This is a genomic window from Mannheimia granulomatis, assembly GCF_011455695.1.
GTDB classification, from domain to species: domain Bacteria; phylum Pseudomonadota; class Gammaproteobacteria; order Enterobacterales; family Pasteurellaceae; genus Mannheimia; species Mannheimia granulomatis_A.
Window position 1 is genome coordinate 2074837 of the sequence record NZ_CP015030.1, and the last position, 203644, is coordinate 2278480.

Here is a 203644-nt window from a genome sequence, read left to right on the forward strand (position 1 = left end):
CACAACCGGGTAAAATTGTTTACACCCCGTTAGTCAAAGAGCTGGCAAAATACAAAATGGATCTGCACCCATACACCGTGCGTAAAGATGCACTCCCACCATTCTTTGCTAATGTGGATGAAATGTACGATGCCTTACTCAACAAAGCCGGTGCAAACGGCGTGTTCACCGACTTCCCTGACACAGGCGTGGAGTTCTTGAAAAAGCAAAAATAGTCCATTTTTAGCCTAACAAGCGGTCGATTTCTCCGGAAATTTTGCAAAATTTTCGTAAAAATCGACCGCTTGCGTTTTCGCTCAATATTTTTTTGATCTCGCTCACAATTCTTGAATAATTTGCTTTTCTAATAAGTTTAAATCCGTATAGTGTAGCAACAGTTTATTTCTAGAGGAGTGTAGTATGTTTTCCTTTCTAAAAGCCTCTCCACCGGCTGAGAAAAAGGTGGAAGCCTCTCGGGTGGATGCTGAGTATCGTAAATTGCGTTGGCAGGTGTTTGCCGGGGTGTTTATCGGTTATGCAGCGTATTACTTAATTCGTAAAAACTTTTCGTTGGCGATGCCGTATTTGATTGATGAATATGGCTTTACCAAAGCCGATTTAGGGACGGTCGGCGTGGCGTTATCGCTCGCTTACGGGTTCAGTAAATTTATTATGGGTAACGTGTCTGACCGTTCTAACCCGAAATACTTTATTACTATCGGTTTGTTAGGTTCGGCGATTGTCAGCCTTGTGTTCGGTTTAGTGCCGGGCGTGTTGTCTTCTATTCCGATTATGATTGTGTTAGCTGCCTTAAACGGTTGGTTCCAAGGAATGGGCTATCCGCCGGGTGCGAAAACGATGACAAACTGGTTCTCAACCTCCGAACGTGGAGTGTGGTGGAGCTGGTGGAACGTGTCGCATAACCTCGGTGGCGGTTTGATTGGGCCGTTGGCAATTTTAGGTTTATCGATTTTCGGCGTATGGCAGTCGCTGTTCTATCTGCCTGCGTTGATTGCGATTGTGCTGGCGTTCGTGATGTTCTACTTAATGCGTGATACACCGGAATCACAAGGTTTACCGCCGGTTGATGAGTATAAAGGTGAGAAAATTGTTGAGAAAGTAGAATCTGCTCACACACTTTCATCGAAAGATATTTTCTACAAATATATCTTAAACAACAAATTCCTTTGGGCGATTGCGATTGCGAACGTGTTTGTGTACTTCATTCGCTACGGTATTATCGACTGGGCACCGACTTACTTAAAAGAAGTGAAACACTTCTCAGTCGATAAACAGAGCTGGGCATACTTCTTATATGAATACGCAGGGATCTTCGGTATGCTTGCAAGCGGTTATTTAAGCGATAAAGTCTTCAAAGGTCACCGTGCGCCGCCGATGTTACTGTTTATGGTGGGTGTGCTGATTGCGATTGTGGTTTACTGGAAAAACCCGGCAGGCAATCCGTTAGTCGATAACATCTGCTTAGTGGCGATTGGTTTCTTGATTTACGGCCCGGTGATGATGATCGGCTTACAAGCGGCAGACTTAGTACCACGCGTGGCAACAGGGACGGCAACAGGTTTAACCGGCTTATTCGGCTACTTACTTGGTTCTGCAAGTGCAGGCTATGTGATGGGTAAATTAGTGGATATGTTCGGCTGGGATGGCGGTTTCTATGCCTTGATCATCTCTTGTTTCTTAGCCTTTGCCTTTATTGCATTGACACTGTTTAAGAAAACGTCTAAACAATTAGACAGTTAAATATCAAGCCTCAATATAAAAAATGGAACTCTGGTTAAGAGTTCCATTTTTTCATGTTCAAAAGTCTTATTCTATATTCAGCAAGAAAATTCCGGTTTGACTCAGATGAATATAATAAGCCTGCTGGGTCTCATTGTATTGATCCGGGTTGAGATTTACCATTATCTCTTTACCTTGCCATTCAACCGTAATTTCCCAATGGGCGCCCATATATACCGCGTGTTTTATCTCACAGCGTTGGTTTTCTTCCCCGGTTGCTTTAAGCTGAATTGCTTCCGGGCGTATCCCAACTAAGCAATCTCCGTTAGCGACATTGAAACGTTCTGCATTTTCTAAAGTGAAATTGAAATCGCCAATCTGAATAATGTTACCTGATTTTTTTCCTGCTAAGATGGTAGATTCGCCCATAAAGTTAGCTAAGAATAGGGAATTTGGTTGTAAGTAGAGATTCTTAGCAGTATCTTTTTGTTTTATCACACCTTTATCCATCACAATTACTTGGTCTGAAACTGCAAAAGCTTCCGATTGGTCATGAGTAACATAAAGAGAGGTTATTCCTAAACGTTGTTGTAGTTCGCGAATTTTTTCACGCATAGAGCGACGCAGATTAGCATCTAAATTACTTAACGGTTCATCAAATAATAGTACTTTAGGTTTTAAGACTAATGCTCGTGCAAGTGCTACACGTTGCTGCTGACCACCTGAAATTTGATCAACAAAGCGGTCTTCAAAACCGGCTAAATCTACCAACTCTAAGGCTTCTTTGACACGCTGTTTACGTTCTTCAGTGCTCACGCCTTGCATACGTAAACCATAACCTACGTTATCACCGATAGACATATGCGGGAATAAGGCATACGACTGGAATACGATACAGATATCACGATTTTGAATGGAGGATTTCGTCACATCTTCGCCATCAATAAAAATCTGACCTGAAGTTGGGTTTTCCAGGCCTGCCACTAAGCGAAGAACCGTTGTTTTGCCACAGCCGGAAGGCCCAAGAAGTGTGACCATTGTGCCGCGTTTGATAGTTAAATTTAGATTATTAATTACGACAGATTTACCAAAAGACTTTGTAATATTTTTTAATACTAAGAAATCATTATTCATATTTATTGCCTTATTGAGTTAAATTTTTTTAATACACAGGATGTTTCGTGTAACAAGGTTTAGTTATGTTAATGCGTTGTTTTTGCTTTAGAGCGAGAAATCCGCGTATCACCCACAATCCAATCAAAGAAGAGAATAATCGCCATCATAACCAAAATGAGTATTGATCCATAAGCAATCGCAACGCCATATTCACCATCTTCTACTCGGTTAAGTATGTAGGATGTTGCTACACGCGTATCTGCGGTTACTAAAAATACGATGGCGCTCACTGTTGTCATTGCTCGGACGAAACTTGTAACCAGGGCAGATAATAATGCTGGTTTTAATAGTGGGAAGACGATATAAACGATGGTTTTAAATGAGCTTCCTTTTAGGGATAGAGAGGCTTCATCAAGGGATTTATCTAATTGTCCTAACCCGGCAACAGCCGCCCGCATTCCTACAGGCATATTACGCATGACCATTGAAAGGATAATAATTAGTCCTGTGCCGGTAATGTAAATTGGTGCATCATTAAACGCGATGATATAAGAAACCCCAGCCACAGTACCCGGTACGGCAAAGCAAAGTAGCGTGAGGAATTCTAATGTTTTTTTGCCCTTAAAATCGCGTCTAACTGTAATGTATGCGATGAGTAAGCCAAAGATTGCAGTAATAGGGGCAGCACTTGCAGCAAAAATAACCGTTTGAATTAAAGATGGCCAAGCACCATCACTAAAACCTTGACCAAATAAAGTAATGTAATGCTGCAATGTTAATGTGTAATCTACCCCCCAGTTTTTGGTGAAGCTACCATAAAATATACTTCCGTATAACACGGCATTGAAAATAACCCAAAAACCTAATGTAAAGATAATGATGTATTTTAGGGTTGTTGGTAGTTCTTGTACGTCCCCACGGTATGATTTTCCTGAAACAGTTACATAGGAGCGATTACCTATCCACCAATACTGAATAACAAAGATAGCAAGAGAGAAGATAAGTAGTATGGTTCCTAATGTGCTAGCGGAAGCATAATCTAATTGTGAGCCGGCGATATAGAAGTAAATTTGTGATGAAATTACATCGAAACTACCGCCAAGCACTAATGGAGTACTAAAATCAGCCAATGATTGAATCGCCACTACTAAGAATGAGTTGGCTAATGCCGGTTTCAACAACGGAAAAATAATATTGAAGAATGTTTGATAGCGATTAGCTCTTAGTGTGTAAGAGGCTTCTTCAATAGATGGATGAATAGATTTTAATGCGCCTTCTAAAATCATAAATGACATCGGCGTTAATGCTAATGTGTGTGCAATCACAATGCCGGTAAAACCGTATAGCCAGTTGCTACTAAAGCCAAAATGTTCGACTAAAAAAGAGGTCACATAGCCTGAACGCCCAAGCATTAAGGTTACACCTAGTCCTACAACAAAAGGTGGCGTTACAATAGGTAAAATAGAGAATATTTTACCGATAACAGCAGTACGTTTTGCTATTCTGGTGGTGTAAAGTGCAAAAATTAATCCAAATAAGGTCGATAGAATACCGATAGTAAATGCAACACTTAATGAATTGGTGATGATACGTAGCACATAAGGTTTACTCACAATATCTAACACTTGGCTTGGAACAAATTCCGAGCCGTCATAGAACATGGAGAGGAAGATCGCAAAAGTCGGATAAACAATGAAGAAAAAAATGAGTAATATGATACTTAGCAAGGAAAATATGATGAATTTGTCCCCTTGCATAAACTTCATTTTAGCTAATGCATTCGTTGCAAGTGCAACCAGCGCAACAACTAAGACAAAAATTGAATATCCTAAACTAAATTTTTGAAGAATAGCAGAGACAAATATGAATAGGAAAATAGTAGCTAGGGTAATAAATTCAATCTTACCTTGTTTTTGTTCACCTTTATTTTCAAACCAATAGGAGACTATGGGCAAAAACAGAAGAGAGCCGAACCAAATCCAGCTTAAATTGGGTTTGGTCCAACCCATTGCAGCGTAAATTTCATCAGCTGTCGCTTCTGTAATACCATAGTGTAGTGTCATTGTAGGTAATACCATAAATCCTATAAATGACAATAAGATCCAAACTAGGTTACCTTTTAATATTTGTTTCTGTTTCCTCATAAAACCTCCGTGAAACAAGAATTACTGTGCTAATTTTACGTCTGTAACCCATTTATCAATTAGCTTACTACGCATTTCATTTGAACCAAATTTATCAAAATCATAATTGATAAGTTTTAGATTCTCTGGTTTAAGCGAATAAGGAGATGGTTCAGCGTTAATATTGGTTGGAATATGATGGGATTGTGCTTTTTGCCAAGATAATTCTTGAGCCTCTTTAGACATTACCCAATCAGCAAATAATTTTGCGTTTTCTAAATTACGTGCATTTTTAATAACGCTGATACCGCCTAGTTCATACCCGGTTCCTTCACATGGCACCACTAATTCAATAGGTGCACCATTTTCTTTTTCAAAGGAATAATTTTGTAAAAAACCTACTCCAATTGCAGTTTCACCTCTGGCAGTATTTCTTGATGGTGCTGTCCCTGCTTTCGGATACTGAGAAATATTTTGATGCAATTTTTTCAGATAATCAAAAGCATCCTTTTCTCCCCACAATTGGATGAAGGTAGATATTGCTGTATAGGCAGTGCCTGAACTTTGCGGGTCGGCTAACTGAATTTCGTTTTTAAATTTAGGGTCTAGAAGATCTTTCCAACATTGTGGTGTTTCATTAATACCTAATTTTTTCAATCTTTCGGTATTTACACCAAAACCTAAAACGCCCATATAAACAACAGAACTGCTTCCGTTACCTAATTTTTGAAATTGTGGAAGCACCTCAGCTAATTTAGGTGAAGAATAAGGTTCTACCAAACCGAGTTCTACCGCTTGTAAGTGAGTATCAAAAGGTCCACCATACCATACATCCGCTTGTGGGTTGTTTTTTTCTGCTTCCATTTTAGCTAAAGTGCTACCGGAGCTGTTTCGAATAAATGAAGCTTTAATATTATATTTTTCGGAAAAACCTTGAACGGCCTTTTCGCATACAACATTTTGAGCACTACAATAAACAACCACTCTTCCAGATGGGTTTGCAAAGGTTTCAGGACTAACGAATAGACTTGTAAATAGCAGGCTGGAAAGAGATAAAGCGATTTTTGATAATTTCATAATTATTCTCCCGATAGCAATTTTGACTGAATTTATTTAGCGAGTTTGACTTCATTAACCCATTTATCAATCAAACGCTTACGCTCTTCGCTTGAGCCATACTTCTCAAAATCATAATTGATTAAGTTTAAGTCTTTTGGATTCAGAGCGTAAGGCGAAGCCTCTGCAGTAGTATTTGTTAACACTTGGAAGGCATTACCTTTTTGCCAAGAAAGCTCTTGAGCTTCTTTTGAAAGTGACCAATCGATAAATAATTTTGCGTTTTCTAGGTTTCTTGCCCCTTTTAAGATACTGACACCACCTAATTCATAACCAGTACCATCAGTTGGTGCCGTCATTTCAATATTTGCACCGTTTTTCTTTTCTACCGCATAGTCGTGTAGGAAGCCGATACCGATAGTCGTTTCACCACGAGCGGTATTACGTGCAGGGGTAATACCTGATTTAGTATATTGCGAGATATTTTTATGTAACTTATTAAAATATTCAAAGGCTTTTTCTTCACCCCAAAGCTGAACGAAAGTGGCAATCGCAGTATAGGCAGTGCCTGAACTTTGTGGGTCAGCAATTTGGATCTCACCGGCTAAACGTGGGTCAAGCAAGTCTTCCCATGTGCTTGGTACTTTTTCGATGCCGAGCTTTTTCAAGCGATCAAGGTTTACGCCATAACCCAAAATTCCCATATAAACTGCAGATGAATAGTTACCTTTAAGCTTTGCCGGATCACGGAATTGCTCGATAATTTGTGCTAGATTTGGAGATTGATATTGTTGTAATAATCCCATTTCCGCAGCTTGAGAGTGAGGGTCTAGTGTACCGCCATACCAAACATCGGCCTGTGGATTATTTTTTTCGGCTTCAATTTTAGCTAAGGTACTGCCTGAACCGTTACGCACGAAAGCAACTTTTACATCATATTTTTTCCCGAATGCCTGAATTTCTTGTTCGCAAAGTTCATTGGTTGCACTACAGTAAACAGTTAGTCTTCCCTCTGCTAATGCAGCTTGAGAGAACATTGAGCCAAGTAATAATGTTGAAAGTGCTAAAGAGAGTTTTTTTAATTTCATCATAATTTCCCCAGAATAGTGATTGAGTGACGAACTCGCAATATAACAAGAAATTTAATGAAATTCTGTGAACAAACTCACAGTTCAAATAAATAACACTCATTTTGAAGCTATTCTGGGGATAGAAGGCTTTGTTTTATTAATTATTTAATAAGGCTTGCATGGACTGTTTTAGATTGGCTAGCATTTCATAGCGTTTACGATACATTGAACGTTTTTTGCTTGGAATTTCGTCCATTTTTTTGCTTTCTAATTCTAACGGTAACTGCCAATATTTTCCGGCTTTTCCGTTTGATTCAGCAAAAATAGCATCGTAATCAACTACGTATCGTTTGCTTTGCACGAAACGGGATTTATTCTGATATTTTTGCGGAATGCCTAACAAGCTTTCGTAGCCTAAAACTGAAGTAAGCGCTTTCATCGCCTCCACCATTAAATAAGCAGGACGTAAACCATGGCAGTTTTTGGTTAACTGTTTAACTAATTCTTTTGAACCTTCAAAGTTCGGACCTTGAATGACAGCGATTAGAAGAGCTTCCTCAAGTTTGCCGAAAGTTAATAAATAGACGAGCTCCTGAGTAGGCTTGTGGCGAAGCTCTAACGCCCAAAAGCCTTCCATTGGTTGATATTCATTGATATTTAATAACAGCTCAAAATCTGGAATTACTTCACCAAAATTCACTTTTTGTTCCCATAAAGGGGGAAGATGACTCAGTTTTTGTGGTAGAAACAGCAAATTATCGCACATTTTCTGTAAGCGTTCTGTTGAGGAAAAACGCTTATCCAAGAAGCGGTGGGCTAATGGATAGTTATAATTCGGTCTGGCATTTAGCAGAGGGATTAACTGAGGATTTTGCTCAATAAAAAGTTTGAATTTTTTGATTTTATCTCGGTGCAGCCAAGAACGTAGATTAAAGCGTAAACGCTTACCGGCATACGATTTTTTCCCTCTATTCGGGTAAATAGCATTGGCACTCGGCCATTGGTACTGATTTTTCATTTTTAAAACATTATTCAAGCGGTCTGATTTTACTCAAAAATTGCAAGCAATTTTTTCGCTCCTTTGGAGCCATTGGCAAAGCCAAGGTTCAAAAAGCGATACGTTTTGTTTCAAAATTTTGCAAGAATCAGACCGCTTGTACTACTTAAACTATAAAATAAATCGACTTAAATCTTCGTTTTCTACAACGTCGTTTAACGCTTCAGAAACATATTTTTCGTCAATAATGACTTTCTCGCCGGAACGTTCGCTGGCATCAAATGAAATGCCGTCCATTAAACGTTCAAGCACGGTGTGTAAACGTCTTGCACCGATATTTTCGGTTTTTTCGTTGACACGGAATGCCGATTCCGCAATTTTGCTGATCCCCTCTTGGGTAAATTCAATTTCCACCCCTTCGGTTTTCATTAATTCACGATATTGTAACGTAAGTGAAGCATTGGGTTCGGTTAAAATACGCTCGAAATCGTCTTTGGTGAGTGATTTCAATTCCACGCGGATCGGTAAACGACCTTGTAACTCAGGCAGTAAATCAGACGGTCTGGCTACTTGGAATGCACCGGAACAAATAAACAGAATATGGTCTGTTTTAACCATGCCATGTTTGGTGTTTACTGTTGAGCCTTCAATGATAGGTAGTAAATCACGTTGAACTCCTTCACGAGAAACATCACCACCTGAATGTTCGCTTTTTTTGCAAATCTTATCGATTTCATCAATAAAAACGATACCGTGCTGTTCAACTGCTTCAATAGCTTGTTGTTTTAGCTCTTCCGGATTGACTAATTTTGCGGCTTCTTCATCTAGCATCACTTTTAACGCATCTTTGATTTTCATTTTGCGTTTTTTGGTTTTGCTTGGCGACATTCCTTCAAACAGTGATTGTAGTTGCGAGGTCATCTCTTCCATGCCCGGTGGCGTCATAATTTCAACGCTTACTTGTGCAGCAACATCAATTTCAATCTCTTTATCGTCTAACTGCCCTTCACGCAATTTTTTGCGAAAAACTTGACGGGTTGAGGCGTTATCCGATTCTTGGACTTTACCCCACTGGTCTTTTGCCGGTGGTAACAATACATCTAAAATGCGATCTTCTGCAGCATCTTGGGCGCGCATTTTATTTTTTTCTACCGCTTGTTGGCGAACCAGCTTCATTGATACATCCGCCAAATCACGAATGATTGAATCTACCTCTTTGCCTACATAACCGACTTCGGTAAATTTAGTTGCTTCTACTTTAATGAATGGGGCATTTGCTAATTTTGCCAAACGGCGGGCGATTTCTGTTTTACCCACACCTGTTGGTCCAATCATTAGGATATTTTTAGGTGTTACTTCTTGACGTAGATCTTCCGGTAGCTGCATTCTACGCCAGCGATTTCTAAGTGCGATAGCCACTGCACGCTTAGCTTCATTTTGTCCGATAATGTGAGCATCTAATTCAGATACAATTTCACGAGGGGTCATTGACATATATTCTTTCTCATTTGAGCGTAGGTGGGACTTATCCCACCACTACGATATAAATTGGATAATTATGGTGGGGTAATCCCACTCTACTAAACTTCTTCAATCACATGATTATGATTACTGTAAATATCAATATCGCCAGCAATTTTTAAGGCCTCTGCCACGATTTCTTTAGCAGATAAATTATTCTCGGTTCGCAGTAACGCGAGAGAGGCAGCTTTAGCATAATTTCCACCTGAACCAATGGCTAACACATCTTGTTCTGGCTCAATCACATCGCCTGAGCCTGATACCAGCAAAAATTCGCTTTCATTTGCCACAATCATCATTGCTTCCAAGCGGCGTAAAGCTCGCTCAGTACGCCACTCTTTAGCAAGTTCTACTGCCGATTTAACTAAATGCCCTTGGTGCAATTCCAGCTTTTTCTCAAACAGATCACGCAAAATAAAGGCATCAGCCGTTGAGCCAGCAAAACCTGTAACCACTTTGTCTTTGTATAAGCGACGAACTTTCCGTACTGTGCCTTTTTCAATACAATTTCCGAGTGTGGCTTGACCGTCACCACCAATAGCCACTTTGCCGTCTTTACGCACGCATACAATTGTTGTCATTTTAAATCCTTCTTTTTTCAGAAAACTTTCGCTTATGTGGGGAGGTATTACCGTTTTTTCAAGCACAAGCGGTAATATTCTGGGAATTTTTTGCAAAAAAATGGTTTGAATTACTTCAAACCATTTCAAGCAACTTAATGTGCCATGCGATTTAAAATCTTTTCACCCTTAATTTGATGATAAATTGCCATGATAATGTGACCGGCGGTTAAGGCAAACAATGCCCAAGCTAATTCACCGTGTAATGAATTGCCTAGGGAGACCGTCCAATCAATTTTTTCTGTCGCTCCTTCCATTACTTTAACACCAAACACCTCCAGCGGGCCACGTGCTGCGCCGTATTGGCGAATTAAAGCAATGGTGGGTACTGTCAGCATTAAAATATAGAGCGCTAAATGGCCCAGCGTAACAAAAATATTGGCCGCGGCAGGGCGGTTTTTGCGATTGGCCATCGCCCACAAGGTGCGAACAATGATTAACACCATCAAAATGGCACCCACCGATTTATGATAAGGTAATAGTGAACGGAAAGTTTCTTCGCCTGCTAAGCCTGTATAAAGCATAAAACCAAAACAGATTGCCATTGACCAATGTAGAATACGGCTAACGGTGCCGTAAACTTGTGAATTATCTGAACGCATATTACACTCCTTAAATGAATTCTCTCGACAGTATAACGGAAAATAAAATGCGGTGTAAAAGTGTAAATTATAGCAATAACTATAATCTTATCTGCTGATTAAGTAGCATGCCTGTCGGTTTATTATTTTCCATCAACATCTCGATTTTATAGGCCAAGGTTTGTACATTTTGTGATTTTGCTGTTTCAAATAATTGAGCATATTTCGGGTCTATTTGCTTTGCCACCTCAAACCGTTCAATGCCTGTGTGTAAAATAGCGAAAAAAATGACCGCTTGTGAGCCTTGCTGTGCAATCAAAGTCAATTCTCGTAAGTGTTTTTGTCCTCGAGCTGTTTTTGCATCTGGGAACATCCCGATGCCATTTTCCGTTAAAAGCGTGGTAGATTTCACTTCTACAAAGCAATTCGGCAAAGACTCAGATTTCAACAGAAAATCAATGCGACTGTTTTCTGTGCCATATTTCTGTTCCGGCAAAATTTCTGTGTAAGTAGAAAGCTCGTTTATCCATTGATGCTCTAAGGCTTCTTGTACAAGCTGATTAGCACGCAGAGTATTTATACAAATAAAATGCCCAGCTTGGGTTTGAGTTAATTCCCAGGTGTGAGCATATTTGCGTTTGGGGTTATTAGAGGTTGAAAACCAAACGGTATCGCCCGCATTAGCACAGCCTGTCATTGCGCCTGTATTCGGGCAGTGCAGAGTAATTTGTTTTCCATCGGGTAATTGAATATCAGCCAGAAAACGTTTATAACGGCGCAGTAAAATGCCGTGAGAAAGATGTGGAAAGTTCATTATTAGAAAATCGCTCAGATTTCATAAAATTCTAACGGTAAATCATCAGGATCGCGGAAAAAAGTAAAACGCTTGCCGGTAATCTCATCAATTCTGATCCCTTCATGAGGTAAATTATGCTGTTCTAAAAAAGCAATCGCCTGTTCAATATTTTCTACTTTAAATGCCAAATGGCGAAGTCCGCATGTTTCGGGAGAGCTAAAGCGAGGCGGTGTTAGCGGAAAACTAAAAAGCTCAATTTGTGAGCCATCTTGAAAGCGTAAATCCAATTTATGACTCTTGCGTAAAGCTCGGTAGGTTTCCTCAATAATTTCCGCCCCTAAAATTTGGGTATAGAAATGTTTGGATTTTTCGTAATCAGATACGATTAAGGCAATATGGTGAAAGCCAAGAATGGGAGATTTCATTTTTTCTCAATTTGTAAAATTTTTGGTAAAACGGACCGCTTACAGTATGATTATTTCTTTTTTTGATTTCAAGATTTTTAATGACTAGCAACTTTTCACAATATCCTCTCGCTCAAGCCTCGGTTTCCGACTTTTTTGCGAAATCGGCACTGGATTGGTTTGAGCAATACGGAAGAAAACATTTGCCTTGGCAGCAGAATAAAACTTTATATAAGGTTTGGCTATCGGAAGTGATGTTGCAACAAACTCAAGTTGCAACGGTTATTCCTTATTTTGAGCGTTTTATTGAACGATTTCCGACGATAACTGACTTAGCTAATGCTTCCATTGATGAAGTATTACATTTATGGACAGGATTGGGCTATTACGCTCGAGCGAGAAATTTACATAATGCCGCTATTCAAATTAGGGATCGCTTTCAGGGCGAATTCCCCACTCGTTTTGATGATGTGCTGAGTTTGTCTGGTGTGGGCAGAAGTACTGCTGGAGCAATTTTATCCTCCGTTTTAGATGCCCCACATCCGATTTTGGATGGAAATGTAAAACGTGTGCTGAGTCGTTATTTTGCAGTGGAAGGTTGGCCGGGTGAGAAAGCGGTTGAAAATCAGCTTTGGAACTTGAGTGAACGTGTTACTCCAAGTACACAAGTGGCGGATTTTAACCAAGCAATGATGGATTTAGGCGCGATGATTTGCACTCGTACCAAACCCAAATGCTTGATTTGTCCGTTGCAAAATCAATGTAAAGCTAATGCAATGCAGGCGTGGCATGCGTTCCCTGCAAAAAAACCGAAGAAAACTTTACCTGAACGTCAAACTTATTTTCTGGTGTTAAAAGCTGGCTCAAAGGTACTTTTACAAAAAAGAGAGGCTAAGGGTATTTGGGGTGGATTGTTTGCGTTTCCACAATTTGATAGCTTGGATACGCTCAAGCAGTCAAATTTGATGAAGAATTTACAAATTTCACAGCAATTGGGTACATTTAGGCACACATTTAGCCATTTTCATCTGGATATTACTCCAATTCTGGTTGAGGTGGATTTGCAAAAAAATACTGAAATTTTACCGCTTGTTGCAAGAGAAAACGGAGGAAATTATCTCTCGGCTGTATCTTCAGCAACAGATTATTGGTATGATTTGCACCAAAATAATGAAGTAGGTTTAGCTACGCCGGTTAAGCGTATTTTGGATGAACTGGCGTTTACCGTAAAACATGATATTTAAGGATTAAATTATGGCACGAACCATATTTTGCGAGTATTTAAAACAAGATGCCGAAGGCTTAGATTTTCAACTTTATCCGGGCGATCTCGGTAAACGTATTTTTGATTCAATCAGCAAACAAGCATGGTCGGAATGGATTAAAAAGCAGACTATGTTGGTAAACGAAAAAAAATTGAATATGATGAATCCCGAACACCGAAAATTACTGGAGCAAGAAATGGTAAGTTTCTTATTTGAAGGTAAAGAAGTCGTGATTGAGGGCTATAAGCCAATTGAATAATTGAAGGTAAAATCAATGAAAAAATATGCTAAATATTTGCCGCTTTTGGCAATTATTCCCTTTCTTGCATCTTGCGGCAGTAAATCCTCTAGCGGTAAAAAACCTAAATCTACTCGTGTGGATTACTCAAAAGATACCAACGGTTTAGACATTCTAACAGGTCAATTTTCCCATAATATTGATGATATTTGGGGAAGTAATGAACTGTTGGTTGCCAGTAAAAAAGATTACGTAAAATATACCGATAAGTTCTATACCCGTAGCCATATTTCCTTTGAAGAAGGGGTTATTACAATTGAAACCTTAGGTGACCAAAATCATCTTCGTAACTCAATTGTCCATACTTTATTAATGGGTCGAGATCCTAGAGGGATAGACTTGTTTTCATCAGGAGATGTGCCAATTAGTACAAACCCTTTCTTAAAAGGGCAGGTAAGGGATCAGTTTGGCCGTGATATTACCAATATCGCCCTTGCAAATGATTTTGCTACCTATCTTATTCAAAATAAACTTCAAACTCGTCGCTTAAAGAATGGTCGAAATGCGATGTATGTAGCGATTAAAATGGTAGAAGGGCACGTTGAAGTACGTGCAAGACAATATTTACCGCTTGTTCGTAAAATGGCAAAACAGTATCACATTGAACCAAGCTTGATCTTGGGGATTATGGAGGTTGAATCAGCATTCAACCCTTATGCGGTAAGTTATGCCAATGCAATTGGCTTAATGCAGGTTGTGCCTCGTACCGCAGGCCGGGATATTTTTGCCCGTAAAGGTATGGGCGGACAGCCGAGCCGTGAATATCTGTACAATCCGTCTAACAATATTGATGCCGGTACGCTCTATTTAACCATCTTACGTGATGAATATTTAGATGGTATTATAGATCCGATTGCAAAACGTTATGCAATGATTTCTGCTTATAACAGTGGAGCGGGTGCGGTATTACGTGTATTTGATTCAGATAAGTATGCTGCGATTGACAGAATTAACGATCTCTCGGCGGATGCGGTTTATCGTATTTTAACAACCGCACATCCATCTTCTCAAGCTCGTAATTACTTACGTAAAGTAACGACGGCGAGAGAAAAGTATCGCAATATTCGATAATTTATGATTTGAGCTGTTTTTAGGCGAAACGTATAAAAAAAGCACATTCAAGCAGCGGTTTTTTCGAATTCATAAAAAAATGTTTGACGTTGCGGGCTGAAATTAGCATAATGCACCCCGCAACGACGTTGCCTCGATAGCTCAGTCGGTAGAGCAGGGGATTGAAAATCCCCGTGTCGGTGGTTCGATTCCGCCTCGAGGCACCATCAATTCCTCCTTAGTTCAGTCGGTAGAACGGTGGACTGTTAATCCATATGTCGCAGGTTCGAGTCCCGCAGGAGGAGCCATATTCAAGAAGCCCTGATGAGAAATCATCGGGGCTTTCGTTTTTTATAATTTATAAAAAATAGACAATTGCTCAATTTTTAGTATGCTGTGCTCTAAAATGTTAAATTTCCTCGAATTCTATTTGACGAAGCAAAAAAAAATCAGCATAATGCACACCACAAACGACGAGTCGCCTCGATAGCTCAGTCGGTAGAGCAGGGGATTGAAAATCCCCGTGTCGGTGGTTCGATTCCGCCTCGAGGCACCATCAATTCCTCCTTAGTTCAGTCGGTAGAACGGTGGACTGTTAATCCATATGTCGCAGGTTCGAGTCCCGCAGGAGGAGCCATATTCTGAAGCCCTGATAAGAAATTATCGGGGCTTTTGCCTTTTAGCAATCTATCCTTACTTTTTTTGTTGAATTTTGTGAACTACTTCTCATTTCTCAAATAAACTTGAAAATACTACTTCACTTTTGCCAAGAATTCGGAGTATTATGATCATAAATTACAACAAATAATAATGATTCCTCGAATATCGTCAAATTTTACGACATAGTCTAAACCCTATGTCGTTTTTTTATTTTCCTATAATCTCCCCGCTTTTTTTTGTATAATGTCTGCAATTTGACGCTTGTAAGCGGTTACTTTCTTCTAAAATTTTGCAAATTGAGAACCCAATATGTTTGAAAACCTATCCGATAGACTTTCGAAGACCCTGCGTAATATCACAGGTAAAGGTCGTTTAACTGAAGATAATATTAAAGATACTCTGCGTGAAGTGCGTATGGCATTGCTTGAGGCAGATGTTGCTTTGCCTGTAGTGCGTGATTTTATCAATAAGGTTAAAGAGCGTGCGTTGGGCGTTGAAGTCAATAAAAGTCTGACTCCGGGGCAAGAATTCTTAAAAATCGTACAAAGTGAATTAGAAAGTGCGATGGGAGAAGCCAATGAGGAGCTCAATCTTGCGGCTCAGCCACCGGCAGTCATTTTAATGGCAGGTTTGCAAGGTGCGGGTAAGACGACCTCTGTGGGTAAATTAGCTAAATTCTTAAAAGAACGCCATAAGAAAAAAGTTTTAGTGGTTTCTGCCGATGTTTATCGCCCGGCGGCGATTAAGCAGCTTCAAACTTTAGCTGAAGCGTTGAAAGTAGATTTCTTCCCAACTGAAACCAGTCAGAAGCCTGTTGCTATTGCTGAAGCTGCACTTAAGCATGCTAAGCTTAATTTTTTTGATGTGTTGATTGTCGATACCGCAGGTCGTTTGCACGTTGATGGCGAGATGATGGAGGAGATTCAACAAATCCACGCTGCCCTTAACCCGATTGAAACTTTGTTTACCGTCGATGCGATGACCGGTCAAGATGCAGCTAATACAGCGAAAGCCTTTAATGAAGCTTTGCCTCTCACCGGGGTAATTTTAACCAAAGTCGATGGCGATGCCCGTGGTGGTGCGGCACTTTCTATCCGCCAAATTACGGGTAAGCCGATCAAATTCTTAGGTGTGGGCGAGAAAACGGATGCTCTTGAGCCGTTCCACCCGGATCGTGTTGCTTCCCGCATTCTTGGTATGGGCGATGTAATGTCGTTAATTGAAGACTTACAGCGTTCTGTCGATCAAGAAAAAGCCGAGAAAATGGCGGCAAAATTCAAGAAAGGGGACGATTTTACCCTTGAAGATTTCCGCGAACAGCTGATTGAAATGAAAAAGATGGGCGGCATGATATCAATGCTAGACAAACTTCCCGGTGCGAAAAATTTGCCTGATCACGTCAAAAACCAAGTGGATGACAAAATGTTCGTTAAAATGGAAGCGATCATTAACTCCATGACCCTTAAAGAACGTGCAAACCCGGATATTATCAAAGGCTCTCGCCGTCGCCGTATTGCTCTCGGCTCAGGTACACAGGTGCAAGATGTTAACAAACTGCTTAAACAGTTTGATGAAATGCAGCGTATGATGAAAAAAATGCGTAAAGGTGGAATGGCGAAAATGATGAGAGGCATGAAAGGCTTAATGGGCGGTGGAATGGGCGGCTTAGGCGGTCTTGGCGGCTTGGGGAGTATGTTCGGCAAGCGGTAAAATTTTCACATTATTTTGCAAATAACTAAAAGGCACAAAATTCAGTTTTGTGCCTTTTTTATATTCTAGCTCCTTAAAATTTTGCTGCGGGTGAATAAATGTTGAAATTTAACCAATTTCGCCTACAATCAATTTAATTATTTTAACAATATGCAAACTATGCAAAGGAAGATTATGTCTCAACCATTAAATTTCGTTATGATTTCCCCGCATTTCCCAACCAATTTTGAAACCTTTGCCGTTCGTTTACGTGAAACAGGTTTCAATACTCTTGGAATTGCAGATACTCCTTACGAATTATTAAGCCCGACCTTACGTAACTCGCTCACTGAATATTACCGTGTAGATAATATGGAAGACTATGATCAGGTCTACCGTGCGGTCGCGTATTTTGCCCATAAATACGGCCGTATTGACCGCATTGAGTCCCATAATGAATATTGGTTGGAGTTAGATGCAAAATTGCGTACCGATTTCAATGTGTTTGGTTATAAAAATGAGGATATGCTTACTATTAAAACCAAAGCACAAATGAAAGAAGTTTTCCGCCAAACAGGTTTGAAAGTAGCAAAAGGTCGTGTATTTAATGATGATGAAGATGCACGTAAATTGGCAAAAGAATTGACGTTTCCTGTGATTATCAAGCCAAATTCCGGTGTGGGGGCGAGCGATACTTATAAAATTAAAAGCGCAGAGGAATTAGAGAGTTTCTTTGGTTATAAGAATCCGTCCGTTGAATATATTATGGAAGAATTTATTGATGGAGATATCGTCACTTTTGATGGTTTGACTGACCACGAGGGTAATATCGTTTTCTATTCCAGTCTTGAGTATTCCGAAGCGGTATTAGACACGGTTTCCAAAGATGGTGATATGTATTATTACATACCACGCCAAATTTCGGAAAAACTGGTGGAAATGGGTAAATTATGTGTGAAAGCCTTTAACGTTAAAGAGCGTTTTTTCCATTTTGAATTTTTCCGAACCAAAGGCAAAAACGCGGAACTATTACCGCTTGAAATTAATTGCCGCCCACCGGGTGGATTAACCATTGATATGTGGAACTACGCAAACGATTTTGATGTATTTAAAGAGTTCGCTAATATTGTCAAAGAAAATAAATTCTACTCAAATATTCAGCACCCTTGGAATGTGGTTTATATTTCACGTAAGGCTAACCAGAATTATGTTAATTCTATTGATGCGGTATGTGAAAAATTTGCCGACAATATCATTAGCGTTCAAACCGTCCCGGGTGTGTTCGCCAAAATTATGGGTGAACACGGTATTCTAGCCCGAACTGAAACGATGGAGCAAATGCGTGAAATTGTTCAATTCGCTCAAGTAAAACAGTAAGAGGTGAGTTATGCACTTTGAAAAAAGAAGCCATTGGAGTGGTGAATTAGGTCGTGAAATGGCATTTAATGTGTACGGTCACGCCGGTAAACCTGTGATTGTTTTCCCATCATCAGGCGGCAATGAAAATGAATATGGCAACTTCGGAATGATTGAAGCCTGCCGCTCATTTATTGAAAGAGGCTTAATCAAATTTTATACTCCGGATTCTTATGATGCGGAATCATGGTTATCCAAACACAAATCCGGACATGATATGGCGTTAGCACACAATGCTTATGATCGTTACATTATTCACGAATTAGTGCCACTTATCCGCCACGAATCACAATGGAATGGCACCATGATCGCAACTGGTTGTAGCATGGGGGCATTCCATACCGTAAACTTTGCCCTACGCCACCCGGATTTATTTGATATCGCTATCGCCCTAAGCGGTGTGTATGATGCCCGTTTTTTCACCGGTGAATTCTATGGCGATAAAGCGGTTTATTTTAACTCACCGATTGATTATATGTGGGGGCAAAATGATGATTGGTTCTTAAATCGTTACCGCCAAAACCACTATATTATTGCGGTTGGACAAGGCGCGTGGGAAGAACAACACGTGGAAGATACCCATCGTTTAGAAGACGCTTTCAAAGCAAAAGGTATTGAGGCATGGTTTGATTATTGGGGTTTTGATATTGACCATGACTGGCCAACATGGCGTAAACAAATGCCGTATTTCTTGGGGCAATTAGAAGAACAAGGGCTTCTCTAAATAGCTCAAAACACGAAAATACAAGCGGTCGTTTTTTCTGATTTTTTGCAAAATGTTCAGAAAAAACAACCGCTTGTTTATCTCTAATTTATGCAGACTGTGCCATTTTCCAAAGCCTTGCCACATTCTCTGCGGTTGAAATTAAATTTTCATGACCGAGCTTTAACGTTTCCTCAAGGCTCTGTAGTTGGCGAATAATCGGGAAGACCGCATCAATGCCGTGTTGATAAACCACCGGGTAGTCATCTCGTAGTGAACCGACAATCGCAATTATGGGCTTATCAAAGGATTTGGCTGTACGAGCTACACCAATTGGGGTTTTGCCGGCAATAGATTGTGCGTCCATTCTCCCTTCACCGGTGATCACTAAATCCGCATCACGTACTTTTTCTGTTAAGCGGGTTGCCTCAATAATAATTTCTACTCCTGAACGCAGTTGTACATTTGGTAGCAATAATAATCCGCCCCCCATTCCCCCTGCGGCACCAGCACCGGCTTTATCGGCAATTTCAATACCTAGCTGAGTTTTCACTTTCTCAGCAAAGTGAGCAAGGGCTTGATCTAAGGTTTTGACCATTTCTGATGTCGCCCCTTTTTGCGGGCCAAAGACAGCGGAAGCTCCTCGTTCGCCACAAAGTGGATTATCTACATCACAGGCGATTTCAAATTCTACCTCTTTTAAGCGAGAGTCCATTTCGCTTATATCAATCTGTGCAATTTGGCTAAGCGCAGCCCCACCTGCAGCAATGGTTTTTCCTTGACTGTCTAAAAATTTCAAGCCAAGTGCTTGTAACATTCCCACCCCGCCATCATTGGTGGCACTGCCACCAATGCCGAGCAAGATTTTCTTCACGCCTAAATCTAATGCAGCTTTGATTAACTCGCCTGTGCCGAAGCTGGTGGTGATGAGTGGATTACGCTGTTCAAACGGCACAAGGTGCAAGCCACTTGCTGCTGCCATTTCAATAAAGGCGGTTTGTTTATCGCCCGAGAGCCCGAAAGTCGCCTCCACTTGGTTTGCAAGCGGTGCTTTTACGCTGATTTTTTGCAAACTGCCTTTTGTGGCATCAATCAGCGATTGCACCGAGCCTTCGCCGCCATCTGCCATTGGCACAAGCTGATAATCCGCATTCGGGAACACACGGGCAAAGCCGATTTGGATTGCCTGAGCCACCTCCAATGCAGTCAGGCTTTCTTTGAAAGAATCGGGGGCGATAACAATTTTCATCATTTCCTCCTTACAGCAAGATTAAAGAAAGAATATACACTGTCATCATACCGACCACCCCCATGATAAAGGTTAATGTGGTTTGAGTACGATAGCCCTGTTGCGGGGTGAGTTTACTGAAATTCGTCACCACCCAATAGTAACTGTCGTTTGCGTGGGAAACACACATTGAGCCTGCTGCAATCGCCATCACGGTTAAAGCTGCCGCTAATTCGCTGGCTAAGCCTAACGCATTCATCAGTGAATCTGAGGTGTTATACATCCCCATAATTGAGGCGGTAGTAATAATTGCCACCGTTGAGCTGCCTTGTGCGGTTTTGAGAATGGCGGAAATCAAGAACGGGAAGAAAATGCCTGCCGCACTGATAATGTGAGCGTTTTGTTTGATGTAGTCCACAAAGCCTGCTTGAGTAATCACATTACCTAACACGCCACCGGCTGCGGTAATGAAGAGAATCGGACCAACCAGTTTTAAGGTATCGTTCGTTAAGTTATCAAATTTGCTCATTTTGCCGGTTGAGGCAAGCAAAATAACAGAGAAAATTACACCAATTGCTAATGCAATAATCGGATTACCTAAGAATTGTAATAATGTTCCGAAGTTACCTGTTACGCCCATAATTTTTGCAATAGAGCCAATCGCCATTAATACGATTGGCATGAAAATTGGCGCAAGGCTTAAAAAGCCGCTTGGTAACTTACCGTATTTTTTCAATAATTCTTCATAGCTTTGGCTAATCACTTGATCTGCCTCAACTTCTTCCGCTACTGTTACTCGTTTGCCGACATATTTCGCAAAGGTGTAACTTGCAATAAGCACAGGAATTGATACTACAATCCCTATTCCAATCACCAAAAGCAAATTAGAGCTTAAGCCCACAGCACCAGCCGCTGCAATTGGCCCCGGTGTGGGTGGAATAAATACGTGGGAGGCATATAGGCCGGCGCTAAGTGCTACTGCCATGCCAACCGGATTGGCTAAGATTTTTTTGCGGATTGCTTCACGAATCGGGTTTAGCACTACAAAGCCACTATCGCAGAAAACCGGAATACCGACAACCCACCCCATAATCAGCATGGCAAGCTCCGGGCGTTTTTGTCCGACCACACGCACGACCATATCGGCAAGCTTCAACGCTGCACCGGTTTTTTCCAGTACGGTGCCGATAATTGCCCCGAAAATAATCACAATACCAATACTTTTGAAAGTACCACTAAAACCTTCACCGATAATTGCCGGAATTTTTGCCAATGGCAAACCTGCCACTAGGGCTAAACCCAGCGAAATCGACATTAAAGCTAAAAATGGATGGACTTTAAGTTTGGCAATCATATAAATCATAATGATGATTGCCACCAAAAAGGTCAAAATGAGAGTCATACCTGTCATAACAAGCTCCTTATTTACCAAATAATTGCCCTATTATTAGGTATTTTTTCTGAAAAAGCTTTGTCTGAATTTGCAAAAAATTTGTTAAAAATGACCGCTTGTTTTGTAGTTTTCTACAATTTATTTGCTAGAACGGCTCCTAAATAAAGGATAAATTTTTGCTCTATATTATTGAAAGATAAGCCTGTTATTTGCTCAATCTTCTCTAAACGGTAACGCAAGGTATTTGGGTGAATAAACAATTTCTGTGCTGCGTGATTCAGATCACAATTTGAGAAAAAATATTGCCGTAATGTTTTCAGCAACATCTGTTTTTTATCGGAATTGAGTAACGACTGGAAAGGGACAAGCAGCGTTTTTCCTTCTTTTGAACAGCTGAAATTGTACATTAACGCCGGTAGTTTAAAATCATCAAAATAGATCGTTTGCCGACGTAGTTGCATTTGTTCGGCATAATTTAGAGTGTGGCGGGCAGTTTGGTAAGACATGGTAGTTTGAGAAAGATTATCTACCGACAACCCTACCACAATTTTAAAGGAAATATTCCACTCAGAAAGCTTGGTCAAGACATAATGGATCAACGATTTATCGGCGGCTAAATTATTAATTAACGCGATTTTATCCAAGCTCACCACTGCGGTGAGTAAATGCGGGAAATGGTGTTCCAAATAATCAATTAAGCCTTGTAATTTGTCTGCGGTAGGTTCGTTCATTTTAATTAAAGTGACCGACAGCGGTTTTGCAAAATCTTGCCCGAAAAAGACCGCTTGCTCACGAATTTTCTCTTGACTTAACGTACCTTTGAGCAGAGCTCGGGCAAACTCTTCCCGATAACGGCGTTGCCAACGTTCTTGCTCTAACTCAAATGCTTGCTGCATAATAAGCTCTGCCGCCATTTTCACTAACTGGGCGTACTGCCGCACTTCATTTGGCTCACCTGAAATCCCCACTACACCGACATTTGAGCCAAGGTAATTCAACGGTAGGTTAATCCCTGCCTTCGCCTCATAATGCCACTGTTTTGCAAGATTTTCGTCAATTTCGACCGCTTGACTGTTACGTAACGCAATGATTGCCCCAGTATGGAGCTGACCTATACGGCTTTGGTCTCCGGAGGCAATAATAACCCCGTTTTCATCCATTACATTTACGGAGTTTGGGATAATCTGCATAGTACGTTGGACGATACGATCGGCAATTGCTCGGTTAAGTTTCATAAATTTACCTGCAAAATGAGATAAAGAAATGCATAGGCATATAAGGTATTACCTATGATTGTAATAAAACGTAAATATACTGGTCCAGCCACTTGATTAAGTTAAGTTGTTCAATTAAAATCCACGCCTTTTTCAAACCATACCATACTAAAATGAACAGACTAACAAAAAAATTTAATCTTTCTTATATTGCCTCTGCTGTGGCAATAACCTTTGTCTTACCTGCTTATGCTTCTGTAGTGCGTAACGATGTGGATTATCAATACTTCCGTGATTTTGCTGAAAATAAAGGCAGATTTACTGTAGGTGCCAGCAATGTTGATATTAAAGATCTTCAAGGCAACCACGTTGGGACAATGTTACCCAACATTCCTATGCTTGATTTAAGTGCTGGTATTCGAAATGCCGGTTATTCCACCTTAATTGCCCCGCAATACTTAGTGAGTGTGGCTCACAACACACCTCACGTATATCGCAGTATTGAATTTGGTGCACCGGGCAATAACCGTGATGCAAACCATTACGCTTATAAAATTGTAGATAGAAACGACCACGAAAAAGTAGAGGGTGGGGCAAACTGGGATTACCATACTCCTCGATTGAATAAATTAGTGACCGAAGTTGCACCGGCAAAAGTCAGTGATCTCGGCAATAGCAGTACGGTTTATTTGGATAATACACGCTTTACGATGTTTGCACGTGCCGGTTCAGGTCGTCAAAATATTCGTGATACTAACAATAAAAATACCCAACTTGCCGGTGCTTATAATTATTTAATCGGTGGTACACCACTAGCTGCAATGGAAGATCGTAAAGACAAGCCTTGGCTTGATTTCACAGGTAGTGTTTATGACAATAAATATGGTCCGTTAGTCACTTACTCTACTCCGGGCGATAGTGGCTCGGCAATTTACGGTTATGATAGCCAAGAAAAACGCTGGGTGGTGGTTGCGGTAACCAACTCTTACAGCGGAATGGAAGGTAAATTCAACCGTACAAGTACCATTCGTACAGACTACCACGAGCGTAAATTTGCTGAAGATATTGCAGGGCAACTGAATAATCAGCAAGAAGGCGCAATATTTGAGTGGCTGGCAAACGGTAAAAGCAGTCGTATTTACTCACAAAATGGAAGTCAGCATTTAGCGGTATCTCTGGCTGATCGCACCATTAGAGATAACAAAGCTTATCCGAAAGGCAGTGCCGATGTGATTGAAGTGGAACTACCGCAAGAGCAAAACGGTAAAACGTTAAACTTTAGCGGCAAAGATGCCACTATTGTCTTGCAAAGCAATATCGATCAAGGTGCAGGCGCATTGAACTTTGATGCAAATGTGACTGTTCGCCCAGGAAATGATCAAACCTGGCTAGGCGCAGGTATTACGGTAGCACCTAATAAACGAGTGACTTGGCAGGTAAAAAACCCGCAAGGCGATCGCCTATCTAAATTAGGCGAGGGTACGCTGTATGTAAACGGTCGTGGTGAAAATCGTGGTGATATTAGCGTAGGCGACGGTACGGTTGTACTGGACCAACAAGCTCATAATGGCAAAAAACAAGCTTTTAATAAAGTAGGGATTGTGAGTGGTCGTCCGACTGTTGTGTTAAATAGTGCGGATCAAGTGAACCCGAACAAAATTTATTTTGGTTTCCGTGGTGGACGCTTAGATCTTAATGGCAATAGCTTAACGTTCAATCGTCTGCAAAATACCGATGAAGGAGCGAGAATTGTTAATAATGCAAATAATGCAGCAACATTAACGATTACTCCGAATAAATTCACTGAGGAAGATATCCAATGGGGTGAATGGAAAAAAGAAGGTAGCGATATCTATGAATATATCAATACTCACAAAAATAATCGTACCGACTATTTCCGTTTAACAGGAAAAGCAACTGCTTATTTCCCAAGTAATGCAAGTAGCAGTGCAGATTGGGAGTTTTTATCACACAATAAAGCTGATGCAGTAAGACAAGTGTTAGCGGAGAAAAATAGTCGCCCTATCCATCGTACTTTTAACGGTTTTATTGGTGAAATAGACAGCAGTAAAAATAATGGACAGCTCAATGTTGTTTACGATCCACAAGCATCTCGCCCGTTAGCGACAGCTTCATCGGTCACTTGGGGTAAAGGCTTGGTGGCAGGTGCAGATATTTACCAATTTACCCATAAGCAAGACGGTATTCGCGACTACTTTGCCTTAAAAGGCGATCCGAAAAAAGCGGTGCCAACAAACCGTCAAAGTAATGATGATTGGGAATATTTGTCAAGCAATAGACAAGAAGCGATTAATAAAATCGTTGCACGTAAAAATGCACTGTTAGAGCAAGAAAAACTTAACAACTTCTATGTGGTTTCAGGCGGGTTAAACTTAAACGGCAATTTAACCCTAAAAGGTGGGAAATTCTTACTCTCCGGTCGCCCAACGCCACATGCTTATGATGTAAACAACAAGCAAGATGTGGTCTATGAAGATGACTGGCAAAACCGCCAATTCAGTGCAAACCAAATTGTAGCGAACGGTTGGTCACAACTTTATGTTGGACGTAATGTATCAAGCGTAACAGCAAACTTAAATGCAACCGATAATGCTCAGCTTAATCTTGGCTTTATTAACGGCCAAAGCCCAAGTTGCTATTATTCTGAGTACAGTGGCGTGACAAATTGCACACAACAAGCGGTGATTTCTGAGCAAAATTTTGCAAACTTGCCAACGACACAAATTATCGGCAACACGGTATTGCGTAACAACAGTCAGTTAAATTTAGGTAAAGCGCACCTACAAGGAACCGTTCAAGCAGATAACGGCACGCAAATGACGTTATCAAATGCGGCAAGCTGGACAAATAACGGTAACAGTACAGTGGGTAATTTACGTGTTGAACAGGGTTCAAGCATCACGTTAAACGAACAATTTGCGAATGGCGTGCCGGCACGTTTTAACAAATTGATCGTTAATGGTAACTTAACCGGTACAGGTAAAATCAACTATGTGACTGATATGGCGGCAGAGCAAGGCGATCACGTGTTAGTAAACGGTGTGGCTGAAGGGCAATTCACCCTTGCATTACGCAACTCAGGCAATGAAGCGGCTTCAGTTAGCCCGTTGAGTTTATTAACCTTAGCGAATGCGGCACAAAATCAGCATAATGTGAATGTGACATTAGAGAACGGCTATGTGGATTTAGGGGCATACCGCTATATTTTAGCAAACCGCAACTACGACTACCGTTTGTACAACCCGCTAAAAGATGCACAAAACCGCAATACCAGCATTGCAGCGGCGACAAGTCAGCTTGAGACAGCAATTCGTACAGCGGAACAACAGCGTCAAGAAGCTGCACGTTTAGCGACTGAAATCACTAAACAACGCCAAGCTGAACAGTCAGCAAAACAAGCAGCTAGCACAGCACAAACGAAGTTGAAAGAAGCGAATGCTGAACTCACTCAGTTACAACAATACGCTAATTATTATGCATATTACTATCCGTCTTATGCGCGTCAGCTTCAAGGTCAGATTAGCACGGCAAAACAAAAAGTAGCGCAAGCTACTGCTGCATTGAATAGTGCTAACGGTAGTGCAAAATCTGCAGCAGAACGCTTAAAACAAGCTGAACAAGCGGTCGCTTCTGCACAAAATGTTGCAAATCGTACTGAAGAAAGTTTAAGTGGTTTACGTGCCAATGTTGAAAGTGCAAAAGCCGGCTTAAAAGGTGAAATGTTACAACTTTGCCAAGAAAACGGTGCAGCCTGTGACTTAATCCAAATTGCAGATAATGTAGCGGGCACGGCAATTAATCAAGGTGACTGGGTAAGCCAATATGCGAATACGGCATTATCTGAGTTATCAGCTCAAGCAAATAGTGCGTTACAAATCGGTAACGGTTTGGATCGCCAACTATTTACCCATAACGATAAATTACACGTTTGGAGTAGCTTAGAGCACCAAAAAACCGAGCATAAATCGAACTTATACCGTCCGTATGAGCAACAAACCAACTTAACCCAAGTTGGCGTAGAAATGCCATTGGCAAATGGTTTCACTGCAGGTGCGGTATTGTCGAAAAACCACGCAAACGCAGAGTTTGATGAAGGAGTAAGCGGCAAATCTAACTTACTGATGGCAACCTTATACGGTAAATGGCAGTCAGAGAAGGGAACATTTGTGAGCCTTGATGGCAGCTATGGTAAAGCGAAAAACCGTATTGATTTATTTGGTGAAAACCGCTTTAACCGCCATATTAGCGCCGTTGGTGCAAATATTGGTCATGAATTTGACCTTGCCGGTGTGAAATTACAACCGTCTGTTGGTGCACGCTACTATCGTTTAAGTGGCAAGCAATACAACCTAGGTGAAGTGGAAGTGAACAGCCCAACGGCAAACTTTATGACTTACCAAGCAGGCGTTAAAGTGAGCAAAGCATTTGCCCTTGCAGACTGGAGTGTTGAGCCAAGCTTAGCGGCACACTATGTTGATGCAAACAGCAAGCACTTAAATGTTGCAGTAAACGGCAATAATTTTGAGCAACGTTTTGGTCGCTATGTGAAAACTGAAGCCGGTGTTGCATTTGCACGTAACCAATGGCAAGTGGCAGTTAATGCAGGTTTCCTAAAAGGTAACGAAATTCAGAAACAACGCTTTGCAGGCGTGAAAATCGGTTATCAATGGTAATGTTGAAAGGCACCTTTAAGGTGCCTTTCTTTTTATCTGGAAGTCATTAATATTGAATCAGCGAGAATCTTAAAAAATCTACAAGATGATCTGCCCAATGCATTTCGTGGTGGATTTCATTTGCCATTATCCGTAAGCGGATATTATCTAAGGGCAATCCTGTACGAATCAAAGATTGATAATAGTTAAGCGTACAATCAATGTAGGCTTGATTCATATTGGAAATAAAGTGCGAGTCTATTTCATCACCTTCATTTGTACCTACTTGAATAAAGACTTTGGTATTTGAATAAAGGGGAGATTGGTGACAGAACCTTAAAAAATCAGATTCGCTAAACCAAGAGGCAAGCGAAAATACGCCTAGATGTCCGAAGATATGTGGATAAGCACCGCCTATATACGCAGTAATAATTCCTCCCATTGAGCTACCGGCAAGCAATGTGTGTTCTTTCTGAAATTTAGTTCGATAGTGAATATCAATGAAAGGTTTGACCGTTTCTACCAGCCATTTGGCATATTCTGCACCAAGCCCGCCTGCATTTTGGGTTTCCGGCGTAGAGCCTGTCGTTGTTTTCCAAGGAGCATATTCATTTAAACGCTCTTTTCCTGCATTATCAATGCCAACAATAATTAACTTAGGTAATTCTTGGTGAGATTTCAGCGTAGGAATAATTTTCCACGAGTGTCCGGAGTAAGACTCTTTGCTATAAAATACATTTTGTCCGTCGTGCATGTATAGCACCGGATAGGTTTGCCACGTCTCATGATGATAGTCTTTCGGTAGCAACACTCGAATGCGTCGGTGCTGTTGTAAGTATGGCACATAAAGAAAGTGTTCTTGCATTTCTAAGTAGTGATGGTTGAAAGGTGAATGTGCCATTTTGTATTTCGTTCCTGTTTCGATTAAGTATGGAAGCTATTTTACACAGTAATCCAAGCAGGTGAAACAAGCGGTCATAAAAAGCCAAATTTTTGCAAATTTATAGCATTGTTATGGCAACAGTCAGTTGGTTATATTGGGTTTATTATTAGAAGTCGAACAAAGAAATCGTGATCTAGATCACAGTAATTTTAATTTAGCTTCGCTACAATCTTTATTATTCAAAATTTAGGCAAGGAGAAAAAGATGCAAGCTTCATTACAGGATATTCTTGAGGTTGTAAAAGCCAAAAATCTAACTTATCACCAAAAATTAATGAGTTTGGGCAATATTGCCGAACGGTTGTTCAGCCCGGTTGAGCTATTAGGTTATACAGAGGAAGAGTGGTCGTATATTAACAATCAGATGATTTGTGATCTGTGTGAGGGCTATGCTATTTACCGTCCTCGTTATATTCTGCCTGATTATAATGTGTATATGCAAAAAGGCTGTAAATTCTTGGATTTACCGCCACCAACCAATTTAGATGAAGCTTTAGACGGCTTATTAATTCTTTATTCACATGTGCCATCCATTACTACCTACCCTGTTTATATCGGGCGTTTAGATGCGTTACTTGATCCGTTTATAACTGATGAAGAGCAAGATTACATCAAAATTAAACGCTTCCTCAATCATATCGATAAAACCATCGCAGACTCTTTCTGTCATGCCAATATCGGACCTTATGATACCAAAGCCGGTCGTTTGATTTTAAAAGCAGTGATTGAGCTTGAAAACACTACACCTAATATGACAATTCGTTATGACAAACAGAAGACCTCGCGGGAGTTTGCTGAACTCGCGGCAAAAGCCTGTCTGTTAGTTTCAAAACCTTCTTTTGCTAACGATGCCTATTATCGCCAAGATTTAGGGGATGAATACGGTATTGCAAGTTGCTATAACGCCTTACCTGAATGTGGTGGTGCTTATACCTTAACTCGTTTACGTTTAGGTACTATTGGGCGAGCTTGTACAAGTGTCGATGAAATGGTCAATGAACTTCTGCCAAAAGTGGCAAACTTAGCCCTTTCTACCATGGATAAACGCCATAAATTCTTAGTAGAAGAAAGCAACTTCTTCGAAAGCAGTTTCTTGGTAGAAGAAGGGTTTATTAAGCGTACTAACTTCACCGGAATGATTGCCATTGTAGGCTTGGCAGATGCAGTAAATCACTTGTTGAAACAAGAAGGTTTAAATGAAACCTTTGGTCAAAGCAAGCGTGGTGATGAAATTGCAACTTTAATTATGGATAAGCTACAAGCAGTGAATAATGCTCATCAAGGTTTATATGCTGAGCGTACTAATAACCAGTATTTACTGCATGCTCAAGTGGGCGCAAGCAATCACGCAGAAGATAAAATGAATACGCCTGCTCACCGGATTCGTGTGGGTGAAGAGCCAACTTTATTGGCACATTTAAAACAGTCAGCACCGTTCCATAAATATTTCCCGTCCGGTACGGGGGATTTATTCGCCTTTGACCAAACCTATACCGATCATTTAGATGCGGTGGTAGATATTATTGATGGTTCGTTTGCACAGGGCTATCGTTATATCACTACTTATCTGAAAAACACCGATTTAATTCGTGTAACAGGCTATTTAGTGAAGAAAAGTGAAGTAGAGCGTTACCGTAAGGGCGAGGCGGTATTGCGTGATACCACATGGTATGGTGCAGGCACCGATGATTGTGCGAAAGTATTCGACCGTCAATTACGTGACCAAGAAAATGTGAATGCGGGATAGCGATGACCGCACTTTCAGACATTTTTGTCCCTTTGCATCGGATTATCCCGTTCTCCAATGTTGAGGGACAAGGTAATCGCACCAGCATTTTTTTGCAAGGTTGCAAACTGAATTGCCTCTACTGTCACAACCCGGAAACCATTCCGCGTTATACTGAGGAGGCAAAACAGGTGAGCTTGCAATATCTATACGAGCAGGTAATGGATGCTGTGCCGTTTATTCGTGGCGTGACTGTATCCGGCGGGGAGCCGACCATTCATCACAAAAAGTTGATTCCGTTGTTTGATGCACTGCATAAGCAAGGTTTGACGTGTTATCTCGACAGTAGTGGCTTTTTTGAATATGAAGCAACTAAGCCACTTATTGAGGTAACCGATAAATTTTTATTTGATTTAAAAGGGGATGGGATAGGGCTGCAAAGTTTATGTTTTGATCGCAAAAATCAAAGTGGAAAAGTACCCGAGCAGATTATTCCCTCGGTAAATCATATCAAACCTGAAAATCTTGCCCGTAATTTGCAAAATTTATCGCAATTATTACCGCTTGATAAGGTGGAAGAGGTACGCTTGGTTTATGTGACCGCGTTTTATGATGCACAGCATTTGATTGAGAAAGTAGCGGAATTGCTTCGCCCTTATCCTGAGGTATTACTCAAAATTATTCGTGTACATACTAAAGGGGCAAGGGATGAAGAAGGGCTGGCGCCTTTTGTGCCTACAATAGAGCAAACAGATAAACTGGCTGAATTTGCCAAACAATGCGGAATTCAAAAAATTATCACGATTTATTGATGGATAGTGTATTTTGAGTGAGAGAGTTGGCTGATACAAGCGGTTAAAAAAGCCTGATTTTTTGCAAAAAAGAACCGAGCATTCTTTTGCTCGGTTTTTCTGTTTTAATTAAGATGTCTTAGCAGATGTTTTCGCTTTTTTACTTGGCGTTTTTTCTGCTTTTTTTGCCTCTTTTTTCACAGGTGGTTTATCGGTCGTTGCCGCTTTCCTCGTTTTCTTGGGTTTAGCGGTTTCTGTCTGTGAGTGTGTCGTTGCAATCCACTCATTCACCTTGGCCAAGAAGATTTGTCCCATTGGGCGAGGGTCACCGGAGAATAAGGTTTGCAATCTATTATTTTCAATAATATAACGGCGAATTGCTAAACGTTCCTCATGGTTTTCTGCTAAGCGAATTGCACAGTTAACATATTCATCTGCGGTTTGGGTAATCAACCATTCCGGTAAACCCAAGCGTTTAAATAAACCTTCATCAATATGTTCATGCACTTCAGGTCCGGTTTTGCAAACGCCTACTAAGCCGAGTGTTACCATATCAATGATGCCATTTGTATTACCAAACGGGAACGGGTTGACCATCATATCACAGCGATGTAACACACTTAGATATTCCTCGTAAGGTAAATGAGCATGAGCAGTTGCATCAGAACCTAAGTAACTTTTAATAAAGCGCTCTACATAAGGATGTGTAATACCACTTGATTGACCTAAGGCAAAATGGAAATGCACTTTCACTTTTGCTCTATCACGAATCGCTTTTAAGGCTTCAAGGAAATAAGGGTTTAGCTTCATGGTTGTTGATGCAATACCGATATTCACCGCTTCCGGTTTTTCACGTAGGTTATATACGACAGAATTCGGTGCTAATGCAGATGGCACATAAGGCAGAGCATCTTTGGGTAAGCGTAATAATTTTTCGCTAAAACACTCCTCAGTCCCTACATAATCATCTTCTACCACAACATATTCAATAAAATCAGAATGAGTCGTTGCCGGATGACCGAGTGCCACGGCTTGAATCGGAGCAAAACGGGCATTGCTGGCAAAAATAGTGGTTAAATCCATACCGATACTTGGCATATAGAATACTGCAGGACCGTTTTGCTCACAAAGTTCTCTAATAAACCAAAGGCGATCAAATAACGTTCCCTCTTTTGGTGTTTCATGGAATTCATCAAAAACAGCACGTCCTGCTTCATCAACTGCTTCACTACCTAATCCAATCAAATAAAAATGCTCACGAGCAGCAACCATTGAGGTTGAATGGGTTCGATAAATAGAGTGTGCAGAATGGAAATGCTCTAATAATACCACCATAACAGGTTTGCCGTTACGCTCGCCTAACTGCGTGATTTGTCTGTCTTCCCAGCCTGCGAATAGTAGATGGCGGCGAATAACTTCATTTAATGCCCGTTTTACGTCATGTTTGTTTGCTGCCGTATCATAACTGCAATGCATATAGACATCGTGAGAAATCGAATTAGGCAATTTATTCAGATTTTCAATTTGCGCTAATTTAGATGGGAACCACTGCAAAATTGCCGCACGTTTTGAAAATGCTGTTGCTGTACCAATAAAGCGGGGAGACTGCAGAGCAAAACAAAGCGATGCAGTTAAATCTGGCGATGCTCCCCAAGCAGTATCTAGATTTAATGAGATATTTGATTCCGGCAAATATAAAATACAAAACTTAATCAACGCGGATAAAGTTGCTTCTAAATCTACGGAGTTGATATCTGTAGTGTTTTTATTTTTATTGTATGAACGCAAAATATGGTCGGCGTTTACATATGGAGAACTGGCGAAAATCAAGGCGATCCAGCGTTGCAGAGTTAAAAAACGCAAAGCACCGTGCTCTGAAATTTCCATTGCAGGATCTTCAAATAAACGGGTAATTGCGACTGCCATTCGAGTACAAAAGTAGATCGCTTGTTCCTTTTCTAAATTGTCAAGTTGGCTCGGTGTGTCAAATTCGATCCCGGAAGTTCCACCGAAGTTGCTATCTAATTTCGAAAGGATAGCTAACAACTCATTACAAGCACCTTCATAATCTTTAGCTGCGACAGCTTTTTCAAAGCGAATAACGCTAGGCAGTTTTTCTTCTGACATGATTTGTCCTTAATTTAATGTTCCCCACAGATCATATTCATCTGCGTTTGTAATTGTGACTGAAATAATTTGGCCTACAGTAATATCGCGGTTTGCGGGGTTATCGACATAAACCAAACCGTCAATTTCCGGTGCGTCCGCTTGAGAGCGCCCGATAATGCCTTCTTCATCAATTTCATCGACGATGACTTGCAAAGTTTTACCGATTTTACGCTGTAAACGTTCGGCAGAAATTTGTTGTTGTAGTGCCATAAAGCGGTGGAAACGTTCCTCTTTAATTTCTTCCGGCACTTGATCTTCCATCTCAGTTGCGACAGCTCCTTCAACCGGGCTGAATTTGAAACAGCCTACACGATCTAATTGTGCCTCCTGTAAGAAATCAAGCAGCATTTGGAAATCTTCTTCGGTTTCGCCTGGGAAACCAACGATAAAGGTCGAGCGAATAGTTAAATCCGGGCAGATTTCACGCCATTTTTTGATGCGTTCCAGTGTGCGATCAATCGAGCCAGGGCGTTTCATGGCTTTTAAAATTTTCGGGCTTGCGTGTTGTAACGGCATATCCAAATACGGCAGGATTTTACCGCTTGCCATCAGTGGAATTAAGTCATCAACACTTGGATACGGGTAAACATAATGCAAACGCACCCACGCACCGAGTGTGCCAAGCTGTTCGCATAGTGTGGTTAAATCGTTTTTGATCGGCATACCGTTCCAGAATACGGTTTTTGAGCCGCTTTCGCGTTTTTTGTCCATTGCATACGCTGATGTGTCTTGTGATACAACCAAAATCTCTTTCACGCCTGCATCAACCAAGCGTTTTGCTTCATCCAGCACCTGCACAATCGAACGGCTGTCTAAATTGCCCCGCATAGACGGAATAATACAGAAGGTACAACGGTGGTCGCAGCCTTCAGAAATTTTTAGGTAGGCGTAATGTTTGGGCGTCAGTTTTACCCCTTGTTTCGGTACGAGATTTACATAAGGGTTATATTCCGGACGTGGCACATATTTATGTACGTGTTGCATCACCGCCTCATAACTGTGTGGGCCGGTAATTTCCAACACTTGCGGGTGGACCTCGCGAATTTGATTCTCTTTAGCACCCAAGCAGCCGGTGACAATTACTTTACCGTTGTTTTGTAATGCTTCACCGATACTTTCGAGTGATTCCTGCACTGCACTGTCGATAAAACCACAGGTGTTTACAATGACTAAATCTGCCCCTTCGTAGCTTGGAATAATATTGTAACCGTCAGAACGTAGCTCCGTTAAAATACGCTCTGAATCCACAAGGTTTTTAGGACAGCCTAGGCTGATAAATCCGATATTTGGTGAAGCACTCATATAACTCTCAATATAAAAAATAAAAATCCCTACAATTTTGTTTTGTAGGTAAAAAAGTTGGGCAAGATTTTACAAAATCTTGCCCTAAATAGCGATAACAAGCGGTCAAATTTTAATAAACATTTACAAACTTGAAACTAGCTTAATTAAGTCCTAATCTAAATCAGTGAGCATCGCAATGACAATCGCAGAAGACTTTTCTGCCGCTAGCGGTAAAAATTCTTCAAAGGAAAGATGAGATTCTTTATCCGCTACATCTGAAACTGCACGCACTACTACGAAAGGCACATCAAAAGCGTGGCAGACTTGAGCAATCGCTGCAGCTTCCATTTCAACTGCAATCACATTTGGGAAGTTATGGCGGATATCTGCGATTTTTTCGGCTCCGTTAATAAAAGCATCACCACTACAGATTAAACCAGAAACCACGTTAAAACCGGCTTTTTGTGCCTCTTTTTTAGCAAATTCCACTAATTCCTCATTAGGTAAGAATGCCGCCGGATTTGACGGAAGCTGCCCGATTTCATAACCGAAGGCAGTAACATCAACATCATGATGGCGTACTTCCGTAGAGATAAGAATATCACCGACATTTAAATTTGGGTCTAAGCCACCGGCAGAGCCTGTATTAATGATTAAATCCGGCTGCACGAGTTGTATAAGCAGTGTTGTACCGACAGCTGCCGATACTTTACCGATTCCCGATTGTAATAATGCCACACGGGTGTGATTGATTTTTCCTTCAAAAATTTTACAGCCGGCTAATTCGGTTACTTTAGGTTCTACCATTAAATTACGTAGAATTTCAATTTCTTGTGCCATTGCACCAATAATACCAATTTTCATCTTTTCTCTTCTTCTGTTTTTATGTGTGAAAACACTATTATAGCATTAATAGTGTGGTGGAGGCGTTTCTTCTGCTTGAGACGTAATTTGACTTCCTTGGATACCCTTAAACTTTTCTGCTAAGTGGCGGATTTGGGTTTGTAGCTTATCTACAGCAAATTGCTGCTCGATTAGAGATTGGTTTAATTCCTCAATAATCAGCTCTTGAAACGCAACTTTTGTTTCTAATTCGGTAATTCTCATTGAAACTGTATAATTATCATCCATTTTGAGTAAAAAAAGGTTGTGTGAAACGGAATTACACTTTACCCTATCCAAATAATTCTTAACAGTTATTTTTATAAGGAAAAATTATGTTAAAAACGAAATTATCCACTCTTGCTATTATCACCTCTGCTTTTTTTGCAACTCAGGTAATGGCTGAAGAAAAAGCTGACCCGAAATTTGTTGATGATTCATCTTATGCGGTTGGTGTATTGTTGGGTAAAAATATTGAAGGTGTGATGGAATCACAAAAACACATTTTTACTTATAATCAAGATAAAATTATTGCCGGTGTGCAAGATACGATTAAGAAAACCGGTAAGTTAACCGATGAAGATTTACAAAAGCATTTAAAATCATTAGATGCTTATTTATCGGCTAAAGAAGCGAAAATTACCGAAGAAAAGAATAAAGTAGCCCTAGCTTCCGGTGATAAATTCCGTGCGGATTATAAAAAACAATCCGGTGTGAAAGAAACCTCTTCGGGTCTGCTTTATAAAATTGAAAAGGCAGGTGAAGGTAGCTCACCAAAACCAGAAGATACTGTAAAAGTACATTATAAAGGTACATTAACAGACGGTACGGTTTTTGATAGCTCATACGATCGTGGTGAGCCAATTGAGTTTCAATTGAGTCAATTAATCCCGGGATGGATTGAGGCGATTCCAATGCTGAAAAAAGGCGGAAAAATGGAAATTGTTCTACCGCCGAAATTAGGTTATGGTGAGCGTGCTGCGGGTAAAATTCCAGCAAATTCAACCTTAAAATTTGAAATTGAATTATTAGATTTCAAAGCGGCTGAAGAGAAAAAATAAGCCAAAGCCCTAAGTAATTGAATCTACACAAGCGGTCGGATTTGTTATAAGATTTACAGGCTTGCGTTTGAATATTGATTAAGTTGATATTCAAGCGTGGGCATTTTGCAAAATTTTTATAAAATCTGACCGCTTGTATTATGACAAAAAAATTCACGCCTTTTTCAGACGAAGATCATGCTATCCTCGCCTCTTACTTTCCTATCGTTGATGGTATTGCTGCCTTAATTGGTGAGCATTGCGAAATTGTACTTCACTCATTAGAGTTTCTGGAGCATTCTGCAATTTATATTGCCAACGGGCATAATACTAATCGCAAAATTGGTTCACCGATTACCGATCGTGCATTGAAATCTTTACATCACATGGCAACCGATAGCGTGTCTAAGCCTTATTTTACGAAAGCAAAAGGTGGTGTATTGATGAAATCAATTACTATCGCTATTCGTAATGGAAAACAGCACGTAATTGGTTTATTGTGTGTGAATATCAATTTAGAAGTACCTACCTCACAATTCTTAAGTTCCTTTATTTCACCATTAGATACAGAAGCTGAGGTTACTTTTGCCAGTTCAGTAGAAGATTTGGTGTCACAGACTATTCAAACGACGATTGATGATGTGATGGCAGATCGTCAAATTTCCAACAATAATAAAAATCGACAAATTGTTCTTTCATTATTTGAGAAAGGCATTTTTGATATTAAAGATTCCATTAACCAAGTGGCGGAAAAGTTAGATATTTCGCGTCATACGGTTTATCTCTATATTCGTCAAATTAAACAGGATAATGATTAATGGATTATGTATTAGCGGTAAAATCGCCGGTTTATGGTTCTCAAGCGGCATTTTTGGCATACCAAGTGGCAGAAGAGCTTATCAAAGCAAATCACACCATCCGTCAAGTCTTTTTCTTTCAAGACGGAGTCAGTAATGCCAATGCTTTTGTCAATGCTGCAACAGATGAGATTAATTTAGTCGAGATGTGGAAAAATCTAGCAAAATCTCACCGCTTGCCACTGCATTTATGTATTGCAGCAGCACAACGCAGAGGCGTTGTTGATGAGCAAAGTTCTCATAACCAAGCAAACAATTTAGCCGAATGTTTTACCCTTGCCGGCTTAGGTGAATTTAGCCAAGCAGTGCTAAAAGCCGATAGATTACTGATATTTTAAAATGAAAAAATACAAGCTCGCTTTTTTATTTACACAGCCACCTTTCGGCACTGCTGTTAGCCGTGAAGGGCTAGATACTTTATTGGCTGCCAGTGCATTTTGCGATGAACAAGATATCGCTATTTGCTTTTTGAATGATGGCGTATTTAATTTGGTTGCCGGTCAGCAACCGGAGATATTGCTGCAAAAAGATCATATTTCTACTTTTAAACTATTGTCGCTTTATGATTTAAATGAGTGCTTTGTCTGCCAAGATTCTGTGAAGGCACGTCAATTAGAGCAAGCGCAGTGGATGCTTGCGAATATCCAATTTAAAACACAGGTGGAGATTTTTACTATTCTCCAACAAGCAGAAAAAGTGCTGACTTTTTAAGGAATATCAATGCTTTATACATTTTCGAAAGCGCAATATGATGCTGAAACGCTAGACACTTTTTTAACGCATCTTAATGAGAACGATGTAGTTGTGTTATGGCAAGATGGGGTGCTGCAAGCGGTCAAAAATCAAGATTTTTTTGCGAAATTGCCTCACTGCTATCTTCTAGAACAAGATGTGGTTGCCAGGGGGTTAAATGCGTCGCTTCAAATATTTAAAACCCTTTCATTATATGAATTCATTGGTTTAACTGAAAAAAATTTTCCACAAATTGCACTTTAGCGAATAATAGTTTTGTCAGTAATGGTATTTTAGATTATGATGTAATCAATTCTTAAATGAGGGAAAATCCAATGAAAGCAAAATATCTTGTTTCGTTAGTCGCAATGGTACCACTATTAGCAACAGCAGAAGAAAATACGACCTGGGTTGATAAACAACACGCTACGGTTAGTAATAAGTTAGATAATTGGGCGGACAATATTAATACTTGGTTAGGTGAAACAGACCCGAATAAACCGGGCACTGCAAGTTTACGTATTATGTTGGACAGTAAATGGAACCCTCACGATAAATTTACCTACAAGCCTCGCGTTCGCGGAAAAATCAAGTTGCCGGTTTTGAAAAAACATCTTAATGTGGTATTTGGTGATGATGAGTTAGATAACGAAATTACCGATAAAACTCATGTTGGCAAAATGTACAAAAATCTTCCTCAAAATAAACGTTATAATTCCCGAGAGGCTCGAGATTCGAACTCATCTATCGGCTTACGTTGGTCAGACGGTATTAAAGCACTAGGCATTGAAACTGACCTTGATGCGGGTGTCCGTTCTGGTAGCGATATTTTCGGGCGTTTACGTATCAGCAAAGAATGGCAAATCACTGACCAATTTAGCACCCGTTTAGAGCAAATCTACCGTTACGGTACCGAGAGTAAACATTATTTACGTACCAATTTTGAAAATAAATATCAAGAAACGGATACTACGTTTATTATGAACCATACCCATTTTGAATATCGTCATGATGTAGATGAGGAGCGCAGCTGGGGAAACAGTTTATATCGTCAACATAATTTTAAACCGTTAACTCATATCAGCTATGGTATCTCATTTGGTGGACGTTTAGACAAAGATTTATCAAGATTTAATCATTGGGGGCCTTTTGTTAGCTATCGCCAACCGATTTGGCGTAATTGGCTATTTGTGCAACCGGAAATCAGTTTCTATAACGACAAAGACAATAACCGTAAACACTTTATCAATACCTTTGTTCGCTTAGAAGCGATTTTCTAGTAGATGAAAATACAAGCGGTCAGAATTTGCAAAAAAATAACAAATTCTGACCGCTATTTTTTATGGGAGATTATGCCCAATATTTATCAATTTCCGCACGAATTGCTTCGGCAGTTTGTTTACCTTTTTCACCCACTAAAGCACGGCCTGCGATAAAGGCTTTCGCATTTTTGATTTCTTTAAATAGATGAATATCTTCCGGCACGATACCGCCTGTGATCGATAACTCTAAACCTAGCGCAGAAAGCTGTTTCATTAATTCAACATCTTCAGCCGTCCAGCCTTTGCCTGCAAGTTCTGCATCACGAGAGCGATGGTAAATGGCTTGAGTAACCCCTAATTCCACCCATTCTTTTGCATCTTTTTCAACTGTCCAGTTGCCGTAGATTTCGATTTGAATCTCTTTTTTCACTTTAAGTTCAGGGTGTGCTGCATTGAACTCATCTGCCACTTTTTTGCAGGCTGCTTTAGTTGCAGGATGAGCAGCTGCTGAAACTGTTAACCAATCTGCACCGGCCTCAAATGCCATTTTGGCTAAAATTGCACCGCCATCGGTAGTTTTTAAATCGCACACAATGATGTGATTTGGATGTAAAGCACGCAGGGTTGAGACAGCTTTCATGCCTTCTGCAAATGCAAGAATAGTACCTACCTCAATGATTTCGACTAGCTCTTCAGCCTGTTTGGCATCTGCCACGCCTTTTTCAAGACTAAGAGAATCAAGTGCAATTTGAAGCATTGGTTTTGACATAATTTATTCCTCTATATTTGGAGATTGTAAAATTTTGGTGTTTTTTGCCCGCTTGTAGAGCGCAATTATTGCGCTCTAGATAAGTTTAGTTTAATGCAGCATCAATTACCGCATATACCTCTTCTGCTGTTTTACAACGGCGGATTTTATCTAAATCGACACCAGTGTCGCTATCAGGATCGTCTAGGACTTGGGTGATCTCCATTAAACCTTGCATATGTTGGTCAGAATCGCTACCGGCAAGGGTGAGCATTACGTGAACTGGCTCGTCTTCACCATCAAAATAGATTGGTGTGTCAAAAGTAACTAAGGCAAATGATGTTTTAATCACCCCTTCTTCTGGGCGAGCATGTGGCATTGCCAAGCCCGGCGCAAGAATGATATAAGGCCCCATTTCTTTAATTTTACTGACAATATTGTCATAGTAACATGGTTCAATTGTGCCAGCTTTTTCGAGTAAATCTGTCCCGATTTTAATAGCTTCTTCCCAGTTTGAAGCCGATTGGTTTAATAAAATTGAGTTATTTTCAATAAGAGATTGCTTTAAGTTCATAACATTACCTTGTGCTGCTTAAGGAGGACGTCGCACGGGTTCTACCCGTGCGAGGAGAAATATATCTTAGTAGCTAGAGTTAATCAGCACTTCTTCACCATATCCACCTGCTTGTGGGAACGGTAAGTAGGTAGAGTTGGTAGCACGCAGTAAGCGGATGCCACGAATGCCGGCTTCTTTGGCTGCAAGAATATCGTCATCGCTGTCACCATAGTGGAGCTGAACTTTGTTTTTCAAGATACCGGCAGTTTTGTTATATGTAGTTTTGAGTTGATCCACGCCATGTCCACCCATAAAATTGACCGGGTGCATTTGTTTGATATTAAAGGTTTTTTCCAGTAATGGCGTAACTTGGTCGTCTTTACCGGCAGTACGACCGGTGATAAAGAAAATTTGGTCACCACGGGCTTGGTGCATATCAATCAGTGCACGAGCTGCTTCTTTTGGAATTGAGTATTTATCGCAACCTGCGTTGATTTCATCCCAGAACTCTTGTTTTTTCAGATAGCTGTGATCTTCTGGTGAGTATTTTTGTTTGCCGTAGTAAAAGCAGCCACTGCTAGCAAGTACAGTATCATCAATATCAAAACTGACATTCATTGGTGGTTTTCCTTCAAGGCTTACTTTGATTTGCTCTACTGAAACCCAGTGAATTGGAGCTTGTTGTTTTTCTACGCTGCGTGTATCGAAGCCGGCTTGTGTGTATGGTTCTTTGGGGGCAGCTTGGGCTGCACAAGCAAAGGTCGCAGATAATAGAGTAATAAGTAAAGTTCGAGAAAGTTTCATATATGGTTCCTTCTGTTTTTGTAGGGAAATCGGGGCAAAAATACCCCGTCAATTAACAATTATTGTGCCTGATGTTTGTTGATCAATGCAATCAATTCATCACCAAATGAGTTTGGATTCAGCATATTTTGTACGCCTAGTACCGCTTTACCTTCCGGTACTTCGATTTCATTGGCTAAATGCTTGCTGGATACAATAATATCCACTTCATTTAATTTTCCTTTGTAATCAGTTACTGCACAGGAGTCCATAATATTTGGAATACCGCGTTTGTCTAAGTAACCTTTAATTTTCATTTTCATCATCATTGATGAGCCTTGGCCTGAGCCGCATACTGCAAGAATTCGTACAGGATTTGCAGAATTTTCGCTAGAAACGACCGCTTGTACTTCAGCTTTTTCTTCAGTTTTTACTTCGTCTAAGCCATAGCCGTCTAATTGTTCAAGGGTTAAGCCTTTTGCTGCAGCTTCTGCTTCTTCAGCGCGTAATTGACGTGAAGCGAAGAACATATAAACAAGGGCAGCGGCAACAATCACGAAGAAGAAGCCCGGTACGCTGATAATACCTTGTAGGACTGGTGGGAAGAATAATGCCCAGTCAGCCATACCCATCCAGCCATTGAAGGTTGTGCCTTGGCTGGCAAGCATTTGAATAACCCATGCAGAACCTAGCACTTCGATGATACCCATCACAAAACAGATTTTCATTACTGCTTTCCAACCACCGAATTGGTTTGCAAATACACCGATAGTTGCGTTAGAGAAGAACATTGGAATGAAGCCCGGGATAATTAATACCGGAGAGCCGACTGCTAATAAGCCTGCAACTGCGACGAATTGACCGATTGCACCCCACATAAAACCGAATACCATCGCATTTGGTGAGAAGGCATAGATTGCCGCACAGTCAATTGCTAATACCGAGTTTGGAATCAAACGCTCTGCGATACCTTTGAACGCTTCTGATAATTCTGCAACGAACATACGCACGCCGGTTACGATGATTTGAATCGCTACTGCAAATTTTAGCCCCATTTCTAGGATGTACATAAACCAGTTGGTTTTGCCGGCAAGCTCTTTTAAGTTATCTAAGCCAAAAGAAAGTAAGATAATGCCGAAAAATACGGTCATCACTAACGCGGTTGCTGAGATGCTATCGTGGAAAATGTTTAACCAGTTCGGTAATTTCATTTTATCCACAGTGTCATTTTTATCACCAAGTTTTGGTGCAAGTTTTACTGCAATCCAAGAAGCAATTTGTTGTTGGTGACCGATAGAGAAGCCTGCACCACCTGTAACCGCTTGGGTTGGTTTATACATAATATTAGAAGAAATACCCCAATATAGCGCCATTAATACAGAGGTGTAGATAATGGTTTCCCACATGCTTGCACCGATGATCATATAAAACACCGCAACCAAACCTGCTTGTTGGAACATAATGTGGCCGGTAAGCATAATGGTACGAATACCGGTTAAACGGCGAAATACTACGAGTAAGATATTTAAGAATAATGCTCCGATTACTGCATAACCTACCCAAGAGTAGTTTTCACCCATAGTTTGAATGGTAGATTGCATACTGGTGTAAGGATCGATAACAGCACCGGTAAGCTGGTGATATTTTGCCAAACCGTCAATCACCGGCTTGAAATTAGTCACGAGGAAGCCTGATCCGGCTTGTACAATCATAAAACCTACAATGGTTTTAATCGTGCCTTTTAGTACAGTTGATGTGTCTTTTCTAAGAAGAATGTAACCTAAACAGGCAACAATACCTAATAAGAATGGTGCTTTATTTAACACCTGATCCTTTAAGAAAAGGAGAATTTCGGTTAAAAAGTCCATAGGAAGCCTCTTTGATTGAGAGAAATAAAATAACTAAAAAACTTCAATGAAGTTATCGGGGGAGATAATAAACATTCAATAGAGATTAAAAAAGATTATTTTTTATTATTTGTGAGCAAGATCACATTTTATTTTCCAATTTATATTTTAAATATGATTATTTAATCGAAATTATATTGAATATTATATAGAGATATACCACGAATTAATGAGATTAGAATTATTTAATATCAATATATTAAAAATAGAAAAAATTAGAAGTAGATCACATTTTTGAATAAAAATAGTGTACAATTTTTTTTGATTGTTTATGATTTGTTTTGATTAAAAAATTCATCTTTTAGTATAAATCAGGAGTCTATTATTATGAGCAAAATTCAAGAAATCACACGTGAAAGTTGGATCCTTTCCACATTTCCGGAATGGGGTACTTGGTTAAACGAAGAAATTGAAGAAGAAGTTGTGCCGGAAGGTAACTTTGCGATGTGGTGGCTAGGTTGTGTCGGAATTTGGATTAAAACTCCGGCCGGTGCAAATATTTGTATGGATTTATGGTGCAGTCGTGGTAAGTCAACTAAAAAAGTGAAAGATATGGTGCGTGGACACCAAATGGCAAATATGGCCGGGGTGCGTAAATTACAACCTAACCTGCGTGCACAACCAATGGTATTAGATCCATTTGCAATTAATGAAGTAGACTTTATTCTTGCCTCTCACTACCACTCAGATCATATTGATGTTAATGTGGCGGCAGCCGTGTGTAACAACCCAAAATTAGATCATGTGAAATTTGTCGGTCCGTGGCATTGTGCTGAGTTATGGAAAAAATGGGGTGTGCCGGAAGATCGTATTATTATCGTAAAACCGGGCGATGTGGTGAAATTAAAAGATGTGGAAATTCACGCATTAGACTCTTTTGACCGTACCTGTTTAGTTACCTTACCGGTAGAAGGTGCAGAAGAGCAAGGTGGCGAATTAGCCGGACTTTGCCCATCTGATGAAGAAATGGGGCGTAAGGCAGTGAACTATGTATTTAAAACCCCGGGTGGTAACATCTATCATGGTGCGGACTCTCACTACTCTATTCAATTTGCCAAACATGGTAAAGAATTTGATATTGATGTTGCATTAAATAACTATGGTGAGAATCCGGTAGGTATTGCCGATAAAATGACTTCCATTGATTTGTTACGTATGGCAGAATGCTTGCGTACAAAAGTAATCATTCCTGTTCATCATGATATTTGGACAAACTTTATGGCAAGTACGCAAGAAATTATTGATTTATGGCGTATGCGTAAAGACCGCTTACAGTATCAGTTCCACCCATTTATTTGGGAAGTTGGCGGCAAATATGTTTATCCACGTGATAAGGACTTAATTGAATACCACCACCCTCGTGGTTTTGATGATTGCTTTGAGCAAGAACCAAATATTCAATTTAAATCAATGCTATAAGTGAGCAGTAACAAGCCACTCTCACTTGAGAGTGGCTTTTTTCATTGAGTTCATTCTGGCAAAAATAACGATAATCAATGGAATATAAGCATGAACGAAAGTTATCGACACAAAGAACTCCTGCACTTACTGGAAGAGCGAAAAGCACTTTCTACCGCGGATATTATGCAATTGTTGAATATATCCCCGGCAACGGCACGCCGTGATATCAGCAAACTCGATGAGCAGGGGAAACTCAAAAAAGTCAGAAATGGAGCGGAGGTGGTTACACCGCCACAAAAAAACTACTCATCTAAAAAAACCAATAATGCAGAAGAAAAAAAACGAATTGCTGAGGCAGCAAGTCTTTTATGTAAAGAAGGGGAGAGCCTTATTCTTACCTGCGGTTCAACTATGGAAATGCTAGGAGCTGCATTATGTGGACGAAAATTGCAAATTATTACCAATTATCTACCGCTTGCAAACCAGCTTATTGAGAGTGCACATGATGATGTGGTGATTATGGGCGGGCAATATAATAAAAATAAACGTGTGATGCTTTCCCTTAATACTCAAAATGAAATGAGCTATGCAGCAACGACTATGTTTACCAGCGGTAAAGGGTTGACTTCAGAAGGGCTATTTAAAACCGATATGATAATTGCCAATGCTGAACAACAAATGGCAAAACACGCTGAGCGTTATGTTGTGTTGTTAGATAGTACCAAGCTGGGTAAGAAGATAGGTATGCTATTTAAAGAATTTGATAAAATTGATTTATTAATTACCGGCAAAGAAGCTGATCCTGACATTATTCAAGAATTGCGTAACAAAGGATTGGATATTATCTTAGCTTAACTTAACCCATAGCAAGCGGTCTTTTTTTGCAAAAATTTTACTATTAATGCTCGCATGTCAAATTATCGGAAAATCTGATGTTTAAATGCAAGCGTTTATGCAAAACAACTACAACCTAGGAACAAACTATGAGAAAACACAAACTCGGTATTTACGAGAAGGCATTGCCGAAAAACATTTCGTGGCAAGACAGACTCTCCATTGCTAAAGCCTGTGGCTTTGATTTCGTAGAAATTTCAATTGATGAAACGGATGAACGCCTTGCTCGCCTTGATTGGAGCAAAAAAGAGCGTGCTAAATTAGTTAAAGCCATTATCAATACCGGCGTGACTATTCTGTCAATGTGTTTATCCGGTCATCGCCGTTTCCCTTTCGGTAGCCGTGACGAGGCGACTCGCCAGAAAGCCTACGAGATTATGGAAAAAGCGATTCAGTTAGCAGTTGATTTGGGCATCCGCACCATTCAACTTGCCGGTTATGATGTTTACTACGAAGAACAAGATGAAGGTACGATTCAACGTTTCCAAGAGGGCTTAGAGTGGGCGACTGAACTTGCCGCCAGCAATCAAGTGACTCTGGCAGTGGAAATTATGGATACTAAATTTATGAGTTCGATTTCCCGTTGGAAAAAATGGGATGAGATCATTAATTCTCCATGGTTTACCGTTTATCCTGATTTAGGTAATCTCTCTGCATGGAACGACAATGTTACAGAAGAGCTGAAACTCGGTATTGATAAAATTTCAGCCATTCACTTAAAAGACACCTACAAAGTCACCGAAACCTGTAAAGGGCAATTCCGTGATGTACCGTTTGGTGAAGGTTGTGTTGATTTTGTTGCATGCTTTAAAACCCTTGCTGAACTCAACTATCGTGGTGCATTCTTAATTGAAATGTGGACAGAAAAAGCGGATGAGCCAATTGCTGAAATTATTAATGCTCGTCGCTGGATTGAACAAAAAATGAAAGAAGGAGGTTTTATCCTATGAGCCAATTAACGGAATTAACGCCAGCTTTACAAGCACTTAGAGAGCGTGTTTTAAAAGCCAATTTAGAGCTACCAAAGTACGGTTTAGTTACTTTCACTTGGGGAAATGTAAGTGAAATTGACCGTGAAACAGGCTTAGTTGCTATTAAGCCATCAGGCGTAGAATACGATGTAATGACGGTAGAAGATATCGTGCTTATGGACTTACAAGGCAACCGTGTTTATGGTGATAAAAAACCTTCTTCCGACACGCCGACGCACTTAGAGTTATATCGCCAATTCCCTGAAATCGGTGGTGTAGTGCATACTCACTCACGTCATGCGGTAGGCTGGGCACAAGCAGGCGAAGATATTCTTGCTCTTGGTACAACTCAAGGCGATTATTTCTATGGTTCAGTGCCTTGCACACGTCGTATGACTCCGGAAGAAATTGGCGGTAAGTATGAACTTGAAACAGGCAAAGTGATCGTAGAAACTTTCCGCAAACGCAACATTGATCCAGCGATGGTACCAGGCGTACTCGTTCACTCCCACGGCCCATTCACTTGGGGCAAAAACGGTCATGATGCGGTACATAACTCTGTTGTGTTGGAAGAAGTGGCATACATGAACTTTATTAGCCACCAAATTCGTCCACAAATCAACTCTATGCAACAAGAGTTGTTGGATAAACACTATCTACGTAAGCATGGCAAGAATGCTTATTACGGGCAATAATTAATAATAACTAAAAAGAAGTCAGCATAATATGTGCTGACTTCTTTATATCTAATCTTTATAAAAGAGCATTTCCAATTCTTTCCTTTTTGTTTTGAATTTTTGCACAATAATAGTCATTCTTGCCAAATTGTTTATTTTGATATGAATTGGACCTATATTGTTGACAGTATTCCAAAATTTGTAGATGCTGCTTGCATCACTTTACAGCTCTCATTATGGGGTATTTTGCTATCGTTATGCTTTGGATTAATCATTGCAATTATCACCAGCTATAAAATAAGACCTTTGTGTCAACTGGCTCAAGGCTATATTGAGCTTTCACGCAATACACCTCTCTTAATTCAGCTGTTCTTTCTCTATTATGGATTGCCCAAAATCGGTATTAAATGGGATGGTTTTACCTGCGGTGTGATTGCACTTGTTTTTTTAGGCTCTAGCTATATGGCAGAAAGTTTGCGTGCAGGATTACAGGCTATATCTAAAGGACAAATTGAGGCCGCAAAATCTATTGGTTTAACGCCAATACAGATTTTCCGTTATGTTTTATTCCCGCAAGCTTGGGCAGTATCTCTTCCCTCAATTGCAGCAAATATTATCTTTCTTATCAAAGAAACCTCTGTCATTAGTGCTGTGGCGGTAGCAGAATTATTATTCGTCACTAAAGATATTATCGGCATGGATTACAAAACCAACGAAGCATTATTTATGCTCTTTTTGGCCTATCTTATAATTTTATTACCTATATCCATTCTGACCCGCCATTTTGAAAATAGCGTAAGGAAAGCAAAATATGGGATTTGACTGGTTATGGGAAGGGCAAAATGTAGCCCGTTTGGCTGAAGGGTTTTGGTTAACAACAAAGATCTCATTTATTTCAGTTGGGCTTTCACTCATCTTCGGCACGCTATTTGGTTTAATCATGCGATCAAATCACTTAATTGTACGTGCATTTGCTCGTTTCTATTTAGAAACTATCCGTATTGTGCCAATTTTGGTATGGCTGTTTATGTTTTATTTCGGCTTATCGACTTGGTTTGGTATTCACATTAGTGGTATTTGGGTTTGTATTTGGGTCTTTACTCTTTGGGGGACAGCTGAAATGGGTGATTTAGTACGCGGTGCATTAACCTCTATCGAAAAGCATCAGATTGAATCAGCTAAGGCTATTGGCTTAACTAGAAGTCAAATTTTCCGCTATATCGAACTTCCACAAGGACTTCGCAGAGTGCTACCGGGTACAGTCAATTTGTTTACTCGTATGATAAAAACCAGTTCTCTGGCAGCCTTAATTGGTGTTATTGAAGTTGTGAAGGTAGGTCAGCAAATTGTTGAAAACTCACTTCTCACCAATCCAAGTGCCTCATTTTTTGTATATGGAGTGATTTTTATATTGTATTTTCTTATTTGTTATCCACTCTCGTTATGGGCAGGTAGATTAGAACGTAAATGGGAGAGTTAGTTAAAATACTATTTTCAATATTCACAATAAATTTTAAAACCAACTCAAATTAGCCTCAAAACGGATATGTGACTATGCTAAATTTAATTGAACGCTTAATCCTTTAAGAGCATCTTGCACATTCTCAAATAACCCTTTGTCACAAATAATTTGATCGAATGCAGTGAGTGGGCAAACAAAAAAAGTAGCGACTTTTCCATACTTTGAGGAGTCGGTAACTAAAATGTTCTGTTTTGATGCTTCTAAGATTGCTTTTTTAACTGGAATTTTATTTTCATTTGGCGTTGTTAAACCTTTTAAATTCCATGAAGAGGTGGATATAAACGCCATATCAATCGATATATTTTTGAGAAATTCAGCTGCCAGAGAACCGGTTGTTGATAAGTTTTCTTTACAAACACTTCCCCCTATATGGATTAAGTCACATTTTCCTGAATTACTAAGATAGTGAGCGATCACAAAGTCGTTCGTTACAATTAGTAAATCTGTTCTATCTATGATCTGATGGGCAATTTCTAATGTAGTAGTACCAGCATCTAAATATACTGTTGTATGAGGTGGAATTAACTGAGAAGCTAAAGTACCAATAGCAAATTTTTCATTCTGAAAAAGCATCGATTTATCATTATGGGGCAATTCTACCGTCAATCTTTCAAGTGATTGTACACCACCTGATACTGAGGATATTTTTCCTTCCTCTTCTAGTTTTTGAATATCACGACGAATAGTCATATGTGATACTTTAAGCTGTTTTGCTAAAAAATTAATACTGGCAATTCCATTACTATTGATAAATTGCAGTATTTTGCGTTGTCTCTCTACAGGAATCATTTTTTTGCCTAATTTATAGTTGTTGGCAAAAATTATACCAGATTTACCCTCTTAAATTAAAATCACAAATTTTAACAATAAATGTTAATTTTTGTGATAATGATCACAGATTTCACATTTCGTATTGGTTAAGATACATCCATCATATTATTTACTATTGAGGAGATTAACCATGACTCAGAAATATAAAATTGCCGTAGTCGGATTAGGTGCAATGGGAATGGGAGCAGCGAAATCGTGTATAGCAGAAGGGTTAGAGACTTATGGTATTGATTTAAATCCAACCTATCTGGAAGCTCTGAAGAATACAGGCGCAAAAGGTGTTAGCACAAGTGCGGTAGATTTTGCGGCTGAATTGGATGCCATTCTATTGTTAGTGGTCAATGCTAATCAAGTTAACTCAGTGTTATTTGGCGAGGATGGTGTAGCACAGCATTTGAAAAAAGGTACGGCGGTGATGGTTTCATCCACCATTTCTGCACAAGATGCCAAAGATATTTCACAAAAATTAACAGAATTTGGCTTGGTGATGTTAGATGCACCGGTCTCTGGTGGTGCGGCAAAAGCAGCACAAGGCGAAATGACCATTATGGCATCAGGGGCCGCAGAAGCCTTTGAAAAATTAAAACCTGTTTTAGATGCGGTCGCAGGCAAGGTTTATAACATCGGCGAAGAAATTGGTTTAGGGGCAACCGTGAAAATTATCCACCAATTGCTCGCCGGTGTACATATTGCAGCAGGAGCAGAAGCGATGGCGTTAGCGGCTCGTGCCGGTATTCCGCTGGATCTGATGTATGACGTGGTGACCAATGCCGCAGGGAATTCGTGGATGTTTGAAAACCGTATGAAACACGTGGTTGATGGCGACTATACACCGCTCTCAATGGTGGATATTTTTGTGAAAGACCTTGGCTTAGTAAATGATACGGCAAAATCTTTACGTTTCCCACTTCACTTAGCCAGCACCGCTTATTCAATGTTTACCGAAGCCAGCAATGCAGGCTACGGAAAAGAAGATGACAGTGCAGTAATCAAAATTTTCAGTGGTATTGAGCTACCGAAAAAAGGAGGGCACTAAGATGTTAGGTGTTATTGCTGATGATTTTACTGGGGCGAGTGATATTGCCAGCTTTTTAACCGAAAACGGCTTAAAAACGGTGCAGATGAATGGTGTGCCAACTACGGCACTGAATAGCCAAGTTGATGCGATTGTGATCAGTTTGAAATCACGCTCTAACCCTGTTGAGGAGGCAATTCAGCAGTCGTTACAAGCCTTAACGTGGTTAAAGCAGAACGGCTGCACACAGTTCTATTTTAAATACTGTTCAACTTTCGATAGTACCGACAAAGGTAATATCGGCCCGGTGACAGATGCCTTAATGGCAGCATTGGAAACCGATTTTACCGTAGTCACACCGGCACTGCCAGTGAATGGTAGAACGATTTTCAACGGCTACCTGTTTGTCGGTGATGTGCTACTGAATGAATCCGGTATGCGTAATCATCCGATTACCCCGATGACAGATGCCAACTTGGTTCGCTTAATGGACGCTCAATCCCAAGGTAAAACCGGTTTAGTGGCTTATGCCGATGTTATTCAAGGGGCTGAGCGTGTTAAAGCCCGTTTTGCAGAGCTGAAACAGCAAGGCTATAAATATGCGGTAGTTGATGCAGCCGATAACTCACAACTAGCTGTACTTGCCGAAGCGGTGGCAGACTTTAAATTAGTCACGGGTGGTTCAGGTTTAGGGGCTTATATGGCGGCATACCGTTCAGGTGGTCAAAAAGGCACAAATGCCTTTGTCCCGAATAAAGGGAAAACAGTTGTGCTTTCAGGCTCTTGCTCGGTGATGACCAATAACCAAGTGAATTCCTACAAATCGAAAGCACCAAGCTATTTCTTAGAAGCCGAAAAAGCAATTAACAACCCTAATTATGTGGAAAAAATCTATCAATGGGTTGTTGCAAATTTAGACAGTGGGTTTGCACCGATGGTTTACGCCACCGTGCCGCCTGAAAAACTCAAAGAGATCCAAGCTCAGTTTGGTAGCGATAAAGCCAGCCACGCCATTGAAAGTACCTTTGCAGCATTAGCAGAGAAACTGAAAGCCGCAGGGGTAACGAACTTCATCACTGCAGGTGGTGAAACATCGAGCATTGTAGTGCAACAGTTAGGTTTTTCCGGTTTCCATATCGGTAAGCAAATTGCGCCGGGTGTGCCTTGGTTACAAGCGGTCGAAAAACCGATTTTTCTTGCATTGAAATCCGGTAACTTCGGTAAAGAGGACTTTTTTAGCTTTGCACAAGGAATGTATCTATGACAGAACAAGAACAAAAAGTACAGATGGTTGAACTCGCTCGTTCACTCTTTAAACGTGGGTATACCGTAGGGGGGGCAGGTAATCTCTCGGTACGATTAGATGAAAATCGCATTTTGGTGACACCAACAGGTTCATCGTTGGGGCGTTTAGAAGTGGAACGACTTTCCGTATTAGATATGCAAGGCAATGTACTGTCAGGGGATAAACCATCCAAAGAGTCGGTTTTTCACTTGGCACTGTATCAGAAAAATCCGGAATGTCAGGCAATTGTACATTTACACTCTACCTACCTAACTGCACTGTCTTGCTTACAGGATTTAGATATTGATAACGCAATTACAGCTTTCACACCTTACTATGTTATGCGGGTCGGTAGGTTACCTGTTATTCCTTACTATCGCCCGGGTGACATTAACATTGCTCGTGAGCTGGGTGAACGTGCCTTAGATGCAAAAGCATTTCTACTGGCAAACCACGGTGTTGTCGTCACAGGTTCTAATTTGATCGATGCGGTTGATAATACTGAAGAACTGGAAGAAACCGCCAAGCTTCATTTTATTCTACAAGGTCAAAAAGTGCGATATTTAACCGAAGACGAAGTGAATGACCTAAAAAATAGGGGAAAATAAATATGCCTAAATTCGCAGCAAATCTTACGATGATGTTTAACGAAGTGCCATTTCTAGAGCGCTTTGAAGCAGCAGCTAATGCAGGTTTTAAATATGTGGAATATCTCTGGCCTTATGACTATCCGGTAGCGGAACTCAAAGCCAGACTTGATCAATATGGCTTAAAACAAGTGCTGTTTAATACCGCCGCAGGCGATGTTTCCAAAGGCGAGTGGGGTGTTTCGGCTATTCCGGGACGTGAAGCAGACAGCCATCGTGATATTGATTTAGCATTGGAATACGCCCTCACATTAGGTTGTGAAAACGTACACGTTATGGCTGCGGTTGTGCCGGAAGGTGAAAACCGGGAAGCCTATAAGCAGACCTTTATCAAAAATGTGCAATATGCAGCAGATAAATTCAAACCGTACGGTATTAAGGTTCTTTTAGAAGCACTTAGTCCGGAAGTCAAACCAAACTACTTGATGAAAAGCCAGTTTGATACGTTGGAGATTGTTGAAGCCGTTAATCGGGACAATGTATTTGTGCAGTTGGATTACTTCCACGCCCAAAATGTGGATGGCAACTTATCTCGCTTAACCGACAAACTCAACGGTAAGTTTGCCCATATTCAAATTGCCTCCGTGCCAGACCGTCACGAGCCGGACGAGGGTGAAATTAACTATGAGTACATCTTCAATAAGCTCGATGAAATCGGTTATGAAGGCTATGTAGGCTGTGAATATAAGCCAAGAGCGGAGACCACAGCAGGTTTAGCCTGGTTTGAAAGATACAAATAGAGGGAGGTTTTATGAATATTGTGATTACAGGCGGAGCAGGTTTCTTAGGGCAACGCTTAGCGAAAACCTTATTGGCTCAGCATTCAGAGAAAATTCAAGAGTTAGTGTTAGTTGATGTGGTTAAACCTATCGCACCCAATAACGATCCTCGTGTTCGTTGTGTGGAAATGGATTTAAGAAACCCGCAGGGTTTAGATGAAATTATTACCGAAAAAACGACCGCTCTTTTTCACTTAGCCGCCATTGTGAGCAGCCATGCAGAGCAAGATCCTGATTTAGGTTATGAAATCAATTTTTTAGTGACCCATAATTTGTTGGAAGTTTGCCGTAAAAAGAATCCGAATATTCGCTTTATTTTCTCCAGCTCTTTGGCGGTGTTTGGCGGAGAATTACCTGCTGTAATTAACGACGGTACGGCGGTGACACCACAATCCACCTATGGTGCACAGAAAGCAATGTGTGAATTGCTCATTAACGATTATTCCCGTAAGGGCTTTGTTGATGGGATTGTGGTTCGCTTACCAACTATCTGCATTCGTCCGGGTAAGCCAAATAAAGCGGCCTCTTCATTTGTCAGTAGCATTATTCGTGAGCCGTTAAATGGGGAGGAAGCAGTTTGCCCGGTTTCACAGGATTTGTGTTTATGGATTTCCAGCCCGAATACCGTGATTAACAACTTTATTCACGCTTTAACTCTACCATCGCTGCCGCAACGCAGTTGGCATGTTATTAACTTACCTGGCTTTACGGTCAGCGTAAAACAAATGCTCTCTGATCTAGCTTCAATAAAAGGAGAAAATATCTTAGAAAAAGTACGATTTGAATTTGATGAAAATATTAACAACATTGTCGCAAGTTGGCCTGCTGAGATTAACAATAATACTGCTCTCAAACATGGTTTTAGCGTAGATGTTGATTTCAAGGAAGTTATCCAACAATTTATTAAACACGACATGTAAATTAGGAGCAACAGTATGTTTGGCTTACCAATTCCGATTATAGGACTATTGATTGCAGTATTTGTCTTGGTCTATTTAGTTTTAAAAACACGTGTTCATGCATTTATTGCTATGTTAATTGCCTCCGCTATTGCAGGTCTTGTTGGTGGCATGTCCGTCAATGATACACTCGGTGCAATCAGTAAAGGCTTCGGTGGAACTCTAGGCGGTATTGGTATTGTTATCGGTTTAGGGGTAATGATGGGAATCGTGCTGGAAGTGTCTGGTGCGGCAGAAAAAATGGCTTATAGCTTTATCAAAATGCTAGGCAAGAAAAAAGAAGAGTGGGCATTAGCGATCACGGGTTATATCGTGAGCATTCCAATCTTCGTCGATTCTGCATTCGTTATTCTCTATCCTGTGGCGAAAGCTTTAGCGAAAAACGGCAAACGTTCCCTCTTGACCTTGGGTGTAGCATTGGCTGGTGGCTTAGTAGTAACACATCACACTGTTCCACCAACACCAGGCCCGTTAGGTGTTGCAGGTTTATTTAACGTTGATCTTGGTGTCATGTTATTAGTCGGTATGGCTCTTGCGGTATTACCTGTAATTGGTATCGTACTTTACGCAAAATGGTTAGACAAAAAATACCCTGAGTTTAACCAACAAGTTTTCACTCAAGAAGAGTTAAAACAAAAATACGACGACTATATCGAAAGCCGTGAGAAAAAGAATTTACCAAGCTTAGGCTTATCTTTATTACCTATCGTCTTACCAATTGGTTTAATCTTTATCAAAGCGATTTTAGACTTAGTAGCAAAAGGTAATGCGGAATTTGCTCAAATGGGTATTTACCAATTCTTTGCTTTCGTTGGTCACCCAATGATTGCATTAGCGATCAGTGTCTTGGTTGCAGTTTATACCTTACTACCAAAAGTAGACCGTGATACGACCGCACTTCATCTTGAAGAAGGTGTAAAAACAGCAGGTATTATCTTGTTAGTAACAGGTGCGGGTGGTGCATTAGGTGCAGTATTGCGTGACAGTGGTGCAGGTAAACAATTAGCTGAGCAAATTGCCCAGTTACCAATTTCACCAATCTTAATTCCATTTATTGTTTCAACTCTTGTACGCTTTATTCAAGGTTCAGGTACGGTCGCAATGGTAACCGCAGCTTCAATTTCAGCGCCGATCTTAGCTCAAATTCCGGGTGTAAATATGATTCTAGCTGCACAAGCTGCGACAATGGGTTCCCTGTTCTTCGGTTACTTCAACGATAGCTTGTTCTGGGTTGTGAACCGAATGATGGGCATCAATGATGTGAAAAAACAGATGATCGTTTGGTCTGTACCAACGACTATTGCTTGGGGTATAGGTGGTATCAGTGTAATTTTATGTAACCTGATTTGGGGTAACGACGGCTCATTGTTTGACCTTGTCTTCCCTGTTGCTGTAATGGCTATCATCGCTATTTACATCAAAGCACAAAATAAAACCTTAAGTAAGTAATCAACCTAAATAGGCTATGAACCAAGTTCATAGTCTATTTTTTTACTTAAAACCTAGGAGTGGGATATGAAAAAATCTCTGATACTCGCAAGCACCTTACTATTCTCTTCCTTAGTCAGTGCAATGCCGGATGAAATTAAACCGAATGCCAATCTGAATATCACATTACTGGCCGAAGTCACCGCTCAAGGGCAGAAAATCAACGCTGTCGCATTGGAATACCCAAGCAATATCTTATCCGGCACGGATTTAAGACAGCTCTATCAAGTTCAAACCTCGTTGGATAATGCGCTACAAGAAGCCCGCTCTGTGTTAAAGGCTTATGTGAACAGTGAGCCGAAAATCAGCACACAGCCGCAAGCGGGTAAATTTGTGATCATTGAACTGGATACTGCGGATAAAAATGCATCGGTATATAGTGTGAGAGATGCTAATAAAGAACCGATGAAATTTAAAGCCAAAGATGCTAATGGAAAAATTATCGAAACCGAAAAAGTACAAGCGGTCAAAATTCCTGAATTTTTTGCAAAACGCCTTGCTTACTCGGTGGAGCAAAAAGGCTTTTTAAAATTAACGGACGGCACGACGCTAGATAAAGTCGCTTGGGTTCAAACCGCTGAGCCGGAAAACGTCCAAACCACCTACATTGATCAATTTGTGGCTAAACAGGTTTCGTTAGATAAACCTGAGAACAAACTGAACTACCGTTTCTATGCACCTTTGCAAAAAAACGGCAAAAAATACCCGCTTGTGATCTTCTTACACGGCTCAGGTCAAGTTGGTTCGGATAATTTGGCTCATCTATTATCGAGTAAAGGGGCGATTGCCACTCTGCCTTATGAGCCAAGTTTTGTGCTAGCACCACAATATGATCAAGTTTTTGACCCATTCGACAGTGCAGAAAAAGGACAGAAAGGTGGTATTCACTGGCAAACAGAAAACCGCATCAAGTTGGTACTCAAAATGATTGATGAAACCATCAAAGCCAATCCACAAATTGATACCAACCGTATTTATATCAACGGCTTATCTCGTGGTGCGGAAGGTGGATTAAATCTGTTATTGGCTCGCCCGAATTTCTTTGCCGGTGCATTGCTGATGAGTGGTCGTGAAGCCTATACGAACGAATGGGTGGACGGCAACGCCAATAAAGACAATCTCGCTGCTATTAAAAATGTGCCGATTTGGTTCTTCCACAGCAAGGAAGACCAAGTTTCACCGGTCCAAGGTTCCCGTATTAACTATCAAATTCTTAAAGAACAGTTAAACGCACCGAATGTGAAGTATACCGAATTTAGCTTCACCCAAGCGGGAGATAACGGTATTGTTCATAATAACCCTCATAACACTTGGGATGCTGTATATAATAGTCCAGAGATTATCGAGTGGTTACTTCAACAAAAACGCCACTAAGGAGGCATATTATGTTTATGTACTTATCTCATCCATTAGATCCAAAAGATCTGGCTTGGCCGGGAGAGCCTGTTGTTGAGGTTAATCGTTGTACAGATATATGTGAGAAAACGCCATTTAGTAGTTTTATTACCAAACTACCTAATCATTGCGGCACTCATATGGATGCTCCACGACACTTTGTTAAAGATGGTTTAAGTATTAACGAGCTGCCTATAGAATATTTTTGTCATAAACAAGTTGCTTTACTTGAAATTCCAAAAGGTGAAGCCGAAGGAATTACAAAAGAAGATTTACTACCTTATGCGGATATTTTATCAACAGTCTCGTTTGCGTTCTTTAGAACAGGCTTTGAGAAATATAGAACTGAGAATCCTACAATAATTGCAACAAGTGCGGGGGAGTATTTATCAGATAATTTCCCCAACTTAAAAGGCGTAGGCATTGACTTCTTAGCACTAGGCTCTCCATCATCTAGAGTGCCTGAAGAAGAGAACCCAAAGAACTGTCATCGAGCTATTCTAGGTTATTATACGGGGAGATTTACAACAGTTATTGAAGATATGCATTTAGCTGAACTACCTAAGAATGTTAAATTTAAGCAATTTTTTAATGCGCCTTGGCGTATTGCTGGACTAGATTCTAGCCAAGTAACTTGCATTGTAGAAATAGAATAGTGCAGGATGTAAGCATAAGTAATCTTATGGTATTTATGTAGTAGTTATACAAATATCTTATCGTATAGGGTAAAAAAATAAATATGTATAACTGCTACATAATTAGCAATTTTTCTAATTACCGATAATTCTATTTCATTCATTGTTATGTATTTTTTATAACAAAAAAATATACAAAATTCCTTCTTATAATTTTCATTTCTGGTTAATTTCTTGCACAATTTCCTCATTGAAGAATAAACCAATACTGAAATGCCTTTACTCTCTATTCAAAATTTACATAAAAAATATGGTGAAACTATTGCCATTAGGAATCTCAGCTTAGAGCTACACAAAGGAGAAGTTGTTGTCTTGCTTGGGCCTTCTGGTTGTGGGAAAAGCACTTTGCTACGTTGCATTAACGGATTGGAAGAGAAGCAAGGTGGCACAATTAAAATGCAGGGTGTCGGTGAGTTTGGTAAAGACTTAAGCTGGGAACTTTCTCGCCAGAAAGTCGGTATGGTATTTCAAAGCTATGAATTATTTGCTCATTTAAATGTTATCGACAACATCCTACTAGGGCCGTTAAAAGCACAAAATCGTAAGCGGCAAGAAGTAGAGGCTCAGGCTGATCAATTACTTAAACGTGTGGGATTACTGGAGCGAAAAACGGCTTTTCCTCGTGAGTTATCCGGCGGGCAGAAACAGCGTATTGCGATTGTTAGAGCACTTTGTATGAACCCTGAGGTGATTTTATTAGATGAAATTACCGCGGCTCTTGATCCTGAAATGGTAAGAGAAGTGCTGGATGTTGTGCTAGAACTGGCAAATGAGGGGATGTCTATGCTCATTGTGACCCATGAAATGGGCTTTGCAGAAAAAGTAGCAGACCGCATAGTATTTATTGATAAAGGGGAGATTATTGAGCAAGCAGCACCCAAGGACTTTTTTAATGCCCCAAAAACCGAACGGGCAAAACAGTTTTTACACGGACTAGATTATTAATTATTATTCGAGGAATCATTATGAAACGTTCAACTTTTTTAAAAACTTTATTGGCTACCACATTAGCTGTATTTACGCTTACTGCTTGTGATAACGTAGGTTCTGCTAGCAATAATACAGCAGAAAAAGATTCAGTAGCACAAATTAAAGAGAAAGGTGTTATTCGCATTGGTGTATTTGGTGATAAACCTCCGTTTGGTTATGTGGATGCAAATGGCAAAAACCAAGGTTTTGATGTGGAAATAGCTAAAGAGATTTCAAACGATTTATTCGGTAGCCCGGACAAAGTTGAATTTGTATTGACCGAAGCGGCAAATCGTGTGGAGTATTTAAAATCAAACAAAGTAGATTTAATTTTAGCTAACTTTACGAAAACACCTGAGCGAGCAGAGGTAGTAGATTTTGCTGAGCCTTATATGAATGTTGCTTTAGGCATAGTTTCGCCAAAAAATGCTTTAATTACGGATGTAAAACAACTTGAGGGCAAAACGTTATTAGTTAATAAAGGCACAACAGCCGATGCTTATTTCAGTAAAAATCACCCTGAAATCCAACTATTAAAATTTGACCAAAATACCGAAACTTTTGATGCGTTAAAAGATGGGCGTGGTGTAGCACTAGCACATGATAACGCTTTAGTATGGGCATGGGCAAAAGAGAATGCTGACTTTGAGGTTGCAATAGGCAGTATCGGCCCGGCTGAGCAAATTGCTCCTGCGGTTCAAAAAGGAAATAAAGCATTGTTGGATTTTGTAAACAAAGAGATAGGACAGTTTAAAACAAACGGTAAATTAAAAGCGGCTTATGAGAAAACTCTCGTACCGGTTTATGGTGAAAAAGAAGCGTTATTAGCTAAATAATAAAAAAACAGCACCTTTTACTAAAAGGTGCTGCCATATTTGCAAATTTTTGTTAAAACTTAACCGCTTGTAGGAAGCTATGAATTATTCTACTTAGCTTAAAGTAACATATTTGATAGTAATAGACCAAAGCAGATGCTAAAAATCATACTGAGTAAGCCCGGTAGCATAAAGCTGTGGTTGAAAATATATTTACCAATTTTGGTTGTGCCGGTAGTGTCAAAGTCGATAGAAGCAATGATTGGGCCGTAGTTTGGAATAAAGAAGTAGCCGTTTACCGCCACAAATACCCCGATGAGAACCGGTGCCGGAATGCCGATTGCCACCGCTAATGGGAATAGGGTTGCCACCGTTGCCCCTTGGCTGTTTACTAATACAGAAAGCACGAAAAGTGCGAATGCAAACGCCCAAGGTGCGGTTTCTACTAAACCGGAAACCATTGATTTCACTTCGTCCATATGACCTTGCATTAAGGTATCACCTAACCACGCAATACCGAAAATTGCAATGACTGCACGCATACCGGCATGGAATACTGAGCCTTTAGTGATTTCGTTGCCGTCCGGTTTACAAGTTAGGATAATTAATGCACCAATACTTAACATCACAATTTCAATGGTGTGAGCCATACCCATCGGTTTGCCGTCAAACACAGGGCGAAGTGAAGGCATTGCACCCATTAATACGACCAATAAAGCACCAAATAGGAATAAGCCTACGGATAATTTCGCCGTTGGTTTTAATGGTAATTCGGTTGGATTTGCGGTGATATGATTTGCTTTTACATATTCAGGATCTTGCAATAATCTTTGATAATTCGGGTCATCTTTTAACTCTTTGCCCATTTTATTAACAAATACACAAGCAAGCCCTAAGCCTAATAAAGTAGATGGAATGGTTACCATCAACACATCACCTAAGGTAATTCCTTGAGGCTCAAGAAACGCAACTACAGCCACAACCGCGGCGGCAATTGGGCTTGCTACAATCGCAAATTGAGAAGCAATTACTGCCATGGAAAGTGGGCGTTCCGGACGAATACCGTTATGGCGACTGACTTCAGCAATCACAGGTAATACTGAATAGGCAACGTGTCCTGTACCGGCCAGTACAGTAAATGTCCAAGTCACTAACGGTGCAATAAAGGTAATATATTTTGGGTTTTTACGTAAGATGCGGGTTGCGATTTTGATCATATAGTCTAAACCGCCGGCAGCTTGCATTGCTGCTGCCGCTGAAACTACCGCCATAATCATAAACATCACGTCAATCGGCAATCCTGCCGGTTTTAACCCGAAGCCGAATGACAATATGACTAAACCTAAACCACCAAATACTCCAAGGCCGATACCGCCTACGCGAGCACCAACCAAAATGCATAGTAACACTATGGCAAATTGGATAAGAAACATAGCAGACATAATTTTTGCTCCTGATAATTAATTAAAAATCGGTATTTGAAGAAATTTTTATTTTTCATCAAATTAGTCGGGGCGTACTATATCAATAAATAAAACTAATCTCTATAATCTAAATCAATAAAAACTTTAATTTGATTGAGGAAAAATATGCAATTCTCAAAAATGCACGGACTGGGTAATGATTTTATGGTGATTGATGGTGTTACTCAAAATATATACCTCACAGAAGAGATGATTCGCACCTTATCAGATCGCCATCGTGGAGTTGGTTTCGATCAACTTTTGTTGGTTGAGCCACCTTACGATCCTGAGTTAGATTTCCACTATCGCATTTTTAATGCGGATGGCAGCGAAGTATCGCAATGTGGTAACGGAGCAAGATGTTTTGCCCGTTTTGTTACGCTAAAAGGTTTAACGAATAAAAAAGATATCCATGTCAGTACCGCCAAAGGTAAAATGGTATTAACGATACAAGATGATAGTAAAGTACGTGTGAATATGGGCGAGCCAATTTGGGAACCGGCCCAAGTACCGTTTGTGGCGAATAAATTTGAGAAAAATTATATTTTACGTACCGATTTACAAACTGTGTTATGTGGTGTGGTATCAATGGGTAACCCACATTGCGTGTTACAAGTAGAAGATGTGAAAACCGCACCGGTAAATGAGCTGGGACCTTTATTGGAAAGTCATGAACGTTTTCCGGAGCGAGCCAATATCAGCTTTATGCAAGTAGTAAGTCGTAATCATGTGAAATTACGCGTTTATGAACGTGGAGCCGGTGAAACACAAGCCTGTGGTAGCGGTGCGTGCGGTACGGTGGCAGTAGGTATTATGCAAGGTTTGTTAGATAACAAAGTACAGGTTGATTTACCCGGCGGCTCATTGACTATTGAATGGAACGGTGTTGGCAATCCACTGTATATGACCGGTGATGCCACCCATATTTATGATGGTTTTATTAAACTGTAATGAGAGGTAGGGAGGGTTCTAACCCTCCCGATTTACTTATTGTTTCATTAATTTTTTCACTAATTCAAAGACTATAGGCAATTCTGTTACCCCTTCTCGATCGAGAAAATGCCCGCCTTGATTCAAGCGAACATAATCTGCCTGCAAATGTACCGCCAAAGCATCACTATGTTTATGTGCAACGATGTTATCGTTTAACGCACTCAAAACATAAGCAGGGAAAGCGGGTGGGCTTGGCAAAATTGCATAGTAGTTGGTAAAGGCAGATAATTCAGGCAGATTAGGCAACGGTTGGTAAAACCCTGATACAAACACAGCCCCTTTAATTTGCTCTTGTTGTTTCGCTAAAAAATTCAAAATAGCGATACAGCCTAAACTATGCCCAACAAAAATCGTATTTTCGTTAACTTCCACATTTTCTGCCAGATGAGCCAGCCAACGATCAAGCGAAGGGTTTTCCGAATCAGGCATATTTAACCGCTGACAACTTACGCCAATGGTAGTTAATTGCTGTTCCAACCAAGGAAACCAATTTTTATCGGCATTTGCTGTATAGCCGTGTACGATATAAACCTGTGCCATTTTTCACTCCTATTTATTTAACTTAAAAGATTGTAGCACAGCTTTTCAGAAAAACTTTGACAAAAAAACAAGCGGTCATTTTTGATCTTTTTTTTGCAAGATAATGTTAAAATAATGAGTGATAAATATAAAAAGGAAATACATGAACGTTTGGATTCTACTCGCTATTTCGATTTGTTTAGAAATTGTTGCGACTAATTTATTAAAATTAAGCAATGGCTTTACTAAAGTTGTACCAACGATCAGCTCATTAGCTCTCTATGGTTTATCGTTTTATTTTCTCTCGATTATTTTCCGCACATTGCCAGTAGGTATTGTATATGCGGTTTGGTCCGGTGTTGGTATTGTGTTGACCGCTTTGGTTGCTTATTTTGCTTTCGGGCAGAAAATTGATTTAGCAGGAATGATTGGGATTATCTTGATTATTGCTGGTGTTTTGGTGATTAATTTATTTTCAAAGATGTGATACAAGCGGTCATTTTTCTGCAGAATTTTGCAATTTGGTATGAATAGTGGAAATTAAAAAGAGACGAACATAAATTCGTCTCTTTTTTTAATTTTATCGTTCTCTTAACCCCTCGGTTACAGATTCTTCCAGTGGGCTGAGTAAGTAACTCATTACGCTACGCATACCGGTTTTGATTTCGGCTGTTATGCTCATACCGGAGCCAAGTGCAATGGTTTTTCCATCGGGAGAGACAAGATTTTTTCTGTCTATGCTTATCGTTGCATTAAACACTAAGCCGAGATTTGGGTGTTCAATGGCATCTGGGCTGATATGTTTAATTTTCCCGTTCAAATAGCCATAGCGAGTATATGGGAAAGTTTCAACTTTGATAATTACATCTTGTCCTGCTGTAACAAAACCGATATCTTTATTTTGGACGAGTGCTGTTGCTTCCAATACATCATCCTCAGGGACGATTACCATTAATGTTTCCGCTGTTGTCACCACACCGCCTATCGTATGAATTTTCAGTTGCTGGACTGTGCCGGAAACCGGTGCTCGAATCATTGAGGCTTGTTGCCGTTGATTGTTTTTTTCCAGTTCTAGGCGAAGCTGACGTTCATTTTCCATGTGCTGTTTTATTTTTTCTAACACATCGCTTTTGAAAAATTTCGTAATGAGGTCAAGCTCTTCTTTTACATTAAGTAAGTCATGCTCTAATTCATTTAGTTTGGAACGATAAACAGCCAGCTCATTTTGGGCTTCAATAGTTTTATTTTCCTGTGAAAGCAATTCATGCTTAGATAACGATTTTTGTTGATAAAGTGCTTTAAAATCCTTTAATTTTTCGCTTTCAATACGACTTGCTCCTTCGTATTTGCGAACATAAGCGTAAGCTGTCTGCTTTTCAGCATCTTTACGCTTGTAGGCTAGGACTTTTTGTGCTTTTTGTTTTTGCCACGTTGAGTATTGCTCCTCAATTAAATGTTTAATCCGTAATCTATCTTCTTCAGAAGTATCTTTAAATTCTGTTTTAGATAAATCAATGGCGGGTAAACACTCTTTTTCAATAGCTTTCAGCAATGTTTGATAACGATAATTTTCCAGTTTTGCTAAAGCAAGCGAACTCCTCGTTTTCTGCATATCAGCATCTGAGCCGAGAGCAGTTAAGCTGACTAATAGCTGTCCTTTTTCTACAAACTGCCCATCTTTCACAAAAATTTCTTTTACTATCGCATTTTCAATCGGTTTGATTTCTTTGCTTCTCCCGCTAAATGCCAGTTTACCGGTTGCGGTCGCAACAATTTCTACCTTGCCCACGCTTGCGATAATAATAGCTAAAGCGAGAAATATCATAATTAAATAGGCAATCAAGCGAGGTTTTTTGGAAACCGGTGTTTCAATAAGCTCTAAATGCGCAGGTAGAAATTCGCTTTCATCTTTTTTTCTGTCTGGGTGGTCTAATTCTTTACGAATTTTCCACACTTCTTTCCAGACATTTTTATAGCGTAAGAAAAATTCATAAATACCACTTATCCATATTTTCATTGTAGTACCTTCTTAATTCACTTGTAATTGGTGCAAATAGGAATAAAGGCCGTTACTGTTTTGAAGTAACTCTTGGTGCTTACCTTGCTCTACAATTTCACCTTTTTCCATCACGATAATTCGGTCTGCATTTTTAACTGTAGATAAACGGTGAGCAATTAAAATCACAGTTCGACCTTGGCATATTTTTTGCATATTTCGCATAATAATATGCTCAGACTCGTAATCGAGCGCACTGGTAGCTTCATCAAAAATCAGAATTTTAGGATTGTTGACCAACGCTCTGGCAATGGCAATTCGCTGTCTTTGTCCACCGGAAAGACCCGCACCTTGTTCACCTACTACAGTGTTATAACCTTCGCGTAACTCGGAAATAAAGTCATGAGCACCGGCTAATTTGGCTGCATAGATAATGCGTTCCATCGGCATACTTGGATCCGATAATGCAATGTTGTCTCGGATGCTACGATTTAATAGCACGTTATCTTGCAATACGACACCAATTTGGCGGCGAAGCCAGTTTGGATCAGCTAAAGCTAAGTCATGTCCATCAATGAGAACTTGCCCGTTTTCAGGAATGTAAAAGCGTTGTAGCAGTTTCGTAAGGGTACTTTTGCCTGAGCCGGAACGCCCAACAATCCCAATTACTTCACCTTGTTTAATGTCTAAATTGACATTATTTAGAATTGTTGGTGCATCGGGTTTATATCTGAAGCGGATATTTCTAAATGCCACATTCCCCTGTATTTCAGGAAGAGATAATTTCCCTTGATATTGCTCGGTCGGTGAGTTTAGTACATCGCCTAAACGCGTAACAGAAATACCGACTTGCTGGAAATCTTGCCATAATTGCGCCAAGCGAATAACAGGAGCAATAACTTGTCCTGAAAGCATATTAAAGGCGATTAATTGTCCGATACTTAAATCACCGGAAATCACAAGGTGTGCACCTAACCATAAGTTAATTACCATAACGGCTTTTTGAATAAGTTGTACGCCTTGCTGCCCAATTGTAGCCAGCACAGTTACACGAAAACTGGATGAAACATAGCTTGCTAATTGTTTATCCCAAGTGTCGGTCATTTGTGGTGACACAGCCATTGCTTTGATCATATTAATAGCGGTAACCGATTCCACCAAAAATGCTTGGTTATCCGCACCTCTGGCAAATTTATCGTCTAGGCGGCGCCTTAAAATCGGGCTGATAAATATTGACCATAAGATATAGCATGGTAAAGAGCCAAGAATAACCAGTGTGAGCTTAGGGCTGTAGTACCACATCACCGCAAAAAAGATAAATGAGAAAAGTAAATCCAACACTGAAGTGAGTGCTTGACCAGTGAGAAAATTACGAATTTGATCTAATTCTCTGACTCTAGCAACGGTATCGCCTACCCGCCGATTTTCAAAGTAGGAAATTGGCAATGCTAATAAATGGCGGAATAATCTTGCTCCTAGTTCCACATCAATACGACTGGTGCTATGAGAAAATACGTAAGTTCGCAAACCACTTAAGACAATTTCAAATACGATGACAATTGCCAATGCTACTGTAATGATATTTAAGGTTGAGAAGCCTCGATGTACCAATACTTTATCCATCACAACTTGGAAGAATAGCGGTGTAATTAAGGCAAAAATTTGCAAAAAAATAGAAACAAGTAAAGTTTCTAAAAAGATTTTTCTATATTTAATAACAGCAGGAATAAACCACGTAAAGTCAAATTTAGCCAACTGACCAACAATAGAGGCCCTTGATGTGACTAGGATAATTTTCCCTTGGTAACAACTTTCAAACTCTTCCTGAGAGAGGATTTTGGGTGCATCTTGCTCTAAGTCATAAGTTAAGTAACGTTTTTTATCGGTATCGACTTTTACCAATAAAAAGTGCTTACCATTGTCTTGCCATATTAGAGCAGGCAAATTAACTAAGTGTAAGCGAGAAATCTCTTTTTTTATGTGTTTGGCTTTAAGTTCTAATGATTTTGCAGCCAATAGCCAAGAAGTTAAGGTGAGACCTTTTCCTTCGACATCAAATTTATGTTTTATTTCTTCTGGATTGAGGGGAATATTATGATATTGGGCAAGCATTTTCAGAGCAACTAATCCAAGATCATTGCTTTGATGATTAACTTCCATGAAATCTCCTTTTAAAAAATAAAATAGCAACTCCATAATGCGCAAACAATATAGAGTTGCTAAACATTTAAAATATTAAGCTGCTCTTACAAATTGTACAGATTGGTTGTGTTCATACAATGATGTAGGAACACCAAGCCCCATTCTGTTATCGCTTGAAGAGGCAAATGCGCCTGCAGATGAAACAAGTTTGTTTAAGCTATTTGAAGTGAATTTGCTTTCTCTGAGTAAAGCACTGCTTTCAGCAACTTTCGCCAATTCGTCTTGAGCAATTTTACCGTTGCCTTTTTTGATTAAATCATCAATTTGCTTATAGGTGATACGTTCACCTTGTCGACCAATGATTTCTTCAATTTTTTCGTCTCGAGTCGCTTTGTAATTAGGCGTTTCTTTAGCTAGCTCTTCTTCACGGAACCAGTTTTGAATAGTTACTTTTTCTTTTTTCACATTAGTGATCACAAGATGATGCTTAACTTTTTCAAAGGTTAAATCTTTAAGATTTGAGTCCGCGAAAGATAATTTATCATTACCGCCAGAATCGCTAATTGAATCGTTGCCATCTCCTTGACGGTGTACGAAGATATCATCGCCTTTACCGCCGTGTAAGATATCATCACCTTGACCGCCATCGATAAAGTCATCGCCCTCACCACCATCGATAACATCAGAGCCTTTACCACCGAATAAACGGTCGTTACCGGCATTACCATCAATGTTGTCAACACCATCACCACCGTGGAAGGCATCATCAAATTTACTACCTTTAAAGGTATCATTATGTGAAGTACCGATAATTTCTTCGATAGATTTTAAGGTATCTGTTGTATAGTAACCGGCATGCTGTCTATTGTTGCTGTGACGATATTCAATTTTCTCTTCACGGCTACCAACTAGAGCAGAGTGAGTTGCAGTCACTTCATGTAATGCTTTACCGGTTTCGACAAAACGTTTAACCGTGTAGCTACCTTTGACTGTTTCATTGGTTGCATCAATGGTTAATGCACCATAATCACCTCGGCTATAATGCACACGGTCATGACCGTTACCGCCATCAATTTCTGTGGTACCTGAACCAACAAATACATCATCGTTACCATCACCAAGATTTGCGATAATTTTGGTTTCTTTCGTCTTAGTTACATTATCTGCATGATCTAATTCAACACCAATACGTTGAACTACATTAGTTAAATCAAAGGTAGAGCTTGCAGCACCGTCAGTAATTTTCCAGCTATCTACGCGGTTAATGTTTAACTTAGTAATATATTCATATTTACCAGTTTGCACACGCTGACGATTTTCTACACCTGGGGTAAGTAATGGTGTTCTAAATAAAATATGCTGGGTTTTAGTATCACCGGATTTGCTGACATCAATGACACCTGAAGCAGAATCTAATTGTACAAATTTATCTGCTTTTATATGTTTGCCCTCTTCAAACGCATCCACATAGGCTTTTCCGCTCATCACTTTTTCACCTAAACGGCTGATACCGGCAAGATCACCAATATTACTATCCCATTGTCTTTGCGTAATTGCGATAACACGCTCTGCTTGCAATTCTCTATTAAGATTAAGTAATTGACGCATGTTGTCTTGAAGATCAGCTAAATGGCGAGAGTCGTAACCATTTTCGAAGTAATTTTTACCGTTATGTTTTTTCTCCCAATCTACAATTTTATCGTGAATTTTATTCGCCACATGCTCAAACATAGCTTGTTTAGAATATTGTAGAATGGTTGAGATAATTCCAGTAATACCAGAAACAAGTAAGGCAATCGGAGCACCAACTAAAGAACCGGCTGCAGCAGCAGATACACCACCTGAAATTGCGGCTAATGCAGTATTAATTGCGGTTACAGAGGCATCTACAGTACCTGTGCCTCGTTGGAATTCGGCCAGTAGACTATCTCCTTCATAACCTAGCTTCTTAAAGCGCTCTGCGTAACTTTCTAATGCTTTAGCATTGTTAAATTTATCTGCAATTCCCGCAAATGCAAGCGGGCTGATAGCCAGTGATACTGTAGAGGCAATTAATGCTGCCACAGGGCCTGTAGTGGATAAACCTGCTGCAACACGTTGTGCTAAAATGTAAGAAGAAACTGCTTTGGTGATATTTCCAACGACTTGATTAACAAGTTCAACGCCAGCACCTACTTTTTTGCCTGTAGAGGCATTTTTATCTGCTAAGACAAGTGCTGCTGTCGCCCCGGAAAGTAGACCAGAAATCACTTCTAAACCAAGGCTTGCTTTACCTAAACCTTCAAGATTTTTTAGCTTTTCACCTAAAGCTCCTAAACCTTTTACATTTTGTAATTTGGTACCTAATTGGTTAATTTGATCTGCAAAACTGTCAATTGTTTGGACAGAATTCGCAATGTTTTCAATTAAAGAATTGGTGAGTTCTAAACCGGCTTTTGCTAAATCAAGTTCACTCCCATTTTTTTGTAGGATTTCGTCCAAATCCATACCAGCCATGACTGAGCCTAAAATGGATTGAATACCTGATAGCACAGTTTTTGCTTTACCTATATTTTGAGCGATTGCTTGAGCTGAGCCTAAAGACTGCCCTAATTTAGTTTTTTGTAGTTGCTTATTGAGTTGTTCTGCAGATAGAACAATACCGCGTTCGCTAAAGCCAAGAACATTTTGAATTGTGCCTAAGCTTGTTTGGGCAGTTGCAATGTTATTACGTTCTTCTTTTTGTACCTCAATGCCTAGCTCTTCGGCTGCTTTCACTAGGTCTTGAAGGCCGTTACCTTGATTTAAGTCGTAATCTTTAGGTACAGCTAAAATAAGTTTTTTTGCTCCTGTTTTTAAAGATTGTCCAGTTCTATTCAATCCATTTTTAGTTGCTGCAAGTGTTCTGTTAAATCCGTTTCTGGTTGCACCTAGTGTGCTTTGTAGATTGGTCTTAATCGTATTAAGTCTAGCGCCCATAAGGGATGTCTCCTTTTATATTTAGTAAAATCAAAATTTATTTTTTAATGCTTCTGCGAGTTCATTTTGATATGAATCAAAGCGTTTTTTCGCTGTTTTTCTATCTAATTTACCTCCTTTGAAGTAGGCTATTTTGCCCAGTTCTTTCTGTTTTGGATAAAAGCGTATAGATCTGACGATAGTATCAGGGAATTTATTACACATTTTTTCATAAAGTAATTGTGAATGCCCAAATGGTGCTACCCAATCAATGATCCAACGTCTATCCCCTGACTGCCACTCATCAGGTGAGAGTGAAGCAATATCCTTAATATATTTCACCTCTGTTTCAAGGTTTAAATCGGCCCAGCTACAATAAGCAATGGGTATTCCATTATCAACAAGTAGCATATATTGTTCATTTTCAATGGCTGGAATGACATTTCTAGCTAACAAAGAATTGCTCCATTCTTTGTGTAAAGGGGAACTCATCCATAGCCAGGTGATTTTTCCTAATAGATTAAAGTTAGTTTCGTTCATGGTTTTTATTTGATAATCATTCTGAATTAAGTTAAAAGCACAGAATAATATAATCTTTTTTATGTAAAGATCCAGTTTTTTTGCTGTTATGTGGCATATTTTTAGCTTTTCGATTTTTAAATGAGCTATTTGGAAAACAAAATGTTTTCATTTTGTACAAAGTGTTTTAGTAATGAACAAAATAGTAACATACTAAAATTAATGTAACATATATTTATCATTAAAATTTATGTGGTTATAGTGCGGAATGAAATTGGTTCAGACATTAATTTGATAGAGAGAGGAGATAGTGTTGATTGTTTTTTCGCCATTTTGATGGTGATTTATTTTCAACGGCGTGATACAAGCGGCCATTTTTCCGCAAAATTTTGCGACAAACGCTTGCGTTTGAACGTTGGCTTTGCCAACGGCTCCAAAGGAGCGAGCGTAGCGAGTAAAAAAGCAACCGCTTGTTTGAATGGTTATAAGCCTTTTAATCGCTGATAAAGCTCAGCAAATTTTTCACGTTTAGCTTGATATTCTGAGTAGTGAGCTGGGTTTGGCTGATAGATTTGCTCTAGCGGTAATGGTTGGCATAACTCGGCAATATCTTGGTTTGGATTTAATGCAATTTGAGCCAGTTTTGCCGCCCCTAAAGCCGGACCGACATCTCCTCCTGTACGGTATTCAAAGGTTTTACCGCTAATATCGGCAAGTAATTGTCGCCAATAGGCACTTTTTGCTCCGCCACCAATTAAGGCGATGTTATCTGCATTCACCCCTGTTTCGTGTAGCACATCAATTCCTTGAACTAAGGCGAAACTTACGCCCTCAATCACCGCTTTTGCCATCGTGATTTGGTTGTCGTTATGATTTAAACCCCAGAATACGCCTTTAGCGTAAGGATCGTTATGCGGTGTGCGTTCACCGGATAAATAAGGTAAGAAAATCGCATCGGAGGCAGTATGGTTTGCTTCAACTTGTTGGAATAAGGTTGGTACATCTTTAAAGCCTAAGGATTTGGCAGCCCAGTCCACAGAAGATGCCGCACTTAAAATCACCGACATCAAATGCCAGCGATCAGGTAAAGCGTGGCAGAAGCTGTGAACCGCTTTTTGCGGATTAGCGTGGAATTTGTCGCTCACCACAAAATAAACCCCTGAAGTGCCGAGTGAAAGCATCGCTTGCCCTGTTTGGTATAAGCCAATGCCGATTGCTCCAGCGGCATTATCACCGCCGCCTGCTACAATTGGCACTGATTTCATTTTCCAGTGTTGTGCAATTTCTTTGCGTAAATAGCCTGTGATTTGGTTGCCCTCAAACAGTGTTGGCATATTTTCAATGTCTAATCCGCAGGCATTCAAAAGAGATGTGTCCCAATCCCGCTTGCCGACATCTAACCACATTGTGCCGGAAGCATCAGACATATCGGAGGCATATTCGCCACTCATCAACAAGCGGAGATAATCTTTCGGTAGTAATACTTTGCTGACTTTTTCGGCAATATTCGGCAGATGTTTATCCACCCAGCGTAATTTAGGGGCAGTAAAGCCCGGCATCATTAAATTGCCGGTGATTTCACGGCTGTTTGGCACTAATTTTTCCAACTCGTCGCATTCAGCAAAACTGCGACCGTCATTCCATAAAATAGCAGGCGAAAGCACGTTGTCTGCACTGTCTAGCAAGGTCGCACCGTGCATTTGCCCAGTTAGCCCTATGGCTTTTACATTACTTAAATCTTGTTGGCTCGCCAGCTCAAGCATAGCCTCGTTAGTGGCATTCCACCAATCTTGCGGATCTTGCTCAGACCATAATGGTTGCGGGCGAGAAATAGGGAGAGACTTTTGGGTGATTGCAACAATGTGTTGGGCTTCATCAAGTAGAACGACTTTAACCCCAGAAGTACCAAGATCAATTCCAATATACATAGATGTTCCTTTGTTATTGAATACAAGCGGTCATTTTATTTAGAAAATTTGCAAACAATTGGTAAAAAACGACCGCTTGTAGATTAACGATAAATATAGCTATTCACTAAATTTTCTAAATATTCTTGCTGACCTGAAATCGGTTTTGGGTCTAAGCCTTGGGTTTCTACGATTTTCGCTAAATCTTCTAAACTTGTTTTACCATTTAAAATTTGTTGACCTAAATCTTTATCCCAACCTGCGTAGCGGTTATCCACCACTTTTTGTAACGCTTGGTCTTCAATCATTTTTGCGGCACGTTTTAGAGACAATGCTAACACGTCCATTGCCCCGATGTGTGCGTGGAATAAATCATACGGGTCGGTACTTTGGCGGCGAATTTTCGCATCGAAGTTGAAACCGCCTGTAGTGAAACCGCCAGCTTTTAAGATTTCGTACATTACCAAGGTATTTTCTTCAACACTATTTGGGAATTGGTCGGTATCCCAGCCTAATTGCGGGTCGCCACGGTTTGCGTCGATAGAACCGAAAATGCCTAATGCCGTTGCGGTTGCAATTTCGTGCTGGAAGGTATGCCCCGCCAGTGTAGCGTGGTTGGCTTCAATGTTCATTTTAATTTCATTTTCTAAACCGAACTGTTTTAAGAAACCGTAAACGGTTGCTACATCATAGTCGTATTGGTGCTTGGTTGGCTCTTGTGGTTTTGGTTCGATGAGTAAAGTGCCTTTAAAGCCGATTTTATGTTTATGCTCTACCACTAATTGCATAAAGCGACCGATTTGTTCACGTTCACGTTTGAGATCGGTATTCAGTAAAGTTTCATAACCTTCACGTCCGCCCCATAACACATAGTTTTCGCCACCTAAGCGTTGAGTTGCGTTCATTGCAGTGAAGACTTGTGCGGCTGCCCAAGCAAACACTTCCGGATTTGGGTTGGTTGAGGCACCGGACATATAGCGAGGATTGGTAAAGCAGTTTGCCGTTCCCCATAGCAATTTCACGCCGGTTTCTGCTTGTTTTTGCTCTAAAATATCGACAATGGTGTTGAAATTATGGAGATATTCTTTGAAATTGTTGCCTTCAGGGGCAACATCGACATCGTGGAAGCAGTAATACGGTACGCCTAATTTTTGGAAAAATTCAAACGCAATTTCTGCTTTTTGTTTCGCACCTTGTAATAAATCGCCTTTTTTTTGCCAGCTTCTGTCAAGTGAGCCCACACCGAACATATCGTTGCCTGTCCAACAGAAAGTGTGCCAATAGCAAACCGCTAAACGCAGATGTTCTGCCATTGTTTTGCCTAAAATAACTTCATTTGGGTTGTAATGTTTGAATGCAAACGGATTGGTTGAGTTTGCTCCTTCAAATTGGACTTTCGAGATTTTGTCAAAATAGTTAGACATAATAATGCTCCTCTGAATTGGAAAATAATCTTTCGGTAACATAATCGGAGAATTATCAAAACCATTCAATTACGATATTTCGTTTTTTGATTTAGATTATTGGTTAATGTGGCGTAGATCACAAAAGCGAAAAATCGTAATAGTGTTGAGAAATATGATAATTGCACTTCATTTGAAATCAGCCCAGACTTTGAGCGAGCGAGAATAGGCTCGAACATCATTTTTACAACCAATGAGGTGAACTATGAAACTTAAGTCCAAATTATTAGCAGTTGCTGCCGCCACCTTAATGGCATTTAGCCACTCTGCAATTGCCAAAGATCTGAAAATCGGTATGTCTATCGATGATTTACGCTTAGAACGTTGGCAAAAAGATAGAGATATTTTTGTGAACAAAGCAGAAGCTTTAGGGGCAAAAGTGTTTGTGCAATCTGCAAACGGTGATGCGACCGCTCAAATTTCTCAAATTGAGAATATGTTAAATAAAGATATTGATGTGTTAGTGATTATTCCGTTTAACGGTGAAGTATTATCAAACGTGATTGCGGAAGCGAAAAAAGAGGGAGTTAAAGTTTTAGCTTATGACCGTCTGATTAATAACGCAGATATCGATTTTTATGTTTCATTCGATAATGAAAAAGTCGGTGAGTTACAAGCACAAAGCATTATCGAGCAAAAACCGGAAGGGAATTATTTCTTAATGGGCGGTTCACCTGTGGATAACAACGCAAAATTATTCCGCCAAGGGCAAATGAAAGTGTTACAACCACATATTGATAGCGGCAAAATTAAAGTAGTAGGCGACCAATGGGTGGATTCTTGGTTAGCTGAGAAAGCCTTACAAATTATGGAAAATGCGTTAACCGCAAATAAAAACAACATTGATGCGGTAGTGGCTTCAAACGATGCAACCGCAGGTGGTGCAATCCAAGCATTAAGTGCTCAAGGCTTATCGGGCAAAGTGGCGATTTCAGGTCAAGATGCTGACTTAGCAGCAATCAAACGTATCATTGCCGGCACACAAACAATGACGGTGTATAAACCAATTACTAACCTTGCAGATAAAGCGGCGGAAATTGCTGTAGCACTGGGTAAAGAAGAAAAAGTTGAAAGCAATGCGAAATTAAACAATGGTAGCAAAGAGGTTGAGGCTTACTTATTAGAGCCTGTGGTAGTAACCAAAGAAAATATTGACGACACCGTGATTAAAGACGGCTTCCACACCAAAGATGCAGTCTATAAATAAATCACTTTAATTTATCGAGATGGCGAGGCTTCCTCGCCATTTTTGAAAATAGGGGCTAAGTATGGCGAAATTATTAGAAATGAAGAACATCACCAAAAAATTTGGTGAGGTTGTCGCATTAAATAATATTTCAATTTCCCTTGAAACCGGTGAAATACTTTCTTTGTGTGGTGAAAATGGTTCAGGTAAATCAACCTTGATGAAAGTATTGTGTGGTATTTATCCTGCCGGTGAGTATGAAGGGGAAATCTATTTTTCCGGCGAAAAACTGATTGCTAAAAATATTAAAGATACCGAAGAAAAAGGCATTTCCATTATTCACCAAGAGCTGACCTTAGTAAAAAATATGTCAATTTTGGAGAATATGTTTTTAGGTAATGAAATTACCCAATCGGGATTGACCTGCGACAACGAAATGTATCTGCGTTGTAAAACCTTGTTAGAGCAAGTTCAACTGGATATTGATCCGAATACAAAAGTGGGCGAATTAGGCTTAGGGCAACAACAATTAGTCGAAATTGCCAAGGCTTTGAACAAACAGGTGCGTTTATTGATTTTAGATGAACCAACAGCTTCGCTGACTGAAAAAGAAACGGATATTCTGCTTAATTTAATTCAAGACTTAAAAGCCCACAACATTGCTTGTGTTTATATTTCCCATAAATTGAATGAAGTCAAAGCCATTTCCGACAAAATTTGTGTGATACGAGATGGTGAACATATCGGCTCTCGTTCGGCAATCGGTATGAGTGAAGATGACATTATCACGATGATGGTAGGGCGTGAAATTACCTCGCTATATCCACACGAACCGCACAAGATTGGCGAAGAAGTTTTGCGTGTTGAAAATATTACCGCTTGGCACCCAACTAATACGCATATCAAGCGGGTAGATAATGCTAATTTTGTGCTACATAAAGGCGAAATTTTAGGCGTGGCAGGCTTAGTGGGGTCAGGACGAACTGAAATGGCACAATGTATTTTCGGATCTTATCAAGGCAAATATCAGGTAGATATTTATCTCAATAACCAAAAAATAAAAATCAAAAATTGTGCTCAAGCCATTGAAAATCACATTGTTATGGTGCCGGAAGATCGCAAAAAACACGGCATTATTCCGATTATGGGCGTAGGTAAAAATATTACCCTTTCTTCCTTGCCACAATTTTGTTTTGGAAAAAAAGTGATAAATGAACCTCTTGAAGAAACCATTATTAACCAATCCATTGCCAAACTCAAAGTGAAAACCTCATCGCCTGAATTAGCAATTGGGCGGTTAAGTGGAGGTAATCAGCAAAAAGCGATTTTAGCGAAATGTTTGCTACTCAATCCAAAAATTTTAATTTTAGACGAGCCAACACGGGGCATTGATGTGGGGGCAAAATATGAAATTTATAAACTCATCAATCAATTAGCTCAAGAAGGAATGGCGATTATTGTGATCTCTTCCGAATTGCCAGAAGTATTAGGTATTAGTGATCGTGTGTTAGTAATGCACGAGGGAAAAATTAAAGCGAACCTCATCAACCAGAATTTAACTCAAGAAAAAGTGATGGAAGCGGCACTCAAGGAGTAATTTATGAACAAGTTTAAATCTATTAATTTACAAGTATATATTATGCTGATTGCAATCGTGGTGATTATGAGCTTTTTCTCAATCGCAACAGATGGTGCCTATTTAAGTGCCAGAAACATTTCTAACTTGTTACGCCAAACTTCCATTACAGGTATTCTTGCCATTGGTATGGTGTTCGTGATTATCTCGGCAGAAATTGACTTATCTGTCGGTTCTCTAATGGGATTACTAGGAGGATTTGCCGCAATCAGTAATGTTTGGTGGGGCTGGCCTCTGCCTGTAACGATTTTAGTTACCCTGTCGTTAGGTTTAATGATCGGTGCTTGGAATGGTTGGTGGGTTGCTTATCAAAAAGTACCGTCCTTTATTGTAACGCTTGCAGGTATGTTGGCGTTTCGTGGCATCTTAGTCGGTATGACTAACGGTACAACGGTTTCGCCTATCAGCGAAGAGATGACAACTATCGGTCAAGGCTACTTGCCTGATATGGTCGGTATGATTTTAGGCACAATCGGTATTCTCTGCTTTATTGCTTGGGGCAGCTATCAACGTAAAGCCAGACAAAAACTCAATTTAACCGTACCATCTATGCCGAAAGATACGATCAAATATGGCATTGTGGCAATTATTGTATTGGGTGCAATTTACTTATTAAATGACTACCGTGGTGTGCCATTCCCTGTGTTAGTGCTAGTAGTACTATCGATTGCAGGTACATTCTTAGCCCGAAAAACCGCCTTTGGTCGCCACGTTTATGCGATTGGGGGTAACATTGATGCCGCTCGCCTCTCTGGTATCGCAGTTGAAAAAGTCAAACTCTCCATTTTTGCTTTAAACGGATTATTAGTTGCCATTGCAGGCTTGATTTTAAGCTCCCGACTTGGTGCAGGTGCACCATCAGCAGGGCAAAATGCCGAGCTTGATGCCATTGCTGCCTGTGTCATTGGTGGGGCAAGTTTAGCGGGTGGTATAGGTACAATTTACGGTGTTGTTATAGGAGCATTTATTATTGCTTTACTGGATAACGGAATGAGTATGCTTGATGTCCCAACTTTCTGGCAATATATCGTAAAAGGGGCGATTTTACTCCTCGCAGTATGGGTGGATACTGTCAGCAAGAAAAAAGTCTAATTATTCACTGATGCAAGCGGTCATTTTTTGTAAAAAATTTGCAAAAAACGACCGCTTGTTTTTCTTTATTGGTGTTTTGATAAAAAGTGATTTTTCTTTTATAGTTAACCACTAAGGCAATAGTTGGGAGGCTAAATGATAGAGCAACGTTATAAAATCGCCCTGCTTTTTAATGCGAATAAAATTTATGACCGCGGTGTTATGCAAGGCATTGGGCAATTTATTCAAGCCTCGCAATGTTCTTGGGATATTTTCGTAGAAGATGATTTTGTCTATCATAAAAACACGATTGAAAGCCTCTCTATTGATGGAATTATTGCTGACTTTGACGATCAGGAAACCGTTGAGCTATTAAAAGGCATAGATGTCCCGATAGTTGCTGTTGGTGGTTCATACCAAAATCCGGATTATTACCCTAATTTCCCTTATGTTGCGACAGATAATTACGCTTTGGTCGAGACGGCCTTTTTGCACCTTAAGCAAAAAGGCATTAATCAATTTGCTTTTTATGGTTATCCTGCTGAAACAGAAAAACACTGGGCAATTGAACGCCAAAATGCTTTTATTCAGTTAATGGAAAAATATGAGCATCAGATAAATTTTTATATTGGCGAACAGGCACATTCAGATAATTGGACTGAATTACAAACCAAATTAGGAGAATGGTTACAAACTTTACCATCCCACACAGGCATTATTGCAGTAACTGATGCGCGCGCCAGACATTTGCTTCAAACTTGTGAACACCTAAAAATTGCGGTGCCGGAGCAGCTTTGTGTGATTGGCATTGATAACGAAGAGCTAATTCAATATCTCTCCCGAGTGTCGCTTTCTTCCGTCACACAAGGTACTTCACAAATCGGCTATCATGCTGCTAAGCTGCTACATCGTAAATTAAATAATTTCCCTGTTTCACAAAAACCAATTCTTATCCCACCACTTAAAGTAGAAGAACGCCGTTCAACAGATTACCGATCTTTACAAGACCCAGCTGTGATTCAAGCTATGCATTTTATTCGCCATCGAGCGTGTCAGGGAATTAAAGTAGAGCAGGTTTTGGATCATTTAAGAATTTCTCGTTCAAATCTCGAACAGCGTTTTAAAGATGAAATGAATAAAACAGTTCATCAAGTTATTCACGAAGAAAAGCTATCCAGAGCAAAATATATGTTGAAATTTACTGATATTCCAACCCAAGAAATAGCTCATGTTTGTGGTTATCCGTCGTTACAATATTTTTATGCGGTATTCAAAAAAGAGTTTGGTAAAACACCAAAAGAATTTAGGGATGAATAACAACAAGCGGTCATTTTTTTGGAAAAATTTACGTTTGCTTTTTAAACTTCAGTTATAATCGGTTAACTTCAATTTTGTAAACTTATCCAAGCAAATGACCAAACCTAAACGCCCGACACTACAAGATATCGCGATTCATCTCGGCATTACTAAAATGACAGTGAGCCGTTATTTACGTGATCCTAATACAGTTGCCAGAGATACCGGTGCAAAAATTGCTGAAGCTATCGAACAGTTTGGTTATATTCCTAATCGTACACCGGATATCCTTTCAAATGCGAAGAGCCGGGCAATTGGTGTGTTAGTGCCGTCTTTAACCAATCAGGTTTTTGCAGATGTGATTAAAGGAATTGAACAAATCACCGATGAGGCTGGCTATCAAACTATGTTGGCTCACTATGGCTATAGTGAGAAAAAAGAAGAACAGCGGATTGAATCTCTGCTTTCTTATCATATCGATGGCATTATTCTATCGGAAAATCATCATTCTCCTCGCACATTAAAAATGTTGGAAGTAGCGCATATTCCGGTGATAGAAATTATGGACAGTAGCGAAATTGGTATTCAGCAAGCGGTCGGTTTTGATAATTTTTCTGCAGCACAGGCAATGGTGGAGGCTATGATTGCTCGCGGTAGCAGGCATATTGTCTATTTTGGGGCGAGAATGGATAAACGCTCGCAGCTTAAAATGCAGGGATATGCTTATGCGATGCAAAAGAATGGTTTAGTACCAAATAGCATTACAACAGAAGAACATTCCTCGTTTACATTGGGAGCGAAGCAGTTACAGCAAGCATTGGTGCAGTTTCCTGGAATCGATGGAATTTTCTGTACTAATGACGACTTAGCCATTGGTGCCTTGTTTGAGTGCCAGAGGTTAGGTATTGCTGTACCAAAGCAGATTAAAATTGCCGGTTTTCATGGGCATGATGTCGGGCAATCGCTCACACCACAGCTGGCGAGTGTCATCACTCCTCGTTTAGAAATTGGTCGAGTAGCAGCAACCGAATTGTTGAAACGTTTAAATGGCGTGCCACAGCAGAGCACAATTATCAATTTGGGATACCAAATATATTTGGGCGAGAGTGTGTAATAAGCAGCTTTTTGCGTAATTTACTCACTTGTACTGCTAATTACTCCTAATAACCATAAAAAAATTATAATAATTTACATTATTTAATTCTCTTTAAATTAAATTTGCATTATCATGAGAATGATTTTCATTTTTTAAAGGAGATTTTGAAAATGTTTAAATTAAAGCAGAGTTTTATTCTAATTAATATTGCTTTTCTTGCCGCCTGCTCCAGTAATGGTGGAGGCTTTGATGTTGATTCAGTTAAGCAAAATACAGAAAAAAAGGCTGAATACAAGCCTAAATATGCTGATGATGACTCCACACCTCGTCGTAAAGTCACTGAAGCTGAAGCCAATGCCTTGACTCAACCAGGTTTAGGTTATGCCACAAAAATCCCTCGCCGCAATCAATTTTCCCCGACTCAGCCAGAAGAAATTGGTGAAATCCTTTCTATATCAGGTCCATTAAATAAATTACCTTATGAAGATGAAGTTCGAGGTTATGGCAGTAATGATGAAGACTTTATTCATACCCACGATAATAAAAAATTGCATCATCAGCGTAATTTAGACTTTGTGCGTTCTGGGTATTTATTGCATTTTGGCGCAAAAACAGAAGTTAGTCGTACCCCGAGAGTGCTACGTAATGGTCCAACAGGTTATGTTTATTATATTGGTGAACAACCTGCAAAAGCCCTGCCAACTCAAACTGCAACTTATAACGGCTATTGGGATTTTACGACGGATGCTAGAACACGGAGTAGTGGAGCCGCAAATTATTTCTCTGATGGAGCAGGTAATCGCTATGGTGCAACTTCTGAAAATAATCGAGTAAACGTAGATGATCCCCAAAAACCTGTTGGTCATACTAGTCGCTTTGAGGTCGATTTTAGCAACAAAAAGATGACCGGTACGCTCACTAAAAACAGTTATGTTCAACCTGATGGTTCGCAAGAAGTAACCGATATTTATAGCGTAGAAGCAAACATTAAAGGCAATCGTTTTATTGGGAAAGCGAAGGCAAAAAATGCGAATGATCCTTATTTTGGGAAAGATTCGAATTCTCTCGAAGGTGGCTTTTTCGGCAATAACGCACAAGAACTGGCAGGAAAATTCTTAGCTGATGATAAATCTATTTTTGTAGTTTTTGCCGGCAAACGTGATAGCAAAGATGGTGATGCCGAGCAAGCTTTTGATGCAGTGAAAGTCCGTTTATCCGATTTAAGCAAAACCGATTTAGATACCTTCGGGCGGGCTACTCATCTGGTGATCGGCGGTAGACAGGTTCCGTTACTAGCCGACGGTAAAAGTTCATTCTCTGAAATGGCTTTTGATGATGCCATTACCCGCAATATCGGTGGTAAAAATTATAAAATCACCGTCTGCTGTAACAATTTAGACTATGTGAAATTCGGTACTTACGAACAGGAAGGAAGTCGCGATGGCTATCAATACTTAGTTGGTGAACGTACTGCAGTAAAAGATCTTCCTTCCGGCAAAGCACACTATAGAGGTACTTGGAATGGGGTGATTGACTCAAAAGACGGTAAGCGCGGTGGCGATTCTCCAAGTAATAAAGATGGTGGCACCCGGGCTTTGTTTGATGTCGATTTCGGTGATAAATCGATCAAAGGTAAACTGATTGCTAACAATGGCGTAGATGATCGCCCGATGCTTAGTTTAGACGGTAAAATTCAAGGTAATGGCTTTACAGGTACGGCAAAAACCGGTGCAGACGGCTTTAATATTGACCCGGGCAGCACAGCAGGTGGGACAGTTGTACACTTAAATGCGCCATTCTCTGGCGGTTTTTACGGTAAAAATGCGGCAGAACTGGGCGGAGTGGTACATAGTGCCGAAGCTAATCAGGATAAAGTTAGCATTACCTTTGGGGGCAAACGCCAAGTAGAACAATAATAAGGAGCCCGTTTGCTTACAAGCGGTGCATTTTTAATAAAAATTTACAAAAGCAAATAAAGGAGATCTACTTAATGAAAGAGCATCATTTTCGCTATTCGCCTGTTGCGTTAGCGATTCTGTTTACACTTACTCACCAATATAGCATTGCAGCAGAGAAGGCAGAAAATAGCGATATTGCCGTGTTGGATGAAGTAGTTGTTACCGAAAGCCGTTATGCTCATGAGCGTCAAAACGAAGTTACAGGTTTAGGCAAAGTGGTTAAAAATTATGAGGAGATGAGTAAGAATCAAATTCTCGGTATTCGTGATTTAACCCGTTACGACCCGGGCATTTCTGTCGTGGAGCAGGGACGTGGTGCAAGCAGTGGCTATGCGATACGTGGTGTAGATAAAAACCGTGTGGCGATGTTGGTTGATGGCTTGCCGCAGGCACAATCGTATAAAACCTTGGCATCACAAGCCAATGGTGGTGCAATCAATGAGATTGAATATGAAAATATTCGTTCTATTGAACTCAGTAAAGGGGCTAGTTCGGCAGAGTATGGCTCAGGTGCATTAGGTGGAGCAGTCGGTTTTCGCACTAAAGATGCTCAAGATATCATTAAAGAGGGACAAAACTGGGGCTTAGATAGTAAAACCGCCTATGCCAGTAAAAACAGCCAGTTTGTTCAATCTATTGCTGCAGCAGGTCAAGCCGGAGGCTTTGAAGCATTATTGATTGCTACGGAACGCCGAGGTAAAGAGACGAAAATTCACCCTGCTGCTCACCAACATTCGCATTCAATCGAACGCCTAACCGGCTACGAAAACCGCTATGACTTACGTTCTAATAGTACATTGGATAAACCGGGTGGTAGGTTCTTTTTAATTAAAGATGACTGTCCGGCACTAAACTGCGAGCCGCAGGCCAATGTGAATCCAAACCGTATCCCGTTCTCACCAAGAACCTCACCGGCTTATTCAGAGAAAGAGCAGAAGCAATACGATCAAATGCCGTATCGCAAAGAAACATTATCCGCCAACGAATATACTGGCAAGGAGCGTATTGCTCCAAATCCGCTGGATTATCGTAGCCGTTCGATTTTCCTTAAAATGGGCTACCGTTTTAATGAATCACATTATTTAGGTGGTGTATTAGAAAATACCAAGCAGCGTTATGACGTTCGTGATATGCAAACGCCAAGCTATTTTACTGCTGCAGATATTGATAAAAATGATGCCTTGAGTTTAAAAAACTCTGGAGCAAATGAGCGAGGTAATCTGCTGGATGCATTTGTGTTTAGCCGTGGTGCAGGTCGCTTATATGGAGCGAGATATAGCCGAGCAAAATTCTTTGATGAGCGCCATGAGAAGAAACGTGTCGGCTTAAACTATGAATTCAAACCACAACATGCGGTGCTGGCGAAATGGATTGATAAAGCAGAACTCAAATGGGATAACCAACATATCCACTTAAATAGTCGTGTCCATTCACTTCATTGTAGTGAATATCCTGTGGTAGATAAAAACTGCCGTCCAAGTCTTGATAAACCTTGGTCAATGTATGAAACCGAGCGAAATAACTATACCGAGAAGCACAATATTATTCGGTTAGAATTGAGTAAAGCTGTCGAGACAGAAAAGCTGTTGCAAAGTAAACATAAATTCCATTTAGGTCTTGGTGTGGACCACTTTAACTCAACGATGAATCATGGCGATTGGTATATCATTCATACCCAAGCAGGTTATGAGCGAGTGGGATCAGGAAGGGGTACTCTCACTCAGCCTGATATATTTCAACGCAAACCTCGCTCATTACAAACTTATCACGTTTGTAATTCAAACAGTGTTTCTGTGACAAACTGCGATCCACGCCATATCACCGGTCATAACCGTTTTATCACTTTACGTGATTTAATGACCAGCCAATACCTTGATTTAGGTTTAGGTATCCGTTTTGATCAACATCGTTTTAAATCTAAAGATGATTGGACAATCAGCAGCAGTTACCGTAACTGGTCCTGGAATGCGGGTATTACAGTTAAACCGACCGAAAATATTGGGATATCTTACCGTATTTCTAATGGCTTCCGTGTGCCGGCATTCTACGAATTATTTGGTAAACGTGAGCAGAGTGGTAGCCGCAATGAACTAACTAACAAAGATCACCAAAATCGTACATTAGCGCCGGAGAAATCTACTAACCATGAGTTTGGGGTAAGCTTTAAAGGCAACTTTGGTTATTTTGATGTTAGCTATTTCCGTAATCACTACCGCAACCTAATTGCAGAAAGCTGTAAAATTAATGCTAGTGGTGTTGGTTGTGTCAGCAATTTCCACAATACACAAAATGTGGCATTAAATGGTGTAGCATTGGCAGCAAAATTTGATTTACATGGAATTCTCTCATTAGTGCCTGATGGTTTTTATTCCTCTCTTGCTTACAACCGCGTTAAAGTCAAAAAACGGGAGATTCTGCCGGGCTTTACCTACACGAATGACCCAACATTAGATGCGGTTCAACCGGGGCGTTATGTGATTGGTTTTGGTTATGAAGATCCTGAAGGAAAATGGGGTATTGGTACTGTCACGATATACTCCAAAGCGAAATTAAGTAGCGAATTAGAAGGTTCACGCCACCTAGGCAACCATACTGTCAAGTTAGCCGGTAAAGTTACTCGTTCTTGGTACACCCACGATCTGACTGGTTTTGTGACTTATAAAGCCTTCACTTTGCGTGCAGGGATTTATAACCTCACTAACCGTAAATACAGCACCTGGGAAAGCGTGCGTCAATCTACCGTCAATGCGGTTAATCAAGATCTTGGCAGCAACTATACCCGTTTTGCTGCACCAGGGCGCAATTTCAGTGTCGCGTTTGAAATGAAGTTTTAATTAATACACCTTAAATGTTTTTTAATAGGGCTGATTCTGGGATATATTCTCTGAATCGGTCCTATTGATTTAAGTTGTATAAAGCTTGTTATAAGAACAAGTATAGTTATTTGTTAGCCTTCTTTTTTAATACTTTTCTAAATATTTATCTCCGTATTAAATAATATTATTTTGACTATTCAATTATAGATTCTCATTTTCATTTATGTTGTGTTTTTAGGGCATTTTGCTATACTCCCTTTCGCGTCTTAGACCATATTTTCTTTATGGTTATGAGTTGCATTTTTAACCTTTACTAGCATTGTGTTTTAGGAGACCAACAACAATGAATGCACGAAAAAATGTGTTTAACCTTATCGTGTGTGCTTTTCCGATAGTTTTGGAGCAGGCAAAAGCACAAGAAACTGCGACTCTTGATGTAATTGAGGTAAAAACTCAAGCATTTAAGGAAATCGATAAAGTATTTATCAAAACAGGAGCAATTAGTTCACGCGATAAAATTATGGAGTCTAACCAAAGTTTGGACAGTATTGTACGATCTGTGCCGGGAGCTTTTACTCAAATGGATAAATCGCAAGGAACAGTATCAGTCAATATCCGTGGTGCAACAGGATTTGGACGTGCAAATACGATGATTGATGGTGTAAGTCAAACATTTTATGCTAGCTCTACTGACGATGGCGGTCGAGCTGGAGGCACTTCACAATTTGGCGCTTACATTGATCCGGCATTTTTAGTTGGTGTTGATTTTGAAAGAGGCACATTTAGTGGTGCAAGTGGCGGTAACGCTCTATTAGGATCCGCAAATTTTAGAACCATCAGCCTAAAGGATCTAGTTGAAAAAGGACATTCGATAGGTGGAATAACTAAAATGACCTTTGGTAACAATGCAATTGGTCCTAATTACATGGGAATGTTGGGAGCAAGATATCAATTAAGCGATAAGGTCTGGTTTGGTGGTTTGTATGGTTATAGTTGGCGGAAAATTTCTCAAGATTATAAAATCGGTGGCGGTAGACGAGTGACTGAGAGTTCAATTGATCTTTCGAAATTAAAGGATGAAGATGATATTGCTAATAGTACAACTTCTCCATTTAATGCTGCACATTTAAAGCAAAAGCCAGTAAGCCAATTGGCTAAATTGGAGTTTGGTACAGAATTTCAAAGTGTGAGTTTTTCTTACCGCGATTATCAAAGTAAACTTGCCGGACGGGATCTAAAAAATCAAAATTATCAATTAAATTATAATTTTCATCAGCCTGATTCTAACTGGTTAGATTTCAAATTATTATATGCGCAAAATAATGGTAAACAGCACTATCAATCTGGAGCAAAAGTTAATAATAAATATTTGTTAGATAAGTTGAATGTTGAAAATAAAGCAAAAACTATCAATTTATCTAATACTTTTAGAATGCAATTATTTAGAGATAGTGAATTAGCAACAACATTTGGTTTTAATCATTTAGAGAATCGTTATTACAAAAATCGCCATCCGGCTGAGTTGAATTTCAACTTAGAAAATGGAGAGACTAATGAAGATAACGATACTATCGGGATTGGAGCCGTTCGTAAAAGCCTTTATAGTTCAACGTTTCAACCTGATGGTGAGCAAAGATTTAATACCTTTTATTTAGATAATAATCTGACTTACGGGATATTCGCATTGGATATGAATGCAAATATTAATCTAAGTCGATTTAAAGGGAAGCGATTTAAATATTTACCTTTCTATATTGATGAACTTAAGCAAGAACAAAACATGCTCAATAAGCAAAGAAAATATAAAGAGGCAAATGAGGTATTAAGTCAGTTAGAATCGCTGAAAAAACAGTATTGTACATATATTCCAGATGCAGATTTTCCCGATGATCCTGACTTTGGTGAGCTTAAATGTGCAGATAAAAATATCCCGATAGAAAGTAAAGGAAAACATCGTTTAGTAAATTATTCGGCAACTTTATCTGCGTACATTCATGAGCTATTTACGCCGTTTATTAGTTATTCAAAAACACATCGCGTACCAAATATTAAAGAAATATTTTTTTCAACTATTGGTGATTATGGAGTAAATACTAATTTAAAACCTGAGCAAGCAAAAACAATACAAGTTGGCTTTAACGGTTTTAAAGAAAGTCTTTTTACTGATAATGATAAAATAGGTTTTAAAGCTTTAGTGTATAGAACCCATGTAAAAGATCATATATTTAATGTGAGTAGAGCAGCTCCAAGTGAGGTTAGAGGAAGAACCATTTATCATAAAAACTATGATGAAAAAGTACGAATGAAAGGTTTTGAGTTAGAAGTAAGCTATGACACAGGATGGTTCTATACTAATTTAGCTTATGCATATCAACGTAATAACCAGCCTATTTCATTTACTGATGCAAGTGCGAGAGTGGATTCAGCTTCTAACAGCGAATTTAATGAGCAAGGATTTGGAGCAAGCAAAATTTCTGTGTTACCGAGAGATTACGCTTCATTAGAATTAGGAACTCGTTGGTTTGATCAGAAAATGCAAATTGGCGGATTAATGAAGTATTACGGTAAAAGCCGACGAGCTAGCGGAAAATTTATTAATATTCTCTATCCAAACAGTACAATTGAGAAAGAAACGCTAAGACGTGATGAAATAATGCCAAAGCAACCTCTCATTTTTGATTTTTATATTAGCTATGAGCCGATAAAAAATTTAGTGATCAAAGGCGAGTTACAAAATGCATTTAATAAGAAATATATTGATCCTCTTGATGCGAATAATGACTCTGCTAGCCAGACTATCTTTAATTTAGATTTTGGTGATAAATATATATCTGTATTTAATAACTATGCAAGAGGGAGAACTGCAATATTAAGTTTAAATTATAAATTCTAATAACAAAAAGCTAAAATAAATCTATTCTTGAGAGTTAGACAAATATCTCAATTTTCAAGGATAGATTTTTAATTTTTGTATCATTTTAGTTTATAGCATGAAATCCTTGATTTTTGCATTTTAAAGTAGATTTTTAACCGCTTGCACACATCGCTCGACGACATTTTCAAAACTGCCTTCAATATCAATAAAAATCACATCAGATTCGTCCGCTTGCGGGATTTCCAGCGTGTTGAACTGGCTTTGCAGCATTTCAGCTTTCATAAAATGCCCTTGGCGTTGTTTCATTCGTTCTAACACCAGCTCAAATGAACCGTGTAAAAAAATAAAGGAGACGTTAGCGTTGCCCTGACGGATTTGATCACGGTATTTTTTCTTTAAGGCCGAACACACAATAATGCCTTTTTCACTTTTCTGTTCAAGGCTGAATGCGGCATCGTTAATTCTTTCTAACCACGGTTTACGATCATCATCATTTAAGGGGATACCACTTCCCATTTTCATAATATTGGCACGAGGATGAAGATCATCGCCATCAATTAATTTCATACCTAATTTTTGTGCAACCGCTGTGCCAATGGTTGTTTTTCCCGTACTGGATACGCCCATTAAAATAAAAGCCTTTCCTTGAGACATATTTGCTCCTTTTGTTATCGGTAACTGTTTGTGATGATGAAATTTACCAATCTTATACAAAAAAAGCATCACAAAAAGCCAAAAAATTTGAAGAAGATCACAAAATTGAAATAAAAATTAACTGATTATTTACAAGAGTGCGTTTTATCATTATGTTACCGATAACAATTTAACCTTAGGAGATCCTATGTTACTGTTCATTATGTTTGCAGCCATCGTTTTACTGTTGGTGCTGATTATGAAATTCAAAGTCCACGCGTTTGTAGCATTAATTATTGTGAGTTTGCTCACGGCATTGGCGGCAGGTATTCCTGTCGATAAAATTCTACCAACCTTGCTTGGCGGTTTTGGTAGCACGCTGGCATCGGTGGCGTTGTTGGTCGGTTTAGGGGCAATGATTGGTCGTTTACTCGAAATCACCGGCGGGGCGAAAGTGCTGGCGGATACGCTCATCAACAAATTCGGCAAAGAGAAAGCTCCATTTGCATTAGGTGTTGCATCGTTACTATTCGGTTTTCCGATTTTCTTTGATGCGGGCTTAGTGGTAATGCTGCCGATTATTTTCAGCGTAGCGAAACAGTTTGGTGGCTCAGTACTGCGTTACGCTTTCCCTTCTGCAGGAGCATTTGCGGTAATGCACGCTTTCCTTCCGCCGCACCCCGGCCCGGTGGCTTCGGGCGATTTACTTGGCGTAAATATGGGCTTATTAGTATTAGTGGGTTTAGTTTGTGCAATTCCAACTTGGTACATTGGTACTTATATGTTCAGCCAATTTATCAGCAAACGTGTTCACGTTGATCTGCCAAAAGCGTTCTTAAATGGCTTATCGGCAAACGAAATGGCGGTGCAAAACCCACCAAGTTTCGGCAAGGTGCTTACCGTATTATTACTGCCAATCATCTTAATTTTATTTGATACCGGTTTGAACACGCTCTCTGTTGCCAAAGTGGTGGACGGCAACGCTCTGTGGGTACAAAGTTTGCGTTTAATCGGCAAAACCCCGATTGCCTTATTGATTACCTTGATTGTGGCGATTTTGTTATTGAGAGACACCCGCAGCTTCGACCAAATCGAAAAAATCTGTAACAACGCACTTGGCCCAATCTGCTCGATCGTATTAGTAACCGGTGCCGGCGGTATGTTCGGCGGTGTATTACGTGCCAGCGGTATCGGCGATGTGTTATCTGGCATGATGTCTGATACAGGAATGCCGATTGTAGTGGCTGCCTTTATTATTGCGACGGTCTTCCGTGTGGCACAGGGTTCAGCAACGGTGGCTTTAACCACGACCGCCGCACTGATTGCCCCAACGGTGGCAGCGGCAACCGATTTAAGCCAGTTCGACCTCTGCTTTATCGTGATTTCGATCGCCTCCGGTGCAACCGTGCTTTCCCACGTGAACGACTCCGGTTTCTGGCTAATGAGCCGCTTCCTTGAAATGGACGAGAAAACCACGCTGAAAACGTGGACGATGTTGGAAACTTCCATCGGTGTTACCGGTTTTGTGGTTGCGTTGATTGGCAGTATTTTGCTGTAATCGATGAGCCTCGACAAGCGGTCAAATTTTGCTGCGATTTTGCAAAATTTTGCAGAAAACCGACCGCTTGTCGTATTTATCCCGCCTTAAAACATTAAAGATTGAATCTGTTTTAGATGTTCCCAAAATCTTTCCGCTGCATTATTTAATCGGGTGTCCATTCGGTAAATATAGCCTTTAATCGGAATAACTAAATCATCGTAGTCTAATATCACCACTTTTCTGGTCTGTAATTCTTCAATAATCGAATATTCAGGCAGCCAAGCAATCCCTTGTTGATTTAATACCATATTTTTCAGTAATTCCGACATCGATGAAATAAATTTGGTTTTGGTATTTAATTGATCGTATTGGACTAATTTCCGATTAACTAACCGCCCCATATAGGAATTGGGTGTGTAATTTAATAAGGGGATATTTTTATCTGCCAAGTGAAATAACGGTTCGCCTGTTATATCGGTCGGCGAAATCGGGTAAAGCTTGGATTGTAATATTTCCAAGGCGACAAAGGGCGGCTGCATTAATTTTTCATCGTAAAAAGAGAAAATAAAATCACTTTTGCCTTCAATTAACGTGTTTACGGTTTGATCCACATCAATAGACTCAACTGAATAAATGAAATTTTCCGCAGTTTGCGATAATTGCCGAATGAGCTTAGGCATAATCGAAAGGGAAAGTGAATGCGCCGCAGCAAATTTAATGTTGGGCGAGTTGCAGTTATGCCCTAATAATTCGTCCAAATTATTGCTTAATTGTTGGAGTAGATTGCGAGTTTGAGAATGAAACAGTTTGCCTTGCTCGGTTAATTGCAACGGTATGGCGGAGCGATCAAATAATTTTACGCCAAGTACCTCTTCTAACGCCAAAATTCTGCGGCTAAATGCTGATTGCGATAAATTCCGTTTTTCTGCCGCTTGGGAAAAATGACGACATTCTTCTAATATTAAAAAGTCTTCCAACCATTTTGTTTCGATATTTTTCATCTTGTACCTATGCAATTTTTGCATTCACTTCTTGTTGTATGCATTAAGTTTATCTTCTTATTAATTCTATTTTATTGATTTTAAAGTATTTGTTCTATTGCTAAGTATGCCTGTTGCGTTATTTGCATAACCTTTCGATTTATTGCATTTCTTTTTTGCATAACTTGTTTGTATAAGTCATTTCCATTCAACCACTTTTAGAGAGAACAATATGGCAAAAAATGTTATAGGCATCTTAGGCGGAATGGGGCCTGCGGCAACGGCGGATATGTTTCGGAAATTTATCCAACTGACACCGGCACATTGCGATCAAGAGCATATCCCCCTGTTAATTTCTTCCATTCCCGATATTCCGGACAGAACCCGTTGCATTCTTGGCGGCGGGGAAAGTCCTGCACCGATGATGGAGCAGTATGTTAAGCAGCTCGAAGAGGCTGGGGCAAGCTGCATCGTGATTGCGTGTAACACTGCACACTATTGGTTTGAACAGTTGAAGACCAAAAGCAAGGTAGAGATGCTCAGTATGATTGAGGCAACGGTGAATGAAGTGGTTCAAAGCGGCAAGCAGCGGATTGGGTTATTGGCAACTGATGCCACTCTCGCCACCAAACTCTATAAAAATCGGCTTGAGGCACAAGGGCTGACCTTTATTCGTCCGACTGAGGAGGGGCAGAAAGCGGTAATGGAGAGCATCTATTTATTGAAATCCGGCGAGGTGGAGCAATCTGTTGCATTAATGCTGAAGCAGCGTGATGAGTTAATCCGTCTGGGAGCGGAGAGCATCATTTTAGGTTGTACCGAAGTGCCGATTATTTTGGCAAAAGAGATCGAAAAAGAACCTCATTTATATGTGGATTCCACCTTGGCTCTCGTGCGTGCCGCTATTCATTGGTATCAAACACATTAATCTATAAAGGAAGTGAATTATGATTTATGCAGAAATTTTTGTGGTGCTTGCCGCTATTTTTTTAGGGCTACGCTCCGGCGGATTAGGCATTGGTTTATACGGCGGCTTAGGACTTGCCATTTTGACACTGGGTTTTGGCTTACCGATGGGATCTATTCCTATTGATGTGATGTTGATCATCATGACAGTTGTGCTTGCCGCAGCGGTGTTACAGGCTGTTGGCGGTATGGATCTGTTGGTGCATTATGCCGAAGTGCTGATGCGGAAAAACCCGAAATATATCAACTTTATCGCACCGGCGATTACTTGGTTAATGACGATTATGGCAGGAACCGGTTTTATCGTGTTCTCGACCTTACCGGTGATTGCCGAAGTGGCGAAAGAGAGTGGTATCCGTCCGTCTCGTGCCTTAGCCGGTTCGGTGGTGTCGTCTCAATTAGCAATTGCCGGTTCTCCGCTCAGTGCGGCAATGGCAGCGATGATTGCGGTGATGGAAAACAATAGTGTGACTTTCTTCCAAGTCATTGCAGTTTGCTTACCGGCTTCTTTCATTGCTTCAATGGTTGGGGCGTTTGTTGCATCAAGACAAGGTTGTGAATTAAACGATGATAAAGTTTACTTAGAGCGTTTAAAAGCCGGATTGGTTAGCCCGTCTCAACGTTCAAACAGCACCCTTGCGACCCAAAAAGGTGCAAAACTGTCGATTGCGATTTTCTTATTAGCAACAGTGTTGATTGTACTGTTTGCCGCAGTACCGGGATTAAAACCGGTGTATGAAAGCGGTAAATCAATGAGTACCCGTGACATTATTATCGTAATGATGCTGGCGGCTTCTTGCTTGATGATGTTAGTGGGTAAAATCAAACCTGATGCGATTATCACCGGCTCAATTTTCCGCTCCGGTATGACCTCAATTGCGGTCATCATCGGTATCGTTACACTGGGTATGACCTTTGTCGATGCCCACTTACCGGCGATTAAAGGCTCTATAGGCGAGATCCTCAGTGCTTACCCAATGCTGTTAGCCGTAGTGTTATTCTTCACCTGTGCATTGCTTTATTCACAAGGCTCAACCTCTGCGTTGATTATTCCGCTTGCGGTGAGCTTAGGTGTGCCGAACTGGGCAATTCTTGCCTCCTTTGTGGCGATTACCGGTATCTTTATTTTACCGACCTACCCAACCTCCCTTGCGGCAATGGAGCTGGATACCACCGGTTCAACCCGTGCCGGCAAATATGTGCTTGATCACCCATTTATGCTGCCTGCACTCTTTGGCGTATTAGCCGGTCTGGCGTTCGGCTTTGCGTGGGCGCCGATGATTGTTTCTTAACTATAAGCATTAGGCAATTAACATTATAAACCCATAATAAAGAGTAAAATGTGCTTGCACCTTAGGAAGAGTATTTCTCTAAGGTGCATTTGTTCTTTACTGTGAAAAGTTATTTGTAGCCCTTTTCTCTTTAATTAAATTAGATTATAGTCAATTCTGTTCTCTTTTTAGCCATTTAAATGAGGGTGATTATGTCATATAGCAAATTTTCTCTACTTATCTTTAAAGCTTATCTCAATGGTAATTTTGTATCGAGCCAATGTGGTAAAACCTTTGCGGTATATAATCCGACAAACGGTGAGAAGATTGGTGATGTAGCGGATTTAGGGGTAGAAGAGGTGAGTTATGCGATTGAGCAAGCCTTTCTTGCGCAGAAAAAGTGGCAAGCACTACTTCCTAAAGAGCGTGCAATCATTTTACGCAAATGGTTTGATCTGATTATGCAAAACCAAGAAGAACTGTCCCAAATTTTAAGCCTAGAACAGGGTAAACCGCTTGCAGAAAGTCGGGGTGAAATTGCTTATGGAGCAAGTTTTATTGAATGGTTTGCTGAGGAAGGAAAACGGATTTGTGGTGACGTGCTACCACAAGATAAAGCTGGGCGACGTTTGTTTGTGACTAAACAACCTATCGGTGTGGTAGCGGCGGTTACCCCGTGGAATTTCCCGAATGCAATGATTACCCGCAAAGCAGCTCCTGCTTTGGCAGCCGGTTGCGCAATTGTAATCAAGCCAGCGGCAGAAACACCACTTTCTGCATTGGCATTGGCTAAGTTGGCAGAGCAAGCAGGTATTCCAAAAGGTGTGTTTAATGTGGTTACCAGTAGTGATACCGAGGCAGTTGGACGAGAGCTGAGTACCAATCCTGCCGTGCGTAAACTCACTTTCACAGGCTCGACCCGTGTCGGCAAAATTTTGATGCAACAAGCAGCCAGCACAGTAAAAAAATTGGCATTGGAATTGGGGGGTAATGCGCCAGCGATTGTGTTTGATGATGCCGATCTAGACACCGCAGTGGAAGGCGTGTTTGCCTCCAAATTCCGCAATGCAGGGCAAACCTGCGTGTGTGCTAACCGCATTTATGTACAAGCGGGTATTTATGAGCAATTTCTTGCAAAATTCAAACAGAAAGTGGAAGCCATAAAACTCGGCTCGCCGTTTGATGAGGGCGTCACCATGGGCGCACTCATCAGTGAAAAAGCAGTCGAGAAAGTGGAACAACATATTCAAAACGCCCTTTCACTGGGTGCAGAATTGGTTTTGGGCGGTAAACGTCACGAATTAGGTGGCACTTTTTTCCAACCGACGATTTTAACCCACGTTACCCAAGCTATGCAGGTTGCCAAAGAAGAGACCTTTGCTCCGCTTGCTCCTATCTTCAAATTTGAGACTGAAGAACAGGTGATTGAATGGGCAAATGATACCGAATTTGGGCTGGCAGCTTACTTGTTTAGTGAGAATAACTCTCGTATTTGGCGGGTTTCTGAACAGCTGGAATATGGTATCGTCGGCATTAATGAAGGCATTATCAGCAATGAGATTGCACCGTTTGGTGGTGTGAAAGAGTCCGGTATCGGTCGAGAAGGCTCAAAATATGGGATTGAAGAGTTTTTAGAGATGAAATATCTCTGTATGAAAATCTAAAAAATGAAGGTGCGTTTACACGCACCTTATTAGTCTTTACTCAAACTTCGCTTTATAGGCTTCACTATTGACCCACAAGTGGTCTTTCTCCCAAGTGAATTTCCATTGGCGCACCGGCCCTGCCATCACATTCAGGTAATAGTTGTTGTAACCGGCAATGGTTGCAACCGGGTGGTAGCCACGTGGCACTTTTACCACATCTTTATCGTACACTGCCATACACTCATCTAGGCTGCGGTCATCAGTGTAAACCCGTTGCATTGCAAACCCTTGCGGTGGGTCGAATCGGTGGTAGTAACTCTCTTCTAAATAGGTTTCATTTGGCGAATCTTTCTCATCGTGTTTATGGCTTGGGTAGGAGCTGGTGTTACCTTCATCTGTGAACACTTCGACCACCAATAAACTGTCTGCCGGTTCGGTTTCAGGCAGAATGTTGTGGACTAAGCGTTGGTTGTTGCCAAAACCGCGTTTTTCTACGCCGATGTCGTTTGGTGTAATCAAACGCACAGGGTGATTGCCAAATCCGGGGGCTTTGCAAACGGCAAGCTCTAATTGACCGCTTGTAACTACCTTTACCTGCTTGTGTGGCGGAATATAGACCGCATACGGTGGGATTTTTTCAAACGGGCTGGCTCGGTTACCGATGTTTTCAAAGGCATACTCATCCACATAAACCGAACCTTTACCGGCAACAAACACCAAGCAGAGTTCGTTTTCGCTGCTTTCTAAGGTAAGGGATTGATTGTCTAGCTCATAGGCTGCAAAGCTAACGTATTCCCAGTTGGCGTTTTGAGGGGTAATGTCTTGAATTTGCCCGTTCTCAGGGGATCTACTGTATTTTGAAAGTAAAAAACTCATCGTGTTTCTTCTCCATCGTGGTGAAATGACAAGCTTACTATACCGAAATGATCGTTTTTTGGGTATTGGCAATCTTCAAACTTGTTAGCGAGATCACAAAAATGAAATAAATTTTTCATTTTTGTTCTATTTGTATTGATATTTTTCATTTTTAGCGGTAGTTTATCGGTTGTCCTTCTTCTCTATAAACCTCAAATAAGGAGCTTTAAATGAGCCAATTTGTGAAAAATTTTATCAATGGTGTTGTGGTCGAAAGCCAAAGCCAACGTGTTACTTCCGTATTTAACCCTGCAACAGGCGAAGAAACCAAAAAAGTGAAACTCAGCACGCCGGCAGAAGTGGATGCGGCAATTGCAGCAGCAGATACGGCATTCAAAAGCTGGTCGCAACAATCGCCATTACGTCGCGCGCGCGTGTTATTCAAATTCAAAGAATTACTAGAAGCTAACTTTGATGAATTAGCGCGTTTAATCAGCTCCGAGCACGGCAAAATCTACTCCGATGCGATTGGTGAATTAACCCGTGGTTTAGAAGTGGTGGAGTTTGCAACAGGCATTCCACACTTGCAAAAAGGTGAGTTTTCAGCGAATGCCGGGCGTGGTATCGACATTCACTCAATCCAACAACCATTAGGGGTTGTGGCAGGCATTACGCCGTTCAACTTCCCTGCAATGGTGCCGATGTGGATGTTCCCGGTGGCAATTGCCTGCGGTAATACCTTCGTGTTGAAACCGTCTGAAAAAGATCCAAGTGTGTCTATTCGCTTAGCCGAATTATTAAAAGAAGCCGGTTTGCCGGACGGTGTGTTCAACGTAGTCCAAGGGGATAAAGAAGCCGTAGATATTCTCTTAACCGACCCTCGCATTCAAGCGGTGAGTTTTGTTGGCTCAACCCCGATCGCACACTATATTTATGAGAAAGGCTCAGCAAGCGGCAAACGTGTTCAAGCCTTGGGTGGTGCGAAAAACCATGCCTTGATTATGCCGGATGCCGATGTACAAGGCACGGTCAACGCCTTACTTGGAGCGGCATTCGGTGCAGCGGGTGAGCGTTGTATGGCGTTGTCAGTTGCTGTGATCGTAGGTGATGAGCTTGCAGATAAAATCGTTGAAGAACTTATTCCAAAAGTGAAAGCACTGAAAATCGGCGCAGGCATACTGCCGGAAGGTACGCCGGAAAATGATATGGGACCGGTCATTTCGAAAGAGCATAAAGCGAAAATCGAAAGTTACATCGACCAAGGTGTGGCACAAGGGGCGAAACTCTGTGTGGACGGACGTGGTTACAAAGTGGCAGGCAATGAGAACGGCTATTTCGTAGGCGGTACGTTGTTTGATAATGTGACGCCTGAAATGACCATTTGGCAAGATGAAATCTTCGGGCCGGTGTTGTCGGTCGTTCGTGTGAAAGATTATACCGAAGGGATTGCGTTAATCAACAGCCACCGATACGGTAACGGTAGTGCGATTTTCACGGCAGATGGTGACTCAGCACGCCAATTTACCCAAGACGTGCAAGCCGGTATGGTGGGCGTGAACATTCCAATTCCGGTGCCGATGGCGTTCCACTGCTTCGGTGGTTGGAAGGCCTCGATCTTCGGGCCACTCAATGTCTATGGCACTGACGGTGTGCGTTTCTACACCCGTATGAAAACCATCACAACCCGTTGGCCGGACAGTGCGGTTCGTAGCCAAGCGGCATTTAATTTCCCAACATTATAATAAAACTGAGTACATTTCCTTTTTTGAGTGTTTAGCGGCGAGCCATCGCCGCTTTTTTGTTTTTTCTAATAAGGGGCAACTTGCTGCACCATTCAGATATGAATTCATGATGCAGTATAGGCGTTAGCCCACTCTACTTATAGAAATTTGTAAAAAAACAGCAAAAATTGACCGCTTGTATCGACTTTTTCCGAAAAAATGTGATCTGTGTAACAAATTTGAAACAAAGATATTGGTTGGTAAAATTTAGAATGATATATTCTTTTTTGAAAAATTTATTTCATAAAATCTTAAAGGTGAAATAAAACTTCATTTTTCTTCGCAGTTTGAAGTAACGTTGGCAATTCGTTGCCGTCAATTTCCATCTATCAAGAGGATCTCTTATGAAAAAGCGTTTTAAATTTGCGTTAAGTGCATTAACCCTAGGTTTGGCAGTAAACAGTTTTGCAAAAGATGAGTTGGTGGTTTTCAGTCTGCCAAACTTGTCCAGCCCGTTTGAAGTACAACTTCAAAAAGTAGCATTGGAAACCGGTAAAAAGCTGGAGGTGAAGCTACAAGTTTTAGACGGTCAAAGCTCTTCCACCAAACAGGCTTCTGATTTGGAAAATGCCATTACGCGTGGTGCAAAAGGCGTAATCATCTCTCCAAATGATGTTAATGCGATTTCAGCTGCTGTTGAAGATATTATCAAAGAAAAAATTCCGGCTGCGACTCTTGACCGTAAAGTAGAGAGCAGCAAGCCTGTTCCACACTTTGGTGCAAATAATTACACCGGCGGTCAGGAAGTGGCGAAAGCGGTGAAAGCAAAATACCCTAACGGTGCGAAAGTGATTCTCTTAACCGGTCAGCCGGGTTCAACCTCTAACATTGAGCGCACCAAAGGGATTCGTGATGAATTAGCCGCTGGTGGCGATAAATACAAAATCATTGTAGACCAAACCGGTAACTGGTTACGTTCTGAAGGTTTACGTATTATCGAAAGTGTGCTGCCAACCTTAAAAGAGAAACCGGAAGTGATCATCTCTGCAAACGACGATATGGCGCTCGGCGCAATTGAAGCATTACGTAGCCAAGGCTTAAAAGCAGGTGAAATTCTGGTAACTGGCTTTGATGCAACTCCGGAAGCATTAGCACGAGTGAAAGACGGCTGGTTATTCTTAACTGCTGACCAACGCCCGGGCTTTGCAGTCAGCACGGCCTTAGAGCAAGTGGTCGGCAACATTCGTGATAAAAAAGAAGTGAGTGGTGCAGACTATCCACCGAAAATTATTCTAAAAGATAACCTGCAAGAAGCGGAACGTTTTGCAGAAGTGAGCGAATAATTTTTTGCCTCCCTGCTGAGGTGGGGAGGTTTTTCTTTCGGAGGTTGTATGTCTACTCCTTTACTTGAAGTCCGAGACTTGAAAAAAAGTTTCTCTGGTGTAATGGCGCTAAACGGCGTTAAACTTACCGTAGGTGCGGGTGAAGTTCACGCATTACTGGGTGAGAATGGTGCGGGTAAATCCACCCTATTAAAAGCCCTTTCCGGCGCACAACCGCAAACCAGCGGTGAGATTATCTTTAATGGCGAAACCTTAAGCTTGGATGATTCACCTTTTGATCGCCAGCTCAAAGGGATTGTGACTATCTATCAAGAATTTAATTTGCTGCCGAATATGACGGTGGCGGAAAACTTTTTCCTCGGGCGCGAGCCAACCAAAGGCTTGTTTGTCAATGAAAAAGCGGTAAACGACGAAGCCCAAATGGTGCTGGATAACCTCGGCTTAAATATCAAACCGGATACTCAAGTTTCTCGTTTAAGTGTTGCACAACAACAGATGGTAGAAATTGCTCGAGCAATGACTTTAAACGCCAAACTGATCATTATGGACGAGCCGTCTGCTGCCCTTAGTGACAAAGAGGTGGAAACCCTTCACCAAATCGTGCGTGATTTAAAAAGCCGTGGTGTCAGTGTGATTTATGTGACCCACCGTTTAAACGAAGTGTTTGCGCTATGTGATCGCTTTACCGTGTTCCAAGACGGACGTTACTCGGGCGAAGGTGAAGTGAAAAATGTGAATGTGGATGACATTATCCGTATGATGGTGGGGCGTGCAGTCGCCTTTACCCGCCGTCCACCGGAAGAAACGCATCATACTCACCGCCCTGTGCGTTTAGCAGTCAAAAATCTACACCGTGAAAAACCGGCACTTGACCCTCACGGTATCGCATTACACGGCGTGTCTTTCAACATTCATGAGGGTGAAGTGTTAGGCATTGCCGGCTTGGTAGGCGCAGGTCGTACCGAAATTGCCCGCTGCTTATTTGGCGTAGAAAAATATACCGCCGATGAAATCAGCTTAGACGGCAAACCATACTCTGCTGTTTCGCCACTAGATGCATTGGAAAAAGGCGTTGCGCTGGTGCCGGAAGATCGTAAAAAAGAGGGCTTGGTACTCGGCTTACCAATCAAAACCAATATGACCCTGCCAATTTTAGGTAAATTGCTGAAAGGTAATTTGTTTGTTGATAACAATAAAGAAGATGATTTAATCGAAACTTACCGCCAAGCTCTACGCATCAAAATGGCAAGTAGTGAGTTGGAAGCTCGTAAGCTTTCCGGCGGTAACCAGCAAAAAGTGATTTTAGCCCGCTGTATGGCGTTAAACCCAAAAGTGTTGATTGTTGATGAGCCAACCCGTGGGATTGATGTCGGCGCCAAATCGGAAGTACACCAAGTGCTGTTCGATATGGCAAAACAGGGTGTAGCCGTGCTGGTTATCTCCTCCGATTTACCTGAAGTTATGGCAATTTCAGACCGTATTATTACCTTATCCGAAGGTCGCGTAACCGGCGAAATTCATGGCGATGAGGCAAGCGAAGAAAAATTAATGTCAATGATGGCAGTCGGCGTTCAGCGTGAACAGGCAGCATAAGAGAGGTTTATATGACAACACAATTTTTAAAAAACCTAGGCATGGTTGATGATAAAGGAAAAATCGATTTTATTGCCTTCTTTGAACGATTTGGCGTACTAATTTTCTTAATTTTACTGATTATTTTCTTTACCTCACAAAATAGTGCTTTCCTGTCTCAACGCAATATCTACAATGTGTTAACCGAAGTCTCTATTTTTGGAATTATGGCGGTGGGGATGACTTTTGTGATTCTCACTGCGGGAATTGACCTCTCTGTCGGCTCAATTTTAGCGGTAACGGCAATGTTCGCTGCCTATATTATCAAAGGCGATAATACTGTGACAGTCGAAGCCGGTGCTTGGGGGGGAATGAGCTGGCTGATTGGATTAGGTATCTGCTTAGGTTTAGGCACATTGATCGGCTGGCTGCACGGATTGGGTGTCACTAAACTTAAATTACCGCCGTTTATTATTACACTTGGCGGTATGACGATTTGGCGTGGAGTTACCTTAGTACTGAACAACGGTTCGCCAATTGCCGGCTTTGATGAGGGCTACCGCTGGTGGGGACGTGGCGATATTTTAGGCGTGCCTGTGCCGGTTGTGATCTTCGCTTTTGTTGCGATCATAGGTTACTTTGCTCTTCACAAAACCCGCTGGGGACGTTATGTCTACTCCGTCGGTGGCAATCCCGAAGCCGCACGTTTAGCCGGTGTGAATATCAATCGAACCTTAGTGAGCGTATATGTTGTAATCGGTGCATTAGCAGGCTTAGCCGGTTTCATTCTCTCCGCCCGTTTAGGCAGTGCGGAATCCGTTGCTGGTGTATCGTTCGAGTTACGTGTGATTGCCTCTGTGGTGATTGGTGGAACCTCACTGATGGGCGGATATGGACGGATTACCGGCACGATCATCGGCTCAATTATTATGGGCGTGTTGATTAATGGCTTAGTGCTGATGGACGTTTCTGCCTACTATCAACAGATTATTATGGGGATCATCATTATCCTCGCCGTTGCCTTTGATACCTATGCGAAGAGCAGACGAGGGGCGATTTAACTGAAACAAGCGGTCTGAATTTGTAAAATTTTTGCAAAAACAGACCGCTTGTTTTGTCAGGTGCACTTGCCAAAGCACCTTTTTTGAGCGGTTGGTGAGCTTGTTGAGCCATAAGCGAAAAGTCATTTCGACAAGCTCAACGATCGAAAGATTTTTCGGTACGTTGGCAAACGTACCCTACGAGGTAGAACACTATGAAAACCGTCAAAATCGGCTTGGTCGGCACAGGTTACATCGGCCGTTGCCACGCCATTGCCTACGCCCAAGCGCCCACACTTTTCCCGCTTAAAGGCAAACTCCAACTCGAATACCTCGCCGAAATTAACCAAGCCCTTGCTGAACAAAAAGCCCAAGAATTTGGCTTTAGTCGCGCAACAGATGACTGGCGTAAGCTGGTTGATGATCCGAATGTTGATGTGGTCGATATCTGCACCCCAAATTTTCTGCACAAAGAAATCGCCCTTGAAGCGATTAAACACGGCAAACACGTCTATTCCGAAAAACCGCTGGCATTGACTGCCGCCGATGCCAAAGAGATGGTTGAAGCCGCACAAAAAGCAGGCGTAAAAACGTTGGTTGGCTTTAATTACATCAAGAACCCCACGACACAACTTGCTCGCCAAATTATCCAAAACGGCGAAATTGGCGAGGTGGTACATTTTTACGGCACTCACAACGAAGACTATCTCGCCAACCCTAACACACCGATTGACTGGCATTGCTACAAAGCCAAAGCCGGGCTAGGAACACTGGGCGATTTAGCTGCGCACATTGTCAGTATGGCTCACTATCTGGTTGGGGAGGAGATTATCAGTGTCGTTGGCGATATGCAAACCGTCATAACCGAACGCCCAAATCCACAAAACTTGGCAGAAAAAATCCCAGTCGAAAATGAAGACCAAGCCACTGCCTTAGTACGTTTTGCCAACGGTGTGATGGGCATGATTGAAAGCTCCCGCATCGCTTGTGGCCGCAAAATGGGGCTAACTTATGTGGTAACCGGCACCAAAGGCACGCTCAGCTATACTCAAGAACGGATGGCGGAATTGAAACTCTATCTGCACGATGATGACAAATCCCGCCAAGGTTTCAAAACTATTCTCGTTGGGCCGGAGCACCCCGACTATGCAGCTTTCTGTGTCAGTGCCGGCCACGGCATCGGTTTTAATGACCAAAAAGCGGTAGAAATTCGCGATCTCGTTAATGGAATCGCTGCCGATGACCGAATGTTCCCCGATTTTGAAGAAGGTTATAAAGTCTCCCGTGTATTGGAAGCGATTGCGAAATCGGCGGAAGAGAAACGGTGGGTGGAGATAAGTGAAATTTAAATAGATGGTATCTTATATCGCATCTTCAAAAGATAAATCCTTATTTAGAGCAGGGGGAATGTCAAAGGTTTAACAGAAAAATGGTCAATGCCAACAAATCGGCACTACCTCCACAACTAATATTTTTGTGAATGCAAGCATTATCAAAAGAGTGCAAATTTTTTAGGTTGAAATCTTCATCATTTAATAGGCGTTTTGCCTCGTTTTGCACCCAGTATAGGGCATTTATGCCACCTCGGTGAACTACATTGGTATCATTATTTTTTGCAATTATTTTCAATAAAATGCGTAACCAAATTTCATCATTTTCAATCTTTTGGTTTGTATATTCAGCTAGGACAGGGTGGATTGTGCCAAAGCCGCTTTCTGCTTCTCCTCTTGCGCCTGTTAAACCATATTCTCGGTAGAGCATTATTCCAGCAGTAAGAGGCTGATTGGCGGAGTAATGCTGTAATTCGGTGGTCAAGCCCTGTGCAAATTGTGCAACAAGCTGACAAATGTTAGTGTGATTTATATCTGTTTTTTGTTCAAATAATCGGCCAATTGCGGTGCAAACTAAGCCAAAGGCAAAAATCGCCCCCTTGTGGGTATTCACGTTGTTTGTCGCTTGAAACATAGCTTTTTCTGCTTGCAGACCAAGCGGTCTGATTTGCGTTAAAATTTGCTTAACGGGAAGGTTTGCAGTAGCAATGCCTTTTAAGACAAATTGAGTGAAGAAGGGACGTAGAGCGACAGCACTGCGTTCAAAGGTTCGCACATTCATATCGTTGTGTGCACCGTTGTTACTACGATCAACTAATCCAGGCTTAGGGGTAAGGTAAACTTCTTTCAATAAAGCTTGATAAACAGATTCAGAAATATTTTCTGCTAAGTAAAATGTTCGGGCGCGTCGTTGTATTTCTGTATAGATTTCATTAAGAGTATGTTTGCGGGATCTCGCACAACTTTTTGCATTCTCTGAACAAATTAAACAAGGACGGGGTGGAATATTAAATTCTGTACGACTGAGTAACTGGCCTCGTGAATCAATCACATCAATATCCCAAAGGCGGGCAAGAGCTGAACTATCTTCTAATTCTATTGTTAATTTTTTTAGCTGTTTTGCATCTATCGGTAAGACAAATAGGGCTTCATGCCCTGTGTTGAATGGGCGAATAAATTCTGCGGTAGGTTGAATATTTAATTGCTGAAAAAGTATAGAGAGGCTGCTTAACGCTTTTTCGAATACATAGTCTAATAAGGCATTTTTCTTGACTTCGCCAACAGCTAACAAGGTCACAGAAAGTAACGTTTGCCCATATTGTTGGAGGCATTGCTGCTGTAATAAGACTCGGTTTTCTCGTGCTTCAAGCAGCTGTTCAAGGGAAACTTTATCTCCGTCCAAAGAGAAGAAACGAATAAATTTGTTGTGCATTTGAGTATTTTGTCTCGGGTTTTTGTTCTAAAGTAAAGTGTATTTAATGCTATTTTGTCGAAAATTGTTCAATAAGCACCGCTTGCATTACGGCAAGTCTAAGAATATTGAGATTAGGCAAATCTGCCTATCGATAGTATTTTTAAATAAATTGAAATACCGAAGAGTTAAAGACTAGTGTATGAGGTTCAAGCCAGAAAAAATCCGCACCTTAAGCTGTTGGTTGAATCCAACATTTGAGGTGCAGATCATTAATAGCTAACTAGCATTATTATTTGACTGCATAAACTGTATCAATTACTGAACCATCACGGTAACGTACCACAGCAACAGGCTGATCGGTTACCTCAATTTCTTTTGGTCTGCCTGTAATACTATATGCTCGTTCACAGAGCTGCTCAATACTGAATAATTCAATATCTGCTTCCGTTAATTTTTCAATTAGATCTGGACGTTTTGGATTGACTGCGACACCGTGATCTGTCACAAGAATATCAATATTTTCACCCGGGGTGACGCAAGTGAGTACATTTTCAACTACACAAGGAATGCGACCACGCACCAATGGCGCTACAATAATGGCAACCTGTGCTGAGGAGGCCGTATCGCAATGCCCGCCTGAAGCGCCGCGAATCACACCATCAGAACCGGTTAAAACATTGACATTAAATTTCGTGTCAATTTCAAGTGCAGATAAAATAACCACATCTAGACGTTCAACAGAAGCGCCTTTTGAACTGAAATTGGCGTATTGGTTTGCTGAGACTTCAATATGATTTGAGTTACGGGCAAGTGATTCTGCTGCATCTTTATCAAAAGATTGTACATCAATTAATTTTTTGATGAGACCTGCTTCATGTAATGCCACCATGGTTGAAGTAATTCCACCTAAACCAAAACTGGCTGTGATATTTTTACGGCGCATTTTATCTTCAAGGAAACGTGTTACTGCAAGTGATGCTCCACCTGTTCCTGTTTGGAATGAAAAACCGTCTTTAAAATAGCCTGAATTGAAGATCACTTCCGCACATTTGCGTGCGATTAATAGTTCTCGTGGGTTGGTGGTCATACGGGTTGCTCCTCCACCGATTTTCTTCGGATCGCCCACTTCATCTACTTGTACGATTAAATCCACACGATCTTGAGTGATACTGGCGGGATTAAGTGGATATTCGCCAAATTCTTCAGTTAATAGTACAACTTTATCGGCATATTCCGCATCGATACGAGCATAACCTAATGAACCACATTTACTTTTACCGCTAAAGCCATTGGCATTACCAAATTTATCACACATTGGCACGCCTAAAAATGCCACGTCAATTTTTAATTCACCGGATTTGACTAAGTGAACACGACCTCCATGGGAGTGGATATGCACAGGTTCTTTTAAGATCCCTTTGGAAATTTCATCTGCTAATTTACCGCGAATTCCTGACGAATAAATTTTGGTTACAACCCCATTTTTAATATGTTCAATAATTGGAAAATGGCTGTCGATTAATGAGCTAGAGGCAAGAGTTAAATTTTTAAAGCCCATCTCAGCAATTTTGTTCATCACCATATTGACCACGAAGTCGCCTGCGCGGAAGGCATGGTGGAACGAAACGGTCATGCCGTCTTTTAATCCTGAGCGGCGAATAGCTTCTTCGAGGCTATTACAAACTTTACGATCTTTTGCCGTACGAATCAGTGATTCTGCTTTTGGTTTAGCTTGGTAAACAGGTTTATTACCATTAAATTTTTCGATACGTTGTTCTCTAGTTGTCATAATGGTTCTTCCTTACTCTTCATGAATACCATGTTTTGCACGTTGAAGTACTAATTGTGCACGATCGATAATTGGTGCATCGATCATTTTGCCGTTCAGTGATACCACACCTAAGCCTTTACGTTTTGCTTCTTCTGCCGCTTCAATAATACTCTGTGCCTGTTCTACATCTTTCTGTGTTGGTGCAAATAAATTATGTAGTAGCTCAATTTGGCGAGGATTTACTAATGATTTACCGTCAAATCCTAATTGTTTGATAAGCGCAGCTTCATTGAGAAAACCTTCTTCATTATTGACATTTGAGTAAACCGTATCGAAAGCTTGAATACCGGCTGCTCGAGCTGCTTGCAAGATTGAGCAGCGAGCAAATAATAATTCAATACCGTCTGCAGAGCGCTCTGTTTTTAAATTACGCACATAGTCTTCAGCCCCAAGTGCGATACCGATTAAGCGATTTGAGGCTGTCGCAATTTGATTGGCTTGGGTAATGCCTAGTGGTGATTCTATTGCTGCTAACATTAAGGTTGATCCTAATTCTCGTCCACAAGCTTTTTCAATTTCAGTGATTGCATTATCCATATCAATCACGTCTTGAGCAGTTTCTGTTTTCGGCATACGTACCACATCAACACCGGCACGTACTACGGCATTTAAGTCTTTTAAGCCAAATTCGGAATCTAATGGATTTACGCGAACTACGGTTTCCATGTCTTGATAAAGTGGGTGTTGTAACGCATGTGCAACCAAGATACGGGAAGAATCTTTTTCCTGTAATGCTACGGCATCTTCTAGGTCAAACATAATGGCATCTGGTTTATAAATAAATGTATTGCTGAGCATTGCCGCATTTGAGCCTGGGACAAAAAGCATACTTCTTCTTAATTTTATTTTCTGGCTCATAGTACTTTCTCCCAGTCAATTTCTTCTTCTGTTGCCCGTAAAAGTGCGGCTTTTAAACGAGCGCGAAGTACACAATCTAATGCCCCTCTGTCTTCTACAATCACCTGGGCGGCTTTCACTTCAAAAGTGGTTAATACATCTTGAATTGTTGCTAAAATATCTTCACCAAATTGTTTGCCTACTGAGCTATTTAACTCAATATCTAATGATGTTGCAGGAGTGATGCGAACCTGAACATCACTTGATTCTAGCGTACCTGCAACAGCAACTTTAATTATTTGCATAATACATTCCTTAATAATTAGGTTTAAATCATAATCTGGTTGATGAGATTACAAACTCTCGTCGTAATATACCTCACCCATCATTAGTGGGCGTGCTGTACGAACTAATGCAGAACGAGTGAATTTATAACTGTCATTGGTTTTTTCACACATCATATCTACACTGATAAAGCCTGATGGATGCTCAATCGTTACCACAGAACCAGTGTCCTTATAAAGTGGGTGAGCAACTGTACCTTCAATATTACAAGCGGCGGATACACAAATTGAGCCTGTGACAGCATGGCTTGCATGGCATTTATCTGGTACAAAATAACGTGAAGTAATATTACCTTTACCGGTAGGGGGTGAAAGTATACCTATTTTAGGAATCACTTTTTGCGAGACGTCTCCTAAACCCATTAATTCGCCCGCTTTACGGCGAATTGGCTCAATAATATCAAAGAGGGCCCTATTTGCATCAAGTTCTGCTTTGGATTCTTTTCCGGTTAAGCCGAGATCTTTAGCACTAAACAATACCATTGGCATTGCGACATCAATACAAGTTACATTGTAGCCATTAATCTCGTCTTGTTTATTGCCGGTTGGGAAAACTTTACCTGTTTTTGCCCCTTCAATTTGACTGAAGTTTAGATTGACAGGCGATCCAGTGCCCGGCACACCGGACACTTCTGCTGTACCATCATATTTAAGTTGGCAGTTTGGGCTTTCTGCCGATACTTCAATAATACTGTTGGTATTGACGTTGTTTACCACCACCGAAGTTACGCCATCTTGTAGTTCAATTAAACCTTTTTCACTTGCGAAACAAATAATGCCAGAAAGGATATTTCCGCAAGACGGGGCTGTATCAACAACTTTTTGATCAATACCAATTTGGGCGAAAAGGTAATCTAAATCGACCCCTTCTTTTTCAGATTTTGAGATAATAGCTACTTTGCTGGTTACGCTTGTTGCTCCTCCTAAACCGTTGATTTGGGTTGCATCACCTGAACCCATAATGGTCATTAAAAACTTATCACGCTCTGCTACACTAGTTGGTAAATCGTCTTTTAAAAAATACAAGCCTTTAGATGTGCCTCCGCGGATAATCATACAAGGAACTTTTTTCATATAGTTTCTCCAATTACAAAATCTTTTATAAAAAGCGGGAACAGATCCGCCAAGTTCATTTAAACTTTTCACAGAAGTAATTGGAGATCAGCCAATTACACCCATACTATGAAGCATTGACCACCAACCGAAACCAATTGTGCAGTGAATAATTAAAGTGACAACGGCACATATACCACCTACAATCCAGAAGGATTTTAGGTCATGGTAACCAATGCCATAAATTACCGCAGCAGGACCTGAGCCATAATGTGTTACCATGCTACCGTAGCTATTTGAAAATAATAAACCGAGTGAAAGTAGTACCGGATCAGCCCCAACAGCTACACCTACAGCAGAGAATACCGGAACCATTGCTGCTACATAAGCACCACCTGAAGCAAATAAATAACGTACTGCTACACTTAAGGCTAATATTAATACTGTAGCGAAGGTTGTATTCATCTCTGCCCCAGAGAACATATTTCCCATCGCTGCCGATAACCAATCAAAGAATTTCGCTTTATCTAATACGCCCGCTAAACCAAGTAGTGCTCCATACCAAGTAAAGGTTGTCCAACCACCTTTGTTTTTAAGCATATCATCCCAAGTAAGTACCGACGTTGCTAAGATTAATGCCATTGCACAAATTGCAACTGTTGAAGCACTCACTCCTAATACATCAGAAAAAACCCAACCGATAATGGCAGCAACAAATAAACCAGCAAGAATCTTTTCTTTGGTTTTCATCGGCCCCATTTCTTCTAAGCCTTTCTTAGCAATTTCTTTGTTATTTACTTCCGTAATCTCTGGTTTATAGAGAATATAAGCGACAAAAGGCATTAAGATAAGAGAAACAATACCTGGCACACAAGCTGCCAAAAACCATTGTGTCCAGTCGTAATTAATGCCCATAATTGGACGCATTAACTCCAGGGCAACAGCATTTGGTGCCATAGCAGTAAAGAACATATAACCTGTAGTTTTAACGACCATATAAGTATTTAACAATAAGTAGTGCCCAGCCTTACGTGAAGTCTCTCCTGGTTCTGACCCTAATGAGCGTGCTGTAGCTTCCATGATGGGTGCCATAATGCCGCCACCACGTGCTGTTGTTGAAGGCATTGCTGGTGAGATCAATAAGTCTAAAACAGCATTGATGTAACCGATTCGTAAAGTTGATTTACCGAAAGCGCCGATCATTTTATAAGCAATGCGTTTACCTAAACCAGTGCCTACAAATGCTGCGCTCATTGCAAATGCAGCAAAGATAAGCCATGTAGTACCGGATTTGTAGCCATCTAATACAGCTCCTTGTTTTAAGGCAATTTTAGTACCATCTGCTAAAACTTCTGCTGGTGTATTTCCAATGATTATCGCTGCAATTGCGATTGCCGATAATAAGATGACTGGGGCTTGATAGACTTTTAAAATAAGGGCAAGAATTGTCCCAATGTAAACTCCTAGTAGGTGCCAACCAATAGTAGACATACCTTCTGGGGTTGCAAAGAGATAAGTTGCGACTGGACAAGCGAGCACTATTGCAAGATATAAGAGTTTTTTAGAGTTCATATTGTAAACCTCAATAACAATTAAAAATTCAACTAGTCATATATAACTAATTAAATTGAGGTAGACAATTAAGAAATACCAAAATATTGAACTAGATCATAAAAATGAAATTAAAATATTTTATTGTTTACTTTTTGTTCTGCTGTGTAATTGGTAATTCAAAAAGAAAGGCAGGTTTAATTTGAACCTGCCTTTTTATTATCGGATATATTGATGGGGATGTTCCAGATAACGGCTAAAAAATTAGTTAAAGAGAGTTCAAGCTAGTTATCAAAGATAGCCTCTATTTGTTTATTAGGTAATGATAGTTTCATAATAAAAATCTTTTGCAAGACCATAAGACTCTCTATATTCAATGATATTGCTATCTAATCCTTTTGCTGTACGGCACACTTTAACCACATGTTGAGGTTTCCCTTCCGTTAAGTAAGGATCGCAAAAATCAGTTAAGATGCTCATCTGTTCTTTTGCTGAGACAACTAACTGTCCACATTTTTTGAAATAAAAAGGGTAGAGTAAATTTTCAAATTGATCTAAAGGGAGCTCAAGTAGTGCCCCAAACCTGTTCGGCGATAACCAGATCTTATCGCTAACAATCACTTTCCCATCTACCGATCGAGTACGCTCTAAATAAAGTAAAGGTTGATCTAATGGAATGTTGAGTAATTGATTGATTTCTGTTTCAGGATTAACTAACTTCACTGTTCTTACTTTTCCAACAGGTGTTTCTGGTTTACCCACTTTCGCATTACGCAAATAAAAACGTACAATGGAAGATTCCACAAAAGCAGGGTGTTTTAAAAAAGTACCTTTGCCTTGATGCTTAATTAAGACACCTTCCTCTACAAGGCATTCTACTGCTTTACGAATAGTTCCAATTGAAGCTTCATAATTTGTAGATAATTCTTGCTCACTAGGAATCGCTTTATCAAATCCCCAATTATTCTCCGAAAGAAATTTTTGCAATTCGTATTTAATTTGCAAATAACGTGGCATTTTTGTTAACGCTACAAATTTTTGATCATAGTTAAACATTCATTATTTTCCTTTTTAAACCCATTGACGTCCTTCTAAAAAGGGACTAGGGTATTTAACATGTAGTCATCTATATGTTTTAAAGATGTTAATTTTTTAATTCTATAACGGAGTGAAGGCCATGTCTAATTTATTAGCAGATTATCAAATTCACGTCGAAGAACGTGCAGCATTAGGTATTTTGCCAAAAGCCTTAGATGTAACGCAAACCTCAAACTTAATTGCCTTATTACAAAATCCTCCTCAAGGTAAAGAAGCAGAGCTTATCGCTTTATTTGAGAACCGTGTTCCTGCTGGTGTGGATGAAGCTGCAAAAATAAAAGCAGAATTTCTGGAAAGCCTAGCAAAAGGTGAAATATTTTGTACGTTAATTTCGGCAGAACGGGCTACCGAACTATTAGGAACAATGGGAGGGGGCTATAATGTAAAACCTTTAGTTGATTTGCTAAAAAATAAGAAAATTGCACCGCTTGCGGTAGCGGCACTCAGTAAAACTTTATTAGTATTTGATAGTTTTAACGATGTTGCTATGTTAGCTAAGGAAGGTAATATTTTTGCAAGGCAAGTCCTCCTATCTTGGGCAGAGGCAGAATGGTTTACATCACGTCCGAAATTAGCGGAAAAAGTTACCTTAACGGTCTTTAAAGTCGTTGGTGAAACCAATACTGATGACTTATCTCCGGCACAAGATGCTTGGTGCCGTTCAGATATTCCACTCCATGCTAACGCTATGCTGAAAATGCCACGTGAGGGTATTGAACCGGATGAGGTAGGTGTCCGTGGTCCACTTAAACAGCTTGCTGCATTAAAAGAAAAAGGTTTTCCGCTTGTTTATGTGGGTGATGTTGTTGGAACAGGCTCATCACGCAAATCCGCTACGAACTCAGTGTTATGGCATATAGGGATAGATATTCCATTCTTACCAAACAAACGCACAGGCGGTTTTGTTTTTGGTAGTAAAATTGCCCCGATTTTCTTTAATACCGCAGAAGATTCAGGTGCGCTACCAATTGAGTTAGACGTAACTTCGTTAAATATGGGCGATGTGATCGATCTTTATCCTTTTGACGGAAAAATCTGTAAACACGACACTAATGAGGTGATCACCACTTTCCAATATAAAACTGCAGGCTTACTAGATGAAGTGCAAGCTGGCGGTCGTATTCCATTGATTATTGGTCGAAGCCTGACTGCGAAAGCCCGTGCAGAATTAGGACTTGGTGAAAGCGATGTTTTCGTTAAAGCTGCTCAAGTGGCAGATAGTGGTAAAGGCTATACCCTTGCCCAAAAAATGGTAGGTAAAGCCTGTGGTGTAAAAGGTGTTCGCCCGGGACAATATTGTGAACCTGCAATGACTTCTGTCGGCTCACAAGATACCACGGGGACAATGACTCGTGATGAATTGAAAGACTTGGCTTGCCTAAAATTCTCTGCGCCGTTAGTGATGCAATCCTTGTGTCATACCGCACCATACCCAAAACCAAGTGATGTAATTATCCACCAAACGCTGCCTGCATTCTTTACCGAACGTGGTGGTGTAGGCTTACGAGCTGGCGACGGCGTAATCCACTCTTGGCTAAACCGTATGCTATTACCATTTACCGTCGGTACCGGTGGCGACTCTCATACTCGTTTCCCAATTGGTATTTCATTCCCTGCCGGTTCCGGCTTAGTTGCCTTTGCGGCAGCAACGGGAATGATGCCGTTAGATATGCCAGAATCGGTATTAATACGTTTTAAAGGTACCTTACAACAAGGTATTACCTTGCGTGATTTAGTCCACGCTATTCCATATTATGCCATTAAAGCGGGCTTATTAACGGTTGAAAAAGCGAATAAGAAAAATATCTTCTCAGGGCGTATTTTAGAAATTGAAGGACTGGAAGATTTAACCGCTGAGCAAGCCTTTGAACTTGCCGATGCAACAGCAGAGCGCTCAGCGGCAGCTTGTACAATCAAACTTAATCAAGCCTCGATTGAAGAATATTTACGCTCAAATGTGGTGTTACTAAAAACGATGATCGCCGATGGTTATAGTGATGCACAAACCCTCAAAAATCGAGTAAAAGCCATGGAAGCCTGGTTGGCAAACCCTGAAATGTTAGAAGCCGATGTAGATGCTGAATATACCGCGATATTAGAAATCGATATGAATGATATCAAAGAGCCTATTCTTTGCGTGCCAAATGATCCGGATGATGTTCGTCTACTTTCTGAAGTACAAGGAGATAAAGTTGATGAAGTCTTTATCGGATCTTGTATGACAAATATCGGACACTTCCGTGCTGCAGGTAAACTTCTAAATAAAGTGGAGAGTGAACTAAATACTCGCTTATGGCTTGCGCCACCAACTAAAATGGATGCCCAAAAACTTGCTGAAGAAGGTTATTATAACATTTATGGTCGATCAGGCGCTCGTACTGAAATGCCAGGCTGCTCACTTTGTATGGGCAACCAAGCCCGTGTACGTTCAGGATGCACTGCTGTTTCTACCTCGACTCGTAACTTCCCAAACCGTTTAGGTCAAGGTGCACGTGTGTATCTGGCTTCCGCAGAATTAGCAGCTGTAGCTGCTATCTTAGGAAAATTACCAACACCTAAAGAATATCAAAGCTATGTAGCAGATTTGGATAATTATAAAGCAGAGATTTATAATTACTTAAACTTCGACAAAATCCCAAGTTATACCGTGCATGCAGATAAAGTGATTTTCAAAAGTGCGGTGTACAAATAATATGTTAAAAGCTCTCGAAAGAGAGCTTTTTGTTTAGATTTATCATAAGGACACACAATGGTTTTTGAACGTTTTCATCTCTCGCTTGTTGCGAAAAACAGCAAAAAAATTACAGCACTTTTAGCTTTCTTAACAGAAAATGAGCTCAAGTTTGATGAGCAAATTGAATGGTTTATTCTTGTTTATAATGATGATAGAAAATTGATTGCTTGTGCAGGTTTAGCAAAAAATATCATTAAATGTGTTGCGATTAGCAAAACTTGTCGTGGTGAGGGTATTGCACTGAAATTAATTACCGAAGTAGTAAACCTTGCTTATGAGCAGCAATACACAGAATTGTTTATTTTTACTAAACCCGAATACGAAGCTCTATTTCAACATTGCGGTTTCTATCCCATTTCTTCTGCTTATCCTTATGTGGTTTTACTGGAAAATAGTGCCACCCGATTACACAAGCAGTGCCAACAATGGCAGCAAAAAGGCGTGCAAGGAGAAAAGATTGGTTCGATTGTGCTGAATGCTAACCCTTTCACACTTGGACATCGTTATTTAATCGAACAAGCACTAGAACAATGTAATCATCTCCATCTTTTTGTGGTGGAAGAAAATGCTTCAGTTTTTTCTTATCAAGAACGGTTTAATTTAGTCAAACTTGGCATTCAAGATCTCGATCATATTACATTGCATAATAGTTCACCTTACATTATTTCACGCGCCACCTTCCCTGATTATTTTATTAAAGAAAGTTGTATTGTCGATGCAGCCTATTTAGAAATTGATTTACGTCTCTTCCGACAATATATTGCTCCGGCGTTAAATATTACTCATCGCTTTATTGGTACGGAGCCTCTCTGTGCAGTAACAGCGGAATATAATAAAAAGATGCACTATTGGCTACAACAGGCCGATATGGCTACACCCAAAATTGAGGTGGTTGAATTTGAACGTAAATATATTGAGACACAGCCTATTTCTGCCTCTCGTGTTCGTCAGTTATGGCAAACACAGGCATGGGATGAGCTTATCCATCTTGTGCCGGAGACGACATTGGTATTTTTGAAACAAAAATCCCCGTTTTAAGCAACGGGGATAAGGTAGAAATATTCAAGTAGTGTATAAATTAAACCACTTCGCTTAATTTAACTGGGCGGTTTTCTTCCAGTGATTTTTTCGAGGCAAGGGCGATTAAGACCGGTTGTAAGCCGTCGTTACCGTTTACGAGCGTTGGTTTGTCATTCACGACAGAATCCACGAAGCAGCTGATTTCATCGGCGAAGGATTGCATATAACGCTCTAAGAAGAAGTATTTCGGTTTTTCTGCAATCACACCGTTTTCGCCAGAGAATACTGCGGTTGAGCCGGTGTCGTTAGTGATGTGGATAGCCCCTTTTGAACCGAATACTTCGGCACGTTGGTCGTAGCCGTAAGCAGCTTTACGGCTGTTGTCGATCACTCCGATTGCACCATTTGCCAGTTTGAGGGTGATGACGGCGGTATCGATGTCGCCAGCCTTGCCGATTTCAGGATTGACTAACACAGTTCCCACGGCAAATACTTCTTCTACTTCACTGCCAGATAAGTAACGAATCATATCGAAATCGTGAATGGTCATATCGAAGAACATACCGCCGGAGACTTTGACATACTCAATTGGTGGTGCATCTGGGTCACGAGAGGTGACTCGAATAACGTGTGGTTCGCCGATGTCGCCGGCGGCAACACGGTCTTTAATCGCTTTGAAGTTGTGGTCAAAACGGCGGTTGAAGCCGACTTGGAATTTCACGCCCGCTTTTTCGACAGCAGCTAGCACTTCGTGAATTCTTGCCGGGTCTGCATCGACCGGTTTTTCACAGAAAACGTGTTTGCCTGCCTGTGCTGCTTCGATTGAGATTGGTGCGTGAGTGTTGGTTGATGAGCAGACTAACACCGCATCGATTTCCGGATCTTGCAGGATTTGTTTGTAGTCGTCATAAACGTGCGGAATGCCCATTGATTTTGCCCAAGTGGTTAGCTCGTCAGTAATGCGAACATCAGAAATTGCTTTGATTTCCGCACCTTTCACATATTTGCTGATACTTTCTGAATGCACACGACCAATACGACCTGCGCCGATAATGCCTACTTTTAACATCTTAAACTCCTGCGGTTTCACGGATATATTTTCTGCCTTTGAGGGCGTATTCAAATGGGTTAGCCAGTGCTGGGTCTTGTTCGGCTTCGACGACCATCCAGCCTTTGTAGTCGTGTTTTTCGAGAATCTCGAAAATCGGTTTGAAGTCGATCACGCCATCGCCCGGCACGGTGAAAGTGCCTTTTTTCACGCCTTCTAAGAAACTCAAATCGTTAGCTTTCACTTCGGCGACAACTTCGTCACGCACATCTTTTAAGTGAACGTGAATGATGCGGTCGATGTATTTCTCTAACACGCCAAGCATCGCTTTTTGGCAGCCTTCAGAGTAGTAAAGGTGACCTGAATCGAACAGCAGGTAAACATCATCATTTACTTCCGCCATATAGCGATCGACTTCTTCTGGGGTTTGAATGCCTGTGCCCATATGGTGGTGCAAGCAGACTTTCATCCCTTTTTCCGCTGCCAGTTTTGCCAGCTCGTTATAGCCTTCTGCCATACGTTTCCAGTCGGCATCATCAAAGACCGGTTTTTCTTTGAAGACGGATTTGGTCGTGCCTTGAATACTACGGCTTTGCTCTGAACAGCCGATCACTTTTGCGCCCATGGCGTGTAAGAAATCACGGTGTTTAATGAACTCGGCGATGGTTTCTTCGCGTTTGCCGTCCACAAAGAAGGTACTGAACCACGCGTTACAGATTTGAATGCCACGCACCGCTAATTTGCGTTTTAGCACTTCCACATCGCGCGGGTATTTGTTACCCACTTCGCAGCCGGTGTAGCCCGCCAATGCCATTTCGCTGACACATTGTTCAAAGGTGTTTTCTGCACCCAGTTCAGGCAAGTCATCGTTTGTCCAGCCGATAGGGGCGATACCTAATTGAATGTTTTCTGCTTTCATAGAGAAACCTCGTCTTGTTTAGAGATAAATAAATTGGTAACAAGCGGTAGATTTACTCGCTTCGCTCGCACTTCGTGCCATCGGCAAAAGCCGATGTTCAAACGCAAGCGTTTGTGTAAAAAAATTTGCAAATTTGACCGCTTGTTACCCCTCTCCCTGTCGATAGCCTCTAAACGAGGCTACCGACTGTCCCTCTCCTCAAGGGGAGAGGGTGGAGAAAGCCAAAGGCTTTCGGAGGGAGAGGGGCTATATAACTAGTATTTTCTTGCCTTCGCTAACTGCTCTTGCGATCTGGCTCTTGCCTGTTGAATGCGTTCGCTTTCCGACACTTCCGCCACACCCACGTGCCACCAACAGCCGTAGCCGTGTGCCATGGTTTTTGGTAGTACTTTAATGTCAATCAGAGTGGAGACTGTCTGTTTCTTCGCATCGGCAAGGGCTGCACGCAGCTCGGCTTCGTTTGTCACACGGTAAGTTTTGCAACCGTAGGCTTCGGCGTTTTTGGCGAAATCAATTGGCACTAAACCGCCGTTGAGCTGGTTGCTTTGGGTGTTGCGGAAACGGAATTCCGTACCGAAGCTGTCCATACCGTTGCCGATTTGCAGGTTGTTGATACAGCCGTTTGCCATATTGTCGAACAGCACCACGTTGATTTTTTTGCCTTCTTGGATAGAAGTGACTAATTCAGTGTGCGCCATTAAGTAAGAGCCATCGCCGAGTAGTGCGTACACCTCTTGCTCAGGGCGGGCGATTTTCACGCCCACTGCCGCACTCACTTCATAGCCCATACAGGAGTAGCCGTATTCAAGGTGGTAGGTCTCTTCGCCTTTGCTCAACCAAGTACGTTGTAAATCGCCCGGTAAGCTACCGGCGGCAGCGACGATAATGCCATCGTTTTCAATGGTTTCGTTCACAATGCCAAGCACTTGTGATTGTGTTAATTGTGAGCCGGTCAGCTTGATAAATTCGTTATGAACTGCTTTGTGATCTAAGTTATCGTTGATTTCAGGGATGAAATCCGGGCTATATTGGATTGCACGCAAGCGTTTGATTTCTTCCGCAAAGTCCGCTTTGGCGGTTGCAATTTCATTACCCCATTGTGCTTGATAGTTGCTTGGTAGCTTAGTAATCAACGCTTCAAGCGTTGCTTTGGCATCGGCAACAATTTGCACACCGTCTAATTTATAGGCATCGAAACGTGCTACGTTGATATTTAAGAACTGCACGTCCGGATGTTGGAATATCCATTTCGAAGAAGTGGTAAAGTCAGTGTAACGTGTGCCGATACCGATGACTAAATCCGCTTCTTTCGCTAAGCGGTTTGCCGCTAAACAGCCGGTTTCGCCAACACCGCCAACGTTCAATTCATAGTCGGAAACCACCGCACTTTTACCTGCTTGGGTTTCGGAAAACGGAATACCGAACTGTTTTGCAAATTTTTGCAGGATTTGACCCGCTTGTGAGTAACGCACGCCGCCACCGCAGACGATCAGCGGTTTTTTCTTGGCGGTAATCAGCTTCACAGCATCATTTAGCATCGCTTCAGTCGGTAGATTACGCTCTAAACGGTGAACGCGTTTTTGTAGGAAACTGTTCGGGAAGTCAAAACTCTCTGCTTGCACATCTTGTGGTAATGCGATGGTTACTGCACCGGTTTCTGCTGGATCGGTTAAAACACGGAACGCATTGATACACGCACTCATCAACTGTTCTGGGCGTTGTACACGATCCCAATATTTGCTGACGGCACGGAAGGCATCGTTAGTGCTGATGCTTAAATCGTAAGATTGCTCGATTTGCTGTAGCACAGGGTCAGGCTGGCGGGTTGCAAACACATCACCCGGTAATAAGAGAAGTGGAATGCGGTTGGCGGTTGCGGTTGCGGCGGCAGTTACCATATTCGCTGCACCCGGGCCGACAGACGAGGTACACGCGATGATTTTTTGGCGCAGGTTCTGTTTCGCAAAACCCATGGCTAAGTGTGCCATACCTTGCTCGTTTCTGCCTTGGTATAAGGTCAGCCCGCCGGCATTTTGTGCCAAGGCTTGCCCGATTCCTAACACGTTGCCGTGGCCAAAAATGGCCGCTACGCCGTGAACAAATTTGATCTCTTTACCATCAACTTCAATATATTGATTATCCAAAAACTGAACAAGAGCCTGTGCGACAGTTAATCGAGTAGTTTGCATAAAAACCTCTGCGTGATGAATAGTGGTGGTTTACAAGCGGTGTCTTTTCACTAAAAATTTTCAAATGAAAAATTTGTTTCATTTATGCCATAATCATAGTCGAAAAAAATTGGGTTAGCTATTGGATTTCTAAAAAATAGGGAAGTTTTGTGTAAATTTGCGAACTAAGTCACATAATTGAAAATTTCAATATAATTCAAATTGAAATGAATGTTTCATTTTGTATAATGAATGACGATTTTCAACAAATTCACTGCAAGGAGCGATTATGGCTACTGTAAATCATCAAGATCGTCCTCTTGATCTTATCTGTTTAGGGCGCGTTGCTGTCGATTTTTATGGGCAGCAAATCGGCTCTCGCTTAGAAGATATGAGCACATTCTCTAAATATCTCGGCGGCTCATCAGGCAACGTGGCATACGGCACCGCGGTGCAAGGCCTACGTTCGTCGATGTTGGCACGTGTGGGTGATGAACATATGGGGCGTTTTCTACGCGAAGAGCTGCAAAGTGTCGGAGTAGACACCAGTCACCTGATTACCGATAAAGAGCGTTTGACCGCACTGGTGATTTTAGGGATTAAAGATAAAGAGACTTTTCCGCTGGTTTTCTACCGTGATAACTGTGCGGATATAGCAATCACCAAAGACGATTTTAGCGAAGCCTATATCGCTTCCAGCCGTGCATTGGCTATCACCGGCACGCACTTATCCAACCCGAAAACCCGTGAAGCGGTGCTGACGGCGTTGCAATATGCGGGCAGAAATGAAGTAAAACGTGCGTTGGATATAGACTACCGTCCAGTGCTTTGGGGGCTGACTTCACTTGGCGATGGCGAAACCCGTTATATCGACAGTGTAGAAGTGACAAAATCTCTGCAAGAAGTGTTACACCATTTTGATCTGATTGTCGGTACGGAAGAAGAGTTCCACATAGCAGGTGGCTCAACGGACACCCTCACCGCATTGAAAAATGTGCGTAAAGTCTCAAATGCGGTGCTAGTGTGCAAACGTGGTGCATTGGGCTGTTCGGTATTTGAAGGTGAATTGCCGAACGATTTAGATGGTGGCTTGAATGTGTACGGCGTGCGTGTTGAAGTTCTAAACGTACTAGGCGCAGGCGATGCGTTTATGTCAGGTTTACTGCGTGGCTACTTAAATAATGAAGGTTGGGAACAAGCCTGCCGTTATGCGAATGCCTGCGGTGCGTTGGTGGTTTCTCGCCACGGCTGTTCGCCAGCGATGCCGACCAAACGTGAGTTAGACGACTACTTAACCCGTGCGGCAAGTGTGCCACGTCCGGATTTAGACGAACGTTTGAACCACTTACACCGTGTGACAACCCGCAAAAAATCGTGGGAAAATCTCTGCATTTTTGCGTTCGATCACCGTAAACAGCTGGTGGATATGGCAAATAAAGTCGGTGCAGACGTGGCACGTTTACCAAAGCTCAAACAGCTTCTGTTACAAGCGATGGAGCAGACCGCAGAGGCAGCAGGGCTTCCACAGAACCAAGCAGGGATTTTGGCGGATACGACTTTCGGTCAAGATGCACTGAATGAGATCACGGGTAAAAATTATTGGATTGCCCGCCCGATTGAAGAACCGGCTTCTCGTCCACTCGAATTGGAATACGGCGATTTAGGCACACAGCTTTCTGCTTTCCCCCGTGATCACGTCATTAAATGCTTAGCGTTCTACCACCCAACTGATGAAAGCGGTTTAAAAGCCCGCCAAGATCGCAAGTTAAAAGAGGTGTACCAAGCGTGCTGCCGTACAGGACACGAACTACTGTTAGAGATCATTCTGCCAGCCGATATGCCGCAAGACGAGCATTACTACAACGAAGCGATTACACATTTCTACCAACTCGGCATCAAACCGGAGTGGTGGAAATTACCGGGCGTGTCTACTGCACAATGGCAAGCAATTTCAGCCACCATTGATGCCAACGACCCAGACTGCCGTGGTATCGTGATTTTAGGTTTAGATGCACCGCTTGATGTGTTCAAAGATGTCTTTAGACAGGCAAAAGGCTGTGAAAAAGTTAAAGGCTTTGCGGTGGGTAGAACCATTTTCGGCACGCCGTCCGAACAGTGGCTTGCCGGTCAGTTAGACGATAATGCGCTCATCAGTGCCGTGTCTGAAAAATACCGCATTCTGATTGATTTGTGGCAACAACGTTAAGTGCTAACATTTCTCAACATGTTTGAAACCCCTTGCATACAAGGGGTTTTATTTTGCAAAAAATCAGAAAAAATTGACCGCTTGATGCCCGAATTTTCCAAAAATAGGGAATATCGGGCAAAAAGAGCTAATTGAAAAAGCTAAGCTGCAAAATAGCTTTTAAGTTTGAGCTAAGGCTAATCTTTTTAGATAGCCTTTTATCCCAAAAAGTGATCTGTTTGCAATTAGAAAAGAGTATAATGAAATAAAAATATCGACTATAGGAATATTGAAATGCATGAACCTACCCAACTTGCCCATTTTCAAGAAGAAATTCGTAAGCAATATGATGGACTCAGTAAGAGATTAAAACAAGTTGCTCAGTATGTATTAGATAACGGCAATAGTGTTGTTTTTGACACTGTTTCAACTATTGCTGATAGGGCAAATGTGCCACCCTCTACCTTAATACGTTTTGCCAATGCCTTTGGATTTAGCGGTTTTAATGAGATAAAGCAGCTTTTTCGTCAGGATATGATGGAAAATACATCTCGCTATGCTGAGCGAGTACAGTTGTTCCGACAAATTGAGCCAGATGAAAATTCTTCAGATGGTACATTAAATCATATTTTAGATGTTTTTGTACAAGGCAATATGCAAGCCTTACAGCAACTTACCAGTCAGGTGAGTTCAGAACAATTAGAACAAACAGTAGAAATTTTAAATAGTGCTAAGCGGATTTTTATTGTTGGATTAAAGCGTTCATTCAGCATTGCTAATTATCTCAATTATGCTTTACATCACTTAGATTATGATGTTTTTATGATTGATGGTTCCGGAGGGATGTTTGATGAACAGCTGGGGCGTATTCGAGAAGGTGATGCTGTTATTGCAATCAGCTTTTCTCCTTATGCTAATGAGACATTAAATGTTGTAAGTGCAACAGCAAGAACAGGAGTGAAGCATATTGCGATTACTGACAGCCAGCTCAGCCCATTGCTATCGTTTAGTGATGTGTCTTTTATTATCAAAGAGGCACAAGTTAGTGGTTTCCGCTCCCAATGTGCGACGATGACATTGGCACAGACTATTGCGGTGTCGCTAGCTTTGAAAAAAGCTTAAATAATAGACCTCTTAGAGGTCTATTATTGATGACAGAGATAGTCTATTTATAATAGGGCTTTAATTTCATCACGGTATTGTGCTGATTTTGTACCAAAAATAATTTGTTGCGTATCAGCGACTTTAACCACATCTACAGCTCCAAGTTTTTTCAACATTGATTTATTTAATAATCGGTTATTATGTAATACAACTCTTAAACGAGTTAAACATGCTTCTACCTGTTTAATATTTTCTTTGTTGCCGAGAGCTTCTAGAATTTTGTTAATATCAGTCATATATTCCCCTGTGGTATAAATTGTTGGAAATTTATTTAGGAATTTCTGTTTATGGATTGATTTAACCATTCCATATATTCTGCTGTCCCTTGTGCAACGGTTTTGAATGTATCTTTATAACCTGCAGCACGGAGATTGGTTAGATCTGCTTGGGTAAATGTTTGATAGCGAGATTTTAAATGTTCAGGGAATGGGATTGTTTCAATTTTTCCTCTGCCATGGTATTTAATAACTGCGTTGGCGACTTCTTCAAAAGATTCTGCTTTACCTGTTCCAAGGTTGAAAATACCCGATACATTATTTTCCCAAGCCCATAAGTTCACTTTTGCCACATCTTCAACGTAGACGAAATCACGTAGGAATTGCTCAGAGCCAGCGAATAATTTCGGATTTTCTCCTTTTAACATTTGGTTGTTTAGGTGGAATGCAACGCTTGCCATTGAGCCTTTATGTTGCTCTCGTGGGCCATATACATTGAAATATTTAAAACCACATACCGGAGAATAAGCTTCGGGTAAAACACGGCGTACATATTCATCAAATAAGAATTTCGAGTAGCCATAAGCATTTAATGGTCTTTCAAATTCACGTTTTTCGATAAAGTTATCGGAACGTCCGCCATAGGTTGCAGCACTTGATGCGTAGAAAAACGGAATTTGGCGATCTAAACAGAAATGTAATAAATCTTTTGAATATTCGTAGTTATTTTGCATTAGATATTTCCCATCCCATTCAGTAGTTGCTGAACAAGCACCTTGGTGGAAAATAGCATCAATGTAACTAAAGTTATCTCCTGCAATAATAGCAGCAATGAAATCTTCTTTATCGCAATAGTCTGCAATATCTAAATCGACTAAATTGATAAATTTTTCACCATTTTTTAGATTATCTACTACTAAAATGTCTTTACGACCAATTTTATTTAATGCTTTAATAATATTGCTGCCGATCATACCGGCACCACCGGTTACAATAATCATATTTTTTATCCTTTTTTAGTTAAATTGTGGTTATTATCGTTTTATCGTTTTGAATTTGCAAATGTTTAGGAAATTAGATTTCCTATATGAGATAAAAGAAAAGTTATGATAGATAAACTTTCTGTCCCAATTTAGCACTTTCAAATGCTGATTCAATAATTTTCAGTACCCATATTACCTCATCTAATTTCACTATCGACTCTGCATTATGGCTGATACAATCATATAAGTTATCAAGTAAATCTTGATAACTTGCTTTCGTATTGGGATAAGGCTGACGAACAACATCGCCATTTACTTCTGTATGCAAAATACCCCATTGTGTTTCTGCCTCTATATTCCAATTCCCTTTTGGAATAGTGCCATTTTTTAATAAATCTTCTTGGTTATCCGCATTTTGTTTCAGATAAGAGCCGAGTTTTCCATGTAAAACAAAGGTTGTGCTTGGTTCACGGGCATATTTACTGGCTTTTAGCACCATTTTAAAACCGTTAGCGTAGTAGAGCTGAATATCGAAATTATCATCCACCAATGCACCTTCGTGCTGATAGCGGATATCTGCATATACCGCTTGTGGTTTGCCGAATAAATAAAGTGTTTGGTCAATTAAATGCACGCCTAAGTCATAGACTAAGCCCGTCCCTTTATCTCCAGCCTCTTTCCAAGCTTTCGCATTTTTCTCTTTGGCATAGCGATCAAAACGAATTTCACAATCCACTAGCTCACCTAACAACCCCTGCTGCATAATCGCTTTTGCGGTGGCAATATGGCTATCCCAGCGGCGATTTTGGTATACATAAAGGACTTTGCCTTGTTTTTTTGCCAATTCGGCCAATTCGATAGCTTCTATTGAACTTGCTACCAGTGGCTTTTCTACTAAAACGTGCTTATCCGCTAAAAGTGCCTCTTTCACCATTGTATAATGGGTTTGATTCGGCGTGGTAATTACGACTAAATCAATTTCTGGGGTTAAAAGTGCGGAAAATTCTCGTACAGTTTCTACATTGGGTAGCCATTGTGCCGCATTATTACCGCTTCGTTCATACACCTTGCGTACATAAAAACGAGGATCTTGTTTGAAAAACGGAATGTGAAAAACACGGCTGGAATAACCTGCTCCAGAGATGGCAATATTGATAGGTTGCATAGAAAATCCTCATAAAATTTTTATGTTGTTTGCCTAAATAAACAAGCGGTCAGATTTTAGGAAAATTTTGCAAAAAATGGATTAAATGCGACCGCTTGTTTCACTAATAATAGGCTTTGCAAACAATATCTTTTTCTTCGCAAAATATGTCACTATGGTTTGCAAGACATTGCTTTTGTACATTTAATTTAGCTCTACCTCGGCTACTATGTTCACTACGATATTCCCGAGTAAATGGCTTTAGAGTACAAATGTGAACCGCTCTGGAATCAATTTGATCCGAGACTCCAATTATAATCGGCATAGGGATACCGGCTTGATCTGTTGGAGCAACCGGTACAACACAGCCACTTAATAGTATGCTTAAACTCATTAACCAATAACGCATATGTTTCTCCTTAATAAAATGAATAAAAAAGACAGTATATGATGGATTTTCCTAGGTTTGACTATACATATTAAGTGATGTTCGAAAAGTTTTAAGTGGTTCTACCTTTAGGATTCTGAAAGTTATTTAACCAACAATAAATCAGAACGGAACATCTCTATCGTCACAGTATGCTCTTAATATCTTGCCTAATTTCTTGGTATTTTTATTAAAATTGCGACATTTAGGGCATACCAAAAGATGTAACTGCAAACGCATGTGTTGTTGCAAACGAAGTTTCTCATCACATGACTGTGAAATAAGTTCTGTTGCTTGCCTGCATTTCATTTTGATTCCTCTCTAAACCAATTGCGAGATAAACACTCTTGTAAACGTAAACGGGCACGATAAAGTAATACATTTAAGTTAGAGAGAGAAATTTCGCATTCATGGCAAATTTCCGCACTACTCATCTCCAAATGTTCACGCATCATAAATACTCGTGCTTGCTGAGCGGGTAATTTATTTAAACAAATATCAAAAATTGCCCAAAATTCTTTTTGGTAAGTCGATTGAGCTATCCCACTCCATTCAGTCACTTCTTGATGTTCCAACCAATGATCGTGCTGATCGAAAAAGGCATTTGGTGATTCTTCTTCCTCACATAGAGAGCTGACTGGAATATGCCGTTTTCGTGTTTTGAGTAAATCCAAAATTTTGTTTTTTAAAATGGCAAAAATCCAAGTTTTAAGTGCAGCTTCTCGCCGAAAAGAGGCTGAATGTTTATAGGCATTGGTTAAGGCATCCTGTACAGCATCCTCGGCTAAATCTTTATCGGCTAGTTGTAGGGTGGCAAATTTAATCATTTGCTTTCTAATCTCTTCTATCTGTGTAGAAGATAGGCTCTTCATATATCTCCTTTAGGGAATTAAGATAACTTTCCCAATGAAAAATTACACTCATTTGTAAGAATTCTAGATCAGTTGAGTCCAAAATAATAACAGCAATTCATAAAAAAGGGATAGTTCGATGAAAAAATTAACAATTCAAGATGTGACACCTGAAACTATTTTCTACCAACGCCGTAAAATTATTACTGCGTTAGGTTTAGGTATTGCAGCTTCGGCATTGCCTAAAGTGGGTATGGCAGAAACACAAAGCCATTTGCAATCACTACAGTTTAAGCCAGATCCAAATAAAGGTCTTGAGCTCACACCGGAAAACAAAGTAATAGGCTATAACAATTTCTATGAATTTGGTGTTGATAAAAGTGCACCGGCAAAAAATGCGGCAAACTTTAAAACCGATCCTTGGACATTAGAAATTGGCGGTGAAGTTGAAAATCCGTTTAGTTTAAATCATCAACAATTGCTTAATACGTTTCCACTGGAAGAACGCATTTATCGCTTCCGTTGTGTTGAAGCGTGGTCGATGGTTGTGCCGTGGATCGGCTTTGAGTTGGCACGCTTAATTGAGATGGCAAAACCTACCAGTAAAGCCAAATATGTGGTCTTTCACACTTTATATGATCCTGCACAAATGCCGGGGCAAAAAAATCGTTTGCTAGGCGGAGGAATTAACTATCCTTACGTAGAAGCTTTACGTTTAGATGAAGCATTAAATTCACTGACACTGCTTTCCGTCGGTTTATACGGTAAAACCTTACCACCGCAAAACGGTGCACCGATTCGCTTGGTCGTGCCTTGGAAATACGGCTTTAAAAGTATTAAGTCGATTGTCAAAATCACCTTTGCCGAAAAACGCCCACTTACTACTTGGGAAAGTCTTGCTCCAAACGAATACGGTTTTTATGCTAACGTAAACCCGAATGTTGATCATCCACGCTGGTCGCAAGCATCTGAACGAGTGATTGGTGCAGGTGGTTTATTATCAGTCAAACGTCAACCAACATTAATGTTCAATGGCTACGAAAATGAAGTGGCAAATTTATACCGTGGCTTAGATTTAAAGGTGAACTACTAATGCTAACAGGATTACGCATACTTATTCATCTTAGCTGCTTATTGCCGCTTATTTGGGTAGCGCAGCTATTATATACGGGTAATGAAACCGTATTGGGTGCCGATCCGATTAAAGAACTGGAGCATTTTCTCGGTTATGGTGCGATCGTCATTTTTTGTGTCATGTTTTTACTTGGTATTGTCCTGCAATACTTAAAGAAAAATCAGTATCAAATTTTACGCCGCCCATTGGGATTATGGGCGTTTGTGTGGGCAGCGCTACACATCTCAAGCTATCTATTGCTAGAATTAAGCCTTGATGTCACGTTATTTTTTAGCGAGCTGGCCAGTCGCCCATATTTAATTTTAGGGGCTGCTGCTTTTTTCATTCTAAGCATAATGGCAGTGACTTCGTTGCCGATGTTAAAGCGAAAATTAGGAAAACGCTGGGGGACGATTCACCAGTGGGCTTATCCTGCATTAGTATTGGCGATGGTACATTATTATTGGTCGGTAAAAAGCGTAACATTCGATCCAATTATCATTGGAATTTTAGTGTTGTTTATCGTTGCTCATAAAATACAGGCTAAATTTGCAAAAAAATAGCGAAATTACACCGCTTGCAGTAGGCAAGCTACAAAAAATAATGGCATAAGTTTACTCACTTATGCTATTTTTTATATGCTTTAAGGTTTATTAAAAATCCTCAAAATATTGCTGAATCGTTTTGATATCTTTCGTTTGAGTTAAAGCCAGTTGCAATAACACACGGGCTTTTTGCGGATTTAACGTGCCGGAAGCAGCAAAGCCATATTTACTGTCATCAACCTCCGCATCACGAGTGGTATAGCCTGTTGGCACACGAGAAGAACGTACCACCGCAACGCCTTTTTTCGCCGCTTCCTCTAATAATGCAAGGTTTGCCGCATTCATATTGCCATTACCAACACCTGCCACCACAATGCCTTGATAGCCTGCATCTAACAAGGCTTTAAGTGGCTCGGTCGGCATATTGGCATAAGCATAAATAATGCCGACTTTTGGTAATTCACTTAATTCATTCGCATTAAATGGGGTATTAACGGTATGTTTGCTTTCTGGAGAGCGTTCATAGTCCACTTTACTATTGTGGACGTAACCTAAAGAACCAAAATTTGGCGAACTAAATGTTTGCACCGCAGTCGTGCTGGTTTTAGTCACATCTCTCGCTCCCAATACCACATCGTTCATTGCCACTAACACACCACGCCCGACAGATTTGGGATCTTTTGCCACTACAACTGAGTTATATAAATTCAATGGACCATCGGCACTCTTTTCTGTTGCCGGACGCATTGCTCCCACCAATACCACAGGCTTCTCACATTTCACCGTCATATCAAGAAAATAAGCGGTTTCTTCCATTGTGTCTGTACCGTGGGTAATGACAAAGCCATCTGTTGTTGCACATTGTTGATTAATCGCTTTAACCAGTTTTAACCATACGTTATCCGACATATCCTGTGAACCAATTTTCACAATTTGCTCACCTTTAATATTCGCTAATGCTTTCATCTCCGGCACAGCTTCAATTAAAGTTTCAATATTCAATTGCCCCGCTTGATAAGCACTACTATTTGCATTCTGCTGACTACCGGCAATAGTTCCGCCTGTCGCTAAAATAGTGATATTTGGTAATTCTGCCGCATTAGCTGTTACAAATAAGCCACCTAACATTGCTGCTAACGCTAATTTTTTGAATTTCATATAAGGCTCCTTAATTTAAAAAAACTAAAGAGATCATACCGATAAATCAGTGTAAATAATTTGATCTGGTACATAAAAGTGAAAAGTAATTGCAGGGTAGAAATAGGTTATATCGCTATTTATTATTTTGTATTTTTAGGATTAATTTTATATCCTTTAATATTTCTAAAGTCATGTTTTTCAAATCTTAATATACCTCCTGGAGATTTAGGCCAAAGAGCTTTTAATTCATTTGATACACCAATAATGTTAGTTCCCGAAGATAGCTTGGTTGCATCATAGACACATGCTCCAAACGCTTTTGGGTATTTTCTTTCTACACCAGCAGCATAAATAATGACTTGGCTTTTAGCTAATCCAACACCTATATTTATACCATCAATAGGCAAATTATATCGTGTATGTAAAATTTCATTCAAAATAACCCTTACTTCATTAATAATGATTTTGGCTGCATTATAAGAGTTATATATATTTTCATTACTAAACTTAAAAAAGCCTAAAACTCCGTCACCTAAATACTCTGTTACCGAGCCACCTTTTATATTAATTATTTTTTCAATTGCTGGTAGGAGTGCAGATGTTTCCAAAAAAATTCTCTTTAGAGGGTTTATGTCTCCTATTTGAGTTTTAGCGTGTTGTGTTGAATTTCTCATATCTGCAACAATTGCTAGGAACTCATCATTCTCACTTTTAATAGAGCTGACAAATCCATGGTTTGGTATTTGAGATGCTACGCTTTCTTCAGAATATATTGATTCATTGATACCATCCATCACATTAGCAGACAATGCTATTTCTTTTTCTAATTTTCGACCGCTTTCATTCCAAAATTTTTCAGCTATATCTAAAGCTTCTTTAATAATGTTTTCTATATCAATTTTTTGATTTTCCGTTAGCTTAGGCATTCAATACCCCCCAGTAAATCATTTCTGATATAACTAGAATAGCACACCATAATAAAATTAATCCGCTTGCTATTTTTACATACTTAATTTTATTAGACAGGATGTCTCTTACTTTTTTATAATCTCTCTCTAGGAATTTTCTATAATTTTCTTCATTAGTTTCTAAATTAATAAATTCAAATTTATTTTTAGGGTATAAACCATAGAGTAAAACAAAGATAGAGAAAATCCATGAAATTACTAATAAGATTGAGACAATTTTCCCTAGGCATGCTAAGGTTAAGTATGAGAACATTTTCTCAAAATGCTCTAATTGGCTTACTGGTAAGCAACAAAATACCAAAAAAAAGCTGATTTTATTATCCTGACTCTGAATCATTGGTTGCATATTTACAATTTGTTTCTCTAATACATCTATAATATTAAAATTTAAACTCATAAATTCTCCGATATAAAACTTATATTTGAAAGGCCATAAAAAAATCACCCGTCAAGGGCGGGTGATTTCATTGATTATTTTAATGCTACACGTGCATTCCTAAACAACCTCATCCAAGCCCCATCTTCCGTCCAATCTTCCGGACACCAAGAATTGCTTACTGCACGGAACACACGTTCAGGGTGTGGCATCATAATTGCTACTCTGCCGTCAGTGTTGCCGATGGCCGTGATACCAAATGCCGAGCCGTTCGGGTTGGCTGGGTATTGTTCGGTTGGATTAAGATTGTAGTCCACATATTGTGCGATGATCAAATTCTGATTTTGCAATTTGTGAAGCTGATCACTATTTTTAAATTCTACTCGCCCTTCACCGTGTGAAACTGCGATTGGCATATGGCTGCCTGCCATTCCATCGAACCAGTGTGAGTTAGTCTCGTTAATTTTCACCATCGCAACCCGAGCTTCAAAGCGTTCGGATTTGTTGCGAACGAAGCGAGGCCAGTTTTCTGTGCCTGGAATGATTTCTGCCAAGTTCGATACCATTTGGCAGCCGTTGCACACACCAAGGGCGAGTGTGTTCGAGTTATCGAAGAATTGGTTGAATTGATCTCGCAGTATTGGGTTGAACAGGATTGATTTCGCCCAGCCACCACCTGCACCGAGTACGTCGCCATAAGAGAAACCACCGCACGCTACCATTGCGTTGAAGTCGTTCAGATTACGTCTGCCTGCGATTAAGTCGGACATATGTACGTCAATCGCCTTGAAGCCTGCACGGTCGAAGGCTGCTGCCATTTCGTAGTGGCTGTTTACGCCTTGCTCACGTAAGATCGCAATGCTTGGTTTTACCCCTTTGTTGATAAACGGTGCGGCGATGTCTTCGTTCACGTCAAAAGTTAAGAATGCGGATAAGCCTTTGTTTTCCACATCTTTTTTCGCGGCGAATTCTTGGTCTGCACACTCTGGGTTGTCACGCAAGCGTTGCATTTGGTGAGTCAATTCTGCCCAGACTCCACGCAGTTCAGATCGTTTTTCACTTAACAATTTGCGAGAGCCTCGGCTAATTTCAAAACGGTTGTCGGCATTCACAGCCCCTAATTCTTTGGTTAAGTGAATCAGGTTGTAAGCTTTTAACACCTCACGCACCGCATTGAGTTCGCTGTCGGCAACTTGGATTACCGCACCTAATTCTTCATTGAATAGTACCGCTAAATCGTTGTCGCCAAGGGCAGAAATATCCACATCTACACCGCAGTTGCCGGCAAATGCCATTTCTGCAAGGGTGGTGATTAAACCACCGTCCGAACGGTCGTGGTAGGCTAGTAATTTATCTTCTGCCACCAAGACCTGCATTGCGTTGAAGAAGTCTTTTAAGGTTTGAACATTTACTACATCCGCAGGTTTGTCACCGAGCTGTTTGTAAACCTGTGCCAACGCTGTTGCACCCAAGCGGTTGTTGCCTTCGCCTAAGTCGATTAACAGCAGGCGTGAAGCCCCTTTGTCGGTACGAAGTTGTGGGGTAACAGTTTTACGCACATCTTCCACACGGGCGAAAGCGGAAATCACGAGTGAAAGCGGAGCGGTAACCGATTTCTGCTCGCCGTTTTCCTCCCAAGTGGTACGCATTGACATTGAGTCCTTACCCACCAGAATAGTAATGCCAAGTGCCGGGCAAAGCTCTTCGCCGACCGCTTTCACCGCTTCATACAAGCCGGCATCTTCGCCTTCGTGGCCTGCCGCCGACATCCAGTTTGCCGAGAGTTTAATGCGTTTGATGTCGCCGATATTGGTCGCCGCAATGTTGGTAATGCTTTCTGCCACCGCTAAGCGAGCCGATGCCCCGAAATCTAACAAGGCAACAGGCGCTCGTTCGCCCATTGACATCGCTTCGCCGTGATAGCTATCAAGAGAAGCGGTGGTAACGGCACAGTCCGCCACTGGAATTTGCCACGGGCCGACCATTTGATCACGAGCCACCATCCCCGTTACCGAGCGGTCGCCAATGGTGATTAAGAAGGTTTTTTCGGCAACCACCGGCAAGCGTAACACACGGTGGAACGCCTCTTTTAAGTCGATTTCAGCGGTTGCAAGCGGTGGATTTTTCACAGTTTTTTGCGAAGCCTCACGCTGCATTTTCGGGGTTTTTCCGAGCAACACGTTCATCGGCAAATCAATCGGATCGTTGCCGAAATGGGAGTCCGAAAGGGTTAAGTGTTTCTCTTCGGTCGCTTCGCCAATTACCGCAAACGGTGCACGCTCACGCTCACAAAGTGCGGTGAATAATTCAAGTTTTTCAGGGGCAACCGCTAACACATAACGCTCTTGCGATTCATTACACCAAATTTCGAGTGGCGACATCCCTTTTTCATCACACAGAATGTTGCGTAACTCAAATTTACCGCCACGCTCGCCGTCGTGTACCAGCTCCGGCATTGCGTTGGATAAACCGCCTGCGCCCACGTCGTGAATAAATAAAATCGGGTTATCATCGCCCATCTGCCAGCAGCGGTCGATCACCTCTTGGCAACGGCGTTCTATTTCCGGGTTTTCACGCTGAACGGAAGCGAAGTCTAAATCTTCTTTCGATTTACCCGATGCCATAGAGGATGCTGCACCGCCACCTAAACCGATATTCATCGCAGGGCCGCCAAGCACGATCAGTTTCGCCCCGACAGGGATTTCGCCTTTCTGAACGTGTTCCGCACGAATGTTACCGATACCGCCTGCGAGCATAATTGGCTTGTGGTAACCACGCACCTCTTCGCCGGCAAAGCTGTTTACTTTTTCTTCATAAGTACGGAAGTAACCTAATAATGCAGGGCGACCAAATTCGTTATTGAACGCCGCTCCACCAAGCGGGCCTTCGATCATAATATCGAGTGCAGAGGCAATACGGCTCGGCTTAGAAAGCGGATTTTCCCAAAGCTGTTCAAAGTTTGGAATCACAAGGTTAGACACGGAGAAGCCCGTTAAACCGGCTTTCGGTTTTGCCCCACGGCCTGTTGCTCCTTCGTCACGGATTTCACCACCCGAACCCGTCGCCGCTCCCGGGAATGGTGAAATGGCGGTCGGGTGGTTGTGGGTTTCCACTTTCATTAAAATGTGGGCTGGCTCGATGTGGGCACGATATTGACCATCTTGATCAGGGAACCATCTGCCAACAGTTGAACCTTCCATTACCGCCGCATTGTCTTTATAGGCAGAAAGCACATAGTCTGGGGTTTTCTCGAAGGTATTTTTAATCATCTTGAACAGGGATTTTTCCTGTTTCACGCCGTCAATTGTCCAGTCGGCATTGAAAATTTTATGGCGGCAGTGTTCCGAGTTCGCCTGAGCAAACATATATAGCTCAATGTCGTTCGGGTTGCGACCAAGTGCGGTGAAATTTTCCACCAAATAATCAATTTCATCTTCCGCCAACGCCAAGCCTAAATTCACATTTGCTTCTTCGAGAGCCTCACGACCACCGCCCAAAATATCCACGCTGGTAAACGGTTTTGGTTCTTGTTGAGCAAACAGTTGTGCCGCTTGGCTGGCGTCAGTCAGCACGGTTTCCATCATACGGTCGTGCAGTAAGCCTTTTAGCGTTTCAAGCTGGGCTTCGCTTGGCTGTTGGGTAAATTCAAAGTAATACGCCAAGCCACGCTCAATACGCTCCACCGCCTCTAAACCGCAGTTATGAGCGATGTCGGTGGCTTTGGACGACCACGAAGAGATCGTGCCAATGCGAGGGCTGACGATTAAGCAAAAACCGTTCGGCTCATGCTCTTCCAACGTCGGGCCGTAGTGCAACAGCTCCTGAATTTTCGCCGTCTCGCTCTCTGCAAGCGGTCGATTTAGGGCAATAAAATGCAAAAACTCTGCATACACCGAATGCACAGGAAGTTGATGTTGTTGAAATTTTTGCAGGAGTTGCTGAATACGAAAGTTGGAAAGGGCAGGCGAGCCACGGAAGGTTTGCATAGTCATTCTTAAGATTTTCCTGTTTAAAATGAAAAACTATACTGATTATAAATCATTAAGCAAACGATTGCCACAAAATAGCAAACGTTTGCTATTTCTGTTTAATCAAATAGGGCTTGTCAAAATAGTAAAAAAGCGGCCAAATTTGACCGCTTGTAGAGAGTTTCTCGAATGAGACGAATTAGAATGTGTAGTTTACGCTAGTACGGAATTCACGTCCACGAGCTGATAATTGACCACGTTGACCGTGTGCGTTGTATTTTTTGTTTGCGACATTATCAATAGCGAAGTTGACATTCATTTTATCGTTGTTAAACGGTTTCCAATTAACTGTAATATCGGTTACATTATAACCTTTTTTGCCAGTTCCTGTGTTAGTCTGTAATGTGCCGCCTGTAACAAAGTAGTTATCTTCAGGTTTTACTTTCTCAACAATACGGTGGTGTACGCCAACCTCTACATTTGGTTGCTCGAAGCGATAGCTTAAAGAAGCTGTCCAAGTACGTCCGATTGCTGATGCGTATTCCGGGTTGCTACTTAACAATGCTGTTTCTTGTAGCTGACCTTGACGGTTACGTTGCATCACAGTTTGTGTATAGAAACGAGGTTTGCTATGTGCAACACCTACACGTGCAGTCCATCCGTTTTGGTGGTAACCTGCATTTAACTCATAACCACGGTTTTTGATTTTACCGCCATTCACAATTGCTTGTGCTGCATTACCATGGTTATCGCGTCCGTTCGTTGTACCTAAAGCATCTTTAATATTTTGCCAGAAGTAGCTACCATCAAAGCTGAATGTACCATCATTATAGTTGAAGCCGATTTCAGTATTACGAGCTTGTTCTGCTTTGGTATTATCACCAATTGTTACCATACCGCGTTTACCATGTGCCATTAATGCATCGTGCAGACGTGGGCTGCGGGTTGCATAGTTATGGCTTGCACTGAGGCTTAAGTGTTGAATTGGCTCATAAATAATCCCTACGCTTGGGCTGAATGAGCCGTCACTGCGTTTTTTGCCGTCCATTGCTTTAAAGTTAAAGTGATCATAACGTACACCAGTAGTTAATGTTACTTTATCCATAGGAGCAGTAATGGCTTCGATATATAAACCGGTATCTGTTTTCTCTTGGTTTTTCACTAGAGAGTTAAATTTAGTATGCGGCTTAGCCTCTTGGTGACGATAGTTCACACCGTATTTTAATAATACGTTTTCGTGAACTGCTGAATCAAAGTTTACATTCGCACCAGTGGTAATCAGTTTGGTTTTGGTTGCATAATCTACATCGCCTGCATAACCATTACCTTTCTCGGTTTCAGACCAACGACCTTGAACTAAGCGATATACGTTAGCTGTGGCTTCTTGAGCAAAGCCTAAGTTTTTACCTGTCCATTCTAAGTTGGTTCTCTGTACTGTCATTCTGCGGTTTGCTGGAGCTTGGCGTTCTAGTGTTAATCGATTGTAAGGAGGTTTAACTGTACCATTTGGTGCGGCATCAAACTCTTCACGCACTAAACGCTGACCTTCATTTCTCTCATTAGAGTGACTTAATACAAAGCGGTGATCTCCCAATGTTGCACCTAATTTCGCTAAGAAACTGGTTTTATCTAATGCACTATATGGCACACGGTTTGTACCAAATTGGCTCACATAGCCTTTACCACCCTTGTATTCTCTATCCCTAATCAGATTTCCTGACACTAAAGCATCAAAAATCTCACCTTTGCCATATACGGTCGCATTAAAATTATGAGCGTGGTTAGTGCTAAAACCTGTACCCAATTTCGCACCGAAGTTTTTATCGCTGTTTTTTAATAAATCTAATGCATCTACAGTTTTAGCAATCACCGCACCGTTAGTTTGACCGATACCTGCTGATGCACTACCTGCACCTTTTTGAACAGAAACAATTTTTACTAATGCAGGGTCTAACATGTGACGACCTTGATGGTATAAAATTTGACTGTCTGAATAGGTATTATCTACTTTTACATCAATCGAGTTTTGACCCATACCACGAATGTATAGATATTGAGATGTACCATTACCTCCGCCTAAGCTGATTGCAGGCTCATCTTTCAACAAACCACGTAAGTCTGTTTGCGTGCTTTCATCTTTTTTCTGTGTAGTAACAACGTTACTTTGTACTTTCAGACCTTGGTTATCGGTAACTGTGATAGTATCAAGAGTGGCAGTATCATTTTTTTCTGCAAGAGCAGCATTGGCTGCTAACGCACCGAGCACTGCAGCTGAGAGAGGAAGTAATTTAAAGGTTTTCATTCGATATTGTTCCTTAGGTAAGAGACATTTGACAATGATTTCGGCTTTGATGTTGAAAATAATTCTCAACAATAAGAACGGGTGAATATTTACATAGTTAAAATGAGTTGTCAACTATCTTTATATAATTATTTGAGAATCTTTCTTAATTGCAACATTTCGCAAAATATATACATAATCCTTGCAAGGATTATTCTTCGCCTTGCTGCTATTGGTAAAGCCAGCGTTCAAAAAGCAATGCTTTTATTACTGCCTACAGCCTAAAATGTGATCCCTGTCTAAAAATCAAGTTTGTTTGCTCGACAGAATAAATACAAGCGGTTAAATTTAGGCGAAAATTTACTAAGGAAAGTTTATGCAACAACGACATAACCAAATTATCACTTACTTAACGGAATTTGATGAAGCGAGTGTAAAAGAGCTGGCAGAACATTGTGCTGTATCAATTGAAACCATTCGCCGTGATCTAAATAAATTAGATAAAACCGGTCTTCTTCACCGTACCCATGGTGGTGCGGTTAGTTATAAAAAAAGGGATGTTGGCCGTTCATTTAGCACCCGCTTGAGAACAAATAGTGAAGCAAAACGTAACATTGCAGAAAATGTACTCTTACATTTGTATCCGGAATCGGTGATTGCCCTTGATGCAAGCTCGACCTCTTGGAATGTTGCACAACGCCTTCCGAATATTCCTTGTACAGTAGTAAGTAGTTCTATGCGGATTATTCGAAGCCTTTCCCAAAAACCGCATATTAAAACTATCGCAACCGGTGGGGTTTATTTAGAAAAATATGATGCCTTTTACGGTCCCCTTTCAGAGCAGCTCTTCTCTCGGTTAAAAATAGATATTGCCATTCTTTCTTGTGCAGGGATTGCAGAGGGAATCATTTGGGAATCTAATGAGATTAATATTTCATTCAAACGTAAACTTATTGCTAACAGCAAACAGATTTTTCTGTTGGTTGATCACAGTAAATTTGAGCGTAAAGATTTAATTCAGATGGAAAATTTGTCTTGCGTTGATAAATTATTTGTGAATCGAATGCCGGCTAGTACTCTTCAAAACTACTGTTTAGAGAATCAAATTCAAATCGTTATTTAAGCTAAGCATATTTTCTAAATGCCCGATTTTGTGAAAGTAACCGCAAAATCGGGCATGCTTTTTCCGCCTATTTTGAGTAGAACCCTCCTCTTTTTGTGATCATTCTCACAAATTTTGTACTAATTTTGCATTTTTCTTCATAACCCATATTGCGTATGCATAATTAAACTCAACAGCTAAATTTTTTAAACCAATCAGGAGACTCAATCATGACTATGCTGAAATCAACTCCAGTAAAAATTGGTATCCGCCCAACTATTGACGGTCGCCGTATGGGAGTACGTGAATCACTTGAAGATCAAACAATGAATATGGCGAAAGCCGTAGCCAATCTATTGCAGTCGGAAATTCGCCATCCTAATGGTGAGTTTGTGGAATGTGTGATTGCAGATTCGACTATCGGTGGTGTTGCCGAAGCCGCGGCTTGTGCCGAAAAATTCAAACGTGAAAATGTTGGTGCGGTGATTACCGTAACCCCTTGCTGGTGTTATGGCTCTGAAACTATTGATATGGACCCTCACATGCCAAAAGCCATTTGGGGCTTTAACGGTACAGAACGCCCGGGGGCAGTTTATTTGGCAGCCTCTCTTGCAGGCCACAGCCAATTAGGTTTACCGGCATTCTCAATTTATGGTACAGAGGTGCAAGAAGCAGATGACCAATCTATTCCTGATGATGTACGGGAAAAATTACTTCGCTTTGCTCGTGCAGGTCTTGCCGTTGCAACACTTCGTGGTAAATCGTATTTATCTATCGGTTCGGTTTCAATGGGGATTGCAGGTTCAATCGTCAATCAACAATTCTTCCAAGAATATTTAGGCATGCGTAATGAATATGTGGATATGACTGAAATTAAACGCCGCTTAGATCGCAATATTTACGATGAAGAAGAATTTAAATTAGCGATGAGCTGGGTAAAACAGTACTGCAAAGAAGGGATTGATGTAAATGCACCGGAAAATCAACGCAGCCCACAAGAGCGGGAAAAACTTTGGGAAGATGTGGTGAAAATGACCATTATTTCTCGTGATTTGATGGTAGGCAACCCTCGCTTGGCTGAGTTAGGTTACGGAGAAGAGGCTTTAGGCCATAACGCGATTGCTGCCGGTTTCCAAGGTCAACGCCAATGGACCGATCACCTACCAAATGGTGACTTTATGGAAGCCATGCTGAATTCAACCTATGACTGGAACGGTGTGCGTGCTCCATACATTCTGGCAACCGAAAATGACTCGTTAAACGGTGTGAATATGTTATTCGGTAACTTACTCACCGGCCAAGCACAAATTTTTGCCGATGTGCGTACTTATTGGAGTGAGGATTCTGTTGAGCGTGTTACCGGCTGGCGTCCTGAAACCGGCTTTATTCACTTAATCAACTCCGGTTCTGCGGCATTAGATGGTACTGGTCAGCATACCGATAAAGATGGTGAGCCAACTATCAAACCGGCTTGGGAAGTGACAGAAGAAGATGGAAAACGTTGCTTAGAGAATACCCGTTGGTGTCCGGCAGTGCACGAATACTTCCGTGGTGGCGGTTTATCTTCTCAATTCTTAACTAAAGGTGGAATGCCGTTTACGATGCACCGCATCAACTTGATTAAAGGCATCGGCCCTGTACTACAAATTGCCGAAGGTTGGTCAATTGACTTACCGGAAAATGTACACGATATCTTAAATAAACGCACTAATGAAACTTGGCCAACCACGTGGTTTGTGCCTCGTTTAACAGGCAAAGGCGCATTTGCAGATGTGTATAGCGTGATGGCGAACTGGGGTGCAAATCACTGTGTGGCAACTTACGGGCATGTTGGAGCAGACTTAATCACGCTCGCTTCAATGTTACGCATTCCAGTGTGTATGCATAACGTAAAAGATAAAGATGTGTTCCGTCCAAGTGCGTGGAATGGTTTTGGTCAAGACAAAGAAGGTCAGGATTACCGTGCTTGTGCAAACTTCGGACCGCTTTATAAATAAGCACTTACAAGCGGTTAAATTTGCAAAAAAATGTGCAAATAAGACCGCTTGATTACAAATCTTAAAATAATCAGGACGCACTTAGTGCGTCCCTACCAAGGAAATAACAAAGGGGAAAACCTATGTCTATTGCCCTTATTTTTGACTGTGGCGCAACAAATCTTCGCACAATTGCCATCGACCAAACAGGGAAAATTGTTGCCGCACATCACTTACCGAACAATACGCAGCCGGGGGAGGAAAACCCTGAGTTTCATATTTGGGATATTGAAGAAATTTGGTCAAAACTGATGAATTGTGCCAAACAAACCCTTGCCCAACTTTCAGAACAACAACGAAAAGAGATTATTGGGATTTCGGTTACTACTTTTGGTGTGGACGGTACGCTTTTCGATAAAGCCGGCAATCAACTTTATCCGATTATTTCTTGGAAATGCCCAAGAACCTTGCCAATTACGGAAAATATTGCCAACTATATTGACGTTGAAGCTTTATATCGCCGTAACGGGGTGGGGCATTACAGCTTTAACACCTTATTCAAACTGTTATGGCTTAAACAAAATAAACCTGAGATTTATGCTCAAGCAAGCAGTTTCTTATTTATTTCTTCTATTCTAACTTATCGCTTAACAGGGGTGAAAAGCACCGACCGCACAATGGCGGGAACATCAATGATGACCAACATTGAAAGCGATCATTGGGATAACGAAGTGCTTTATTTACTGGGTTTAAATGAAAGCCATTTCCCACCAATGAAAAGTGCAGGCGAAGTGGTTGGCAATTTGAAAGCCGATATCGCCCAAGAATTAGGCTTAAGCGGTCAAATTCCGATTATTTCTTGCGGACATGACACTCAATTCGCCATTTTGGGCTCGGGTGCAGGCTACAACCAACCGGTTTTAAGCTCGGGCACGTGGGAAATTTTAGTGGTTCGTACCCCTCAGGCTAAACCGCAATGGCAATTTGTACAAAACGGTTTAACCATTGAATTTGACAGTCAAGCAGGCTACTTCAACCCCGGCGTACAGTGGGTTGCATCAGGGGTGATGGAATGGGTTGGTAAACGTTTCTTCTCTGATATTGCCGATACACCAAGCTACTATTCCACAATGATTAATGAAGCAAGCAAAGTACCAGCAGGTTCGAATGGCGTGAAATTAATAGGCAGTTTTGATGGTACTACTGAACAGACAGGTTCAATTATCGGCTTATCAATGCACACTGCACGTGGGGAAATTTACCGTGCAGGCTTGGAATATATGGCTTACCGCTTAAAAGCGGGGTTAGATGTATTACAAGAAGTGAGTGACTTTAATGCAGAAAGTTTGATCTGTGTGGGTGGAGGCTCTAAAAATTCCCTATGGAATCAAATTCGAGCCGATGTGTTAAATCGCCCGATTGATGTGGTGGATTTCCCTGAAAGTACCGTATTAGGGGCAGCCATGTTTACATTTGCCGGTGCAGGGATCTTCGAAAGTCCAAATCTAGCACAACAAGCAATGAAGCCGAATGTAAAACGAATTGAGCCATCTGCAAATCGCGATTTTTATAAATAACAGGAGTTTGACATGTTAAAAGGTATTCATCCGGCTATTTCACCGGAATTATTAAAGGTATTAGCAGAAATGGGGCATGGGGATGAATTAGTGCTTTCGGATGCACATTTTCCCGCACATTCTATTCATCAAAAAGTGATTCGTGCAGACGGCATCAGTGTTGCTACTTTATTAGAAGGCATTTCCGCACTGCTTGAATTTGACCAATATGTTGAAGCCCCACTTGCAATGATGCAAGCAGTACCAGGAGATACGTTAGATCCAACTGTGGAAGAGCGTTATTTGGCAGCTATCAAGAAAGTCAATGGCTCAGCTCCAAAAGTAGAACGTGTAGAACGTTTTGCTTTTTATGAGCGCGCGAAAACCGCTTATGCGGTGGTGATTACCGGTGAATTAGCCAAATACGGCAACATCATTATTAAAAAAGGCGTCACGCCGGTGTCTTAATGCCGATTACAAGCGGTTCAAAATACAACATTTTTTGCAAATTAAAAGGAGTTCAATGATGAACAGACAAATACTCGCAAGACAAATTATTGATACTTGTCTTGAAATGACTCGAATTGGATTGAATCAAGGAACAGCAGGTAATGTGAGTGTACGTTATCGAGATGGCATGCTCATTACGCCAACGGGTACACCTTATGAAGAAATGACAGAAGATTCTATCGTATTTGTAGATGCCAAGGGTAAGCACGAAGAAGGCAAGCTCCCATCAAGTGAATGGCAATTCCATTTAGCGGTGTATGAAGCACGCCCAGAGCTGAATGCAGTCGTGCATAACCACGCACGTAACTGTGCGGCGGTTTCTATTCTCGGTGAGCCTATTCCAGCTATTCACTATATGATTGCTTGCACAGGAACAGATCATATCCCATGTGTGCCTTATGCGCCTTTCGGTACACATCAATTAGCCGACTATGTGCGAGAAGGTATTCGAGGCAGTAAAGCGATTTTGCTCGCTCACCACGGCTTAATTACCGCCGATAAAACTCTTGATAAAGCCTTAGGTGTGGCACACGAAGTAGAAGTCATTGCCGAATGGTATTTGAAATTACTCGCTACCGGCAAACCAATTCCAACGTTAAACAAGGAGCAAATGGATGTTGTATTAGAAAAATTTAAATCCTACGGCTCTTGGGTGGAAGAAAGATAATTAAATGAAATTTTCCTAAAAAATAATAGAAGGAATGTCTTATGACAGTTAAAGTTCTTGAGAAAAAATTTGTGGTCCCTTTTATTCTAATTACCACATTATTTGCCCTTTGGGGATTTGCAAATGATATTACAAATCCGATGGTTGCAGTATTCCAAACCGTTATGGAGATCCCGGCTTCTGAAGCCGCTCTTGTACAGTTCGCTTTCTACGGAGGTTACGGCACAATGGCAATTCCTGCCGCCTTATTTGCTAGTCGTTATAGTTATAAAGCCGGTGTTTTATTAGGATTAGCTCTCTATGCAATTGGTGCATTTCTATTTATTCCTGCGGCAATGTATGAGCAATTCTCCTTCTTCCTGTGGTCACTTTATATCTTAACTTTTGGTTTGGCGTTCTTAGAAACAACAGCAAATCCGTATATTCTTTCAATGGGTGATCCGGCAACAGCAACCCGCCGTCTAAACTTAGCACAATCATTTAACCCGTTAGGCTCAATTACCGGTATGTTTGTTGCCTCACAAATTGTATTAACTAACTTGGAATCTGAGAAACGCGATGCAGCTGGAAATCTGCTATTTAATAGCTTATCTGCAGCAGAAAAAGCAGTGGTTAAAACTCACGATCTCGCTATGATTCGTAACCCCTATGTAGTGATTGGTTTAGTTGTTGTGGCTGTATTTATCATTATTGCCTTGTATAAAATGCCGGTTACAAAGGTAGAGAGTGCAAATCGTATTTCTGTAAAAGAATCCTTTAGCCGCTTAATTGTAAATGCTCGTTATCGTGAAGGGGTGCTTGCTCAAGTATTCTACGTTGGGGTCCAAATTATGTGCTGGACGTTCATTATTCAATATGCTGAGCGTATTGGTCTAACCAAGGCAGAAGCCCAAAACTGGAATATTGTTGCTATGGCATTATTTATTACTAGTCGTTTTATCAGCACGGCACTCATGAAATACCTAAAAGCTGAATTAATGTTATTCCTCTTCGCAGTGGGTGGCTTCTTCAGTATTCTAGGCGTGATGTTTATTGATGGCATGGGTGGTCTTTATTGTTTAGTACTCACTTCTGGATTTATGTCTCTTATGTTCCCTACTATTTATGGAATTGCATTAGATGGTCAAGGTGAAGAATCTACATTGGGTGCTGCCGGCTTAGTGATGGCAATTGTAGGTGGAGCATTAATGCCGCCAATGCAAGGTTGGATTATCGACCAAGGCATTGTTGCCGGTATGCCTGCAGTTAATTTCTCATTCATCCTTCCTCTTATCTGTTTTATTGCTATTGCCATCTATGGTTTCCGTTGCTGGAAGGTATTGAAATAAGCCATTTTACTTTGGAAAACAAGCGGTCTGATTTAAATAAAAATTTGCAAAAAAACTTCATAATTTGACCGCTTGCAAGTTAATTGAATTGTTTAACTTTTAAGAAGGAAAATATTATGTCAAATCGTCTTATCCTCAATGAAACCAGTTATCACGGTAAAGGTGCAATTAAAAACATCATTCATGAAATAGCCAGCCGTAGTTTCAAAAAAGCTCTTGTGGTAACCGACAAGGACTTAATCAAGTTTAACGTGGCACAAAAAGTAACTTCTTTACTTGATGCTGCAGACTTACCTTATGAAATTTTTGATGAAGTTAAAGCTAACCCTGCGGTAGATGTGATCAAAGCCGGAGTAGAAAAATTTAAAGCCTCAGGAGCAGACTACCTAATTGCTATCGGCGGTAGCTCACCAATTGATAGTGCCAAAGCGATAGGCATCATCATTAATAATCCGGAGTTTGGTGATGTACTTTCATTAGAGGGGGTTGCACCAACTCACCAAAAATGTGTACCGATTATTGCCGTGCCTACTACAGCAGGTACAGCAGCTGAGGTGACTATCAACTATGTAATTACAGATGAAGAGAAAAAACGTAAATTCGTATGTGTAGATGTGCACGATGTGCCTGCAGTTGCCCTAGTCGATCCGGATATGATGGAATCTATGCCAAAAAGCCTAGCTGCCGCAACCGGTATGGATGCGCTTACTCATGCGATTGAGGGTTATATTACCAAAGCTGCATGGGAATTAACTGATGCTTTACATTTAAAAGCCATTGAGCTTATTAGTCGTTCATTGCGTGGTGCAGTAGAGAAAAATCCAAAAGATATTGAAGGTATGGCACTAGGGCAGTATGTTGCCGGAATGGGCTTCTCAAACGTAGGTTTAGGTGTTGTACACAGTATGGCTCATCCACTTTCCGCATACTATGATACTCCGCACGGTATTGCCAATGCAGTTCTGCTTCCTTATGTCATGGAATTTAACAAAAACTACACGGGTGAAAAGTACCGTGAAATTGCTCGTGCAATGGGCGTGAAAGGAGTTGATGACATGAGCCAAGAAGAGTATCGCAATGCCGCAATTAAAGCAGTTCAACAACTCTCACAAGATGTGGGAATTCCGCCAAAACTTTATCAAATTGGCGTGAAAGAAGAAGATTTGCCAGCGTTATCGCTAGATGCTTTCAATGATGTTTGTACCGGAGGTAATCCAAGAGATTGTAGCCCTGAAGAATTATTAGAAGTATATAAAATTGCATTCTAATTTACGAAATAGAAAATCTACTCCTAGTCGATTTACTCTTTAACCGACAGAGAGTAGATTTTTTATTGGTTTGTGGATAAAAAACAACCAGCCCAGACTGTTTTTATACCTCATTTTTTAATCAAATAAAAGCATTGTGGAACCTTTAATGATAAATTTAATCTTATAGCTTAAGTCAGCGATTGGCTTATTTTATTGATAATGAGGAGCTAAATATGAAATCTATTTTTAAAGTTATTGGTGTGACTGCACTAATGGTTGCAGTATCTGGCTGTAACGGCATGACTAAAACTCAGCGTAATACTGCAATTGGTGCAGCTATCGGTGGTGTTGCCGGTCATGCAATTGGTGCATCGACAGGGGCAACTTTAGGTGGTGCGGCATTAGGTGGCGTTATTGGTAGCCAAGTTAAATAACTGCAAAAATTAAGAAGAAATTAACCGCTTGTATCTAAAAGAACAAGCGGTTTTATTTTATGTAAAATTTGTAAATTCCCAATTTCTGCTTTTCTTTTCATTTTCTTTCATTATAATGCGAAAAGTTTTGAATCGAAACTTAGTAAAGGCTTAAAATGTCAAAACGAAATACTCAACAACGCCGTCATCTGATAGTACAAATGGTACAAACTCAAAATGAAGTCAGTGTAGATGAACTGGCTAACTTATTTGAAACCTCAGAAGTTACTATTCGTAAAGATCTCACCGCTTTAGAAGAAAGTGGTTTTTTATTGCGAAAATATGGCGGTGCAGTCAAAATCCCCTCAGAAATGATGGAAGAAGAATTTACCGAGCAGCTTTCGATTCAAAAGAAAATGATCGCTCAAGCAGCAAGAGACTGTATTCGAGACCATAACCGTATCATTATTGACAGTGGTAGCACGACAGGGGCATTAGTCAAAGCCTTAAATCAAACAGGCTTAGTTGTTATGACTAATTCGCTAAATTTAGCAACTGAATTAACAGCGCTTGAATGTGAACCTACCGTGTTGATGACAGGGGGAACTTGGGATGCGAGATCAGAATCTTTTCAAGGGAAAGTAGCAGAACAAGTATTACGTTCGTATGATTTTGACCAACTGTTTATTGGTGCAGATGGTTTAGATTTATCTCGTGGCACAACTACGTTTAATGAGTTAGTTGGATTAAGCCAAGTCATGGCTGAGGTAAGCCGTGAAGTGATTGTGTTGATAGAATCACAAAAAATTGGGCGGAAGATGCCTAATATCGAATTGGAATGGGGAAAAATCACTAAACTTATTACCGACAACCAGTTAAGTTTCGAAACGAAAGAACAAATCGAAAAAATGGGTGTCGAAGTGGTTATCGCTAAAGGATCGAATTTTTAAACTTAATTAAAATAGGAAAGCAAATTTATGTGTGGAATTGTAGGTGCAGTAGCACAACGTGATATCGCAGAAATCTTAGTAGATGGTTTACACCGCTTAGAGTATCGTGGTTATGATTCAGCCGGTGTGGCAGTTTTAAACAGCGACGATAAACAAATGCAAATTGTACGTCGTGTGGGTAAAGTTAAAGCATTAGATGAAGCGTTGGAAGCTAAACCGTTATTAGGCGGAACAGGGATTGCACATACCCGTTGGGCAACGCATGGTGAGCCGTCAGAAACCAACGCTCACCCACATCGTAGCGGCAAAATTGCTGTGGTACATAACGGTATTATTGAAAACTATGAAGAGTTAAAAGTAGTGTTACAAGAGCGTGGTTATGTATTCCAATCACAAACCGATACGGAAGTTATTGCTCACTTAGTGGAGTGGGAATTGCGTTCTGCTTCTTCATTATTAGAAGCGGTACAAAAAACAGTTGTACAGTTACGTGGTGCTTACGGTACAGTGGTATTAAACGAGGAAGAGCCGGAGCATTTAATCGTAGCTCGTTCAGGCAGCCCACTTGTTATTGGCTATGGTGTAGGTGAAAACTTCTTAGCTTCAGACCCGCTTGCGTTATTGAGTGTAACCCGTCGCTTTGCCTATTTAGAAGAGGGTGATGTAGCTGAAATTACTCGCCGTACAGTAGATATTTACGATCGTCAAGGTAATAAGGTTGAGCGTGAAATTCACGAAGGTAACTTTGAAGCAGATGCGGCTGATAAAGGTCAATATCGCCACTATATGCAAAAAGAAATTTTTGAGCAACCTGTGGCAATTATGAACACCTTAGACGGTCGTATCAAAGACGGTAAAGTAGATGTTTCTGCCATTGCACCAAATGCAGCAGAGATTTTATCTAAAGTACAGCACGTGCAAATTGTGGCTTGTGGTACTTCCTACAATGCCGGTATGGTAGCTCGTTATTGGTTTGAATCTTTAGCTGGCGTGAGCTGTGATGTGGAAATTGCTTCCGAATTCCGCTACCGCAAATTTGTCACACGCCCAAATAGCTTATTAATTACGCTTTCACAATCGGGTGAAACAGCAGATACTTTAGCGGCATTACGTTTAGCGAAAGAATCGGGTTATATGGCAGCGATGACAGTATGTAACGTAGCAAGCTCATCTTTAGTACGTGAATCTGATTTTGCTTTCTTAACCAAAGCAGGAGTTGAAATTGGTGTTGCTTCAACCAAAGCATTTACCACTCAATTAACGTGCTTATTATTGTTGAATGTTGCAATTGGTCGCTTACAAGGCAATATGAGCGAAGAGCAAGAACAGCACATTGTGCAATCTTTACAGCGCTTACCGGCACAAATCGAAAGTGCGTTAGTGTTTGATAAACAAATCGAAAAATTATCGGAAGATTTTGCCGATAAACACCATACTTTATTCCTAGGTCGTGGTGAATACTATCCGATTGCAATGGAATCTGCATTGAAATTAAAAGAGATTTCATACATTCACGCTGAAGCTTATGCAGCCGGTGAATTAAAACACGGTCCGCTAGCTTTAATTGATAGTGATATGCCTGTGGTTGTAGTTGCACCGGAAAATGATTTGTTAGAGAAAGTGAAATCTAACATTGAAGAAGTTCGTGCTCGTGGCGGTCAGCTATATGTATTTGCTGATCACGATGCAGGTTTTGAAGAAGCGGAAGGCTTTAAAACTATTGTTATGCCAAAAGTAGATGAAGTGACCGCACCGATTTTCTACACCGTGCCGTTACAACTACTTTCATACCACATTGCACTAATTAAAGGTACAGACGTAGACCAACCTCGTAACTTAGCGAAAGCGGTGACTGTAGAGTAATGTCAAAATAACGTTGTGCTAATCTTCCAACTTAAAGGTTAGGCTATTTTATCAAAGGGCTGATTTCGCTATTATCGCAAAATCAGCCCTTTGACTTTATGGAGTTAACAAGTGAAAGATGTGTAAATTTTCTAGAAAATTTAACCGCTTGTAAGCCAGCGGGTTATTAAAATTCCGCAAATTGTCAGCACAATGCTCCCTACCAAATGTAAGCTCAATACCATAGTAAACTCTCCCCATTTATCGGCTAATAATTTCTCGCTTAATTCGGCTGAAAAACTCGAAAAAGTTGTAAAGCTACCGAGAAAGCCTGTGATCAATGAAAGTTTCTCGTGTTCGCCTAAATTAAAGCCAATTGCAATACCAATCAAGAAACAGCCTAACCAATTCACTAACAATGTACCTAGTGCCAGTTGGCTAAATATCGGATTTAGCCAAACGCTTAAAGCCCAGCGAATTAAGGCACCTAATATAGCTCCGCTCGAAAGAAGAAAAATCGTATACATAAAATGATTTGCCTCATATTTATATTTTCACTTGTTATCAGGATACTACTTTTATCAATTTTTTGAAATTACACTCCAAAATAAGTATTTTTATAAAAATAATGTGATTGAATTCACAAATTTAAATTTTGCTATTTGCTTAAAAAATGTCATTTTGGCAATATCATTCCGAAAATATTTTCATTTTCAAACATTTTTCCATCGTTTTTCAATCATTTCATATTAAGGGGAAACTCTATGGACAGATCTTTACGTAACGCCTGTATTGGTGAATTTATCGGCACAGGTTTCATTTTGTTCTTCGGTGCAGGTTGTGTCGCTGCAGCACAGTTGGCAGGAGCAAGTTTCGGTTTGTGGGAAATTGCAATTGTTTGGGGTATTGGGGTCTCTATGGCAATTTATATTTCCGCAGGTATTTCCGGTGCTCATCTTAATCCAGCCGTCACTATTGCTCTTGCAGCATTCTATGGTTTTGAAAAACACAAAATTCTTCCCTACATTATCGCTCAAATTGCAGGTGCTTTTTGTTCTGTTGCACTTATTTATTTTATGTATAGCGATCTCTTCATTGCCGCTGAAACAGCTCAAGGTATTGTAAGAGGCGAAACTGTTGGTTTTGCAGGAGTCTTCTCAACTTATCCAAACCCGAATATTACGCTTGTAACTGCCTTTATTGTGGAATTTGTGATTACGGCCGTATTAATGTCCACTATTTTAGCCATTGGTGATGACAAAAACGGCTTACCGAATAAAGCGCTAGCTGCATTGCTTATTGGTTTATTGATTGCGGTTATCGGTGGTGCAACCGGTCCATTAACCGGCTTTGCAATGAACCCTGCTCGTGATTTTGGACCAAAACTGTTTGCGTTCTTTGCCGGTTGGGGAGAAATTGCATTAACAGGCGGTAAAGAAATCCCTTATTTCATCATTCCAATCGTAGCTCCAATTTGTGGTGCATTAGCAGGTGCTTGGGGCTATAAAAATCTTATTCATAAAAACCTTCCGGCCAATAATTAGGAGTAAGCTATGAGCAAAGAATATATCATCGCACTTGATCAAGGTACAACCAGCTCTCGTGCTGTATTATTAGATAAAAATGCCAATGTTGTTGAAGTGGCACAACGTGAATTTACTCAAATTTATCCTCAAGCAGGCTGGGTAGAACATAACCCGATGGAAATTTGGGCAACACAAAGCTCAACCTTAAATGAAGTGGTAGCAAAAGCCGGCATTAAGCCGGAAAGCATTGCAGCAATTGGGATCACAAACCAGCGTGAGACCACTATTGTATGGGAAAAAGAAAGCGGCAAGCCGGTATATAATGCGATTGTATGGCAATGCCGCCGTACTTCGCCGATTACCGATAAGTTAAAAGCGGACGGCCACGAAGAGTATATCCGCAAAACCACAGGTTTAGTGGTGGATCCATATTTCTCAGGTACTAAGGTGAAGTGGATTTTAGACAATGTGGAAGGCGCGAGAGAAAAAGCCGAACGGGGTGAATTGCTCTTTGGCACGGTGGATACTTGGCTTGTGTGGAAATTAACACAAGGGCGTGTACACGTAACTGACTACACCAACGCATCCCGCACAATGTTGTTTAATATTCACACCAAGCAATGGGATGAGAAAATGTTGGAATTACTCAATATTCCACGTTCAATGTTGCCTGAAGTGAAAAATTCCTCTGAAGTTTACGGACAAACAAATATCGGCGGTCAAGGTGGCGTTCGTATTCCTGTGGCAGGAATTGCAGGCGACCAACAAGCTGCGTTATACGGGCATTTGTGTGTGAGTGAAGGGCAAGCAAAAAATACTTATGGCACAGGCTGTTTTATGCTAATGCATACAGGGAAAACGGCAATTCAGTCTGAAAACGGCTTACTTACTACCATTGCATGTAATGCTAAGGGTGAACCTGAATATGCTCTTGAAGGCTCAGTATTCATTGCAGGTGCATCTATTCAATGGCTACGTGATGAGCTAAAAATTGTGCATGATAGTTTTGATAGCGAATATTTTGCGACAAAAGAAGATGATTCTAATGGCGTGTATGTGGTGCCAGCCTTTACCGGTTTAGGGGCGCCTTATTGGGATCCGTATGCTCGAGGGGCAATTTTCGGCCTAACCCGAGGCGCAAACCGCAATCATATTGTGCGTGCAACATTAGAGTCTATCGCTTACCAAACTCGTGATGTATTAGAAGCAATGCAATCTGATTCAAAAGCGAAGTTACAGGCACTACGTGTAGATGGTGGAGCAACCGCAAATAATTTCTTAATGCAATTCCAAGCCGATATTTTAGATACTAAAGTAGAGCGACCGAAAGTGAAAGAAGTTACCGCACTCGGAGCAGCTTACCTTGCCGGTCTTGCCGTTGGCTTCTGGAAAGATTTGGATGAGCTTAAAGATAAAGCTGAAGTTGAACGTACCTTTACTCCGGATGGCGATCAAGAAAAACGGGCTAAACGCTATAAAGGCTGGAAAAAAGCTGTTCGCCGTTCATTAGAGTGGGCGAAAGAAGATGCAGAAGAGTAATAATCTTATTTAAGTTAAGAAGGGAGCAAAGGAAACTAAGCTCCCTTTCATATCTTTTGGTTATATCAAATAGACATTTTGATTTGTTGCAATTTATCCTTTCTTTTATGATGATGCTCATTTATAAAGCACTTATAAGGAGCAATCTATGTCTAAATTCCAAATTCATACTATTGAATCTGCCCCCGAAGCATCTCAGGAAGCATTAAAAGCGGTTCAACAAGCAAATGGCTTTATTCCTAATTTGATTGGTGTATTAGCCAATGCCCCAACCGCATTAGAAACTTATCGTACGGTAGGGGGCATTAATGGTCGTAATAGCTTAACGGCGGAGGAGCGTGAGGTCGTACAAATTACCGCAGCGGTAGTTAATGGCTGTGGTTTCTGTGTCGCAGGTCATACTAAAATTGCCTTAAAATTATTAAAAATGCCGGAAGAGTTAGTTAATTCGCTACGTGCAACCGCTCGTATTGATTCAGATCCAAAACTTGATACTCTCGCTCGCTTTACTCTTGCGGTAATTTTACAGAAAGCAAAATTAACCGAAGCACAATTAAGTGAGTTTTTTGCTGCAGGTTATAATCAGCAAAACGCAATTGATGTTATTTTAGGCGTGAGTCTTGCAACCTTATGTAACTATGTTAACAACATTGCCGAAACTCCAATCAACCCGGAATTGCAGCCGTTTGCGTAATGAGAGTATTATTAGAAATAAAAGCAAACCTAAAGGTTTGCTTTTTCTTTAATATACTTAAGATATCAAGCGGTCTGATTTTGGTAAAAATTTACCAAAATCAGACCGCTTGTATGCATTAGCTATCCGCTAATACTATTCTTAATTGTACTGCACTTGGCGTTACCACAGGTAAAAATGCGGCCTCTTTCCAACGACGACTAAAGCCTGAAGTGTCGTTCTTTAAGTAGCCACGCCCGCCACTTGCTTGTAGTTCAAGCAGAATGGTTTTGGCGACCACATCAACAATATCAATTCTTGCCTGAAACAGCGCTTTCGGGTGGCGGACAAAATATCCTTCTTCGTTTAGGCCGTTGAATAAGCGAGATTTAATATCGTTTAAAGCATCAACTAGAGCCTGCCATTCTGAGGTTAAAATTTCACGGAATGAGAGTGTTTTTTCAATTTCGGCAAGGCTTTTTTCCACCAGGCCAAAAGGTAAACCAAATTGTAAGCCTAAGAATGACGGACGGGTTGCGGCTAAAAATTCCGGAGCATTGTCGGCTAAAATCCATTCCTCTTTTAATTCGACATTTTCAAACACTAATGCAGTGGTATTGGTACCCTGCAGTGCGATAAATTCCAGCTCTTTGGTACGGGTTAAGCCTGCTGCAGTAGACGGAATAGCAATCACAATTGGCGTGCTACCGTTTTCAAAACCGGCAACAAAACTTGCTACAAAGCGATCTGAACGCAAATTGGTTACCCAAGGTAGGCGACCGTTTAAATAACGTTTGCCGTTTTCTTCTCGAATAGAAACATTTAATTCCTCAATCCCAGAAAGGAATTTCATTGCATTCGATAAACCTGTACCAGCGGTTAAGTTGCCACTTAGTAAATCCGATAGATAGGTTTCTCGAGGAAGAGGGTTTTTTGAGGCGATAATATGTTCAATAAAGGTGCGATGCCCCCAAGACACAAAAGCTGCTGCCAGTGAGTGATTACCTAACTCGGTAATTGCTTTAATCGCATCAACCAGATTGCCACCGCTGCCACCGAACGCAGTCGGCACTCCGATTTTAAACAGATTTTCCGCAGCAATATTGCGAATAAGTAAGTCTGCTCGCTCATTAGATTGGTCTAAACTTTCTGCATTGGCTTGCAGCCATTCGATAAAAGATGTTGAAAGAACTGACATTGTGTTTACCTTTTAAGAATATTTGAATGATGAGAAATTAGTTCTATCTTAATTCGCTTTTTTATGGTGAAGAAATAAAATAAATTAAGGTTATATTCTTTTTAGAAATAAAAACAAGCGGTCGGATTTATTCAAAATTTTGCAAAAAATAAGAAAAATCTGACCGCTTGTAACAATTATTTCCCCCCTTTCGCCAATGCTAGTCGGATAAGACCATCTAACGCCCAGCCAATTAAGCCGATAATCACAATTACCGCCATCAGTTCGGAATATGCCAATCTATCTCGGGTGTCTAAAATAAAGTAGCCTAAGCCTTGGTTTACCCCTAACATTTCACATGGCACTAATACCACCCAAGCAATCCCAATCGCTACCCTTAAGCCTGTTAAAATATGACCGGTAATTGCCGGCACTACAATTTTGCACAGTAATTCTTTACGGGAAGCTGACATTACTTTTCCTAGTTGTAGCCATTGTGAATCAATATTTTTCACGCCTGATGTGGTGGAAATAATCAAAGACCATACTGTTGCAAACGCTAACAGGAAATAAATCGGTAAATCGCCCACGCCTAATAACATCACAATAATCGGCATCCACGAGAGGGGTGAAATCATACGTAACAACTGGAATGATGGGGTGCAAAGCATTTCCAAATGACGGGAAAACCCTAGCAGTAAACCTATCGGCACACCAATGAGTAATGCTGAAATCAAGCCAATAGCAATACGTTGCAGGCTGGCAATCAAATGCGGAAAAATTTCTCCCGATGAAACCAGCCACATTAAGCTTTCCCATGTTTTTATAGGGGCAAGCATTGATGCCATGGGTAATTTTTGGCTAAGAATACTCACGCCCAGTTGCCAACCTAAAAGCAGAAGAAGTAAGCCTGCCAATCCGTAGAGATATTTTTGTTTCATACCTATTATTCCTATAAATCTTATACGCTGATGTGTTCTGTTCGTGTCCAGCCGGCTTGAAGATTGAACGTTTCAATCCAACCGTTATCTTCAATTGCTTTGCGGACAAATTTAGGCTCGTTAATCGCTTTTGCTGCCTCGGTTGGGTCAAGTGCTTGTAAAAAAGCATTGTTACCGGCAATGTGCGTCTCTTTTAGCATTTTCACTAATTCTTCCATATAAGAATCGAACGGATAAGGTTGAAAACCAATACGTTCTTGATGCCATTGTGGATTTAAAATTGCTCCGCTTTCGATATATTTATCCCATTGAGCTTGAGTTGGTGCGAGTACGTTTTCCAACACTTTTTGATCATGCGGGGTATAGCCGCTTCCCCTAGCCAATAATTTGGCTGTTTCTGTACGGTTGGCGAGAGTATAAACCTGAGCCTCAGTTAACGCATTTACTACTTTTTGTACCCATTGCGGGCGGTGCTGAATATCGTATTCGTGCATCAACGTTAAGCAGCAAGCGTGATCTTTCCAAACATCGCCACTAAAACGTAGCACCTTCCCGACACCCTTAGCTTCCGCTAAGGCATTAAAAGGTTCTGCCACAATAAATCCAGAAATTGCTTCGCTTGCTAATGCTGCGACCATATCGGAAGGAGCCATTACCGTTAAGCGAACTTCGCCATCGTTCGGCTCTTTTTCAGTTATTTTTAGTCCATTTTCACGTAATAAACGCTGTAATACGATATTGTGAATCGAATACCAAAAAGGAATCGCGACGGTTTTTCCGGATAATTCTGCAATGCTGTTGATTTCAGGACGAACGGTCAGCGCTGACCCCGCTAAGTGGTTCCACATCACTGCCTTTACCGGTGCATTAGCCCCATATTTCGCCCATAGACTCATTGGCGACAGCAGATGTACCACGTTCACGTTGCCGCTTAAAAAAGCTTCCACCAACTGTGCCCAGCTGCGGAACATAACTGGCTTTTCCACCTGCACACCATGCTTTTCAAATAGTCCTTTAGCGTGTGCCACCAACAGCGGTGTGGCATCGGTAATCGGTAAATAGCCAATCACAAGCGGTCGATTTTCTGCGGTTTTTTGCACTTGTTCACAGGCTTGTAATAGTGGAAAGCTACCGGCAACCGAAAATAAGCCCAGCAGTTTCATAAAATCTCGACGTTGTTGATCCATAAATCCCCCCTTGTTAGATCATAAAATCGACGGTTTGCTCTTGCAGATTGCGTTGCTGAGCTTGGCGAAGAGATTGCAATATATCGATTCTTACATGATTTAAGCTTAATAAATCAGCCCGAGGAAAAGTATCTGAAAGCTGCCATTTACCCACAATGTGTGCAGGTGTGCCACCAAGTAATAAAATATTGTCGGAGACTAATAATGCTTCATCAATATCGTGTGTAACTAAAAGTGCTGCAGCATTGTGATGACGAACAATATCGTGCAATAAACTTTGCATTTGGGTGCGGATGACTGCATCAAGGGCTGAAAATGGCTCGTCTAATAAAATTACTTTCGGCTTGCGGGCTAAAGCTCGAGCCAAATTAACACGCTGAGCCATTCCTCCTGAAAGCTCGTGTGGCATAGCATCAATGGCATGGCTTAAGCCAACTTCTTCAAGAGCAGATTCTACCCGTTGCTGAATGTCTGATTTGGTCAGTGGCGCTCGGCATTGGAAATCCAGCCCAAATGCAACATTGTTTCTGACACTTAGCCACGGTAATAAAGTTGCTGACTGAAATACAAAACCAACATCAGGATGGGGTTTGTTGATGGTTTCACCAAATAAATTAATTTGACCACTTAATGGCTTATCTAGGCCTGCAACTACTCTAAGCAAAGAGGATTTTCCTACACCGCTTGGGCCTAAAATAGAGGTAAGGGTGCCGCTGTTAACTTCAAAATTGACAGCCTGTAGAATGGTGTTGGCTTGCTTATTTTTTTCATAGCCGAGAGAAAGATTAGTAATACTCAGGCTCATACATCCTCTTTTTAATGTTGTATTGGCAGATAAAGTGAAAATAGAATAAAATTTTTATGGAGGAAAGGAATTATAAATTTTTAAATAGAACTATTTGTTATTAAAGAGTGATGATTTTGCAAAAAATTAGCATATTCTGACCGCTTGTTTGCTGAAAAGCGCACACTTTCTCAGTAATAGGGCTTTTTTTCAGACTATAACTGGAGTAAAGTTATTCCTTCAATAATAAACACAAGGATTTTTTATGAAAAAAACACTTTTAGCCCTTTTGTTGGGATGTGCGGTAACTGCACAAGCACAAGATATTAAATTTGCAATGGAGCCAAGCTATCCGCCTTTTGAAATGACCAATGAGAAAGGGGAAATTATTGGTTTTGATGTGGATATTGCCAATGCTATTTGTAAAGAAATGAAAGCGAATTGTACCTTCCATAGCCAACCTTTTGACGGTTTAATTCAAGGTTTAAGACAAAAACAATTTGATGCAGCAATTTCAGGTATGGGTATTACTGAAGCGCGTAAAAAGCAAGTCTTGTTTAGCGACCCTTACTTCGCCAGCTCTGCTGCATTTATTGCAAAAAAAGGCACCGATTTTGCTAATGTGAAAGCCATTGGTGTGCAAAACGGTACTACTTATCAAAACTATTTAATGAAAGAGAAAAAAGAGTATAAGGTAAAATCTTATGCTTCTTATCAAAATGCGATTTTAGATATTCAAAACGGTCGTATTGATGCCATCTTTGGTGATGTGCCGGTGTTAGTAGAAATGATTCAAAAGCATGACGGTTTAGATTTTACCGGCGAAAAAATTGATAACCCGAGTTATTTTGGTAACGGTTTGGGTATTGCTACCAACTTAAAAAATCAAGAGTTGGTTGATCAATTTAATAGTGCATTAAAAGCAATTAAAGAGAACGGTGAATACCAAAAAATCTATGATAAGTGGATGAGTGCTAAATAAATATAAGCGGTCTGATTCTTGCAAAGTTTTGTGAAAATCAGACCGCTTGTTTTAAATAAAAGACTTTCCGATTATTTTTTATCCCCCATTGCTTTTCCCTTTGTTATTGGCTACTATTCAACCTCATCCGTAGTTAGAATACTTAATATGTTAAGGTTTAACTGTTTTTTCACTCTAATAAGGATCATGTCAATGAATAAACTTATTGCCTCTCTTGTTGCATCAAGCTGTGCGACCGCGTTTTCTGCCCCTGTTCAACACAATAATTTCCACACTAATACTCATACTTACGAGTTTACCCAATCTTATGATTTGGTTGTACCTAAAGGCTCTTCCGGCGCCATAAATTTATGGATTCCTCTACCTTCTAATACCGATTATCAAACCGTCAAATCCATTGAATTTGAAGGCAGCTACAAAACGGCGTATATCACTGAAAATAATGCTTATGGTGCGAAAACACTATTTGCCACTTGGGATAAAGATGCTCCCAAACGTGATATGAAAGTGAAATTGGTGATTGAAACTCAAGATCGCGAGCCAATGGCGAAAGGTGCGTTAAAAGATTACCAAATGCCGGAAAAAATCATCTATTCGGTGGATGTATTAGCGTATTTAAAGCCCACTGCCCATATCAAAACAGACGGTATCGTGAAAGAATATGCTGATAAAATTGTAGGCTCTGAAAAAAATCCACTTAAACAAGCAGAATTAATTCACACTTGGATCGTCAACAATATGGAGCGTGATAATTCTGTATTGGGTTGTGGCGATGGTGATGTGGAGAAAATCTTAACCACCAAAGTGTTAAAAGGAAAATGTACTGATATTAATTCGGTATTTGTTGCTCTTGCACGAGCTTCCGGCATTCCGGCACGTGAAGTGTTTGGTATCCGTTTAGGTAAAGCGGACAAAATGAGTCAATACTCCAAAACCGCTTTTGGTAGTTCAAAAGAAGGGATTGCGAATGAAAATAGCGGACAGCATTGCCGTGCAGAATTTTATTTAGCGGGCTTTGGCTGGGTACCGGTGGATTCTGCAGATGTAGCGAAAATGCGTTTAGCAGAAAATAAAGGTGTGTCAGATCCTGATGTTCAAGCCGTTGCCAAGTATTTATTCGGCAATTGGGAAATGAACTGGGTTGGCTTTAACCACGGTCGTGATTTTGATTTATATCCACAACCTGAATTGGCACCATTAAACAACTTCGGCTACCCGTATGCAGAAGTGGATGGCGATCCGTTAAACTCATTCAACGCAAAAGAATTTGGTTATGAATTTATCTCAAAAGAGCTATAACAACAAATTCATAACCATGTGTGTGACCGCAGTAGTGACTGCGGTCAGTTCCACACTTTGTTGTATTGCACCGTTGATTTATCTGCTATTTGGTGTTTCTGCCCCTTGGTTGATGGAACTCAATCAGTTAGCATTTTTGCAAATTCCAATGCTTATTCTATCGCTTGTAACGTTTAGTTACGGCTTTTGGTTATTAAATTTTTCCAACAAAATTATTTGCACCAAATATCTATCTCGCAGAACACTTGTGATATTGTATTGGCTCGTATTTTTGGTGGTGATGTTCTTTTTAACTTACCCTTATATTTTGCCTTATATGCTCGAAATTTAGGGCGGAGAATGATATGAAAGCTTTTTTTGTCGTGATCTGTATGGTTTTATGTGCTTTTCAAACGACTTATGCAGAGGAAAAATACTCTACTGAAATCAGCAAGCAAGCTGAAAAGACGATTACGCTCCATATTGAAGAAATGAATTGCCAGCTTTGTGTATATTTAGTGAACAAAGAGCTTAGAGCTATTAAGGGGGTTGTTTCAACCAAAGCCTCTATGAAAGATCGTAATGTTCGTGTCATTGTGAATGAGAATTTAGATCCTAAAGTTCTCATTCAAGCGGTCGAAAAATTACATTATTCTGCAAAAGTGATCTAAAAGTCGGGTTTGAGCGACTTTTTTGATTTTCATTATTGGGGAAATATTGGCTTAGCCGGCGATAAATTGTTAAAATCTGACCCATTGCAAAAAATTGCGTGTTTTCAACCGCTTGCGAGAAAAACAAAATGACTCATTTAGATAGTGCAAAAGAAACATTAAGCCTTTATGCTCATCAAATTACTACCTTACATCATCGTTTATCCGAAGAGTTTAATGAAGCGGTCGAAATGATGTTAGCCTGCTCAGGGCGTGTGGTAGTAGGTGGTATCGGGAAGTCCGGATTAGTGGGGAAAAAAATAGTAGCAACCTTTGCTTCAACAGGAACGCCCAGTTTTTTCCTTCATCCGACAGAAGCCTTCCATGGTGATTTAGGAATGTTAAAGTCGATTGATATGGTGATTTTAATTTCCAACAGCGGTGAAACGGATGACGTGAATAAACTGATTCCCAGTCTGAAAAATTTTGGTAATAAAATTATTGCCATGACAGGGAACCCGTACTCAACTCTTGGGCGAAATGCAGATGTGATTTTAAATATCGGTGTAGAACGTGAAGCCTGCCTGAATAATCTAGCTCCAACCAGCTCGACTTTAATGACAATGGCTCTTGGTGATGCGTTGGCGATCGCGTTAATGAAAGCCCGTGATTTCCGCCCTGAAGATTTTGCGCGTTTCCATCCTGGAGGTAGTCTTGGCCGCCGACTGCTGAATAGAGTCAAAGATGTGATGGTGAGAAATTTACCGATAGCTCATCCAAATACCCTTTTTACCGAATGTTTGTCTGTGATGAACGAAGGACGAATGGGAGTGGCAGTTATTATGAAAGATGAGAAATTAGAAGGAATTATTACCGATGGAGATATTCGCAGAACGCTTGCGAAATTTGGCGCTGATAGCCTCAGTAAAACCGCAGGTGAAATTATGACTCGTCATCCGAAAACCATTAATGATTCCGTATTCTTGGCAAAAGCGGAAGATTTAATGAAAGAATTAAAAATTCATTCACTAATTGCAGTGGATGATGATGGAAAAGTAACGGGACTAATTGAGTTTTCTAGTTAGGGAATCTTGATTTTGCTATATATAAAAAAGACTGAGTTCGAAAATTTCGGCTCAGTCTTTTTATGTTAAAACTATTTTGCTCGAGCAATTTGTTTTTTCAGCTTTTGCATTTTCTCTTTAATGCGTTGGCGTTTAAGTGTAGAAATATGATCAACAAATAAAATTCCGTTTAAATGGTCAATTTCATGTTGGATACAAATAGCGAATAAGCCGTCTGCATCGAATACAATTTCTTCGCCTTCACGGTTGAGGGCTTTCACTTTCAATTTTTCTTTGCGTGGTACTAAAGCACGATGTCCGGGGATGGATAAACAGCCCTCTTCAATACCGGTTTCGCCACAACTTTCTAAAATTTCAGGGTTGATTAATACCACTTGGTTGGTTTTATCGCCTTCAATATCAATAGTGATTACTCGTTTTAATACGCCTACCTGTGGTGCAGCTAAGCCGATACCTTCATGTTCATACATGGTTTCAAACATATCATCAATAAAACGATTTAATTCCTCATCTACCTGTGCTACAGGTTCACATACGGTAGATAACCCTTCATCTGGGTAGAGTACAACATCTAATACTGCCATTTTTGTGATCTCTCTCGAAAAGTTTAAAAAATTCGTTTGGCTATTCTAAACCTTTTCTTATTATTAGGGAAATTTTGAGGATGAAAAAAATGGCATATCAGTATGATTTATTACGCTTATTGCAAGTTCCGCAGATTGGGCCGCAACGAATTGGCAGGTTATTGTCAGAGATCGATTTTAAGCAGTTTTGTGCTTATGATAAACATCAGCTTCGGCAAATCGGTTGGAATGAAAAGCAGATTCAGCGCTGGTTTCAGCCGGATCTAAATTGGATTGAGCAAGCATTTACTTGGGCTCAGCAGCCGAATCAGCATATTATTACGCTATTTGATGAGGAATATCCTTTTTTATTACGGCAAATTTCAACTGCTCCCCCCGTGTTATTTGTAAAAGGATGGGTGGAAAGTTTATCGCTACCACAAATTGCGATTGTCGGCAGTCGAGATTATTCCCCTTATGGGGAATATTGGGCAGCTAAATTTGCGACTGATTTAACCCAGAATCATCTTGTGGTGACAAGCGGTTTAGCAATAGGCATTGATGGTTTTGCTCATAAGCAAGTGGTAGCAGAAAAGGGCAAGACTATTGCGGTTTTGGGAAGTGGATTAAATCAAATTTACCCGGCTCGTCATAAAAACTTAGCTGATCAGATGATAGATTTAGGTGGAGCATTAGTTTCGGAGTTTTCGCCGAATCAGCCGCCATTGGCAGAAAATTTCCCTCGTCGTAATCGGATTATCAGCGGTTTATCTATAGGGACGCTAGTGGTTGAAGCAACGGTAAATAGTGGCTCACTTATTACTGCTCGGTATGCGTTAGAGCAAGGTAGAGAGGTTTTTGCTATTCCAAATGCGATTCAAAATCCATATGCACAAGGCTGTCATAAATTAATTAAAGAGGGTGCTTTGTTAGTAGAATCTGTAGCGGATATTTTGGATGCAATAGCTTATCAACGACAACCACAGCAAGTTGCATTGTTTGAAGATGAAAAGTTTAAGGCGGTACAAGCGGTCAAAAAAACAGAAAATTTTGCAAAAACACCCTCGCCTTGCCAACAGTCTGAAAAGCAAACAAAATCAGTAAAAAATTTGCCAAATTTAACCGCTTGCCAGCAGCAGATTTATCAACAGCTGAGCTTAGAACCAATTCCTGTGGATAATTTAGCTAAAACACTGCAAATTCCCGTTGAAGCACTATTAGTAGAATTGTTAGGACTAGAATTAAGCGGGGTGATTAAACAGGTAAGTGGGGGGTATGTGATTGGTTAAGACTAAAAATGAAATAAATTTAGAGAAATTGTAGAAAATATCGTGGCAACTTTATCAGAAAATGATAGAATTTAACGCTTTAAAAATAAATTTCCGATTTTTTATTCATTTTTAGGTTATATATGGCTACTGAGATTAAAACAAAAATCCCTGAACAAGTTGAGCAAAAAGGGGAGAAAAGTAAAGGTGTGAATACGGCATTATGGTTGGTGGCAGTAATATTATTGGTTGTCGCTGCGGTAGGTAATGCCTATTTTGCATCTCATTTTTCATTAGTTGTTCGAGTGCTATTATTAGTGGTTGTATTAGTTAGTGCTGTGGCGCTGGCAGCAATCACAAATCAAGGTCAAAAAGCAATTCATTTTATCAAAGAGTCTCGTTCCGAGTTGCGTAAAATTATTTGGCCGACTCGTCCTGAAGCGACACAAACCACACTGATTGTGCTTGCAGTATGTGCGGTAGTGTCATTAGTGTTATGGGGCATTGACTCAATTATCGTGGCATTAATTACATTTTTAACAAGTTTAAGGTTCTAAAATGAGTGAAGTAGAAGTGAAAGAAACCACGTCAAAGCGTTGGTATGTATTACAAGCATTTTCAGGTTTTGAAAACCGTGTGGCGGTAACATTACGCGAATACATTAAACTTCACAAAATGGAAGAGCAATTTGGTGAAGTTTTGGTACCAACCGAAGAAGTGGTTGAAAATGTAGGTGGAAAACGTCGCAAAACTGAGCGTAAATTCTTCCCGGGCTATGTATTAGTTGAGATGGAAATGAACGATGATACTTGGCACTTAGTGAAAAGCGTACCGCGTGTAATGGGTTTTATCGGTGGTACAGCAGACCGCCCGGCACCAATTACTAAACGTGAAGCAGATCGTATTTTAAACCGTGTTCAAGAAACGGCAGAAAAACCACGTCACAGAAAAGAATTCCAGCCGGGCGAAAGTATTCGTGTAACGGAAGGACCATTTGCAGACTTTACTGGTACTGTTGAGGAAGTGGATTACGAAAAAGGTCGTTTAAAAGTATCTGTTTCTATCTTTGGTCGTGCTACACCGGTTGAGCTTGAATTCGGACAGGTTGAAAAGCACAGCTAATCTTCCAGTAAGCGGTTGTTTTTATAGGTTTTTTTGCAAAAAAGAGTAAAGAAATAACCGCTTGTAAAGAGTTTATTTAAGCAAAATAAAGTTTTGCTTGAAAAATAGTCGTGATTTCGTTAGAATTTGCGACCTACTACGAGCCAGTCTACTGACTCGTATTTTTTATGTAACAGGGGAGCCAGTGTTTGCTGGCGTTATTACCCATTTAGAGGAAATCAAAAATGGCAAAAAAAGTCCAAGCCTACGTTAAACTGCAAGTTGCAGCAGGTATGGCTAACCCATCACCACCGGTTGGTCCTGCATTAGGTCAACAAGGTGTTAACATCATGGAATTCTGTAAAGCATTCAACGCTCGTACTGAGAGCTTAGAAAAAGGTTTACCAATCCCTGTTGTTATTACAGTTTATGCTGATAAATCATTTACTTTCGTAACGAAAACTCCACCGGCAGCAGTATTATTGAAAAAAGCTGTAGGTATCAAATCTGGTTCTGGTAAACCGAACAAAGATAAAGTGGGTACAGTAACTCAAGAGCAAATCCGTCAAATCGCTGAAACTAAAGCAGCAGATATGACAGGTGCGACTATCGAAACCAAAATGAAATCAATCGCTGGTACAGCTCGCTCAATGGGCTTAATCGTAGAGGAATAATACAATGGCTAAATTGACTAAAAAAATGAAAGCAATTAAAGCTGGCGTAGATTCTACTAAAGCTTACGAAATTAATGAAGCAATCGCGGTATTAAAACAATTTGCAACAGCTAAATTCGTTGAAAGCGTGGATGTTGCAGTAAACTTAGGTATCGATGCTCGTAAATCTGACCAAAACGTACGTGGTGCAACTGTATTACCACACGGTACAGGTCGTACAGCGCGTGTTGCTGTGTTTACACAAGGTGCAAACGCAGAAGCTGCTAAAGCAGCTGGTGCTGATTTAGTTGGTATGGAAGACTTAGCTGAATTAGTGAAAAAAGGCGAAATGAACTTTGATGTTGTTATCGCTTCACCAGATGCAATGCGTGTTGTTGGTCAGTTAGGTCAAGTATTAGGTCCACGTGGCTTAATGCCAAACCCGAAAGTGGGTACTGTAACGCCAAACGTTGCTGAAGCAGTTAAAAATGCAAAATCAGGTCAGATTCGTTACCGTAACGACAAAAATGGTATTATCCATACTACTATCGGTAAAGCAGATTTCTCACCTGAGCAATTAAAAGAAAACCTACAAGCGTTGTTAGCTGCTTTAACTAAAGCTAAACCAACAACAGCTAAAGGTATCTTCATTAAGAAAGTAAGCATCTCTACAACAATGGGTGCTGGTGTTGCAGTTGATCAAGCTTCACTTTAATTTCTGATAGATAGAAGTTAAAACTTTACAGGGTCGCAAGTTATCTGTATAATTTGCGACCTTAACTTGCGAGAGCAAGCTGATGGTGCTTAGCCTATCTAAGCCCCGTCTAAGACTGTAGGGGTGAAAACTTAATTATCCTACATAGATGGTGAACAGACAGAATTTTCTGCTTCTGTACACCTTAGGCTCAGAAGATTACAGCTTGTACTAAAACAAGCGGTGATATTTTTGGGATTTTTTGTAAATTCTGCTTGAAAAAGCAGAGTGTATCAGGAGCTAAAACCAATGGCATTAAATCTTCAAGACAAACAAGCGATTGTTGCTGAAGTAAACGAAGCTGCCAAAGGTGCACTTTCAGCTGTTGTTGCGGATTCTCGCGGTGTAACAGTTGAAAAAATGACTGAGTTACGTAAAGCAGCTCGCGAAGCTGGTGTGACAATGCAAGTTGTACGTAATACATTATTACGTCGTGCAGTTGAAGGCACAGAATTCGAGTGCTTAACAGATACGTTTACTGGTCCAACTCTTATCGCATTCTCAAATGAACACCCAGGTGCAGCAGCACGTTTGTTCACTGAATTTGCGAAAACAAACAAAGAGTTTGAACTTAAAGGTGCAGCCTTTGAAGGTAAAAGACAAGATGTTGCATTCTTAGCAACATTACCGACTTACGAAGAAGCAATTGCACGTTTAATGGGCACAATGAAAGAAGCTGCGGCAGGCAAACTTGTTCGCACTCTTGCAGCATTACGCGACCAAATGGAAGCTGCGGCTTAATTTTAGCGGTACTTCTTTATTCGTTTAACTTTATTTATTTTAGGAATCGATTGTTATGTCATTAACTAACGAACAAATCATTGAAGCGATTGCTTCTAAATCAGTATCAGAAATCGTTGAATTAATCACAGCGATGGAAGAAAAATTCGGCGTTTCAGCAGCGGCAGCAGTTGCAGCAGCAGCTCCAGCAGCAGCGGCAGCAGAAGAGAAAACTGAATTTGATGTAGTATTAGCAGAAGCTGGTGCAAACAAAGTTGCAGTAATCAAAGCAGTACGTGGTGCAACAGGTTTAGGCTTAAAAGAAGCTAAAGACTTAGTTGAATCTGCTCCAGCAGCATTAAAAGAAGGCATCTCTAAAGCAGAAGCTGAAGCACTTAAGAAAGAATTAGAAGAAGCTGGTGCAAAAGTAGAAATCAAATAATTTTTGATTTAACTTTTCCCGAACTTCAAGTTCAACAAACCCCGATGGAAACATCGGGGTTTTGTTTTTTTGCAAGCGGTCGAATTTGGAGTATTTTTTGCAGAAAGCGGTTATAAACGATATAGGGGCGAAAGATGTTTCGTCTCTACAATTTGCCAGCACTATGTTGCAAAAAATTGAAGAAAAATCACTGCTTGTGATGAGATTTTTAAAGATGAGTGTTTGGGATCCTAAACGAGCTTACAACAATTTACCCGCATTGCCGCCGCAAGAGGAATTAGAAACCAAAGCTATTTTAAAGCAAACGATTAGTGCAAGAGCTGCACTGGCGGAATTAAAACAAGCTGCTGAGCTTATACCAAATCAATCTATGTTGATTAATACGCTTCCGATTATGGAAGCGCGAGCAAGCAGTGAAATTGAAAATATTGTTACTACCACAGATAAAATTTTTCAGTCACTACAATTAGATAGTGATGTGCAAGATTCTGCAACCAAAGAAGCTCTACAATATAGAAGTGCATTATTTCTAGGCTATGAAAGTTTAAAAAATCGACAATTCAGCACTCAAACAGCCATTCTTGTTTGTAGCGAAATTAAAGGAAGGGAAATGGATATTCGCAAAATAACGGGAACTGCTTTACGTAATGGAGCCAATGGTGAGGTGATTTATACTCCACCTGAAGGTGAGCAAATTATTCGAGCTAAATTAGCTAATTGGGAAAACTTTATTCATTATAGTGATGATTTAGATCCGCTGATTATTCTTGCGGTTGCTCATTACCAATTCGAAGCCATTCACCCGTTTATTGACGGTAATGGCAGAACAGGGCGTATTTTAAATAGTTTATTACTGATTGAAAAAGGTTTGCTACATCTGCCGATTTTGTATTTAAGTCGCTATATTATTGAAAATAAAGCGGATTACTATCGCTTATTATTGGAAGTAACGGCACAGCAAAATTGGCAAGACTGGATTATTTATATTTTAAAAGGCATTGAAGAAACGGCAAAGTGGACGATTGCTAAAATTGAAGCAATAAAAGCATTAGCGAGAGATACACAGCATTATATCCAAGGTGCTTTACCCCAGATTTACAGCAGAGAATTGGTCGATTTATTATTTGAGCAACCCTATACACGCATTACTAATTTAGAAAAAGCAGGCATTGCTAAACGCCAAACAGCATCGAAATATTTAAAAGAATTGTGTGATGTTGGGGTGTTGCGGGAAATCTCTGTTGGTCGGGATAAATTATTTATTCACCCTAAATTAATGGAGTTATTAAGAGGGGATGGTAATCTCTTTACGCCGTATAGTTAAGTGTATATTGTGGGGGTAAAATATTTTTGCCCTTTTTGATATTTGAATTGGGGAGAAAGATGTTTCACCCCTACAGTTTACCAATCACTATTTTGCAAAAAATTGAAGAAAAATCACCGCTTGTTTTTTTATTTTTGAATCAAATCTTCCACTGAATAGTCGTTTTTCAGTAGGTCAATTAGGCTGACGTTTAGGGCGTCGGCTATTTTCCCCATTGCATCAATTGAGATGGCTCGTTTTCCTCTTTCTACATCACTGATATAAGCTCGGCTGAGTTCAGCATCAAAAGCTAATGCCTCTTGAGAAATATCCTTTAGTCGGCGGATTTTTCTAAGATTATTGGCAAAAGTATGGCGAATCGGGTGGCTGGTTAATGTTTCATTTTTCATTCTCTTAGTATTATTGTTAGTCGGCTATTCGGCAATAATTCAAGAGATACAAAATATAAACTATAGTTTACATAACTTGTTTTTTAGACTAAGATATGAAATCGAAAATTGATTTTAAAATAATCAATTTTTCAAGGGAGTATACTCCCTTTACTTCCTATTGACACAGGAAATAAAGCAATATTGCTTAACTTTAGTAAGGAATCATAATGAATAATTTAATTAGACTTATTTTAGCTGGGATAACTATTTCTACACTTTCAGGTTGTACACCCATAGCACATGAAGAGCCTATACCTCAATATACTTTTAAAAATTCATTTGATGCGGTTCAAGCGGGTCAACTAATTTTGGAAGAGGGAACAGCCAAAATTAAAGGGAATGCTTTTCTTAAACAAAAAGGTGGAACGGTAGTGACTTGTGCAGGTAATGAAGTTCAACTTATTCCTTATACAGAATATGCAAATGAAAGATTATCGTTACTTTATGGTAATGTTACTAAGGGTTACCAATCCTATTATGGCAGATCATTCAAATTTGTTAATGATGATAAAAACTATCATACATATAAAAAGAAAACTGTATGTGATTCAGAAGGTAAATTTGAGTTTGATAATTTGAAAGAAGGAACATATTTTGTAAGTACAGAAGTGAGCTGGAAAATTTCAAAATATTTGACGAAGTATAGTGAATATCCGACAGAGGTTACTGAAGGTGGTTATCTTTTACAGCAGGTACAAGTTAATAAAGATGATAGTAAAAGTATCGTTTTAACTCGTTAAGTTAAGTGTGGTAAAAGGAAAATTATCTATCCAAACAAGCGGTTAAATTGTTGTAAAATTTTGCAAAATCCGTTATAATTTTCAACCATTTTAGTAAAAATTGGCTGACAGCTTTGACTGTCAGCCTTTTCTGCTTGAACGCAAGTGTTGATTTTGTCATTTTAATCAACAATATTTGTAAATTTCCTGCCCAATTTGACCGCTTGCAGTAGTGATTTTTGACTGCTTGATTGGCGATTGGAAAATGACATCTCGTACAGTTTTTATAATGCCACTTCCAACCGAGTCTTTCGTGTCGGATTGTGTAATCTCAACCAAAATATAAATCAGAGGCTATCTTAGAAAATGGCATATTCATATTCCGAGAAAAAGCGTATCCGTAAGAGCTTTGGTAAACGTCCACAAGTTCTAAATGTACCTTATCTATTAACAATTCAGCTTGATTCTTTTGAAAAATTTATTGAAAAAGATCCTGAAGGGCAACAAGGTTTAGAAGCGGCATTCCGTTCAGTATTCCCGATTGTGAGTAACAACGGTGCAACTGAATTACAATACGTTTCTTACGAATTAGGTGAGCCGGTGTTTGATGTTCGTGAATGTCAAATTCGTGGTACAACCTATGCTGCACCATTACGCGTTAAATTGCGTTTAGTTTCTTACGACCGTGAGGCTGCTGCCGGTACGGTGAAAGATATTAAAGAGCAAAATGTGTATATGGGCGAAATCCCATTAATGACCGACAACGGTACTTTCGTTATCAACGGTACCGAGCGTGTTATCGTTTCACAATTACACCGTAGCCCGGGCGTGTTTTTCGATTCTGACAAAGGTAAAACCCACTCTTCAGGTAAAGTGCTTTATAACGCACGTATTATTCCTTACCGTGGTTCTTGGTTGGATTTCGAGTTCGATCCGAAAGATAACTTATTTGCCCGTATCGACCGTCGTCGTAAATTACCGGCAACTATTATCTTACGTGCATTAGGTTACACCACAGAAGAAATCTTAAACTTATTCTTCGAGAAAATTAAGTTTGAAATTGCTGATAATAAATTATTAATGACGTTAGTACCTGAGCGTTTAAGAGGTGAAACGGCAACATTCGATATTTCAGCAAACGGCAAAGTATATGTAGAGGTGGGCCGCCGTATTACTGCCCGTCACATTCGTGCATTAGAAAAAGATAATGTTACTCAAATTGAAGTGCCGGTTGAGTATATTGTAGGTAAAGTAGCAGCTCAAGATTACGTTGATTTATCTTCAGGTGAGGTAATTTGCCCTGCGAATATGGAAATCTCGATGGAAATGTTGGCGAACTTATCAGCAGCCGGCTATAAAGAGATTGACGTATTATTTACTAATGATTTAGATCACGGTTCATATATTTCTGAAACCTTACGTGTTGATCCAACTTACGACCGTTTAAGTGCGTTAGTTGAAATTTACCGTATGATGCGTCCGGGCGAGCCACCAACAAAAGAAGCGGCAGAAGCATTATTCGACAATATGTTCTTCTCTGCAGAACGTTACGATTTATCTGCAGTAGGTCGTATGAAATTCAACCGCTCTTTAGAGATTCCAGAAGGCGTTGGTACTGGTACATTAAGCAACGATGATATCATCGGCGTAATGAAAAAATTAATTGAGATCCGTAATGGTCGTGGTGATGTGGATGATATCGACCACTTAGGTAACCGTCGTATCCGTTCTGTAGGTGAAATGGCAGAAAACCAATTCCGTATTGGTTTAGTGCGTGTTGAGCGTGCGGTGCGTGAGCGTTTATCTTTAGGCGATTTAGATGGCATAACTCCACAAGATCTAATCAATGCGAAACCGATTTCAGCCGCGGTGAAAGAGTTCTTTAGCTCATCACAACTTTCGCAATTTATGGATCAAAATAACCCGCTTTCAGAGGTTACGCACAAACGTCGTATCTCTGCATTAGGTCCGGGTGGTTTAACTCGTGAACGTGCAGGCTTTGAGGTTCGAGATGTTCACCCGACTCACTATGGTCGTTTATGTCCAATCGAAACGCCGGAAGGTCCAAACATCGGTTTGATCAACTCACTTTCTGTGTATGCTCGTACCAATAACTACGGTTTCTTAGAAACACCATTCCGTAAAGTAGTAGATGGGCAGGTGACCGAAGAGATCGAATATTTATCTGCGATTGAAGAAAGCAACAATATCATTGCGCAGGCAAACTCAGATTTAGATGAGAACTTCCGTTTTACTGATACTTATGTAACTTGCCGTCAGCAAGGTGAGTCTGGTTTGTACAAACCGGAAGAAGTTCAGTATATGGACATCTCAACACAACAAGTGGTTTCTGTAGCAGCAGCGCTTATTCCATTCCTTGAGCATGACGATGCGAACCGTGCCTTAATGGGTGCGAACATGCAACGTCAAGCAGTGCCGACATTACGAGCAGACAAGCCGTTAGTCGGTACCGGTATGGAAAAACCAATTGCTCTTGACTCAGGTGTTGCAATTGTTGCAAAACGTGGTGGTACAGTTCAGTACGTTGACGCTTCACGTATCGTGGTGAAGGTAAATGAAGATGAAACCATTCCGGGCGAAGCAGGTATCGACATTTACAACTTAATTAAATACACCCGTTCTAACCAAAACACTTGTATTAACCAAGTACCTTGTGTGAATTTAGGTGAGCCGGTTGCACGTGGTGAGATCTTAGCTGATGGCCCTTCAACAGACTTAGGTGAATTAGCATTAGGTCAAAATATCCGTGTGGCATTCATGCCTTGGAATGGTTATAACTTCGAAGACTCAATGTTAGTATCTGAGCGTGTGGTTCAAGAAGATCGCTTTACAACAATTCATATTCAAGAATTATCTTGTGTGGCGCGTGATACTAAATTAGGTGCAGAAGAAATTACTGCAGATATTCCAAACGTGGGTGAGTCTGCATTAAGCAAATTAGATGAATCTGGTATCGTTTATATCGGTGCAGAAGTAAAAGGTGGCGACATCTTAGTCGGTAAAGTAACGCCTAAAGGTGAAACCCAATTAACACCGGAAGAGAAACTATTACGTGCGATCTTCGGTGAAAAAGCATCAGATGTAAAAGATTCATCATTACGTGTACCAAATGGCACATCAGGTACGGTTATCGACGTTCAAGTATTTACTCGTGATGGTGTAGAGAAAGATAAGCGTGCGAAAGAAATCGAAGAAATGCAACTTCGTGAAGCGAAGAAAGACTTAGCAGAAGAGTTAGAAATCTTAGAAGCGGGTTTATTCACGCGTGTTCGCAACTTATTAATTGAAGGTGGCGTAAGCGAAACGGCTTTAGACAATGTTGCTCGTGAGAAATGGTTAGAACAAACCCTTGAAGACGAAGCGAAACAAAGCCAGTTAGAGCAGTTAGCAGAGCAGCACGAAGAGTTACGTAAAGAGTTTGAACGTAAGCTTGAAATCAAGCGTAATAAAATTATCCAAGGGGATGATTTAGCACCGGGTGTATTAAAAGTAGTTAAAGTATACCTTGCGGTGAAGCGTCAAATCCAACCTGGTGATAAGATGGCTGGTCGTCACGGTAACAAGGGTGTTATCTCGAAAATCAACCCGGTTGAAGATATGCCGTACGATGAAAACGGTCAGCCGGTTGAGATCGTATTGAACCCGCTGGGCGTACCATCTCGTATGAACATCGGTCAGATCTTAGAAACTCACTTAGGCTTAGCGGCACGTGGTATCGGTGATCAGATCAACAAGATGATCAAAGAGCAACAAGAAGTGGCGAAATTGCGTGAATATATGCAAAAAGCTTACGACTTAGGTCACGGTTCACAAGTGGTAGATTTAAGCACCTTTACCGACGAAGAAGTAATGCGCTTAGCACAAAACTTACGTAAAGGTTTACCGCTTGCAACACCGGTATTTGATGGTGCTCACGAAACTGAAATCAAAGGCTTATTAGAATTAGGTGGCTTACCGACTTCTGGTCAAATTACCTTATTTGATGGTCGCACCGGTGAGAAATTCGAGCGTCCGGTAACCGTAGGTTATATGTATATGCTCAAATTGAACCACTTGGTTGATGACAAAATGCACGCACGTTCAACCGGCTCTTATAGTCTTGTTACTCAACAACCGTTGGGTGGTAAAGCTCAGTTCGGTGGTCAGCGTTTCGGTGAGATGGAGGTTTGGGCATTAGAAGCATACGGTGCGGCTTATACCTTACAAGAAATGCTTACTGTGAAATCGGATGATGTGAACGGTCGTACGAAGATGTATAAAAACATCGTGGACGGCACACATTATATGGAACCGGGAATCCCAGAGTCCTTTAATGTAATCACCAAAGAGATTCGTGCATTAGCAATCGACTTAGAGCTAGACGAAGCGTAATTCTATTGGTAAACGATGTGGGGCGAATAATTATTTGCCCTGACAGAAGCGAAAATGGAGAAACAAGCGGTCAAATTTGCAAAATTTTTTACCAAATCGACCGCTTGCAAAACAAAAAGAATTTCCTGTTCAGCGTAAAAACGTTGGATCAAACTTCTCACCCTAGGGGCAAAAAAGTGAAAGACTTAGTGAAGTTTTTAAAAGCACAATCAAAATCAAGCGATGATTTCGATGTGATTAAAATCGGTTTAGCATCACCAGATAAGATCCGTTCTTGGTCTTTTGGTGAGGTAAAAAAACCTGAAACCATTAACTACCGTACCTTTAAACCTGAGCGTGATGGCTTATTTTGCGCACGTATTTTCGGGCCGGTAAAAGATTATGAATGTTTGTGTGGTAAATACAAACGTTTAAAACACCGTGGTGTAATCTGTGAAAAATGTGGTGTTGAAGTTACCCAAACTAAAGTACGCCGTGAGCGTATGGGACACATTGAATTAGCGTGTCCGGTTGCACATATTTGGTTCTTAAAATCACTTCCATCCCGTATCGGCTTAATTTTAGATATGCCATTACGTGATATTGAACGTGTACTTTATTTTGAAAGCTATGTAGTAACTGAGCCGGGAATGACTGATTTGGAGAAAAATCAGTTATTAACTGAAGAACAGTTTATGGATGCAGAAGAGCGTTGGGGTGATGAGTTCGAAGCGAAAATGGGTGCAGAAGGTATCCAGGCATTACTTCGTGACTTAGATTTAGAACACCAATGCGAAGTTTTACGTGAAGAGTTACAAGAAACTAATTCAGAAACTAAACGTAAAAAAATTACTAAACGTTTAAAAACTTTAGAAGCATTCTTGCAATCAGGCAACAAACCTGAGTGGATGGTAATGACAGTATTACCTGTTCTTCCACCAGATTTACGTCCGTTAGTACCACTTGATGGTGGCCGTTTTGCAACTTCTGACTTAAACGATTTATACCGCCGTGTAATTAACCGTAACAACCGTTTAAAACGCTTGTTAGACTTAGTTGCACCGGACATTATCGTACGTAACGAAAAACGTATGTTACAAGAGTCTGTGGATGCGTTATTAGACAATGGTCGTCGTGGTCGCGCAATTACTGGTTCGAACAAACGTCCATTAAAATCGTTAGCGGATATGATCAAAGGTAAACAAGGTCGTTTCCGTCAAAACTTATTAGGTAAACGTGTTGACTATTCTGGTCGTTCGGTAATTACCGTAGGCCCATACTTGCGTCTACACCAATGTGGTTTACCGAAAAAAATGGCATTGGAATTATTCCGTCCGTTCATCTACTCTAAATTAGAATCTCGTGGTATTGCATCAACTATCAAAGCTGCGAAGAAAATGGTAGAGCGTGAAGAGCCGATTGTATGGGATATTCTTGCAGAAGTTATTCGTGAACATCCGATTCTACTTAACCGTGCACCAACGCTTCACCGTTTGGGTATTCAAGCGTTTGAACCGTTGTTAATCGAAGGTAAAGCAATTCAGTTACACCCACTTGTGTGTGCGGCGTTCAATGCGGACTTCGACGGTGACCAAATGGCGGTACACGTTCCATTAACGCTTGAAGCTCAGTTAGAAGCTCGTGCATTAATGATGTCAACCAATAACGTACTTTCACCGGCAAGTGGTGATCCGATTATCGTTCCATCTCAAGACGTTGTATTAGGCTTGTACTACATGACGCGTGAGAAAGTAAACGGTAAAGGTGAAGGCATGTACTTCCTTGACCCTCGTGAAGCGGAGAAAGCTTATCGTACCGGTCAGGCAGAATTACATTCACGTGTAAAAGTGCGTGTAACAGAATATGAGAAAAATGAAGCTGGTGAGTTCGAGGAGAAAACTTCATTAGTGGATACCACTATTGGTCGTGCTATTCTTTGGATGATCGCACCAAAAGGTATGCCTTATTCACTGTTCAACCAAACTTTAGGTAAGAAAGCGATCTCAAAATTAATCAATGAGAGCTACCGTCGTTTAGGTTTGAAAGAGTCTGTGGTTTTAGCTGACCAAATTATGTACACAGGTTTTGCTTACGCTGCACGTTCAGGTGCCTCAGTTGGTATTGATGATATGGTTATTCCAGAGCAAAAATACGCAATCATTGAAGCAGCTGAAGCTGAAGTAGCAGAAATTCAAGAACAGTTTAACGGTGGTTTGGTAACAGCTGGTGAGCGTTATAATAAAGTAATCGATATTTGGGCTGCAGCAAATGAACGTGTTGCTAAAGCGATGATGGAAAACCTTTCAACTGAAGAAGTGCTCAACCGTGAAGGTAATCCTGAAAAACAAGCATCGTTTAACAGCATCTTTATGATGGCAGACTCTGGTGCGCGTGGTTCTGCGGCACAGATTCGTCAGCTTGCCGGTATGCGTGGTTTGATGGCTCGTCCGGATGGCTCTATTATTGAAACGCCAATCACAGCAAACTTCCGTGAAGGCTTAAACGTTCTTCAGTACTTTATTTCAACCCATGGTGCACGTAAAGGTCTTGCGGATACTGCATTAAAAACAGCGAACTCAGGTTACTTAACCCGTCGTTTAGTTGATGTGGCACAAGATTTAGTGATCATCGAAGATGACTGTGGTACACACGAAGGTATCGTGATGACCCCTCTCATCGAAGGTGGTGATGTAAAAGAAGCATTACGTGATCGCGTATTAGGTCGTGTGGTGGCTGAAGATGTATTAAAACCGGGTACAGATGAAGTGTTAATTCCTCGTAACACTTTATTAGATGAGAAATGGTGTGATGTAGTTGACAGAGAATCTGTTGATGTGATCAAAGTACGTTCTGTAGTAACTTGTGATACAGACTTCGGTGTGTGTGCGAAATGTTACGGCCGTGATTTAGCACGTGGTCACCTAATCAATCAAGGTGAAGCGGTTGGTGTTATCGCGGCGCAATCTATCGGTGAGCCGGGTACACAGTTAACGATGCGTACGTTCCATATCGGTGGTGCGGCATCTGCGGCAGCGAAAGAATCAAGCATTCAAGTAAAAAATGCAGGTACGATTAAATTAGCGAATGCTAAATTTGTTACGAATAAAGATGGCAAGATCGTTCTGACATCTCGTAATACAGAATTAACCGTGATTGATACTTTCGGTCGTACTAAAGAGAACTATAAAGTACCTTACGGTGCTGTGCTTTCGAAAAATGATGGCGCAGAGGTATCTGTAGGTGAAGTAGTTGCTAACTGGGATCCGCATACAATGCCTGTTATCTCAGAGGTATCAGGTCGTATCCAATTTAGTGATATCGTTGATGGCTTAACTGTTACTCGTCAAACCGATGAGTTAACCGGTTTATCATCAATCGTAGTACAAGATGTGGGTGAGCGTGCAACAGCTGGTAAGGACTTACGTCCGGCATTACGCTTAGTCGATAGCAATGGTAACGATATCTTAATTCCGGGTACAGATGTGCCGGCACAATACTTCTTACCGGGTAAAGCGATTGTAACGCTTGATGATGGCGCAGAAATTGCAGTCGGTGAAGCATTAGCCCGTATTCCACAAGAATCTGTGGGAACGAAAGATATTACCGGTGGTCTTCCACGCGTTGCAGATTTATTTGAAGCTCGTAAACCAAAAGAGCCAGCAATCCTTGCGGAAATCTCAGGTATTGTTTCATTCGGTAAAGAAACCAAAGGTAAACGTCGCTTGGTAATTACTCCGGCGGAAGGTGAAGCGTTTGAAGAGATGATTCCAAAATGGCGTCAACTTAACGTATTCGAAGGTGAGTTAGTACAACGCGGAGATGTGATCTCAGATGGTGCAGAAACACCACATGATATCCTACGCTTGCGTGGTGTACATGCTGTAACTGACTATATTGTGAACGAAGTGCAAGAAGTTTACCGCTTACAAGGGGTAAAAATTAACGATAAGCACATTGAAGTTATCGTTCGACAAATGCTACGTAAAGCAATTATTACTAATGCATACGACAGCGAGTTCCTCGAAGGGGAGCAAGTTGAAGTGGCTCGTGTGAAAATTGCGAACCGCAAACGTGCAGAAGAAGGCAAACCATTAGTTGAGTTTGAGCGTGAATTGCTTGGTATTACTAAAGCATCACTTGCGACTGAGTCATTTATCTCAGCAGCATCATTCCAAGAAACAACACGTGTGCTTACTGAAGCCGCAGTTGCAGGTAAACAAGATGAGTTACGTGGCTTAAAAGAGAACGTAATTGTTGGTCGTTTAATTCCAGCTGGTACTGGTTTTGCTTACCACCAAGCACGTGCGAAGAAGCGTGCTCAAATGGAAGCCGGCATCGCAGTTTCACCCGAGTTTGAAGCTCCAGCTGCAAAAGAAAAATCATTTGTGACCGATGCAGACATTGAAGCTGAATTTGAGTTTGTGGCAGATGATGCAACTCAAAGTTTAGCAGCATTGTTAAATGCAGGTGACGAAGAGTAATCATTTGTTATAACCATAAACGCCCTCAGAATTGTTATTCTGAGGGCTTTTTTATTAATAGTTATTGTAGATTGGTAAGAAAGGTTTTTTAGGGGGTATTTTCAATAAATTTGCTTTTGATGTCTTGAGCAAGTTTGCTATGATGCTCAAAATTTATCACATTAGGTGCAAAAATGTCCCAATATACTATCAAAGTCATAACCAAAGCCGCAGAAAACTCTATTCCGCTTACCCATAGTAGCAATACTGCCAAAATTCAGGCTCAAGAGAATGCAAAATATCAAATTTTTGATGAACAGGGTGAGCTGATTGTTAATCCTAAAGTTGAAAAAATCAATGAGGATGATTTAGCGGTTTATCTTGATAACAGTAGTGAACCAAGTTTTATTTTGGAAGATTATTACTCTGTTTATCCTATTGAAGATAGTGCATATTTGGCTGAGATTTCAGCAAGTTTAGCTACATCTAGCCGTGAAGCTCCATTTGTATTGGCATCAGAAGTTGCCTCAGCGGGTCTAACGTCAAAAATCCTCTATGGTTTAGGTGCTGCTGCATTAATAGGTGGTGCTTTGGCATTAAGTGGTGGTAGTGGCGGTAGCAGTGGCTCAGCTCCTGCAAAACCAGCAGAAAAGCCTAAAGACGATAAAAATGTTGAGGAAGATAAAAAAGCTGAAGAAAATAAAGAAGAGACGCCAAATACTACAGGTGAGTCAATTAATGTCACACTTTCTTTTAATTCTGTGACTTCAGATAATCTTGTCAATTTAAGTGAAAGTAAAGATGAGGTTGTTGTTTCTGGTCAATTTACAGCGGATAAGTCTTTTACTCAGGCACAAGTGTGGTTAGAAATTGGTTCAGAGCGTTTTAAGGCAACGGTAACAGGAACAACGTTCAGTGCGAAAATTCCGGGGACTTTGCTTGCTCAACATCAGCAAGTCAAAGCGAGTGTAAGTATAGAGAATGGGCAATCAAAAGGTAATGCGGAAAGCGTGCACAGTTATGGGGTAGATACTGAAATCGTTCATCCAAATATTACACTTAACACTATTGCTGATGACAATATTGTGAATATTGCGGAAAGCAATCAAGCAGTGCTAAAAGTAGGTGGAAAAGTTACAAATGTACCCGGTTCTGAAGCAAAACCTAACGATAAAGTGATTGTGAAAATCGGAGAACAAACTTTTGTAACGACGTTGAAATCTGATTTAAGTTTTGAAATCGCTGCAAGCGGTCAATTATTGGCAAAAAATCGCAAAATTTCCGTTGAGCTAGAAACTACGGATAATGCAGGCAATGCCATAAAAACTTTAGCAGAAAAAGCCTATACCGTTGATTTGCTGATTGTTAATCCTGAAATTCAGATTAACGCTATTGCGACAGACGACATTCTTAATGCTACAGAGTTAAAGAATGATGTCGTGATTAGTGGCTCAGTGACTAATGTAGGCGAATCGGCAGTGAAGAAAGATGATGCGATTACCTTAGAGATTGGCAGCCATCGTATAACAACTAAATTAGATGAGCAGTTGAAATTTAGCATATCAGTCTCTGGCGAGTGGTTGAAAGATAATGACCGCATTGATGTAACTCTGACCACGGAAGACCCGGCTGGCAATCGTAAAGAGAGCCAAGCAAGCCGTAACTATAAGATCGACAAAGAAATTGAGCATCCTAAAATTACCTTTGATGTAGTTACTTATGATAACACCATCAACCAAACTGAAGGTACAAGCGGTCAAAATGTGGCGGTAAGTGGCAAAGTGGAAAATGTGGATGGCTCCGAAGCAAAAATCGGCGATAAAGTGATCTTAACGATAGGTGATCGTCAATTTGAAGCTATGTTGACCGATGATCTCACTTTCAGTGTGAATGTGCCTGGTGATGTTTTAGTAAATACGGAACTTAAGGTTAAAGCATCTTTGCTAACCAAAGATATTGCCGGCAATGAGTTGGTCACGAATGCTGAACACAGCTATTTTATCGATCAAGTGATTGCTGATCCCACTATTACGATTGAAAATATTACTCCTGATAACATCGTTAATATCCAAGAGAGTGGCGAAAAAATTATTGTTAGAGGCAAGGTTGAAAATGTGGTGAATTCAGCAGCCAAAGCTAATGATAAGGTCGTGATTAAAATTGGAGAGCGTACCTTTGAGACGTCCTTGCAGGCTGATTTAAGCTTCAGTGTTGAAGTAGATGGAACATTACTTGCAAAAAATAATAGCATTGAAGCTACATTAACCACTCAAGATACAGCAGAAAATCGTTTAACCACAGTTAAAACCCATAATTATCTTGTTGATACAGATATTGCTGCACCAAATTTGATAATCGATAAAATTGCAACAGACGATATTATCAATGCTGTTGAAAAAAAGGCAGAGACGATTCTGGTGACAGGTAAGGCGGTGAATGTAGCACACGCTGAGGCGAAAGAGGGCGATGTAGTTACTTTAACTGTGGGTCAATCTCAAGTAACAGGTAAGTTGGATCGTGAGCTGAAATTCTCTATTCCGGTCAGTACCATTGCTTTAGTTAATCACAAAGAGATCTCTGCGAACTTATCGACCCAAGATAGTGCGTTAAATAGCATAACAGCACAAGCTTCTAAAACAGTAAGTGTGGATGACAGCTTTAACGTAAGCGTGTCGGTAAGTGATATTGCGGTGGATAACAAGGTCAATAAGCAAGAAGCTGCAGGGCAAATTACCTTGTCAGGTACTTATACCGCAGAGGCTGATGTGAAAGCTGGTAGTGTGGTGATTACGTTGCTTATCAACAATCAGGAACGAGCAGCAGAAGTAAATACGCAAAATAATACTTGGCAGTTAGTGGTTGCAGGTGGTGATTTAGCCCTTGCTGAAGGCGAAAACCGTATTGTTGCGAAAATTAAGGCGGAAGATACTGCAGGTAACCCTGCTGAATCGACTACCACGCAAGCCTACCAAGTTGATACTGTGTTGAATAAACCGGTGGTCACTATCACCAGCATTGCTGAAGATGATGTGATTGATGCAACTGAGGTAAATGGGAAAATTAAGATTAAAGGGATTGTAGAAAACGCAGAAGGTGACAATCCGGTTGTCGTACTTTGCCCTTGTCAATCCTGTGCAAGTGGCTGGAAAGAGGTTGAAGCAACAGTTGTTGATGGTAAATTTGAGGTTGAGGTTACGGTAAGCGAAACCAGCTTAGCGAATGCAAGATTAGAGTCGAGCAAGCGTAAGGTAAAAGCCAACTATACGGCAAAAGATGAGGCAGGTAATGAAGAAGCGGCAGATGAAGCTAGCCGTCCTTATGAGCTGGATCTCTATAGTGAAATTAATATTACCAAAGTAGGGAATAATTTCGATGCTACTCCTGCGATGATGACGCGTATTTATGGTAGCGTTCAAGAGTTCGAATTTATGAAGTTCTCTAATCGAACATTTAACTGGTATAACGAAGGACAAAATGCGCGATTTATTCGTACTGCAACGCTTGTTATTGGTGAAAAGAGTTATAAAGTCGGATTTAACGGAAAAGCTAAAACTTTCCAAGTGGATATACCGAATGAAGATTTAGTTGGGCTAGCTGGAAAATCAGTGTCGCTGAATTTCAATGATGATGTGAACTATCGTATCTCTGAAGAGAGGGTTTACGGCACTCTGGTTGTAAACGGTAAACATAATATCTATGGCGCGCAATCTGTACCGGTCGCTAAACGTTTCACTTTGACAGGTGATATTTTGGAGCAAAACGGTCAGAATAGTTATACGGTTAAGACGATAACTGATAAATCCGAAATCAGCGGGACTGTAACAGGTAGTGATGTTAAAGTCGGCGATGGCATTGAAGTCAAAGTTGGTGATAAGGTATTCACGACCGAGGTTAAAGCAGGAAATGTCTTTAGCCTTGAAGTTGATAACAAAGTATTGAGAGATAATGAAAGCAAGGTAGTCGCTGCAACGTTGAAAAACAGTGGAGGCGCCGTTTCTGATGTTGAAAGCTATGCTTCGGCAAATTCCTTGAATGGTGAATTTGTCTCTCGCCATTCCCGTGTGGTGAAAGCAACCAGACAAATTGATTCAACTAAAGAAAACTACAATTTCTTCTACCCAATCGACCTATTAGAAGTCAATGATACCTCTAATTCTGGTTTTTTAGGCAGGTATGCTGTCGGTGGGCAAGATGAACCACTGAAAATTAAGTACCACTTCTTAATGCGAAATGAATTAAGTTCCGTACCGGCTAATGTTCAAGGGGCATCTTCCTCGTCAACAGGTAAACCATCGTGGGGCTTTGAAGACGATCCGAAGTTAGCCAATTACTTCCGTGAGGCATATAAAACGATTGAGAAGTTTACCAATCTCAAGTTTGAAGAAGTTGGTAGTTATCAAGAGGTTGCTGATGGTAAAGGCACATTGATTATGCTGTTGAAGTATAAGGCGAATCTGAATTCGGCATCGGCATTTGCTTCCCCGGGTGGTAATATTACTTGGAATACTAACCTAGACTATTGGGGCGGTGGTGACGATTATGTGTTCTATAATGCTTTACACGAGATCACCCATACATTCAATATGAAGCATATGAATGAACCGTTTAGTGCGAATAAAATTCCTGAGGCAAGCGTTGAGTTCTCGAATATGTCTTATACTGCTCATCCTTTAACCGAAGGTATGCGTGAACTACGCCTGTATGACCTCGCTTATTTGCATTATCGTTTTGGTGTGAACCGAGAGCATCGTGCTGGCAATGATGTTTATACGTTTAAAAACTATAATGGGCGTTCAGCGGATGGTGACATCTATATTTGGGACGGCGGCGGTGTGGATACCTTTGATGCTTCCAATGAGAAAGAGAGCGTCACAGTTAATCTCACACCCGGATCGTGGAACTATCGTGGTGCAGCCAGAACGAAATATTTTGCCGTGGAAGCTGCGGAAACGTATGATAGAGCTGCTTACTTTGGTTTACCCAGTGATACACCGTTTGCGAACAAGTTCCCAGGTAGTTTTACGGATACGAAGACCTTTAATAATTACACAGAGGGCCAGTCATTTATCGGCTATGGCACGCAAATTGAAAACCTTATCGGTTCAAAATTTGATGATAAACTCACTGGTAATAAAGCAGCGAACAACATATTTGGCGGAGACGGTGTTGATACAATCGCTGGAGGCGAGGGTGACGATTTTATTAACGGCGGTCTTGGTGATGATCTAATGTTCGGTAACCAAGGCAATGATACCTATGTGATTGATAGTGTAGCAGATGTGGTAACCGAAGAAGTTGATCAAGGCACAGACCATATTTACAGCCTTGTAAACTATACCTTAGATGCGAACGTGGAAAATCTAACTCTGATCGGCACAACAGCGAAAAACGGTACAGGTAATGCCCTCAACAACGAAATCCGAGGTAATGATGCTGGCAATACTCTAAACGGATTGGCTGGTAACGATATTTTAATCGGTGGCTTGGGAGTCGATACCTTAAGCGGTGGAGAAGGGCAAGATACGTTCGTCTTTGAAAGTAGCTTAAACGGTAAAGTTGATACCATTACTGATTTCGTAGTAGGTCAAGATAAAATCAAACTCTCTGCAACGATTTTCTCTGCGATCAGTGCCGATTTAAGTAATATCAAGGAGCACCTGTTCTACGATACAGCTTCGGGCAAGTTAAGCTATAACAGCCAGAACAGCGGTGCAGATAATGCGACGCCATTTGCGATAGTGGCAGGCTTACAAAACTTGGAAGGCGATAAGTTTATTATCGGCTAATATTGGAATAGAAAACCCGATAGAAAAAATGGTCTGCACCCCAAAAGTTGGACTAAATTTCCAACAGATTAAGGTGCAGATTTTTATGCTTAAATATAACCAATGTTTCAAATACCAAGTCATTGATTTCTATTCGGAAGCTCAACGTGACTTATTTTCAACTCTTCATCATTCCAAACAGATTTATACTACCGAATAAAAGTTAGCCGTCATCTAAATTGGCAACAGATACAAAATATGCTTTAACAAGCGGTCAAAAAACTGCCAAAAAAAGCAAAGCCATAACAGACGCAAAATGTCCATTATGGCTATTTCATTAGGAAAGTAGACTCAATTTTATCTACTATGCTTTTTTGCAAATTTTATCACTCCCCAACCTATCTGGCTTGGGGAGATGATTTTAGAAGCGGTATTCTAATTTTGCATTGAACTGTGTTTGATGGATTTTCGCTTTATCTAACGCTTTGCGATGAGCTACGCCAAGTTCAAGAAAGAACTGCTCAGTTAGTGCAATATCACCGTTTAATTTAAATACTAATCCGCTGCCTAGACTGCCAGATTTAAATTGCTCGGTTTGATTAGCTTGAATCGCTACTTTTCCGCCACGACTGTGTTGATGTTCATAGAATGCCCCTGCATTTAAACGAATTCGATCACCTTTCCAACTCAGGTTTGCTCCAATATGCTGGGTAAAGACTTTAAACGGATCAATATTTACTGCCCAATTACCCACTCGGTTGTTTGTTGAAGTTTTCACTTGTTGGTAAGTTAAGCCCCAAACCGGTGTAACTGCCACATTGCCCAATGGAATTTGATAACCAACTTCTCCCGATGCTTGGAATTGTTTACCTTTTACGCTGGCAACATTTTGAGCATCAGCAGTATGGATCTTACCTTTTTGTACGTGGTAACCAATACTCGTATTAACAATCAGATTATCCCACTGATTATGTAACGCAGCCATAAATGAGGTCGATTTATAACGAGTTTCACTCCAACCGTCTGCGGCCTGTGGATTGACACTATATTTACCAAAACCAAGTCCTAAATGTAGCTCACTGTTCACACCAATCGGTAGATAGCCGCCAAATAAGGTGCTACTTTGCTTAGCTTTAAAGTTATAGCCGTAGTTGATAAATGATAGATTAGAGTCATAACGACTGTTACCGTTTTGTTGGCTGACATAGAAACCTCTTTTATCATGCGTCCAGAGATTTGCCATAAATTGTTGACGAATCAAATTGCCGTGATTATACATTGCAATAGGTGCAACTAAATAAGACGGAACTCGACTGTTAATTGCTGCACGATGGGTTGGTTGAACTGTGTTACTCGGATTTGAGGCATTGTCTATATCTACGCTGTTTCCACTGATCGGATTATCAGTATTACTACTATTCGGATTTGATGTGCTGTCTATATCTCTGTCGTTTCTATCGACTGGATTATTAGCATTATCGCTATTACTCGGATTTGAGATGTTAACTGTATCTTCACTGTTTCTACTGACCGAATTATCAGTGCTTTCACCACCATTCAGAGTTGAGATGTTATCTGTATCTCCTCTGTTTCCATCGATCGGATTATCAGTACTTTCACTGCTATTCGGATTTGATGTATTGCCTATATCTACGCTGTGTCCACCGGCCGGATTATCAGTACTTTCACTACTATTCGGATTATTATTTTCCAGTGTGGATGGAGTTGGTTCGGTGTAGCGAATGACAGATTCGGGGCTGTTACCTTCTTCATCAATCAATAGATTTTGTAGACGGTAATCATAGTAGTCATTACCATTGACTTTTTTATCGACACTTACGAGAGTAAATTTGTAAATATTGCTTACATCCGCACCGCTTGCAGTTGCTTTATTCAGAACAAACTGTCCTAACTCACCGTTGCCTTTAACCTGTACTAACGACAGACCTTCATCGGCATCATATTGACCATTTTGGTTTTTATCCGATACACCTTTTTCTGTGCCTAGTAGTTTGGCTTCAACACGGTTTGGTTCGGTAGTAGTTAAGTCACCTTCAATAATCACACGGTCGTGATCCCAACGTTGCATATTTTGGAAGATGTTATTGATCCGTAATACTAAATCGGTACCCAATGAGTTAACGCTACCAAAGGTTAAAGTCTGTGGAGTGAAGGAGCTTGCATTACGGAATGCTCTACCACTATTGACAATTGGCTGTTGAGCAGCCGGTTCAATTATCGCTCCTTTTGCCCATACGCTATGGGTATCAATTTTACCATTCCCGCTTAGTACTGCACGATTACCTAATACTACTATGCTGCCTTTGATTGTACCTTGTAAATCAGTATTACCCTCTCTCAACTCAGTTAAGCCTGTATGGTTTAGATTAGCGTTTAATTTCAACGCACCATTACCACTTTTAACGAAATTCCCTTCGCCATTCACATCAGTTGTTAGTTGCACTGTTCTATCTGCATTGTGAACAACAAGATTACTCAATTTATCCAATTTAGTGTGCTCGATATTTACTGTACTACCGTCAGTAAGTACTAAGTTTGCCTCGGTCAAAACCACTTCTTTGGCTTGGTGTGTGGTATCTGCTGCATAAGTTATAGTACCTTTGTTTATATCAATCACATTAAGCACAGAGTTTCCTGCTAAGACAAGATTAGCCTCTTTTTCTGTCGGTTGATAAGCCAGATTTACTTTTCCGTTCTTATCACCGAGAATACCGTTAATTTGACGACTACCGTTTAAAGCAATAGTTAATCCTGCTTCGGTTTCACTATTTTGGTTAATTATGTTGCCGTTAATGGTTTCCGCACGAAGCCCTGTAGCAGGTTGAGTAGAGTCATCAATCACAATTTGATTGCCGTTCAGATCCAGCGTGCCTTGATTAAGTGTAAGATCGCTTAAATTTAATTGATCGGCACTACCTAAACGTACCGTACCGTTTTTATTCACTTGTACGCTACTAAATGCCTGCTTTTCGTTTTGCTCATTGGCTTTTTGGTTTAATGTTGCCAATCCTTCTTCTACCACTAAGTGTGATAAGTTAATTCCTGTACCGACTTGAATCATCTCACCATCACCAATTTTGTAGAATGTTTGATCGGCAGAGTCATTTAAATTCACTTCTTTATTGTCAGGATTACGAATATCACGATGGACAAAATTATCATGCCATACTAGTTCTTGGATATTCAGACGTACATATTGGATATTTTTCCCTTGAACCTCTTCATAAAGTAAACCAATATCACCATTCGGCAGCTCTGTTAAACTGTTATAGGCATAAGGGGTACCTACTGTAATGTTAGTGCTGTATTTCCAGGCAATTGAGCCGTCATCTTGCACTTCTCCCAACCACACTTTACCATTACTACGTGTAGTTGAGTGAGGGTTGGCAAAAATCACGATCTCCTTACCGTTAATTCGCTTGGAGTATTTGATGACAGACATCTGTGAATAAGGATCAAGCAATACATCATCAAGTACTTTAGAATTTGTCCAGCTATAGCCTCCATCTTTACTGGTAGAGATAACTACTTTTTTCTTGCCGTCAATTAAGTTACGGGAGAACATTTTTATTTCCCCGTTATCTAGTTCAATAAGCTGTGACTCAGTTGTTTGTTTATAGTAGCTATTTAATAAGCGACTGCCGCCATTTGCTGCCTCCCAGCGGTCGGTTGGTGCTTCACCTCGTTCCCACGTTTTACCTCCATCACGGCTGATAATGACTGCAGCCGTTTGTGAGCCTTGTAATTTCCCTACATTGTTGGTGTAGTAAACAGGCATCACTAAGTTACCATTTTTTAGTTGAATACCGTTGCCAGGACCAACTCCCATAAATTGCATCCAATCAGCTTTGACTTGCGGGGTAATATCCACAGGATTTGACCAAGTTTCACCGTCATCATCACTATGGATTAACCAGAGATAGCTGGTTCTTTTTGCAACTAATGGTGCGGAATCGTTACCTGCATTACGGGTATTTAAAAAAATATTACCTAAACGAGTTTCACCTTGATAAAGGTCGCCCAAATCTTTATAGGCAATCTCACGATTACCTTCCATCACTACACGATAGTCGGTTGCCTGATTATCTTCGTTATACACAACCCCATTTTCACGTACTGTGTATTGATTACCAGCAGTATCAGTTAAAACCCGATAATGTGTTCCACCAATGTTTTTATAACCAGTACCGTCAGGCTCTGCTCCTGCACCAAAGCCGAAAAGTCCTCGCATTTCAGGGAACATATCTACCAGCATAAAAATCCGACCGGTATTTTTATCTTGTACGACTAGAGGATCGATTAAAAATGCCGAGTTTTCCGTACCATAATTTTGTGAGGCTAAATCTAAAATTACTTGATCTTCTCCCCAAGTTTTACCACCGTCGGTACTACGACGAATTACTGTATCGATATTTCCCCAGTCCCCAGCATGTTGATGACGTTTATCGATTGAAGCAATCACTGTACCTTTTTGCGTTGTAAAAAGAGACGGAATACGGTAACTGTTAGCACCACCTTGCCCCGGTTTAAATATTTCATATTTTTCCGTTTTTTCTGCACCAAAAAGGTTACGGCGTTCAAAAGCAGCATTTTGTGCTTCGACAAGCTGCTGATGTTTGGTTTTAATTTCATCAGCATTAAGTACATTTTTTGTGATATCTGCATAAAGAATATCGCCTGCCAATGGATTTTCGTTTGATCTCATAGCTCTACCAAATATTGCCGTATTTAAGCCAGCTACATCATTAAAGAATTTAGAAGAGTTTGAGGTTTTTCGTAACTGTCCATCTACATAAATTTTAATTTGCCCTGCATTTTTATCAAAAGTATAGGTGATAGTACGGTAATCACCTACTATACGTGGCAATGCATCGGTTAATAATTCGGAATTCTGGACAAGATTGACATTATTGTTTTTGATTTCAAGCCCAATATATTCGTTATTATTGCTATCTACACGGCTGTAAAACCAAAGGTAGTTATTATTTGCAGAAGTATTTGTAACTCCCATTAATGTACCAAAGACATTAGTTGTATTACCTCTTTGATCTCTAGCTGGAGTTTGAGCTACATTTCTTACTCTTAAGGTCACCGAGCCGTTTTCTAAATTAAAGAAGTCATCACTTACCTTAGAAGTAATATTCATTGCCCCCAAACTTTTGGTTGAACTATGCTGATAAATGGTTTCGGCTTGTGACATACTAACTAAGGTTGTTGCTACAAAACCCGCAATAGCAGTTTGTTTAAGCCAAGTTTTTGTTTGCTTTTTCATAGAACTTTCTCCTAATAGGTGATCGCATAATCGCCCATTAAGATAGTAATTCTTCAAAATAGAGTAAAATAGTGGAGTGAAAATCCGAGAACGACTTCACAGAAAGATTAGGTGGTTGGTTATTTTTTGTTCGTTTTGTTTGTTTTTTATTCTAAGTGTAATCTTTTTTTCGATAAAAATTTGATCGGGTGACAATTATTATTCTATTTAAAATAATTCAATTGAAAGTGTTTTTATGAGAGCATTTCAGAAAGCGGTTAATTTTGAGGATTTTATCTATTGTGTAGTAAATTTTTCTCAAAATTCAACCGCTTGCAATTATTTATAGCTGAGCGAATGCCTTATCAGCCGCGTCTAACGTACGGGCAATATCAGCATCTGAGTGGGCTAAAGACATAAATCCTGCCTCAAATGCCGATGGTGCTAAATAAATACCTTCTTCTAACATTAAATGGAAGAAACGGTTAAATTTAGCCGCATCGCATTTCATCACTTCTTGGAAGTTGTTTACTGCTTTTTGTTCAGTGAAGAACAGACCAAACATTCCGCCGACATATTGCACCGTTAATGGCACATTGTGTTTATCTGCAAGGGCTTTCAGACCTTCTGCTAATGTTTTGGTTTTGAGTGCCAGCGTTTCTTCATTACCGGCTTTCGATAGTTCAGTTAAGCAAGCCAAACCTGCAGCCATTGCAATCGGGTTGCCTGAAAGTGTACCTGCCTGATAAACCGGGCCGGTTGGGGCGATGTATTCCATTATCTCTTTTTTACCTCCGAAAGCACCGACCGGCATACCGCCACCGATAATTTTACCCAGTGTGGTTAAATCAGGCGTAACACCGTAGTAAGATTGAGCTCCACCTAACGCTACACGGAATCCTGTCATCACCTCATCAATAATAAATACTGTACCATATTGAGTACAAAGTTCACGTAAGCCTTGTAAGAAACCGTTTTGCGGTGGAATGCAGTTCATATTGCCGGCAACAGGTTCAACAATTAAGCAGGCAATTTCAGTTGGGTATTGTTCAAAAGCAGCTTTAACTGAATCTAAATCATTATAGGTGCAAGTAAGGGTGTGTTTTGCGAAATCTGCTGGTACACCAGGTCCACTTGGCTGCCCAAGGGTTAAAGCGCCTGAACCTGCTTTAACTAACAGAGAATCAGAATGCCCGTGATAACAGCCTTCAAATTTAATGATTTTATCCCGACCTGTGTATCCACGAGCCAAGCGAATAGCAGACATTGTGGCTTCTGTGCCTGAACTTACCATTCTTACCATTTCAATAGAAGGGACTAATTTGCAGACTAATTCGGCAAGTGTGATCTCCGCTGCTGTTGGCGCACCAAAACTTAATCCGTTCGGTACTGCTTTTAATACCGCATCAATAATTGATGGATAGTTATGTCCTAATACCATTGGGCCCCAAGAGCCGACATAGTCAATATACTGTTTTCCATCACTGTCGATAATATAAGCCCCTTGTGCTTTTTCAATAAAAACAGGTGTGCCACCAACCCCTTTAAAGGCTCTAACAGGAGAATTTACTCCCCCCGGAATAACTTTTTGTGCTTGTTCAAACAGTTTCTCTGACATTGACATAATGATTCCTTTTTGATTTTTATAAATTTGCTGACTATTGTACTGAAAAGCCTCGATTTTCGCTAAAAAATTTTACGACTTTGCTGCCTTATGATATTCTGATTACCTATTTTCTTGCTTATTTTCTGAGGTAATCCCACGATGTGGCTTACTTTTCTAACCGTATTTATTGTTTCGTTTTTATCATTAATCGTTATGAGACCGGTAGCGGAATTTATTGGTTTAGTCGATAAGCCTAACTTCCGTAAACGTCATCAAGGATTAATCCCGTTAATTGGCGGTATTGCGCTATTTTTAGGCAATTTGACCTTCTATTTTATGCAATGGCAAGATATGCGATTGCCTGAATTATACCTTTCGGCGGTGACGATTTTATTAATCATCGGTGTATTAGACGATCGATTTGATGTCAGTCCATTACTGCGGGCAGGTATTCAGGCCGGTTTGGCTGGGGCTATGATTTACAGTGGTTTATCACTAGAAAGTTTAGGACAAATTATTGCCCCTTTCAGTATTGAGCTTGGCTGGCTAGGAATTGTATTTACTGTTTTCATCACGATTGGTGTGATTAATGCTTTCAATATGGTTGATGGGATTGATGGCTTATTAGCTGGACTTTCCAGCGTGAGTTTTGCCGGTCTGGGCACGTTAATGTTTATTAATGGCGAACCAAGTCTGGGGTATTGGTGCTTTGCGATTATATTTGTGCTACTGCCTTATGCGATGTTTAATTTAAGCTTGTTTGGGGCAAAATGGAAAGTGTTTATGGGCGACTCCGGTAGTATGTTAATCGGCTTTACCATTATTTGGATTTTATTACTCAGCACCCAAGGTCAAGGCTCTCCGATTAGCCCTATTACCGGTTTATGGCTGATTGCCGTACCGTTAATTGATATGGTGGCGGTTATTATTCGTCGTTTGAAAAAAGGTAAAAGTCCGTTCAAACCTGACCGCTTGCATTTACATCATTTAATGATGCGAGCAGGCTTAACTTCTCGTCAAGCATTGTTAGTGATTACGCTGTGGGCAGCATTTTGTTCGACCATCGGAGTGTTAGGGGAAGTTTATTACTGGAACCAATGGGTAATGATGTTAATGTTTCTTGGCCTATTTTTGCTTTATGCTTATTCGATTACCCATGCATGGCGAGTAACCCGTTTTGTTCGACGTTTAAAACGCCGAGCCAAGCGTAATCAACGAATTAATAATATATAAGGAATATAAATGCGAACATTATTTTATCGTCTTCTGGTTATTTTGTTACTCACTGTTATTGGTGCAGCAGTAGGTTATGGGGCAAGTTATTCACAGACAGAGAAGTGGAAAGTAACTGCACAGCTTGAACAACCGGCTGTACCTGATTTAGGCAATTACTACTCTTTGTTATCAACCTATACTTTCTTAAATACCAATAACCAAGAAGTGAATTTACAGAAAGACGTGGTGGCAGAGGTTTATGCGGAATTTAAACGCAATCTGACGTCAGTCGATTTATTACAAAATTATCTGGCTCAAACGGAAGCCGTAAAGCTAAAAGCACAGCTTGAAAATAAATCGGCAACTATGATGGCAAGCCAGCTGGCAGCACAATTTAGCTTTGAGAAAGATTCGGCAGTTTCGGCAGATACATTCAGTTTAATTTCAGAAAACCCTGAGGAAGCACAAAAATTATTGAATGAATTTATTCTGTTGGCAAACTTGCAGGCTCGTGAGAAATTAAATGCTGATTTAATTGCAAAATGGAAAGTACTTTTCCAGCAAATTAAAGCCGCAGCAGAATTGAATTTAGGTGCGAAACAAAGCACGAGCGATTGGAATGCTAAATTACAAATGATGCGTTCAGTTCAGCCTTTGGATAATGTTTTAACTACTTATCGTTTGGTGAAGTCACCTAGTATTCCGTTAAATCCGGTATCTCCTGACCGCTGGTTCTGGTTGATGATAGGGGCGTTAAGCGGATTAGTTATCGGCTTTATGTTGAGTTTTGCGGTAAAGGCAAGAAAGCCGCAGTTGGTTCAGCAAGTTGAAACTCTTTAATGAAAAATGGCACACAAGTTCAGTGTGCCATTTCTATTTAGGGGATAGAAATGCAGAGAATTGAATTTAACACGATTTGTATTGTTGGGCTGGGCTATATTGGATTACCTACTGCTGCGGCTTTTGCTAATAGTGGTAAACAGGTAATAGGTGTTGACATTAACCCACAGGTGGTTAAAACGGTAAATCAAGGCAAGGTGCATTTTGTTGAACCACAATTACAAGAGTTAGTACAACAAGCGGTCAAAAACGGTCTGTTTTTTGCAACTGATAGGGTTCAGCCGGCAGATGCTTTTGTCATTGCTGTGCCGACACCGCTCACAGTAGATTCTAAGCCTGATTTATCTGATGTTCATGCTGCAGTTTTAGCGATTGCCCCTCATTTACGTCAAGGCAATTTAGTGGTGTTAGAATCGACCTCTCCGATTGGTACAACAGAGCAGATTGCACAATGGTTTAAGCAAGCTCGCCCTGATTTACGTTTGCCGCTTGATACGAAAAATGAAGCGGATATTTATATTGCCTATTGTCCGGAGCGTGTGTTGCCCGGCAAAGTTATGACAGAGCTGTTTGAAAATGATCGGGTAATTGGAGGATTAACACCAGAATGTAGCAAACAAGCGGTCGATTTTTATCAAATTTTTGCAAAAGGCAACTGTATAAAAACGGATACCCGCACCGCAGAAATGTGTAAGTTGGTGGAAAATAGCTTCCGTGATGTGAATATTGCTTTCGCCAATGAACTTTCGATGATTTGCGATGAGATTGGTATTAATGTATGGGAGCTAATTGAGCTTGCTAATCGGCACCCAAGAGTTAATATTCTACAGCCGAGTGCCGGTGTTGGAGGGCATTGTATTGCTGTCGATCCTTGGTTTATTGTTTCTCAATTTCCTCAATTAGCTAGGTTAGTTCGTACGGCAAGAGAAGTAAATAACAGTAAGCCACAGTGGGTAATAGAAAAGGTAAAAAAGGTATTAGCTGATTGTGCCATAGAAAAAGATTGCAAGCCGAGTGAGTTAACTATTGCTTGCTTAGGTTTAGCTTTTAAGCCTGATATTGATGATTTGCGTGAAAGCCCTGCGTTGAATATCACCAGACAAATTGCGCATTGGCATAGTGGCAGAGTGCTGGCGGTGGAGCCGAATATCGAAAGTTTATCACTTGCTAAAGTGCAATTAGTTGATTTGGCCACGGCGTTGAATCAAGCAGATATTTTAGTACTGTTAGTTGATCACAAACCTTTTAAAAATGTTCCGACTGAGCAAATTCAGCAAACTTGTATTGTAGATTGTCGAGGAGTTTTGAAAAGATGATAACTATCGATCAATGGCTGTCTGATTTTTTTAACAGAGAGATTGTACAAGTTAAAGTAAGAGCAGAAGATTTAGCGCAAATCGAAGAATTACAAAAACAGGGACTTGTTTGGGTTGAGGGTGAAATTGAATTTGAGCTTAACATAGGAGAATATGCAAAATTCTCCGAAAAAACGACCGCTTGTCAAATGGCTACATCCCAAGATATTGAAGCGTTAAAATTACTTTTTGGTTCAGCTTTTCCGAATAGCCGTTTTCGTCCCCCTTATTTTTCAATTGAAGAAAACCAACGCTTGTACCAAGCGTGGGTGACAAATGCAGTAAAAGGCAGCTTTGATGATCTCTGTTTAGTGAAGAGAGACGAGAAGGGAGAGATTCAAGGTGGCGTAACTCTTCGACTCAAACAAAATCAGGCGATAATTGGCTTGCTTGCCGTTGCCCCTGAATTTCAGCGTCAAGGCATTGGTTGTGAGTTACTGAATGCAGCTATTTTATGGGCAAGCAAAAACAGTGCTGAACTACTGAAAATTTCTACTCAAACCAGCAATTTGAAAGCAATTCGTTTATATCAACGCTTGGGAGCTGAAGTGAAGGCGATTTATTATTGGTTTTATCCCTCGAAAATATGATGACAAACTCAAATTTTATCTCATTTAATCAGCCACCGAATGTAGGTACAGAACTTAGTTATATTCAGCAGGCACTTGAAAGTAAACGGCTTTCTGGCGGCGGGGAATTTACTCAGCGTTGCGAGCAATGGCTAGAGGAGAACCTTACTCACAGCAAAGTCCTATTAACCCCCTCTTGTACAGCGGCACTTGAAATGGCTGCAATGTTATTAGATATTCAAGCCGGTGATGAAGTTATTATGCCAAGCTACACCTTTGTCTCGACTGCTAATGCATTTGTATTACGGGGGGCAAAAATCGTCTTTGTAGATATTCGTCCCGATACGATGAATCTTGATGAAAGGAAAATCGAACAAGCGATTACGGCTAAAACCAAAGTGATAGTGCCTGTGCATTATGCGGGCGTTCCCTGCGAAATGGATAGTATTATAGCGATTGCGAAAAAATATGGGCTTTATATAGTAGAAGATGCAGCTCAAGGGGTGATGTCGTTTTACAAGGGAAAGGCGTTAGGCTCGATAGGACATATCGGCTGTTACAGTTTTCATGAAACCAAGAATTACAGTGCCGGCGGTGAGGGCGGGGCGATTGTTATTAATCATCCCAAATTGATCAAACGGGCGGAAATATTAAGAGAAAAAGGCACAGACCGTAGCCGATTTTTTCGAGGTGAGGTAGATAAATACCGCTGGCAGGATATTGGTTCGAGTTTTTTAATGTCTGAAATTCAAGCAGCATATTTATATGCTCAATTAGACGTTGCGGAGAAAATCAATCAAATCCGTTTAACGCTTTGGCAGCGTTATTACCAAGCTTTCCAACCTTTTGCTCAAACCGGACGGTTGGAGCTGCCGGTTTTGCCAAGCGATTGTCAAGCCAATGGTCACCTGTTTTATTTGAAATTGCGGGACGTTGGCGAACGAACAGCCTTTATTGATTTTATGAAATCTCGGAATATTTTGACAGTTTTCCATTATCTACCCCTTCACTCCAGTCCGGCAGGACGGCAGTTTGGCTATTTTTGTGGAGAAGATAAGTGGACAACTAAAGAGAGCGAAAAGCTCGTGCGGTTACCTCTGTTTTATAATCTAACTGAGAAACAACAGGATCGAGTGATAAACGCGGTGGTTGAATTTATTCAACAGACATAAAAACGGCTGAGATTTCTCAGCCGTTTTGCTATATATAAAAAATTAAGCGTAGTAAAGTTCAAATTCGACTGGGTGTGGTGTCATATTTACGCGTTCAACTTCTTTACGGCGAATACCGATATAAGCATCAATAAAGTCTTTTGTGAACACGCCACCTTGAGTTAAGAATTCAAAATCATTGCTTAGCGCATCTAATGCAACGTCCAAAGAGGAAGCGACCGTTGGAATATCTTTTAACTCTTCCGGTGGAAGATCATAAAGATTTTTATCCATTGCATCGCCCGGATGGATTTTATTAATCACACCATCTAAGCCTGCCATTAATAATGCAGCAAAGCAGAGGTAAGGGTTTGCCATCGGATCCGGGAAGCGAGCTTCCACACGGGTTGCTTTCGGGCTGGTTACCGCCGGAATACGGATAGACGCCGAACGGTTGCTTGCTGAATAAGCTAATAACACAGGGGCTTCAAAACCTGGTACTAAACGTTTATAAGAGTTTGTTGTCGGGTTAGTAAACGCATTTAATGCTTTAGCGTGCTTGATAATACCACCAATATAGTAAAGGGCAGTTTCAGATAAACCTGCATATTTATCACCCATAAACACATTTTTACCATCTTTGCTTAACGACATATTACAGTGCATTCCCGAACCGTTATCACCTGCGAACGGTTTTGGCATAAAGCACGCTGTTTTACCATGCTCAACTGCCACGTTTTGTACGATATATTTGTAGATTTGGGTCTCATCCGCTTTTAAGGTTAGGCTGTTGAAGCGGGTTGCGATTTCGTTTTGACCGGCGGTTGCTACTTCGTGATGGTGTGCTTCAATCACTAAGCCCATTTCTTCCATGAGTAAGCACATTTCGCTACGGATATCATGTGCAGTATCAATTGGTGCCACAGCGCAGTAGCCACCTTTTTTCATCGGGCGATAGCCGTTGTTACCGTCTTCAAATTTACGGTTAGTATTCCAAGCCGCTTCAGACTCATCAATTTTGTATGAAACATTGTTCATTTCAGTGCTGAAACGCACATCATCAAATAAGAAAAATTCCGGTTCAGGACCAAACATCACGTTATCTGCAATGCCTGTAGATTTTAAATAGTTTTCAGCACGTTGTGCGATAGAGCGAGGATCGCGGTCATAAGACTGCATCGTGTTAGGATCATAAATAGAACAGCGGATAGTAAGAGTAGGAATTCGGGCGAAGGGGTCAACAGCGGCGGTCTCAGCAATTGGCATTAATAACATATCGGCTTTGTTAATCGCTTTCCAACCTTCAACGGAGGAGCCGTCAAACATTTTGCCTTCTTCAAATAAGTCTTCAAGATCGTTGGCAACCAAGCTCACAGGTAGTGAAACACCATGCTCTTTACCTTTAATATCGGTGAATTTTAATAAGACAAATTTGATATCATTGTCTTGAATCAGTTTAGACACATTAGCAATTGCGTTTGACATAATAAAAGTATTCCTCGTTAAGCGAAATTAATAAATAAAAAACTTACACATCATAGCATTTTTTTAGCTGAAAATGTGATGTTTTTTAGTGCACATTGATGATAAGAAGTTTCAGTAAAACAGTAAAATTTTGTTAAAATCAAACCGCTTGTATTTTTGGGAGAAAAAATATTTATGCTGCCCACCTATCATATTTTAGGTTCGGATATTCCGCACCACAACCAAAGGGTATTATCTTTTTTCCAACACACATTATTACCTCAGCTGGCGAACCAATCTCATTATTTTTATGTTGTGGGCGGTAAGCAGTTGGAAACTGCGTTTTCATCGCTTTCTTTGAATGTATTTGCTTCCCAATTTTTATTGGCCAAAGCGCTAATTGCAAAAATTCGCCAAAATCCGACCGCTTGTTTTATCTTACATGGGCAATTTAATCCTTGGATTTGGCTGGCGATCGCTTTAGGCATAATGCCAAGCCAAAACTTGATTTGGCATATTTGGGGAGCGGATTTGTACGAAGCAGCCAATTCTTGGAAATTCAAACTCTTTTATCCGATTCGCCGTTTGGCGCAAAAAAAACTCAAGAAAGTTTGGGCAACTATGGGTGATCTTGACTATTTATGGCGTAATGTGCGGAAAAGAACAGAAAAAGATCTCCTGATCTATTTTCCGACCAAGTTGCCTAGCAGTACACTACCGATTATGCCTAAAACGGAAAGATTGACGATTTTGCTGGGCAACTCAGGCGATCCCTCCAACAATCACATTGCTGCGTTAAGCGAAATACGGCAAATATTTGGCGATAAGCCGCACATTATTATTCCAATGGGTTACCCGACAAATAATGAATGCTATATTCATCAAGTAGAGCAGCACGGCAAGCGGTTGTTTTCTACCGAAAATTTGCAAATTTTACGGCATAAGCTCGATTTTGCAGATTATTTAGCTATTTTGACCGCTTGTGATCTAGGCTATTTTAATTTTGAACGTCAGCAAGGTATCGGTACTATCTGTTTGCTGATTCAACATAATATTCCTTGCGTATTACACCCGAGTAATCCATTTTGTTTGGATATGCAGGCAGAAAATTTGCCTTATTTAACAACAGCAAAGATCACGCAGGCAGAAATTCAAAGCGCTAAGAAAATCCTTGAAACCACAGATAAAGCAAAAATTACCTTTTTCCCTCCAACTTATATTAAACTGTGGCAGCAAAGATTGAATGAATTGACAGAACCATGAATGAATATATTTTACTAAGCGGATTCTATCTCTTATCTGTTTTTAGTTTCTTAATTTTAATCAGCCGAGATTACCAGAGAAAAGGCTTTTCGTTTCACTTGCTATTTAGCCTAATCTATTTCGTTACCTTTTATGCGGGCTTTCCCCTTTCAGGCATAATGGCTCTCGGATTCGGTCATCTGTTGCCGGAGATTTCAAATCAATGGTTAGTGTTTGTCACAAGCGGTTGCGGTTACTTAGTTTATTATGGGGTGTATTCGGCCTTCTCGCAGACTATTCCCCAAACTCAAATGGTAAATGAATTTGCAAAATTTGAGGCAAAAACGACCGCTTGTTTACTCGCTCTTATCGCCTTAATTTCTTTAGTTTATTTCCTTTATTTAAATGGTTTCTTATTGTTTAAGTTGGAAAAATACAGCCAGCTTTTTGCCAAAAATAGGGTGGAAGCCGTGGCATTAAAACGTTTCTTCTATTTTATTCTTCCGGCATTGCTGATTTTTTTCTTTATCTCTAAAAATAAAAAAGCATGGTGGGCGTTGCTGATTATTAGCAGTCTATTTGGCGGTTTAACTTATTTGGCGGTGGGTGGCACTCGGGCAAATCTCGCTTTAGCCTTAGCTTTTTTCTTATTGCTCGGGCTTTATCATGGCTATTTGAATTTCTCGACTATTATGATCGCTGGTGCAATTAGTGTGATTGCCATGTTTTTCCTTGCATTAGCTCGTTATAAGTTGGATGTTTCGGGTGGCGAGGCAATTTACACTTTCTTATATTTAAGTCGAGATACCTTTTCTCCTTGGGAAAATTTAGCTCGTATCTTTAGCTATAATTTGGAATATCAAGGATTAATGCCTATTGTGCGTGATTTTTATGTCTATATTCCTAAATCACTTTGGCAGGAACGCCCCGATATTGCTTGGAATACGGCAAATTATTTTACCAAAATACTTTTAGGAAACCAGTCTGGGCTTGCTATTTCGCCAACATTACTTGGCTCTTTTTATATTATGGGCGGTTTTTGGCTGGTTGGTATAGGCATGACATTTGTTGCATTGGTCATAAAAGGACTGGATCAACTTTTTGCGTATGGAAAAGCTTATGATTCATCCTTAATTCAAGCATACTGTTTCGGCAATCTTTTTAACTTAATCGTATTAGTACGGGAAGGAATGGATGCGTTTGTTTCCCGTTTTGTGTTTTTCAGCCTGATTTTTCTAGTATGTTGGCTGGTGGCAAAAAGTATTTTAATGGGAAAGCAGAAATGATAGAGAAAGTATCCATTCGCGGAATTGAGCTGCAAGCGGTTAAAAATCAAGAAATTTTTGCAAATTTCTTAATGAATGAAAAGGAGATCAAACAGGGCAGATTGGTTGCTATTAATGCAGAAAAAGTGACTTTGGCAGAACAAAATCCGAAACTATACAAATTTTTGCAAGAGTCAGAATTGAATTATGCAGACGGTATTAGCATTGTGTATTCCATTAAAAAGAAATATCCCAAACATAATCTAGAGCGGATTGCCGGTGCAGATTTATGGGAAGCACTCATGAAAAAGGCGAGTGAATTAAATGTACCGGTCTTTTTAGTTGGAGGAACAGAAGAAACGATAAAGGCTGTTGAAATAAAATTAACAAAATGGCAGGTGAATATTGTAGGGACTCAACATGGATATTTTCTCGAAGATCAAGAAGATGAGCTGATTGATAATATTAAACAAAGTGGAGCAAAACTAATTACGGTCGCAATGGGTACTCCAAAGCAGGAGTTTTTTATCCAAAAGGTTCATCAACAATATCCAAATGCGTTATATATGGGATGCGGAGGAAGCTATGATGTGTTTATTGGTAAGATAAAACGAGCTCCTCAAATTTGGCAAAAACTCGGATTAGAATGGCTGTATCGTCTGATTAAGCAGCCTACTCGCTGGCGAAGACAGATAAATTTAATTAAATATGTCTACTACTATGTGACAAACAAGCTCTAAAAAATCAGCGTTTTTGATATTTATTACACATTTTGAATAAAATAAAATCAAACAATGCGTTTTTTCATATTTTTTTAAAAAAGTGCTAGACAAGGAGGAATGAAATCTATAATATACGCCTCCGTTGCGACGCACTAAGTTGAATTGATATAAACAACGCGTTCGTAGCTCAGTTGGATAGAGCGTTGGCCTCCGGAGCCAAAGGTCGCAAGTTCGAATCTTGTCGAGCGCGCCAGTAGTCAATGCAGCACTATCAACACAGTGGTGGCTATAGCTCAGTTGGTAGAGCCCTGGATTGTGATTCCAGTTGTCGTGGGTTCGAATCCCATTAGCCACCCCATTTAATAATATACTCTTAATGAGTAACTGACGGCGAGTAGCGCAGCTTGGTAGCGCAACTGGTTTGGGACCAGTGGGTCGTAGGTTCAAATCCTATCTCGCCGACCACTTTTTATTTTGTTCTTTAAAAATTTATCAGACAATCTGTGTGGGCACTTGTTGATTGACTTGATTTAAAAATATTTTTTTAATTTTGAAGTCTTAATAGGTGCTTAACTAGAAATTCATTACTTTCTTTTAACTTAACATTGAGTTGAGTGTAAATTTGAAAGTGCGATTTTATGTCAGTACATATTGAGCGATTAAACTTTTTGAATTGAAGAGTTTGATCATGGCTCAGATTGAACGCTGGCGGCAGGCTTAACACATGCAAGTCGAACGGTAGCACAAGGGAGCTTGCTCCCTGGGTGACGAGTGGCGGACGGGTGAGTAATGCTTGGGAATCTGGCTTATGGAGGGGGATAACTACTGGAAACGGTAGCTAATACCGCGTAATGTCTGTGGACTAAAGGGTGGGACCATTTGGCCACCTGCCATAAGATGAGCCCAAGTGGGATTAGGTAGTTGGTGAGGTAAAGGCTCACCAAGCCCGCGATCTCTAGCTGGTCTGAGAGGATGACCAGCCACACTGGAACTGAGACACGGTCCAGACTCCTACGGGAGGCAGCAGTGGGGAATATTGCACAATGGGGGGAACCCTGATGCAGCCATGCCGCGTGAATGAAGAAGGCCTTCGGGTTGTAAAGTTCTTTCGGTAGCGAGGAAGGTGATTGTTTTAATAGAACAATCAATTGACGTTAACTACAGAAGAAGCACCGGCTAACTCCGTGCCAGCAGCCGCGGTAATACGGGGGGTGCGAGCGTTAATCGGAATAACTGGGCGTAAAGGGCACGCAGGCGGACTTTTAAGTGAGGTGTGAAATCCCCGGGCTTAACCTGGGAATTGCATTTCAGACTGGGAGTCTAGAGTACTTTAGGGAGGGGTAGAATTCCACGTGTAGCGGTGAAATGCGTAGAGATGTGGAGGAATACCGAAGGCGAAGGCAGCCCCTTGGGAATGTACTGACGCTCATGTGCGAAAGCGTGGGGAGCAAACAGGATTAGATACCCTGGTAGTCCACGCCGTAAACGCTGTCGATTTGGGGATTGGGGTTTAACTCTGGTGCCCGTAGCTAACGTGATAAATCGACCGCCTGGGGAGTACGGCCGCAAGGTTAAAACTCAAATGAATTGACGGGGGCCCGCACAAGCGGTGGAGCATGTGGTTTAATTCGATGCAACGCGAAGAACCTTACCTACTCTTGACATCCAAAGAAGCTTGCAGAGATGCGAGTGTGCCTTCGGGAACTTTGAGACAGGTGCTGCATGGCTGTCGTCAGCTCGTGTTGTGAAATGTTGGGTTAAGTCCCGCAACGAGCGCAACCCTTATCCTTTGTTGCCAGCGATTCGGTCGGGAACTCAAAGGAGACTGCCGGTGATAAACCGGAGGAAGGTGGGGATGACGTCAAGTCATCATGGCCCTTACGAGTAGGGCTACACACGTGCTACAATGGCGTATACAGAGGGCGGCGACCCAGCGATGGTGAGCGAATCTCAGAAAGTACGTCTAAGTCCGGATTGGAGTCTGCAACTCGACTCCATGAAGTCGGAATCGCTAGTAATCGCAAATCAGAATGTTGCGGTGAATACGTTCCCGGGCCTTGTACACACCGCCCGTCACACCATGGGAGTGGGTTGTACCAGAAGTAGATAGCTTAACCGCAAGGGGGGCGTTTACCACGGTATGATTCATGACTGGGGTGAAGTCGTAACAAGGTAACCGTAGGGGAACCTGCGGTTGGATCACCTCCTTACCAAAAATCAAGGGTGAAGCTAAGCGAGAGCGAAGTGGAGCTGTAACGACAGCAAGTGTTCACACAGATTGTTTGATAGATGAAAGTAGAAGACAAAACCGAAGGTCATCCGTTGGGTCTGTAGCTCAGGTGGTTAGAGCGCACCCCTGATAAGGGTGAGGTCGGTGGTTCAAGTCCACTCAGACCCACCACTCAGAAGGCAAGCGAAAGCGAAGCGACTATGAGTGAAGAAAACGGAAGATGAAATTGGGGATATAGCTCAGCTGGGAGAGCGCCTGCCTTGCACGCAGGAGGTCAGCGGTTCGATCCCGCTTATCTCCACCAATCATCATACCTAAGGTTGCAAGCGGTTGAATTAAAGCAAAAAATTGCAAAATTCAACAGAAAATAAACCGCTTGTTGTTTTAGGTATGATGATAGGCGAAAGCCATTGTCTTAATGTTCTTTAAAAAATTGGAAACAAGCTGAAAAACTGAGAGATTTTCGAAAGAAAGTCTGAGTAGTTGAAGTCTTGAGTGAACAAAAGCACTCAAGCAAGTTGTTAATTTAGCAACCGAGAAAAAAACATTTGAGGTTGTATAGTTAAGTGACTAAGCGCACAAGGTGGATGCCTTGGCAATCAGAGGCGAAGAAGGACGTGCTAATCTGCGAAAAGCTTGGATGAGTCGATAAGAGGCGTTTAATCCAAGATGTCCGAATGGGGAAACCCAGTAGGTGAAGAACCTACTATCATTTACTGAATACATAGGTAAATGAGGCAAACCGGGAGAACTGAAACATCTAAGTACCCCGAGGAAAAGAAATCAACCGAGATTTCGTTAGTAGCGGCGAGCGAACGCGAAAGAGCCAGTTAGTGATAGCAGTTTTGTTAGAGGAATGAGCTGGGAAGCTCAACCACAGAGGGTGATAGTCCCGTACTCGAAAACATTATTGTGGTACTAGGCTAACAACAAGTAGGGCGGGACACGTGATATCCTGTTTGAAGATGGGGGGACCATCCTCCAAGGCTAAATACTCCTGATTGACCGATAGTGAACCAGTACTGTGAAGGAAAGGCGAAAAGAACCCCGGCGAGGGGAGTGAAATAGAACCTGAAACCTTGTGCGTACAAGCAGTGGGAGCAGACTTGTTCTGTGACTGCGTACCTTTTGTATAATGGGTCAGCGACTTATATTTTGTAGCAAGGTTAACTGAATAAGGGAGCCGTAGGGAAACCGAGTCTTAACTGGGCGTTTGAGTTGCAAGGTATAGACCCGAAACCCGGTGATCTAGCCATGGGCAGGTTGAAGATTGGGTAACACTAATTGGAGGACCGAACCGACTAATGTTGAAAAATTAGCGGATGACTTGTGGCTGGGGGTGAAAGGCCAATCAAACCGGGAGATAGCTGGTTCTCCCCGAAATCTATTTAGGTAGAGCCTTGAGCGGACACCTTCGGGGGTAGAGCACTGTTTCGGCTAGGGGTCCATCCCGGATTACCAACCCGATGCAAACTGCGAATACCGAAGAGTGATACTCAGGAGACACACGGTGGGTGCTAACGTCCATCGTGGAGAGGGAAACAACCCAGACCGCCAGCTAAGGTCCCCAAGTACTAGTTAAGTGGGAAACGAAGTGGGAAGGCTTAGACAGCTAGGATGTTGGCTTAGAAGCAGCCATCATTTAAAGAAAGCGTAATAGCTCACTAGTCGAGTCGGCCTGCGCGGAAGATGTAACGGGGCTAAAACTAGTCACCGAAGCTGCGGCATCAGACGAAAGTCTGTTGGGTAGGGGAGCGTTCTGTAAGCGGAAGAAGGTGAATCGAGAGGTTTGCTGGACGTATCAGAAGTGCGAATGCTGACATAAGTAACGATAAAACGAGTGAAAAACTCGTTCGCCGGAAGACCAAGGGTTCCTGTCCAACGTTAATCGGGGCAGGGTGAGTCGGCCCCTAAGGCGAGGCTGAAAAGCGTAGTCGATGGGAAACGGGTTAATATTCCCGTACTTGGTGTAATTGCGATGTGGGGACGGAGAAGGTTAGGTTATCAGGGTGTTGGATATCCCTGTTTAAGCCGGTAGGTGGAGCGTTTAGGCAAATCCGGACGCTTTTAACACCGAGAAGTGATGACGAGGCTCTACGGAGCTGAAGTAACCGATACCACGCTTCCAGGAAAAGCCACTAAGCTTCAGATTACACTAAACCGTACTATAAACCGACACAGGTGGTCAGGTAGAGAATACTCAGGCGCTTGAGAGAACTCGGGTGAAGGAACTAGGCAAAATAGCACCGTAACTTCGGGAGAAGGTGCGCCGGCGTAGATTGTAGTCCCTCGCGGACGAAGGTTGAACCGGTCGAAGATACCAGCTGGCTGCAACTGTTTATTAAAAACACAGCACTCTGCAAACACGAAAGTGGACGTATAGGGTGTGATGCCTGCCCGGTGCTGGAAGGTTAATTGATGGTGTTATCGAAAGAGAAGCTCCTGATCGAAGCCCCAGTAAACGGCGGCCGTAACTATAACGGTCCTAAGGTAGCGAAATTCCTTGTCGGGTAAGTTCCGACCTGCACGAATGGCATAATGATGGCCAGGCTGTCTCCACCCGAGACTCAGTGAAATTGAAATCGCCGTGAAGATGCGGTGTACCCGCGGCTAGACGGAAAGACCCCGTGAACCTTTACTATAGCTTGACACTGAACATTGAATTTTGATGTGTAGGATAGGTGGGAGCCTTTGAAGCATGAACGCTAGTTTGTGTGGAGGCGTCCTTGAAATACCACCCTTTAACGTTTGATGTTCTAACGAAGCGCCCTAATCGGGTGTTCGGACAGTGTCTGGTGGGTAGTTTGACTGGGGCGGTCTCCTCCCAAAGAGTAACGGAGGAGCACGAAGGTTTGCTAATCACGGTCGGACATCGTGAGGTTAGTGCAATGGTATAAGCAAGCTTAACTGCGAGACAGACAAGTCGAGCAGGTGCGAAAGCAGGTCATAGTGATCCGGTGGTT

161 protein-coding genes, 9 tRNA genes and 2 rRNA genes (1 of these 172 cut by a window edge) are annotated in these 203644 nt (G+C 40.8%); 107 read left to right on the forward strand and 65 right to left on the reverse strand.

The window, feature by feature from the left end; genetic code table 11:
- Together glpQ and pgtP are read left to right on the forward strand one after the other, a co-directional pair.
- A protein-coding gene (gene glpQ / locus A4G16_RS10030; protein WP_165889721.1) for a glycerophosphodiester phosphodiesterase crosses the window boundary here: on the forward strand, positions 1–215 show its 3' portion. It extends 859 nt beyond the left edge of the window; 215 of the gene's 1074 nt are visible here — the last part of the coding sequence; the start codon falls outside the window, past its left edge; its stop codon occupies positions 213–215.
- A 184-nt stretch (positions 216–399) separates the two neighbouring features.
- On the forward strand, positions 400–1740 hold the full coding sequence (gene pgtP / locus A4G16_RS10035) for a phosphoglycerate transporter protein PgtP (RefSeq protein WP_165889722.1): 1341 nt from the start codon (positions 400–402) through the stop codon (positions 1738–1740).
- 66 nt (positions 1741–1806) lie between these two features.
- Here the strand turns inward: pgtP and fbpC are convergent, their stop codons facing one another.
- The 10 genes from fbpC to A4G16_RS10085 all read right to left on the reverse strand — a co-directional run bounded on the left by fbpC (position 1807) and on the right by A4G16_RS10085 (position 12024).
- On the reverse strand, positions 1807–2853 hold the full coding sequence (gene fbpC, locus A4G16_RS10040; protein ID WP_165889723.1) for a ferric ABC transporter ATP-binding protein: 1047 nt from the start codon (positions 2851–2853) through the stop codon (positions 1807–1809).
- Between the two features lie 68 nt (positions 2854–2921).
- Positions 2922–4979, reverse strand: a complete 2058-nt coding sequence (locus tag A4G16_RS10045) for an ABC transporter permease (RefSeq protein WP_165889724.1) — start codon at positions 4977–4979, stop codon at positions 2922–2924.
- 21 nt (positions 4980–5000) lie between these two features.
- Complete coding sequence (locus A4G16_RS10050; protein ID WP_165889725.1) at positions 5001–6035, reverse strand: ABC transporter substrate-binding protein; 1035 nt, start codon at positions 6033–6035, stop codon at positions 5001–5003.
- A gap of 32 nt (positions 6036–6067) precedes the next feature.
- The gene (locus tag A4G16_RS10055) at positions 6068–7102 is read right to left on the reverse strand and encodes an ABC transporter substrate-binding protein (RefSeq protein WP_165889937.1); all 1035 of its coding nucleotides are present in this window, start codon (positions 7100–7102) and stop codon (positions 6068–6070) included.
- 139 nt (positions 7103–7241) lie between these two features.
- A complete protein-coding gene (locus tag A4G16_RS10060; RefSeq protein WP_165889726.1) occupies positions 7242–8102 on the reverse strand; it encodes a VirK/YbjX family protein in 861 nt (286 codons plus the stop codon).
- A gap of 150 nt (positions 8103–8252) precedes the next feature.
- Complete coding sequence (gene hslU, locus A4G16_RS10065) at positions 8253–9575, reverse strand: HslU--HslV peptidase ATPase subunit (RefSeq protein WP_042801915.1); 1323 nt, start codon at positions 9573–9575, stop codon at positions 8253–8255.
- An 86-nt stretch (positions 9576–9661) separates the two neighbouring features.
- Entirely contained in the window at positions 9662–10183 is a 522-nt protein-coding gene (gene hslV, locus A4G16_RS10070) for an ATP-dependent protease subunit HslV (protein ID WP_027073457.1), read from the reverse strand.
- Between the two features lie 134 nt (positions 10184–10317).
- Positions 10318–10824 carry a cytochrome b gene (locus tag A4G16_RS10075; RefSeq protein WP_165889727.1) on the reverse strand — a complete coding sequence of 169 codons (507 nt, stop codon included), beginning with the start codon at positions 10822–10824 and terminating at the stop codon, positions 10318–10320.
- A gap of 79 nt (positions 10825–10903) precedes the next feature.
- Positions 10904–11617, reverse strand: a complete 714-nt coding sequence (gene sfsA / locus A4G16_RS10080) for a DNA/RNA nuclease SfsA (RefSeq protein ID WP_165889728.1) — start codon at positions 11615–11617, stop codon at positions 10904–10906.
- A gap of 14 nt (positions 11618–11631) precedes the next feature.
- Positions 11632–12024, reverse strand: a complete 393-nt coding sequence (locus A4G16_RS10085) for a VOC family protein (protein ID WP_165889729.1) — start codon at positions 12022–12024, stop codon at positions 11632–11634.
- Between the two features lie 80 nt (positions 12025–12104).
- Here A4G16_RS10085 and mutY point away from each other — a divergent pair, with 80 nt between their 5' ends.
- The 10 genes from mutY (at position 12105) to A4G16_RS10135 (ending at position 19105) form a co-directional block, all read left to right on the forward strand.
- Positions 12105–13247 carry an A/G-specific adenine glycosylase gene (mutY, locus tag A4G16_RS10090; RefSeq protein WP_165889730.1) on the forward strand — a complete coding sequence of 381 codons (1143 nt, stop codon included), beginning with the start codon at positions 12105–12107 and terminating at the stop codon, positions 13245–13247.
- A 10-nt stretch (positions 13248–13257) separates the two neighbouring features.
- Positions 13258–13527 (forward strand): oxidative damage protection protein, encoded by a 270-nt coding sequence (locus A4G16_RS10095; protein ID WP_027073451.1) that lies wholly within the window; start codon positions 13258–13260, stop codon positions 13525–13527.
- A gap of 15 nt (positions 13528–13542) precedes the next feature.
- Positions 13543–14637, forward strand: coding sequence for a membrane-bound lytic murein transglycosylase MltC (mltC, locus tag A4G16_RS10100; RefSeq protein WP_165889731.1), 1095 nt, complete (start codon positions 13543–13545; stop codon positions 14635–14637).
- A gap of 130 nt (positions 14638–14767) precedes the next feature.
- A tRNA-Phe gene (locus A4G16_RS10105) sits at positions 14768–14843 on the forward strand.
- A gap of 5 nt (positions 14844–14848) precedes the next feature.
- Positions 14849–14924, forward strand: a tRNA-Asn gene (locus tag A4G16_RS10110).
- A 172-nt stretch (positions 14925–15096) separates the two neighbouring features.
- A tRNA-Phe gene (locus tag A4G16_RS10115) sits at positions 15097–15172 on the forward strand.
- A 5-nt stretch (positions 15173–15177) separates the two neighbouring features.
- Positions 15178–15253: transfer RNA gene (locus A4G16_RS10120), tRNA-Asn, on the forward strand.
- A 332-nt stretch (positions 15254–15585) separates the two neighbouring features.
- On the forward strand, positions 15586–16986 hold the full coding sequence (ffh, locus tag A4G16_RS10125; RefSeq protein ID WP_165889732.1) for a signal recognition particle protein: 1401 nt from the start codon (positions 15586–15588) through the stop codon (positions 16984–16986).
- Positions 16987–17160: 174 nt separating this feature from the next.
- Positions 17161–18342, forward strand: a complete 1182-nt coding sequence (locus tag A4G16_RS10130) for an ATP-grasp domain-containing protein (protein ID WP_165889733.1) — start codon at positions 17161–17163, stop codon at positions 18340–18342.
- A gap of 10 nt (positions 18343–18352) precedes the next feature.
- Positions 18353–19105 carry an esterase family protein gene (locus A4G16_RS10135; RefSeq protein ID WP_165889734.1) on the forward strand — a complete coding sequence of 251 codons (753 nt, stop codon included), beginning with the start codon at positions 18353–18355 and terminating at the stop codon, positions 19103–19105.
- Positions 19106–19193: 88 nt separating this feature from the next.
- Here the strand turns inward: A4G16_RS10135 and A4G16_RS10140 are convergent, their stop codons facing one another.
- From A4G16_RS10140 to A4G16_RS10150, 3 genes are all read right to left on the reverse strand, one after another.
- The gene (locus A4G16_RS10140) at positions 19194–20333 is read right to left on the reverse strand and encodes a glycerate kinase (protein WP_165889938.1); all 1140 of its coding nucleotides are present in this window, start codon (positions 20331–20333) and stop codon (positions 19194–19196) included.
- Positions 20334–20343: 10 nt separating this feature from the next.
- Positions 20344–21723, reverse strand: a complete 1380-nt coding sequence (locus tag A4G16_RS10145; protein WP_165889735.1) for a GntP family permease — start codon at positions 21721–21723, stop codon at positions 20344–20346.
- Between the two features lie 113 nt (positions 21724–21836).
- Entirely contained in the window at positions 21837–22940 is a 1104-nt protein-coding gene (locus A4G16_RS10150; RefSeq protein ID WP_165889736.1) for a CdaR family transcriptional regulator, read from the reverse strand.
- Between the two features lie 152 nt (positions 22941–23092).
- On the opposite strand from A4G16_RS10150, the gene A4G16_RS10155 reads away from it, so the two are divergent.
- Positions 23093–27613, forward strand: a complete 4521-nt coding sequence (locus A4G16_RS10155; RefSeq protein ID WP_165889737.1) for a S6 family peptidase — start codon at positions 23093–23095, stop codon at positions 27611–27613.
- A gap of 46 nt (positions 27614–27659) precedes the next feature.
- Here the strand turns inward: A4G16_RS10155 and A4G16_RS10160 are convergent, their stop codons facing one another.
- On the reverse strand, positions 27660–28493 hold the full coding sequence (locus A4G16_RS10160) for an alpha/beta hydrolase (RefSeq protein ID WP_165889738.1): 834 nt from the start codon (positions 28491–28493) through the stop codon (positions 27660–27662).
- A gap of 246 nt (positions 28494–28739) precedes the next feature.
- Between A4G16_RS10160 and A4G16_RS10165 the strand changes: the two genes are divergently transcribed.
- Positions 28740–30281, forward strand: coding sequence for a YjjI family glycine radical enzyme (locus A4G16_RS10165; protein WP_165889739.1), 1542 nt, complete (start codon positions 28740–28742; stop codon positions 30279–30281).
- A 2-nt stretch (positions 30282–30283) separates the two neighbouring features.
- Positions 30284–31072: a 4Fe-4S cluster-binding domain-containing protein gene (locus A4G16_RS10170; RefSeq protein WP_165889740.1), complete on the forward strand. Its 789-nt coding sequence runs from the start codon at positions 30284–30286 to the stop codon at positions 31070–31072.
- A 108-nt stretch (positions 31073–31180) separates the two neighbouring features.
- Here A4G16_RS10170 and A4G16_RS10175 read toward each other — a convergent pair whose 3' ends face one another.
- The 4 genes from A4G16_RS10175 to A4G16_RS10190 all read right to left on the reverse strand — a co-directional run bounded on the left by A4G16_RS10175 (position 31181) and on the right by A4G16_RS10190 (position 35635).
- Positions 31181–33178 (reverse strand): adhesin, encoded by a 1998-nt coding sequence (locus tag A4G16_RS10175; RefSeq protein ID WP_165889741.1) that lies wholly within the window; start codon positions 33176–33178, stop codon positions 31181–31183.
- A 9-nt stretch (positions 33179–33187) separates the two neighbouring features.
- Positions 33188–34522 (reverse strand): 30S ribosomal protein S12 methylthiotransferase RimO, encoded by a 1335-nt coding sequence (gene rimO / locus A4G16_RS10180; protein WP_165889742.1) that lies wholly within the window; start codon positions 34520–34522, stop codon positions 33188–33190.
- 153 nt (positions 34523–34675) lie between these two features.
- A complete protein-coding gene (mtnN, locus tag A4G16_RS10185; RefSeq protein ID WP_165889743.1) occupies positions 34676–35368 on the reverse strand; it encodes a 5'-methylthioadenosine/S-adenosylhomocysteine nucleosidase in 693 nt (230 codons plus the stop codon).
- A gap of 45 nt (positions 35369–35413) precedes the next feature.
- Positions 35414–35635: a SlyX family protein gene (locus tag A4G16_RS10190; protein WP_165889744.1), complete on the reverse strand. Its 222-nt coding sequence runs from the start codon at positions 35633–35635 to the stop codon at positions 35414–35416.
- Between the two features lie 86 nt (positions 35636–35721).
- Between A4G16_RS10190 and fkpA the strand changes: the two genes are divergently transcribed.
- From fkpA to A4G16_RS10220, 6 genes are all read left to right on the forward strand, one after another.
- On the forward strand, positions 35722–36447 hold the full coding sequence (gene fkpA, locus A4G16_RS10195; RefSeq protein ID WP_165889745.1) for an FKBP-type peptidyl-prolyl cis-trans isomerase: 726 nt from the start codon (positions 35722–35724) through the stop codon (positions 36445–36447).
- Positions 36448–36587: 140 nt separating this feature from the next.
- Complete coding sequence (locus A4G16_RS10200) at positions 36588–37244, forward strand: helix-turn-helix transcriptional regulator (RefSeq protein ID WP_165889746.1); 657 nt, start codon at positions 36588–36590, stop codon at positions 37242–37244.
- Positions 37244–37621, forward strand: coding sequence for a sulfurtransferase complex subunit TusD (gene tusD / locus A4G16_RS10205; protein WP_165889747.1), 378 nt, complete (start codon positions 37244–37246; stop codon positions 37619–37621). The genes A4G16_RS10200 and tusD overlap by 1 nt, the downstream gene beginning before the upstream one ends.
- A gap of 1 nt (position 37622) precedes the next feature.
- Entirely contained in the window at positions 37623–37994 is a 372-nt protein-coding gene (tusC, locus tag A4G16_RS10210; protein WP_165889748.1) for a sulfurtransferase complex subunit TusC, read from the forward strand.
- 9 nt (positions 37995–38003) lie between these two features.
- Complete coding sequence (gene tusB / locus A4G16_RS10215; protein WP_165889749.1) at positions 38004–38279, forward strand: sulfurtransferase complex subunit TusB; 276 nt, start codon at positions 38004–38006, stop codon at positions 38277–38279.
- A gap of 71 nt (positions 38280–38350) precedes the next feature.
- A complete protein-coding gene (locus tag A4G16_RS10220) occupies positions 38351–39295 on the forward strand; it encodes a hypothetical protein (RefSeq protein WP_165889750.1) in 945 nt (314 codons plus the stop codon).
- Positions 39296–39365: 70 nt separating this feature from the next.
- Here the strand turns inward: A4G16_RS10220 and A4G16_RS10225 are convergent, their stop codons facing one another.
- From A4G16_RS10225 to A4G16_RS10240, 4 genes are all read right to left on the reverse strand, one after another.
- On the reverse strand, positions 39366–40046 hold the full coding sequence (locus tag A4G16_RS10225) for a 3-keto-L-gulonate-6-phosphate decarboxylase UlaD (protein ID WP_165889751.1): 681 nt from the start codon (positions 40044–40046) through the stop codon (positions 39366–39368).
- 85 nt (positions 40047–40131) lie between these two features.
- The gene (locus A4G16_RS10230; protein WP_165889752.1) at positions 40132–40599 is read right to left on the reverse strand and encodes a PTS sugar transporter subunit IIA; all 468 of its coding nucleotides are present in this window, start codon (positions 40597–40599) and stop codon (positions 40132–40134) included.
- A gap of 66 nt (positions 40600–40665) precedes the next feature.
- Positions 40666–41385: an acid phosphatase AphA gene (aphA, locus tag A4G16_RS10235; RefSeq protein WP_165889753.1), complete on the reverse strand. Its 720-nt coding sequence runs from the start codon at positions 41383–41385 to the stop codon at positions 40666–40668.
- A 59-nt stretch (positions 41386–41444) separates the two neighbouring features.
- Positions 41445–43232 (reverse strand): PTS ascorbate-specific subunit IIBC, encoded by a 1788-nt coding sequence (locus A4G16_RS10240; protein WP_165889754.1) that lies wholly within the window; start codon positions 43230–43232, stop codon positions 41445–41447.
- Between the two features lie 366 nt (positions 43233–43598).
- Between A4G16_RS10240 and ulaG the strand changes: the two genes are divergently transcribed.
- The 6 genes from ulaG (at position 43599) to A4G16_RS10270 (ending at position 48694) form a co-directional block, all read left to right on the forward strand.
- Entirely contained in the window at positions 43599–44690 is a 1092-nt protein-coding gene (ulaG, locus tag A4G16_RS10245) for an L-ascorbate 6-phosphate lactonase (RefSeq protein WP_027073424.1), read from the forward strand.
- Positions 44691–44780: 90 nt separating this feature from the next.
- Positions 44781–45527 carry an HTH-type transcriptional regulator UlaR gene (ulaR, locus tag A4G16_RS10250; RefSeq protein WP_165889755.1) on the forward strand — a complete coding sequence of 249 codons (747 nt, stop codon included), beginning with the start codon at positions 44781–44783 and terminating at the stop codon, positions 45525–45527.
- Between the two features lie 128 nt (positions 45528–45655).
- Positions 45656–46516 (forward strand): L-ribulose-5-phosphate 3-epimerase, encoded by an 861-nt coding sequence (locus A4G16_RS10255; protein WP_165889756.1) that lies wholly within the window; start codon positions 45656–45658, stop codon positions 46514–46516.
- The gene (gene araD / locus A4G16_RS10260; RefSeq protein WP_165889757.1) at positions 46513–47232 is read left to right on the forward strand and encodes an L-ribulose-5-phosphate 4-epimerase; all 720 of its coding nucleotides are present in this window, start codon (positions 46513–46515) and stop codon (positions 47230–47232) included. Before A4G16_RS10255 ends, araD begins: the two co-directional genes overlap by 4 nt.
- A gap of 144 nt (positions 47233–47376) precedes the next feature.
- Positions 47377–48036, forward strand: a complete 660-nt coding sequence (locus A4G16_RS10265) for an amino acid ABC transporter permease (protein WP_165889939.1) — start codon at positions 47377–47379, stop codon at positions 48034–48036.
- Entirely contained in the window at positions 48026–48694 is a 669-nt protein-coding gene (locus A4G16_RS10270) for an amino acid ABC transporter permease (protein WP_165889758.1), read from the forward strand. Before A4G16_RS10265 ends, A4G16_RS10270 begins: the two co-directional genes overlap by 11 nt.
- A gap of 72 nt (positions 48695–48766) precedes the next feature.
- On the opposite strand, the gene A4G16_RS10275 is transcribed toward A4G16_RS10270, so the two are convergent.
- Positions 48767–49525 carry a DeoR/GlpR family DNA-binding transcription regulator gene (locus A4G16_RS10275; RefSeq protein WP_027073418.1) on the reverse strand — a complete coding sequence of 253 codons (759 nt, stop codon included), beginning with the start codon at positions 49523–49525 and terminating at the stop codon, positions 48767–48769.
- 172 nt (positions 49526–49697) lie between these two features.
- Between A4G16_RS10275 and ltnD the strand changes: the two genes are divergently transcribed.
- The 10 genes from ltnD to A4G16_RS10325 all read left to right on the forward strand — a co-directional run bounded on the left by ltnD (position 49698) and on the right by A4G16_RS10325 (position 59635).
- The gene (gene ltnD, locus A4G16_RS10280; protein WP_165889759.1) at positions 49698–50603 is read left to right on the forward strand and encodes an L-threonate dehydrogenase; all 906 of its coding nucleotides are present in this window, start codon (positions 49698–49700) and stop codon (positions 50601–50603) included.
- A gap of 1 nt (position 50604) precedes the next feature.
- Positions 50605–51846 carry a 3-oxo-tetronate kinase gene (otnK, locus tag A4G16_RS10285; protein ID WP_165889760.1) on the forward strand — a complete coding sequence of 414 codons (1242 nt, stop codon included), beginning with the start codon at positions 50605–50607 and terminating at the stop codon, positions 51844–51846.
- Complete coding sequence (locus A4G16_RS10290; RefSeq protein ID WP_165889761.1) at positions 51843–52475, forward strand: aldolase; 633 nt, start codon at positions 51843–51845, stop codon at positions 52473–52475. Before otnK ends, A4G16_RS10290 begins: the two co-directional genes overlap by 4 nt.
- A gap of 2 nt (positions 52476–52477) precedes the next feature.
- On the forward strand, positions 52478–53254 hold the full coding sequence (otnI, locus tag A4G16_RS10295; protein WP_165889762.1) for a 2-oxo-tetronate isomerase: 777 nt from the start codon (positions 52478–52480) through the stop codon (positions 53252–53254).
- Positions 53255–53265: 11 nt separating this feature from the next.
- The gene (gene denD, locus A4G16_RS10300) at positions 53266–54213 is read left to right on the forward strand and encodes a D-erythronate dehydrogenase (protein ID WP_165889763.1); all 948 of its coding nucleotides are present in this window, start codon (positions 53266–53268) and stop codon (positions 54211–54213) included.
- 15 nt (positions 54214–54228) lie between these two features.
- Positions 54229–55701 carry a gluconate:H+ symporter gene (locus tag A4G16_RS10305; protein ID WP_165889764.1) on the forward strand — a complete coding sequence of 491 codons (1473 nt, stop codon included), beginning with the start codon at positions 54229–54231 and terminating at the stop codon, positions 55699–55701.
- 66 nt (positions 55702–55767) lie between these two features.
- Complete coding sequence (locus tag A4G16_RS10310) at positions 55768–57114, forward strand: alpha/beta hydrolase-fold protein (protein ID WP_165889765.1); 1347 nt, start codon at positions 55768–55770, stop codon at positions 57112–57114.
- An 11-nt stretch (positions 57115–57125) separates the two neighbouring features.
- Positions 57126–57791: a cyclase family protein gene (locus A4G16_RS10315; RefSeq protein WP_165889766.1), complete on the forward strand. Its 666-nt coding sequence runs from the start codon at positions 57126–57128 to the stop codon at positions 57789–57791.
- A gap of 252 nt (positions 57792–58043) precedes the next feature.
- Positions 58044–58775, forward strand: coding sequence for an amino acid ABC transporter ATP-binding protein (locus A4G16_RS10320; protein WP_165889767.1), 732 nt, complete (start codon positions 58044–58046; stop codon positions 58773–58775).
- Between the two features lie 20 nt (positions 58776–58795).
- On the forward strand, positions 58796–59635 hold the full coding sequence (locus A4G16_RS10325; RefSeq protein WP_165889768.1) for a cysteine ABC transporter substrate-binding protein: 840 nt from the start codon (positions 58796–58798) through the stop codon (positions 59633–59635).
- 98 nt (positions 59636–59733) lie between these two features.
- Here the strand turns inward: A4G16_RS10325 and A4G16_RS10330 are convergent, their stop codons facing one another.
- On the reverse strand, positions 59734–61056 hold the full coding sequence (locus A4G16_RS10330; protein WP_165889769.1) for an anaerobic C4-dicarboxylate transporter: 1323 nt from the start codon (positions 61054–61056) through the stop codon (positions 59734–59736).
- Between the two features lie 147 nt (positions 61057–61203).
- Here A4G16_RS10330 and dapF point away from each other — a divergent pair, with 147 nt between their 5' ends.
- Entirely contained in the window at positions 61204–62028 is an 825-nt protein-coding gene (gene dapF / locus A4G16_RS10335) for a diaminopimelate epimerase (RefSeq protein ID WP_165889770.1), read from the forward strand.
- A 36-nt stretch (positions 62029–62064) separates the two neighbouring features.
- On the opposite strand, the gene A4G16_RS10340 is transcribed toward dapF, so the two are convergent.
- Positions 62065–62610: an RBBP9/YdeN family alpha/beta hydrolase gene (locus A4G16_RS10340; RefSeq protein WP_165889771.1), complete on the reverse strand. Its 546-nt coding sequence runs from the start codon at positions 62608–62610 to the stop codon at positions 62065–62067.
- Positions 62611–62752: 142 nt separating this feature from the next.
- Here A4G16_RS10340 and A4G16_RS10345 point away from each other — a divergent pair, with 142 nt between their 5' ends.
- Entirely contained in the window at positions 62753–63076 is a 324-nt protein-coding gene (locus A4G16_RS10345; RefSeq protein WP_165889772.1) for a DMT family transporter, read from the forward strand.
- A 93-nt stretch (positions 63077–63169) separates the two neighbouring features.
- Here A4G16_RS10345 and A4G16_RS10350 read toward each other — a convergent pair whose 3' ends face one another.
- The 6 genes from A4G16_RS10350 to xylA all read right to left on the reverse strand — a co-directional run bounded on the left by A4G16_RS10350 (position 63170) and on the right by xylA (position 73514).
- Positions 63170–64606 carry an HlyD family type I secretion periplasmic adaptor subunit gene (locus A4G16_RS10350; RefSeq protein ID WP_165889773.1) on the reverse strand — a complete coding sequence of 479 codons (1437 nt, stop codon included), beginning with the start codon at positions 64604–64606 and terminating at the stop codon, positions 63170–63172.
- Between the two features lie 12 nt (positions 64607–64618).
- Positions 64619–66745 carry a type I secretion system permease/ATPase gene (locus A4G16_RS10355; RefSeq protein ID WP_165889774.1) on the reverse strand — a complete coding sequence of 709 codons (2127 nt, stop codon included), beginning with the start codon at positions 66743–66745 and terminating at the stop codon, positions 64619–64621.
- Positions 66746–66820: 75 nt separating this feature from the next.
- On the reverse strand, positions 66821–69685 hold the full coding sequence (locus A4G16_RS10360; RefSeq protein ID WP_165889775.1) for an RTX family hemolysin: 2865 nt from the start codon (positions 69683–69685) through the stop codon (positions 66821–66823).
- Between the two features lie 30 nt (positions 69686–69715).
- Positions 69716–70204 carry a toxin-activating lysine-acyltransferase gene (locus A4G16_RS10365; RefSeq protein WP_165889776.1) on the reverse strand — a complete coding sequence of 163 codons (489 nt, stop codon included), beginning with the start codon at positions 70202–70204 and terminating at the stop codon, positions 69716–69718.
- A 461-nt stretch (positions 70205–70665) separates the two neighbouring features.
- The gene (gene xylB, locus A4G16_RS10370) at positions 70666–72111 is read right to left on the reverse strand and encodes a xylulokinase (RefSeq protein WP_165889777.1); all 1446 of its coding nucleotides are present in this window, start codon (positions 72109–72111) and stop codon (positions 70666–70668) included.
- A gap of 83 nt (positions 72112–72194) precedes the next feature.
- On the reverse strand, positions 72195–73514 hold the full coding sequence (gene xylA, locus A4G16_RS10375; RefSeq protein ID WP_165889778.1) for a xylose isomerase: 1320 nt from the start codon (positions 73512–73514) through the stop codon (positions 72195–72197).
- Between the two features lie 244 nt (positions 73515–73758).
- Here xylA and xylF point away from each other — a divergent pair, with 244 nt between their 5' ends.
- The 8 genes from xylF to A4G16_RS10415 all read left to right on the forward strand — a co-directional run bounded on the left by xylF (position 73759) and on the right by A4G16_RS10415 (position 87505).
- Positions 73759–74760 carry a D-xylose ABC transporter substrate-binding protein gene (gene xylF, locus A4G16_RS10380; RefSeq protein WP_165889779.1) on the forward strand — a complete coding sequence of 334 codons (1002 nt, stop codon included), beginning with the start codon at positions 73759–73761 and terminating at the stop codon, positions 74758–74760.
- Positions 74761–74821: 61 nt separating this feature from the next.
- Positions 74822–76336: a D-xylose ABC transporter ATP-binding protein gene (gene xylG, locus A4G16_RS10385; RefSeq protein WP_165889780.1), complete on the forward strand. Its 1515-nt coding sequence runs from the start codon at positions 74822–74824 to the stop codon at positions 76334–76336.
- 3 nt (positions 76337–76339) lie between these two features.
- Positions 76340–77467, forward strand: coding sequence for a sugar ABC transporter permease (locus A4G16_RS10390; protein ID WP_165889781.1), 1128 nt, complete (start codon positions 76340–76342; stop codon positions 77465–77467).
- A gap of 135 nt (positions 77468–77602) precedes the next feature.
- Positions 77603–78763, forward strand: coding sequence for a XylR family transcriptional regulator (locus A4G16_RS10395; RefSeq protein ID WP_165889782.1), 1161 nt, complete (start codon positions 77603–77605; stop codon positions 78761–78763).
- A 94-nt stretch (positions 78764–78857) separates the two neighbouring features.
- Positions 78858–79856 carry a gluconate operon transcriptional repressor GntR gene (gene gntR, locus A4G16_RS10400; RefSeq protein ID WP_165889783.1) on the forward strand — a complete coding sequence of 333 codons (999 nt, stop codon included), beginning with the start codon at positions 78858–78860 and terminating at the stop codon, positions 79854–79856.
- Positions 79857–80008: 152 nt separating this feature from the next.
- Positions 80009–81754 carry a transferrin-binding protein-like solute binding protein gene (locus tag A4G16_RS10405; RefSeq protein WP_165889784.1) on the forward strand — a complete coding sequence of 582 codons (1746 nt, stop codon included), beginning with the start codon at positions 80009–80011 and terminating at the stop codon, positions 81752–81754.
- Positions 81755–81810: 56 nt separating this feature from the next.
- Positions 81811–84630, forward strand: a complete 2820-nt coding sequence (locus tag A4G16_RS10410) for a lactoferrin/transferrin family TonB-dependent receptor (RefSeq protein ID WP_420704471.1) — start codon at positions 81811–81813, stop codon at positions 84628–84630.
- Positions 84631–84955: 325 nt separating this feature from the next.
- Positions 84956–87505, forward strand: coding sequence for a TonB-dependent receptor domain-containing protein (locus A4G16_RS10415; protein ID WP_165889786.1), 2550 nt, complete (start codon positions 84956–84958; stop codon positions 87503–87505).
- Between the two features lie 120 nt (positions 87506–87625).
- On the opposite strand, the gene A4G16_RS10420 is transcribed toward A4G16_RS10415, so the two are convergent.
- The gene (locus A4G16_RS10420) at positions 87626–88141 is read right to left on the reverse strand and encodes a gluconokinase (RefSeq protein WP_165889787.1); all 516 of its coding nucleotides are present in this window, start codon (positions 88139–88141) and stop codon (positions 87626–87628) included.
- 187 nt (positions 88142–88328) lie between these two features.
- Here A4G16_RS10420 and A4G16_RS10425 point away from each other — a divergent pair, with 187 nt between their 5' ends.
- The gene (locus tag A4G16_RS10425; RefSeq protein ID WP_165889788.1) at positions 88329–89678 is read left to right on the forward strand and encodes a GntP family permease; all 1350 of its coding nucleotides are present in this window, start codon (positions 88329–88331) and stop codon (positions 89676–89678) included.
- Between the two features lie 86 nt (positions 89679–89764).
- On the opposite strand, the gene hypT is transcribed toward A4G16_RS10425, so the two are convergent.
- On the reverse strand, positions 89765–90661 hold the full coding sequence (gene hypT, locus A4G16_RS10430; RefSeq protein ID WP_165889789.1) for a hypochlorite stress DNA-binding transcriptional regulator HypT: 897 nt from the start codon (positions 90659–90661) through the stop codon (positions 89765–89767).
- A gap of 211 nt (positions 90662–90872) precedes the next feature.
- Between hypT and A4G16_RS10435 the strand changes: the two genes are divergently transcribed.
- From A4G16_RS10435 to A4G16_RS10445, 3 genes are all read left to right on the forward strand, one after another.
- Positions 90873–91568: an aspartate/glutamate racemase family protein gene (locus A4G16_RS10435; RefSeq protein WP_165889790.1), complete on the forward strand. Its 696-nt coding sequence runs from the start codon at positions 90873–90875 to the stop codon at positions 91566–91568.
- 19 nt (positions 91569–91587) lie between these two features.
- The gene (locus tag A4G16_RS10440) at positions 91588–92898 is read left to right on the forward strand and encodes an anaerobic C4-dicarboxylate transporter (protein ID WP_165889791.1); all 1311 of its coding nucleotides are present in this window, start codon (positions 91588–91590) and stop codon (positions 92896–92898) included.
- Positions 92899–93089: 191 nt separating this feature from the next.
- Positions 93090–94541 (forward strand): NAD-dependent succinate-semialdehyde dehydrogenase, encoded by a 1452-nt coding sequence (locus A4G16_RS10445; protein WP_165889792.1) that lies wholly within the window; start codon positions 93090–93092, stop codon positions 94539–94541.
- A gap of 36 nt (positions 94542–94577) precedes the next feature.
- Here the strand turns inward: A4G16_RS10445 and iolB are convergent, their stop codons facing one another.
- Positions 94578–95399, reverse strand: coding sequence for a 5-deoxy-glucuronate isomerase (gene iolB / locus A4G16_RS10450; protein ID WP_165889793.1), 822 nt, complete (start codon positions 95397–95399; stop codon positions 94578–94580).
- 209 nt (positions 95400–95608) lie between these two features.
- Here iolB and A4G16_RS10455 point away from each other — a divergent pair, with 209 nt between their 5' ends.
- From A4G16_RS10455 to A4G16_RS10475, 5 genes are all read left to right on the forward strand, one after another.
- On the forward strand, positions 95609–97120 hold the full coding sequence (locus tag A4G16_RS10455; protein WP_165889794.1) for a CoA-acylating methylmalonate-semialdehyde dehydrogenase: 1512 nt from the start codon (positions 95609–95611) through the stop codon (positions 97118–97120).
- 383 nt (positions 97121–97503) lie between these two features.
- Positions 97504–98442, forward strand: coding sequence for a sugar ABC transporter substrate-binding protein (locus A4G16_RS10460; RefSeq protein ID WP_165889795.1), 939 nt, complete (start codon positions 97504–97506; stop codon positions 98440–98442).
- Between the two features lie 48 nt (positions 98443–98490).
- Positions 98491–100035, forward strand: a complete 1545-nt coding sequence (locus A4G16_RS10465; protein ID WP_165889796.1) for a sugar ABC transporter ATP-binding protein — start codon at positions 98491–98493, stop codon at positions 100033–100035.
- Between the two features lie 11 nt (positions 100036–100046).
- Entirely contained in the window at positions 100047–101075 is a 1029-nt protein-coding gene (locus A4G16_RS10470) for an ABC transporter permease (RefSeq protein ID WP_165889797.1), read from the forward strand.
- A 194-nt stretch (positions 101076–101269) separates the two neighbouring features.
- Complete coding sequence (locus A4G16_RS10475) at positions 101270–102403, forward strand: Gfo/Idh/MocA family protein (protein ID WP_165889798.1); 1134 nt, start codon at positions 101270–101272, stop codon at positions 102401–102403.
- Positions 102404–102464: 61 nt separating this feature from the next.
- Here A4G16_RS10475 and citG read toward each other — a convergent pair whose 3' ends face one another.
- The 7 genes from citG to A4G16_RS10510 all read right to left on the reverse strand — a co-directional run bounded on the left by citG (position 102465) and on the right by A4G16_RS10510 (position 110471).
- On the reverse strand, positions 102465–103817 hold the full coding sequence (citG, locus tag A4G16_RS10480; RefSeq protein ID WP_165889799.1) for a triphosphoribosyl-dephospho-CoA synthase CitG: 1353 nt from the start codon (positions 103815–103817) through the stop codon (positions 102465–102467).
- 271 nt (positions 103818–104088) lie between these two features.
- Positions 104089–105588 (reverse strand): citrate lyase subunit alpha, encoded by a 1500-nt coding sequence (gene citF / locus A4G16_RS10485; RefSeq protein WP_165889800.1) that lies wholly within the window; start codon positions 105586–105588, stop codon positions 104089–104091.
- A gap of 12 nt (positions 105589–105600) precedes the next feature.
- Positions 105601–106476 carry a citrate (pro-3S)-lyase subunit beta gene (gene citE / locus A4G16_RS10490; RefSeq protein WP_207951365.1) on the reverse strand — a complete coding sequence of 292 codons (876 nt, stop codon included), beginning with the start codon at positions 106474–106476 and terminating at the stop codon, positions 105601–105603.
- 8 nt (positions 106477–106484) lie between these two features.
- Entirely contained in the window at positions 106485–106772 is a 288-nt protein-coding gene (gene citD, locus A4G16_RS10495; protein ID WP_027073378.1) for a citrate lyase acyl carrier protein, read from the reverse strand.
- A 48-nt stretch (positions 106773–106820) separates the two neighbouring features.
- Complete coding sequence (locus A4G16_RS10500) at positions 106821–107885, reverse strand: 4-oxalomesaconate tautomerase (protein ID WP_165889802.1); 1065 nt, start codon at positions 107883–107885, stop codon at positions 106821–106823.
- Positions 107886–107972: 87 nt separating this feature from the next.
- Positions 107973–109436, reverse strand: coding sequence for an anion permease (locus A4G16_RS10505; RefSeq protein ID WP_042801800.1), 1464 nt, complete (start codon positions 109434–109436; stop codon positions 107973–107975).
- A 294-nt stretch (positions 109437–109730) separates the two neighbouring features.
- Positions 109731–110471: a GntR family transcriptional regulator gene (locus A4G16_RS10510; protein ID WP_165889803.1), complete on the reverse strand. Its 741-nt coding sequence runs from the start codon at positions 110469–110471 to the stop codon at positions 109731–109733.
- Between the two features lie 121 nt (positions 110472–110592).
- Here A4G16_RS10510 and acnB point away from each other — a divergent pair, with 121 nt between their 5' ends.
- The gene (gene acnB, locus A4G16_RS10515; RefSeq protein WP_165889804.1) at positions 110593–113205 is read left to right on the forward strand and encodes a bifunctional aconitate hydratase 2/2-methylisocitrate dehydratase; all 2613 of its coding nucleotides are present in this window, start codon (positions 110593–110595) and stop codon (positions 113203–113205) included.
- 57 nt (positions 113206–113262) lie between these two features.
- Positions 113263–114285, forward strand: a complete 1023-nt coding sequence (gene citC / locus A4G16_RS10520; protein WP_165889805.1) for a [citrate (pro-3S)-lyase] ligase — start codon at positions 113263–113265, stop codon at positions 114283–114285.
- Between the two features lie 40 nt (positions 114286–114325).
- Here the strand turns inward: citC and iolG are convergent, their stop codons facing one another.
- The 3 genes from iolG to iolD form a co-directional block, all read right to left on the reverse strand.
- Entirely contained in the window at positions 114326–115336 is a 1011-nt protein-coding gene (iolG, locus tag A4G16_RS10525; protein ID WP_165889806.1) for an inositol 2-dehydrogenase, read from the reverse strand.
- Between the two features lies 1 nt (position 115337).
- Complete coding sequence (iolE, locus tag A4G16_RS10530) at positions 115338–116234, reverse strand: myo-inosose-2 dehydratase (RefSeq protein ID WP_165889807.1); 897 nt, start codon at positions 116232–116234, stop codon at positions 115338–115340.
- A 254-nt stretch (positions 116235–116488) separates the two neighbouring features.
- Complete coding sequence (iolD, locus tag A4G16_RS10535; protein WP_165889808.1) at positions 116489–118423, reverse strand: 3D-(3,5/4)-trihydroxycyclohexane-1,2-dione acylhydrolase (decyclizing); 1935 nt, start codon at positions 118421–118423, stop codon at positions 116489–116491.
- Between the two features lie 268 nt (positions 118424–118691).
- On the opposite strand from iolD, the gene A4G16_RS10540 reads away from it, so the two are divergent.
- Both A4G16_RS10540 and A4G16_RS10545 read left to right on the forward strand, forming a co-directional pair.
- Positions 118692–120608, forward strand: a complete 1917-nt coding sequence (locus tag A4G16_RS10540; RefSeq protein WP_165889809.1) for a bifunctional 5-dehydro-2-deoxygluconokinase/5-dehydro-2-deoxyphosphogluconate aldolase — start codon at positions 118692–118694, stop codon at positions 120606–120608.
- A 273-nt stretch (positions 120609–120881) separates the two neighbouring features.
- The gene (locus A4G16_RS10545) at positions 120882–121709 is read left to right on the forward strand and encodes a MurR/RpiR family transcriptional regulator (RefSeq protein ID WP_165889810.1); all 828 of its coding nucleotides are present in this window, start codon (positions 120882–120884) and stop codon (positions 121707–121709) included.
- Between the two features lie 47 nt (positions 121710–121756).
- Here the strand turns inward: A4G16_RS10545 and A4G16_RS10550 are convergent, their stop codons facing one another.
- The 6 genes from A4G16_RS10550 to A4G16_RS10575 form a co-directional block, all read right to left on the reverse strand.
- Positions 121757–121987: a PTS transporter subunit EIIB gene (locus A4G16_RS10550; RefSeq protein ID WP_165889811.1), complete on the reverse strand. Its 231-nt coding sequence runs from the start codon at positions 121985–121987 to the stop codon at positions 121757–121759.
- Between the two features lie 35 nt (positions 121988–122022).
- Positions 122023–122967: an ADP-glyceromanno-heptose 6-epimerase gene (gene rfaD, locus A4G16_RS10555; protein ID WP_165889812.1), complete on the reverse strand. Its 945-nt coding sequence runs from the start codon at positions 122965–122967 to the stop codon at positions 122023–122025.
- Between the two features lie 103 nt (positions 122968–123070).
- Positions 123071–124114: a Gfo/Idh/MocA family oxidoreductase gene (locus tag A4G16_RS10560; protein WP_165889813.1), complete on the reverse strand. Its 1044-nt coding sequence runs from the start codon at positions 124112–124114 to the stop codon at positions 123071–123073.
- Between the two features lie 103 nt (positions 124115–124217).
- Positions 124218–124502: a hypothetical protein gene (locus A4G16_RS10565; RefSeq protein ID WP_165889814.1), complete on the reverse strand. Its 285-nt coding sequence runs from the start codon at positions 124500–124502 to the stop codon at positions 124218–124220.
- Between the two features lie 141 nt (positions 124503–124643).
- Entirely contained in the window at positions 124644–124829 is a 186-nt protein-coding gene (locus A4G16_RS11020; protein ID WP_027073364.1) for a zf-HC2 domain-containing protein, read from the reverse strand.
- Positions 124826–125392 carry a sigma-70 family RNA polymerase sigma factor gene (locus A4G16_RS10575; RefSeq protein ID WP_165889815.1) on the reverse strand — a complete coding sequence of 189 codons (567 nt, stop codon included), beginning with the start codon at positions 125390–125392 and terminating at the stop codon, positions 124826–124828. Before A4G16_RS10575 ends, A4G16_RS11020 begins: the two co-directional genes overlap by 4 nt.
- A gap of 118 nt (positions 125393–125510) precedes the next feature.
- On the opposite strand from A4G16_RS10575, the gene msrP reads away from it, so the two are divergent.
- A complete protein-coding gene (gene msrP, locus A4G16_RS10580; protein WP_165889816.1) occupies positions 125511–126464 on the forward strand; it encodes a protein-methionine-sulfoxide reductase catalytic subunit MsrP in 954 nt (317 codons plus the stop codon).
- Positions 126464–127048, forward strand: coding sequence for a protein-methionine-sulfoxide reductase heme-binding subunit MsrQ (locus tag A4G16_RS10585; protein ID WP_165889817.1), 585 nt, complete (start codon positions 126464–126466; stop codon positions 127046–127048). Before msrP ends, A4G16_RS10585 begins: the two co-directional genes overlap by 1 nt.
- Before the next feature lie 90 nt (positions 127049–127138).
- Here A4G16_RS10585 and ansB read toward each other — a convergent pair whose 3' ends face one another.
- From ansB to A4G16_RS10610, 5 genes are all read right to left on the reverse strand, one after another.
- A complete protein-coding gene (ansB, locus tag A4G16_RS10590) occupies positions 127139–128188 on the reverse strand; it encodes an L-asparaginase 2 (RefSeq protein WP_165889818.1) in 1050 nt (349 codons plus the stop codon).
- A 122-nt stretch (positions 128189–128310) separates the two neighbouring features.
- On the reverse strand, positions 128311–129096 hold the full coding sequence (locus tag A4G16_RS10595) for an adenylate/guanylate cyclase domain-containing protein (protein ID WP_165889819.1): 786 nt from the start codon (positions 129094–129096) through the stop codon (positions 128311–128313).
- Entirely contained in the window at positions 129089–129535 is a 447-nt protein-coding gene (locus A4G16_RS10600; protein WP_165889820.1) for a hypothetical protein, read from the reverse strand. Before A4G16_RS10600 ends, A4G16_RS10595 begins: the two co-directional genes overlap by 8 nt.
- 74 nt (positions 129536–129609) lie before the next feature.
- Positions 129610–133506, reverse strand: coding sequence for a phosphoribosylformylglycinamidine synthase (purL, locus tag A4G16_RS10605; RefSeq protein WP_165889821.1), 3897 nt, complete (start codon positions 133504–133506; stop codon positions 129610–129612).
- Positions 133507–133681: 175 nt separating this feature from the next.
- Positions 133682–135784, reverse strand: coding sequence for a TonB-dependent receptor domain-containing protein (locus A4G16_RS10610; protein WP_165889822.1), 2103 nt, complete (start codon positions 135782–135784; stop codon positions 133682–133684).
- Between the two features lie 355 nt (positions 135785–136139).
- On the opposite strand from A4G16_RS10610, the gene A4G16_RS10615 reads away from it, so the two are divergent.
- The 10 genes from A4G16_RS10615 to glmS all read left to right on the forward strand — a co-directional run bounded on the left by A4G16_RS10615 (position 136140) and on the right by glmS (position 147378).
- On the forward strand, positions 136140–136886 hold the full coding sequence (locus A4G16_RS10615; protein ID WP_165889823.1) for a DeoR/GlpR family DNA-binding transcription regulator: 747 nt from the start codon (positions 136140–136142) through the stop codon (positions 136884–136886).
- Positions 136887–137095: 209 nt separating this feature from the next.
- Complete coding sequence (fucI, locus tag A4G16_RS10620; RefSeq protein WP_165889824.1) at positions 137096–138862, forward strand: L-fucose isomerase; 1767 nt, start codon at positions 137096–137098, stop codon at positions 138860–138862.
- Positions 138863–138984: 122 nt separating this feature from the next.
- Complete coding sequence (gene fucK / locus A4G16_RS10625; RefSeq protein WP_165889825.1) at positions 138985–140418, forward strand: L-fuculokinase; 1434 nt, start codon at positions 138985–138987, stop codon at positions 140416–140418.
- A gap of 12 nt (positions 140419–140430) precedes the next feature.
- A complete protein-coding gene (gene fucU / locus A4G16_RS10630; protein WP_165889826.1) occupies positions 140431–140865 on the forward strand; it encodes an L-fucose mutarotase in 435 nt (144 codons plus the stop codon).
- Positions 140866–140923: 58 nt separating this feature from the next.
- A complete protein-coding gene (locus tag A4G16_RS10635) occupies positions 140924–141574 on the forward strand; it encodes an L-fuculose-phosphate aldolase (protein ID WP_165889940.1) in 651 nt (216 codons plus the stop codon).
- A 41-nt stretch (positions 141575–141615) separates the two neighbouring features.
- On the forward strand, positions 141616–142902 hold the full coding sequence (gene fucP, locus A4G16_RS10640; protein ID WP_165889827.1) for an L-fucose:H+ symporter permease: 1287 nt from the start codon (positions 141616–141618) through the stop codon (positions 142900–142902).
- Between the two features lie 116 nt (positions 142903–143018).
- Entirely contained in the window at positions 143019–144170 is a 1152-nt protein-coding gene (gene fucO, locus A4G16_RS10645; protein WP_165889828.1) for a lactaldehyde reductase, read from the forward strand.
- Positions 144171–144385: 215 nt separating this feature from the next.
- Positions 144386–144586, forward strand: coding sequence for a glycine zipper 2TM domain-containing protein (locus A4G16_RS10650; protein WP_027073350.1), 201 nt, complete (start codon positions 144386–144388; stop codon positions 144584–144586).
- A gap of 155 nt (positions 144587–144741) precedes the next feature.
- Positions 144742–145515, forward strand: a complete 774-nt coding sequence (locus A4G16_RS10655; RefSeq protein ID WP_165889829.1) for a DeoR/GlpR family DNA-binding transcription regulator — start codon at positions 144742–144744, stop codon at positions 145513–145515.
- Positions 145516–145542: 27 nt separating this feature from the next.
- On the forward strand, positions 145543–147378 hold the full coding sequence (gene glmS, locus A4G16_RS10660; protein WP_027073333.1) for a glutamine--fructose-6-phosphate transaminase (isomerizing): 1836 nt from the start codon (positions 145543–145545) through the stop codon (positions 147376–147378).
- Positions 147379–147518: 140 nt separating this feature from the next.
- On the opposite strand, the gene A4G16_RS10665 is transcribed toward glmS, so the two are convergent.
- Entirely contained in the window at positions 147519–147884 is a 366-nt protein-coding gene (locus tag A4G16_RS10665; RefSeq protein WP_165889830.1) for a CrcB family protein, read from the reverse strand.
- 237 nt (positions 147885–148121) lie between these two features.
- Between A4G16_RS10665 and A4G16_RS10670 the strand changes: the two genes are divergently transcribed.
- From A4G16_RS10670 to A4G16_RS10680, 3 genes are all read left to right on the forward strand, one after another.
- Positions 148122–148901: an MIP/aquaporin family protein gene (locus A4G16_RS10670; RefSeq protein ID WP_165889831.1), complete on the forward strand. Its 780-nt coding sequence runs from the start codon at positions 148122–148124 to the stop codon at positions 148899–148901.
- Between the two features lie 9 nt (positions 148902–148910).
- Positions 148911–150422 (forward strand): glycerol kinase GlpK, encoded by a 1512-nt coding sequence (gene glpK / locus A4G16_RS10675; RefSeq protein ID WP_165889832.1) that lies wholly within the window; start codon positions 148911–148913, stop codon positions 150420–150422.
- Between the two features lie 148 nt (positions 150423–150570).
- The gene (locus tag A4G16_RS10680) at positions 150571–151116 is read left to right on the forward strand and encodes a carboxymuconolactone decarboxylase family protein (protein ID WP_165889833.1); all 546 of its coding nucleotides are present in this window, start codon (positions 150571–150573) and stop codon (positions 151114–151116) included.
- A 118-nt stretch (positions 151117–151234) separates the two neighbouring features.
- On the opposite strand, the gene A4G16_RS10685 is transcribed toward A4G16_RS10680, so the two are convergent.
- The 4 genes from A4G16_RS10685 to A4G16_RS10700 form a co-directional block, all read right to left on the reverse strand.
- Positions 151235–152293: an acyl-CoA dehydrogenase family protein gene (locus tag A4G16_RS10685; protein WP_165889834.1), complete on the reverse strand. Its 1059-nt coding sequence runs from the start codon at positions 152291–152293 to the stop codon at positions 151235–151237.
- A 176-nt stretch (positions 152294–152469) separates the two neighbouring features.
- A complete protein-coding gene (locus A4G16_RS10690) occupies positions 152470–153213 on the reverse strand; it encodes an ABC transporter permease (RefSeq protein WP_165889835.1) in 744 nt (247 codons plus the stop codon).
- Positions 153214–153233: 20 nt separating this feature from the next.
- Positions 153234–154400 carry an ABC transporter substrate-binding protein gene (locus tag A4G16_RS10695; RefSeq protein ID WP_165889836.1) on the reverse strand — a complete coding sequence of 389 codons (1167 nt, stop codon included), beginning with the start codon at positions 154398–154400 and terminating at the stop codon, positions 153234–153236.
- 13 nt (positions 154401–154413) lie between these two features.
- The gene (locus A4G16_RS10700) at positions 154414–155205 is read right to left on the reverse strand and encodes an ABC transporter ATP-binding protein (RefSeq protein ID WP_165889837.1); all 792 of its coding nucleotides are present in this window, start codon (positions 155203–155205) and stop codon (positions 154414–154416) included.
- A gap of 244 nt (positions 155206–155449) precedes the next feature.
- Between A4G16_RS10700 and A4G16_RS10705 the strand changes: the two genes are divergently transcribed.
- The 5 genes from A4G16_RS10705 to A4G16_RS10725 all read left to right on the forward strand — a co-directional run bounded on the left by A4G16_RS10705 (position 155450) and on the right by A4G16_RS10725 (position 159179).
- Positions 155450–156166 (forward strand): arginine ABC transporter substrate-binding protein, encoded by a 717-nt coding sequence (locus A4G16_RS10705; RefSeq protein ID WP_165889838.1) that lies wholly within the window; start codon positions 155450–155452, stop codon positions 156164–156166.
- Between the two features lie 192 nt (positions 156167–156358).
- Positions 156359–157465, forward strand: a complete 1107-nt coding sequence (locus A4G16_RS10710; RefSeq protein WP_165889839.1) for a transglutaminase-like domain-containing protein — start codon at positions 156359–156361, stop codon at positions 157463–157465.
- Entirely contained in the window at positions 157440–157796 is a 357-nt protein-coding gene (locus A4G16_RS10715) for a mercuric transporter MerT family protein (protein ID WP_165889840.1), read from the forward strand. Before A4G16_RS10710 ends, A4G16_RS10715 begins: the two co-directional genes overlap by 26 nt.
- A gap of 13 nt (positions 157797–157809) precedes the next feature.
- Positions 157810–158115 carry a heavy-metal-associated domain-containing protein gene (locus tag A4G16_RS10720; protein ID WP_165889841.1) on the forward strand — a complete coding sequence of 102 codons (306 nt, stop codon included), beginning with the start codon at positions 157810–157812 and terminating at the stop codon, positions 158113–158115.
- A gap of 128 nt (positions 158116–158243) precedes the next feature.
- The gene (locus A4G16_RS10725) at positions 158244–159179 is read left to right on the forward strand and encodes a KpsF/GutQ family sugar-phosphate isomerase (RefSeq protein WP_165889842.1); all 936 of its coding nucleotides are present in this window, start codon (positions 158244–158246) and stop codon (positions 159177–159179) included.
- A gap of 71 nt (positions 159180–159250) precedes the next feature.
- On the opposite strand, the gene def is transcribed toward A4G16_RS10725, so the two are convergent.
- Positions 159251–159763, reverse strand: coding sequence for a peptide deformylase (gene def / locus A4G16_RS10730; protein WP_165889843.1), 513 nt, complete (start codon positions 159761–159763; stop codon positions 159251–159253).
- Between the two features lie 89 nt (positions 159764–159852).
- On the opposite strand from def, the gene dprA reads away from it, so the two are divergent.
- The 8 genes from dprA to fic all read left to right on the forward strand — a co-directional run bounded on the left by dprA (position 159853) and on the right by fic (position 166004).
- Positions 159853–161031: a DNA-processing protein DprA gene (gene dprA / locus A4G16_RS10735; protein ID WP_165889844.1), complete on the forward strand. Its 1179-nt coding sequence runs from the start codon at positions 159853–159855 to the stop codon at positions 161029–161031.
- Positions 161032–161153: 122 nt separating this feature from the next.
- Positions 161154–161567, forward strand: a complete 414-nt coding sequence (secE, locus tag A4G16_RS10740) for a preprotein translocase subunit SecE (RefSeq protein ID WP_165889845.1) — start codon at positions 161154–161156, stop codon at positions 161565–161567.
- A 1-nt stretch (position 161568) separates the two neighbouring features.
- Positions 161569–162132 carry a transcription termination/antitermination protein NusG gene (gene nusG / locus A4G16_RS10745; protein WP_165889846.1) on the forward strand — a complete coding sequence of 188 codons (564 nt, stop codon included), beginning with the start codon at positions 161569–161571 and terminating at the stop codon, positions 162130–162132.
- Between the two features lie 224 nt (positions 162133–162356).
- The gene (rplK, locus tag A4G16_RS10750; RefSeq protein ID WP_006248758.1) at positions 162357–162785 is read left to right on the forward strand and encodes a 50S ribosomal protein L11; all 429 of its coding nucleotides are present in this window, start codon (positions 162357–162359) and stop codon (positions 162783–162785) included.
- Positions 162786–162789: 4 nt separating this feature from the next.
- Positions 162790–163479, forward strand: a complete 690-nt coding sequence (rplA, locus tag A4G16_RS10755) for a 50S ribosomal protein L1 (RefSeq protein WP_165889847.1) — start codon at positions 162790–162792, stop codon at positions 163477–163479.
- Positions 163480–163767: 288 nt separating this feature from the next.
- Positions 163768–164259: a 50S ribosomal protein L10 gene (rplJ, locus tag A4G16_RS10760; RefSeq protein WP_025235143.1), complete on the forward strand. Its 492-nt coding sequence runs from the start codon at positions 163768–163770 to the stop codon at positions 164257–164259.
- 55 nt (positions 164260–164314) lie between these two features.
- Positions 164315–164680 carry a 50S ribosomal protein L7/L12 gene (gene rplL, locus A4G16_RS10765; RefSeq protein WP_027073308.1) on the forward strand — a complete coding sequence of 122 codons (366 nt, stop codon included), beginning with the start codon at positions 164315–164317 and terminating at the stop codon, positions 164678–164680.
- 97 nt (positions 164681–164777) lie between these two features.
- A complete protein-coding gene (gene fic, locus A4G16_RS10770) occupies positions 164778–166004 on the forward strand; it encodes a protein adenylyltransferase Fic (RefSeq protein ID WP_269467720.1) in 1227 nt (408 codons plus the stop codon).
- Between the two features lie 128 nt (positions 166005–166132).
- Here fic and A4G16_RS10775 read toward each other — a convergent pair whose 3' ends face one another.
- Positions 166133–166393: a helix-turn-helix domain-containing protein gene (locus A4G16_RS10775; RefSeq protein WP_165889848.1), complete on the reverse strand. Its 261-nt coding sequence runs from the start codon at positions 166391–166393 to the stop codon at positions 166133–166135.
- Positions 166394–166602: 209 nt separating this feature from the next.
- Between A4G16_RS10775 and A4G16_RS10780 the strand changes: the two genes are divergently transcribed.
- The 4 genes from A4G16_RS10780 to A4G16_RS10795 all read left to right on the forward strand — a co-directional run bounded on the left by A4G16_RS10780 (position 166603) and on the right by A4G16_RS10795 (position 181771).
- Positions 166603–167175, forward strand: a complete 573-nt coding sequence (locus tag A4G16_RS10780) for a hypothetical protein (RefSeq protein WP_165889849.1) — start codon at positions 166603–166605, stop codon at positions 167173–167175.
- A gap of 345 nt (positions 167176–167520) precedes the next feature.
- Positions 167521–171546, forward strand: a complete 4026-nt coding sequence (rpoB, locus tag A4G16_RS10785; protein ID WP_165889850.1) for a DNA-directed RNA polymerase subunit beta — start codon at positions 167521–167523, stop codon at positions 171544–171546.
- Between the two features lie 176 nt (positions 171547–171722).
- Positions 171723–176006 carry a DNA-directed RNA polymerase subunit beta' gene (gene rpoC / locus A4G16_RS10790; protein ID WP_165889851.1) on the forward strand — a complete coding sequence of 1428 codons (4284 nt, stop codon included), beginning with the start codon at positions 171723–171725 and terminating at the stop codon, positions 176004–176006.
- Between the two features lie 173 nt (positions 176007–176179).
- A complete protein-coding gene (locus A4G16_RS10795) occupies positions 176180–181771 on the forward strand; it encodes an Ig-like domain-containing protein (RefSeq protein ID WP_165889852.1) in 5592 nt (1863 codons plus the stop codon).
- 400 nt (positions 181772–182171) lie between these two features.
- Here the strand turns inward: A4G16_RS10795 and A4G16_RS10800 are convergent, their stop codons facing one another.
- Positions 182172–187043, reverse strand: coding sequence for an exo-alpha-sialidase (locus A4G16_RS10800; RefSeq protein WP_165889853.1), 4872 nt, complete (start codon positions 187041–187043; stop codon positions 182172–182174).
- A 322-nt stretch (positions 187044–187365) separates the two neighbouring features.
- The gene (gene hemL, locus A4G16_RS10805; RefSeq protein WP_165889854.1) at positions 187366–188646 is read right to left on the reverse strand and encodes a glutamate-1-semialdehyde 2,1-aminomutase; all 1281 of its coding nucleotides are present in this window, start codon (positions 188644–188646) and stop codon (positions 187366–187368) included.
- Between the two features lie 141 nt (positions 188647–188787).
- Here hemL and wecA point away from each other — a divergent pair, with 141 nt between their 5' ends.
- The 5 genes from wecA to rffA are packed head-to-tail and all read left to right on the forward strand — an operon-like array spanning position 188788 to position 193779.
- Positions 188788–189861: a UDP-N-acetylglucosamine--undecaprenyl-phosphate N-acetylglucosaminephosphotransferase gene (gene wecA / locus A4G16_RS10810; RefSeq protein ID WP_165889855.1), complete on the forward strand. Its 1074-nt coding sequence runs from the start codon at positions 188788–188790 to the stop codon at positions 189859–189861.
- Between the two features lie 9 nt (positions 189862–189870).
- Entirely contained in the window at positions 189871–190683 is an 813-nt protein-coding gene (locus tag A4G16_RS10815) for a Wzz/FepE/Etk N-terminal domain-containing protein (RefSeq protein WP_165889856.1), read from the forward strand.
- 50 nt (positions 190684–190733) lie between these two features.
- Positions 190734–191999: a UDP-N-acetyl-D-mannosamine dehydrogenase gene (gene wecC / locus A4G16_RS10820; RefSeq protein ID WP_207951336.1), complete on the forward strand. Its 1266-nt coding sequence runs from the start codon at positions 190734–190736 to the stop codon at positions 191997–191999.
- On the forward strand, positions 191996–192628 hold the full coding sequence (rffC, locus tag A4G16_RS10825; protein WP_165889857.1) for a dTDP-4-amino-4,6-dideoxy-D-galactose acyltransferase: 633 nt from the start codon (positions 191996–191998) through the stop codon (positions 192626–192628). The genes wecC and rffC overlap by 4 nt, the downstream gene beginning before the upstream one ends.
- Positions 192628–193779 (forward strand): dTDP-4-amino-4,6-dideoxygalactose transaminase, encoded by a 1152-nt coding sequence (gene rffA, locus A4G16_RS10830; protein ID WP_165889858.1) that lies wholly within the window; start codon positions 192628–192630, stop codon positions 193777–193779. The genes rffC and rffA overlap by 1 nt, the downstream gene beginning before the upstream one ends.
- Before the next feature lie 42 nt (positions 193780–193821).
- Here rffA and glnA read toward each other — a convergent pair whose 3' ends face one another.
- On the reverse strand, positions 193822–195243 hold the full coding sequence (gene glnA, locus A4G16_RS10835; protein WP_165889859.1) for a type I glutamate--ammonia ligase: 1422 nt from the start codon (positions 195241–195243) through the stop codon (positions 193822–193824).
- A 174-nt stretch (positions 195244–195417) separates the two neighbouring features.
- Between glnA and A4G16_RS10840 the strand changes: the two genes are divergently transcribed.
- The 10 genes from A4G16_RS10840 (at position 195418) to A4G16_RS10885 (ending at position 203644) form a co-directional block, all read left to right on the forward strand.
- Entirely contained in the window at positions 195418–196485 is a 1068-nt protein-coding gene (locus A4G16_RS10840; RefSeq protein ID WP_165889860.1) for a TDP-N-acetylfucosamine:lipid II N-acetylfucosaminyltransferase, read from the forward strand.
- Complete coding sequence (gene wzyE / locus A4G16_RS10845; protein WP_165889861.1) at positions 196482–197750, forward strand: ECA oligosaccharide polymerase; 1269 nt, start codon at positions 196482–196484, stop codon at positions 197748–197750. Before A4G16_RS10840 ends, wzyE begins: the two co-directional genes overlap by 4 nt.
- The gene (gene wecG, locus A4G16_RS10850) at positions 197747–198469 is read left to right on the forward strand and encodes a lipopolysaccharide N-acetylmannosaminouronosyltransferase (protein WP_165889943.1); all 723 of its coding nucleotides are present in this window, start codon (positions 197747–197749) and stop codon (positions 198467–198469) included. Before wzyE ends, wecG begins: the two co-directional genes overlap by 4 nt.
- 158 nt (positions 198470–198627) lie before the next feature.
- Positions 198628–198704 (forward strand) — tRNA-Arg (locus A4G16_RS10855).
- Positions 198705–198733: 29 nt separating this feature from the next.
- Positions 198734–198809 (forward strand) — tRNA-His (locus tag A4G16_RS10860).
- Between the two features lie 30 nt (positions 198810–198839).
- Positions 198840–198916, forward strand: a tRNA-Pro gene (locus A4G16_RS10865).
- Positions 198917–199121: 205 nt separating this feature from the next.
- Positions 199122–200661: ribosomal RNA gene (locus tag A4G16_RS10870) — 16S ribosomal RNA — on the forward strand.
- Positions 200662–200775: 114 nt separating this feature from the next.
- Positions 200776–200852: transfer RNA gene (locus A4G16_RS10875), tRNA-Ile, on the forward strand.
- A 57-nt stretch (positions 200853–200909) separates the two neighbouring features.
- Positions 200910–200985 (forward strand) — tRNA-Ala (locus A4G16_RS10880).
- Positions 200986–201241: 256 nt separating this feature from the next.
- A 23S ribosomal RNA gene (locus A4G16_RS10885) occupies positions 201242–203644 on the forward strand.
- Together the 16S and 23S rRNA genes with 5 tRNA genes alongside form the textbook arrangement of a ribosomal RNA operon.

Coding starts and splice junctions, on each gene's coding strand:
- A4G16_RS10500 (WP_165889802.1), bottom strand. CDS start 107,885: ATGAAAAAAGTTCCTTGTATGATTATCCGCGGAGGCACATCTAAAGGC.
- A4G16_RS10540 (WP_165889809.1), top strand. CDS start 118,692: ATGGCTACTGTAAATCATCAAGATCGTCCTCTTGATCTTATCTGTTTA.
- A4G16_RS10655 (WP_165889829.1), top strand. CDS start 144,742: ATGTCAAAACGAAATACTCAACAACGCCGTCATCTGATAGTACAAATG.
- rfaD (WP_165889812.1), bottom strand. CDS start 122,967: ATGATTATTGTAACCGGTGGTGCCGGTATGATCGGCAGCAATATTATT.
- tusD (WP_165889747.1), top strand. CDS start 37,244: ATGGATTATGTATTAGCGGTAAAATCGCCGGTTTATGGTTCTCAAGCG.
- hypT (WP_165889789.1), bottom strand. CDS start 90,661: ATGAAAAATATCGAAACAAAATGGTTGGAAGACTTTTTAATATTAGAA.
- A4G16_RS10550 (WP_165889811.1), bottom strand. CDS start 121,987: ATGACTGATATTAACAAAATTCTAGAAGCTCTCGGCAACAAAGAAAAT.
- A4G16_RS10050 (WP_165889725.1), bottom strand. CDS start 6,035: ATGAAATTATCAAAAATCGCTTTATCTCTTTCCAGCCTGCTATTTACA.
- A4G16_RS10600 (WP_165889820.1), bottom strand. CDS start 129,535: ATGAGTTTAAATTTTAATATTATAGATGTATTAGAGAAACAAATTGTA.
- A4G16_RS10190 (WP_165889744.1), bottom strand. CDS start 35,635: ATGGATGATAATTATACAGTTTCAATGAGAATTACCGAATTAGAAACA.
- A4G16_RS10175 (WP_165889741.1), bottom strand. CDS start 33,178: ATGTCAGAAGAAAAACTGCCTAGCGTTATTCGCTTTGAAAAAGCTGTC.
- A4G16_RS10700 (WP_165889837.1), bottom strand. CDS start 155,205: ATGAGCCTGAGTATTACTAATCTTTCTCTCGGCTATGAAAAAAATAAG.
- citD (WP_027073378.1), bottom strand. CDS start 106,772: ATGCAAATAATTAAAGTTGCTGTTGCAGGTACGCTAGAATCAAGTGAT.
- A4G16_RS10585 (WP_165889817.1), top strand. CDS start 126,464: ATGCTAACAGGATTACGCATACTTATTCATCTTAGCTGCTTATTGCCG.
- acnB (WP_165889804.1), top strand. CDS start 110,593: ATGTCTAATTTATTAGCAGATTATCAAATTCACGTCGAAGAACGTGCA.
- wecA (WP_165889855.1), top strand. CDS start 188,788: ATGTGGCTTACTTTTCTAACCGTATTTATTGTTTCGTTTTTATCATTA.
- A4G16_RS10085 (WP_165889729.1), bottom strand. CDS start 12,024: ATGAAATCTCCCATTCTTGGCTTTCACCATATTGCCTTAATCGTATCT.
- A4G16_RS10440 (WP_165889791.1), top strand. CDS start 91,588: ATGATTTATGCAGAAATTTTTGTGGTGCTTGCCGCTATTTTTTTAGGG.
- A4G16_RS10230 (WP_165889752.1), bottom strand. CDS start 40,599: ATGAACTTAAAGCAATCTCTTATTGAAAATAACTCAATTTTATTAAAC.
- A4G16_RS10270 (WP_165889758.1), top strand. CDS start 48,026: ATGGGATTTGACTGGTTATGGGAAGGGCAAAATGTAGCCCGTTTGGCT.
- A4G16_RS10365 (WP_165889776.1), bottom strand. CDS start 70,204: ATGAACGAAACTAACTTTAATCTATTAGGAAAAATCACCTGGCTATGG.
- A4G16_RS10130 (WP_165889733.1), top strand. CDS start 17,161: ATGTCTCAACCATTAAATTTCGTTATGATTTCCCCGCATTTCCCAACC.
- wzyE (WP_165889861.1), top strand. CDS start 196,482: ATGAATGAATATATTTTACTAAGCGGATTCTATCTCTTATCTGTTTTT.
- A4G16_RS10060 (WP_165889726.1), bottom strand. CDS start 8,102: ATGAAAAATCAGTACCAATGGCCGAGTGCCAATGCTATTTACCCGAAT.
- A4G16_RS10420 (WP_165889787.1), bottom strand. CDS start 88,141: ATGTCTCAAGGAAAGGCTTTTATTTTAATGGGCGTATCCAGTACGGGA.
- A4G16_RS10390 (WP_165889781.1), top strand. CDS start 76,340: ATGAACAAGTTTAAATCTATTAATTTACAAGTATATATTATGCTGATT.
- A4G16_RS10150 (WP_165889736.1), bottom strand. CDS start 22,940: ATGAAACTTAACCGAGCAATTGCCGATCGTATCGTCCAACGTACTATG.
- A4G16_RS10460 (WP_165889795.1), top strand. CDS start 97,504: ATGAAAAAGCGTTTTAAATTTGCGTTAAGTGCATTAACCCTAGGTTTG.
- A4G16_RS10240 (WP_165889754.1), bottom strand. CDS start 43,232: ATGGACTTTTTAACCGAAATTCTCCTTTTCTTAAAGGATCAGGTGTTA.
- A4G16_RS10635 (WP_165889940.1), top strand. CDS start 140,924: ATGAACAGACAAATACTCGCAAGACAAATTATTGATACTTGTCTTGAA.
- A4G16_RS10165 (WP_165889739.1), top strand. CDS start 28,740: ATGCAAGCTTCATTACAGGATATTCTTGAGGTTGTAAAAGCCAAAAAT.
- ffh (WP_165889732.1), top strand. CDS start 15,586: ATGTTTGAAAACCTATCCGATAGACTTTCGAAGACCCTGCGTAATATC.
- A4G16_RS10665 (WP_165889830.1), bottom strand. CDS start 147,884: ATGTATACGATTTTTCTTCTTTCGAGCGGAGCTATATTAGGTGCCTTA.
- rffC (WP_165889857.1), top strand. CDS start 191,996: ATGATAACTATCGATCAATGGCTGTCTGATTTTTTTAACAGAGAGATT.
- wecG (WP_165889943.1), top strand. CDS start 197,747: ATGATAGAGAAAGTATCCATTCGCGGAATTGAGCTGCAAGCGGTTAAA.
- A4G16_RS10290 (WP_165889761.1), top strand. CDS start 51,843: ATGACAGAACAAGAACAAAAAGTACAGATGGTTGAACTCGCTCGTTCA.
- A4G16_RS10405 (WP_165889784.1), top strand. CDS start 80,009: ATGTTTAAATTAAAGCAGAGTTTTATTCTAATTAATATTGCTTTTCTT.
- A4G16_RS10310 (WP_165889765.1), top strand. CDS start 55,768: ATGAAAAAATCTCTGATACTCGCAAGCACCTTACTATTCTCTTCCTTA.
- hslV (WP_027073457.1), bottom strand. CDS start 10,183: ATGACAACAATTGTATGCGTGCGTAAAGACGGCAAAGTGGCTATTGGT.
- A4G16_RS10475 (WP_165889798.1), top strand. CDS start 101,270: ATGAAAACCGTCAAAATCGGCTTGGTCGGCACAGGTTACATCGGCCGT.
- A4G16_RS10350 (WP_165889773.1), bottom strand. CDS start 64,606: ATGAAAATATGGATAAGTGGTATTTATGAATTTTTCTTACGCTATAAA.
- A4G16_RS10615 (WP_165889823.1), top strand. CDS start 136,140: ATGCAACAACGACATAACCAAATTATCACTTACTTAACGGAATTTGAT.
- A4G16_RS10305 (WP_165889764.1), top strand. CDS start 54,229: ATGTTTGGCTTACCAATTCCGATTATAGGACTATTGATTGCAGTATTT.
- A4G16_RS10575 (WP_165889815.1), bottom strand. CDS start 125,392: ATGAAGAGCCTATCTTCTACACAGATAGAAGAGATTAGAAAGCAAATG.
- fucU (WP_165889826.1), top strand. CDS start 140,431: ATGTTAAAAGGTATTCATCCGGCTATTTCACCGGAATTATTAAAGGTA.
- otnI (WP_165889762.1), top strand. CDS start 52,478: ATGCCTAAATTCGCAGCAAATCTTACGATGATGTTTAACGAAGTGCCA.
- A4G16_RS10780 (WP_165889849.1), top strand. CDS start 166,603: ATGAATAATTTAATTAGACTTATTTTAGCTGGGATAACTATTTCTACA.
- A4G16_RS10225 (WP_165889751.1), bottom strand. CDS start 40,046: ATGTCAAAACCAATGCTTCAAATTGCACTTGATTCTCTTAGTCTTGAA.
- def (WP_165889843.1), bottom strand. CDS start 159,763: ATGGCAGTATTAGATGTTGTACTCTACCCAGATGAAGGGTTATCTACC.
- A4G16_RS10680 (WP_165889833.1), top strand. CDS start 150,571: ATGTCTAAATTCCAAATTCATACTATTGAATCTGCCCCCGAAGCATCT.
- A4G16_RS10610 (WP_165889822.1), bottom strand. CDS start 135,784: ATGAAAACCTTTAAATTACTTCCTCTCTCAGCTGCAGTGCTCGGTGCG.
- mutY (WP_165889730.1), top strand. CDS start 12,105: ATGACTAGCAACTTTTCACAATATCCTCTCGCTCAAGCCTCGGTTTCC.
- fucK (WP_165889825.1), top strand. CDS start 138,985: ATGTCTATTGCCCTTATTTTTGACTGTGGCGCAACAAATCTTCGCACA.
- A4G16_RS10330 (WP_165889769.1), bottom strand. CDS start 61,056: ATGTCTGCTATGTTTCTTATCCAATTTGCCATAGTGTTACTATGCATT.
- ulaG (WP_027073424.1), top strand. CDS start 43,599: ATGAGCAAAATTCAAGAAATCACACGTGAAAGTTGGATCCTTTCCACA.
- A4G16_RS10445 (WP_165889792.1), top strand. CDS start 93,090: ATGTCATATAGCAAATTTTCTCTACTTATCTTTAAAGCTTATCTCAAT.
- iolD (WP_165889808.1), bottom strand. CDS start 118,423: ATGCAAACTACTCGATTAACTGTCGCACAGGCTCTTGTTCAGTTTTTG.
- araD (WP_165889757.1), top strand. CDS start 46,513: ATGAGCCAATTAACGGAATTAACGCCAGCTTTACAAGCACTTAGAGAG.
- rpoB (WP_165889850.1), top strand. CDS start 167,521: ATGGCATATTCATATTCCGAGAAAAAGCGTATCCGTAAGAGCTTTGGT.
- A4G16_RS10715 (WP_165889840.1), top strand. CDS start 157,440: ATGAATTTATCTCAAAAGAGCTATAACAACAAATTCATAACCATGTGT.
- A4G16_RS10320 (WP_165889767.1), top strand. CDS start 58,044: ATGCCTTTACTCTCTATTCAAAATTTACATAAAAAATATGGTGAAACT.
- rffA (WP_165889858.1), top strand. CDS start 192,628: ATGACAAACTCAAATTTTATCTCATTTAATCAGCCACCGAATGTAGGT.
- A4G16_RS10685 (WP_165889834.1), bottom strand. CDS start 152,293: ATGTCAGTTCTTTCAACATCTTTTATCGAATGGCTGCAAGCCAATGCA.
- rplK (WP_006248758.1), top strand. CDS start 162,357: ATGGCAAAAAAAGTCCAAGCCTACGTTAAACTGCAAGTTGCAGCAGGT.
- msrP (WP_165889816.1), top strand. CDS start 125,511: ATGAAAAAATTAACAATTCAAGATGTGACACCTGAAACTATTTTCTAC.
- iolG (WP_165889806.1), bottom strand. CDS start 115,336: ATGTTAAAAGTAGGCATTATCGGCGCAGGTCGTATTGGTCGTGTGCAT.
- purL (WP_165889821.1), bottom strand. CDS start 133,506: ATGACTATGCAAACCTTCCGTGGCTCGCCTGCCCTTTCCAACTTTCGT.
- A4G16_RS10155 (WP_165889737.1), top strand. CDS start 23,093: ATGAACAGACTAACAAAAAAATTTAATCTTTCTTATATTGCCTCTGCT.
- rimO (WP_165889742.1), bottom strand. CDS start 34,522: ATGAGTGCTTCACCAAATATCGGATTTATCAGCCTAGGCTGTCCTAAA.
- A4G16_RS10545 (WP_165889810.1), top strand. CDS start 120,882: ATGCATGAACCTACCCAACTTGCCCATTTTCAAGAAGAAATTCGTAAG.
- xylA (WP_165889778.1), bottom strand. CDS start 73,514: ATGTCTAACTATTTTGACAAAATCTCGAAAGTCCAATTTGAAGGAGCA.
- A4G16_RS11020 (WP_027073364.1), bottom strand. CDS start 124,829: ATGAAATGCAGGCAAGCAACAGAACTTATTTCACAGTCATGTGATGAG.
- A4G16_RS10045 (WP_165889724.1), bottom strand. CDS start 4,979: ATGAGGAAACAGAAACAAATATTAAAAGGTAACCTAGTTTGGATCTTA.
- rplL (WP_027073308.1), top strand. CDS start 164,315: ATGTCATTAACTAACGAACAAATCATTGAAGCGATTGCTTCTAAATCA.
- citC (WP_165889805.1), top strand. CDS start 113,263: ATGGTTTTTGAACGTTTTCATCTCTCGCTTGTTGCGAAAAACAGCAAA.
- A4G16_RS10140 (WP_165889938.1), bottom strand. CDS start 20,333: ATGAAAATTGTTATCGCCCCCGATTCTTTCAAAGAAAGCCTGACTGCA.
- citF (WP_165889800.1), bottom strand. CDS start 105,588: ATGACAACTAGAGAACAACGTATCGAAAAATTTAATGGTAATAAACCT.
- A4G16_RS10095 (WP_027073451.1), top strand. CDS start 13,258: ATGGCACGAACCATATTTTGCGAGTATTTAAAACAAGATGCCGAAGGC.
- A4G16_RS10200 (WP_165889746.1), top strand. CDS start 36,588: ATGACAAAAAAATTCACGCCTTTTTCAGACGAAGATCATGCTATCCTC.
- A4G16_RS10315 (WP_165889766.1), top strand. CDS start 57,126: ATGTTTATGTACTTATCTCATCCATTAGATCCAAAAGATCTGGCTTGG.
- A4G16_RS10510 (WP_165889803.1), bottom strand. CDS start 110,471: ATGTTTAACTATGATCAAAAATTTGTAGCGTTAACAAAAATGCCACGT.
- glpK (WP_165889832.1), top strand. CDS start 148,911: ATGAGCAAAGAATATATCATCGCACTTGATCAAGGTACAACCAGCTCT.
- rplA (WP_165889847.1), top strand. CDS start 162,790: ATGGCTAAATTGACTAAAAAAATGAAAGCAATTAAAGCTGGCGTAGAT.
- fbpC (WP_165889723.1), bottom strand. CDS start 2,853: ATGAATAATGATTTCTTAGTATTAAAAAATATTACAAAGTCTTTTGGT.
- secE (WP_165889845.1), top strand. CDS start 161,154: ATGGCTACTGAGATTAAAACAAAAATCCCTGAACAAGTTGAGCAAAAA.
- A4G16_RS10345 (WP_165889772.1), top strand. CDS start 62,753: ATGAACGTTTGGATTCTACTCGCTATTTCGATTTGTTTAGAAATTGTT.
- A4G16_RS10145 (WP_165889735.1), bottom strand. CDS start 21,723: ATGACAGGTATGACTCTCATTTTGACCTTTTTGGTGGCAATCATCATT.
- A4G16_RS10325 (WP_165889768.1), top strand. CDS start 58,796: ATGAAACGTTCAACTTTTTTAAAAACTTTATTGGCTACCACATTAGCT.
- ulaR (WP_165889755.1), top strand. CDS start 44,781: ATGAACGAAAGTTATCGACACAAAGAACTCCTGCACTTACTGGAAGAG.
- hslU (WP_042801915.1), bottom strand. CDS start 9,575: ATGTCAATGACCCCTCGTGAAATTGTATCTGAATTAGATGCTCACATT.
- A4G16_RS10055 (WP_165889937.1), bottom strand. CDS start 7,102: ATGAAATTAAAAAAACTCTCTTTAGCACTTTCAACATTATTACTTGGC.
- otnK (WP_165889760.1), top strand. CDS start 50,605: ATGTTAGGTGTTATTGCTGATGATTTTACTGGGGCGAGTGATATTGCC.
- denD (WP_165889763.1), top strand. CDS start 53,266: ATGAATATTGTGATTACAGGCGGAGCAGGTTTCTTAGGGCAACGCTTA.
- A4G16_RS10355 (WP_165889774.1), bottom strand. CDS start 66,745: ATGGAAGTTAATCATCAAAGCAATGATCTTGGATTAGTTGCTCTGAAA.
- mtnN (WP_165889743.1), bottom strand. CDS start 35,368: ATGAAAATTGGTATTATTGGTGCAATGGCACAAGAAATTGAAATTCTA.
- A4G16_RS10340 (WP_165889771.1), bottom strand. CDS start 62,610: ATGGCACAGGTTTATATCGTACACGGCTATACAGCAAATGCCGATAAA.
- A4G16_RS10595 (WP_165889819.1), bottom strand. CDS start 129,096: ATGCCTAAGCTAACGGAAAATCAAAAAATTGATATAGAAAACATTATT.
- A4G16_RS10160 (WP_165889738.1), bottom strand. CDS start 28,493: ATGGCACATTCACCTTTCAACCATCACTACTTAGAAATGCAAGAACAC.
- iolE (WP_165889807.1), bottom strand. CDS start 116,234: ATGAAAGCAGAAAACATTCAATTAGGTATCGCCCCTATCGGCTGGACA.
- A4G16_RS10670 (WP_165889831.1), top strand. CDS start 148,122: ATGGACAGATCTTTACGTAACGCCTGTATTGGTGAATTTATCGGCACA.
- xylG (WP_165889780.1), top strand. CDS start 74,822: ATGGCGAAATTATTAGAAATGAAGAACATCACCAAAAAATTTGGTGAG.
- A4G16_RS10815 (WP_165889856.1), top strand. CDS start 189,871: ATGCGAACATTATTTTATCGTCTTCTGGTTATTTTGTTACTCACTGTT.
- A4G16_RS10395 (WP_165889782.1), top strand. CDS start 77,603: ATGATAGAGCAACGTTATAAAATCGCCCTGCTTTTTAATGCGAATAAA.
- A4G16_RS10705 (WP_165889838.1), top strand. CDS start 155,450: ATGAAAAAAACACTTTTAGCCCTTTTGTTGGGATGTGCGGTAACTGCA.
- ansB (WP_165889818.1), bottom strand. CDS start 128,188: ATGAAATTCAAAAAATTAGCGTTAGCAGCAATGTTAGGTGGCTTATTT.
- dapF (WP_165889770.1), top strand. CDS start 61,204: ATGCAATTCTCAAAAATGCACGGACTGGGTAATGATTTTATGGTGATT.
- A4G16_RS10470 (WP_165889797.1), top strand. CDS start 100,047: ATGACAACACAATTTTTAAAAAACCTAGGCATGGTTGATGATAAAGGA.
- A4G16_RS10075 (WP_165889727.1), bottom strand. CDS start 10,824: ATGCGTTCAGATAATTCACAAGTTTACGGCACCGTTAGCCGTATTCTA.
- A4G16_RS10170 (WP_165889740.1), top strand. CDS start 30,284: ATGACCGCACTTTCAGACATTTTTGTCCCTTTGCATCGGATTATCCCG.
- A4G16_RS10435 (WP_165889790.1), top strand. CDS start 90,873: ATGGCAAAAAATGTTATAGGCATCTTAGGCGGAATGGGGCCTGCGGCA.
- rplJ (WP_025235143.1), top strand. CDS start 163,768: ATGGCATTAAATCTTCAAGACAAACAAGCGATTGTTGCTGAAGTAAAC.
- citG (WP_165889799.1), bottom strand. CDS start 103,817: ATGCACAACAAATTTATTCGTTTCTTCTCTTTGGACGGAGATAAAGTT.
- A4G16_RS10425 (WP_165889788.1), top strand. CDS start 88,329: ATGTTACTGTTCATTATGTTTGCAGCCATCGTTTTACTGTTGGTGCTG.
- tusC (WP_165889748.1), top strand. CDS start 37,623: ATGAAAAAATACAAGCTCGCTTTTTTATTTACACAGCCACCTTTCGGC.
- A4G16_RS10360 (WP_165889775.1), bottom strand. CDS start 69,685: ATGGGCGCTAGACTTAATACGATTAAGACCAATCTACAAAGCACACTA.
- A4G16_RS10840 (WP_165889860.1), top strand. CDS start 195,418: ATGCTGCCCACCTATCATATTTTAGGTTCGGATATTCCGCACCACAAC.
- ltnD (WP_165889759.1), top strand. CDS start 49,698: ATGACTCAGAAATATAAAATTGCCGTAGTCGGATTAGGTGCAATGGGA.
- A4G16_RS10265 (WP_165889939.1), top strand. CDS start 47,377: ATGAATTGGACCTATATTGTTGACAGTATTCCAAAATTTGTAGATGCT.
- nusG (WP_165889846.1), top strand. CDS start 161,569: ATGAGTGAAGTAGAAGTGAAAGAAACCACGTCAAAGCGTTGGTATGTA.
- A4G16_RS10415 (WP_165889786.1), top strand. CDS start 84,956: ATGAATGCACGAAAAAATGTGTTTAACCTTATCGTGTGTGCTTTTCCG.
- A4G16_RS10560 (WP_165889813.1), bottom strand. CDS start 124,114: ATGCAACCTATCAATATTGCCATCTCTGGAGCAGGTTATTCCAGCCGT.
- fucO (WP_165889828.1), top strand. CDS start 143,019: ATGTCAAATCGTCTTATCCTCAATGAAACCAGTTATCACGGTAAAGGT.
- A4G16_RS10695 (WP_165889836.1), bottom strand. CDS start 154,400: ATGGATCAACAACGTCGAGATTTTATGAAACTGCTGGGCTTATTTTCG.
- fucP (WP_165889827.1), top strand. CDS start 141,616: ATGACAGTTAAAGTTCTTGAGAAAAAATTTGTGGTCCCTTTTATTCTA.
- glmS (WP_027073333.1), top strand. CDS start 145,543: ATGTGTGGAATTGTAGGTGCAGTAGCACAACGTGATATCGCAGAAATC.
- fkpA (WP_165889745.1), top strand. CDS start 35,722: ATGTTAAAAACGAAATTATCCACTCTTGCTATTATCACCTCTGCTTTT.
- A4G16_RS10710 (WP_165889839.1), top strand. CDS start 156,359: ATGAATAAACTTATTGCCTCTCTTGTTGCATCAAGCTGTGCGACCGCG.
- mltC (WP_165889731.1), top strand. CDS start 13,543: ATGAAAAAATATGCTAAATATTTGCCGCTTTTGGCAATTATTCCCTTT.
- xylF (WP_165889779.1), top strand. CDS start 73,759: ATGAAACTTAAGTCCAAATTATTAGCAGTTGCTGCCGCCACCTTAATG.
- pgtP (WP_165889722.1), top strand. CDS start 400: ATGTTTTCCTTTCTAAAAGCCTCTCCACCGGCTGAGAAAAAGGTGGAA.
- A4G16_RS10505 (WP_042801800.1), bottom strand. CDS start 109,436: ATGAACTCTAAAAAACTCTTATATCTTGCAATAGTGCTCGCTTGTCCA.
- A4G16_RS10720 (WP_165889841.1), top strand. CDS start 157,810: ATGAAAGCTTTTTTTGTCGTGATCTGTATGGTTTTATGTGCTTTTCAA.
- wecC (WP_207951336.1), top strand. CDS start 190,734: ATGCAGAGAATTGAATTTAACACGATTTGTATTGTTGGGCTGGGCTAT.
- A4G16_RS10465 (WP_165889796.1), top strand. CDS start 98,491: ATGTCTACTCCTTTACTTGAAGTCCGAGACTTGAAAAAAAGTTTCTCT.
- fucI (WP_165889824.1), top strand. CDS start 137,096: ATGACTATGCTGAAATCAACTCCAGTAAAAATTGGTATCCGCCCAACT.
- gntR (WP_165889783.1), top strand. CDS start 78,858: ATGACCAAACCTAAACGCCCGACACTACAAGATATCGCGATTCATCTC.
- sfsA (WP_165889728.1), bottom strand. CDS start 11,617: ATGAACTTTCCACATCTTTCTCACGGCATTTTACTGCGCCGTTATAAA.
- A4G16_RS10725 (WP_165889842.1), top strand. CDS start 158,244: ATGACTCATTTAGATAGTGCAAAAGAAACATTAAGCCTTTATGCTCAT.
- A4G16_RS10650 (WP_027073350.1), top strand. CDS start 144,386: ATGAAATCTATTTTTAAAGTTATTGGTGTGACTGCACTAATGGTTGCA.
- A4G16_RS10135 (WP_165889734.1), top strand. CDS start 18,353: ATGCACTTTGAAAAAAGAAGCCATTGGAGTGGTGAATTAGGTCGTGAA.
- A4G16_RS10775 (WP_165889848.1), bottom strand. CDS start 166,393: ATGAAAAATGAAACATTAACCAGCCACCCGATTCGCCATACTTTTGCC.
- A4G16_RS10565 (WP_165889814.1), bottom strand. CDS start 124,502: ATGCGTTATTGGTTAATGAGTTTAAGCATACTATTAAGTGGCTGTGTT.
- tusB (WP_165889749.1), top strand. CDS start 38,004: ATGCTTTATACATTTTCGAAAGCGCAATATGATGCTGAAACGCTAGAC.
- aphA (WP_165889753.1), bottom strand. CDS start 41,385: ATGAAACTTTCTCGAACTTTACTTATTACTCTATTATCTGCGACCTTT.
- iolB (WP_165889793.1), bottom strand. CDS start 95,399: ATGAGTTTTTTACTTTCAAAATACAGTAGATCCCCTGAGAACGGGCAA.
- A4G16_RS10455 (WP_165889794.1), top strand. CDS start 95,609: ATGAGCCAATTTGTGAAAAATTTTATCAATGGTGTTGTGGTCGAAAGC.
- A4G16_RS10690 (WP_165889835.1), bottom strand. CDS start 153,213: ATGAAACAAAAATATCTCTACGGATTGGCAGGCTTACTTCTTCTGCTT.
- A4G16_RS10800 (WP_165889853.1), bottom strand. CDS start 187,043: ATGAAAAAGCAAACAAAAACTTGGCTTAAACAAACTGCTATTGCGGGT.
- A4G16_RS10795 (WP_165889852.1), top strand. CDS start 176,180: ATGTCCCAATATACTATCAAAGTCATAACCAAAGCCGCAGAAAACTCT.
- hemL (WP_165889854.1), bottom strand. CDS start 188,646: ATGTCAATGTCAGAGAAACTGTTTGAACAAGCACAAAAAGTTATTCCG.
- A4G16_RS10275 (WP_027073418.1), bottom strand. CDS start 49,525: ATGATTCCTGTAGAGAGACAACGCAAAATACTGCAATTTATCAATAGT.
- glnA (WP_165889859.1), bottom strand. CDS start 195,243: ATGTCAAACGCAATTGCTAATGTGTCTAAACTGATTCAAGACAATGAT.
- xylB (WP_165889777.1), bottom strand. CDS start 72,111: ATGTATATTGGAATTGATCTTGGTACTTCTGGGGTTAAAGTCGTTCTA.
- A4G16_RS10255 (WP_165889756.1), top strand. CDS start 45,656: ATGAGAAAACACAAACTCGGTATTTACGAGAAGGCATTGCCGAAAAAC.
- A4G16_RS10220 (WP_165889750.1), top strand. CDS start 38,351: ATGAAAGCAAAATATCTTGTTTCGTTAGTCGCAATGGTACCACTATTA.
- dprA (WP_165889844.1), top strand. CDS start 159,853: ATGGCATATCAGTATGATTTATTACGCTTATTGCAAGTTCCGCAGATT.